This is a genomic window from Nocardia mangyaensis, from assembly GCF_001886715.1.
Taxonomy (GTDB): Bacteria; Actinomycetota; Actinomycetes; order Mycobacteriales; family Mycobacteriaceae; genus Nocardia; species Nocardia mangyaensis.
In genome coordinates this window covers 6,142,639-6,373,324 of the sequence record NZ_CP018082.1, presented here as the reverse complement: position 1 = coordinate 6,373,324, position 230,686 = coordinate 6,142,639, and the positions used below count along the sequence as shown (strand labels likewise).

The 230,686-nt window shown below is 65.1% G+C and carries 193 protein-coding genes, 1 tRNA gene and 11 pseudogenes; 104 read left to right on the top strand and 101 right to left on the bottom strand.

Annotation, left to right across the window (positions count from 1 at the left end):
• Window positions 1-261: 261 nt before the first annotated feature.
• From BOX37_RS28985 to BOX37_RS28970, 4 genes are all read left to right on the top strand, one after another.
• Entirely contained in the window at window positions 262-942 is a 681-nt protein-coding gene (locus tag BOX37_RS28985; protein WP_071930387.1) for an MspA family porin, read from the top strand.
• Between the two features lie 65 nt (window positions 943-1,007).
• Entirely contained in the window at window positions 1,008-1,667 is a 660-nt protein-coding gene (locus BOX37_RS28980; RefSeq protein ID WP_071930386.1) for an MspA family porin, read from the top strand.
• A gap of 286 nt (window positions 1,668-1,953) precedes the next feature.
• Entirely contained in the window at window positions 1,954-2,622 is a 669-nt protein-coding gene (locus BOX37_RS28975) for an MspA family porin (RefSeq protein WP_071930385.1), read from the top strand.
• Window positions 2,623-2,687: 65 nt separating this feature from the next.
• Entirely contained in the window at window positions 2,688-3,335 is a 648-nt protein-coding gene (locus tag BOX37_RS28970) for an MspA family porin (protein ID WP_071930384.1), read from the top strand.
• Between the two features lie 74 nt (window positions 3,336-3,409).
• Here the strand turns inward: BOX37_RS28970 and mscL are convergent, their stop codons facing one another.
• The 4 genes from mscL to BOX37_RS28950 all read right to left on the bottom strand — a co-directional run bounded on the left by mscL (window position 3,410) and on the right by BOX37_RS28950 (window position 5,691).
• On the bottom strand, window positions 3,410-3,811 hold the full coding sequence (mscL, locus tag BOX37_RS28965) for a large conductance mechanosensitive channel protein MscL (protein WP_071930383.1): 402 nt from the start codon (window positions 3,809-3,811) through the stop codon (window positions 3,410-3,412).
• Window positions 3,812-3,960: 149 nt separating this feature from the next.
• Window positions 3,961-4,632, bottom strand: a complete 672-nt coding sequence (locus tag BOX37_RS28960; RefSeq protein ID WP_071930382.1) for an SAF domain-containing protein — start codon at window positions 4,630-4,632, stop codon at window positions 3,961-3,963.
• 89 nt (window positions 4,633-4,721) lie between these two features.
• Complete coding sequence (locus BOX37_RS28955; RefSeq protein WP_071930381.1) at window positions 4,722-5,021, bottom strand: FmdB family zinc ribbon protein; 300 nt, start codon at window positions 5,019-5,021, stop codon at window positions 4,722-4,724.
• A 70-nt stretch (window positions 5,022-5,091) separates the two neighbouring features.
• Window positions 5,092-5,691 carry a 5-formyltetrahydrofolate cyclo-ligase gene (locus BOX37_RS28950; RefSeq protein WP_071931969.1) on the bottom strand — a complete coding sequence of 200 codons (600 nt, stop codon included), beginning with the start codon at window positions 5,689-5,691 and terminating at the stop codon, window positions 5,092-5,094.
• A gap of 88 nt (window positions 5,692-5,779) precedes the next feature.
• Here BOX37_RS28950 and BOX37_RS28945 point away from each other — a divergent pair, with 88 nt between their 5' ends.
• The 7 genes from BOX37_RS28945 to BOX37_RS28915 all read left to right on the top strand — a co-directional run bounded on the left by BOX37_RS28945 (window position 5,780) and on the right by BOX37_RS28915 (window position 14,533).
• Entirely contained in the window at window positions 5,780-6,706 is a 927-nt protein-coding gene (locus BOX37_RS28945; protein WP_071931968.1) for a UTP--glucose-1-phosphate uridylyltransferase, read from the top strand.
• Between the two features lie 51 nt (window positions 6,707-6,757).
• Window positions 6,758-8,017 (top strand): molybdotransferase-like divisome protein Glp, encoded by a 1,260-nt coding sequence (gene glp / locus BOX37_RS28940; RefSeq protein WP_071930380.1) that lies wholly within the window; start codon window positions 6,758-6,760, stop codon window positions 8,015-8,017.
• Between the two features lie 12 nt (window positions 8,018-8,029).
• Entirely contained in the window at window positions 8,030-8,680 is a 651-nt protein-coding gene (locus BOX37_RS28935) for a GNAT family N-acetyltransferase (RefSeq protein ID WP_071931967.1), read from the top strand.
• 137 nt (window positions 8,681-8,817) lie between these two features.
• On the top strand, window positions 8,818-9,831 hold the full coding sequence (gene sepX, locus BOX37_RS28930) for a divisome protein SepX/GlpR (RefSeq protein ID WP_071931966.1): 1,014 nt from the start codon (window positions 8,818-8,820) through the stop codon (window positions 9,829-9,831).
• Window positions 9,832-9,928: 97 nt separating this feature from the next.
• Window positions 9,929-10,001 (top strand) — tRNA-Ala (locus BOX37_RS28925).
• A gap of 286 nt (window positions 10,002-10,287) precedes the next feature.
• Complete coding sequence (locus BOX37_RS28920; protein ID WP_084760330.1) at window positions 10,288-11,058, top strand: Hachiman antiphage defense system protein HamA; 771 nt, start codon at window positions 10,288-10,290, stop codon at window positions 11,056-11,058.
• Window positions 11,042-14,533, top strand: coding sequence for a DEAD/DEAH box helicase (locus tag BOX37_RS28915; RefSeq protein WP_071930379.1), 3,492 nt, complete (start codon window positions 11,042-11,044; stop codon window positions 14,531-14,533). Before BOX37_RS28920 ends, BOX37_RS28915 begins: the two co-directional genes overlap by 17 nt.
• 93 nt (window positions 14,534-14,626) lie before the next feature.
• Here BOX37_RS28915 and BOX37_RS34465 read toward each other — a convergent pair whose 3' ends face one another.
• Complete coding sequence (locus tag BOX37_RS34465; RefSeq protein ID WP_156910618.1) at window positions 14,627-14,797, bottom strand: hypothetical protein; 171 nt, start codon at window positions 14,795-14,797, stop codon at window positions 14,627-14,629.
• A gap of 13 nt (window positions 14,798-14,810) precedes the next feature.
• A complete protein-coding gene (locus BOX37_RS28910) occupies window positions 14,811-16,130 on the bottom strand; it encodes a tyrosine-type recombinase/integrase (RefSeq protein ID WP_084760316.1) in 1,320 nt (439 codons plus the stop codon).
• 572 nt (window positions 16,131-16,702) lie between these two features.
• Between BOX37_RS28910 and BOX37_RS28905 the strand changes: the two genes are divergently transcribed.
• Window positions 16,703-17,182 carry a Mu transposase C-terminal domain-containing protein gene (locus tag BOX37_RS28905; RefSeq protein ID WP_071930377.1) on the top strand — a complete coding sequence of 160 codons (480 nt, stop codon included), beginning with the start codon at window positions 16,703-16,705 and terminating at the stop codon, window positions 17,180-17,182.
• A 226-nt stretch (window positions 17,183-17,408) separates the two neighbouring features.
• On the opposite strand, the gene BOX37_RS35620 is transcribed toward BOX37_RS28905, so the two are convergent.
• The 4 genes and pseudogenes from BOX37_RS35620 to BOX37_RS28890 all read right to left on the bottom strand — a co-directional run bounded on the left by BOX37_RS35620 (window position 17,409) and on the right by BOX37_RS28890 (window position 21,709).
• Complete coding sequence (locus BOX37_RS35620) at window positions 17,409-18,005, bottom strand: hypothetical protein (protein ID WP_240505093.1); 597 nt, start codon at window positions 18,003-18,005, stop codon at window positions 17,409-17,411.
• 193 nt (window positions 18,006-18,198) lie between these two features.
• A pseudogene (locus BOX37_RS36340) lies at window positions 18,199-18,594 on the bottom strand (IS110 family transposase); the annotation flags it as partial.
• Window positions 18,595-18,891: 297 nt separating this feature from the next.
• Window positions 18,892-20,220, bottom strand: coding sequence for a site-specific integrase (locus tag BOX37_RS28895; protein WP_240505092.1), 1,329 nt, complete (start codon window positions 20,218-20,220; stop codon window positions 18,892-18,894).
• Window positions 20,221-20,956: 736 nt separating this feature from the next.
• A complete protein-coding gene (locus BOX37_RS28890; RefSeq protein WP_071930374.1) occupies window positions 20,957-21,709 on the bottom strand; it encodes a helix-turn-helix domain-containing protein in 753 nt (250 codons plus the stop codon).
• 806 nt (window positions 21,710-22,515) lie between these two features.
• Between BOX37_RS28890 and BOX37_RS28885 the strand changes: the two genes are divergently transcribed.
• The 34 genes from BOX37_RS28885 (at window position 22,516) to BOX37_RS28720 (ending at window position 59,126) form a co-directional block, all read left to right on the top strand.
• On the top strand, window positions 22,516-23,310 hold the full coding sequence (locus BOX37_RS28885; protein WP_156910616.1) for a hypothetical protein: 795 nt from the start codon (window positions 22,516-22,518) through the stop codon (window positions 23,308-23,310).
• The gene (locus tag BOX37_RS28880; protein ID WP_084760311.1) at window positions 23,307-24,539 is read left to right on the top strand and encodes a cutinase family protein; all 1,233 of its coding nucleotides are present in this window, start codon (window positions 23,307-23,309) and stop codon (window positions 24,537-24,539) included. The genes BOX37_RS28885 and BOX37_RS28880 overlap by 4 nt, the downstream gene beginning before the upstream one ends.
• Window positions 24,536-25,657, top strand: a complete 1,122-nt coding sequence (locus BOX37_RS28875) for a lipase family protein (RefSeq protein ID WP_071930372.1) — start codon at window positions 24,536-24,538, stop codon at window positions 25,655-25,657. Before BOX37_RS28880 ends, BOX37_RS28875 begins: the two co-directional genes overlap by 4 nt.
• 77 nt (window positions 25,658-25,734) lie before the next feature.
• Window positions 25,735-27,288, top strand: a complete 1,554-nt coding sequence (locus tag BOX37_RS28870; protein ID WP_084760308.1) for a cutinase family protein — start codon at window positions 25,735-25,737, stop codon at window positions 27,286-27,288.
• 437 nt (window positions 27,289-27,725) lie between these two features.
• Window positions 27,726-28,076: a DUF8176 domain-containing protein gene (locus BOX37_RS34455; RefSeq protein WP_156910615.1), complete on the top strand. Its 351-nt coding sequence runs from the start codon at window positions 27,726-27,728 to the stop codon at window positions 28,074-28,076.
• Window positions 28,077-28,312: 236 nt separating this feature from the next.
• The gene (locus BOX37_RS34450) at window positions 28,313-28,726 is read left to right on the top strand and encodes a hypothetical protein (RefSeq protein ID WP_156910614.1); all 414 of its coding nucleotides are present in this window, start codon (window positions 28,313-28,315) and stop codon (window positions 28,724-28,726) included.
• 2 nt (window positions 28,727-28,728) lie between these two features.
• Entirely contained in the window at window positions 28,729-29,025 is a 297-nt protein-coding gene (locus BOX37_RS28855) for a hypothetical protein (protein WP_062990422.1), read from the top strand.
• A gap of 88 nt (window positions 29,026-29,113) precedes the next feature.
• The gene (locus BOX37_RS28850) at window positions 29,114-29,893 is read left to right on the top strand and encodes an alpha/beta fold hydrolase (RefSeq protein ID WP_071930367.1); all 780 of its coding nucleotides are present in this window, start codon (window positions 29,114-29,116) and stop codon (window positions 29,891-29,893) included.
• The gene (locus tag BOX37_RS28845) at window positions 29,890-30,120 is read left to right on the top strand and encodes a hypothetical protein (RefSeq protein ID WP_062990417.1); all 231 of its coding nucleotides are present in this window, start codon (window positions 29,890-29,892) and stop codon (window positions 30,118-30,120) included. The genes BOX37_RS28850 and BOX37_RS28845 overlap by 4 nt, the downstream gene beginning before the upstream one ends.
• Window positions 30,121-30,187: 67 nt before the next feature.
• Window positions 30,188-30,781 (top strand): DUF8175 domain-containg protein, encoded by a 594-nt coding sequence (locus BOX37_RS28840; RefSeq protein ID WP_156910613.1) that lies wholly within the window; start codon window positions 30,188-30,190, stop codon window positions 30,779-30,781.
• 12 nt (window positions 30,782-30,793) lie between these two features.
• Window positions 30,794-31,591, top strand: a complete 798-nt coding sequence (locus tag BOX37_RS28835) for a DUF8175 domain-containg protein (protein ID WP_071930364.1) — start codon at window positions 30,794-30,796, stop codon at window positions 31,589-31,591.
• An 83-nt stretch (window positions 31,592-31,674) separates the two neighbouring features.
• Window positions 31,675-33,006, top strand: coding sequence for a TrbL/VirB6 family protein (locus tag BOX37_RS28830; RefSeq protein WP_071930362.1), 1,332 nt, complete (start codon window positions 31,675-31,677; stop codon window positions 33,004-33,006).
• Window positions 33,003-34,475, top strand: coding sequence for an SCO6880 family protein (locus BOX37_RS28825; RefSeq protein ID WP_071930360.1), 1,473 nt, complete (start codon window positions 33,003-33,005; stop codon window positions 34,473-34,475). Before BOX37_RS28830 ends, BOX37_RS28825 begins: the two co-directional genes overlap by 4 nt.
• Window positions 34,476-34,621: 146 nt before the next feature.
• The gene (locus BOX37_RS28820) at window positions 34,622-36,202 is read left to right on the top strand and encodes a hypothetical protein (protein WP_240505091.1); all 1,581 of its coding nucleotides are present in this window, start codon (window positions 34,622-34,624) and stop codon (window positions 36,200-36,202) included.
• Between the two features lie 115 nt (window positions 36,203-36,317).
• Entirely contained in the window at window positions 36,318-37,937 is a 1,620-nt protein-coding gene (locus tag BOX37_RS28815; protein WP_167660009.1) for a M23 family metallopeptidase, read from the top strand.
• Between the two features lie 34 nt (window positions 37,938-37,971).
• Window positions 37,972-38,508: a hypothetical protein gene (locus BOX37_RS28810; protein WP_156910612.1), complete on the top strand. Its 537-nt coding sequence runs from the start codon at window positions 37,972-37,974 to the stop codon at window positions 38,506-38,508.
• Window positions 38,501-39,415: a hypothetical protein gene (locus tag BOX37_RS28805; RefSeq protein ID WP_071930356.1), complete on the top strand. Its 915-nt coding sequence runs from the start codon at window positions 38,501-38,503 to the stop codon at window positions 39,413-39,415. The genes BOX37_RS28810 and BOX37_RS28805 overlap by 8 nt, the downstream gene beginning before the upstream one ends.
• Before the next feature lie 26 nt (window positions 39,416-39,441).
• Window positions 39,442-40,098: a hypothetical protein gene (locus BOX37_RS28800; RefSeq protein WP_156910611.1), complete on the top strand. Its 657-nt coding sequence runs from the start codon at window positions 39,442-39,444 to the stop codon at window positions 40,096-40,098.
• 173 nt (window positions 40,099-40,271) lie between these two features.
• Window positions 40,272-40,631 carry a hypothetical protein gene (locus tag BOX37_RS28795; protein ID WP_156910610.1) on the top strand — a complete coding sequence of 120 codons (360 nt, stop codon included), beginning with the start codon at window positions 40,272-40,274 and terminating at the stop codon, window positions 40,629-40,631.
• A gap of 227 nt (window positions 40,632-40,858) precedes the next feature.
• On the top strand, window positions 40,859-41,653 hold the full coding sequence (locus BOX37_RS28790; RefSeq protein WP_156910609.1) for a hypothetical protein: 795 nt from the start codon (window positions 40,859-40,861) through the stop codon (window positions 41,651-41,653).
• A gap of 1 nt (window position 41,654) precedes the next feature.
• Window positions 41,655-42,524 (top strand): hypothetical protein, encoded by an 870-nt coding sequence (locus BOX37_RS28785; protein ID WP_071930352.1) that lies wholly within the window; start codon window positions 41,655-41,657, stop codon window positions 42,522-42,524.
• Between the two features lie 80 nt (window positions 42,525-42,604).
• The gene (locus BOX37_RS28780; RefSeq protein ID WP_071930351.1) at window positions 42,605-43,546 is read left to right on the top strand and encodes a hypothetical protein; all 942 of its coding nucleotides are present in this window, start codon (window positions 42,605-42,607) and stop codon (window positions 43,544-43,546) included.
• A 107-nt stretch (window positions 43,547-43,653) separates the two neighbouring features.
• The gene (locus BOX37_RS28775; protein WP_071930350.1) at window positions 43,654-44,532 is read left to right on the top strand and encodes a hypothetical protein; all 879 of its coding nucleotides are present in this window, start codon (window positions 43,654-43,656) and stop codon (window positions 44,530-44,532) included.
• Window positions 44,532-45,488 carry a hypothetical protein gene (locus BOX37_RS28770; protein WP_071930349.1) on the top strand — a complete coding sequence of 319 codons (957 nt, stop codon included), beginning with the start codon at window positions 44,532-44,534 and terminating at the stop codon, window positions 45,486-45,488. The genes BOX37_RS28775 and BOX37_RS28770 overlap by 1 nt, the downstream gene beginning before the upstream one ends.
• Window positions 45,489-45,702: 214 nt before the next feature.
• Window positions 45,703-46,959, top strand: coding sequence for a hypothetical protein (locus BOX37_RS28765; protein ID WP_071930348.1), 1,257 nt, complete (start codon window positions 45,703-45,705; stop codon window positions 46,957-46,959).
• Between the two features lie 16 nt (window positions 46,960-46,975).
• On the top strand, window positions 46,976-48,874 hold the full coding sequence (locus BOX37_RS28760) for a type IV secretory system conjugative DNA transfer family protein (protein WP_084760294.1): 1,899 nt from the start codon (window positions 46,976-46,978) through the stop codon (window positions 48,872-48,874).
• Window positions 48,871-49,725, top strand: a complete 855-nt coding sequence (locus tag BOX37_RS28755) for a DUF4913 domain-containing protein (RefSeq protein ID WP_084760289.1) — start codon at window positions 48,871-48,873, stop codon at window positions 49,723-49,725. The genes BOX37_RS28760 and BOX37_RS28755 overlap by 4 nt, the downstream gene beginning before the upstream one ends.
• Entirely contained in the window at window positions 49,722-50,582 is an 861-nt protein-coding gene (locus BOX37_RS28750; protein WP_156910608.1) for a hypothetical protein, read from the top strand. The genes BOX37_RS28755 and BOX37_RS28750 overlap by 4 nt, the downstream gene beginning before the upstream one ends.
• Window positions 50,579-51,490 carry a hypothetical protein gene (locus BOX37_RS28745; RefSeq protein ID WP_071930344.1) on the top strand — a complete coding sequence of 304 codons (912 nt, stop codon included), beginning with the start codon at window positions 50,579-50,581 and terminating at the stop codon, window positions 51,488-51,490. The genes BOX37_RS28750 and BOX37_RS28745 overlap by 4 nt, the downstream gene beginning before the upstream one ends.
• A 636-nt stretch (window positions 51,491-52,126) precedes the next feature.
• A complete protein-coding gene (locus tag BOX37_RS28740) occupies window positions 52,127-53,230 on the top strand; it encodes an acyl-CoA dehydrogenase family protein (RefSeq protein ID WP_167660008.1) in 1,104 nt (367 codons plus the stop codon).
• Between the two features lie 71 nt (window positions 53,231-53,301).
• Window positions 53,302-54,774: a tyrosine-type recombinase/integrase gene (locus BOX37_RS28735; protein WP_071930342.1), complete on the top strand. Its 1,473-nt coding sequence runs from the start codon at window positions 53,302-53,304 to the stop codon at window positions 54,772-54,774.
• Window positions 54,758-56,653 carry a hypothetical protein gene (locus tag BOX37_RS28730; RefSeq protein WP_084760287.1) on the top strand — a complete coding sequence of 632 codons (1,896 nt, stop codon included), beginning with the start codon at window positions 54,758-54,760 and terminating at the stop codon, window positions 56,651-56,653. The genes BOX37_RS28735 and BOX37_RS28730 overlap by 17 nt, the downstream gene beginning before the upstream one ends.
• Complete coding sequence (locus BOX37_RS28725; RefSeq protein ID WP_071930341.1) at window positions 56,650-58,716, top strand: hypothetical protein; 2,067 nt, start codon at window positions 56,650-56,652, stop codon at window positions 58,714-58,716. The genes BOX37_RS28730 and BOX37_RS28725 overlap by 4 nt, the downstream gene beginning before the upstream one ends.
• Complete coding sequence (locus tag BOX37_RS28720) at window positions 58,713-59,126, top strand: hypothetical protein (RefSeq protein WP_084760285.1); 414 nt, start codon at window positions 58,713-58,715, stop codon at window positions 59,124-59,126. Before BOX37_RS28725 ends, BOX37_RS28720 begins: the two co-directional genes overlap by 4 nt.
• A 92-nt stretch (window positions 59,127-59,218) precedes the next feature.
• Here the strand turns inward: BOX37_RS28720 and BOX37_RS28715 are convergent, their stop codons facing one another.
• From BOX37_RS28715 to BOX37_RS28705, 3 genes are all read right to left on the bottom strand, one after another.
• Window positions 59,219-60,532: a lipase family protein gene (locus BOX37_RS28715; protein WP_071931960.1), complete on the bottom strand. Its 1,314-nt coding sequence runs from the start codon at window positions 60,530-60,532 to the stop codon at window positions 59,219-59,221.
• Window positions 60,533-60,924: 392 nt separating this feature from the next.
• A complete protein-coding gene (locus BOX37_RS28710; protein WP_071930340.1) occupies window positions 60,925-62,046 on the bottom strand; it encodes a PucR family transcriptional regulator in 1,122 nt (373 codons plus the stop codon).
• Between the two features lie 7 nt (window positions 62,047-62,053).
• Window positions 62,054-63,250 carry an esterase/lipase family protein gene (locus tag BOX37_RS28705; RefSeq protein WP_240505090.1) on the bottom strand — a complete coding sequence of 399 codons (1,197 nt, stop codon included), beginning with the start codon at window positions 63,248-63,250 and terminating at the stop codon, window positions 62,054-62,056.
• Between the two features lie 265 nt (window positions 63,251-63,515).
• Here BOX37_RS28705 and BOX37_RS28700 point away from each other — a divergent pair, with 265 nt between their 5' ends.
• From BOX37_RS28700 to BOX37_RS28690, 3 genes are all read left to right on the top strand, one after another.
• On the top strand, window positions 63,516-64,760 hold the full coding sequence (locus BOX37_RS28700; RefSeq protein WP_062991519.1) for a PucR family transcriptional regulator: 1,245 nt from the start codon (window positions 63,516-63,518) through the stop codon (window positions 64,758-64,760).
• Between the two features lie 510 nt (window positions 64,761-65,270).
• Window positions 65,271-65,921 (top strand): hypothetical protein, encoded by a 651-nt coding sequence (locus BOX37_RS28695; RefSeq protein WP_071930338.1) that lies wholly within the window; start codon window positions 65,271-65,273, stop codon window positions 65,919-65,921.
• The gene (locus tag BOX37_RS28690; RefSeq protein WP_071930337.1) at window positions 65,918-67,414 is read left to right on the top strand and encodes a flavin-containing monooxygenase; all 1,497 of its coding nucleotides are present in this window, start codon (window positions 65,918-65,920) and stop codon (window positions 67,412-67,414) included. Before BOX37_RS28695 ends, BOX37_RS28690 begins: the two co-directional genes overlap by 4 nt.
• Before the next feature lie 323 nt (window positions 67,415-67,737).
• Here the strand turns inward: BOX37_RS28690 and BOX37_RS28685 are convergent, their stop codons facing one another.
• From BOX37_RS28685 to BOX37_RS28610, 16 genes and pseudogenes are all read right to left on the bottom strand, one after another.
• On the bottom strand, window positions 67,738-68,616 hold the full coding sequence (locus BOX37_RS28685) for an SAM-dependent methyltransferase (protein ID WP_071930336.1): 879 nt from the start codon (window positions 68,614-68,616) through the stop codon (window positions 67,738-67,740).
• Window positions 68,617-68,728: 112 nt separating this feature from the next.
• Window positions 68,729-69,430, bottom strand: coding sequence for a Scr1 family TA system antitoxin-like transcriptional regulator (locus tag BOX37_RS34765; RefSeq protein WP_240505089.1), 702 nt, complete (start codon window positions 69,428-69,430; stop codon window positions 68,729-68,731).
• 6 nt (window positions 69,431-69,436) lie between these two features.
• Window positions 69,437-70,120 (bottom strand): annotated as a pseudogene (locus BOX37_RS36335) (helix-turn-helix domain-containing protein); the annotation flags it as partial.
• A 220-nt stretch (window positions 70,121-70,340) separates the two neighbouring features.
• Entirely contained in the window at window positions 70,341-71,138 is a 798-nt protein-coding gene (locus BOX37_RS28675) for a DUF8176 domain-containing protein (RefSeq protein ID WP_071930334.1), read from the bottom strand.
• Entirely contained in the window at window positions 71,135-72,436 is a 1,302-nt protein-coding gene (locus BOX37_RS28670; protein WP_156910604.1) for a hypothetical protein, read from the bottom strand. Before BOX37_RS28670 ends, BOX37_RS28675 begins: the two co-directional genes overlap by 4 nt.
• Complete coding sequence (locus tag BOX37_RS28665) at window positions 72,436-72,744, bottom strand: hypothetical protein (RefSeq protein ID WP_071930332.1); 309 nt, start codon at window positions 72,742-72,744, stop codon at window positions 72,436-72,438. The genes BOX37_RS28670 and BOX37_RS28665 overlap by 1 nt, the downstream gene beginning before the upstream one ends.
• Before the next feature lie 66 nt (window positions 72,745-72,810).
• A complete protein-coding gene (locus tag BOX37_RS28660; protein ID WP_071930331.1) occupies window positions 72,811-73,509 on the bottom strand; it encodes a hypothetical protein in 699 nt (232 codons plus the stop codon).
• On the bottom strand, window positions 73,506-74,048 hold the full coding sequence (locus BOX37_RS28655; protein WP_071930330.1) for a hypothetical protein: 543 nt from the start codon (window positions 74,046-74,048) through the stop codon (window positions 73,506-73,508). Before BOX37_RS28655 ends, BOX37_RS28660 begins: the two co-directional genes overlap by 4 nt.
• A 217-nt stretch (window positions 74,049-74,265) precedes the next feature.
• Window positions 74,266-74,550, bottom strand: a complete 285-nt coding sequence (locus BOX37_RS28650) for a hypothetical protein (protein ID WP_071930329.1) — start codon at window positions 74,548-74,550, stop codon at window positions 74,266-74,268.
• A gap of 30 nt (window positions 74,551-74,580) precedes the next feature.
• A complete protein-coding gene (locus BOX37_RS28645; RefSeq protein WP_071930328.1) occupies window positions 74,581-76,329 on the bottom strand; it encodes a cutinase family protein in 1,749 nt (582 codons plus the stop codon).
• Window positions 76,326-76,796, bottom strand: a complete 471-nt coding sequence (locus tag BOX37_RS28640) for a hypothetical protein (protein WP_156910602.1) — start codon at window positions 76,794-76,796, stop codon at window positions 76,326-76,328. The genes BOX37_RS28645 and BOX37_RS28640 overlap by 4 nt, the downstream gene beginning before the upstream one ends.
• A 133-nt stretch (window positions 76,797-76,929) precedes the next feature.
• Entirely contained in the window at window positions 76,930-77,529 is a 600-nt protein-coding gene (locus BOX37_RS28635; protein ID WP_071930326.1) for a DUF5753 domain-containing protein, read from the bottom strand.
• An 82-nt stretch (window positions 77,530-77,611) separates the two neighbouring features.
• A complete protein-coding gene (locus BOX37_RS28630) occupies window positions 77,612-78,064 on the bottom strand; it encodes a hypothetical protein (protein ID WP_156910601.1) in 453 nt (150 codons plus the stop codon).
• Between the two features lie 221 nt (window positions 78,065-78,285).
• Window positions 78,286-78,729: a hypothetical protein gene (locus BOX37_RS28620; RefSeq protein ID WP_071930323.1), complete on the bottom strand. Its 444-nt coding sequence runs from the start codon at window positions 78,727-78,729 to the stop codon at window positions 78,286-78,288.
• Complete coding sequence (locus tag BOX37_RS34440; protein WP_156910600.1) at window positions 78,726-79,271, bottom strand: DNA-directed RNA polymerase subunit beta; 546 nt, start codon at window positions 79,269-79,271, stop codon at window positions 78,726-78,728. Before BOX37_RS34440 ends, BOX37_RS28620 begins: the two co-directional genes overlap by 4 nt.
• A gap of 454 nt (window positions 79,272-79,725) precedes the next feature.
• Entirely contained in the window at window positions 79,726-79,944 is a 219-nt protein-coding gene (locus tag BOX37_RS28610; protein WP_071930322.1) for a cold-shock protein, read from the bottom strand.
• Between the two features lie 544 nt (window positions 79,945-80,488).
• Between BOX37_RS28610 and BOX37_RS28605 the strand changes: the two genes are divergently transcribed.
• From BOX37_RS28605 to BOX37_RS28585, 5 genes are all read left to right on the top strand, one after another.
• Window positions 80,489-81,556 carry an NsdA family TPR-like regulatory protein gene (locus BOX37_RS28605; RefSeq protein WP_206045732.1) on the top strand — a complete coding sequence of 356 codons (1,068 nt, stop codon included), beginning with the start codon at window positions 80,489-80,491 and terminating at the stop codon, window positions 81,554-81,556.
• A 390-nt stretch (window positions 81,557-81,946) separates the two neighbouring features.
• Complete coding sequence (locus tag BOX37_RS28600; protein ID WP_084760277.1) at window positions 81,947-83,221, top strand: helix-turn-helix domain-containing protein; 1,275 nt, start codon at window positions 81,947-81,949, stop codon at window positions 83,219-83,221.
• Window positions 83,181-83,702, top strand: coding sequence for an SAM-dependent methyltransferase (locus tag BOX37_RS28595; RefSeq protein WP_206045731.1), 522 nt, complete (start codon window positions 83,181-83,183; stop codon window positions 83,700-83,702). The genes BOX37_RS28600 and BOX37_RS28595 overlap by 41 nt, the downstream gene beginning before the upstream one ends.
• 78 nt (window positions 83,703-83,780) lie before the next feature.
• Window positions 83,781-84,068 (top strand): hypothetical protein, encoded by a 288-nt coding sequence (locus tag BOX37_RS28590; protein WP_071930319.1) that lies wholly within the window; start codon window positions 83,781-83,783, stop codon window positions 84,066-84,068.
• 686 nt (window positions 84,069-84,754) lie between these two features.
• The gene (locus tag BOX37_RS28585; protein ID WP_240505088.1) at window positions 84,755-85,057 is read left to right on the top strand and encodes a helix-turn-helix domain-containing protein; all 303 of its coding nucleotides are present in this window, start codon (window positions 84,755-84,757) and stop codon (window positions 85,055-85,057) included.
• 2 nt (window positions 85,058-85,059) lie between these two features.
• Here the strand turns inward: BOX37_RS28585 and BOX37_RS28580 are convergent, their stop codons facing one another.
• From BOX37_RS28580 to BOX37_RS28545, 8 genes are all read right to left on the bottom strand, one after another.
• The gene (locus BOX37_RS28580) at window positions 85,060-85,647 is read right to left on the bottom strand and encodes a phosphatase PAP2 family protein (RefSeq protein ID WP_240505087.1); all 588 of its coding nucleotides are present in this window, start codon (window positions 85,645-85,647) and stop codon (window positions 85,060-85,062) included.
• Complete coding sequence (locus tag BOX37_RS28575; protein ID WP_156910599.1) at window positions 85,644-86,624, bottom strand: hypothetical protein; 981 nt, start codon at window positions 86,622-86,624, stop codon at window positions 85,644-85,646. The genes BOX37_RS28580 and BOX37_RS28575 overlap by 4 nt, the downstream gene beginning before the upstream one ends.
• A gap of 95 nt (window positions 86,625-86,719) precedes the next feature.
• A complete protein-coding gene (locus BOX37_RS28570) occupies window positions 86,720-87,214 on the bottom strand; it encodes an ImmA/IrrE family metallo-endopeptidase (RefSeq protein ID WP_071930316.1) in 495 nt (164 codons plus the stop codon).
• An 820-nt stretch (window positions 87,215-88,034) separates the two neighbouring features.
• Window positions 88,035-89,093, bottom strand: a complete 1,059-nt coding sequence (locus BOX37_RS28565) for a restriction endonuclease (protein WP_156910598.1) — start codon at window positions 89,091-89,093, stop codon at window positions 88,035-88,037.
• Window positions 89,094-89,501: 408 nt separating this feature from the next.
• Window positions 89,502-90,416, bottom strand: a complete 915-nt coding sequence (locus tag BOX37_RS28560; protein ID WP_071930314.1) for a phosphotransferase family protein — start codon at window positions 90,414-90,416, stop codon at window positions 89,502-89,504.
• Window positions 90,413-91,837, bottom strand: a complete 1,425-nt coding sequence (locus BOX37_RS28555; protein WP_156910597.1) for a helix-turn-helix domain-containing protein — start codon at window positions 91,835-91,837, stop codon at window positions 90,413-90,415. The genes BOX37_RS28560 and BOX37_RS28555 overlap by 4 nt, the downstream gene beginning before the upstream one ends.
• Window positions 91,838-92,104: 267 nt before the next feature.
• Window positions 92,105-93,028 (bottom strand): NAD-dependent epimerase/dehydratase family protein, encoded by a 924-nt coding sequence (locus BOX37_RS28550; RefSeq protein WP_071930313.1) that lies wholly within the window; start codon window positions 93,026-93,028, stop codon window positions 92,105-92,107.
• 4 nt (window positions 93,029-93,032) lie between these two features.
• On the bottom strand, window positions 93,033-93,971 hold the full coding sequence (locus BOX37_RS28545) for an LLM class flavin-dependent oxidoreductase (RefSeq protein WP_071930312.1): 939 nt from the start codon (window positions 93,969-93,971) through the stop codon (window positions 93,033-93,035).
• Window positions 93,972-94,138: 167 nt separating this feature from the next.
• On the opposite strand from BOX37_RS28545, the gene BOX37_RS36330 reads away from it, so the two are divergent.
• The 7 genes from BOX37_RS36330 to BOX37_RS28510 are packed head-to-tail and all read left to right on the top strand — an operon-like array spanning window position 94,139 to window position 101,629.
• The gene (locus BOX37_RS36330) at window positions 94,139-95,179 is read left to right on the top strand and encodes a glycosyltransferase family 2 protein (protein WP_071930311.1); all 1,041 of its coding nucleotides are present in this window, start codon (window positions 94,139-94,141) and stop codon (window positions 95,177-95,179) included.
• The gene (locus BOX37_RS28535; protein WP_240505472.1) at window positions 95,068-95,904 is read left to right on the top strand and encodes a phytanoyl-CoA dioxygenase family protein; all 837 of its coding nucleotides are present in this window, start codon (window positions 95,068-95,070) and stop codon (window positions 95,902-95,904) included. Before BOX37_RS36330 ends, BOX37_RS28535 begins: the two co-directional genes overlap by 112 nt.
• A 28-nt stretch (window positions 95,905-95,932) precedes the next feature.
• Window positions 95,933-96,871: a hypothetical protein gene (locus tag BOX37_RS28530; protein ID WP_071930309.1), complete on the top strand. Its 939-nt coding sequence runs from the start codon at window positions 95,933-95,935 to the stop codon at window positions 96,869-96,871.
• Window positions 96,872-96,898: 27 nt separating this feature from the next.
• Window positions 96,899-97,960 (top strand): Gfo/Idh/MocA family protein, encoded by a 1,062-nt coding sequence (locus BOX37_RS28525; RefSeq protein WP_071930308.1) that lies wholly within the window; start codon window positions 96,899-96,901, stop codon window positions 97,958-97,960.
• Window positions 97,957-100,185 carry an FAD-binding oxidoreductase gene (locus tag BOX37_RS28520; RefSeq protein ID WP_084760269.1) on the top strand — a complete coding sequence of 743 codons (2,229 nt, stop codon included), beginning with the start codon at window positions 97,957-97,959 and terminating at the stop codon, window positions 100,183-100,185. Before BOX37_RS28525 ends, BOX37_RS28520 begins: the two co-directional genes overlap by 4 nt.
• Entirely contained in the window at window positions 100,182-100,466 is a 285-nt protein-coding gene (locus BOX37_RS28515) for a 4Fe-4S dicluster domain-containing protein (protein ID WP_071930306.1), read from the top strand. Before BOX37_RS28520 ends, BOX37_RS28515 begins: the two co-directional genes overlap by 4 nt.
• Complete coding sequence (locus BOX37_RS28510; RefSeq protein WP_071930305.1) at window positions 100,463-101,629, top strand: M20 family metallopeptidase; 1,167 nt, start codon at window positions 100,463-100,465, stop codon at window positions 101,627-101,629. Before BOX37_RS28515 ends, BOX37_RS28510 begins: the two co-directional genes overlap by 4 nt.
• Here BOX37_RS28510 and serS read toward each other — a convergent pair.
• The gene (serS, locus tag BOX37_RS28505; RefSeq protein ID WP_084760267.1) at window positions 101,602-102,864 is read right to left on the bottom strand and encodes a serine--tRNA ligase; all 1,263 of its coding nucleotides are present in this window, start codon (window positions 102,862-102,864) and stop codon (window positions 101,602-101,604) included. The two genes, BOX37_RS28510 and serS, sit on opposite strands and share 28 nt — an antisense overlap.
• A 208-nt stretch (window positions 102,865-103,072) precedes the next feature.
• Between serS and BOX37_RS28500 the strand changes: the two genes are divergently transcribed.
• From BOX37_RS28500 to BOX37_RS28485, 4 genes are all read left to right on the top strand, one after another.
• Window positions 103,073-103,648 carry an NUDIX domain-containing protein gene (locus BOX37_RS28500; protein WP_071930304.1) on the top strand — a complete coding sequence of 192 codons (576 nt, stop codon included), beginning with the start codon at window positions 103,073-103,075 and terminating at the stop codon, window positions 103,646-103,648.
• A complete protein-coding gene (locus tag BOX37_RS28495; protein ID WP_071930303.1) occupies window positions 103,645-104,142 on the top strand; it encodes an adenylyl-sulfate kinase in 498 nt (165 codons plus the stop codon). The genes BOX37_RS28500 and BOX37_RS28495 overlap by 4 nt, the downstream gene beginning before the upstream one ends.
• A gap of 100 nt (window positions 104,143-104,242) precedes the next feature.
• Window positions 104,243-104,782 carry a GNAT family N-acetyltransferase gene (locus tag BOX37_RS28490; RefSeq protein ID WP_167660006.1) on the top strand — a complete coding sequence of 180 codons (540 nt, stop codon included), beginning with the start codon at window positions 104,243-104,245 and terminating at the stop codon, window positions 104,780-104,782.
• Between the two features lie 45 nt (window positions 104,783-104,827).
• The gene (locus tag BOX37_RS28485; protein ID WP_156910595.1) at window positions 104,828-105,934 is read left to right on the top strand and encodes a DUF4238 domain-containing protein; all 1,107 of its coding nucleotides are present in this window, start codon (window positions 104,828-104,830) and stop codon (window positions 105,932-105,934) included.
• A gap of 236 nt (window positions 105,935-106,170) precedes the next feature.
• On the opposite strand, the gene BOX37_RS34435 is transcribed toward BOX37_RS28485, so the two are convergent.
• The 8 genes from BOX37_RS34435 to BOX37_RS28450 all read right to left on the bottom strand — a co-directional run bounded on the left by BOX37_RS34435 (window position 106,171) and on the right by BOX37_RS28450 (window position 115,581).
• Entirely contained in the window at window positions 106,171-106,308 is a 138-nt protein-coding gene (locus BOX37_RS34435) for a hypothetical protein (RefSeq protein WP_156910594.1), read from the bottom strand.
• A gap of 80 nt (window positions 106,309-106,388) precedes the next feature.
• Window positions 106,389-107,240 (bottom strand): fructosamine kinase family protein, encoded by an 852-nt coding sequence (locus tag BOX37_RS28480; RefSeq protein WP_206045730.1) that lies wholly within the window; start codon window positions 107,238-107,240, stop codon window positions 106,389-106,391.
• A 38-nt stretch (window positions 107,241-107,278) separates the two neighbouring features.
• Window positions 107,279-107,896, bottom strand: coding sequence for a P-loop nucleotide/nucleoside kinase family protein (locus tag BOX37_RS28475; RefSeq protein ID WP_084760264.1), 618 nt, complete (start codon window positions 107,894-107,896; stop codon window positions 107,279-107,281).
• A 31-nt stretch (window positions 107,897-107,927) separates the two neighbouring features.
• Window positions 107,928-108,452: an NUDIX hydrolase gene (locus BOX37_RS28470; RefSeq protein ID WP_167660005.1), complete on the bottom strand. Its 525-nt coding sequence runs from the start codon at window positions 108,450-108,452 to the stop codon at window positions 107,928-107,930.
• 322 nt (window positions 108,453-108,774) lie between these two features.
• Window positions 108,775-109,005, bottom strand: coding sequence for a bacteriocin immunity protein (locus BOX37_RS28465; protein ID WP_071930299.1), 231 nt, complete (start codon window positions 109,003-109,005; stop codon window positions 108,775-108,777).
• Between the two features lie 10 nt (window positions 109,006-109,015).
• Window positions 109,016-114,553, bottom strand: a complete 5,538-nt coding sequence (locus BOX37_RS28460) for a putative T7SS-secreted protein (protein WP_071930298.1) — start codon at window positions 114,551-114,553, stop codon at window positions 109,016-109,018.
• 3 nt (window positions 114,554-114,556) lie between these two features.
• Window positions 114,557-115,150 (bottom strand): hypothetical protein, encoded by a 594-nt coding sequence (locus tag BOX37_RS28455; protein ID WP_206045729.1) that lies wholly within the window; start codon window positions 115,148-115,150, stop codon window positions 114,557-114,559.
• 29 nt (window positions 115,151-115,179) lie between these two features.
• Window positions 115,180-115,581, bottom strand: coding sequence for a hypothetical protein (locus BOX37_RS28450; RefSeq protein WP_071931953.1), 402 nt, complete (start codon window positions 115,579-115,581; stop codon window positions 115,180-115,182).
• A 405-nt stretch (window positions 115,582-115,986) separates the two neighbouring features.
• Between BOX37_RS28450 and pglW the strand changes: the two genes are divergently transcribed.
• The 6 genes from pglW to BOX37_RS28420 are packed head-to-tail and all read left to right on the top strand — an operon-like array spanning window position 115,987 to window position 133,507.
• Window positions 115,987-120,111 carry a BREX system serine/threonine kinase PglW gene (gene pglW, locus BOX37_RS28445; RefSeq protein ID WP_071930296.1) on the top strand — a complete coding sequence of 1,375 codons (4,125 nt, stop codon included), beginning with the start codon at window positions 115,987-115,989 and terminating at the stop codon, window positions 120,109-120,111.
• Entirely contained in the window at window positions 120,108-123,626 is a 3,519-nt protein-coding gene (gene pglX / locus BOX37_RS28440) for a BREX-2 system adenine-specific DNA-methyltransferase PglX (RefSeq protein WP_071931952.1), read from the top strand. The genes pglW and pglX overlap by 4 nt, the downstream gene beginning before the upstream one ends.
• Window positions 123,623-127,378 carry a BREX-2 system ATPase PglY family protein gene (locus tag BOX37_RS28435; protein ID WP_071930295.1) on the top strand — a complete coding sequence of 1,252 codons (3,756 nt, stop codon included), beginning with the start codon at window positions 123,623-123,625 and terminating at the stop codon, window positions 127,376-127,378. Before pglX ends, BOX37_RS28435 begins: the two co-directional genes overlap by 4 nt.
• Complete coding sequence (gene pglZ / locus BOX37_RS28430; protein WP_071930294.1) at window positions 127,378-130,086, top strand: BREX-2 system phosphatase PglZ; 2,709 nt, start codon at window positions 127,378-127,380, stop codon at window positions 130,084-130,086. Before BOX37_RS28435 ends, pglZ begins: the two co-directional genes overlap by 1 nt.
• Window positions 130,086-131,396: a BREX system ATP-binding protein BrxD gene (gene brxD / locus BOX37_RS28425; protein ID WP_240505471.1), complete on the top strand. Its 1,311-nt coding sequence runs from the start codon at window positions 130,086-130,088 to the stop codon at window positions 131,394-131,396. The genes pglZ and brxD overlap by 1 nt, the downstream gene beginning before the upstream one ends.
• Window positions 131,393-133,507: a DEAD/DEAH box helicase gene (locus BOX37_RS28420; protein WP_071930292.1), complete on the top strand. Its 2,115-nt coding sequence runs from the start codon at window positions 131,393-131,395 to the stop codon at window positions 133,505-133,507. Before brxD ends, BOX37_RS28420 begins: the two co-directional genes overlap by 4 nt.
• A 60-nt stretch (window positions 133,508-133,567) precedes the next feature.
• On the opposite strand, the gene BOX37_RS28415 is transcribed toward BOX37_RS28420, so the two are convergent.
• The 6 genes from BOX37_RS28415 to BOX37_RS28390 all read right to left on the bottom strand — a co-directional run bounded on the left by BOX37_RS28415 (window position 133,568) and on the right by BOX37_RS28390 (window position 143,881).
• Window positions 133,568-134,503, bottom strand: a complete 936-nt coding sequence (locus tag BOX37_RS28415) for a PGN_0703 family putative restriction endonuclease (RefSeq protein ID WP_338039767.1) — start codon at window positions 134,501-134,503, stop codon at window positions 133,568-133,570.
• Between the two features lie 743 nt (window positions 134,504-135,246).
• Window positions 135,247-141,150, bottom strand: coding sequence for a MobF family relaxase (mobF, locus tag BOX37_RS28410; RefSeq protein WP_071930290.1), 5,904 nt, complete (start codon window positions 141,148-141,150; stop codon window positions 135,247-135,249).
• A 327-nt stretch (window positions 141,151-141,477) separates the two neighbouring features.
• Window positions 141,478-141,825, bottom strand: coding sequence for a hypothetical protein (locus BOX37_RS28405; RefSeq protein ID WP_071930289.1), 348 nt, complete (start codon window positions 141,823-141,825; stop codon window positions 141,478-141,480).
• 169 nt (window positions 141,826-141,994) lie between these two features.
• Complete coding sequence (locus BOX37_RS28400) at window positions 141,995-142,486, bottom strand: hypothetical protein (protein WP_071930288.1); 492 nt, start codon at window positions 142,484-142,486, stop codon at window positions 141,995-141,997.
• Between the two features lie 50 nt (window positions 142,487-142,536).
• Window positions 142,537-142,962 carry a hypothetical protein gene (locus BOX37_RS28395; RefSeq protein ID WP_071930287.1) on the bottom strand — a complete coding sequence of 142 codons (426 nt, stop codon included), beginning with the start codon at window positions 142,960-142,962 and terminating at the stop codon, window positions 142,537-142,539.
• Window positions 142,963-143,047: 85 nt separating this feature from the next.
• Complete coding sequence (locus BOX37_RS28390) at window positions 143,048-143,881, bottom strand: hypothetical protein (protein ID WP_071930286.1); 834 nt, start codon at window positions 143,879-143,881, stop codon at window positions 143,048-143,050.
• 22 nt (window positions 143,882-143,903) lie between these two features.
• On the opposite strand from BOX37_RS28390, the gene BOX37_RS28385 reads away from it, so the two are divergent.
• A complete protein-coding gene (locus tag BOX37_RS28385; RefSeq protein WP_071930285.1) occupies window positions 143,904-144,548 on the top strand; it encodes a hypothetical protein in 645 nt (214 codons plus the stop codon).
• Between the two features lie 512 nt (window positions 144,549-145,060).
• On the opposite strand, the gene BOX37_RS28380 is transcribed toward BOX37_RS28385, so the two are convergent.
• Both BOX37_RS28380 and BOX37_RS28375 read right to left on the bottom strand, forming a co-directional pair.
• A complete protein-coding gene (locus tag BOX37_RS28380) occupies window positions 145,061-145,633 on the bottom strand; it encodes a single-stranded DNA-binding protein (protein ID WP_071930284.1) in 573 nt (190 codons plus the stop codon).
• A 99-nt stretch (window positions 145,634-145,732) separates the two neighbouring features.
• Window positions 145,733-146,878, bottom strand: coding sequence for a DUF4192 domain-containing protein (locus tag BOX37_RS28375; RefSeq protein ID WP_084760261.1), 1,146 nt, complete (start codon window positions 146,876-146,878; stop codon window positions 145,733-145,735).
• A 164-nt stretch (window positions 146,879-147,042) separates the two neighbouring features.
• Here BOX37_RS28375 and BOX37_RS28370 point away from each other — a divergent pair, with 164 nt between their 5' ends.
• A complete protein-coding gene (locus BOX37_RS28370; RefSeq protein WP_071930282.1) occupies window positions 147,043-147,666 on the top strand; it encodes a hypothetical protein in 624 nt (207 codons plus the stop codon).
• 386 nt (window positions 147,667-148,052) lie between these two features.
• Here BOX37_RS28370 and BOX37_RS28365 read toward each other — a convergent pair whose 3' ends face one another.
• Together BOX37_RS28365 and BOX37_RS28360 are read right to left on the bottom strand one after the other, a co-directional pair.
• Window positions 148,053-149,780, bottom strand: a complete 1,728-nt coding sequence (locus tag BOX37_RS28365; protein WP_071930281.1) for a ParB/RepB/Spo0J family partition protein — start codon at window positions 149,778-149,780, stop codon at window positions 148,053-148,055.
• Window positions 149,781-149,861: 81 nt separating this feature from the next.
• The gene (locus BOX37_RS28360) at window positions 149,862-150,146 is read right to left on the bottom strand and encodes a hypothetical protein (RefSeq protein ID WP_071930280.1); all 285 of its coding nucleotides are present in this window, start codon (window positions 150,144-150,146) and stop codon (window positions 149,862-149,864) included.
• 153 nt (window positions 150,147-150,299) lie between these two features.
• Between BOX37_RS28360 and ligD the strand changes: the two genes are divergently transcribed.
• Both ligD and BOX37_RS28350 read left to right on the top strand, forming a co-directional pair.
• Window positions 150,300-151,259 carry a non-homologous end-joining DNA ligase gene (gene ligD, locus BOX37_RS28355; protein ID WP_071930279.1) on the top strand — a complete coding sequence of 320 codons (960 nt, stop codon included), beginning with the start codon at window positions 150,300-150,302 and terminating at the stop codon, window positions 151,257-151,259.
• A gap of 203 nt (window positions 151,260-151,462) precedes the next feature.
• Entirely contained in the window at window positions 151,463-152,575 is a 1,113-nt protein-coding gene (locus BOX37_RS28350) for a hypothetical protein (protein WP_071930278.1), read from the top strand.
• A gap of 367 nt (window positions 152,576-152,942) precedes the next feature.
• Here the strand turns inward: BOX37_RS28350 and BOX37_RS28345 are convergent, their stop codons facing one another.
• The 13 genes from BOX37_RS28345 to BOX37_RS28280 form a co-directional block, all read right to left on the bottom strand.
• Complete coding sequence (locus tag BOX37_RS28345; protein ID WP_156910593.1) at window positions 152,943-153,191, bottom strand: hypothetical protein; 249 nt, start codon at window positions 153,189-153,191, stop codon at window positions 152,943-152,945.
• 116 nt (window positions 153,192-153,307) lie between these two features.
• Window positions 153,308-153,487: a hypothetical protein gene (locus BOX37_RS28340; protein WP_071930276.1), complete on the bottom strand. Its 180-nt coding sequence runs from the start codon at window positions 153,485-153,487 to the stop codon at window positions 153,308-153,310.
• 82 nt (window positions 153,488-153,569) lie between these two features.
• Window positions 153,570-154,025, bottom strand: a complete 456-nt coding sequence (locus BOX37_RS28335; RefSeq protein ID WP_071930275.1) for a DUF3085 domain-containing protein — start codon at window positions 154,023-154,025, stop codon at window positions 153,570-153,572.
• A gap of 1,116 nt (window positions 154,026-155,141) precedes the next feature.
• Window positions 155,142-155,528 carry a hypothetical protein gene (locus tag BOX37_RS34430; RefSeq protein WP_156910591.1) on the bottom strand — a complete coding sequence of 129 codons (387 nt, stop codon included), beginning with the start codon at window positions 155,526-155,528 and terminating at the stop codon, window positions 155,142-155,144.
• A gap of 458 nt (window positions 155,529-155,986) precedes the next feature.
• A complete protein-coding gene (locus BOX37_RS28320) occupies window positions 155,987-156,517 on the bottom strand; it encodes a hypothetical protein (protein WP_156910590.1) in 531 nt (176 codons plus the stop codon).
• A gap of 131 nt (window positions 156,518-156,648) precedes the next feature.
• Complete coding sequence (locus tag BOX37_RS28315; protein ID WP_071930272.1) at window positions 156,649-156,993, bottom strand: hypothetical protein; 345 nt, start codon at window positions 156,991-156,993, stop codon at window positions 156,649-156,651.
• Window positions 156,990-157,469: a hypothetical protein gene (locus BOX37_RS28310; RefSeq protein WP_071930271.1), complete on the bottom strand. Its 480-nt coding sequence runs from the start codon at window positions 157,467-157,469 to the stop codon at window positions 156,990-156,992. Before BOX37_RS28310 ends, BOX37_RS28315 begins: the two co-directional genes overlap by 4 nt.
• The gene (locus BOX37_RS28305; RefSeq protein ID WP_071930270.1) at window positions 157,466-157,801 is read right to left on the bottom strand and encodes a hypothetical protein; all 336 of its coding nucleotides are present in this window, start codon (window positions 157,799-157,801) and stop codon (window positions 157,466-157,468) included. The genes BOX37_RS28310 and BOX37_RS28305 overlap by 4 nt, the downstream gene beginning before the upstream one ends.
• 52 nt (window positions 157,802-157,853) lie before the next feature.
• Window positions 157,854-158,633: a class II glutamine amidotransferase gene (locus tag BOX37_RS28300; RefSeq protein WP_071930269.1), complete on the bottom strand. Its 780-nt coding sequence runs from the start codon at window positions 158,631-158,633 to the stop codon at window positions 157,854-157,856.
• Window positions 158,621-159,874, bottom strand: a complete 1,254-nt coding sequence (locus BOX37_RS28295; RefSeq protein ID WP_071930268.1) for an amidoligase family protein — start codon at window positions 159,872-159,874, stop codon at window positions 158,621-158,623. The genes BOX37_RS28300 and BOX37_RS28295 overlap by 13 nt, the downstream gene beginning before the upstream one ends.
• Before the next feature lie 83 nt (window positions 159,875-159,957).
• Window positions 159,958-160,698, bottom strand: a complete 741-nt coding sequence (locus BOX37_RS28290) for a class II glutamine amidotransferase domain-containing protein (RefSeq protein ID WP_240505086.1) — start codon at window positions 160,696-160,698, stop codon at window positions 159,958-159,960.
• A gap of 38 nt (window positions 160,699-160,736) precedes the next feature.
• Complete coding sequence (locus tag BOX37_RS28285) at window positions 160,737-161,951, bottom strand: hypothetical protein (protein ID WP_240505085.1); 1,215 nt, start codon at window positions 161,949-161,951, stop codon at window positions 160,737-160,739.
• 98 nt (window positions 161,952-162,049) lie between these two features.
• Window positions 162,050-162,625 (bottom strand): hypothetical protein, encoded by a 576-nt coding sequence (locus BOX37_RS28280; RefSeq protein WP_071930266.1) that lies wholly within the window; start codon window positions 162,623-162,625, stop codon window positions 162,050-162,052.
• Window positions 162,626-162,857: 232 nt separating this feature from the next.
• Here BOX37_RS28280 and BOX37_RS34425 point away from each other — a divergent pair, with 232 nt between their 5' ends.
• The gene (locus BOX37_RS34425) at window positions 162,858-163,382 is read left to right on the top strand and encodes a hypothetical protein (RefSeq protein ID WP_156910589.1); all 525 of its coding nucleotides are present in this window, start codon (window positions 162,858-162,860) and stop codon (window positions 163,380-163,382) included.
• Here BOX37_RS34425 and BOX37_RS28275 read toward each other — a convergent pair.
• On the bottom strand, window positions 163,367-163,984 hold the full coding sequence (locus BOX37_RS28275) for a hypothetical protein (RefSeq protein ID WP_156910588.1): 618 nt from the start codon (window positions 163,982-163,984) through the stop codon (window positions 163,367-163,369). The two genes, BOX37_RS34425 and BOX37_RS28275, sit on opposite strands and share 16 nt — an antisense overlap.
• Window positions 163,985-164,158: 174 nt before the next feature.
• Window positions 164,159-165,004, bottom strand: coding sequence for a DUF2637 domain-containing protein (locus tag BOX37_RS28270; protein WP_071930264.1), 846 nt, complete (start codon window positions 165,002-165,004; stop codon window positions 164,159-164,161).
• Window positions 165,005-165,395: 391 nt separating this feature from the next.
• Here BOX37_RS28270 and BOX37_RS28265 point away from each other — a divergent pair, with 391 nt between their 5' ends.
• The 3 genes from BOX37_RS28265 to BOX37_RS28255 all read left to right on the top strand — a co-directional run bounded on the left by BOX37_RS28265 (window position 165,396) and on the right by BOX37_RS28255 (window position 167,739).
• Window positions 165,396-165,851 (top strand): hypothetical protein, encoded by a 456-nt coding sequence (locus BOX37_RS28265; protein ID WP_071930263.1) that lies wholly within the window; start codon window positions 165,396-165,398, stop codon window positions 165,849-165,851.
• Between the two features lie 647 nt (window positions 165,852-166,498).
• Window positions 166,499-166,822 carry a transposase gene (locus BOX37_RS28260; protein WP_071928053.1) on the top strand — a complete coding sequence of 108 codons (324 nt, stop codon included), beginning with the start codon at window positions 166,499-166,501 and terminating at the stop codon, window positions 166,820-166,822.
• The gene (locus tag BOX37_RS28255; protein ID WP_071928054.1) at window positions 166,822-167,739 is read left to right on the top strand and encodes an IS3 family transposase; all 918 of its coding nucleotides are present in this window, start codon (window positions 166,822-166,824) and stop codon (window positions 167,737-167,739) included. Before BOX37_RS28260 ends, BOX37_RS28255 begins: the two co-directional genes overlap by 1 nt.
• 531 nt (window positions 167,740-168,270) lie before the next feature.
• Here BOX37_RS28255 and BOX37_RS28250 read toward each other — a convergent pair.
• Entirely contained in the window at window positions 168,271-169,590 is a 1,320-nt protein-coding gene (locus BOX37_RS28250; RefSeq protein ID WP_084760253.1) for a tyrosine-type recombinase/integrase, read from the bottom strand.
• 693 nt (window positions 169,591-170,283) lie between these two features.
• Here BOX37_RS28250 and BOX37_RS28245 point away from each other — a divergent pair.
• A complete protein-coding gene (locus tag BOX37_RS28245) occupies window positions 170,284-170,535 on the top strand; it encodes a hypothetical protein (protein ID WP_067645215.1) in 252 nt (83 codons plus the stop codon).
• Between the two features lie 531 nt (window positions 170,536-171,066).
• On the opposite strand, the pseudogene BOX37_RS28240 reads toward BOX37_RS28245, so the two are convergent.
• Together BOX37_RS28240 and BOX37_RS28230 are read right to left on the bottom strand one after the other, a co-directional pair.
• A pseudogene (locus BOX37_RS28240) lies at window positions 171,067-172,207 on the bottom strand (IS3 family transposase).
• Between the two features lie 70 nt (window positions 172,208-172,277).
• Entirely contained in the window at window positions 172,278-172,790 is a 513-nt protein-coding gene (locus tag BOX37_RS28230) for an AMP-binding protein (RefSeq protein WP_071930260.1), read from the bottom strand.
• A gap of 144 nt (window positions 172,791-172,934) precedes the next feature.
• On the opposite strand from BOX37_RS28230, the gene BOX37_RS34990 reads away from it, so the two are divergent.
• From BOX37_RS34990 to BOX37_RS36325, 6 genes and pseudogenes are all read left to right on the top strand, one after another.
• Entirely contained in the window at window positions 172,935-173,189 is a 255-nt protein-coding gene (locus BOX37_RS34990; protein WP_206045728.1) for an RsbRD N-terminal domain-containing protein, read from the top strand.
• A 52-nt stretch (window positions 173,190-173,241) separates the two neighbouring features.
• Window positions 173,242-174,162 (top strand): PucR family transcriptional regulator, encoded by a 921-nt coding sequence (locus tag BOX37_RS28225; RefSeq protein ID WP_206045727.1) that lies wholly within the window; start codon window positions 173,242-173,244, stop codon window positions 174,160-174,162.
• A 7-nt stretch (window positions 174,163-174,169) separates the two neighbouring features.
• Window positions 174,170-174,982 carry a poly(3-hydroxyalkanoate) depolymerase gene (gene phaZ, locus BOX37_RS28220; protein ID WP_071931949.1) on the top strand — a complete coding sequence of 271 codons (813 nt, stop codon included), beginning with the start codon at window positions 174,170-174,172 and terminating at the stop codon, window positions 174,980-174,982.
• A 1,369-nt stretch (window positions 174,983-176,351) separates the two neighbouring features.
• The gene (locus BOX37_RS28205; RefSeq protein WP_084760250.1) at window positions 176,352-178,208 is read left to right on the top strand and encodes a TetR/AcrR family transcriptional regulator; all 1,857 of its coding nucleotides are present in this window, start codon (window positions 176,352-176,354) and stop codon (window positions 178,206-178,208) included.
• A 210-nt stretch (window positions 178,209-178,418) separates the two neighbouring features.
• Window positions 178,419-180,242, top strand: a complete 1,824-nt coding sequence (locus BOX37_RS28200) for an acyl-CoA dehydrogenase (RefSeq protein ID WP_071930257.1) — start codon at window positions 178,419-178,421, stop codon at window positions 180,240-180,242.
• Between the two features lie 113 nt (window positions 180,243-180,355).
• Window positions 180,356-181,027 (top strand): annotated as a pseudogene (locus BOX37_RS36325) (TetR/AcrR family transcriptional regulator); the annotation flags it as partial.
• A 243-nt stretch (window positions 181,028-181,270) separates the two neighbouring features.
• Here BOX37_RS36325 and BOX37_RS28190 read toward each other — a convergent pair.
• Window positions 181,271-182,941, bottom strand: coding sequence for an aldehyde dehydrogenase family protein (locus tag BOX37_RS28190; RefSeq protein WP_338039766.1), 1,671 nt, complete (start codon window positions 182,939-182,941; stop codon window positions 181,271-181,273).
• 154 nt (window positions 182,942-183,095) lie between these two features.
• Between BOX37_RS28190 and BOX37_RS28185 the strand changes: the two genes are divergently transcribed.
• Genes BOX37_RS28185 through BOX37_RS28175 form a run of 3 tightly spaced genes read left to right on the top strand, consistent with a single transcriptional unit; the run spans window position 183,096 to window position 186,145 of the window.
• Window positions 183,096-183,416: a 2Fe-2S iron-sulfur cluster-binding protein gene (locus tag BOX37_RS28185; RefSeq protein WP_071930255.1), complete on the top strand. Its 321-nt coding sequence runs from the start codon at window positions 183,096-183,098 to the stop codon at window positions 183,414-183,416.
• A 44-nt stretch (window positions 183,417-183,460) separates the two neighbouring features.
• A complete protein-coding gene (locus BOX37_RS28180; protein WP_071930254.1) occupies window positions 183,461-184,864 on the top strand; it encodes a cytochrome P450 in 1,404 nt (467 codons plus the stop codon).
• 33 nt (window positions 184,865-184,897) lie between these two features.
• Window positions 184,898-186,145: an NAD(P)/FAD-dependent oxidoreductase gene (locus tag BOX37_RS28175; RefSeq protein ID WP_071930253.1), complete on the top strand. Its 1,248-nt coding sequence runs from the start codon at window positions 184,898-184,900 to the stop codon at window positions 186,143-186,145.
• A 90-nt stretch (window positions 186,146-186,235) separates the two neighbouring features.
• On the opposite strand, the gene BOX37_RS28170 is transcribed toward BOX37_RS28175, so the two are convergent.
• The gene (locus tag BOX37_RS28170; RefSeq protein WP_156910586.1) at window positions 186,236-187,462 is read right to left on the bottom strand and encodes a PucR family transcriptional regulator; all 1,227 of its coding nucleotides are present in this window, start codon (window positions 187,460-187,462) and stop codon (window positions 186,236-186,238) included.
• A 136-nt stretch (window positions 187,463-187,598) separates the two neighbouring features.
• Here BOX37_RS28170 and BOX37_RS28165 point away from each other — a divergent pair, with 136 nt between their 5' ends.
• Entirely contained in the window at window positions 187,599-189,371 is a 1,773-nt protein-coding gene (locus BOX37_RS28165) for an FAD-dependent oxidoreductase (protein ID WP_071930251.1), read from the top strand.
• Here the strand turns inward: BOX37_RS28165 and BOX37_RS35615 are convergent.
• From BOX37_RS35615 to BOX37_RS36385, 15 genes and pseudogenes are all read right to left on the bottom strand, one after another.
• A pseudogene (locus BOX37_RS35615) lies at window positions 189,371-189,594 on the bottom strand (transposase); the annotation flags it as partial. The gene BOX37_RS28165 and the pseudogene BOX37_RS35615 overlap by 1 nt on opposite strands.
• 543 nt (window positions 189,595-190,137) lie before the next feature.
• On the bottom strand, window positions 190,138-191,463 hold the full coding sequence (locus tag BOX37_RS28155) for an ISL3-like element ISPfr2 family transposase (RefSeq protein WP_071930237.1): 1,326 nt from the start codon (window positions 191,461-191,463) through the stop codon (window positions 190,138-190,140).
• Between the two features lie 274 nt (window positions 191,464-191,737).
• Window positions 191,738-192,772, bottom strand: a complete 1,035-nt coding sequence (locus BOX37_RS28150) for an ABC transporter ATP-binding protein (protein WP_071930249.1) — start codon at window positions 192,770-192,772, stop codon at window positions 191,738-191,740.
• A gap of 13 nt (window positions 192,773-192,785) precedes the next feature.
• Window positions 192,786-193,376, bottom strand: coding sequence for a hypothetical protein (locus BOX37_RS34420; protein WP_156910585.1), 591 nt, complete (start codon window positions 193,374-193,376; stop codon window positions 192,786-192,788).
• A complete protein-coding gene (locus BOX37_RS28140) occupies window positions 193,373-193,948 on the bottom strand; it encodes a hypothetical protein (RefSeq protein WP_071930247.1) in 576 nt (191 codons plus the stop codon). Before BOX37_RS28140 ends, BOX37_RS34420 begins: the two co-directional genes overlap by 4 nt.
• On the bottom strand, window positions 193,924-195,348 hold the full coding sequence (locus BOX37_RS28135) for an MCE family protein (protein ID WP_276207274.1): 1,425 nt from the start codon (window positions 195,346-195,348) through the stop codon (window positions 193,924-193,926). The genes BOX37_RS28140 and BOX37_RS28135 overlap by 25 nt, the downstream gene beginning before the upstream one ends.
• Window positions 195,348-196,454, bottom strand: a complete 1,107-nt coding sequence (locus tag BOX37_RS28130; protein WP_240505083.1) for an MCE family protein — start codon at window positions 196,452-196,454, stop codon at window positions 195,348-195,350. The genes BOX37_RS28135 and BOX37_RS28130 overlap by 1 nt, the downstream gene beginning before the upstream one ends.
• Window positions 196,451-197,566 (bottom strand): MCE family protein, encoded by a 1,116-nt coding sequence (locus BOX37_RS28125; protein WP_240505082.1) that lies wholly within the window; start codon window positions 197,564-197,566, stop codon window positions 196,451-196,453. The genes BOX37_RS28130 and BOX37_RS28125 overlap by 4 nt, the downstream gene beginning before the upstream one ends.
• 59 nt (window positions 197,567-197,625) lie before the next feature.
• Complete coding sequence (locus BOX37_RS28120; RefSeq protein ID WP_071930243.1) at window positions 197,626-198,615, bottom strand: MCE family protein; 990 nt, start codon at window positions 198,613-198,615, stop codon at window positions 197,626-197,628.
• A 3-nt stretch (window positions 198,616-198,618) separates the two neighbouring features.
• The gene (locus tag BOX37_RS28115; protein WP_071930242.1) at window positions 198,619-199,635 is read right to left on the bottom strand and encodes an MCE family protein; all 1,017 of its coding nucleotides are present in this window, start codon (window positions 199,633-199,635) and stop codon (window positions 198,619-198,621) included.
• Complete coding sequence (locus BOX37_RS28110) at window positions 199,632-200,744, bottom strand: MCE family protein (RefSeq protein WP_240505081.1); 1,113 nt, start codon at window positions 200,742-200,744, stop codon at window positions 199,632-199,634. Before BOX37_RS28110 ends, BOX37_RS28115 begins: the two co-directional genes overlap by 4 nt.
• 47 nt (window positions 200,745-200,791) lie before the next feature.
• Window positions 200,792-201,559: an ABC transporter permease gene (locus BOX37_RS28105; protein WP_240505470.1), complete on the bottom strand. Its 768-nt coding sequence runs from the start codon at window positions 201,557-201,559 to the stop codon at window positions 200,792-200,794.
• Window positions 201,560-201,688: 129 nt separating this feature from the next.
• The gene (locus tag BOX37_RS28100; RefSeq protein WP_084760241.1) at window positions 201,689-202,483 is read right to left on the bottom strand and encodes an MlaE family ABC transporter permease; all 795 of its coding nucleotides are present in this window, start codon (window positions 202,481-202,483) and stop codon (window positions 201,689-201,691) included.
• A 1,341-nt stretch (window positions 202,484-203,824) separates the two neighbouring features.
• Window positions 203,825-204,637: an IS3 family transposase gene (locus BOX37_RS28090; protein ID WP_240505080.1), complete on the bottom strand. Its 813-nt coding sequence runs from the start codon at window positions 204,635-204,637 to the stop codon at window positions 203,825-203,827.
• Window positions 204,638-204,800: 163 nt separating this feature from the next.
• Window positions 204,801-204,857 (bottom strand): annotated as a pseudogene (locus tag BOX37_RS36385) (hypothetical protein); the annotation flags it as partial.
• Between the two features lie 346 nt (window positions 204,858-205,203).
• Between BOX37_RS36385 and BOX37_RS28080 the strand changes: the two are divergent.
• Window positions 205,204-206,729 (top strand): annotated as a pseudogene (locus BOX37_RS28080) (ISL3 family transposase).
• 50 nt (window positions 206,730-206,779) lie between these two features.
• Here the strand turns inward: BOX37_RS28080 and BOX37_RS34410 are convergent.
• A pseudogene (locus BOX37_RS34410) lies at window positions 206,780-207,018 on the bottom strand (transposase); the annotation flags it as partial.
• A gap of 465 nt (window positions 207,019-207,483) precedes the next feature.
• Window positions 207,484-208,425: a GlxA family transcriptional regulator gene (locus BOX37_RS28065; protein ID WP_006247388.1), complete on the bottom strand. Its 942-nt coding sequence runs from the start codon at window positions 208,423-208,425 to the stop codon at window positions 207,484-207,486.
• 107 nt (window positions 208,426-208,532) lie between these two features.
• Between BOX37_RS28065 and BOX37_RS28060 the strand changes: the two genes are divergently transcribed.
• From BOX37_RS28060 to BOX37_RS28030, 6 genes are all read left to right on the top strand, one after another.
• Complete coding sequence (locus BOX37_RS28060; protein ID WP_006247389.1) at window positions 208,533-208,844, top strand: putative quinol monooxygenase; 312 nt, start codon at window positions 208,533-208,535, stop codon at window positions 208,842-208,844.
• A gap of 1,001 nt (window positions 208,845-209,845) precedes the next feature.
• Complete coding sequence (locus BOX37_RS28055; protein WP_071930237.1) at window positions 209,846-211,171, top strand: ISL3-like element ISPfr2 family transposase; 1,326 nt, start codon at window positions 209,846-209,848, stop codon at window positions 211,169-211,171.
• A 127-nt stretch (window positions 211,172-211,298) separates the two neighbouring features.
• Entirely contained in the window at window positions 211,299-211,925 is a 627-nt protein-coding gene (locus BOX37_RS28050) for a TetR/AcrR family transcriptional regulator (protein WP_071930236.1), read from the top strand.
• Between the two features lie 470 nt (window positions 211,926-212,395).
• Window positions 212,396-213,454 (top strand): IS110 family RNA-guided transposase, encoded by a 1,059-nt coding sequence (locus BOX37_RS28045; RefSeq protein WP_084761054.1) that lies wholly within the window; start codon window positions 212,396-212,398, stop codon window positions 213,452-213,454.
• A 3-nt stretch (window positions 213,455-213,457) separates the two neighbouring features.
• Complete coding sequence (locus BOX37_RS28040) at window positions 213,458-213,775, top strand: helix-turn-helix domain-containing protein (RefSeq protein WP_071930032.1); 318 nt, start codon at window positions 213,458-213,460, stop codon at window positions 213,773-213,775.
• Window positions 213,772-214,719, top strand: a complete 948-nt coding sequence (locus BOX37_RS28030; protein ID WP_240505056.1) for an integrase core domain-containing protein — start codon at window positions 213,772-213,774, stop codon at window positions 214,717-214,719. The genes BOX37_RS28040 and BOX37_RS28030 overlap by 4 nt, the downstream gene beginning before the upstream one ends.
• A 114-nt stretch (window positions 214,720-214,833) precedes the next feature.
• On the opposite strand, the gene BOX37_RS28025 is transcribed toward BOX37_RS28030, so the two are convergent.
• Complete coding sequence (locus BOX37_RS28025) at window positions 214,834-215,316, bottom strand: DDE-type integrase/transposase/recombinase (protein WP_084760233.1); 483 nt, start codon at window positions 215,314-215,316, stop codon at window positions 214,834-214,836.
• Window positions 215,317-215,498: 182 nt separating this feature from the next.
• On the opposite strand from BOX37_RS28025, the pseudogene BOX37_RS28020 reads away from it, so the two are divergent.
• A pseudogene (locus BOX37_RS28020) lies at window positions 215,499-216,913 on the top strand (IS30 family transposase).
• 155 nt (window positions 216,914-217,068) lie between these two features.
• On the opposite strand, the gene ltrA reads toward BOX37_RS28020, so the two are convergent.
• From ltrA to BOX37_RS28005, 3 genes are all read right to left on the bottom strand, one after another.
• A complete protein-coding gene (gene ltrA, locus BOX37_RS28015; RefSeq protein WP_167660003.1) occupies window positions 217,069-218,463 on the bottom strand; it encodes a group II intron reverse transcriptase/maturase in 1,395 nt (464 codons plus the stop codon).
• Between the two features lie 580 nt (window positions 218,464-219,043).
• Window positions 219,044-219,517 (bottom strand): IS3 family transposase, encoded by a 474-nt coding sequence (locus BOX37_RS28010; RefSeq protein WP_084761052.1) that lies wholly within the window; start codon window positions 219,515-219,517, stop codon window positions 219,044-219,046.
• 14 nt (window positions 219,518-219,531) lie between these two features.
• Entirely contained in the window at window positions 219,532-219,861 is a 330-nt protein-coding gene (locus BOX37_RS28005; RefSeq protein ID WP_071931946.1) for a transposase, read from the bottom strand.
• A gap of 41 nt (window positions 219,862-219,902) precedes the next feature.
• Here BOX37_RS28005 and BOX37_RS28000 point away from each other — a divergent pair, with 41 nt between their 5' ends.
• Both BOX37_RS28000 and BOX37_RS36320 read left to right on the top strand, forming a co-directional pair.
• Window positions 219,903-221,114, top strand: a complete 1,212-nt coding sequence (locus tag BOX37_RS28000) for an IS110 family RNA-guided transposase (RefSeq protein ID WP_071930232.1) — start codon at window positions 219,903-219,905, stop codon at window positions 221,112-221,114.
• An 18-nt stretch (window positions 221,115-221,132) separates the two neighbouring features.
• Window positions 221,133-221,256, top strand: a pseudogene (locus tag BOX37_RS36320) (transposase); the annotation flags it as partial.
• 114 nt (window positions 221,257-221,370) lie between these two features.
• Here the strand turns inward: BOX37_RS36320 and BOX37_RS27990 are convergent.
• A pseudogene (locus BOX37_RS27990) lies at window positions 221,371-222,597 on the bottom strand (IS110 family RNA-guided transposase).
• A 386-nt stretch (window positions 222,598-222,983) separates the two neighbouring features.
• Between BOX37_RS27990 and BOX37_RS34760 the strand changes: the two are divergent.
• On the top strand, window positions 222,984-223,445 hold the full coding sequence (locus tag BOX37_RS34760; RefSeq protein WP_167660002.1) for a transposase: 462 nt from the start codon (window positions 222,984-222,986) through the stop codon (window positions 223,443-223,445).
• Window positions 223,446-223,652: 207 nt separating this feature from the next.
• Here BOX37_RS34760 and ctaD read toward each other — a convergent pair whose 3' ends face one another.
• Window positions 223,653-225,413: an aa3-type cytochrome oxidase subunit I gene (gene ctaD / locus BOX37_RS27980; RefSeq protein WP_071931944.1), complete on the bottom strand. Its 1,761-nt coding sequence runs from the start codon at window positions 225,411-225,413 to the stop codon at window positions 223,653-223,655.
• A 274-nt stretch (window positions 225,414-225,687) separates the two neighbouring features.
• Here ctaD and BOX37_RS27975 point away from each other — a divergent pair, with 274 nt between their 5' ends.
• Together BOX37_RS27975 and BOX37_RS27970 are read left to right on the top strand one after the other, a co-directional pair.
• A complete protein-coding gene (locus BOX37_RS27975; RefSeq protein ID WP_084457609.1) occupies window positions 225,688-226,254 on the top strand; it encodes a DUF2243 domain-containing protein in 567 nt (188 codons plus the stop codon).
• 9 nt (window positions 226,255-226,263) lie between these two features.
• Window positions 226,264-227,145 carry a cytochrome c oxidase assembly protein gene (locus BOX37_RS27970; RefSeq protein ID WP_156910582.1) on the top strand — a complete coding sequence of 294 codons (882 nt, stop codon included), beginning with the start codon at window positions 226,264-226,266 and terminating at the stop codon, window positions 227,143-227,145.
• Between the two features lie 286 nt (window positions 227,146-227,431).
• Here the strand turns inward: BOX37_RS27970 and BOX37_RS27965 are convergent, their stop codons facing one another.
• The gene (locus tag BOX37_RS27965; protein WP_071930230.1) at window positions 227,432-228,052 is read right to left on the bottom strand and encodes a mycothiol-dependent nitroreductase Rv2466c family protein; all 621 of its coding nucleotides are present in this window, start codon (window positions 228,050-228,052) and stop codon (window positions 227,432-227,434) included.
• 94 nt (window positions 228,053-228,146) lie between these two features.
• Window positions 228,147-228,374, bottom strand: coding sequence for a YgaP family membrane protein (locus BOX37_RS27960; RefSeq protein WP_067487994.1), 228 nt, complete (start codon window positions 228,372-228,374; stop codon window positions 228,147-228,149).
• Window positions 228,375-228,483: 109 nt separating this feature from the next.
• Between BOX37_RS27960 and BOX37_RS27955 the strand changes: the two genes are divergently transcribed.
• Window positions 228,484-230,643, top strand: coding sequence for an MMPL family transporter (locus tag BOX37_RS27955; RefSeq protein WP_071930229.1), 2,160 nt, complete (start codon window positions 228,484-228,486; stop codon window positions 230,641-230,643).
• Window positions 230,644-230,686: the final 43 nt, after the last annotated feature.

The following is a 230,686-nucleotide window of genomic DNA, read 5'->3' as shown; positions in this document are numbered from 1 at the left end:
TCGTTGCTACGACACCCGCACAGCGTTTAATGTTCGCCATCGAGCCACCAACCATTGGTACTCGCAGTCCCCGCTTCTGTGCGTTGAACCACCCGGTGGAGCCCTGGCTCGGGTTCGCCACACCGGCCCCGGCCGTATCGTCAAAATAACAGTTGGTTACGTAACGGCAACAAATGGGAGACACACTGAGCTGGGCCTGTGAGGTCCACTTGTCCGGTCTCGAAAGTCGAGATCGGCTGTTAGACACTGATGAGGGGAAGTATGAGCGAGAACCGCACCACCGGTGTGCGCCGCGGCGCCCGTGCCGCGGGCGTCGGCGCTGCCGCGGCCGCCATGGCCATCGGCCTGCTGTCGACCGGTGCCGCCAACGCCGATACCTTCGTGCCGTTGCCGGACGGCCAGAAGGTTGGACCTTCGGGCGTGACCATCACCCGAACCGGCGAATCCGCCCTGATCTCGCCGTCGCTGGCCGCCAACGGCGCGGGTCGCGTCGTCTGGGTTTCGGGATCCGCGATCGCCGAGGTCAATGAAACCCCCGAGGGCGAGGTCGGCCCCTGGAACGGCCCGGCCGGCAACCCCGGCACGAACAACTCCTCCACCCACGGCGCCTCGCAGCTGAACACCGGCTACATCGTCGGTTGCCAGGTGAGCATCGCCGACGACGCGATCGGCGCCGGTGTTTCCGGTGGCGTGAGCACCGGTGGCGTGACCGCCGGCGGCTCGATCGGCGTGAACCTCGGCCCGGGCGAGGTCAAGTTCGTGCAGATCTCTTCGAAGGACATCCTGAAGGCGGGCACCTACGCCATCGATTACCAGGACGCCGAGATCGAGATCCAGGGCTGCGCGGGTTACGCGCAGGCCCGGGCGTACACCGTGGTCGAGATCATCGGCGACCACTACTCGAAGACCACCCTCTACGGTATGCCGTTCAGCATCGGCTGACGTCTTTCGAACTGTACGAATCTTCTTCTCGCTGCGGCGAACTCAATCCTCGAGGGACAAATCCTATGATCAACCGTAAGTTCATGGCGAAGGTGGCGGGCGTCAGCGCCGCGGCCACCGTGGCCGTCGGCCTGTTCTCCACGGGTGCGGCCAATGCCGACACCTTCGTACCCCTGCCGGGCGGCGACATCACCAAGACGCTGTCCGACGGGACCGTCGTCAACATCAAGCTGGTCGGCGAGTCGGCCAACATCAGCCCGTCGATGGGTGCCACCCCCGTGCACCGCAACGCGTGGGTCTCCGGTAGCGCGCAGGTCACCGTCTCCGGCGGTGGCAGCGGCAAGATCCTGCCGGGCTACACCGTGGGCTGCCAGGTCAACATCGCCGGCGGCGGCGTCTCCGGCGACGGCTCGGTCGAAAGTGACTGGGAGGGCAATGCCGGCGGTGGCGTCGGCACCGGCGGCGAGCTCTCGCTCGGCCCCGGCCAGGCGGCTTCGTTCTACGTCCTCGACCTGGAGAAGGCCGACGACTACGGCAGCGAATCGCACAGCAAGAGCAACAAGTTCACCGATGGCAGTGGCTCGGTGACCTGGTCGGACACGACCATCGGCCTGTCCGGCTGTGCCGGCTACGCGCAGGCTCGTTCCTTCGTGAGCGTCGAGGTCGAGACCGACAACGTGATCAGCTGGGTGACCCTGTGGGGTCAGCCGTTCAGCCTCGGCTGATCTGTTCGATTCTCGAACCACAACGGGCCGGTCGCTTCTCGCGACCGGCCCGTTGTGCTGTCTCCGGCATTGTCGGTGCACTGGACAATGGCGGGTCGCCTCATTATGTTTGTGGCGAATCGACTGCCTCGCAGTCGCTTGTCTTTCTCGATCCACCTCCCGGCAGGGCGCGTCTGCCCTGTTGCCAGCGGTGCCTGTCCATGTGACACACCCCAGCTGGGTCCGGGCGCAGCTCAGATATCGGCCTCGACGGTCGAGGTCACTTTGCGTGAACCCGAGGGGAAGAATGAGCGAGAACCGCATCAACCGCATGCGTTCGGGCGCATGGGGCGTTGCCGCCGCCGCGGCCGTGACGATCGGCCTGCTGTCGGCCGGTGCCGCCAACGCGGATACCTTCGTGCCGTTGCCGGACGGCCACAAGAACGGTCCCGGCGTCACCCTGAGTCGTACCGGCGAGCATGCTGTCATCTCGCCGTCGCTGGCCGCCAACGGCGCGGGCCGCGTCGTCTGGGTTTCGGGCAGTGCGCGCGCCGATGTGGAGGTCACGCCGGAAGGTGAGGTGGGCCCGTGGAACGGTCCGTCCAACCGTCCCGGTTCCAACAATTCCTCGACTCACGGTGCATCACAGCTGAATACGGGCTATATCGTCGGCTGCCAGGTGAGCATCGGCGACGACGCGATCGGCGCCCAGGCCGCGGTCGGTGTGGACAGCAACGGGCCACTGGGTGAGGCCTCGATCGGCCTGAATCTCGGCCCCGGCGACGTAGCCTTCGTGCAGATCAGTTCCAAGGACATTCTGAAGCCGGGTGTCTACTCGGTGGATTATCAGGACGCCGAGATCCAGATCCAGGGGTGCGCTGGCTACGCCCAGGCCCGGGCGTACACGGTCGTCGAGATCATCGGTGACCACTACTCGAAGACCACCCTCTACGGAATGCCTTTCAGCATCGGCTGAGCCAGGGTCGCGTCGATGAAATTCTCGCTAGCTCACACGAATTCACCCTCGAGGGGTCAACTGTGATGATCACTGTGAAAAACATGGCGCGCGCGGCCGGTCTCACCGCCGCGGCGACCGTGGCACTGGGCTTGTTCTCCACGGGTGCGGCCAATGCCGACACCTTCATTCCGCTGCCCGGCGGGCACATCAGCAAGACCCTGTCCGACGGCACTGTCGTCGACATCAGCATGGTCGGGGAGTCCGCGAACATCAATCCGTCGATGGGATCTACGCCCGCGCACCGTAATGCGTGGGTGTCGGGCAGCGCGCAGGTGACGGTGTCGGGTGGTGGCGCCGGAAAGATATTCCCCGGCTACACCGTCGGCTGCCAGGTCAACATCGCGGGTGGTGGCGCGTCGACCGAGGGCGCGGGCGACTCCGCCGGCGCCGCGGTGGGCCTCGGCGGTGGATCGCTCACGCTCGGCCCCGGCCAGACCAAGTCCTTCTACGTCCTCGACCTCGAGATGGCCGACGACTACGGCAATGAATCCCATCGGACCCGCAACGCATTCCAGGGCGGTTCAGGTTCGGTGACCTGGGCCGACGAGACCATCGGCCTGTCCGGCTGCGGCGGCTACGCCCAAGCGCGCTCGTTCGTGAGCGTCGAGGTGGAGACCGACAACGTGATCAGCTGGGTGACCCTGTGGGGTCAGCCGTTCAGCCTGGGCTGAGACGCGAACACGATTGGGCTCCGCTGCGGCGTGGCCCAATCGTGTTGTCCGGCAATGCTATTGGTGAGTCCCGCTCAGTTCTCGTGCCTGCCACCGCCGCTGCGCTGCTGCTCGAGCATCAGGTCGCGAATCTGCTGCAGCAGCTGGTTGTCGGTGAAGTCCTCCTTGGAGGAGAATCGCTTCTTCGCCGCGGTCGCGGGCAGCACCAGCACGAAGTACAGGATCGCCGCGATGAGTACGAAGTTGATCGCCGCGGTGATGATGGGACCGACTTCGATGAAGGTGGCGGGTTTGTCGGCGATCAGCTGGAAGCCGAGGCCCATGTCATTGGTACCGCCGAAAACCGCGAGCAGTGGATTGATGATGCCGTCGGTGAACGCGGTGACGATCGCGACGAACGCCGTGCCGATGACGACGGCGACCGCCAAATCGACCACATTGCCGCGGAGCAGGAAATCCTTGAAACCTTTGAGCATTGCCGATGTCTCCTTCGTACAGGAGCTGGCCCGAGGCGCTGCGCTCCAACTCGAATGTGCGAAACGGTCGTGCTTGGTTCGTGTGTGATGCTAACCAGAGTTGCGGCAAATTTCGCGCGAACTTCCCGTGCGCGGCCTGATCGGGGCGTTCAATGGAAGACGACGGTGAGCGCGGTCCGCAGCGAGGCACCGGCGACCGCGGTCGCGTATTCACCGTCCAGCGCGACCAGGACCACCCGTTCCGTGCCAGCGCGCCGATCGGCGTGGCCGGTGACGAGCACGACGGCGGCATCGGTGGCGAGGGTGCGGGCCGGTCTCGTCGCGCCGGGTCCACCGGCATCCTCGACCCCGATCACATCGACCCGATCGCCCGCGCGCAACACCTCGGCCACCGCGGAGTCGGCCAACCGGATCGGCACGATCCGCGCGTCGGTACTGCCGGCGGCGGCCGCGGCCAGCCGTGGCCCGACCACCCGGAGGTCGGTGAAGGTCTCGCCCGAGCGCATCGCACCGGTCAGCGTCGCGCCGACCAGGTCAGCGGTGTCGACGACGAAACCGGTGGGCAGCGAACGGGATTCGTAGTGGTCGACCCGCAGGTCGGCGGCGGTGAGCAGCCTGCCGGGCGCCAGATCGGTGGCGGCGACCACGACCGCCACTCTGGCGCCGCCGGGATCGCCACGGATGAACAGTGCCAGGGCCACCAACGCGAGCGCCGCGGCGGCGATCCGCCGGACGAGCAAGGCATCGGCCCAGGCCGGACGGTTACCGAGGGCGAAGCGCCAGGAACTGCCGCGGCCCAGATCGGCGAGACTGCGAGTCATGCTCGAAGCCTAGGAGTGCGGCGGGGGAGCGGAGCGCTCGAAAACCCCGCCTGTGGACAACTACGGGGCTGTGGACAACTGTGCGGAAATCAGCTGGCGGCGGCGGGTGCCGAGCTGGTGCTGGACCCGGTCGAGGAGCTGCCGTCGCCGATGCCGCTACTGCCGTTGGAGTCCGACGAGGACTTGGCCGGTTCGCTGGCGGTGGACGCGCCACCACGGCTGTCGGTGCGGTAGAAACCGCTGCCCTTGAAGACGATGCCGACCGAGTTGAACAGCTTGCGCAGCTTTCCGGAGCACTGCGGGCACACCGTCAGCGCATCGTCGGAGAAGGACTGAACAATGTCGAAGCGGTTGTCACACTCGGTGCACGCGTACGAATAAGTTGGCACAGGATCCTCCGCGGGTTCTCGTCGATCTAGCACTCTACCGCCGACAGTGCCAACGTCGCCAATCGCGGTTTCATTCCGGCGAAACGCCGAGGTCGCACCCCAGTTCGTCCAGTCCGCCGCCCGGGGTGAGCGCCCAGCCCATCCGACGGTCGTGCGCCTCCTCGGGCAGCCGGTCGACCAGCTCGGCGTCGCGGACGACCGCGATCAACCGCGTGTCGGCGCGCGCGGCGCCCAGCGTGCGGTCGTAGTAGCCCGCGCCGCGCCCGAGCCGCACCCCGCGCCGGTCCACCGCGAGCGCGGGAACCAGGATCGTCGCGGCCTCGCTCACAGTCTCCGGGGGCAGGCTCGGCGCGGTCGGTTCGAGCAGGCCGAAGCGGGCCTTTCGCAGGGAATCGGCGCCCCCGTACCGCGCCCAGCACAGGGGTCCCGGCTCGCCGGTGACCGGCAGCAACACTGTGGCACCCGCCACCCGCAGCGCGTCGAGCATCCGCAGATCGCCGGGCTCGCCGCGGATCGGCACATAGGCGCACACGACCTCATCAGCCCCGGCCAGCAGGCCTGCCGCGGCGGCCAGCGCGGCCGCTTCGGCGGCGTGTACGGCCGCGCCGACCCGTGCCCGCTCGGCCAGGACCTGGGTGCGCCAGGCATATTTCGTGCGCTCACCGGGCATCTCCACAGCGACCACCCTAAGCTCTTGCCGACGCCGGATCGTCGCGACAGGGCGATCGGACGGCCCGCGGAGTGGATAGGGTATGCGCATGACAGACAAGACTTCCGGTTTCCGCACTGCGGTGGTTCCCGCGGCCGGACTCGGGACGCGGTTTCTGCCTGCGACCAAGACGGTGCCCAAGGAATTGCTGCCGGTGGTCGACACTCCCGGCATCGAACTGGTCGCCGCGGAAGCCGCCGAATCCGGCGCCGACCGGCTGGTGATCGTGACCTCGCCCGGCAAGGACGGTGTGGTCGCGCATTTCGTCGAGGATCTGGTGCTGGAGAGCACGCTGGCCGAGCGCGGGAAGTTCGCGCTGCTGGAGAAGGTCCGCAAGGCACCGGGTCTGCTCGATGTGACCTCGGTGGTCCAAGAGGAGCCGCTCGGGCTCGGACACGCGGTGGCCCAGTCCGAGGCGGTGCTCGACGCCGACGAGGACGCCATCGCGGTGCTGCTGCCCGACGATCTGGTGCTGCCGTGTGGCGTGCTCGAGACGATGAACCGGGTGCGCCGCGAGCGCGGCGGCTCGGTGCTGTGTGCCATCGATGTGCCGAAAGACCAGGTCAGCGCCTATGGCGTCTTCGATGTCGAGGAGCTGGCCGACGGCGCCGAGGTCGACGTGCTGCGGGTGCGGGGCATGGTCGAGAAGCCCGCGCTGGCCGACGCGCCATCGACGCTGGCCGCCGCGGGCCGCTATCTGCTCGATCGGGTGATCTTCGACGCACTGCGCCGCATCACGCCGGGCGCGGGCGGAGAACTGCAGCTCACCGACGCCATCGCCCTGCTGATCGCCGAGGGTCATCCGGTGCACGTCGTGGTCCACCGTGGGTCGCGCCACGATTTGGGCAACCCGGGCGGTTATCTTCGAGCTGCCGTGGATTTCGCCCTCGAGCGGGAGGAATACGGTCCGCAACTGCGCGAGTGGCTGAAGTTTCGGCTCGGCCCGGAATGGGACCCGCAGTCCCCGGACGCGTAGGGCCCGGCTGCCGCGATGGTGGAGCGAGACAGCGAAGGAGCGAAGCGACCGATGCGCTCGGTGGAGGATCAGCTGATCAAGGTCACCGCGGCCGCGGTCGCGCCCCGGCCGGTCCGGGTGGCGATCTCCGAGGCCCAGGGTTTGTTGTGCGCGGAGGACGTCGTCTCCGAACGGCCGCTGCCCGGTTTCGATCAGGCCGCCATCGACGGCTACGCGGTGCGCAGCGTCGACGTGGCCGCCGCGGGCACCGATGTGCGCGACGAGAACGACGAACTGATCGACCTCACCCTGCCGGTGGTCGGCGAAGTTGTCGCCGGTTCGCGCCAGCCGATCCGGTTGCAGCCGCGCCAGACCGTGCGCGTCGACACCGGCGCGCCGCTGCCGACCCTCGCCGACGCCGTCCTGCCGCTGGACTTCACCGACGGCGGCCGCGCCAGGATCAAGGTCTTCGAGGCCGTGCGTTCCGGCGACTACGTGCGCCGCGTCGGTGACGACGTCCAGCCCGGCGACGTGGCCGTGCGCGCGGGCACGATCATCGGCGCTGCCCAGGTGGGTCTGCTCGCCGCGGTCGGCCAGGACAAGGTGCTCGTGCACCCGCGCCCCCGGCTGTCGGTGATCTCGATCGGTGGCGAGCTGATCGATATCGATCGCACCCCTGGCCCCGGTCAGGTCTACGACGTGAACTCCTACGCGCTGGCCGCGGCCGCGCGTGATGCCGGTGCCGACGTGAACCGCGTCGGCATCGTCAGCGCCGATCCGCGTCGCCTGCGTGATGTGGTCGAGGGCCAGCTGGTGCGCTCGGAGGTGGTGGTGATCGCGGGCGCGGTCGGCGGCTGGGCCTCGGATCAGGTGCGCGAGGCGCTCGACGGGCTCGGTGAGCTCGAGGTCGACCGGGTGGCGATGCATCCGGGCTCGGTGCAGGGCTTCGGACGCCTCGGCCGCGACGAGGTGCCGACCTTCCTGCTCCCGGCGAATCCGGTGAGCGCGCTGGTGGTGTTCGAGGTGATGGTGCGTCCGCTGATCCGGATCGCGCTGGGCCGCCGACAGCCGATGCGCCGAATCGTCAACGCCCGCACCATCACTCCGATCTCGTCCATGCCGGGCCGTAAGGGTTTCCTGCGCGCACAGCTGCTGCGTGACGAAGCGACCGGCGACTATCTGGTGCAGCCGCTCGGCAACGGCAACGGTGGGTCCTCCCACCTGCTGGCGACCCTGGCCGAGGCCAACAGCCTGATCGTGGTCGATCCCGACGACACCGAATTCCGGACCGGCGACGAGGTTCAGGTCGCGTTCCTGGCGCAGCGCGGCTGAAACGTGGAGTCGATGAACGTATTCCGGGCCGGACAGCATCCCGGCTGGCCCGCACGGCTCGGTCCGGTGGTCGTGGCCGGTGGACAGGTCACCCTGCGGCCGGTGCGGTTTCGCGATGCCGCCGCCTGGAGCCGGATCCGTCTACGCGACCGCGATCACCTGGAGCGCTGGGAACCCACCGGACGCGGGGCGTGGGAGGCGCGTAACCACGCCTCCAACTGGCCCGCGCTGTGGACCAGTCTCAAGGCCGAGGCGCGCCGGGGCGCGATGATCCCGCTGGTCATCGAGGTCGATGGGCAGTTCAGCGGTCAGCTGACCATCGGCAATATCGTGCGTGGCGCGCTGCGCTCGGCGTGGATCGGCTACTGGGTCGCCAAGGATCTCGGGGGACAGGGCGTGGCGACGGCCGCGCTCGGGCTCGGTCTCGACCACTGCTTCGGACCCGTCGGCCTGCATCGCGTCGAGGCGACGGTGCGCCCGGAGAACCTGGCCAGCCAGGCGGTCCTGCGCAATGTCGGCTTCCGGGAAGAGGGCATGCTGCGCCGCTACCTCGATGTGGACGGCGCCTGGCGTGATCACCTGCTGGTGGGCTTGACGGTCGAAGAGGTCATGGGCACGGTGGTTGACCGCCTGGTCAGGGAGGGTCGAGCGGCACTGCCGTGAAATTTCTGTTACTCATGTGGCAGGTGTGCACGGCGCGCCTGCCACATGGGCAGGCGCGCGCGAATTAACCTACGGACGTCGGTGGTGCGTCCACGGATGGACAAACACGCAGGCGGGGACGGGAGGTGATGACCGCGATGCCGAATTCGATCCTGTGGATCGGACTCGTAGTGCTGTGGGTCTTCGTCCTGTTCCCGATTCTGGCGGACCGGCACCCTCGGATCCGCCGCACCACCGATGCCGCACTCGCCACGCGCGTGCTGCACCGTGGCGGGGCCGAACGACGGATTCGCATCGGGGCGGCCGGCGGTCATGAGAGTGACCCCGACTACCGCCCCCGTGTGCTGACCAAGCGCCCCCACCGTACTGATTCGGAGGATCGGATGACGACCGATGAGCCCGTCACCGAAGACGACGACGAAAAGCTGACCGCCATGGCCGAACGCGACGCGGCGATCGAGCCCGGCGACGATTCGCCGATCGACGTGGAACTCGAAAAGCCCGATGCGGCAGCCGAACTCGCTGCTGACGAGGCCGATGACGCTGCCGCGGAACCGGTCTCGCCCCCGGCGGAAGACCCGCCCGTCGCCGCCCGGATCCCACCCGCGCCACCGGCCCGGCTCGACGACATCGACCCCGAACCCGCCGACGACTTCGACGACGAGGACTTCGTGCCCTCACGCCGGGGCCGTGGCGGCTACGACCCCGAGGCCGACGCCATCGCGCGCGCCGCCCGCTACAGCTTCCGGCAGCGCGCCGTCCTCGGCCTGATCATCGCCACCACCCTGTTCGCCGCCTTCGGTCTGCTGCTCAACGCGCTGTTCTGGTGGGCCTTCGGCCTCACCACCGCCGTGCTGGTCGGCTACCTGGCCTACTTGCGCAGGCAGGTGCAGGTGGAGGAGGAGATCCGCCGCCGCCGCGCCGCCCGCCTGATCCGCGGCAAACGTCGCGAGGCCACCGCCACCCCCGAGGCGGCGACCACTCGGCGCACCATGGATCGCGACACCGCCCGAGCCTTGCGTCGCCGCTCCACCTTGCTCGACACCGACGACGAGGATCCGGTGTTCGAGTACCTCGAGACCTTCGATCCAGCCACCTCCCGCGCCTTGCGCACCCGGGTCGAGGACCTCGGCCGCGCCGTCGGCGAGTAACTGGTGCAACCACGCAGAACAGCAGGTCAGAGTACCGATTCGGTATCGGAGCGGAACGCCTGATACAGTGTCACAGCGCGGTTCGCCAGAGCCGCACGGGGCTATAGCGCAGTTGGTAGCGCGTCTCGTTCGCATCGAGAAGGTCAGGGGTTCGATTCCCCTTAGCTCCACAATATGTGCAGGTCAGGCCGGGTTCCGAAGATATCTTCGGAACCGGGCCTGACTTATTTTCCCCACGAAATCACCACTAAATCAGGTGACCTGTCGCAGTGTTCAACGGCGTCCGCAGTCGCTGCCTACTTGGAGACCATATCGGCGGTCCGACCGGACTGTCGCTGAGGCAGCGTCGGATGTCATCGACGACAACTCGGAAGATTCACAGAACGCAGCCGCGCGGAACCCGTTGCTGCGTAATGATCTTCGATAGTGTGTGCCAGGCTCTGAGAGAATCGAGCTATGGCCGGAATCAAGTCTTGGGCGCCAGCTGTCCACGAGCAGCTAGGACCGCACCGCCTTGTGTATATGAGCGCGTCCGACGACACCGCCGATGCGGGGATCGACTGGGCTGCAGCTGCGATACCAAGGCAGTACGCGGCATCCGCCAAGATCGCGAGAATCCTTCGACGCCTGAACAAGCCCGCTGCGGCGGAGTACCTGGAAGACAAGCTGCCGACATCGCCTCGTACACGCTCGGGAGAGCTCGGTGAGATCTTTGGCTTCCAGTACGCGGCGCGCGAGATGGGCTATCGAATGATCGCGCGGTTGAGGTGGAAGGACCACCGTCAGATGCCGATGCGGGGGGACGACATCGTCGGCGTCCGGTTGAGCCAGACCGGGAGGATGGAGTTCTTGAAGGGGGAGGCGAAGAGCCGCGCTCGTCTTGGCAAAGGAACAGTGAGCGAGGCAGACGAGGCGTTGCAAAACGACAACGGCCGCCCGTCCGCGCATGCATTGGCGTTTTTCGCAGACCGGCTCGATGACCTGGGCGAAGCCGATCTCGCTGACCGAATCTACGCCGCGCAGCTATCGACGCGGATCGATCAGCGCCAGGTACTACAGCTTCTGTTCACCTTCACCGGCAACGACCCTCGCACTCTCCTTCGGGAGAGCACTACAGCCTACGGAGGCTCCGTCACCCGTCACGCGGTCGGTCTGCAGGTTCCGGAGCACCAGGCATTCATAGCTGCCGTCTACGCCAGGGTGGTGTCTGATGCCTCAAAGCCCTGAGGTTATCGAAGCAGCTATCCGTGAGGCGATATCACCAGGCTTCCGGGGAGGGCTCCTCGCCCGCGGCGAAGCGCGCGGGATGATCTGGCGTGATGGGATACTGCCAGAGAACGCGCCGGAATTCGGGCCACTGCTGGATTACAACCTGCTGTCCTACGGTTACGCGTTGCTCGGAAGCGGGATGCGCCTTATCGAGGCGGAAGGATCTCGCGAGCTCAGCCGACGCGCATTCGAGAATGCGGCGGTGGCGATCGAGTCCGTGATTGCGCGAGGCCCCCAGACAGATGATCGAGAATTCCACCGCGTGGTTGCGGCTGCGGCTTACCACTTGGGAGGGTTTTCTGCGCGCGCTTACTCGCTCCTGTCGAAGGTTCGGAACTCGGCGCAGACCACAGCAAGCGAACAGTGTTTGGTCCTGCTCATGCTCAGGAGCCTCGACGATCTTTCCGCTCTGATCTTTGGGTGGCGGGCCGAATCGAGGGCGTCGGATGCTGAACTTGTGACTGTGCTCGAGCGCTCCTACACAGCAGTCGGTATTGACGACCTCGCGGAGGAAGATGCACCTGACGTCATCGATGTGATAGATCTGGCGCTTACCGATGCTTTCATGGCTGCGATGAGCGTTGCGATGCTCGCCTTCGAGCGAGGTGATGCCGAGCTTCTCGACGATGCCGTGCACAGATTGAGAACTGGGCTTGATGCTGCTGGCGAATTGAATCTGGTTCCCCAGTGGTGGTGCCACCGGCTTGCCATTCATCTACTCGACGGTCTGTGGCAGGCCAGCTTCCACGCGGTCCTTCCGATAGGTCCGCGGGAAGGAGGCGAAGGGGACTGGCACGAGCTACGCGCAACCTTCATTGCCACGCTGCTCCGACGCCGTCGATCGGAGATTGAACTTTGGCCGTCTCAGCTCGAAGCGGCGGCTCGTGTGCTCGATACACACGACAACCTTGTCTTGTCGCTCCCTACGAGCGCGGGCAAGACACGCATCGCTGAGCTTTGTATCCTCGCGACGCTGGCAGAGCGGAGGCGAATCGTGGTCGTGACCCCGTTGCGTGCGCTGTCAGCTCAGACCGAGGCGATCCTAGAGCGCACTTTCGTCCCTTTGGGAAAGACTGTGTCATCGCTCTACGGCACGACCGGCCTCAGTGAAGTGGACCAAGATATTCTCGGTGAGCGCAACATCATCGTCGCCACTCCAGAGAAGCTCGACTTCGCTCTGCGCAATGACCCCGACTTGCTCAACGACGTAGGCCTCGTCGTACTGGACGAGGGCCACATGATCGGGCAAAACGAGCGCGAGGTCCGCTACGAGATTCAGGTTCAGCGACTGCTGCGCCGCCCCGACGCCGCGAACCGACGCATCGTATGCCTGTCGGCGATCCTCCCCGACGGCGATCAAATGCAGGACTTCGTCAACTGGCTTACCGACGACCAACCTGCAGGTCTGATCGCCAACTCATGGCGGCCCACCACGTTGCGCTATGGGGAGATCACCTGGCACGACGACCACGCCCGTCTCACCGTGACCGTGGGTAGTGAGACACCGTTCGTTCCTCGCTTTTTGTCTGCCTTCACTCCACCGAAAAATCGAAGAACGTCGTTCCCGAACGACCAACAGGAGCTGACACTTGCCTCCGCATGGCAACTCGTCGACGAAGGGCAGACGGTCCTGATCTTCTGCCCACTCAGGAGATCGGTCAACTCGCTGGCCAAAGCGATCGTCAAACTCAATCGTCAAGGCGCACTGAGGAACGTATTCGAAGGGGATGCCGCGCAGCTGAACACGGCGTTGACGATCGGCGAGGAATGGCTCGGACCTACACACCCGATTCTTGCCTGCTTGAAGTTGGGCGTTGCGGTCCACCATGGCTCACTTCCGACCCCCTACCGGAAGGAAGTGGAACGTCTCCTCCGAGAGGGCGTCTTGAAGATTACGGTGTCTTCGCCAACACTTGCCCAAGGACTGAACCTCTCCGCCAGCGCGCTGATCATCCACAGCATCTGGCGAAGTCGCGCTCTGATCGAAGCCTCCGAATTCCGCAACATAGTCGGTAGGGCCGGCCGTGCGTTCGTCGACTCTGTAGGCCTCGTGCTCCACCCGCTCTACGAGAACAAGTATTGGGAGCGAAGGAACTGGCGAAAGCTGGTCGACGACAGCGCCCATCGCGACATGAGCAGCGGATTGATGCAGCTCGTCGAGTCCTTGCTTACCCGTATGTTGCACAAGTTTGGAGACGACGACCTTGAAGTGTTGATCGACTACGTGGCGGGGAACGCCGCCTGGGGTTTTCCTGAACTTTCCGACGAAGAGGACGATCAGGCCGCCGCAGTGGCTGCGCGTAAATGGAGGGAACAGCTTTCCAGCCTCGATTGCGCACTATTTAGCCTCCTCAATGACTCAGCAGTCGACGAGGTCGGCATCGAAGAGGCTCTCGACCACGCGCTCGCTTCCTCGCTCTGGACGCGAAGCGTGGCACGGAGACGCGAACTCGCTCAGACCGCTCTGCGCGCTGGTCTTTCCTCCAGAGCGCGCTTTCTGTGGGATCGGACGACCGCAACCCAACGCCGCAGCTATTTTCTCGCAGGCGTCGGTCTTGAGACCGGCCGCAAGCTCGACGAGAACGCTGACGTGCTGAATCAGCATCTGAGAGATGCCGAGCGGAGCATCCTTGACAGTGACGATCACGGAGCAATTGCCGCTATCACCCAGTTCGCTGCGATCGCTCTCACCATCGAACCATTCGCACCACCAAATCTTTCCGTAGGTTGGGAGGTGACGTTGGCGGGGTGGCTCGAAGGCAAGACTGTTGTGGAGATTGCCTCCGGTGACACCTTCGACGCTCTCGAGTTGATCGAGGACACCCTCGCGTACCGATTGCCATGGGCGATGGAGGCTGTGCGCGTTCGGGCTTCCGCCCACGAAAGTGCTGACGACGCGTGGTTGCTGGTCGACCCAGATGAAGGACATGCGGTGGCGGCGGTTGAATCGGGAACGCTGAACCGTTCCGCGGCTCTGCTCATGAGAGCTGGTTTCTCCTCTCGGTCAGGCGCAATCGCAGCCGTTCTGTCAGAGAGTGGGCAATTCACCACCTTGGCAGAGCTTCACCAGTGGTTGGGCTCCGAAGACGTGCGTCGTCATGCAGATGACGGTGATTGGCCAACGCCGTCTACACACGACCTGTGGACCGGGTTCACCAATCGAAGTGTGGCGTCTGGGCAAAAGACATGGACCCACACAGTCGAGTACGCGTCAGTGACCTGGTTCGATGACCACCCATCTAGCAGCGCCGCGCCGTACCGAGCCGTCTCCGACGAGGTGCTGACCTTCATTGACATGCCAGATGGGCGACGGGTGGGATTCCTCAACGAGCCGCTCAATCCGAAACGGGCTGGTCTACTAACGGTGGCGGGTACCTCGGCAGAAAATACTGTTGAGCTCAATTACAGGGGCCCGGCAGATCTGTACGGATAAGTACGCGGCAACGCATTGGCCCTGCGACAGCTGAGCAGACGGCACAGCTACACCACCCATGGCCACTGGGCCATTCACCAAGGAAGCCGGCCACTACGCGACCTGGACCCGGCAGCCATCGTCGATCGGATCCGCCGAGATGTCTATGCCCGCAGCTGCGCTGCTCAGTGACCGCTGGGGGATCTTGCCAGGCCGGCGATGCTCTGTCGCGAACATCCGCAGCAGGATGAGCGACCGATTGGCGAAAGCGAACACGTCACTCATCTGGAGCAGTCGCCTAGTCGCCGATGGCTCGGTCGAGGACGGCGGCTGCGGCACGGTGCGGGCGACCTCGTGCCATATAGTGCTTCTGGGTCATCGAGGGGTCAGTGTGGCCGAGGACATCGGCGGTCACACGGGCCGAGAGTCCGGCGTCGTCGAGGATCGTTGCCACGGCGTGGCGGAAGCTGTGCGGGGTGATGTCCTCGTCGAAGCCGAGGGCTTCCCGGACACGTTGCCACGCATGGCCGACGTTCTGCGGGTCCCGCAATGTCCATACCGCCGACGGGAACACCAGATCCAGATCCTCGGACCCAGACTCCGGCGGTGAGGCCAGGCGCCGCGCGGCCATCGCGGCCTTGCGACGTTTGAGCATCACCACGGCGAAGTCTGGCAACGCCATGGTGCCGGTGTGGTTTTTCGGATCGTTGTCGTCGGTGACACGGACCAGTCCGACGCCCGCGAGACGGATGACCTTGCCGGTGGGGCGAAGTGTGGACTCGTCGAAGTCGATGTCAGACCACACCAGTCCGAGCATCTGGGAGCGACGTAGGCCGGTCGCAGCGTAAAGGGTGATCACGTCGGCGATGTCGGCGCCCTCGCAGTACGCAGCCACCGTCGGTGGGGTGTATGCCTTGACCGGTTTGCCCCGCTCGCGTTCGGCCTTGGCGAGTTTGCGTGGACACGGGGTGGTGGAGACTCTCACCGAGGACAAGATGAAGCGCAGCTGGTCGACGGTCAGATCGCCTGCACCGCCTGTGCGTCCCTTGGCTTCGACGTTCTCGGCCATCTTGGCCTCGCGAACAGGGTTGACCTCGAGGGGAGTTCGGCTGCACGCGAACCGGAACATTCCTGAGAGCACGTTGCGGGCGGTTCGCATGTTCGATGGTCCTCGGGCGTGGCCGACCTCTTGGAGGAAGGATTCGACGGTAGAGGTCGTGACTTCGAACAGGCGCCGACCGCCGAAGGCGGTGTCGAAGGTTTTTGCGGCCTCGTCGTAGCGGCTGATGGTTGCGCCGGCGCGGTTGAGGGAGATGAGGTGATCGCGGTAGTGCTTCCACAGCTCTCGCACGGTGATCGAATCCGACAGTGCGTCGTCGAGATCGACTCGGATGTCGGCAGCTGCGCTGAGGACGGCGTCGAGGGCACGTTGGCCGGTGCGGTCGGGAAGCGCGCGGCCTTGGGTGTTGAGTTTGATCGGGGAGAAGCGGGTGACGTCTCGGCGCCGACCGGAGGTGTCGCGCACGTAGATGCGTGCTTTCCAGTGTCCGGGGGCGATCTCGGTGAGCATCGGTTTGCCGGGGACGCCGAGAGGCCGTGGGGGTCTACCCCGTCTCATCGTCGCGCTCCTGCGGTTGGTCGTCCGGGTTCGTCAGTGCCTTTTCGAGTGCGTCGATGTCCCAACGGAATTCCTTTCCGACTCGGATGGGTTTGGGCAGCCACGTGTGCTTGCCTGGTTGGCGGGCCCAGCGCCGCAGTACTTCCGGATGGACGCCGAGATGCGCGGCCGCGACCTTGGTGCTTCCCCACCGGTGAAGCCTCGGCGGCGGCGCGGGTGCAGGCTCAGTGGACACAGTCGCGTCCCCTGTTGTGGTCGAGATGGATTGCCGATGAGCGCCGCATCGGATCGTCCGTGCTGGCAGAGCGCGAAAGAAGGTGAGAAATGCCCTGACTTACGTGCGGTGCACGCGACAAATTGGGTGTCGCGAATCATGTGGCCGTGGCGGAATGATGGTCGTTGTCGCGCGGGATCCGGGCACGTAGAGGCTGCCTTGCCACGCTGAACCGCGCGATCCGTGAGGAAATGATCTGCGGCGACATCGCCGGCTTGCGCGAGGGTGAACGCTCGCCCCGCAAGTTCGCCGTCTTCCTCAAACGACCCAGCACGTACCGCACGCGGCCTGGGAAGCCGTGAACTGGCGGAACACCACCACCGATCACGACATCGACCGTCTCGACGGGTTGTCGCCGCTGGAGTCGTGGCTGGCCGACGCGACCCCGTTGCAGGAGCTGGACGTGGACAGGCTGTGGATGTTCACCCTCGAAGACGACCGTGCCCACCGCAAGATTACGACCAAGGGCGTCGCGCGCGGGCGCGGCCGCCACGATGTCGCGGATTGGATGGTCGGCTTGGTCGGGGCGCGAGTTCGGTTGCGGTACATGCCCAACCACGATCACGAGGTCGAGGTGTTCGACCTGGCCACCGGCAAGCATCTCGGTTGGGCGTGGCTGGCCGATCAGGTCACCGGTGACCAGGTTGGGCGGGTCCAGGGGGCCGCGATCGCAAAGCCGCCCAGCTGCGCCGCGATCTCAAAGCCGCGGACCGTGCCCGCCGCACCCGGTACGCGGCGGCGACGACCGCGGCACCAGCGCTGCGCCTGGGCGCGATGACCGTGGCCGAGGTCGAAGCCGAACTCGGCGACTTAGGATTACACCGAACTCGCGGCCCTGGCGCGGCACCGAACCCTGCGCCGAACTCGCGATCCCCTATGACGACTACGGCGGCATCAACGATCCTGAACAAGTCGGCGCGGGCCTGCGGATCCATCCCGATGTGATGTTCGGTCTCGGTCTGTCCAAGCGGCCTGCCCGACGCCGACCCCCACCAAAATAGTTCCTACAGTGTGGATTCGAGCGCAGTGACGTTATCGGTTAGTGCGACCCGCAGTTCGGTGGGGTCGCCTCCGTCTGCGGGTCGCGCTCCGGCGTCGAGCAGCGCGATCGCCTTGCCGAACTCGCGCACTGTTCGGTGGATCAACGCTTCGGGAACCGCGACCTGGCCGGGGCGTGCGGCAGAGCGCTCAATGAGGATGCCCCAGAAGAACACCAGGTCGACGACCTGATGGATCTGGTCGGGGATGTTGGTGGTCGGGCTTGCGGTCAGGGCGAGCTGAGCACCGACAGCCAGGCCGGCATTGGTGCGCCCGGCTAGCGCGGTCGAGAGAACGTGCGTCGGCGCGAGGGTCAGAATGTCGGCGCCGGGCTGTTCGCGTGCGAGTTGGAATGCCATGTTCTGGGCCATGTTCTGGATCGTCTCGTCGTCGAAGTCGCGGCGAGCGGTCTGTTCGGTCACCCGCAACGCCGTCGCGACGGCCTCGACCCTGGCTTGGATCTCCAGACCGACGGGCTCGCGGGGGCATACCAGTCCCAGGCGCTGCGTCTCCGCCATGAACACGTCGATTCGGCCGTCCAGCCAAGTCCGTCGGGGGCTCACCGGCAACATTGTGGCACAGCCGGCCTCGACAGTTCCTGGGAGACAGCGGCACCGATGCCGCGGCGTCACTGGTCGTGATGGTGTCGGTGAGGGCGTGGGCCTGCATCGCGGACAGGAACCTTTTCGCACCACTGGGTACCAGCTCGAGCAGTAGCCGGTGAATCCGGTTGAGCAGTTCGGTGCGGGCACGACCGAGCTCGTCGCGGCGGTCGACCAGCAGCCCCAGGGCCTCCATATCCGGGTCGGTGTGGACGCGACGCAGATTCGGTGACCGTAGTGCGGCCAGCGCGATCGAATGCGCGTCGACCGGGTCGGTTTTGCGGCCGCTTCCGGTGGCGAACACCCGGACCTGCGCCGATAGTTTCGCGGGCACGTCGATGACGGTTTCCCCGTCGGCGACCAGCCGGTGCGCCACATGCTTGCCGACACCGTTGCAACCCTCGAGCACCCACACCCCTCCCGGGAATAGCTCTGCGGCAGTAAGCATCTCGGTGTATCCGGCGGTGTCGGTGCCGTAGCGTCCGGTAGCCAGGACGGTTGCGTGGCGGTCGATGATTTCGAGGGTGACCGAGTGTTTGTGTGGGTCCATTCCGATGATGACCGGCATGTTGATGGTCCTTCCCAAGTGGTTCGAACAAGCAGGTGCCCGCACGGGAAGGCACCGCTACTCGAGCCAGGGCAGACCCCTTTTCAGCCACACCCGCACGGTAACTCGTTGGACTGCAAGCCATTAGAGAGCCACACCGAAACTGCTGGCGGGCAGCCGCTTACCGGGTACCTGAGCTCGATCATGGCCGGGACCAAGCCCTACCACCAGTCTCAAGTAACCCGCATATGGTGCGGTGAAGCCGGCCACCGATGTGCGATCTCGATACCGGAAGGGCATTCAGTCCGGCTGACCGGTCAGCGCGTTATCGACGACATCGGCGGCGACCTTGTGCGGTCGACCTCGCTCCAAGTAGTACTTCTGGGCTGTGGATACGTCGGCCTGGCGGAGGACGTCGGCGGTGATGCGGGCCGACAAGCCGGCGTCGTCGAGGAGCGTGGCCATGGCGTGACGGAAGCTGTGCGCGGTGATGTTATCGGCGATGCCGAGTGCCTCGCGGACACGCTGCCATGCGTGTCCGACGTTCTGTGGGTCGCGCAAGGTCCACACCGCGGACGGGAAAACTAGATCCAGTTCGGCGGTTCCTGGTCGTGGAGGCGATACCAGTCGGCGTGCCGACAGGGCGTCCTTGCGCAGCCTGAGTACTTCCACGGCGAACTCGGGCAGTGCCGTGGTGCCGGTTCGGTTTTTCGGATCTTCCTCTCTGGTATCGCGGACAAGCCCTTTACCCGGAACTCGGACAACCTTGCCCGTGAGGCACAGTGTCTGCGCCTCCAGATCGATATCGGACCAGAGCATTCCCAACATCTGGGATCGACGTACTCCAGTGGCGGCGTAGACGGTGATGATGTCGACGAGGTCAGCGCCTTCGCAGAATTCGGCGACGGTGGGCGGGGTATAGGACTTGACCGGTGTGCCACGCTGACGCTCGGCTTTCGAGAGTTTGCGTGGGCACGGCAGCTGAGAGGTTCGCACGGTGTCGAGGATGAAACGGAGTTGGTCGATCGACAGGCCGCCCGCGCCACCGGTGCGGCCTTTTGGAGCGATGTTTCGGGCCAGCTTCGCCTCGCGGACCGGGTTGGTCTGCAACGGTGTCCGGCGGACGGCGAACCCGAACATTCCCGAGAGCACGGTCCGGCCCGTCCGCATCAGCGCGGGGCCTCTGGCATGGCCGATACTGGTCAGGAAGGCCTCCACTACAGAGGTGGAGACTTCGAACAGTCGCCGACCACCGAATGCGGGTTTCATCATCTTGGCGACGTCTTCGTACTTGTCGAGCGTGCTCTGGACTCGGCCCAGCGAGATGAGATGATCGCGATAGTGGTCCCACAGCTCCAGCACGGTTATCGAATCGGACAGTGCTTCATCGAGATCGGCACGGATGTCGACAGCGGCGCGCAGCACGGCGTCGAGGGCACGTTGGCCGGTGCGGTCGGGGACCGCACGGCCTTGAGCGCTGAGTTTGAGGGGGGAGACGCGGGTAACCTCGCGTCGGGTGCCTGAGGTGTCGCGGACGTAAACCCGTGCACTCCAGTGACCAGGGGAAATTTCGGTGAGCATGGGTTTGCCGGGGACGCCGAGAGGCCGCGCGGGCCTACCGCGCGTCATCGTTGTTCTCCTGTGTTTGGTCGTCCAGGTCCGCCAAGGCGGTTTCGAGTGCGTCGATGTCCCACCGGAATTCTTTTCCGACTCGGATGGGTTTGGGTAGCCAGGTGTGCTTGCCTGGTTGGCGGGCCCACCGGCGCAGCACTTCGGGATGGATGCCGATATGAGCCGCTGCGGATCGGGTGTTGACCCACCGGCGAAGCGGCGGTGGAGGCGGGGTTACGGGTTCATCGCTCACCGGCGTGCCTCCGGTCGTGGTCGGCACGGATTTCCGTATGCGCTCTGTCGGGCGCCGCGCACTAGAGGCGGGCCGAAATTGCCGAGAAGCGGACCTGCCTTCGCGCGAGGTCGGCGACGAAGGCGGCGTGAGAAATCGTGTGAATATGGCCCGGCAGAGGTCGGGTCATAGCAAGGGCCAGACTCACTTCGGGCATTGCGAGGCCACCGGCGATCGGCGATGGTGGCGTGCGATGACGCCGCCGGAGAATGGTCACGCCCACAGGGCGGGGCGGGTGTCGAGTGAAATTTCATCGGGCATCATTTCTGCCCGATCAATGGCTCTTCCAACTACAAGGAAACACGACTTTCGCGGAGTTCGCCACCAATTTCTTGCCGACACCCCGAAATTGCTGAACATTAACTGTCCGTATTCGGGTCAGGCCGACCTGTGAAGGTTCACAAAGACCCGACCGGCGCGAAAGGGTCTGTCACCGCTGCGCCGGCCGGGAGTTTTTGGTGATCAGTCGAGTTCGTGCCCGCAAGCGGACTCTGGTGTGGCGGTGATCAGTCGAATGTGCTGGGCAACGATGCTGTCGGCCAGCGACAACTGGTAGGAGACTCCGCTGTGGTTGGTGCCGTGTGCGTGCAACAAGCGCCTCGCGTCGCGGCCCCGGGTGACGTTCACACTCGCTGCCCACAGTCGTTGAGCTTCACTGTTGGGGGCCAGCGCGGCTACGAGCTCTTTTGCCTGCACCGAAGTCCGGTGCCTGCCGAGCGCGGATTTCATCATCGCGACCGCCCAGGACCGTTCGCCGTCGGGATCGACGAGGACGGTCTCGGCGTGCTCGCTGAACATCCACACCGGTGCCGATCCAACGTCATCGATGCCGGTCAGTGCATCGGCGAACAAGTCGTTGCGCGACAACACATTCCACATCGGGTCAATGTATGCGGCCAAGATGCCTCGGGCCTGGAAGCGCTCGAGATTGACTGCCAATGCGGTCTCGGCTTGGACGTAGGTACGCAGGTAGTGGGTCGGGGCCAGTGGGATATCGGGGATGGCGAGATCGTGCAGGTGCGCGGCCATCGCCTGGTCGGATCGGTAGCCGAGAATGATTCCTTCGAGAGTGCTCAGCGACGGCTCGCGCTCGCCGCGTTCGATGCGCCCTAGGTGGACCGCGCTGAACCCGACCACATCTGCCGCCTCGTCACGAGTAAGACCCAGATCTTCGCGGATCCACCGGCACGTCGTGCCGAGATCCGGAATGGACACATCGGGTCGGGTCGGATCGCGTCGACGCCGTCGCCGCGTCCGATCCGACCGCCGAGAAATATCGTCCTTTTTCATGGTCTCCCCCCCGGGAGTTAGTGGTGTAAGTCACAGGCTGAGATGTTTGAGGTGAGATTTGCCTGCTGGTGATGAGAACCTGTCTACCAGACAGGTTTTCATGCGGCAAGTTTGCCGACGGCTTCGGAATTGCGTACGGCGGCGTTCGCCAAATATGTGGTGTCAGTGGAGGTTTCGATGGTGCCGAGACGCGTTCGGGCGTCCAAGTAACCACGGTGTTAATGAACCCATTTCGGTCCTGTAGATGCCCCGCCGGCGTGGGTCTTCTTAACTGATCATTTTAGATATATCCAAACTGGATCAGTTAACGCTCTAGCGGCCCAGTCGGTTTCATGGCTTGGATGGAAAGCGAAAGTAATTCCCTCCAAGAAAGGAAATCCTGTGGATCCGATCGTGATCGTGAGCTACATCAACGCCGGGCTGTCGCTGCTGGCCAACGGGGCTGCCCTGGCCAACCAGGTCCTCTACCTGGCGCTGACCTTCCTCTGACGTTCTCGCCGTACGGCACCGCCGCGCCAGGTCGAACACCGGCCGGCGGTGCCGGGCAGACAACGATCTGAAACTCGCGCCGCGCGCCGATCCAATCCCGCTGCGGCACAAACCCTCTGCTTCACCCTTCGACTAGAAAGGGTCCACCGGTCATGCCCAAAAACACTCCGACCGCACGCACAACAGTCGCTCGCGGGCGATATCGAATCCCCGGTATTCGTCGAGCCAGCACCCTGCTGTTGGTGGCCGCGGTGCCGGTAGCTGTCGCGGTAGGCAACGCCGCTGCGGCCAGCGCCAACGGCCCGGTTTCCACCGTCGCAGACCAGGGTGGCGTCACCAGCCCACCCCAACCCGGTACCGAAACACCCACGCCGCCACCAGCTCCCGAACCTGAGCCCGAACCGGCGCCGCCGGTGTACTACGAACAGCCCGCCGAGGTGCGCAACGGGCCTTCTAGGCCCGCTCCGAGCGTGGCCGAACCAGTCGAGCCGGTACGAATCGAAGAGCTCCACCTGCCCGAGCCTGTCGAACCGGTCGCGCCGATCGCGCCGCCGGAGAACGCGATCCGGATCGGGGAGTGGCAGACACCGAGCCCGGAATGGTTGCCGGTGGAGGTTCGCGACACCATCAACAACACCGCCGCAGGCGCTGAGGCACAGGTCGCGACAGCGCTGGACTCGGTCGGTATCCCGGCGGGGCGTTCCGATCGCGTCAGCGGTGCGGTCCTGGGCGGTGCCGGATTGGGTGGTGCGGCCGGAGCTGCCGTGCTGGGCGTCCCAGCGGCGGCGGTGGGCGCGACGGTGGGTGGGCTGGTCGGCGGCACGGTCGGCGGGATCGCCGGTGCCGCACTAGGAATCGTGATCCCCGTTCCGATCATCGGACAGGCCACCAGCGGAGTCGCGGGCACCGCCCTCGGCGCTGCGGCCGGCGCCGCGGCAGGTGCCGCGATCCTCGGCGTACCGGCCGGTGCTGTCGGCGCGGCGGTCGGCGGAACGATCGGCGCCGGGTTCGGCGCGGGCGTCGGAGTCGGTCAATGACCACGAGTGCCGCAGGTGGTGGCGCCGCTGTCGTCGTCGCGGTGGTGGGAGCGGCGGTACTCACCGCTTTCTCACCTGCGGCTCCTGCGGTCGGGGTGCCGATCACTGGGTGCCCGGCCTTGTTCATCCTCGGTGTGCAGGGCACCGGCCAGTCGTCGCCGACCGCAGATCCGCTCGCCGATACGGGTGTGGTCGGTTCTCTGATCGGGCCGGTGGTGGGTGCGGTGCCTGCTCTCGTGCAACGCGCCTATATCGGCTACGACGCTGGTTTCGGCGGCATCGTCCCCGGTGGCGGCTCTGACCCGTATGTGGCCTCGGTGTCGGGCGCTCGGGCCAATCTCGACTCCGCCGCCCGCCACGTCGTGCACGTGTGCCCGGACACGATGCTCGCCGGGATCGGCTACAGCCAAGGCGCACAAGCGATGGCGAGCTTCGCACGCGACGTCGGCGCCGGCAACGGGCCCGTCCCGGCGGAGCGCGTCGCGGGGATCGCGTTGTATGCCAACCCGGATCGTGGCGAGCTCGAGCCGGTCTTTCCTGGGCGGCCGGGCCAGACCGTGCCCGACCCCGCACCCGGCACTTCGGGAGCTGCGGTCTCGACCGTGCAGGTCCTCACGGCCCCCGCGGGAGGTGCGGGCATCGCCACCACCGACGACGGATACGGCGCACTCGTCGGTCGGGTCGCCGACATCTGCAGCGACGGCGACCTCGCCTGCTCCGCCCCAGGTCAAGCCGCACTCCTGCGTTTGGGTGCGCAGATCTTCGCCCAAGCGGACCTGACCAACCCCCTCGCAGCGCTGAACACGCTCGGTGCGGCGCTCTCGGAGGCGCTCGGCGAAGCCTGGAACACTGTGATCGTCAACGACTTTCAGGTCGGCGCGGGCAGTATCGACTATGCGCCACAGGCCGATTTGGGGCAGCGGCTGGTCGATGCCGGTGACCCCCGCACATCCGTCACGGATCCCGTTGCGGCAGCAGCGCGATGGAACGAGATCACCGCGACGGTCATGGCGAATCCGCTGGCGCTGTTGCCGAGATTGCTCGCCCAGCTCGGGGGCGCGTGGGGCCAGCTCGCAGCCGAGAACGCCGAGCTGGTCAACCCCACAACGTGGCTGCGGTTCGCCGACACGGTCGGGCGCCACAACGGCTATGCCCTGACCGGGCAGTTGAACTCAGGCATCGCCTGGATGATCGCCCTCGCCCACGACATCGCGGGAACTCGCTCATGACCAGCACCGGAGCGGATGCGTTCCGCGCGAACACCGCGATCGGGCCCGGCACCCCGGGCAAGATCCTGCGCACCCGCGAGGTCATGGTGCCCCACATCGCCGGTCTGCGGCGGGCATGGCAGGTGATCTACACGACCAAAACCAGCTCTGGCATCCCGGTCACCGCCTCAGGCATCGTGCTCGAGCCTGCACCGCCGACCGGTGGTGCGGTGATGAAACCCCCGCTGGTGGTGTACTGCCCAACCTTTCACGGCCTCGGTGGTCGGTGCGCGCCCTCTCAGCTGCTGGTCGAGGGCAACGAACCCGACACGAGCAGTATCGCCGCCGCGCTCGTGCAGGGATGGACGGTCGCGGTGCCCGACGGGATCGGACTGGGCATCCACGGCGCCGGACCCCACCATTTCCTGGCAAAGCAGGCGGGTGCACATGCGGTGCTGGACCTGGCTCGCGCTGTCGGGTCCCAGCCTGCCGACGGGACTATCGAGGGTCCGGTAGCGGTCTGGGGCTACGCCGATGGCGGCCGGGTTGCCGCCGCTGCCGCAGAGTTTCAGCCCGCCTACGCTCCCGAACTCGATCTTCGGGCAGTCGCGGCCGGTGCGGTAATCCGCGATCCCGGCGCGTTGATCAACAGCCTCGACGGCGGACCATGGTCGGGCCTGGCGTTCGCGGGCATGGTCGGACTGGGCCGGGCTTACGCGCACCTTCCGGTCGATCACCTACTGACCGACCTCGGTGTGCGCGCGGTCCGCGCAGCTTCCGAGCTCGACCTGGCGACGTTGCTGGTGGAGTTTCTGCATCCCCTCGCGACATGGTGTGAGCGCCCCGACCCCTGGAACGACCCGGTCTGGAACTACGTCCTCACCCACGAAACCCTGGGCACCTTTACACCGTTGGTGCCGATCCACCTGTACCACGGGCTGCTCGACGGGCTGGTCCCGATCCAGTCCGGACGCGAACTGTTCGCCGAGTACACCTCCCGCGATGTCGCGGTGTCCTGGTCGGAATTCGACGTCACCCACCTCGGCGCAGCCGACCTCGGAGTCCCCGACGTGTTGACCACCTTCCGCGCGGGATTCGCCCGACCGCCACGCCATCAAGGCCCCAACCCGACCAACTGACGCGCCTGCCCGCGCCACCCCCTCCGGCGCGGGCAGGCCGAGCCCACTCGCTCGACACCGAAAGGAAGCCGAATCCGATGAACCACAACACAACTCAGCGCAGAGCCTGCGCGATCGCGGCCGCATGGCTGACAGTGACGGTCATCGGCGCGACACCAGCCCTGGCCGAGCCCACCACCAGCCCACCTCGCCCGTCGACGACAGCGGGCAATCCTGCAACCTCCGCCTGTCCTGCCTTGTACGTGCTCGGCGTGCAGAACGGTGAGGAAGGCGCCGCCACCACCGTCGACACCGGCGATACGGGGGTGCTGGGCCAGGCCTTCGGACGGTTGGCCACCAAATTGGGCGCGGCGATCGAGCGGTCCTACATCGTCTTCGGCGCTGAGGTGAACACGGCGAACTACCCGGCAGCGGTGACCGCAGCGGCCGATCAGATCGAGCAACGCGCCGGCGAAATGATCGACCAGTGCCCATCGACCCAGATCGCGGTCGCCGGCTACGCCCAAGGCGCCGCTGCGGCAGCAGTGTTCGCCGAAAAGTCCGGGGCGGCCATGTCACGAGTGCCTGCAGAGAAGGTCGCAGGGATCGCGTTGCTGGCCAACCCTTCCCGACGAGCAGCGACCGGCGCCCTGCCGGGCACCGACAACGCGGAAGCCCCTTCCGCTGCATCCGGCACGGACGGAACCGCGGTGTCGAAGATCACGCTGACCAACATCGGATTGTCCGGGGCAGGGATCGCCGCCAGCACTACACCGACCAGCTACGGCTCGCTGGTCGGCCGTGTAGCTGATCTGTGTGTGGCCGGTGATGCGACCTGCGATGTCCAGTCGGGCAGCCCGCTGCTGACCGCTGTTACCAACATCGCCGGGCAGGCCGAAGGCAAGGACCCGGTTGCCGCGATCGCCACCGTCGCCCAAGCGCTGGCCTCCACCGCCTTCACCACCGCGGTCGGCGTCGTCAACGACGACATCATCGGCACCAGCCTGGACCAGCTCTCCTACGCCCCGAACCAAACCCTGGGCCAGCGCGTCGCGGCGGCGTCCTCACCGACTGCCACCACAACCACCGAATCCGACGCCCTGTCAGCGCTGTTCAAGATCGGCACGATCGGCTTCAACGCCGTGGTGTCGGTGGCGCAGAAGGTCTTCACCGCCACGACCATCGCCGAACTCGCCGCTGTCGGTCTGTCCAACCCTGCCGCCGCGGTCGCGGTGCTCGGCACGAAAGTCGCTGAGGCCGTGGTGGATCTGGTGCCACCCCAGTCGATCAGTACCTGGGTCAACGACGCGTTCGAGGCGATCACCTCCACGATCACCGACCCCCAAGACCTGTACACGACCTCAGCGACCGCCCAATACAGCAACTCCACCGGACGACGCAGCAGCTACAGCACCGTCTCGGTGACAACCAGCGGAGACACCCCACTGGCCGCGACCACCGCGTGGTTCACCGCGATCGCCCACGACCTTGCCGCCCAGACGACGTCATCGACGAAGCAACCGACGCCCTCGACCAGCGTGACGCCTTCGACTCATCCACATCCAGCACCCTCGCCCACCACAGCGAAAAACCCTGCCACGCAGACCAACTCGGTATCAGTCACCACAAGTCCGCCGGTGGCGCACCCCTAGACCCCTTCGGAGCACGACCAGAGTTACTGGGCTTTCCCCCGCCTGATCAGTGGCTCTTCCAGCGGCGTGCTCCGAAGGGCCCGACCACAACCCAGCTGATCGAGGAGGTGAACAACATGCCCACCGACGACCTGAGCCGCCATCATGGTGCCGCTTGGCTACACAACCCCAACAGCCCAGAATCACATTCAGACGAGCCCCAGCGGGTCGACCAACACGTCGACAGCCAACCCGGACAGCACAACCGCGGGCGGGCGCAGCGTTCACGAATCGTCGCGATCAGCGCCGCTGTCTTGACCGTTGTTTCCGGATCGGCAGCGGCCCTCGCGGTGAGCATGTCAGGCGGGAGCGGTGACCGGGCCGACACCTCCGCGACAACCTCGGCCCCGCTGACAGCTTCTTCCGCCGTGGTTGTCACAGAGCGGGCCTGCGCAGGCGTGACCGCTCAGATCGTGACGGCCGGTGCCGGTGATACCGCGACCGTCGCGGGCGTGATCGCGGCGTTCGAACACGCCTACTACGTGACCCGCAGTGCTGAACAAGTGCTGCGGTTGACGAGTCCGCAGGCCGGGCTCGCACACGAACCGCTGGCCGCCGCGATCACCGCGCTGCCGCTCGGCACCACCCACTGTGTCGGTATCACCTCGATCGCGCAGAACACCGCCGAGGTCCACCTGGTGGAACTTCATCCCGATGGGCGTCGGTTCGACTACCTGCAGGTGATCAACGTATCCGGCGTTGCCCCAGCCGGGTTGGTCATCACCAACATCCAGAAGCGAGGCAGCTGATGCATGCCTTGACCTTCCGCCAGCACCCCCTCGCCGGGATCGGCGGTCGCCGTCTGGATCCGGCCACGGTGAGCCCTCCAGATCGCGTCGCTAGCATCCGCACCGAGCCCCTGCCGACGACCCGAGCGCATCCACCGGTGGTCGCGATTGTCGGCGCCCACGGCGGAGCCGGCACCTCGACGCTCGCTCGGTGGTGGGCGCCAGCGGCGGACTGTGGGCAGGCCTGGCCTGGGTCGGTGCAGACGACGCAGCGGGTCGTCGTGGCGGCGCGGCTGTGTCTGCCGGGGCTGGTCGCGTGTGCAGATCGACTACGCGAGTGGCATGTCGGTACCGCTCCTGACGGTGTCGAGATCGTCGGTGTCGTGCTCAGTGCCGCCCGCCCGGGGCGAGTCCCGGCCTCGGTACGCCGTTATCGCGCCGTGGTGGAGGACCTGGTCGAACACGTGTGGGACATCGGTTGGCACGACGAGCTCATCGAACGCGAACTGGCCGAGCTCGCCGAGTTCACCCCGTTCGACCCCGTCCCGCGACGGCGCGCACGCCTGACCCAGGCAGTGCCCCTCGATGTTCATCACGTCGGCAGCGAGCTCATCGACGCCCTCGCGCGGGCAGCGAAAAACCTTATCGACCAACAGGATTCGGAGAGATAACCATGTCCGTTCTATCCGTGGTGGGTGACAGCGTGTCTGTGCTGGCCCAAGAGATCAAGGTAAACCCCACTATCCCGCCGGGCGGAGACAAACTGACCAATCTGGTGGGCTACTTGTCGTGGCTGGTCATCTTGGCCGGGGTCGCAGCCCTGATCTATGCCGGTGGCAAGTTCGGCTGGGAGCGCTGGCACGGCGGCGCGGTCGAATCCCCCAAGATCGTGTTCGCGGCCATGGTCGGCGGCATCATCGCCACCTCCGCCGGCGCCATCATGAACGCCGCCGTCACCGGAGGCTCCTGACATGCAGGCACCTCAGCCCAGCCACGAAACCCACGACAGCGCAATACACTCGCGTGCCGTAACCATCACCGCGGCTGATGGCACAGCGTTGACGGCCACTCGTTTCGGGGAAGCGGACGTCACCCTGACCGTCGTCTACCTGCCCGGACCACTGGCCAGCGCAGCGCATTTCTCACCCATGATCACGGTGGTCGACAGACACTTCAGCGCAGACACCGCGCAATTGGTCTACGACCAGCGTGGCCACGGCAACGACCTACCGCTTGCTCCGGGCCGGGCGGGGATGGCCCAACTGGTCGAGGACCTGAACACGGTGATCTCCCACGCGGGAAGCCACGTCGTGTTGGTGGTGCATTCCCTGGCAACGATCGTGGCGCAGGAATGGCTCTACCACCACCGACGCGACCAGACCCGCCGCGTCGCTGCGATCGTCGCGATCGGACCGGTCACCGAACTACCCGATCACGATGGGGCACTGACCACGCACCCGACAGGGGTAGCCCGCCAAGCAGGTGCCCGTCTCATCCACGACCTTTCCACGGCGCTGGGTGAGCGGGGCCTTCACACCGAGGCCGAGATCGAGTCCGCCCGCCACACACTGCGCGCGTATCGGCGATGCGGGGCCGATCTGGCAGTGGTCGAAGACCTCTTGCGCGCAACACCGACCTGGATCGTGGCCGGACGAGCGGACCCGGTGGCGGACTACGAGCGCGTCAAGGAACTCGCCGAGACGGTGTGGGCCGAAATGAGCAGCTTGCGCGCCGGAGGCCATGACCTTGCCCGCACCTTTCCCTGGCTGCCCGCCGCCGCGGTGTCATCCGCGATCCGCGCGGCCCACGACGCCGACCGGTTCGGGGGCGGCTGGTGATCGCCGAACCGCTGCCCGCGCAGGTGCTGGCACCGCTGACACAGCTGGTGAATTGGCTGGCCTGGTTCGTGCTGCTGCTGTGCGTAGCTCGCGCGACCTTCGTCGGCGGCCAACTCGCCCTCCGGATCTACCGCGAAGAAGCGATCGAAGGCTTCATCGGCTCCCTCGCTGCCGCCGCACTCCTCGGCTCAGCCAGCGCCCTGGCCATCGCCATCCTCCCTACATGAAACACAGGACATCCCTATGCCACAAAAGCTTTCGATACGCGGCCGTCGGACGATCACCGTGTGGATCGTGCTTGCCATAGCGACCATCGCCGCCACGGGCTGTGGTGACACCGACTCCGGCGAGGACCAGCGCGTCCCAGCCTCCACCGACGTTACGCAGCTGATCCCCAAAGGCCTGAGCTGGCGAACCTACCAGGGCATCGACCTACCTGTCGCAGCGCAAGGCCCCCGCCTGATCGAGGGTGCGATCGCCTCGGACTTCGACCGGTCTCCGGTCGGTGCCGCACTGGCCGCGATCCACGCGACCGTGCGGATGTCGGTCGCACCGGACGGCCAATGGGCCTCGGTCGGGCAAAGCATGATCGCCCCCGGCCGAGGCCGCGACACCTGGGCGACAGCTCGCGCCCAGATCTCGATCACCACCCCCGCCACCGACATGGCGCCGCGCATCCTCGGCTACCTCGTCCGGGCCTACACCGACACCGAAGCACAGGTTCAGACCTACTCCACCTATCCGGACCGCTCGATCACCCGCAACACCGCCACCGTCATCTGGGCCACCGACGGGTGGCGACTGCGACTGCCCGACGCCGTGACCGAAAGCCCGGTCACCGCAGTGGATTCGGTGCCCAACGACATCGTCGCCCTGCCGAAACCGTGAGGACTAGTTCTGATGCGTTCGACTCGAACCCTGCTCATTTTGCTCAGCATCATCGCCGCTGTGGTGATCGTCGTGTTCGTCCTAACCGTCACCAGTGGCGACCAAGCCGACACCGCCCAACCCCCCGCACACAGCGGACAACCTACGACGACCGTCACGCCACCGACGACACCGGCAGCTGTGCGCCCGCCAACGGTCGACATGTTCGGCAACCGTCTCGAAGTCCCGGCTGAAGAATCCGGTACGGCGTTGCCGCAAACCGCCCAGGATCGGACCGAGCCGACGCGATCGGATTTCCTGACCGCGGCACCGGCTCGATTGCAGTGGCAGCGGATCTGGGACGGCGCGGCAGTGCCGGTCTCGGGCAGCGACGGCCCTGCACGCATCGACGCCGGTGTGGCAGCGGGGTTCGCCCGCACGCCGCAAGGTGCTGCGTTGGCGGCGATGGACGCGATTGGGCGGGTTTACACCGCGCCGGACCCGATCTGGCGAAAGGTAGTTCGGGACCGCTTTTACGGCGGCGGCGATACGTTGATCGACCAGTTCGCCCGCTCTCGCACCAGCGACCCGAACATGGCACGCTACGTCACCGTCCCCGAAGGGGTACGGGTCCAGCCGGGCTACCGCGAGGACCTGGCCGTGGTTCAGCTCGCGGTCCGTTCTACGAGTGGTTACGCGATCGCGACCTGGCCCATGGTCTGGGTCGAGGGCGATTGGCGCATCCGCGTCCCCGACGACCCCGCAAGTCTCTGGCGCCCCGCCACCCCCACCTTGTCAACGGCGGGATTCGGGAAATGGGATCAGCGATGACCAGGGTTCTCGCTTTGCCTACGCCGACAGGAGGGGGTGTCCGCGCTGAGCTTCCCGATATTGCGTGTGTAGCACTACCCGGAGTGAAGGAGGTATGTCAGCTCGGCAGCGCCGCTGTAAACGCAGCGGGCGATTCGGTAATCGACAGCATTGTCGCCGATCTCGTCGAGAGTCTCGTTTCTGCGCTGCGGATGGTAATGGCGTGGTGGACGACGTTTCCGTCGCCGGAGCTAACCACCTCCCAGGGACAGCCCGCCCCGGTACTCGCCCAGATCCGCGAGTACACCAGCGGTCTACAAGTGGTGCTGCTGACAGCCGGGATCATATTCGCGGCCGCGCGGCTGGCTTTAGCCAAGCGTGGTGCCGCAGCGGGGGAAGCTCAGGAGAGCTTCCTGATGTTGGCGCGAGCGACGTTCGGCGCAATGACCTTCGGCGTGTTGATCACCGTCGCGACGACGGCTGGCGACGAATTCGCAGACTGGGTCGTCTTCGACGCCGCTCGCGGTGACCTCGATACCGCTGTCGGGCGCATCGCCGATCAACGGATCACGGTCAACCTCGGCCCCGGAATCCTGCTCGTTCTCACCGTGCTCGGCTTGATCAGTATGTTGGTTCAGCTCGTCATGCTGGTCGTTCGACAAGCCCTGCTGGTTGTGGTTGTTGCGGTGATTCCGATGGCGGCAGCGGCGTCGGGGACCGGGCCCGGTTCGCAAGCCTACAAGCGGTTGGTGGCGTGGTCGCTGGCGTTCGTGCTGTGGAAGCCGGTGGGGGCGTTGGTCTATGCGATCGCGTTCACGGTCACCGGTAGTGGCGACGAGCCAGATCCCCAGATGATCTTGCTGGGAGTGATCTTGATGGTGATGAGCGTGATCGTGCTCCCTGCGCTGATCCGCTTGATCGCACCGGCAGTGGCCACGCTCGGTGGCGGAGGCGGAGCGGCATCAGCGTTGGCCGGCGCTGGCGCCGGCATCGCGATGTCGGCTGTCGGCAGCGGCGGATCGCAGGCCAGAAAGATGTCCGAGGCTGAAAATTCTGGTTCATCGGCCGGATCATCGAGCCGGGCAGGTTCAACGCCGTCTGGGCCGAGTGGTGCTGGTGGGGCGCGGCCGATGGCAGCGAGTTCGGGAACGACGTCTGGTGGGACAGGCTCCGCGCCAGGTGGCGGCGGATCTATGTCAGCAGGTGCGGTGGGGGGTGGCGCGCGCGCTGGTGGGGCTTCTGCAGCGGGTGCCGGTGGTTCGAGTGGTGCGGCCGCTGCGGGTGCGATGGGGGCAGGCCCTGCGGGTGCGGCGATGTTGGGCGCCCAACTCACCGTCGGCGCATTGCAAGGTATCTCGGCGGCAGCTCAAAGCTCGATTCCGGAGTCGTCGCCGATGGATCCGGATGCGCTCGGTCCCGGGGAGGTCCGGCGATGAGCACACGGATGTATGGGCGCTGGGAACAGCCTCGCTCGGCCGGTTTCTTCGGTCTGACGTGGGGGGTTTCGCTCCTCGGGCTCGGCTTGGTCATCACGGTGATGGTGTCGTTCATGATCACCCGTTCCCTGGAATTCGCCGGGGCCGTCCTGCTCGGTGCGGCGGTGGTGTTCGTGCCGCTGGCGGTGACGCGCAACGGGCGCACCGGGTGGGAACTGTTGCTGCTTCGGGTCCAGTTCGCCCGCGCTCGTTCTCGCGGCGAGCTGACCTACCGGTCCGGGCGGTTCTCCCGGCTACCAGGGCTGGCGAAATTGCCTGGGCTGTTGGCTGATTCACGCCTGACCGAGTACGAGACCCCGGGTGGGAAGCGGTTCGCGATGCTGCATATCCGGCGTAGCGATCACTACACGGTGATCGTGCGGGTGATCCCGCGCGGTAAGGAACTCGTCGACCAGGCCCAAATCGATTCCTGGGTCGATGGATTCGGCCAATTCCTGGCTTCGCAGAGCCGTGGCGGAGAAGTCGTCGCGGTGACCGCGGTGCTGGACAACACCGTCGAGACCCGGTTGAAGCAAACCCGGGAAGTCACCCGGCTGATCCGCCCGAACGCCCCTGACTTCGCCACAGCGGTGATGAAGGAAGCCGCCGCCGACAGCGGCGGGGTCGGGGTGCGGATCGAGGCTCGTATCGCGATCACCTACCGGGCGATCGGCAAAGGCCGCATCCGCCGTGACCAGGCGGAGCAGGCCCGCGAGATCGGGCAACGACTGCAATCGGTGCTGTCTCAGCTCGCCCGCGCCGGCTTGCCCGCCACGCCCCTGCACGCGTGGGAGGTGCTCGGGTTGGTCCGGAGCCGATTCGATCTCGCTTCCCAACGTGACGTCGAAGCTGCAGGAGCTCAGATCGTTCAGTCGCAGTCGTGGGACTCGGTCGGCCCGCTCGCCCACCACGATCGCTGGGATCACTACGTCCACGACGGCGCCCGCTCGATCACCTGGGAAATGGATGGTGCACCCCGCGGGGCGGTGATGGAAACCGTCCTCGAAGAGCTGTTGCGTCCGCGCCCGGACCTGCCTCGCAAACGGGTCGCGATCGTCTACCGCTTGCATTCAGCTGCGGAAGCGACGTCGTTGGTGGATTCGGACTTCCGCGACGCTGTTGCCGCCGAGCAGACCGAGCGGGGGATTTCGTCGGCGGCGGCGCGGATCCGGGTCGGTAATACCTCGGCCGCGCGGGAGGAGCAAGCGCGCGGGGCTGGGTTGACCCGGTTCGGGGTGTTGGTGACGGTGACCGATCACCTCGACGCTGACCTGCCCGGAATCGAGGCCTCGGTCAAAGGAATGGCGGCGGCGTCGCGTTTGACGGTGCGCCGCTGCTACGGCTACCAGGCCGCCGGATTCGCTGCCTCGCTCGGGATCGGGTTGATCTTGCCCGAACACGCCTCCATTTCCGAGCGGGTCTCGGGATGAACCGGTACCCGGGAGGTTCCCCTCGTCGAGACAAGCCCGCGAAGACCGAACTCTTCGAGGGCATCAGTGTCCTGAGCAGCGCCCGCCGCGCTGAAGTCGAGATGACAGCCGTGCGCAGCGGAGGCCTGCGGGGATGGCGGGCACGCATGATGCTCTCCAGCGACGATCACAGACGCGCGACCGCGTCACGGCGCCGCGACGGCACCGCCGGTGACGGGTTCGATCTGATCGCACCGGTGTTGACCGACCGGGGCTACGCCGGCGCGGGCGGTGGCCGGGCGTCGGTGGTGCCACGCACACCGGAGTGGCGTGCGACGACGGTGCAGGTGGCTGGGTTGTGGCCGTTCTGCGTCGGGGCGAGCGCCCCGACCGCGGGTGTGCCGGTGGGCAGTCACTACATCACCGGCGCCCCGGTGCATTTCGATCCCATGTCGTGGTTTCTGCGCGGGTTCATCACCGCGCCGATCGCGTTCGTGCTGGCACTGAACGGCTTCGGCAAGTCCTCGCTGATCCGACGCATCGTCGCGGGTGCTGTCGCGGCGGGGGAGACCGTGCTGTGCATGGGCGACACCAAAGGCGAATACCGCGACCTGGTCGAGCGCCTCGGTGGGCAGGTCGTCGACGTCGGCTACGGTCACGGAACCATCAACCCCCTCGATGTCGGCGCCCTGGGCGCTGTCATCGCCGAGCTGTCCGATGCTGATCAGCGTCGCCAGGTTGTGGCGCGGGTCGAAGCTGGGCAGATCAACATCGTTGCCGGGCTGATCGAGTTGGTGCGCGGCGCTCGGGTCGCAGACTACGAGGAAGTCCTGCTCGCCGCTGGTTTACGGGAGCTCTACAGCCCAACCGGTGGTTTCACCCACCAGAAGCCGCCATTGCTGGAGAACCTGCTCGCAGTGATCTCGGCAGGAGGCGAGCGGCTGCGCGCGTTCGCCGAAGAAGACGACGACATCTCCTACCGCGCCGCGACGAAAACGCTGCGCCGGTCGATGCGCGCCCTGGTCGAAGGCCCGTTCGGAGCGATCTTCAACGGACCCACCTCGACCCGGTTGGATCTGTCGAGTCCCGCGATCTGCATCGACATCTCCCGCATCCCCGAAGGCGACACCAAACTGCTGGCAGCCGTGCTGATGACGTGCTGGTCGGACGGGTTCGGTGCGGTCGCCGCCGCTCACGCCCTCGCCGACGCGGGCCTGGCCCCGGCACGGACGTTCGAGGTCGTGATGGACGAGATCTGGCGTGTGCTCGGCGTCGGTGAATTCATGGTCGACCGCGTCGACGCGCTGACCCGACTCAACCGGCCCTTGGCCACCGGGCTGATCATGTGTTCCCACACCATCAAAGACCTCGCCGCCTTCGATTCGCCAGCCGCCCAAGCGAAAGCGCTCGGGTTCTTCGAACGCGCCCGCGCGAAGATCATCGGCCCGGTCGGTCCCGAAGAAGCCAACCGCATCGCCGCGGTGGCCGGGATGACCGACACCGAGAAATTGTTGGTCACCTCCTGGGCGGCGCCGCGCCCACCCAGCGACGACGACCTCGATGCCACCCGACGTGAAATACCGCCGGGCACAGGGTGTTACCTGCTCAAGACCGGTGAAGCCGACGAGCCCGGCATTCCGTTTCGGATGGTGTTCACCCCCACCGAACGCGACTCCGATATCCACAACACCAACCGCCGCTTCGACAACCTCGGCCACACCTCCGGTGGGTCGGTGAATCCGCGATGAGCACCGTGCAACCCGGTCGTCAGCGAAACCACACCTCGAGCTCTCACACCCGCGAGATTCGCCCTCACTCGGTGGTGTCGCGATGAGTAGTGCTGCTCGGGCGACGGTCGCGGTCGTGGGCGCGACCCTGATGCTGCTTGGACTGCTGCTCTTCGCGGGCGTTGCCGAAAAGGGGGGCTGCGCGCCGTCGGCGATGCCGAGCGGTGCGTCGTCGGCGACCGGCGACGCGAGGACGATGCCGATGGCCGAGGGCAGCTACACCCTGACCTCGGGCTTCGGGATGCGTTGGGGCACAAGGCATCAGGGCCAGGATTTCGCCGCCGCGCCCAAGACTGCCATCTACGCGGTCGCCGACGGACTCGTCGTGCGGGTGGGAGCTGCCAGCGGGTTCGGGATCTGGGTGGTCATCGACCACAACATCGACGGCGAAACCGTGTCCTCGGTCTACGGGCACATGTTCGCCGACGACGTCCGCGTCGAACAAGGCCAGAACGTGCGTATCGGTCAACTGATCGCCGGGGTCGGCTACAACGGCGAAACCGTCCCGGCAGGCCCAGATGGAGCGCACTTGCATCTCGAAATCTGGACCCAAGGAGGGCGATTCGGCGGCGGCACGGCCATCGACCCGATGCCGTGGCTGCTCCAAGGAAATGTGGACCAGTCCACCAGTGTCGCGACATCGAGCGCGGTGTCGCCGCCGACGACATCAGTCAGCGATGCTCCCGTAGCTGGCGCCGGTACGGCGGCGGGCGCCGAGCTGCCCGAAATGCCTGCATCTATCGGCTTAGAGCGTGGGTTGCAGGTTGACTCGATCCGTTTGGCGCGCACGATCGTTCAACGGTTTCCTCAGGTGCAGAAGATCTATGGGCAGCGTGAGGATGATCGGCCCGATCATCCCAGCGGCCGGGCGATCGACATCATGATCCCTGACCCGACTTCCGGGGACGGTAAAGCCCTCGGTGACCAGATCGCCGACTTCGTTCTCACCAACTCCATTGCGCTGCGGATCGACTATTTGATCTGGCGCCAGACCTACCGTGCGGCCAGCGGCGAGTCCAACCTGATGGAAGACCGGGGCGGGGCCACCGCCAACCATATGGACCATGTCCACGTGACCACCCTGGGCGGGGGATACCCAGACGGCTCACCGATCGGGTCCGCCGCGACGAACCCACCCGGCACCAGCACAGCATCGAAGTGCGGACCCAGTGCCGGGGAAGCTGATCTCGCGCCGAACACCGTCCCGACCGACTTGGATCCGTGGTATCGGCTGGGTGGCACCGTATGCCCGCAAATCAGCGCGTCGCTGCTGGCTGCCCAGGGCAAAAAAGAATCCGGTTTTCAGCGCGGGTTGACCTCGTCGGCCGGTGCGCAAGGTCTGGCGCAGTTTCTGCCCGGCACCGCGGCGGCTCTCGCCTCCGATGGGCAGCCGTATGTGATCGACGCCGACGGTAATGGTGTCGCGTCGGTGTGGGAAGACGGCGACGCGATCATCGGCCAGGCCCGCTATCTGTGCGACATCGCCGACCACGTCGATACCTGGATCGAGCAGGGCAAGGTCGTGGCTCCCAACGGTGCTGTGGAGCTCTATCTCGCCGGCTACAACGCCGGCGAACACGCGGTGCTGCGGTCGGGCGGATTCCCCACGGGCTCATCGGATTACGAAGTTCAGACCCGCCCGTATGTGGCCAACATTCTCGCGATGGCCACCCAGATGTCGACGACGATGAGCTGAGGACACCATGGTGAACCGTCTACCCCTCTGGGCTGTGACCCTCGGTGTCGCGACAGTCCTGATCGTGGTCGCCACGGTGCTGGTGGTCGGCGCGCAGGACAGCGCACCTGTGCCCGGTACGCACACACCGGGTACCGCCCACGTGGAGGGCCCGGATCCAGCGGCTGCCGACGCCGTGACCGTCACCCAGATGGGTTTGGCGGCCATGTTCTCCTGGCAACCGCGCACCGATCCCGGCCCGGGCACCGGGTTGACCCGCGCCGCACCGTGGGTGACCGGCGAACTGGCTGCCGCAGCGAACAGTGGTCCGGCGAACGGATTGGCACCGCTGCCGGAATGGGCCCGATGGCGCGACAGCAACGACATCGTCACCGCCCTGGTCGACGCCGAGCAGACGAAAACCGACATCGCCGCGACGACGGTCACTGCCACGGTGACCCAGCATGTGCTGCACCGGGACGGCTCCACCACCCTCTACCGGCGGATGCAGGTCACCGCCACGGTGACAGAGACGTCGCAGGGGTGGCGGATGTCGAGCTACCGCATCAACTCGGTGACCGGCCATGGCTGACACCACCCAACCACTCGAGCCCGCCAGCCCGGCGCTGGCCGCGTCGCCGGACAACAACCCCGGCAAGACACCTCCGATGCTCGTGCATCGACGGATGGCGGCGGCGATCCAGAACGTCACCGTCGATCTGATGCTGCTCGCTCGTGAACCACACAGCCGCATTCAGACCTTGCGGGATCTCTCGATCGCTGGGCGGATCCTCCACGAACAGGCCGCGGCGATCGGGGTGCCCGCCAACTGGATCGACTATGCACGCCAAGCTGGTCAGGAAGGTCGAAAAGCGACCGGGACCTCCTCGTTGCCTCCTCGCCGTCCGGTCTCGCGGTCGCTGTTGATCGCCCAGCTACACCACCAGGCCGACACACTGTGGACCCTGGCCGCAGTGGGCCCGGTCCGCCGCGACCACGGCCAGGTGAGCGCACCAGCAGCGCAGAAGCTGGATCAGCATCTGCGGTTGCAGTGGTTGCGAGTGGCGATGGTCGCCACCGCCATCAACCTCACCGAAGCCGAAACCCGTGGCTGGTGGGCCACCGATCCGACCCACTGGCACTCACGCCAAACCCAGATCCAGCAACAGTCGCCACCCGATCAGGGGCGCCAATGGCGTGAGCTCACCCACTTTACGAGCGTGCGTGAAGCACGGGTCCGGGTCGCGGCGATGCGCATGGTCGGCATCGACCTCACAGCCAGTTCCCCACATCAACTACCGCCTGCCCCGCACCTGCTCGCGGCAACCGCCGAGAACGCCTGGCACACCGCATCTCTGGAATCCGAAGGCGGGGCACGCATCGACGCCGCAATCGCCGCGACCGGTGTCGACGACGTTCACGGCCTCGCCGATAGCGACACCCATGACCTGCCACCCCCGACCAGGTCAGCGCAACTGCACGCCGAACCAGATTTCTGACCCCGTACGTGTCTCGAGGAGAACCCATGACAACCCAACCCACCACCTCGAAAGCTCCGTCGCCCCCGACCACACCCGAGGACATGGTCCGCGACCGGTTGACCGACTTGTGGACCTTTGCGACTACGGAGGAGTTCGACAGCCTCGCCACCGAGTACGGCTTCACGACCGAAGAAATGTCGCAGCGCTACGTGATGGCGTTGTTGGAAGTCGCAGGTATCGATTACGAGGGTCTGCGACAGACCGAAATCCTCTGGGCAAGTTCAGGTGCCAACCTTGTGCGCAGGGCGGCGACGGGCCCGAAGCTGACGGTGTGGTCGGCGGCGACGATGGAGGCGTTCACCGTCTGCGCCGCGTCCGGTCGCATGATCTGGCACGAAAGCTTCGGCGCCGCAATGGTCGATGGGGTCGACGCGGCGACGGTGTCGGCGGAGAAGGCGATCGAGCTGTCCGCTCACGCTGTGCGTGAGTGGGGTGCCGAAGCCGGTGTCTTGCGGTTGAACCTGGCCCGCAGTCGCGGTCTGGATTTCGATCGGCTGCGCCGCATCGCCGCCACCGAGGGCTTGGTCCTCGATATCGCGACTGTCGCGGTCCGCAACCCGGCCGCCGAACAATGCACCTGGCCCGATCAGGTCGTCTGGCGGACGGTCGACCTGCACGAGCTGTGGGAGAGCGCGTCATGAAACCCGCTCTGTTCGCGACCACGGTTGTCGTCGGACTGGCTGCACCGACGGCAGTGAGTGGGTGCTCGACCGCGGATGCGCCGGTAGTCGAACCGATCTGCAGCGCGCAGGCTTTCCCGCCACCACACTCCGAGGTTTGGCCCTGCTCGGCATCGGATGTTCTGCGGGCCGCGGTGAGCACGTTGTATCAACTGGATCCGGTGGTCGGGCTGGATGCGCGGTCGATGTTCGAGGCGGCGCGACCGCTGATGCGGGCCGCGTACTCGACCGACACTCGTGTGGGGGCCTCGCTGTGGTCGCCGATCACTGTCGCCGTGTGGCAGGACTGGGTTGAGCACCACGTGCCGTTGCGGACCGAGGTTCGTCTTACCGGTGACGATCATCCGCCTGATACGGCGACCTCGTCGAGCCGGGTCCTGTCGGTCACCCTGACTCCGGCCGATCGGACACCGATCGTGTTCTTGGTGTCCGCGAGATCGACTCGTCCAGGCTCCGAACGGGCATGGCTGCTCGCCGAAATGCAGGTTTTGTGATGAGTGGGGATCCGGTCGAAGAGGGTGGCCAAGCGGTCCGTCAAGGATTCCTGCAGGCGCTACAGACCGCCCACACCACCAACGCACTGTTCCGCAGCAGAGGCGGGGAATCGCGCTCACGCGCCGAATCCGAGCAGCGATCCGCGATCGAAGCGGCCAAGAACCAACGGTCGTGGATCGAGCACCAGGCCAGGCTCGGCAACCTGGGGACAGAGCAAGCGCTGAGCATGGCCAAGATCGACGAGGTCCGCGCGCGCATCGCCAACGCAGCACAGATCACCGAGGTCGATCTCCGCCACAAAGAAGGCCAAATCACCAGGGCTGAAACAGATCTCGCACGACGCGAACAAGATGGTGCGCTCTCCCGAACACAGAGCAAGGAACTCCATACCGAACGTATCGCCGGCTACACCAACCGCGAAGCCCGCGACGTTGAGCTGCACAAACTCGACGTCGAGCTCAAAAAACTGATGATCGAGATTCGCCGCCGTGCCGCGGGATTCACCGACACCTTGCACCACTCCGATGCACGAACCGGCGCAGGCCAGGCAGCGGCGGCCCAGTTCGCCGCCGCAGATGCCACCCGCGACCTCTCCGTGGACGCCGAAGCCGCGGCCCGAGCCTACGAAGAACGGTTCGTCGACGACACCGGGATCGAACCCGACGACTTCTTCTCCGATAACGGGGCCGATCTATCCGGTAGCGGGTCTCGAGGCTTCGGTGACATGGACGGGCTGGCCGCGGATCTGACGATCAACGCGCACCTGAACGACGAATTCAACCACCTCGCTGACCATCTCGATGACACCGCTGACCCGACTGCGCAAACCATCCTCGACGCGGAGATCGTCGAAGCCGGTGAATGGATCGAGGCCGCCGTATCGGCCGCAGCGGTCCACGACATCGACCCCACCGCCCCCGACCCTGACCTGACCAGCGGGGGAGCGGAACCTTCGCCTACTCGCGCCACGGGCAAGGAAATCGAGGTATGGGGCGATCCCGGTATGGGACGGGGCCGGTGAGATGTTCGATCCGAACCCGATCCAGGCCAAGCTGCTCAAGGCCGTGCAGAACCTGGCCAGCGATAACCAGCACCTGATCGACCAATCCCGCACCGGAGTCAACCCGCATCTGTCGCCGACGGCGCTGGCTCATCTCGATATCGGGCGCCGCACCCGGGAAAACCTGGAACAGATCGCGACCGCGGTCGGGGTGCCGAAATCGGTGATCGACTACACCCGCGCCTCCGGTGAACGCGGACACCGCTGGCAACCCGGCCAGCCCCTGCTGAGCACCGAAGCGATCGACCGCGACGCCCTGCTTCGCGGGCACCTGCGAGCTGTCGCGCAACTACAGACGATGGCCGGGGTGGGGGCGGCGTTCTCCCAGCAGGGAACTCTGCCGCGCGAGGGATTCGCCGCGTTCCGGCGGGTGATGGGTTTGCACTGGCAACGCGTCGGTGCCGTCGGCCACGCCCTAGGCCTGACCACTGTCGAACAACAACACGCCTGGCAACCCACCGACAGCCCGTGGACCGACCACGTCGCCCGAACGATGGCAACGCTGGACCGGACAGCGCTGATGACGCAGTGGCGGGCCGTCGTCGAGACCAACTTCGCCACGGTGTCGATGCCGGTGATGGTGCTCCAAGCCGCCGGAATCACGCCCGACGACATCACCCGTCAACTGCCCGTGCTGCCCGATCGGATGGTCGAGCTCGCCGCAGCCGCCCTCGAACCCGACCCAGCCACGGGCGGCATGGGTGGGGCTGGCATCGACGCCGCGATCGAGGCCACCGCCGCCGATTCCCAGACCGAATCCGAGCCCACCGATCACCGGCCTGCTTCGCACGCGGACCGATACCGCGGGCCCGACATGGGCCCGGAGCCGTGACAGATCGGATGCCACTGCCATCGCTCGTCACAGCCAGCCATCACAGAAAGTCCAGTGATTCAACAGGATTGGAGAAACCAGTGAGTCATCCGCTGTCCGGTGCCGAGGATCTGCCGTCGTGGCAGCTTCGGCTGCTCGAACGAATCCAGAACTCGAGCTATGAGCACTACCGCACGCTGTTTCACGGTTACCCGCAATACTCGACCGCCGCCAATGGCCCGAACATCCAGCTCGAAAACTGGCGGACCAACCTGCGAGCACTCGAAGCCGAGCGCTCCGAGATCGAACTCCACGCCCATGGACTCGACCTCCCGCAACGGATGATCGACTACGCCACCGAGACTGGAGCCAGGGGAGCCCGCTGGGGTGATACCCCCGAGAGCGCGCTCCTGCCGATGTCTCCGCCTGGGGCGAGCCCGACGCGGGTGCACCTGCTCGACCAGATCGCCGATGATGTGTGGCGCCTGGAACACTCGGCCCTGGTCCGCGCGGAGTACCTGCATCGCGTCCACACCGGTGGGTTGGCCGACAACGAACCGGGAGAACGCCAACTCCACGACAACATGGCCGCGCTGTGGCGCCGTGCCGCCGGCACCGCGGCGCTGATCGACCTCGACCACGGTGAGGCCCACCAGCTGTGGGGGCGTGGACCCGACTCCTGGCAGCAGTTGGCGGAGCTGACCGCAGCCTCCTACACCGATACCGAACTGCAGCAACGGTTTGCGGAAATGTCGTGGAAAGGTGTCGAAGCCGAGGTCTCGCGCGGCTTCGACAACCTGGCGACCAGTGCCTCTACCAATCTCGGACCGCCGACACCGTGGGAGGTCGCCGAGCGCGCCGAACAGGCGCTAGCCGCAGCCAGTTTCGCTGACGAGTCGGCCCCACGCCTGGGTCATGGCATCGGCACGGCGGTAGAAGCGACCAGCACCGGGCTCGGCACCGACTGGGAGCCCGACCCCGATCCACAACACCCGCCCGGACGCGGACCTGGTGTGGGCGTCGACCAGGGGGTGGGGTCATGACCAGCGGGCGCGATCTACACCAAACGCCTCTGCGGTGGAGCTCCTGGATGCACAGGATCCAGAACCTCGCCGCTGAGGTGAGCCGATCTCACGGATCGCCAACATCGGTGATCGCCGACATCGATGTCACTGATCCCCTACGACAGAGGTGGCAGGAGCAGATCGACCGGCCCCACGCCGCCCTCACCGCCGCCCAGGAGCAGGCACGGGCTGCAGGGGTGGATCCGACGTGGATCGAGGACGCGCGCACGGTGGGCTCGCACCAAGGCGCGGACCCGCAAACAGGTGCGGTGCGGCGGGTTCCCGTGCGCGAGTTGGATATCGAGCGGTTCTTCCTGGATCTACTAGATCTGGACCTGTGGCAGCTCGAGCGGATGGCAGCCCTCGACATGGCGCTCCCGGTCCGAGCTGCGGCTGGCCACGGAGTTATCACGGGCGACTCGGCGCGCGACTTAGCCGTGTTCGAGCACATGCACGTGCGTTTTTCGCGGGCCTCGTCCCTCGTGGCCGCCGTGCAGCTCACCCCGGAGGAAGGCGATCGGATGTGGGGCGCGGGCGCCGAACCCATGCGCCGAATGCACGCCGCAGCGATCGACCAGATGAGCGACGTGCAACTGCTCGGGCAGTGGCACGAGTATGCCGACGCCGACGCGAGACTGCGGATACCCCCTTATCGACGCCAGGACCCCGACACCGGAAAGTTCTTGGCAGGCAGCCTCACCGAGCCACCGTCGCCACGGCAGATGATCGCGCGCGCCGCCCTGATGCTCTTTTCCCGTGACTTTGAGGGCGCCGACCACCCCGGGGTGCCACAGTCTTCGGCCAGTGCCGCCGCTGCTCATCGGCTTCACGCCGCGGAGGCGATCGGCGCCGCCGTGGACGCGACCAACACCGACACGGGAGCCGTATGGGCGCCGGATCCAGGATCTGACCCCGATCCGGGCATCCCCGGCTATGCGCCGGGCCACGAGCCGGGAGTGTCGTGATGACCAGCGCACACGAACCCTCCATGAGTCAGCGCCACGGCGAGCTCCTGCGCCGGGTCCAGAATGTCGCTGCCCAGCTGCGCGAGGTGACCGACGCGGGACCGGGCATGTTCGACGACGGCGTCTCCGGAGACAGCCAGCTGGTCTGGCAGGAGCGACTCGAAACGCTCAGCGTCGAAGCCGAGCATGCCCAGTTCGAGGCAGTGCTGGAAGGTGTCGATCCGGGCTGGGTGGTCGATGCCCGCGAACTCGGCCAGCGCGGAGCGAGCTCACCCTCGAGCCACGTGGTGCGCCAGCATCCCGCACGGGCCAACGAAGCGCAGGAGTTCTACCTCGACATGCTCGAGGTCGACCTGTGGAATCTGGAACGCATGGCGAGCCTGGAAGCCGCACGGATCGACCGAATCACCACCGGGCGATGGACTCTCGACCGAGACCCGATCGCGGTGGCGCAGTTCGCCGACAACATGGCAGCCCTGCACACGCGCATCACCGTGCTCGCGGCCGCGGCGCAACTGACCCCGGCCGAAGGCGACAGTCTGTGGGGTTCGAGCGTGGAAGGGATCCGCCGCGTGCACGCGGTCACCTTCGCCGCCTACGACGAGCAAGCCCTGGCCCAGGAATGGAACGGCTATGCCCGCGCTGATCCGGCGTTGGCGGTGCCACCGTATGTTCCGCGAGATCCCGAAACCGGCGCGCCCACCGATCCCGCCGCGGTGGCGCCGCCGACGCCGCGCCAGATGCTCGCCGACGCGACGAGTGCGTTGCGGGTCCAGTTCGTCGACACCGCTATCCGTAACTCCGAATCAACCGATCTCGCGGCCGAGAGCACCGCGATCACCGCCGTGGTGGACGCGGCCCTGGGCGAGGACCGGGAGTGGACGTGGGAGCCCGACCACGACCCGGCAGCCGGGCGCGGCCGAGAGATCAGCCCCGACCGCGGACCAGAACTGTAAGGCCGCAACAACAATCTGTGTTTTGTCGGCGCATCGGCTAGGGGGAACTGGACCGAAGCGACCGAACCTGAACCGCTGGGACCTCACACACCCGACAAGGGTGTGACGTTTTCTCAATTTGAGGAAGCACGATGCCCATCCATATCCGTGAAAGACCACCTTCTGCCTCGAACCCCGCACCGCTGTATCGCGATTGCTTCTCCGGGAGCACTCGATGAGCTGGGAGACCCGAGGAACGAGCTTCACCAACCCTGACTACTACCGCGAAGCCGCAGACCGCGTCGAAGCCGAACTGCGCGCCGACTTCGCCACCTACCACCAAACACGCGAGATCGCCGCCTACGGCGAAACCCCCGCTCAGATCGTCGAACTCAATGCTCGCGCGCACGCCATCGCCCGCCAGTGGCAACAGGGTGGCACACCCGAGCATCAGCGGCTGTGGCAGCAATTGACCACCGCGGTGCAGTCCTGGACTGCCAACCCCGAAACCGCACGCGTCGAGTTCGGTCGCCTCCAGCAATCGTTCATCGAGGGCGGCTCCGGCATCGACCCGAACACCGTCCGAACCCAACGCCAAGCCGCCGAACTGACCGGGCACCTCGAGCCGGTCAACGACCAATCAGCTCAAGACGGCGCCCGGTGGCGACCCCGCCACCTGAGCGTGGTCCCCGACCCCAGCGCCGCGGCGACGCGCTCGGGTAATGCCGCTGATCGCGCGCTGGGCGGGCGATCCGGCGAACAGCTGAGCCTGGCCGAGATCGACGCGATCATCAACAGCTCCGACGAGCTGCTCTCCGCCGAGGAAGCTCTCGGTGATCTGGACACCGGCGCGGAGGAAATCACCGCGCTGTTGTCCGCCGAGCACCGCATCGCGCCTCTCGACCGCGCCGTCACTGCCACCCTCGACCAGGTCCCGGCTCAGATCGCTGCTGTGCGCCGACTGCAAGACCTGACCGCTCAGCACATCCGGCTGGCCGCCGAGTTCGACGGAACACCCCAGGGCGGGCAAGTCCTGATCGGTCAGATGGAGCGGTTGATGGACGGTGCGCGCGAGGCCAACCGCGCTGCTCTCTCCGCCGGCGCTGACCCCGACGAAATCACCAGCGCCTACCAAACCGGACTGTCGGGGCAGTTCTGGTCACAACAGCCCGGGGCGCCCCGGCTGGCGCAGCTCGACCACGTCCTGTCCGAACGCGACAACGCGCTGGCAGAACTCGACGCACTGCGTACCCAGCTCGGCATCGCACCCGACCAACCACCCGCGCTCGCGCTGGCCGCAGGCGCAGAGACCACCACCCACCACCTCAGCTCCACAGCCAGTACCGACCTACCAGGGCCAGGTGCGGTGATCTCCGGCGCGGTAGACGCTGCCCTACCTCATACCGATTTCGCCGCCGAGTGGGCGAGCCCCGGACTCACCGGCGTCATCGACGCGCCCGCGCACGAATCTGCCGTTGACCCCCAACTCTGAAAGGACCAGGTCAATCATGTTCTCTCCCCGTGAAACCCGCCGTCGCACCAAATCCGGGATGGGTGAGGAAGCCAGCATGCTCCTCATTCTGTTGGCACTGCTCGCTGTTGTGGTCGTGCTGTGGGCGGCGTTGAAACTGGGCAGCTGGTGGGCCGGACAAACGATGTCATGGAACCCGTTCATCGCCTTGCTGTCGGTCCTCGCCGCGGACAAACGATGGCCCTGGCAAGCGACCCCGATCGCCGTGGTTCTGCTGTGCGCGATCGGTGCGCTGGCAGTACGCGGGGTTGCGATGTTCGGTACCGGCCGGGAAGTCGATGTGGCCGCGCGAACGATGCAACGGCCAGGCAAGATCCGCATCGCTCGCGTCGCAGACAACCTCGCCGACAACCAACGATTGCTCGCCGACGCACCACCCGAAGTCCGAGCCAATCCCGGACCGCTGCTGGGGCGCACGGTCATCGGCGACATCGCCCTACACGTACCCGCCGAACTCGGTGTCACAGTGACGGCGGGTCAGCGAACCGGCAAGACCGTGGCCTGGGCGATCCCCGCGGTGCTATCGGCGTGGGGGCCGTGCCTGGCCACATCGAACAAACCGGACCTGTACCGGCACACCGTGTACGGGCGCGAGCAAGTCGGCCAAGTGTGGGTATGTGACCTACAAGCGGTGACCGGGCAGGTGGTGTGCGGGTTCTGGGTGAATCTGTTCGACCAAGTCACCGGACTACCCGCAGCGCGAAAGCTGGCGGGGTTCTTCGTGTCCGGGTCGGCCGGCTCCGCGAACGAGATCGCCAATGCCAAGACCGATGCCTACTTCGACGGTGGCGCCCAAGAGCTGTTCGCGCTGTGCGTCTTCGCCGCCGCGTGCGCGGGCGGGGACCTGCACCATGTGGCGGAATGGCTCGGCCGCGACCAGGATCCGACCCCGGCATTGATATTGCGCCACTACGGCCATGATCGGCCCGCTGCACGGATCCTGGAATGCCAAGGCCTCTACGCCAGACAACGCGACGGCCTCTACGACATGGCGCGAAGGTTCCTCAACGTGCTCTCCGATTCCGGGTACGCCCAAATGATCACGCCCCCGGTTCGGAAACTGTTCCAGGTCAGCGAAACCACCGCCAAGCCCACGACCGCGGCACCGAGCCGGGGCGGGAAAGTGTCCTCGATTCGCAACGGTGTCCTGATCGAGGCCACCGAACAGGCGCGCACGCACCTGTTGCCGGAGTTCGATCCCGTCGCGTTCGTCACCTCCAACGATACCCTGTACCCGCTGTCGATGACCGGGCCTGATGGTGCCACGCCCTTGACCGCCGCGCTGGTCGGCCAAGTCCTCGAAGCCGCCCTGACTGCGGCCCGAGCCCGCCCGGACGGGCGACTGGCGACACCGCTGTTGTGTGTGCTCGATGAAGCCGCCAACTGTGCCCGAATCAGCGAACTGCCCTCCTACTACACGTATTCGGCGGGCTGCGGGATCATCCTGATGACCATTCTCCAGGTCCTCGAACAAGGCGAAAACCTATGGGGCGTCAATGGTTTGAAGACCATGATGGCCCAGTCGATCGAGGTCTACGGCGGCTCCATCGCCTCGCGGGACTACTTGGAGCATTGGTCGGCGATGGCCGGGCAACACGACGTCTCCGATCGTTCCCGCACCTACACCCCCGGCGGGATCCAACGCAGCCTGTCCTGGCGTGCTGAACCCATTCTCGATGTCGCGATGCTCGCTGCCCTGCCGAAAGACCGCGCCCTGGTCCGACTTCCCGGCCACGGCCCGGTCGTGGTCCGCAAAGTCCCGTGGTTCGACAGCGAGTACGCGCCGCTGGTGCGCAAGTCGATGCAACGGTTCGAAGGCGGACGCGTCTCGCTGATCAAATCCGGGCCGTCGACAGCAGAGGAGGGGCCCTCATGAGCGGCCCGAGCTCAACACCGGTAGCCAGCACCACAGCGCCGATGCCACCGCAATTCGGCCACTTCACCGATTTCGCCAACGCGTGGATGTTGCCCACGATCAACGTCCGGCTGGCGGAAGCGAACCGGGAGAACACCTTCACCTGGTGCACGCGGTGGTGGTCTCATCGCCCGGTCGCGGTGCGGGTCGCCCATGTGCACACCGCGTTCGAGGCGATGCGACGCTCCAAGGCCGGATCGAGCTTGAGCACCTTCCTGCTGAGCCACTTCGACCCGCACGTCAACCTCATCCTCGACGCCGCGCACGGCCCCCTGCACCGGTGCACTCGCACCCATCACCAGGCCACACCGTCGTTGCCGTTCGACCCTGTCCCACCTGGTTGGTTCGGCACCAAGCCCCCGGTTGTCGACGACGACAAGCCACCGAAGAAGTTCGACCACTACAGCGAATTCGCCGAACAATGGCTGCTGCCAGTGACGTCAGTCAAGATCGCCGCCAACAACCGCGAAGGCCAGTACACGTGGTGCCGGCAATGGTGGCGCCACCAAAGCGTCGCCATCCGCTTCGCCGGGCTGCACGCCTGCTTCGAGGCCGCGGTCAACGCCGAGGACAAAATGGCGATGAGCGCGCTGTTCGTCCGCCACATCGACCCACAGTTCCGATACATCCTCGACGCCGCCAACGGCCCCCTGCACAGGTGCACACCCGACCAGCACATCGACACCTCCGGGCTCACAAGCGAGCAGGTTCCGGCGAACTGGTTCGGCGCCCCCGGATCGACCATCCCGATCGAAGCCCTCGGCTTCGCTCCGGACTTCCGGGCCTTGGCGCAGGGCGGTGAGCCGCAGTGAGTATGGCAAACGCGACCACAGTCCAGAAACGGGTGCTCAAAGCACTTCAGAACCAGGCCGCTGACGCCCAGAAGATGCTGAACGTCCAGCGCGCCAGCGGTATTGAGCCGGCCCAAGACCGGACGCAGAGTTTCCACGCGCGGGCGATCCTGCACACCGAACTCGCCGCGGCGGCCCTCGCGGGCGGGGTCCCGGCCGAGTGGATCGATCAGGCACGCGAACGCGGCACCAAAGCAATCCGCTGGAACACCAACCTGTTCCTGCGCCGCGCCGCCCCGGTCGATCGCGGCGCGTTGGTCGACAACCTCCGCGCCGATATCGACCGACTAGCCCGGTTCACCGGCATCCACGCCGCCTACACCCACGGCACCGGGCGACACGACGACACCACCGCAAGCGTGGACCAGACCCTCACCACGCTATGGCGCCGATCCGCCCAGATCGGTGTCCTACTCGGTATCGACACCGAGCAAGCCCGCCAGCACTGGCCGCACCCGCAATGGATCGAGCAAGCCTCGGCATCAGCGGCCGGGCAGACCCAAGCTCAACTCACCCAAAACTGGCACGCGATCGCGAACACCGACATGACCAGCTACACCGCCCAATCCATCGCCTTGGCCGCAGCAGGGATCACACCGAACCCGACGATCGCCGCACCGGATCCCCTGGCGATGCTGGACACCCTCAGCGGCCGCGATGTCGGTGTGTCTGGCCTGTTCTCCGACGCGCCAGGCGCACACATCGGTGCCGCTGTCGAGGCCACACGATCGCAGTCGGCCCACACCGACTATGACGCCGACATCACCGCACCGATGTTCAGCGCCCCCGAGATCAACTATCCCGGGATCGATCCATGAGCAGCCCCACGGCTCGCCCTCGTCTGGTCTCCGATCTGCCCGCCCCGCAGGCCGAGTCGCTCACGCTGATCCATGACCTGGCTCGCCGCGCCGGTGTCATTCGTGGACGCCAGCAGCACGCCCCGGAACTCGTTCGCCTCGACCATGACCGCAGCATCGCCGAGATCACCGCCGCCAGCAGGGGAGTGCCCGCGGTATGGATCAACCAAGCACGCGAATACGGCAACGCGAACAGGATGTGGCAACCGACCACGGTATTGCGCGATCCACCCAAAAATAACGTGATCCGCCGTGGGTTCGGCCGAGTCGTCGCCGACACGAACCGGCTCGTCGACATGGCCACGGTCTCGGTCCTGCGCCACCAACATCTGCAACGCGCCGGGATCGAATCAGAACCAGAACCTGCGGTGGCGCATCAGCTTCGACGGAATATGGACGCGATCCGCACGCGCATCATCCATACCGCCGCCGCGATCGGAATGAGGCCCGCCCAACGCGTCCGCGCTGTGACAGTGACCGATGCCCACCTCGCTGAGCGTCTCGCCGCGCACAGCCTGCGCGCCGTCGACGACCTGACCGCGCTCTGGCGTGACCTCGCCACCCCGGCGGTCGCGGCGAGTGTTCGATCGTCGCTGGCCAGCCTGCGCCGCACCACCACCCCACCGACCGGTGCGGAACCGGGCCTGGTGATGCCGCCGACGACACAAGAACTGCTCACCCGCGCTCGCCATCAACTCATCGACCCCACCACAGCAGATGATCCCTCGGCCGCCGGGCACCGGATCGAAAACGCCGTCCACCTAGCGCTACCGGCCGCGGCGACAGAACCCGACAACGAAGCAGCCGAGCAGCACCGACCGACCAGCCAACCAACAGATCGCTCCCTCATTCCGGGCGCTGAACTGTGACGAAACCCCTGCTCGGTCCCAGCGTCCGAATTGGTCCATCGCTGATCGCCCCCTGGTCGGCAGGGACATACCGCGTGCGCGCCGATCCCAACCTGCCAACCACGATGGCGGGAGATCGCCGTTCGGCTGTTCGTGAAAGCCGCGATCGAGCCCACCGCACGAAGTGCCCCAGTTCACTGCGCCTGCTCTCGATATCGCGACCGCCGACACCGAGCCCAACACCTGGCCGCCGGTCCCCGTCGGCGGCACCGCGTGGACCACCGGCCGAAGACACCGAGCAATGCGGTCGATGAGGACCGCTCTGCTGCCGAACAACTGCCGCGCCTGTCCCAGTGGCGCGCACTTCCTCGGAATGTCGGATCGGGTTTCTCCGCGCGAGCACGGGGAGCCACCCAAAAGACCCCTTTGTGCAGCGATCGCCACCGCCCACAAAGCAGATACAGACACTTGGAGAAAATTGCGATGACCACCGTAGATGGACTGCCGATTCTCGCCCACCCCGATGGGACCCGCCCACCGATCCACTCCGACCCGACCGTCGACGCGCTACGCACCGCGATTCTCGGTACCGAAACCTCCCTGCATCACCGAGTGCGCGCCGTGATCGCCGGACTCGGTGACCGACCCAGCACAGGCATGACGTACGCGACCGAAGCCAGCCTGGCACCGGACCTACTGCGCACAGCGATCGCAGCGCTGGGGGGATCGGCCGTCGCGATCGCGAACGATCCCCGGCTGCGCGGGATCGTGTGTGAATGGGCCGCGGTCTACGCTCCACATTTGTTGCCAGTCTTGACCGGCCACCTCGACTTGTCGATCGCGACGATCACCGCGTTGGGCAACGGCTCTGCCTACCAGCGTGAACTACTCGCCGAACTCGATATCGGCGAGTCGGTGGGAGTGCTGCTGTTGACCGAGCTCGGTGGGACCAACGGTGCCGACCAGCAGACCACCGCCACCTGGGACAGCCCCCGGAATGGGTTCTGGCTCGACTCACCTGACCCGGCGAGCTGGAAGTTCATGCCCAACATCGCCGACACCACCACACCCAAAATTGGCGTGATCACTGCCCGCGTGATCGTTGACGGTCGCGACGAAGGTGTCCTGCCGCTCCTGAGCAGGGTGCGCACACAACACGGTGTTGAGGCAGGGCTGAGTGTCCTTGTATTGCCTGACAAAGGCTGGACGCCAATGGATCACGCGTTAATTCGATTCGACAAGCTGTTCGTACCCGGCGATGGGTTGCTCGGCGGGACATGGGCAGTCATCGGCGCTGACGGGTTCGAGTCGACGGTGCCGGTGCCGGCACGGTTTCACCGGGCGATCGCGACATTAGGGCAGGGGCGACTGGATTTGGCAGGCGCGGCCGCGGCCGGTGCGCGAGCGGGTTTGGCGGTAACGGTCAACTACGCGCTCCAACGCCGCCCTGGCGGACGGACACTGATGGCTGATCGAGGCACGGTCCGCCGCGACCTGGTCTCCGCGCTCGCGGCGACCTATGCCACCAGCGTGCTCGGGCGCCGCGTTCAAGACATGGCAGCGACCGCACCGACCGGGGATCAGGTCGTAGGCGTGTGGTCGATGCTGGTCAAACCGCTACTGGCCTATACCGCGCACGAGGTGCTACTGACCTGTCGGCAACGTAGCGGCGCGCAGGGAACGTTGCGTACCAACTGGATTCAGGACTGGATCGGTTCTCCAGCCGGTTCAGACATGTCTCAGGAGACGAGGCTGAGTTAGATTCTGCGCCGGTTCGGCTGGCGCATCACAGGTCTCGGTGAGCTGGCAATGATCTGGACATCGGAGGTCCCGTGGAGTTGTTCTTCACCGGTCGATCGCGGCTGCCAGCGGATGGGAATGTCTCGGGCATCTCGCAGCCGGAGCTGGCGCAGCTGCTGGCGCGCCGCCTGGTACCCGACGGCCTGCCGGTGCTGCTGGATTCGGCCATGCGGCCGGTGGAGCCACTGTCGTCGTGGTTCCGCCATCTGGCGCTGCTCGGTCGCAGCCCGAAGACGATGCGCAAGTACGCCTACGTCACGCTGCGGTTGCATGAATTTCTGGCCGGTCGCGGCCGCGACCTCTTGTCAGCGACCGAGTCGGATCTGTTGGAGTACCGGCTATTGCGCACTCGCGTGCAGGCGGAGCCGATCTCTCGCGTGACCTGGGAGCCTGAGGCGACCGCCATTAACAGGCTCTATGACTGGCTGGTGAGCGAGCAGCGCATCCCGAGATCGCCGTGGCGCCAGCTGCGCGGCCGAGATACCTTCCGCAACAGCATCCCCCGTGACATGCGGATTCGGCATATGACGCTGGAGCAGTATCTCTACTTCCGTGATGTCGGGTTGGCTGGCATGCGGCCGGATGCCACGGTGGACCCGTCGTTTCGGGGCCGATCGCCGCACCGCAGCCGTGCTGGTGTCGAGCTGGCTCTGCTCACGGGAATGCGGGTTGGCGAGTGGTCCACGATCCTTCTGCCCGAGCTCGGATTGGACCCGGTCGTGAACCAGGCGATCGACCCGAAGGGCGTCGTCTTCCGGCTGGCGGCGTGTGCGAAGTACGAGCGACCCCGAGATGTGTATGTCCCGCGGTCGGCGGTCGAGACGGTGCTGATCTACATGCGGATGGAACGGACCCACGTGGTGGCTGCGGCCCAACGCACCCTGATCAAACGCCGAGCGGATCTGTTCGTCGTCGACGTCCAGCAACAGGGCCGCGGCAAGCTGCGCGGGGTACTGGACGGCGTGACCGTGACGCATACGATCGCGGACATGCCAATGTTGTTGCGACGCATCACTGTTGTCGACACTGGTGTCGGGTTGGAGCCGCTGGCGGTGTTCGTCGGAGCCGGTGGGCAGATGCCGCAGCCGTCGACGTGGGACAAGGTCCGCTGGCGTGCATGGGATCGCATGCGTACCCACGCTGGGCATCCCGATGCAGCTGTGCTGCCATCGAATCCGTGGCTGTACCACGATCTGCGGCACACGTTCGCGCTCCGTCTGCTGATGTTCCTCATGCACAAGGCTGTGGAGGGCGTGGTCGGCTCGGAACTGCCAATGGCCACGCTCATCGACCATGTCGCCGCGAATCCGTTGCTCGAGGTTCAGCGCCGAATGGGCCACTCGAATCCCTCGACAACCTACGTCTACCTTCGGTATCTGAAGGATCCGATGCAGGATGTCGACGCGGCGTTCGCGGAGTGGACCGACCACGACGCCAGCTACTCAGAGATCGCTCGGCATGTGATGCGGCTGCCGGGCGGAGAATCGCATGCCACGCAAAGGTGAATACGCGCGCAGCAGCCAGGAGATCGAACTCCGGGCTGCCCAACCACGAGTCGGGACGCGCGAGGTCACGGTCCGAAACCGTTCCGGTGCGGTCAACACATCACGGCTGGAGGTGCAGGAGTTCATGTGTGCTCGCCTGGCAGCCGAGCTGGCCGACGAATGGGTTGAATATGCGGCGGCAGCCGAATTGTCAGTGGGCTCGGTGCGGTCGTACCGAAAGACGATCATGGTGTTCTGTGCTTTCGTGGATGCGACGCTCCCGCAGGCTGCGGCGGTGTCGCTGTCGTGCACAGAGCCTGAATTGCTCCCCGTCGTCCTGGACTGGGTGCGACGGCTTCCCGCTCAGTACCCGGCGGGCTCCCGACAGCCCGCAGCGCAGGCGTGGCGGCTGCGCACGCTGGTCGCTCGCCGCGCGCGGCATCATGATCGGCCCCTCGCCGCGCAACTCGAGGGATGGTTGACGGGGGCAGTCGGGTTGCGGCGCGGCGTCACCCAGGAGATCGACGAATTCTCCAGAGCCGAGAAGAGGTCCATGATTCGTGCTGCCTGGCGAGACATCGGTGCGGTGGAACAGCGATTGAAGCGCGGCACCGAATTGCTCGCGCGCGGACGAGACCCCCGCATCGGTGGCTGGCTGGATCCGGCCAATCTGTTGTGGGCTCTCGACCACGACATCCACTCCGCCACAGAGATCCTCGCGCATCTACCGACCGCGGCGCAATGGCCGACGGAATTGGCGGACCTGGTGCCAACCGGGGTTTCGAGGAGGAGGTGGCACCGGATGCTGGTGCAGTCGCTGTCGGGGATGCTATATCCGACCAACCTCGACCTCCACGGATTCCGGGTACTGCTGATGGCCGCGAGCGGCCACACCTCCGAGGAGATCAGCGGCCTGTCCGAGTACGACGTGGAGTTCACCCCCGATGGCGTGACCTTGACCTTCACCAAACTACGAGCCCGGTCCATTCGCCGCCGCTCCTACCGGACGGCGCAGGCCAAGGAACTGGTGGCATTCGGTACCGAATCCAAGCTCGACGTCGCCGAGTTGATCCGCCGCTTGCTGGCCGTCACCGAGCGGGTGCGTCGGCACAGCGGACTGTCGCCCGCGCCGCTGTTCGTGCGGGTCAACCCGAACATCTACGACCTCGTGCCGCGGCCGTTCGAGGGTGCCATGACCGACGCGAGCTTCCGTGTCTGGCTCGAGCGCGTCGGCGTGAGTGTCGCTGGGCCCGCGGATATCCGGAGGCTGCGCAAGTCCGGCAAGGTCGAAAAGGCGATTGCCTATCGCGGCCGAGTCAGCGACGTCGCCGACGACCACACGGTCGAGGTGTTCCGCGGCCACTATGCACACGGCACCACCTTGCATGTCATCGCCGCTAACGTGATCACCGCCGCCCAGCAACGCTGGTTCTCCGAGGCGATCACCGGGCCGACAGTGCTCAGCACCGATGCCGAACCCGCGCTGGCGCATCCCGATGCGCCAGCGGCCTTGGGGTTGACTACAGGGCAGATCGACGAACTGCGTTCGGGTGCACTGGATATGGGTATCAGTAGCTGCCGAGACCCGTTCGACTCCCCGTTCGGTCGATCCGGGCAGGTGTGTCCTGTCGCGCCGCTGCGCTGCCTCGAATGCCGCCATGCCCTGATCCTGCCGTCGAACCTGCCGCAGTTGTTGCTGCTGTCGGACCATCTGCACCGGCTTCGCAACCGGCTGAGCCCACGGCACTTCCACGAACTGTGGGGTCAGAGCACCGCGAACCTCGCCGCCGTCTTGGCCGAACGCAGCGACGCGGAGATCGCGATGGCGCGCAAGCAGATCGCGCTCAGCGAGGCCAGCCTGCACCTGCCCATGGCCTCGCGCACGGAGTTCGACCGATGACCCTGCATCCGTTTCGGACTCCCGCGGACTCGGCACGTTTCGGGGGCGACGAAGAGGTTATCCAGTCTCACCCCTTGTTGCCCAATGCCCAGCCCCCACGATTCGGCCAGGCCGACGTGTGGGATCTCAACGATGTAGTCGAACGGCCCGTGAACCAGAAGGCTGCCAACTACCGGGTGAGTTTCGTCAGCCTGTCACCGGCATGGAATCTGCGAGCCCGGGAAATGGCGCTGATCTGGCTCAACCCCCGCCATCCCGCCGTGGTGGCGGCCGGGATTCACCTCAACCCCGATCCCCGCGAGCCACGCACTGTCACGCTGCGCGCTGGAACCCTGCGAGCACTGGCGGCCTGGGCCACAGACCAGGGGCTGCCCGATGATCTGCACCGGTGGGATCGTGAGGACTTCCACCGCTACATCGGCCACCAGGCCGATCGGCTCAAGCGCGGCAGCGTCATCGAACACGTCGTGGTTATCAAGACGCTGCACCAGTTTCGGGCCGTGCTCACGTGCGGCGGGTTGGCCGCCGATCCGTGGCCGGGCCAATCAGCCTCCCATGTCCTGGGCCTGCGTGACACCGGCGAACTTGCCACCCCGGTGATCCGACCGCAAACGTGGTTCCCGCTGATCAAAGCGGCCTGGACCTACATCGAGGTCTTCGGCCCCGACATTCTTCGCGCCCGCGCGGTCTGGGTCGGGCTGCAGCAGAACGCCCGGCCATTGCGGACCGCCGATGCGGACGCGGCGCTCGCGCGGTGGCTTGCAGATCCAGATCATCGGGTTCCGGTCCATACCGGCCGCACAGGGGCGGACAAGGCCGGCAAGGTGCATTGGTCGCTGCTGAGCGCACTGCTCGGTGCCAGCGACAGGATCTTCCACCTCGATCACTCCAGTGGCCGAGCCCGCCGGGCTGTTGTCGAAGCCGAACTCGTCGACGGGCGTGCCACGCAGTCGGGCATCATCACCGATCTGGCCAACGTCGCGCGGCCCGACGGCACCACCGGACCCTGGCATCCGGACCTGCAACCCCTGCAGATGTGGCTGGAATGCGTGGCCCTTCGCAATGCGTGCTACATCTTCGTCGCCGCGATGTCGATGATGCGCGACAACGAGATTCGCGCGATCACCCACCACAGCGTCGTCGACCACTACGGCGCCCCAGCGGTGAAATCCATCAAACGCAAACGCGATCCCGGCCACCCCACGCGGCACTGGTGGATCATCGAGCCGGTCGCTCGCGCGTTGTTCGTCGCCTCAGAACTGTCGGAGCATCCGGACCTCACCTTCGGTCGAGTCCGCAGCGCCACCGACACCAACGGGCTGTTCGACAGCACAAGCGCGATCAAGGCCTTCACCAGCCGAGTGAACGCTCACCGCCACGACACCGGCCTGGAAGAGATCCCCGCCGATCACGTCACCGCCCACATGTTCCGCCGCACCATGGCCATGCTGACCCGCGACTACGCCGGCGCAGAGATCGCACTCGGAATCCAGCTCAAGCATGCAGCCACCCGCGCCCTGGCGAACCGATCGACCCAGGGCTACTCCGCCAAAGACCCCGCCTGGGCGGGCTACTTCGACGAAGCACTCGCCGACGCCCGATTCGATCGCCTGCGTGAGCTGTACCAAGCCCACCGACGCGGTGACACCTTCGGATATGGGCCCGGTGCTGACCAGCTCCGCTCCCGCTTCGATGCCATGGCTGGCACCGCGGCCCAGCACGGTGATGCGCGCGTCGAATACGACCTGCTCCGGCGAACTCGGATCCCCATCCGGTTCGGCACCCTCAACCACTGCGTCCTCGACGAGACCAACCCTGTTGACGCGAAGTGCCTCGAAAACGCCATCGTCCCCGCAGGACATCACGGACCGCTGGTGGATCGATGCCAACCGGCGCGCTGCGCCAACAGCGTCATCGCTACCGAGCACCTGCCGATCTGGCGCAGCGAGGAAGGCACCCTGCTCACGTTGCTCGACACCCCGAAACTGCCTTCCCCGCGTCGAGCACAGCTGCAACGTGAACTCGCCGATGTCCGCACCGCACTGCGACGAGCAGAGCAGTGACCGCCCCGGAGCCCGACGTGTCCGCGCGCACCGCCACCGCCTTGCGCTCGGCGATGCACCGCCTGCTCAACGGCCGATCCGAACGCACCGATGGCCGCCTCACCAAAGCCAACCTCGGACGCGAAGCCCAGATCAGCCACGCCACCCTTCACCGGGCCAAAACGATTCTGCGTGAATGGGAAACAGCGGTAGCCCAAACGCACACACCTACCCGAGAACCGGTCACACACACCGCCGAACTATCCGCTCTGCGCACCGAAATCACGACCGCCAGAACTGAGAACTCCCGTCTACGACGCCAGCTCGACGCCGCGGCCACCGTGATCTGCACCCTTCACCACGAGAACATCGCTTTGCGCGACCATTTGGCCGAACAAGGGACGGTGATACCGCTCCACCAGAGCAGCTGACCGCAGATGTGAAACGTCATGCCGACGGTCAGCGGGCAGGATCGGCTGCTGGGCGGCCAACGAGTCCGCTAACCCGCCAGAGCGTGTCATTCTTACTTGTGACGTTGGGAAATGGGCCTGCTGCACAGCATCCGGACGAATAGTGCGGCGAATCGTAGGTGGGCCATGACATCGGGTCCGCGCCAGGTGAGTGACCACACCGTCGTGGTGGTACTGGGCGGCAGAGTGTGGCCCTCGAATCGATCGGCCAGCCAAGCCATGGTCAACGGGGTGCCGAGGTAGAGCAGGGCGAGGTGCATACTCAGGCGGTCGCGGACGTAGTGCACATGTGCGCCGGCGTGCCGGTATCGCTCGACGTGGCGGTCCACATCTTGGACGGCGATCAGTTCGTCGTTGACACCTTGAATGATCAGGACCGGCATCGAGGGCGCCTGCGCCCCGGGGCGGATGTCGTCGAGGACAGCGCGCATCTCGGGCCGGTCCAGCAGTTCGGCGAAGCTGGACTCGCTGTAGCGGTCGAGGTTCTTGCCCGCGAATCGCGACAACAATGCCAAGGTGGTGCGCGAGGCGGCGTCGGCGAGCAGGGTGTGGAATTCGGGTTTGGCGTGGTTGGCCAGTAGTTGCTCGAGTTCTGGGTAGGCGCGCTGCAATGCCGCGACGCAGACCGTGGAGAACCCTGACATCAGGGAGCCGTTGAGCCGGACGAAGGTGGCCCCGGGATCGCCGACGGGTGAGCCCGCGACCGCGCCGACGATGTTGAGTTCCGGTGCGTAGTCCGCGGCGACTTCTGCCGCCCACGCGGTCGCAAGCCCTCCGCCGGAATAGCCCCACAGGCCGACCTCGGTGGTGGGCGATAGGCTCAGTGGTTCGAAAGCCAGTGCCGCGCGGGCGGCGTCGAGGGCGCGATAGCCGGGTTCGCGCGCGACTCCGAAATGCCCGCCCATGCCTCCGTGATCGGGGATCGAGACCGCCCAGCCTCTGGCTAGGGCTTCGGCGATGACCGGTAACTCCAGTTGCGGAATCGCCCCCAGTGCTTGCGCGCCCCGGCGTAGGGCGTAGGAGGGGAAGCAGTTCGAGCTGACACCGTCGATCGCGCATTGAAACGACACCAGCGGGCGCGCGATGGCTTCGGCGTCGGCCGGAAGCAGCACCGTGGTGACTGCGACCTCGGGGGCGCGGTGCAGATCGCTGGTGCGGTAGAGCAGTTGCCAGGCCGACAACCGCTGAGGGATCAGACCGAACAAGGCGATCTCGGTGACGCGGGTGCGCAGGATCGTACCCGGCGGTCGGGTCGCGAAATCCGCGGGTGGGCAGTAGAACTCGTCGCTTTCCGGGCGGATCGCTCGGGCGGCGGGATTGTCGGTGAGCGTCGGGGGCGCAGCATCCGACACGCGGGGTGAGCTCATCCTGGTGGTCCTTTCGCGCGCCACGTTCTCCGGGCGCCGATATGGCAGAGGGGTAGCGGGGCCGAACGGCCGCATGCACATCCCAAACCTAACGACAAGTGGTGGTGAAAAGAATTGTCTCCCAATACAATTCGATCGCTACCGTGTGCACCCTCAGGGCAGGGGTCCCGCCGTCGGAGTTGACTGGGCCCCTGCTTGTGGGGTCCGGTCAACGCCGGACGGGCAGCGCTACCGCGCTGGAGGCCCGGCGTTCGGCTCGCCGCCCGACTGATCGAGCAGGGCACTCGATCAGGGGTTACATCCGTTGGCGGCCCGCCGGGCCGGTCCGTGACCTCGCCACCGGTTCCAAGATCCGGCGCCGGACTATCTCCCTGATGTTTCTTGACCGGACACTAGACGGCCGTGCTGGTGGGCTGGTCGACCGCTTGGTAGTCGCGCACGATCAGTGCGGCTTGAAGCAGCCAGATGAGCTTGGGATTGCGCGCATCGAGTCCCACGAGCTCGTAGATCCGGCGGAGCCTGTAGTCGACGGTGTTCATGTGGATATGGGTTTCGCGTGCGGTGAGCCTGCGGCTGAGGCCGTTGTTGATATGGACACGCAGCGTGGCGATCAAGTCCGGGAACTCGGCCACCGGATCGAGGAACACCTCGAGACGATCCCGCCCAGGCCCTGGCCGAGTCAGTTGATACTCGATCGCGAGGTCTTCGATCTCGTACATGCCCGGCGGGTGATGCAGGCGTATCGCCACATCCAACAGTTCGTGTGCCTCCTCAGCGGCGCAGCGAACCCGGTCTCGGTCGACAGTCACCCCCACCACGGTGAGTGAGGTCCGTTTGACCACCTGGCGGATCTTCTCGATGGCGAAGGACTCCGGCACGAGAATCGTTGCGCCGAAACGGGACTCCAAACCCGGCATCGGCTGCCCGAATCGTGCCGACAGCATTTCTCGGAACTCGCACGGTGATACCGCCCCGCGCCCGGACCGATCGGCGGCCACCGCGAGCACGGTGTAGCGCTCATCGAGTGGCGCACCGTGCTCACGAGTAGCTCTGGTCGTATAGCGGCCGCTGAGCAGCGTGTGAGCCACGTACCCGCCGCGATCGTCGTGAGGCGGTGCGACCTCCATATAGATCGTCGACACCGTCGCGGTCACCGAGCTCAACGCGTCCATCAGTCGATGGACTTCGTCGAAGGGCGCACCGCAGGCTTCGAGATCGTCGAGGTGTAGCCGGAACCCTGCGTGCACATGTTGCTGCACTGTTTCGATCGGTACACCGATGCTCGCCCAGCGTGCGGCGGCCGGACGAATACGCGAGATCCGGCGGCCGTGCTGTGTTGGCTCTGTGTCGGAGACCAGTGCCAGGCAGTCGGCGACGATGGCGCTGATCTCGTCGCGCAGAACGTTTCCTCGTCGGCTGCGACGGGGGATGGTTTCGAGGATCTTGTGTGCGATCCGGTCGGTCGCCGGCGCGGGTTGCGCCGGCGAGTCGACCTCGATATGGGCGGCGGTCATCGCGGACTCACAGTTTTCCGCTGCCACCGATCAACCACGGGTTGAACGAGCAGTTCAGGGCCGGGTGGTTGACGGGGTCGAGGGCGTTGAGAGCGATAGAGGCCGAGCGCGGTGAATACATCAGGGTCAGGTGATCGGACAGGTCCTGTTCGCACCCTTCCTGCAGGGTGATGTTGCGGACCGTCGCGCCCTCACCTGCTTTGAGGAACGCAAGGTCATAGGGGTTGGTGACCTCGTCCCAGCGCGATGCCACCGCGGTGTAGTCGACACCAGGAACGGTGTCGCCCTTCGCGTTGAGCGTGGCGTAGAACGGAGACCCGACCGTCTGCTGAATGTTCGCAATCCCGATGATCGGTTCGCCGAACCCGAGAACATCGATGCCGAGGTTGTTGATCGCCCGACCGAGCGTCGCGATGCCCATCAGGGTGGTGCCGTGGTGGGTGGCACCGTAGGTGACCAGCTTGTCGACCTTGTCCGCGCCACCTTCGAACTTCAGGTAATGGTTCGCGACGGTGCCGCCTTGGGAGTGGCCCACGATGTCGACCTTGTCCGCACCGGTCGTCGTACGTACCCGGTCGATGAAGTCAGCGACCTGGACAGAGGACTCCTCGATGGGTCCGACACCGTAACGACCGGGCAGAATCGCGCCGACACCGCCACCCTCGATGAGACCCGAGCGCCCGAAGTTCAGGGCGAACACACAGAACCCGGCTCGCGCGAGTTGCGGTGAGAGGTAGCTGAAGGTGTCGAAGGCGTTGAGCCAGGTGCCGTGCAACAGCACCACCGGGCGCGGATGGGCAGCGCTGGGCTTGCAATCCCAGTTGTTCGCGCCCGCAGGGGCGACATCGGGGCTGACCAGCCCGTAAGCGAAGGCGGCCAGCGGGGCGCTCAGTTCCGGGCCCTGACCGGTAGGCGCCGCGGCCGTGCTGTGTCCATACCCGGAACTGCTGCCCGAGGCGCTCCCGGACGCGCTGCCTGATCCACTGCCCGAACTACCGGAACCGCTGCCCGAGCTACCGCCCGAATCGACGATCGCCTTGGGTTGTCTGCCGTCTGACGAGGGCTTGAGCCCCTCGCTGACCGCCTCGGCCAGAGACTGCAAGTCCGAGGCGACGCCGGGCTCCGCGGCGGCGGGCGTGGCTGCGAGTCCGTGCCCGACGGCGACCCCCACGATGAGCGCGGCGGCCACAACGGACCGGCGCATGTGCTGCTTCATTGCAAGCATTTCCAACAATTCCTATCTGATCGACCGCGCACCACCGATCCAAGTGACTCGGACCACAATCAAGTGATGCTGTGACGCATGTTGCTTCGTGGTGGCGGCAAGGAAAAGTCTGTACCGATCGGTATGGGCCGTCACTGCACTGACGTCCAGAGTCGACAGACCCGACCTTGTAGTCGACGCCAAAGTCTGATTAGCCAGCGGTGCTCTGTTGTCCGATTGGCTGCCCTGGGGTCACAATCAACCCATGTCAGCCGCTATACCGTCGACCACCGCAGATCCGCCCCTCGCCGCACGCATACTTACCAATTGGCCCAAGCTCGCTGAGGGGATGCTGGCTTTGGGTCTGGGTGCCACGACACCGGCAGCAGGCCTGCCGGACGACCACTTTTCCGGCGAAGTACTGCCCGCCATCTACGCCTGCGGGCGAGCGATGTTGTTCGCTCTCGGTGAGAACCGCGACCTCACCCGAGCCGAGGTCGAAACCTTCGTAGCCCCGGTCGCGGAGCGTCACGCGGAGGACCGCTTCCCGCTGTCGATCCTCATCGAAGCCATCCACGGATCCGCACAAGCGGTGCTGGCCGCGGCCGCCGCGCTCGCACAACCAACCGAGATCAACGAACTGGTCGCGATCTCCTCACGCGCCCTTGTCCTGCTGATGCACATCAACGTCGTCGTGACAGAGTCCTACAACGATGTGGAGCACTCGATCTATAACGCCGAAAGAGCCGCTCGCCGAGAGCTGTGCCTGGCGCTGCTTCGTGGCCAGCCCACCGATGAACTTGCTGCTCGCGCCGCCACCCCGGTGACCGACCAGTACACCGTCCTCGCGATCCAGACCGTGCCCGATGACCAACCCGGCCCGACCGCGGATCTGTTGGCGCGGCGACGGATGAGGATCCTGCATCGAGCACTGGAAACGCTCACCAACGGAACCGGGTTGGTCACTTTCGACGGCGCCAACGGGATCGCGCTGTTGCCAGAGGACGCCGACCCGAACAGCACCGCGGCACTGCACGCTGCGATGGCGGCAGATCTCGCCGAGCAGTTCGGCAAGCCGGTCTTCCTCGCCAACCGGGTCACCGTCGCGCGAGCTGACCTGCCCGGCGCGGCAGAAGAAGTCGCTGAGCTCGCGACTCTCGCCCGTCTTCTCGGACGGCCCACCGGCCTGTATCGGATCCAAGATCTACTACTCGAATACCAACTCACCCGCCCCGGCCCATCACGCGACCAACTCGCCGGACTCATCGCTCCTCTGCTCAGCGCCCCCCACCTGCTCGAAGCGCTGGAGGCGCATCTGCGTTTCGGGGTCGACCGAAAATCGGCCTCGAAATACCTGCATGTGCATCCCAACACCTTCACCTACCGGCTGAGCCGAATCGGTGAACTCACCGGGATGAGTCCGACAGACCCGAACGAATCACGCATTCTGGCGGCGTCACTGACGATCCACCACATGTATCCGCCGCCGGTCGTGGCGGCGACCCAGTAATCCTCGATCGCGACATTCCGTGATGGCTGCGATGTGGGCGCCGCCTCCCCGCGTGACCAGAATTCTCCCGACAGTTGGCTCGGCAACCTCGTGGAATATGCAGACGGCCCGCGCATCATCGTGCTCGACGGCGCCGACAAAACCCTGCCGAACACACGAGCCGCTCGCCCACGCGGGCTCTACCGGGATCGCAATGACGAAAACCTGTCAAGACCTCCAGAACGCGACACCCCCGCGGCCGCTTCCGGTCGGGACGGCTTGCGGACATTGCCTTGCTGCAGGGCAATTTGAACATCGCCGAACGGGAAACTTCGAGCATCGACCGAGGTTTCCGCTCTGGCCGCCCTCACGTCAGATCAGGCGCTTGACCAGGTCGTTACTGACATCTCGTGACGAACTCTACTGACACGAATGACGAATCCCCAGGTCGCCAACTGACATCGAAATGGTTTCAACGGTGCAGCCCCGCGCCCACGCCGACGACGATCAGAGTGATCCACGAGATGTCTCATGAGACACAAGATTCTGGGGAAGATCGGCAACACCGAAGCAATCATTCCCGCCGAAGGGGAGTCTCAGCTGTTGTGGAAACAAGCCGGACAACTCACCTTCCGTGATTCTGCTGCCTTGGCGCTCCCGCACACGCCCCGGATTCTGCCTTGGTACGTGCGGATGCTGGGCGATCGGGAAAAGGGCGTAGCAGCCGGGTGGCGCCGCGATGACATCGCCGTCGCGGGGATCACGATCGATCGCGACACCGCCGCCATCGAACTCGCCGCGGCGACCAGTGAACGACTCGCGGCGACCGCGTTGTGGCAGGCATCGACGACAGCCGAAGACGATATAGCCCGTGGCCTGCTCGAATCCGCTACCGCTGTTTACGCGCTGGAACGAATCCTGTGCCGTGGTACCTGGTTCGCCGCGAATGGTCGGATGCCACCCCGAGTAGCACAACGCGTTCGCCGCGATCTGCACCACCATCGTGAGCACCTGGGAGCACACCTGAGCGAGTTGGTCGCCGGGTTCGACATCGACCTGGACGTTTTCGATGCTCCGATGGCCGCCCCCGACTACCTGCGGTGGTGGCAAGAATGGGCACGCTGGTCGAGCACACCGGCCGCCACCGGAATCGCCCTGGTCAGCGATCAGGCGAAGCCATGACCGAACCCATGATCAAGCACAGCGTGGTCGTGGTCGGGGCGGGGTTCGGTGGGCTCACGATGGCCGCGGAACTGAAACGTGCTGGCGTGGAAAACTTCCTGGTCCTCGAATCAGGGACTGAGGTCGGCGGAGTGTGGCGGGAGAACACCTATCCGGGCTGTTCCTGCGACGTGCCCGCCCACCTGTACAGCTTCGCCTTCGACCCCTACCGAGACGCCCGCGTACGCTACCCGGGCCAGCAGGCGATCTTGACCTACATGCGGGAGGCCACCGACCGCAACGGGTTGCGTCCGCATCTACGCTGCGACACCGCCGTGGTCGCGGCCGACTACTCCGACACCGACCGCACCTGGACACTGACCACGACCACCGGGGAGCTGATCCGCACCGACGCCGTCGTGTGGGCGCTCGGCCAACTGCATCGACCCGCGATTCCTCGGTTGCCGGGAGCGGAGACTTTCGGCGGCCGTGCGTTCCATTCCGCACGGTGGGATCACACCGCCGACCTGAGCGGGCAGATCGCCGTCGTCGGCACCGGTTCCTCAGCGGCACAGATGATTCCCGAGCTGGCCCGCGTCGCAGCCGGTGTGACCGTGTATCAGCGTTCCCCGTCCTGGGTACTGCCCAAGCCCGCCGCGTCGTTCGGTCCGCTGTCACGGTGGGCGCTCACGCATGTGCCCGGACTGCACGACCTCTACCGGGAGGGGCTCTACCACGCCGCTGACCTGGTTCTCGCGCCGATCATGCGCGCGGGGTGGTCGGCGGGACCGGCCGACCTCGCTGCGCGGGCCCACCTTCGACGTCAGGTGCACGATCGCGAGCTACGTGCCCAACTCACGCCGAACTATCGGATCGGGGAGAAACGGATCCTGCTCGACAGCGGATATTATCCGGCGCTGACCCAGCCGCACGTCGAACTGGTGACCGAGGGCATCGACCGGCTGGTCCCGGACGGGATCCGCACGGTCGACGGCACCGAGCGCCGCGCGGATGTCATCGTGTGGGCAACGGGTTTCCGCGCGCGTTCGTTTCTATCCGGGGTGCAGATCCGGGGCCGCGCCGGGGTGGACCTGCACGACCAGTGGCGGCGACAAGGACGACCGACCGCCTTTTACGGACTCGCAGTACCAGGCTTTCCGAATCTCTACATGATCGCGGGGCCGCACTCGTTCACGCCGTCGAACAGCAACCCCTCGGTCAAGCAACACCAGGCCCGATACATCATGCGCTGTCTGGCCCTCAGTGCCGACTGTGGTGCGCCGGTGGAGGTGACCGAGCGGGCAATGGCGATCTTTCTCGCTCGGCTGGATCGTGCTCTGGCGCGGACCATCTGGTGCGGTGGCGTGGCGACGGCGTGGTGGAAGCGCGGGGACGGCACGGTCACCAATGCCTGGCCCGGAACCGTCAGCCAGTTCGAACACGCGATCGCCCACACTGATCCGGCCGAGTCGTTCGCGAAGGTAGCGGCGACTGTGGGAGCGCGAGCCTTGTGAACCAAGGGATACCACGCAGCAGTCGGATCTAGTCAATAATACGCGCCCCTTAGCGGCATGTACCGGGGCACAGCCGATCCCAGTAGCTTCCGTCGCGGGGGGTAGCCGCGCTTCGTCAGGGCGCGGCCGAACCCATACGCGGGGCCTCCGGTCGCTCGCGAGACGACGATCATGGCCGCCTCGTCCAGCCCAACCGCATGAGGACCAGTGCCTGCCATTCCCCCGGCCTGTGTACCGCGATCGCGGTCGTGCAGTCGTTCTCGCACACCACACAGCCACCGTTGCCGACCACAGTCGGCGGGTCGGTCCCTTCCTACACCATGTCACCGGCCACCACGTACTGCTACGGGTCGCAACTGGCCGATGGCGGCGTAGGCGCTCAGGTCCCATGTCGTGCGATGGCGGGGTGCGGTCGCCGACAGCCGCCGAATCCCGTCGTCGTCGTCGGCGGCGGCGTCGCCGTCGCCGTCGTTGTCGTGGATGGGGGTCGGTGCCCACCGGTGCGGGACAACCAGACCGGGCGCGAGCAATTCGTATCCGGCGAACATGGCCGCGATCTCGTCGCGGCCACGCGGGTGATACGGAATGCCCACGCCGCGAAGGGTTTCGGCGGCCGCCTGAATGTGCTGGGGGTAGAACTCGTCAGTGACGTGGGTGAGCACGAGCCATGTCCCGACCGGGAATCGCTCGGTCAACCCGGCGAGCGCGGCGGGGGCTTCGGTGATCAATTCCGCGGTGCCCGACACGCACACCGCCACCGGGGCCGTCATGTCCATCACGGCAGTGATACCGCGCATGATCGCGTCGGTGTCGGTGATGTCGGTGTCGGTAAAGAACCGGGTCGGCGGTTCGTGCAGCATCGCGCGACCGTGGGTGGCCGCGAGGACGTCTGTGTCGACGTACAACGTCCGGGCGGTGCCGCCGTGTTGTTCGGCGATGTCGTGGATGTTCGGGGCGTAGGGCAGACCGCACCCCAGTTCAACGAACTGAGTAACCCCGTGACGATCGGCGAGGTATTCGACCGCGCGCCGGGTGAAACGACGGGACTCGATCAGCGCGGGCCTGAGCGTGCTGCTCGCCAGGATCTCGGCTAGGGCTACGTCGCATTCGTAGCGGTCTTTCCCGCCGAGGAAGTAGTCGTGCAGGCGTGCGGGGTTGGGCTGGTAGGGGTCGAACGAGGTTGGTGGCCGCGTGGGGGTCATGGGGGCTCCTGCCGCGTGGTGTACGACCCCGACCAACTCCCGGTGCCCGTGGCGAGGGGCGCACGGCGGCGGTGAGTTGGACGGGGCCTGCACGGTGTTACCGGTCGGGTGGTCAGTCGGTGCAGTGTGGGTCGACAACGCGCGGTCCCGCGCGCGCATCGTCGCCGTAGTCGGTTTGCGCGGCGAGTGGAGCGAAAGTGCGTTCGGCCACCGCGACGTGTCCAAGCGCGTTATGGACAATGGTTTGTGCATCGACGCCGGTGGCGGCTGCTGCGTGGGCTCGTACGGCATGGTCGGTGTAGAGGGCGACATCGATCGCGCTGGCGAACACATGCGGGCCGGTGAGGGTATCGAGTATCACCGCGTCGTCAAGGATGAGCAGGTTTCCGGGAAACGGCGGCAGAATGGCGTTATAGGGCAGGATTGCTAATCCTTCTGTGCCGCTGCTGATTTCATCGTAGAGGTGGGTGAGCTGGTCGCGCATGGTGTCGGGTCCGCCGATGCAGCTGTAAAGGGCGGATTCGGTGATGAGAGTTCGGACCTGATGGTGTGAGCGCGGCCGGTAGGGCTTGGCGAAGTGGCGGGGTACCGGTGCGGGGCCGAAAAAGTCGGCGTCAAGACGCGCCAAGACGGCGGCGTAGTCCTCAGTAGCATAGAGCGGGGCAATGGTCGCGGTGCTGATCGTCCAGAAACGCCGCGAACGCATCACGGTGTCACCGAGCATTTCATATCCCTGGTCGCGGTGGATCGCGGCGCGTTCGGCTTTAATGTGTGCTCGCAGGGCGCGGGCTTCCTCGAGCAGGTCGGGCAGCACGCCCGTGGCGCCCGCTGTGCGACACCACGCGCGCAGATGTTGGGCTGTCGGGACCGAGTCACCGTGCTCGAGACGCGAGACCACCGAGGCGTGGGTCCACCCCATGCGGGCGGCGAAGTCACGCCCGTTCATCCCGGTGCCCACGCGTAGGGCGCGGAGTCGTCGCCCAAGCGATTCGAGCTTGGCCCGTGACAGTGGTCCCCGCCCGGTTGGTGCACGTTGTGGGCGCGGGGCGGGGTCGGGGCTGGCTTCGGGGGCAGGTTCGGGAGGGGGCGGGTTGGTCAGGCGTTGGTGTGCAGCGTGTCCGGCTTCGGTGAGGGTGTACACCGGTCTGGTGCGGCCTCTGCCGGGGATATCCGGTCCGTTGGGGGTGGCATAGCCCGCGCCGACCAGCCACCGCAAGGTGATGGTGATCGGGCCCTCGATCCGCCCGGCGGCGATCTGCTCGGCTGTGCGCGGCCCGTCCGCCAACGCGGCAAGGGCGGCAATCTGGGCGCGGGTGAATCCGTCACGGAATCGTGAATACTGGTGCACCACAGAGGTTTGCGCTCCTTCGGATGTGTGAGTGTGGGCAGGGCGGGACACCCGGAAGCGGCGGATGTGCTGGTCCGGGCCTCCGGGGGGCCTCCCTCCTTCGCTGCCGCCCCGTGCCGGTCCGGGGGCGACCGGGCGCGGGCGGGTGGAAGGCATTCAGGTGGTTTGTGTGGTGTTGCCCGTTGTGGCTGTGGCCGTCAGGGCAACAGGCAGAGCCGCTCCGTGGGCAAGCGCGCCAACCCTGCGCACCGTCCGGACACCACCGCGACAGTGCACGGTCGGCGCGCGCCGACTTCCTGAACGAACACGAGCGCGGCGGTCAGACACGTCGGTGTGACTTGTGTCGGAGGTGTGGGGTGGCGGTTGGTTGGGTGGGTCATGGTGCCGCGCTGATCGCGGTGATCGTGGCGGTGCCGTCGGGCTCGGTCGCGGTGGTGATGATCAAGGCCGCCAACAGCTCTGGGGTTTTGCTCGGCCATTGCTCACGGATTTGGACTTGCCACCGGCCCGGTGAGGTCGGCACGACGGTGGCGCAGTACCGGGTCCCGACCGGGACGGAGTCGATGCCCTCCTGAATGTGTTGCGCGGGAGGGACCTTCGCGTCGGCGGTGACGTATTCGCGTGCTTTGGTGGCTGATCGTTGGACGTAGTAGGCGTATTGGAACGCGAAGATAACGCTGACCGCGCTGGTGGTGTCGCCGGGGTCGGCGCCCGAAGACAGTGCGGTGCTGCGTTTGTGGGGGCAGTCGGCGATCACGTGTGGCGCGGTGGACGTTGTCGGGACCGCGTGGACCATCCCGGTCAACGGTGCGGGCAATCGTGTGCTCGGAGCCGGGCCGGATTGTTCGTCGGTGTCGGGCAGTGACTCGAGCACGACCAACAGCACGATGATCACGACCGCGAAGACCGCGCCGAGGGTGGCAATGACTCGTCCGGTGCCACGCTGGTCGGGGCGTGCGGGTGCGTAGTTTCGTCCGACCTGCCGAAACCCTGGCGGTGCCTTGGGTTCGTCGGGGTCGACGTCGGTGGGGAGCATCCAGTCCGACCAGTCACTGGATTGGTCGTAGTCGTCGTCGACCGGGTCGTCGTCGACCGTGTGGTCGGGGTCGGTACGGAGATCGCTGCCTTTGCCGGGAGGGCCTGGTCGGCGCAGATCGAGCGGGTTGTCGGTCATGACGTGACGGCACCGATGACCGGAACCACCACTACGACACCATCACCGGCGATCGCGGAAGGTGAGGTCGTGCCGGCTTGGGCACGCGGTTTGTGCTCACCGTCGGTCCCGGAAGCTTGACCGGCAGCAGGCGGCACCACCGCGCCGGTGCTCGAATTCTGGCCAGGGGCCACAGCGGGACCAGGCGCCGGGGAGGGCTGGGGCTTCTGATCGCTGTCACTGGGCGGGGCTTCCGGTTTCGGAGTGATCGGTGCGGCACCGGCATTCGATCCTGTCCCGGTACCGGCACCGTTCGCACCGGCGGCGGGCTTGTCGGAACCACCGAAGCTGAATATCGGTGCCCCGCCACCGATGCCGCCGTTACCGAGTCCGTTCGCACCGGTCCCGGTCCCGGTCCCGGTTCCGTTGGTTGTGGGTGTGGTTCCTGTGCTGTCGCCGGTGTTGCCGGTGAGTGCGGCGGTGATCGTTTCACCGGCTTCGTCACCGAGGACGTCGATGGCGTGGGTCGCGACTCCGGCGGCTTCGGTGATCAGGGTGGTCAGTACTTCGGCCCCGGAGGTGATCAATTGCGTACCGAGGGTGGTCGCGGCGTCGATGCCTGCGGTGGCGAGGGTTTGCTGCATCGCGATGAGCGGATCGGTCGATGTCGAACTACTACCGGTGTCGTCGATGCCGGTGCTGTCGTCGTCGCTGGTCAAGGATGGGTCGCCGGTGGCGGGACCGCCGCCGGTTCCGAGACTGGATTTCGGTGTGGTGTAGTCGGTTTCGCGGAGCTTGCTGGTGTAGGTGTCGTAATCGGCTTGCGCGTTGTCCACCGCGGAGAGTGAGTTGCTGTACATCTGTCGGGCCAGCTCGATGACGGTGGTGACGCCTTGCTCATTCGGCGAGGCTTTCAGAATTCGGCGGGCTTGGGTTTCGAAGTGGTCGAGTTCGGCATCGATCGCCGTGGCGGCGGTGGTGTTGGTGCCGACCGCGGCATCGATCAGCGTCGCGAATTCCCCAGCTTGGTCGCTACCCTCGGCCAAGCTGGTGCGAGTAGCACGGATCGCGGGGATCGCTGTGTCGGCGGCCGCGGAGCTCCAGCTCGATTCGAGATCGGTCGCTTGCAGGCGGTAGGGCGCCTCGGTGGAGTCGAGGCGGGTGATCGCGTTGTTGAGCAAGGTCAGCGCCTGGGCAGGGTCGCCGGTGCCGTCCACGCTGGTACGCAGCTCGCGGATCGGTGCCGACAGGTAGGTGATGATCGCATCGGGATCCGGGGCCACCTGGCCGCTGGTGGAGGGTTTCACACGAGTAGCCATCACGACTGCCCGATGACATCGAGGCCGTCGCCGATGTGCTGATCGAGCCCGCTGATCTGGGCCCGGTAGGTCGCGACGTGGTCGGCCTGATCGGTCACCGTGTGCGCGCAGCCGTCGAGATGGTTGGCGTGATTGGTCATGGCGGTGATCAGCAAAGCCCGAAAGTCGGCGCCGATCAGCCCCAATCCTGGTACCGCGTCGACCGCTGCGGTGGTGGTGTTCGTGGCGTGGGCGACCTCGGCGGCGACGTATGTGCCGGTGGTAGTGGCGAATTGGCGTGCGGTGGCGGGATCGAAGTCCAGTGTCATGCGGTGGCCCCCTGGCAGTGGTACGGGTATCGGTTAGGTAGGTGGACAGGTCGGGGTGTGTGAAGGTCAGCGTGCGGTCAGCTCGACACGGCGCGGCCGAGCCTCATTGCGCGGCTGCGCCTGGTGAAGGCTGGGTCGTGTCCGAGACCGTGCGGGCGGTTCTAGCTGGTCGAGCAGCGCCGCGATGTCGAGGTCGGTCGGGTCGAGGAGGTTCAGGTGGCGTGCGCCTTGGGCGGCGGCGGCGAACGCTTCGACGAGGACCGTCTGTTCGGCCAGCTGTTCGGGTGGAGCGCCGGGTGCGAACCCGTGCGCGATCACCGCGTTCAACAGCTCTGCGCCGGCGTCGGGGATGTCGTAGGCAAGATCGATCATCGTCATGATTTCGGATCCGAACCCGGCCCTAAGCCTCCAGAGCCCGACCAGATCGGAGAGCACTCGCGATCCCGAAAAGGAGCGCAGATCCGGCACGGGATTGTGTGCCGCCAGCGCGCGGGCGTGGCGCCAGCACTGATCGATGCGGGCCGTGAGAAGCCGTCGTGCTTGCTGGTGGAAACCGTGGTGGATGACGATGTCGCATCCGACCTCTACCCGGACTGGGTGCGAACGCCTGGCCACGGTGCGGGTGCGGGAGTGCGCGGTGAGGTAGACCAGGGCCAGGCAGGTGGGGCTGAACGCGAGCCCGACTACGGTGTCGGGGCCGTGTCGGACCAGCGCTTCGGTGGGGGCGGCGATGTTGCTGTAGTGCAGCATCGGGCGAGTGGTCATGGTTGGCTGCTTCGGGGGACGGCGCCCAGTTCAATACGCTGCGGGCGCGGGACCGGCGGCAAGCCATCTGCACGGCGGCGAGGTTGGCGGCGACCTTTGGGCAAGCCCCGCATCAGCTTGTCAAACTGTCGGCCGGTATCAAGGAACGCCGGACCGATCGGGCACTGACCCAGGTGCGGTGGCCATTTGTCGAAGAGCACGGTGAACATGGCGATACGACCGACCAATTCCCCTGCGGTGACGAGCTCGGGGACGTCGTCGTCGATAAGGACCGCCGCGTTGTGGCGGTTGCCGATATGCCAGCTGATCTCGTCATCAATCACCCGGGCGATGGTGCGACTGACGTCGGTCGCGAACGCGGGGAAGTCGTAGGTCTGCCATTCACCGATGGTCGTGGGGTCCACGTCGGTGAGGTAGATCGTCCACATCGTCACGTAGACGTGCGTGGCGTGCTCGAGCGAGGTCGCCGATTTCTGCGCACCGTTCCACACCGCGAGCAACCGGCTGGTGTCGGGCAACGGCGCGATTGTTCTGTTCATCGGTCTCCGATCGATCGGTGAGGTGCTGGTCGCTGGCAGGGCGCGGCCACCGGGGAGGACAGTGGATGTGGGGAAGTAGCGGTTTCGAAGACGATCGGCGCATCGGTTTCGCGGGGCGTCGCGGGCAGGCGCTGCGAACACCGGGAAGCCGGTAGGGAGATCGCGGGAAGCGGCAGGCTGATCAGGTGCTGCGCAGGAGTTGGGTATCGGGGCACGGTCAGCTGCCGACGACAGCGTTCATGATGGTGCCGCCGCTGGTGGCCACGACGCCGCCGATCATGGCCCCGGCCACCATTTTCGGTGACTCCAGTCCGCCACCGGTCCATTTCTCCCAGGCGAACTTTCCCCCGGCGTAGGTGATGGCCACGACGCCCGAGAGCAGGATGAACCAAGTCAGGTAGCGCACCATTTGCAGGATCTTGTCCGAGGCCGGCGGCGCCAGTGGAGACGGGTTTTGCAGTTGTGCCAGCAAGTCGCTGCCAGCGGCGAGCAGAGGGTTCATCGGTCGCCCTTTCGAAAGGGGTTACGGGAGTCAGCGGGCGGGGTCGGTAATGCCGGGCTGGCGAGCAACGGTCGAGGTGACCGGGGGTCGGGTCACGTCGGCGCTGACGCCGGGCTGGCTCGGCCCGACCACGGTGATCTGAGTGGTGGCCGGTGGTTGGTGCAGCTCGGTGGGCGGTGCCGCGATGTGTTGCGGGGCTCCCACCACCTCGACCGGCGAGGGGCTCGGTCCTGGTGAGGTGGTGGGAGCGGGTAGGTCCACGCCGACCGGCGTGGACATGGTCGAGAGGAGCGTCGAGCGTGTGGGGGTAGCGGTCGGCGAAGGAGGTGAACCTTGGCCACCGCGCTCCGGTGGCAAGGGTGCGGCGGCGGCGTCGTGGGCCGCTGCGGCCAACCACGCTCCCGCCCATGCGGCGGGGGAGGGCCCGTCACCGACGGCATGGGAGTAGGCGTCGTGCCGCATCCCGGTTTCCCAGATCCGTACCCACGTGGTGAGGTCGAGCAGGTCGCGGTTGTCGGCGACCTCGCGGCGCACGACATCGAATGCCGTCGAGACCAGTCGATCTCCGGTGGTCGGCGCCACAAGGTCAGTGACCGCACTAGTGAACTTCTCGCCCACCATGGCGACAGCGGCACCCGGATTGGACAGGGCGACGCTCGCCAGCTGGGCGAGGGCGGCGGGGTTGAGCACCGCCGCGACAACAGCGTTGACCGCGTCGAACCCGATAGTTCCGACACGTGTCACGGCGGCGAGGGCGGTGTTGACATCCACCCCGGTACGCGGGTCCGAGGCATCCGCCAGGCGCTGCGATATCGACTTCTGCGGTGAAATGCTCAGCGTGGCAGGCGAGTGACCAGAGATGTCGTCGTCGAGGACGGTGACTGCGGCGTTGAGCGAGGTGTAGGCGAGGGCTTGCCCGATCGATATCAGCGAGGCGATCGGGTCCCCGGTCGAGAGCAGCGACTGCGAGGCCACCCCGGCGGCGGCACGCAGGATCGCCGAACCCTCGGGGGTATCACAGGCCAGGTCACCGGAAACGCAGACACTGGCCACTCGGCCGGTCAGTGCGCCGAAATCCTCGGCGATGTCACGCTGCGGGCCGATCCCGCCACCGGCAACGCCTGAGCGGACCGGGGCTGCGGGCAGTGCTGCCAAATGCTTTCCACTGGTTCCGGGCGCCGGGGCCGGTGCGGAGGCATCGGTGCCTGGGAACAATCCGGTGCCAGGGCTTCGGGTCGGGTCGGCCATCAAGATCACTGCCGCGACCACACTGGGATCAACGACCCCGTGGCCCGCACCTATCTGCTGCGCCACGATCGAAGCGACATGCGAGCCCTGCGAATAGCCGACCAAGCCCATCCTGGTTCGCGGACACACCGAATGGACCTGCGCCATCATCGATTCCGTGCGCAGTACACCGGTCGCGACCGATTCGGCGTACGGAACGATCGAGGCACCGACCGCACCACCGAAGCCCGCCGGATACGGCACATACGCACGATCGACCAGGCCAGGTTCGGGAGCGGCGGCCATCAGCGGCCGCATCACCAACGACAACATCCCGGTGTCGGTGCTCGGCGCAGCATCCGGCGAGGACTCACCGGTGCCCTGAACAGCAAACACATACAAAGCCGGACATCTCGACAGCGACAACGACGTCGAAGGGGCCGGTGTGGCGGTGGTTGTCGGTGACGCTGCAGCCACGCCCACCGCGGGCGCGCCCGCGGCGAAGACCGCGACGCAGGCGAGGATCGCCGCGGTACGTCGAGTGAGTGTCATCGCTTCTCCTGCAACGGAATCGATTCGGGGGAGGTGTTCCACCAGATGCTCAACGGCACCCGCCGACGCCCTGCAAGGAGATCGGCGGTGAGCGCGTCGAGGCCACACACCAGCTCATCGAGCGGCCCCCACACCACAGACAATCGATCAACATCAACGGGGCGCCCCGGCAACGCGGCGTAGTCGGCCATTCTGACCAGCACCATCGACACCGTTTCGGTGTGCAACACCGCCAACTCGGTGGGGATCGGCAGGACCTGGTCGACGTAGGTGTCGATGCGCCGCATCACCCCGATCCGCGCCCTACTGACCCGATCCCCGGTGGTGCCGTTGGACAAGCGGACCAGCTCCGCTGCGGCGGCGAGGACCGGATTGATCAGCTGGCGGTCGGTGGCCCGTCCGAACATCGCCTGCAGCACGACCCTGCCCGACGGCAGCGGCGGTGATGGCTCTTCTGCGCTGGTCATCGACGGGGCTCCTTGCCAACAGCACACACCCGTGACCCTGCGGCGCCGGTGTGGTGAATCAGATCGGGGACAGGACGACCCGCGACCACGCCATCACCGAGCCCGGTGGCTCGGCGATGGACGTCGGTGGCGGTTAGTCGGCGTGGGTGGCGAGTGCCCGGGTGAGCAGGACACGTGCGTCGTAGCCGTAGACGGCCTGGTTTTGCAGGAGGGCGAAGGTACGTTCGGCCACTGCGATGTCGTCGGGGCGGGTGGCGATGACTTCACCGGTGACGGTCTCGATCTCGACCGCAGAGCTGTCGTGGATATCGAATGCCGGGGTGGGGGCGAGGAACTCGGTGTTGAGCGCGACGATCCCGACGCGGAGGTTGGGGCGGGAGTCGAGGTTGTCGATCAGTGCCTTGATCTGCGCGCGCATCACCGCAGCGTTACCGACCGTGCGATGCAAGGCCCACTCGCCGATCAGGAACTCGAAGGTGTGGGGTACACGGTCGAGGATCAGTTGGCGTTGCATCCGGGCCGCGACAACCTCGTCGAGATCATCCGGGACACCGAGAACTCCGATGCAGGCCGCCAAGACTGCCCGTGCGTAGTCCTCGGTCTGGACAAGCCCGATGACCAGCTCCGGGTTCCATGCGCGCTGCCGGGTGACACCGCTCTCGATGTCTTTCAGGCTGTGCTGCAGCGTGGCCAGCCCGGTCTCGGTCTGGGAGTACCAACTCGCATAGGTCATGTCATGTCCGTATCTGTGTGGTGGTGCACGATGCCGGGCGGTGCCCGGCGAATCGGGTCGGTTCAGTGGGTGCGATGGTCGGTCACGCGGCGTGCAGCGTGGCGCGAGCGGCGTCGAGGGTGAAGCTGACCAGCAACTCGAAATCGGCGAGACAGTCCGGGCGGGGTTCGTCGAGCCACACACGGGTGTCCTCGCCCGGGGTGGGTAGCGGGATCGGGGATCCGGTGACGGTACGGATTGCCTGCACCGTCGAGGTCGGCGGAAACAAGGCGACCTTCCGGGTGTCGCCGGCCTTGGGGGAGGTGGTCAAGAAGGTGCGGGTGCGGGTCGCGACGTTGTCCACGATCGGAGTGACGATCCTGCTGTGGCGCAGCATGTCCAGGACCAAGTCCGCCAACCCTGAACACACCTGGATCCCGTGAACGGGGTCGGCGGGCAGGATGATCTGGTCGTGTCCATCGAGCACGACACGCCAACCGAGGCGGCGGTAGGCGGTGCAGCGATCGGCAGGGGTTTCTGTCAGGGGTATAGCCACAGGTCCTCGCAGGGCATTCGGTTGATCGGGAGAAATCCATCCCTGATCTCGGCGGCGGTGATGGATGGATGGGGATGGGAAAGCCAGTCACGCAAGAAGTTCCGCACCGCGGTGCGGCAGCCGCGGAAATCGACCACCAACCCGGCACTGATCACCCGCAGGTGTGTATCGGGTTCGTCGGGGCGAGGTGATCGCGGCAGCGGCATCGCAAACCTCCGGTGCTACCAGCAGTCTGAGATGGTGGTGACCACGACCTCAGCGGTAGGCCGATACGGATCCAACGGCTCGTGAGGAAGCCAGCGTCGGGCGGGATCTCGTGGCGAGGGCAGTACGACCTCGTCACCGTCGGGCAGGAGAACGGCCCCGGCTGCTGTCAGCGCCGCGAAGTTCACACCGTGGCGCAGATGGTTGGGCACGGGCCCGGTCAGGATCGTCACGACCGGGTGCGGGGTATCGGTGTGCACGATGACCGGGCCAGGCCAGGTCAGTGCTGCGATCACCCGGTGTCCGAGCTCGGAAGGCAATTCGATGGCGCCGACTGTCCCGGTCCGCAACACGATCTGACTGGTGGACTCGCGGACGAACGCGTCGAACCCACAGGCGTTGCGGTACATACTCGCGCGGTGAATCACCTTGTCCACCGGTAGCAATCGTGTGCTGTTCACCGGGTCCCACCACGTTTCAAACAGATCCGGACCGCGTTCAGGACCGTGTGGGTCATGGGCCGTTGCGGGCTGGTCGGTGGCAACTCCCACTCACGGCACGGGTCAGCGTTCGTTGCGGTTGGTGTGGGAAGCGCGATCGGGATGCCGGAGGCCAGTACGACGACGTGGCCGCGCCAGAACAGGGTGTCGTCGGCAGTGGGGTCGATTCCGAGGTCGGAATTGGTGATGAACGTCCACGATCCCGATTTGGGGTGGAACACGATCGGCCCGCAACCAGCATCGGATCGAGACAGGCTGCTGCGAACGCGCTGTCCAAGCGCCCACGGAACCATGACCGCCTGTACCCGGCCTGCAAAGACGATGATCTGACCGGAGTCAGGATCGATGAGCGCTGGCAACTGGCACACCTGTTGGTAGTAGGCGCACCGTGACGCAACCGATGCGCCGATCAGGTCCACACCAGCCAACTCGGCCCCGGTTGTCACGTACGGGTGGTGACCGGAAACCTCTAGCAGGGCGGTTTGGGTAGTGGTCGTGATCATGGGTTGTCTCCACGGGAGTGGTGGGTGAACGTGATAGGGGCGGGAGCCGTCCGGGGCGATCTTGTGCCGGTGACCGCGGCTAGTGCCCTGTCGACTGCTGCCGATCGGCGGCGGTGAGCGCGCCCGCCCTGCCGGTCTGTGCCCTCGGCTTTGAGTTCTGCGACAACGGCTTCCAGCTCGTCCGGGTCGCTCCGGGCAGCAAATAGCAAGATGGCTACAAGCTCTTGGTGTTTCCGGTTTCGCACTGCTTTCGCACCCCCAATCGTGTGCACGACTCATGGCGATCAGATAACCAGCGGCTGCGTCCGCGTCCTATGGATTCGGTGTCCACAGCGCGTCCACAGCTGCGACATCACGGACCGGGCGAGACCCAGATGGACCTTGTTCCTTGAACCAACGAGCTCTCATGGCGAATCAGCCTGCTTCCAGTGCCGTGCAGGTCGGACGTAAGGTCCTAGGTGATGGCAGCTTCTGCAGGTTGCACTTTCACCGCTTGAGGACCGCGTTCGCCCTGTGAAATCTCGAACTGGACGTGATCGTCTTCGGTCAGGCTTCGAAATCCCTGGCCGACGATGCCGGAGTAGTGGACGAAGACGTCGGGCCCGTCGGCGCGGGCAATAAATCCGAACCCCTTCTCAGCGCTGAACCATTTCACGGTTCCGGTGATGGGCATGTGAAGCTGCCTTTCGTTGATTCTGTTGGTTCCTAGGGCTCTCCCGTTGGCGAGTTGATTGCCTTCGGGCTTTGGGGCACGTCGGCGACTGACGTAACCATTCGATCTGTGTGAAGCCAGCTGCAGACCGGAGTTTTGAGGCAGGGCGTCAGAAGTCTTGGTCTGGAAGCGATTTCAGTGTGTACTGGGTTCTCGCAGCGCGGTAGCGTCTCAAGGGGTGGCTAAGGGTGGCACTTCCTACACAACTGGAGGGGTAGTGACTGACAAGCCGAAGTCGGCCCTGGACCAATGGAGGCTGCGCGCGGGCCTGAGCAATAAGGAGTTCGCGCGCGAGATCACCACTCGCGCTGCAGCTCGGGGGCATAATCACGTTGTGCCGGACGCCACAACTGTCCGGCGTTGGATAGAGGGCAGTAAACCTCGCCAGCCCGTCCCGGACCTGATCTCCGACCTGATTTCGGACAAACTCGGCTACCGGGTTACCACGTACGATCTGGGACTCGGAGAGCCTCACAGCGACCGTGGGCTCATTTACCATCCGTCAGTGAGCGACAGCATCGAGTCTGTCGCAGACCTTGGGAGAGCCGACGTGGACCGACGTAGTTTCCTGACCGCCGCGCCGTTTGTGGCGTTGGCCGGTCTCGGGCCTTCGCGCGACTGGCTACTCAATACCCTCGAGCAGCTTCCTCAAGCGGGCCAGCGCGTTCATCTTGACGATGTCGCCGCGCTTCGTGACATGTTCTCCAAGTTCCAGGAAATCGACATCTTCCAAGGTGGAGGATCGGGCCGCCTGGTCTTGGCCGCCTACATGAACAATCACGTCTACCCCCTGCTGCGTCGCTCTCAAACCGCAGAGGTCCAACACCAGCTCTACGGAGCGGTGGCAGAACAGACCTACCTGCTCGGGTGGATGGCATTCGACAACGGCGAGCACGGTGTCGCCCAGCGCTACCTGATCCAGGCACTGCGCCTGGCGGAAGAATCACGTGATCCCGCAATCGGAGCGCATGTATTGGCAGGTCTGGCAGATCAAGCCACGCTTCTCGGGAACCCTGCAGAGGGTCGCCGCCTGGCACAGGCAGGTCGGCACGGGCTCCGCGCGAGCGATTCCCATGCCTGTATGGCGGACCTGTGGACTCTGGAGGCACGTGCGCTGGCCGCAGCTGGCGAGCGAAGTGCAACGATCGCCGCGATAACCCAAGCAGAAAAGGCCTTCGAACGGGTCGACGTAGAAATCGAGCCTGAGTGGGCACGCTTCATCGACCCGGCCTACGTCCACGGCGAGATCGCCAACGCCTTCCGAGACATCGGGTACCCCGACGAAGCGGAGTTGCACGCGAACCGATCCATCGACTACGCCAAGTCGCAAGGGCGGGCGCGGCGCGGCGCGATGTCGAACGCTGCGCTGGCTGCTGTTCACCTCCATCGCGGTGACCTTGAGGCTGCACGGGAGGCTGGCATCCGCACCCTGAACCTCTCCAACAGGGTGAAGTCAACCCGGTCCGTTCAGGCAGTTCGCGACGTCCACCTGCGAATGGCCCGGGTCGGCGGCCACGACCATCCGCTCGTGCGGGAATTCGGTGAGCTCGCACATTCCGCCCTGAACGCCTAGCCTCACATATTCCCATGGCCCGCCGCATTGTTCGCGCGAGCAGTTGCGTGGGTACAGGTGATGCCATGTCCGTGTACCTGCGCGCCCGGAATGACCGACATCGTGCCTGAACCCGAGGCCATCTGACGGTCCGGCCGTTGTCGGCGACGCTTGTGCCCAGCAATCCTCGATGGGAGCCGAGCGGAGCTGATGACGACGGCCATCTAGCGGAAGCCGTTCGATTCGATGGACAGCTGGCACGTAACCTCCTGCCTAGTGGCGGCGGTACAGCTCGTGGGACTAAAGCCGATGTAACACAGCGGTTGTCCGACAAGGTTCAGGCGACGCTGGTGGATTCTCAGCGAGATTTGCCGTCCACAACGTGTCCACAGGCTGGCATGATTCGACAGCATGGACAGTCACGGCGCTATCGTCGGTGCGCAGCTTCGAGCCGCCCGCGAGGCCGCGGGCGTGTCGTTGGCTGCGTTGGCAGGCCAGATCCATCGCGGGAAGTCCGCGCTGGCCTACTACGAGACCGGCGAGCGCACACCCCCGCCGGATGTCATAGCGTGTTACGAGACGCGATTCGGTGGCCTTCGAGATCCAGTCGCTACCCTCGCCGACCTTGGAAAGGCTGACGTGGAAAGACGCGCGTTTCTGCGTGGCGGGTACTCGACAGCATTGGGTGCCTCGGTACTGCTGCCTGGATGGCTCGACACCGCTGCGCCAGTGGCAAGAGCTCAGAGCACGATCCGGCACGTCGGATCTTCCGACGTCACCGACGTCCGCAACGTCATGACGCTGTTCTCCCAAATCGAACAGCGCATGGGCGGTGGCCACGGGCGACGCGCTGTTGTCCAGTACCTCAGCAGTGAGGTCGTCGACTACCTCAACGGCACCTACACAGACGAAGTCGTACGCCATGACATGTTCGCGGCAGCGGCTGAGATGGCGTACTTGGCAGGATGGATGGCCTTCGACAACGACGAGCACTCCGCGGCTCAGCGCTATTTCGCGACAGCCACCAAGCTCGCTGCCGAGGCGGAAGACGCTCCGCTGACCGGCCACATCTTGCGTGCGATGGCACACCAGGCCATCGACCTCGGACACGCCACGGAAGGGCTCGAATTGGCCGAAGCCTCCGTCGCTGGCTCCCGATACAGCACCGCCACGCCACGCGAGCGCGCATTGCTCAAGATCGTTCACGCGAAAGCCCTCAGCGCTGCCGGCCATCCCTCGGAGGCCGCGAAGGCTGTGATCGTCGCCGAACAGGATCTCGCATCGGCATCGAGCTCAATCGCTGAACCCTCGCGGGTGTTCTTCTTCACCGAGGCGAGCCTGGCCCACGAAACTGCTTGTGTTCTGCGTGATTCCGGCGATCTTGAAGGCGCGGCTCAACAGTTCGAACGCAGCGTGCGCAAACGCAAGGCGCAGGCGTTCGCGCGAACTCACGCGGTCACCCTCGGCTACCTGGGCGCGGTGCAGGCAAAGCGCGGAGCCCTCGAAATAGCCTGCGCGACGTGGAAGTCGGCGCTGCTGTCGATGGGGCAGGTTCAATCGGGTCGCACACGCGCCGTGGCGCACGGCATCCGCGCCGCCGTCGCAACACATCGTGGATCGGCGGTGGCGGGACTGGCCGAAGTTGATGACCGAGCCACTGAATACCTTCAAGCACAAGGGATATAGGAACGCAACGATGACTGACGAGAAGTTCGAAGTGGTGCCGATCGCACACGTGATCGGTGGGCGCCGTGAGCCCACGGACGATCATTGGGGCGGCACTGAGACGATCATCAGGATCGATGATCCGCGGTTCAGCGAAGATTCCGTCAAAGGGCTCGAACAGTTCTCCCACGTTGAGGTCGTGTTCCGCTTCCATCTGGCCGATCAGTCCGATCTCCACTTCGGTGCCCGCAGCGCACGCGACAACCCCGAATGGCCCGAGGTCGGGATCTTCGGGCACCGCAACATGCGTCGCGTCAACTGGCTCGGAGTCTCCCGCGCCAGACTTCTTCGCGTCGACGGTCTCAATCTCCACGTGGCTGAGCTGGACGCCGTTGACGGCACTCCTGTGTTCGATATCAAGCCGTGGTTCGCCGAGTTCGGGCCTCGCGGCGACGTCGAGCAGGCGCCGTGGTCGACCGAGATGCTCAGGGACTACTTCTGACCGTGCGATCTGCTCCCGACACGGCAGCCACGCTGAGGGGTCGCTGGTCGCAGACGAATGCCAGAAAGGCGCAGCCGCATGGGTGATCAGGACGGCATCGACTTCAATAGTGCCAGTACCGGCGACGACTATTGCGCTCTCCCTGACGGTCGGGTGCCGTTGTGGGTGATGCTGACCGTGGGCGATGACGCTCACTGCGTGACGCCACGGCACACGCACCAGGCCCCGCTGATCCTGTCAGCCGCGGTGATCGGCCGCGACTGCACCATCCCGGACGGCGAAGTCATCGGCCGCGAGTTCACCGCCGCCGGCGGCCGGGGCGAGCCATTGCACGACTTCCGGCTCGTGCACGATCCACGACTGTAGGGTCCGAACTCGCAGGACTCCGCACCAGGCGACGCGGCGGGACCTGTTCGGCGAGCGCCCGCACTGCTGGTTGCCGATTGTGGGCGGCGAGGTCGCGCAGGTAGATGATGCAGCGGTTCGAGTTGACGCAGTCGGAGAACATGCTGACTGCGCAGTCTGTCGAGAGCTTGATTAGGCCGGGTCGGGAGTTGCCGCCTATCTCGGGATCCATAGCCGACACGTCAATTCGCCATTCGGTGACCTCTATGGGGCGCCGATCGCGAGCAGATCGGCCTAGAGCGATAGAAGGAGGTACCGCGGGATGCACGCCAGTGTGTACCGCGCGGTACCTGCCATCCTTGTTCGGTTCGCTTGCCCCCTTCTCGAGCGAACCGGGACTCCCCAATGGTCAGGGCAGCCCCATGCCGACCGGTCAGGTCGGCTACGGTGACCTTAAGCGGGGGTGGCTTGCTAGTGCAAGTTGCAGAAGCAAGTTGTGATTATGGATAAGGTAGCCATGGAGTTGCGTCGGGAGGGTGCGCTGACTGGCGGTGAAAAAGGAGGTCCGAGGTATGTCGAACCTCGAAAATTATGACGCGCCAACGGAATCCGAGAGCGGTCCTGCGTTTGCTCAACGACTGAGGTTTCTCTTCGAGACGGTGTATCCGCGCGGACGGGGTCCCTACAGTCAGACCGAGGTGGTCGACATGATCAGGGCCAACGGTGGCGGGATGACCACCGGCCTTATGTCACAACTGTTGTCAGGTAAGCGGCGGTCACCCACGTTGCCGACGGTGAGCGACATCGCCACCGTGTTCCGCGTCCCGATCGACTATTTCGGGTCACCGGAGTCCTATGCTGAGATCCGGCGTCATATCGAGTGGATCAGCACGATCCGCGATTCGGGTGCCGAACAGGTCGCGGCCCGCAGCTACGACCCTGCCAAGGTGTTCGAGGTCGGGTTCCGGGAGCTCCGCCGCAGCACTGCCGAAGGCGACGCGGACGGCTGATTTCAGGACACCAGCAGATAGGCGGCAGCGGCGAGCGCCGCGCCCACGAAGGAGCCGACAACAACCTGTCCGCGAGTGTGGTCACCTAGCCACACTCGCGACCATCCATTCACGACAGTCAGTGGCAACGCGGCAAGAAACCACGGTGAGGCGATCAACGCCAGCAGGACCGTGGTTCCCGCACTCACGGCGGTATGGACACTGACCTTCCATTTGCCGATCACGGTCACGATTCCGATGCCGAACAGGACAACCAGCCCCGCCACCGTCCACGCGATCAGAGCGCGCGGGGCGCCCTGCACGATCTCGACGATCAGGCCCACCCCCACGATGCCCAGAATCGCCGGAATCACCCAACGCCGACCGTCGATATCGGTCACATGGTGATCGCTGGCGATACCGCCCCGCACCCCGGCCAAGATGATGATCATCGGGATCCCGCCCGTAATCGCGGCGACGAAAAGCCCCCACCCGGGAGCCCCCACAGCGAACCCGGCGATCGTCCCGGTCACGATATTGATCACCCAGGGCGCCCCGAGTTCAGTGATCACCCGAGCCGCGCGCGCTTGCGGTGCCATCGTTTCCGTCACGCCGAAACCTCCCGTTGTCCATCCCGATATTTCCGTGCCAAGGTCAACGCCCACCTGCGGTCGAGTTCCGCCTCGAGCGCCGCCGATCGAATACCGGCGCTGTTGAACGCTGGCGACGGTCGCGCATGCAACAGCCAATCTGATGCTGCCGCAGCCACTTCCGAGGAGTGTGCGACGTAAACGTTGGGTTGTGCGGCGCGCTGGGCTTCCATGCTCAATGCGTCCAGCAACTCGGTGACCCGGTCACTGGCCCGCTCTTCGGTGCTGCTGCCCCGTCGGGACGGTCGGCGAACTCCCGGCCAGCGCGACACCAGCTCCCGATGCAGTGGGCCGATCGCCCACAGAATCCGCTGCGCACGCACCCGCGACACGACCGGCGACAACATCATGCCCACGAAGATCACCAGCACACCCACAGCGGAAACCGCCCGGGTCACCTCGAAAACCACGGGCAGCTGAGGCGCACTGAGATAACGCACCGCCACGAAGTAGCTCAACCGAATCCACGCCCACGCCGTCGCCGAGGCCAACCCCACCGACAGGAGAGTCAAACTCCAGCCGGTCAGGCTACGCACATCCGCGGCACGAGAGGTCATCACCATCAGCGCAGGGCACAGCAGCGCCGGGAACAGCGCACCGGCGATGCCGGCCTCAGCATATCCAGGCAGATGACTGAAGGAGATGTCGAACTCGAATCCATCTGCCGCTTGCGGAACCGTTGGCGCGCAGACGAAAATCGCCATCGCCACCACGGAACCGACCACCGCGATCAGGCCGAGTACCCGCGCCCCACGCGCGACCTTCTCCGGGTCGCTCGTCACGGCCAACGCCAGGACCCCCGAGGAGGCCGCCATCAAGTTGAACAGCACCATGCGCAATCCGGTCGAAAAATTGGGGATCGGCACGACGGTTTGCACCAGTGTCTCCACCGCCGGGATGTTCAAACTCAAATGCACGGCGACAACACCCAATGCCACGACCATGCTCCCCAGCACCCAACTGCGCGACCACCACCACCGCCACGCCCTGCTCGCCACCGCGATCCACATCAGGGGCGCCAGAACCATTGCGTTCATCCCAGCGCCTCACCCCAGCGAGACCGCAACCGCGGCTCTTTGCGACCGATCCGCTGCAAGCGATTCAGCAGCAAGCTCGCGAACTGCTCGGCAGCCAATTCCTCCTCGGCCGCAGCTGCATTCCCGCACTCCCGGCGCAACATCAGCGCAGCCATCTCGTGCATCCCTGTCGGCAGCACCGACTGCGCCAGCTCCAGCACCGGTAGTCCCTGATGCCCCAGCACGATGTGACCCAGCTCGTGGGCAATGGTCCGGTCTCGAGTCTGTACCCAGGACGCGACACTCACCTCATCGTGATCCCGATAGTGAACCCACTGCCCGAACACCCCCGTCGGTAGCACCGAATCCTCAACCACCCGCAACGGTCGCCCCCGGAGCCGAGAAACCGCCTCCACCAACCCATCCAGTGACTGAGACTGCCCCGCCGTCGCCATGGTGAAAATGCGATCGACCGCCGAATTGACCGCCGATCCGTTGAACACGCCCACCATCCAACCACACCCGAACTCGACTCGCCGAGCGCCGATCGCCCGAGCTGACGCCTTGGAGTTCGACGATCGCAGAGACTTGGGGCAGCCGCATTCGTGGAGTGGCTTCAGCGTTGCATCTCGGCATCGGTATTCGAATTTGCTTGCGGCGCTGCGAGGTTCGCAACAACCAGCTAGATCGCTTTGGTACGCTGACGGCCGTCGCCGCGACAGCGTCTGCGACGAACGCGCCGCCAACAGTGCCCGGCATTCCGCGCGCCTGCCAGGTGCGCTGTCGTTCAATGCGATTTCGGCGCCATTCGCCGTGTTGCATGCGAGGGCTTCCCGATTAGGATGAAGCGCGGGCTGGCAGCCTTAATCCCCCCCAAGGTTTGTCGCCCAGTTCGGCGGTATGTTGGACCCCTTGTGGGTCGGTGGCCGCCGTCGATGCCGCCGAGCCAACTCCCCCCTTCGCCCGGCGGCATCGCTCACTTCAGCTTGGGATGGCATCGCCGATGCGCTCACGCGCCCTCCGAAGCCAAACTTTCACGGGACGCGCAGACTGGCTGCGAGATACGGACAGGCAGCGTCTCAACCATGAGTCGTTGTGCACGAGGCCCTCAAGGCGAACGTGCTCAGTGTCAGCCTCTACGAGCTTCCTTCGGAAGCCATAACCTAGATCTGCCGTCAGTCGACCACCCGCTCCGACCGTGAGGTCGAGTCCGAGCAGCACAGCCACGATGTGGCGGAGCAGATCTCGTGAGGTCTCGGTGACGACAGAGACAGACCCGACCGTAGGTCGAATAGCGCGGCCTGATGCGGGACCGGACGCACCTTCAGCATGTCAGGCTGCACCTGGTTCTACGGCTGGGTCGTTACCTTCGACTGGTTCTGCGATTCCCAGAACGTCGAATATGCTCTCACCCCATGTCGCCCACTTGCGGAGGCGCCATTCGTCGACGAGGTAAATGTCTTGCGACAATGCAAATTCGGTCGCCTGCGCCGAGAATGAGGTTGTCGTGACAATGATAGGAATGTCGGCCTTGTGGAATGGACGGGCTGTACCGTTGACCTGATAGACGACGTCGGGGCCGATCGGCTTGCCTTGCCGAAACTTGCATTGCACGACGACCCGGCGGCCAGCAGGTGTCAAGGCGATAATGTCGGCACCATGGTCGCGAGCGCCGCCGCCGCGCCGGAGGATGGTGAGTCCATCCCGTTGTAGTACCCAGGCCGTGATTTCTTCGAAGCCTGACCCGTCACAGCGCTGCAGCTCCCGGTCATCGATGCTATTATTTGACGAAGCGAAGGCCGCTCGCCTGCTGTCGATGTCGCGCACGGTAGCCTGCGTGGCTTTGAATTCTTTGATGGTTCTTTTGAGTTCGTCAGTCAGTTTGAGACATTCATCCATTTGGTTGTACGCCGACTGTGTCGGAGACTCTCCGTCAAGAGCGGCCTGGAAGCAATCCCCCGGAGGCATGCCGAAACGGTCGGCCAGCTCGCGGAAGTTCTCCGATACTTTGGTGGCGATCTCGCGGCATCGTTTGAGAGCCTGCGCAACGGTGACCATCAAGCTGCGCATTGCGGTGTCGATCTCTCGGCGGGTGTACTGCCACTCCAAGTCGAAAGGCTTGGAGGAACGTTGAAGATCGGCCAGCTCGTCTCGCACGTCCTCGATCCACTTGACCTCACCATTGACGCCATCGAGCGCTTCCTTCACGAAATGGCCTTCGACGGCCCAGAGGAACGCTGAGAGCACGTCGTCGCTGTTGGCGGCAGCGATCCAGGCCGCGATGTCCTTGCGAGCCTCTCTGGATCGATACCTACTCGGCCACACCGCTTCTGGGTGTAGGCAGAGCTGGTGAGGGTCAGTACCTCGTGTTCCGGGTCGAACGATGATCACGGCGAGAAATGTAGCTCACCCAGGCCACGCCGACTAAACCCTTCTTAGGGCCTCGACTCTCACTGCAAATCCTGGCCAGGTGGGACCTGCCCCTCTGTCCGAGAGATGTCGTTGGTGACTTGGAGACCAGGAACAGAGCGGTAATTCGTTGTGGCTCAGAGGGACTCGCGGCATTTGCTGCGAGAGCTTTGCCCCATATTCGCTCAGATTCAGATGGTTCTGGTTCTCCCAACGAAAGGGGGCCGAGGTGGGCCTGGCCACAGCGCTCGATCCTGTGCATGACATCGAAGGGGCTATGTTGGCGCCGAATTCGTCTGCAGTCGGAGCGACGGATGAAGGCAGTCGGTGGGGTGCTGGATCTCGTCTCCGGTAACCGGGACGAGACCGCGATAACCGATTCGGTGTCGTTCACTGGTACGGCTGCCAGCGTGCCGACATGTCGCGGTGCCGATAAGAGGAGAATCGCCACTGCCACTGCTCCTTCAAAGACGGGTTCATATCGAGAACGGGAAGGACGCTCGTCACGAGCTGTAGTTCACGTAGCCGACGCAGTGTCGCGAATCCGGACCATCGTGTCACGTCCCATCCGTAGGTATGAACTAGCTGGTTGTGGTAGTTCTCGGGATAGGTGAAGCGGAGGGCACCTACAGCGACCGGCGTGAGGTCCCATTCGCGTGGCCCGATACATGTCGAATCGAAATCGCAGATCACTGGATCTCCTCGGCCCTGCACGAGGTTGCCGACGAACGCGTCTCCGTGGATGAGTCCGCCCGGCAGGGCATAGTCGAGTTCACCTACAGCCGAGAACAACTCGGCGCATTCGTCACGGAGGAAGGCGAGCTCGTCGACTGCCAGGATCGACTGCTGGTCGAGTCTGCGCTGAATCTCGGTGAACGGGTCCCACATCGGCAGCTCCGTTCGTGGGAGCTGGTGGATACAGGACAGGATTTTGCCGAGGTCTTGACCGTTGGGCGCTGGAGCGCCGCGAATGCTTGCGACGGTGTGCCAGAAGGTCACTGCATGCTTGTCGATAGTGTGCGGTTGGGGGAGCGAGTCGACTAGGCGGACGGCCGGCACCTCCTGTTTGGCGAACCATCGCGCGACTTGCACAACTTTGGTGGCCCTGGCGTTCACTGCTTGTGAACCGGCGATGCGGACGACGAATGGGTCCTTGGCCAGTTGGAAGACCGCGTTGTTGGTGAATTTGATCAGGTGAGCGCCGTGGCTGTCCAGTCCGACACTGTCGCACGCGGTGCGGAGGATCGTGTGCGCCCAGCTCTGCTCGGCGGTGGCTGGCGGGGTGGGGTTCGCTGACTTTGTCATGTCGTTTGCCTCATGAAGCGGATGTCGTTGGCGACCTGCTGAAGGTCTGAATTCTTCGGGTGTTTGTGGGCGTAACGCAGAATGGGTGTGAGCCGGTCGATGATGCGTGAGGACCTGACCATTTGCGCAGTCTCGACCGCAATCCGGGCGGTGTGGATAGCGATCTCGTTGGGGCCATCCTGCAGGTGCGCAACGGCGAGCGCTGTTAGTTCAAAGCAGCGAGAGCGTTGGGAGTCTGCTCCGCGTCGGCCGATCGCGTCACCGAGGCGCGCGATTCCGATTCGGAGGTCGTCAGGTGTGGGTGTCGGCTGTGCGGTGAGCGCTACGCCTTGAGATGCGCTGAGGTCTGCCTCGCCGAAGAATCGGACCCAACCTGGCGCCCGCCCGGGGTCTGCGCGGGCAAATTCGTCTTCGGCCCGTCCGAGTGCCCGCAACATGGGTTGGCGTTCCCCCAATAGCGCATAGGCCCATCCAGCATTGGCACAGAGCACCGCGCTGGTGAGTGCGCAACCAGCGTCTTGGGCCTGTACTTGTCCGAGCTGGAACAGCCTCAGGGCCACACGAAAGTAGTCCGGTCCATTTCGTTCAGTGGGGCCCCGGTCAACGCGTTGAGTTCCGCGGTGCAGGTGCAATCGTCCGGCGCGGTAGAGGATGTTCGCCGAGAGCGTGGGGTCGTCCGCCCCGTGAGCTACGGCCAACGCTCGCCGGAAGTGGCTGCGCGCGGCACGGTGCATGCCGACGTCGAAAGAAACCCACCCTGCAAGGTTGTGTAGGTCGGCGACTGCGGTGAGTAGCGCCCGTTCGGTGTTGTCGTCGCTTTGTGCGTGCACCAACTGTTCAGCCCACTGTGCTTGGGCAGCGACAGCGTCGCGATACGCACCGCCACCGAACTGATAGTCGAGACGACGCATCGCCGCTGTCATGACGACCAGTTGAGCGACATCACTTCCGCCGACGTGGCGGGGCGCCGGCGCGGTGATGAGCTCCGGGGGCGCCGCAGCCTGCGCTGGCAGGCCGTCGTTGGGTGCGACTGTGAGCTGGGCGGCGTAGTCGAGGAAGGCTTGAATGTCGTGGTGCTCGTCGTCACTGCTGCCCGGTGTGCTCGGTTTCGGGAGCGGGTCACTGGCCAGTCCTACGTAGCCGCGAGGGATTCCGAGTCCGTCTGCGATGCGGATGAGGAGTTTGTAGGAGTTGACCTGGCGGCCTTCCTTCATGATCTCGTATATCTCGGAGCCACTCTGGCCGGTCCGTCGGCTGATATCACGCTGCGAGACCTTGAGTTGTCTGTGCAGCAGGAAGTAGACCGTCGCGAAGTCGTGGTTGGCCAAGGCCGTGCGCATATCCGGGCGCTCCCAGACCTCCGCTGCTATCGGCATTTTCGGGTTGTCATCGACGTTCATCATCGACTCCTGGTCGCACATCGAGGCACGGTCAGATCGACGATAGGACCGGCGAGCCTGGGTTCGCTAACGATCGCGGTGAAGACCGCGAGAACCGACTAGCTCGGCTAGTCGGTCCTGCCCTAGCCGAGCCAACCTGTGACGCGTCTTACTTCGGTGTGCCCGGATCGGTGACCCTGGGCAAACCAACAACGATGTGGCCCTTAGTAATTGGGCCCGCGTCCAGCTACATGGGAGGTCGCGCGGATGCAGGCATTGTCGGCGACGAGGACCTATGCGAACTTGCGATCAGATTCCCCATCGAGGCAACTCCAGCCATCGGTAGCCGGAGAGGTCCCCCCGCAGGAAGTCGCTGGCGAATCTGTCGAAGTCATAGGCGGGGGCATATCCAATCTCGTTCGCAGCGTGCACGATTGGCCACGCCGATCGGCCCCACAGGTGTGCCACCGGGTCTTCGCCGCGCTCGGCGAGCGTCGACATGAACTGCGGGAACAACTCTTCGAGTACCGCTGTCGGTGCGTCGCGAAGCGTGTCGATGCGGTTTGGCAGCGGCGACGCGGCGTGGATGTTGAGATGGCGGTTGGTCCCGACCGGTGGCCGCGAGAGCGCGGCTGCCACTGCTGCCGCAGCGTCGCGGATGTCGAGGCCACCGAACAGCAGGCGAAAGCCGTGGTGCAACAGCCCGGCAGGGGTGAAATGCCCAAGTCTCAGCACTGTGGTGAGGATTCCGGCGTCGGCCAGGGTGTATTCGGCGATGGATTCGCTGGTCAGCTTGGTCAGCGAGTAGGCATCGTAGGAGGTCGTTGACATGGATTCGTCGCGAATCTCCCATGCAGAGCGTGGGGCTGAGGGGATCGGTCCGTACACCGCCATCGAGCTGGCCAGTACGACCTGCGACACGGCGGACTCTTTCAGGGCCCGGTACAGCGCCAGCGTGCCGTCGACGTTGACCGACCAGAAGTCGTTGAATCCGAAGCGCGCCATATGGTCTCGCCCGTGCAGGCTGGCCAGGTGGACCAGCGCTTCGCAGTCGGCGAGCGTGGTCCGATATTGCTGGGGGTCTCTGATGTCGGCGACGACATGGTGTGGCGCCCACGCGTCTGGGGCGGGCCGGTTGTCGAGGGAGGTGACCTTGTGTCCGTCTCGGATCAGCTGTGCGGTCGTGGCGCGACCGAGGGTGCCCAGTGCGCCGGTAACGAGAACATGTGCCATGGTCTCAGCCTTTCTTCACGTAGGGCAGCACGGAATTGATGAGCAGGTCGATGCTGCTCAGGTCTGCGGGATTGGGGTGCTTGAGGATCATCCGGTCCACGCCGGCATTCGCGTATGCCTCGATGGTGTCGACGAGCGCTTCCGGTGTAGTCGCCAGGTACGGCGCGGGCAGCGTGGAGTGGGTTGCGCCGCGCAGCATCGGGTATCGGGTGGCGGCGTCTGCAAGCTGGGCGTTGATGTGGCGCGCGTCTGCTCCGATGATGCAGTCGGTCATCACCGACAGCCGTGGTGGTGCTTGATCGCATTTGTCGGCGATCTCGGTCAAGCGCTGGTGGACTCTCGCGCACGCCGCAGGTGGCTGGAACACGAAGTTGTATTCGTCTGCCGTGCGTACCGCCAGTTCGAGGGAGCGTTGACGGCCTCGCTTGCCGACGATGATCCGCGGCGGACGGGCTGGGACGGGGTGAAGTTGCGCGTCATCGGCGGTGAAGAATTCGCCGTCGTAGGAGAACGGCAACCCACTCCAGAGGCCTCGCAGCACGGCGATGTACTCGACCATCATCCGGTAGCGAGTGGTCGTGTCGAGGAGCGCGAGGCCCACGCTGCGGTGCTCGTATGTGTTCCACCCGATGCCGATTCCGACGTCCAAGCGGCGATCGCCAGCGAACGCGCTCGTGCTGGCGACGGTCTTTGCCAGGATCGCAGGATGCCGGAAGGTGATCGGCGACACCAGTGTTCCCAACCCGACGGTGTGTGTGGTGGCTGCGGCCGCAGTACAGGCAGTCCATGCGTCCAGGCAGTCCTGGCCAGACGGGGCAGGGCCTGTGAGGTGGTCCGAACGCAGCAGAGCCGTCACGGCGGTGCCGTCGATATGGGCGGCCACGCGAAGCCAGTCCTTGGCTGTGGTGCCCGTTTCGCTGTCGATGAGGAGCGCAACTTCCATGCCGATCACCTTTCGTCAACAATTCAGAATTCTCAGCAGGGTACGCCGCGGGTCCCAAAAAGGTTGTCCGACAACATAATTTGTTCAGCAGTTTCGCGGATCTGCTGGAGCAAACACACATTGGGGCAGCGGGTGCTGCCGGTTCGCTTTCCCGAACGGAGTGCATCATGACCGTGACCGTCGTCGTGCCCGCGCGAGGTGAGGAATCGACCTTGCCGATCACTTTGCCGCACACCATCGCCGCCGCAGAATGCGTCAACGCAGAATTGGTCGTTGTCGTCCCCGAGGGATCTGACTTCACCGGACTCGCGCTGCCGCCGGGCAGAATCCGATGGGCGACTGTTGCGGTTGCGGGCAAATACACTGCCCTGCGCCGTGGCGTGAGGGCGTCCCACAGCGACTATCTGGTATTCCTCGACGCCGACGTCCTAGTTGCCCCGTCTGCGTTCGGATATCTGGTTTCGGCCCTGGACGACGGCGCAGACGTCGCAGCAGGCCACCTGATTCTGTCCCCGCCGAGGCCGGGCGATCCGGCGTTACTGCATCGGTGGTCCGAGATCACTTTCGACACGTGGCACGCCTGCCGCAGCGCGCACCCCGAGCTGCGGTGGGCGCTGCCAGGAGCAATGTACGGTCTGCGCCGCAACATATTCCCTGCCGAGAACCCGCTGATACCGGTGCTCGACGACGTCTCAGTGGGCCTGTCTGCCCACGATCACGGGGCTCGCATCGACTACGTCGCCGACGCACAGGTGCAGGTGGCATCGCCAACGAGCTACGCGCAGTGGCGGGGCCAGAAGCTACGCACGCGCGGGATGGAATCGGCTGCGACAGCTTCGCCCAGTCGAAGCTGCGGCGCTGGACAACGCCCTGACTTGGCACCGGCGGCGCTGTGGTGGCGCCAGCGCCGTCGGGGCGCTGATGCGCGCGCAAGACCTGGCGCTGCGCGCCGCAGCGACCAACCGCAACGCGTGGGGCGATGGCGCATGGATACCGGACCGGCCGAACTCCTCGACACCGGAGGCTCAAAGTGTCTGATGCCACGTCATCACCAGGGGGAGCGCACTATCCGTTCATCACCGCCGGCGTGGCAGAGATGCACCAACAGCTCACCGATCACGGCTTACTCTCCCACGCGCTGGAACTGGAAGCTTTGGGCTACACCGTCATTCCCGACGCACTCGAACCAGACCTGCGCTCCGAGCTGACCGAACAACTCCTCGCCTGCGCCGCAGCCGACGACGCGCCGGTCGACACCGAGTCCGGCGGTTGCCACCGTGACCGCACACAAGAGGTTCCATTGCTGTTGTCGCGCGGAGGCGCACCGTTCCAGGAACTGGTGCTTGGCACGCGCACCCTGCTGCTGATCACCTACCTACTCGGCGCACAGCGCCAGCTCAGCAGCGTCACCGGATACGTGAAAGGTCCCGGCCTGTGCGCGCTGGGAATCCACTCCGACACCGCCTACGTCCCCGATCCACTTCCGCCCTATGCCCAGATCGCCAACATCAACTACTGCCTCACGGACTACACCGAAGCCAACGGGTGTTTGTCGATCGTGCCGGGCAGTCACAGGTTCTGCCACCGACCCCGCGAGGGGCAGGGAACCCGGGACGCCATCCCCGTACTCGCTCCGGCAGGCGCGGCGATCATCTTCCACGGCAACACCTGGCACGGCGCCTACCCACGCACCGAACCCGGTGTGCGCCTGACGATCTCGACGCTGTTCGCACGGATGTACATGCGCCCGCAGGAGGATTACGCGCGGGTGTTTACCGCCGACGAGATCAAGACGATGGCACCGCAATTGGCGGAGCTGATCGGAGCGAGCCCGGCGACCGGATGGGCCGACTTACCCGAATTCGACGACATCACCACCCGCCGCCGCACACGAGCGCCCTCCTACTACCTCACCCGCGCACAGCACGGCTAGACACCACCATTTCAGCGAAGGGGACACCATGAATCTCGACAACACCCAGCTCGAGCAGGAATCCGAGCAAGTCCTCACCGACTTGTGCACCACAGCAGAACAACTCGCCCGCACCCACCCAGACCTGGTGCGCGCCAGTTTCGTCACCGGGTCCTTCGTCGCAGGACACTGGAACCGCCAACGCCCCAGCCTGAACCTCTACTTCATCGCCGTCGGCGATCGTGGCAATGCGTTGCGGCTGGAACTGGCGCGAAGCTGGCAGACCCAACGCGAGGCCTTGGCCGAACAAGGGTGGGAGTTGCTGGTGGACTGCCACCCGTACACGGTGTCTCATCGCCCCACCACCGAGGCTGCGCAGCGGCTGGTCTCCTTGACCACCAAAGTCCTCGAGGGCGACCATGACACCAACCGCTATCGGCTGCCCCCGACCATCGGACCGGGCTGGTGCAGGGCATTCCGCATGCTCAACGGCGACCCAGCCGATGTACTTCTCCTCGCACCGCATCCTCGCCGGACCGGTGAATGGGCGCGCACCGTGCACCGAGCGCTCTCGCACTACCGCAACATCCTAGATCACCTGCCCTGGGCGCTGGCCTGGTACGAACGGCCGCAGATACTCGTCGAGGAGTCGGCGCGCTACGCCGAAGAAGCCATCAAGGACGCTTTGGCCCTGAAGCTGACCGACAGCGAACTCAGCGCAGGCATGCACATGGAACTGCTCGCCGATTGGGCAGTCGCGGCCCGCGAGTTCTTGAACGACCGTTTCGGCCCGGACGCCGTCGCAGTCGCCGACACCGTCACCGACCTCAAAGATTTGCGCAACCAGGACCTCCTGAGCGTCGGCGAGGCCGAGCAGGCATGGTTGCAAGCCCAGCAAGTCTGGCAATGGGCATGGGAACAATATCTGCCGATTGCGCGTGAACTGCTGCCCGACAACGACTTCACCCGCGTCGATGCCTTCGTCTGACCTTACCGAGCACCCTCCGGAGGCACCATGATCAACAACAACGCCCCGCGACCGTTGCGTGTCGGCGTGGTCGGGATGGGATGGTTCGGCCGCACCCACCTCGACGCGTGGTCGTCGGTACGCGGCGCCACCGTGGTCGCGGTGTGCGATCGTGATCCTGCCGCGATGGCCGATGTCGGTGATGCGCCGCAGGAAGCGTTTCACAGCGACGCCGGAAGTGGCGGTCGCCGCCCGATCCCAGCTGGCGTCGCCCGCTACGAGAAACTGCAGGACATGCTCGCGGCAGGGGTGGACCTCGTCGACGTGGTAACCACCGAGTCCGAGCACGAGTGGTGTATCCGCACCGCACTCGAAGCTGGTGCCGACGTTGTGGTCGAGAAGCCGATCGCCCTCGACCCCGCCGCCGCACACGAGCTTGTCGAATTGGCCCGAGCCCGGGACCGACACCTCTACGTGGCACAAGTGCTGCGTTTCGACCCCCGCTACATAGCGTTGTCAGAGATGGTCGCCGGGTCGACGCTGCGACATCTGTCGTTCGCGCGGACCTTCCAGAGCGTGGCGCACCAGGTCTACGGGCGCACACACCCCGTGCTCAACGCGGCCGTGCACGACATCGACATCGCCGTCTGGCTTGTCGGGCGCGCACCAGAGCGAGTCAGTGCCTACGGATCCCACCTGCTGGGCCACGAGCATCCCGACTGCATCGACCTCGTCTTGGAATGGGGCCCACTGCGGGCGGTCATCCAGAACTCGTGGCACCTCGCGTCCACATGCCCGTTCGGATTCACCTTCGACGCAACGATCCAAGCAGCCGAGGGCACATGGACATTGCGCAGCGAACCGGTGATCCACGCATGGACCACCGCGCAGGCCAGCGCGCCTGAAATGTGGCTGTGGCCCCGGTACGGCGGTGCTCGCCAGGGTGCCCTCGTCAGCGAACTGCAACACATCACCGACTGCGTCGCCGACGGACGCGACAGCGACCGAGTACCGCTGTCGCAGGTCCTCGATGTGATGGAAACCTGCCACGCCGCCATCACCGCACTGTCCAGCGGCCAACCACAAACCCTCACCAAGGCCATGCCATGAGCTGGGCCGATCGCAGCGCCCTTGCAGCACTGCGCGAGCACGCCGTGTCCATCGTGGGCCCCGACCGGGTAGCAACCGACGCCACACACCGCCTGCTCCACGGATACGACGCATCCATGGAGGTCGGATCCGCCGATCTCGTTGCCGCCCCGTCGAATCGCGATCAGCTCGCCGCCCTCGTCGCCGCCGCGTACCAGCACGGCGTGGCGTTCGTGCCACGAGGAGCGGGTACCGGTTACAGCGGCGGGGCGTTGCCCGCGAACGGCGGGATGGTGATCTTGACACGCGACCTCAACCGCATCCTCGACGAGGACTTCGACGTTGGGTGGATTCGGTGCGAACCAGGCGTCACCCTGGCCCGCATCCACGAACGCGCCGCAGCGGCGGGCTGGCGGTACGTGCCCGATCCGTCCTCGCATCAGGTGTGCACGATCGGAGGCAACATCGCCGAAAACGCTGGTGGCCCACACGCACTCGGAGGTGGATCGACAGCCAACCACGTCATCAGCGTCGAACTGATCGGTCCCGACGGCAGCGTCGCGATCCTCGACGAGCACGACGTCTATGACGGCAACCTCGATCTCGTCGCGCTGGTCGTCGGCTCCGAAGCCACCCTCGGTGTGGTCGCAGCAGTCACACTGCGACTGCTGCCTGCTTCGCCGAGCCAGCACGCGGTGATCGCACGCTTCGACGACCCGCAGGCCGCAGTCGCCGCGGTGATGAACGTATTCGACGCCGGGATGCTGCCCTCGGCGATGGACATGCTCACCGGCGCCTACATCCCCGGCCGCCCCGATCACACGGACCCGTCCTTGCTGTTCGTGCACCTTCAAGGCCAACCCGAGGAGGTCGACACCGGACTACAAATCCTGCAGACCTGCATCGAAGCCACCGGCGGCGACTACAGCCAATTCCGAGCGGCCGAATACCTTGGCCGCCGAGCCGAACTCGTCAAAGGCAAAGTTCGACGGATGGTCGCAGACAGTGGACATCCTCGCTACTACCTGTTCGACGCCACCGCACCCCGCTCACGACTACCCGAACTCATGAACGCGATCACCGAGGCCGCCGACCACTTCGGGCTGCCGGTCCTCAACACATTCCACGCCGGAGACGGAAACGTCCATCCCACACCCTTTTTCACGCCCGGACCCGGAATGGACGAAGTGCTCGCCGCGTTCTCTACCCGGATCCTGCGCGACTGCGCAGCCTTGGGCGGGGCTCTGTCGGGCGAACACGGCATCGGGTCGGAAAAACGGGACCTGATGACCGAGTTCTACACCCCCGCAGCCCTCGAGGCGATGCACACGATCAAGGCGGTGTTCGACCCGCGCGGGCTGTCCAACCCCGGAAAGCTACTCCCACCACGCCCACCCGACGACCACCACCCACAGACGGTAACCGATGTGCTCCCGCTGCACCCCGGACAGGTCCACCGCATCGACGCCTACCTCGATATCGGGCCACACACCACTTTCGCCGACGCGGAGAAACTGCTGGCGAACAGCCCTTACGAGCTGACCTACGAACCTCTCGGCGGCCGTCCAGACGAGCCGATCCTGGCCGCGATCGACACCGCGCGGCCAGGACTCCGCGAACCGCACCCCTTCCGAGCCCGCGACCTCATCATCGCCGCCGAACTCGACGGCGAACTCTTCGGCGGCGCGGTCACCAAGGACGTTGCCGGATATCCCTTGCGTGCATTGGCTTTCGGCAACCGAGGCAGAGCGAGGTTAACCGGCGCGCGGTTACGACTCTTACCCGCTGTCACCGATGCCTGCAGCGTCGTCGTGCCAACGAGGTCGGTCACCGACGCGTTAGCGGTATTGACCCGGCTACGCGCTGCAGCGCTGCCGTTCGCACACCTGGGGATCCTCGTCGGCACCGATGGCGTGGTCCAACTCGTCGGGCGATTGGAAGTCCGCGGGCACACCGTCGCACGCGCGGTGGCAACAATGTCCGAGCTCGCCCCGACCATGCAGGCGAAAACCGAACCGATCTGGGCAGACCCACCCATGTTCGCCTTCGCGGGCGCCGACATCACCGGCCGACGCATCCACCGGTGGGCCGACCTAGACCACGCACTGCGCACCGACTCGACAACTCCGCAGTACCTGTCGATAGGGCAACGCCGTCTGTGGACGACCGCGCCGTCGACCGCCACAACAACACCCATGGGCCGCGCCCTCTCCGAAGCGCTCCACACCCCCTGTGGAAGACCATGACCGACGCCACCTGGTGGAAAACGATCGCCCAGTGCACCAACTGCGGACTCTGCCTTCCGAGCTGCCCCACCTGGCTCGAAACCCACGACGAGGGCGATTCCCCCCGCGGCCGTATAAACCTCATGGCCAACCCAACATCAACACCCGACCCTGTTGCAGCCACGTACCTGGCGCGATGCCTCGAATGCGGCGACTGCCACAGCGTGTGCCCGACCGGTGTTCCCGTCGCCGATCTGCGCCGTGAACACCGCCATGCCCACGTCGACCAGGAGAACACGTGAACCTCGACGTCACCGCCGTGTGCAGTGCGCTGATCGGCATCGACACCCAAAACCCGCCCGGCAACGAAGCCATCCTCGGTGCCTACGTCGCAGAACTGCTCACCGCACACGGATTCGACATCGAGTGGATCGGACAAGATCCACTGCGGGCCAACCTGATCGCCACACTCTGCCGCGGGCCAGGCCCGCGCGTCATCCTGCAAGCACACGCCGACACCAAACCCGCCACCGCAGTCGGCGGCACCAACCTGTGGAATACAGATCCCTTCGCTGCCGCCATCGATGGAGACCGCCTCTACGGAGTCGGCGCCTGCGACACCAAAGGCGCGATGGCGGTGTTCCTTTGCGCGGCAACTACTCTCGCCGCGCGCTCTGACTGGTCCGGCACATTGATCGTGCAGTGCGTCGCTGACGAAGAAGACGGGAGCGTCTGGGGTGCACAGCTACTGGCCGAGCACGGCCTACTCACCGCCGACGCCGCAATCGTCGGCGAGCCGACCGGATGCAGACCCTCGCTGGCGCAACTCGGGCTCGCGTGGGCCGAAGTCACCATCACCGGGCGGACGACCCATGCCGGCACCCCCCTACAAGGCGCGGACGCATTCCGCGCCGCGACCAGCTACATCGACGCCCTCGACGAACTAGTGGCGAAACTGCCGACCGACCCCGACTTTCCGGGCCATCCCCGCGTCAACGTCGGCTATATGCAGATCCCAGGTCACCCCGGCACTGTCGCTGGCGAATGCGTCCTGCGTGCCGACATCAGGGTGCTGCCCAGCCAAGATCGCGATCACATCGCCGAGCTCTACCGCACGGCGGCAGCCAGCTTGAGCAGCGACAAAGTACGCATTGCTGTCGCTGCCTACCAAGGAGGAGGCTGTCACTCCCATTTCATCGGTACCGACACCGACCTGGCACGCGCGTTTGCGCACGCACAGCGGGAGACCGGCCAGCAAGTCGCCACCGAGCAGTTTCTGGGTGGTTCAGACGCCCGATTCTTCGGCCCCGCAGGTACTCCGGCTGTCGTATTCGGACCCGGAAGCCTGCGCCACGCCCACTCACCGAATGAGTTCGTTCCGATCGCCGAACTCGTCCTCGCAACCGGGCAAGTGGGCGTGGTGCTAGAGCAGATTTTTCAGATCAGTTCCCTGCCACCCATGTAGGGCTGAAGGACCGTCGGCACCGCAATCTTGCCGTCGGCGGTCTGGAAGTTCTCCAACAGTGCCGCCAGCAGTCGCGGCGTGGCCACGGCGGTGTTGTTGAGCGTGGCGGCGAACTGCACCTTGCCCTCGGCGTCGCGGTAGCGCAGATTCGCGCGGCGACCCTGCCAGGTCCCCAGAGTCGAGCACGAGTGCGTTTCGCGGTATTGGCCAAGGCTCGGCAACCAGGTGTTGATGTCGTTCATCCTGACCTTGCCCAAACCCATGTCTCCGGTCGCGCACTCGACGACCTCATAAGCAAGCCCCAGTTCCTGGAGAACAGTCTCGGCACTCGCCAGCAGCGCTGCGTGCCAGCGCGCCGATTCCTCGGGGTCAGCCTCGCAGATCACGAACTGCTCGACCTTCTCGAACTGGTGCACCCGCAGCAGGCCTCGCACGTCGCGGCCCGCGGAACCCGCTTCGCGGCGGAAGCACGGCGACATCCCCGCATACTTCAACGGAAGGTCACGCAACTCGAGGATCTCGTCGGAATGAAGGCCCACCAAGGCCACCTCCGCTGTCCCAGCCAGGAACGTGTCATCGGCTGGCAGCTCGTAGGTTTCGGCGCGATGGCCTGGGAACATCCCCGTCCCGACAAGTGCCTGCTCACGAACAAGAGCCGGAACACTGATCGGGACGAAGTCCTGCCGCACGAGCAGATCCAGGGCGTAGGAGTGCACCGCGCGCTCGAGCAGCATCAGATCACCACGCAGCGCATAGGCGCGCTCACCAGCGACCTTGCGCGCCCGCGCGAACTCTACCCAGCCCCGGGACTCGGCCAGATCAACATGATCACGCGGTTCGAAATCGAATTCAGGTGGCGCGCCCCAAGTCCGGACGACCGTGTTGGCTGATTCGTCGGCACCGATAGGCGCACCCGACCAAGGGATCTGTGGCAGACGCAGGAGGATCTCGCGCTGATCGGCCAGATTCACCTCTAGGTCGGCCTTGAGCTTCGAGATCTCGTCGCCGAGTTTGGTGCTCTCCGCCCTGAGCTGGTCTTTGCCTGCAGCGTCGGCCTTGCCGAACTCTTTGGAGATCGAGTTGCGCCGGGCCTGGGCGTTGTCTAGATCATGCTGGAGGGAACGCCCGGACTCATCGAGAGAGAGGAGTGCGTCGACATCGACAGCGACTCCCTTCGAACTGGCGGCTTCCTTCACCGCGTCGGGGTTCTCGCGGACAAATCGCTTATCCAACATGCCGGGAATCCATCCTCGGGTCGACAGTGTGACAGCGCATTGTATGCCTTGTCGGAGGGCCGTTGGTCGACAGAGGATGCCCTGTTGCGCAGTCACCTCAACACTCAGAGCGGGAGAATCTGCCGAACCCGGCTTGAACCGAGTAGGACGCGTCAGGTGCTGACGGGACCCGGATCTGTGTCGGAGGCCGCGACTATCCTCGCGCGCCATGGATCCATCTACCGCAGCCGTCGCCGAACTGATTTCCGCGATGACCCCGTTCGACGATCTCGAGCAGCAACACATCGAACAGACCCTGGACTGGCTCGCCGCGACGACCGATGTCTACCGTCGCATTCCGCCTGCGACGCCCTCGCCCCACCTGGTGGCCTATGTGGTCCTGGTCGACCCCACCGAGCGTGGCCTTTACCTCGGTCGGCACCGCAAGTCCGGCCTTCACCTCCCGATGGGCGGGCATCTAGATCCCTTCGAGCATCCGTTCGCCGCAGCGCGCCGAGAAGCCCGTGAGGAACTGGGCATCGACGCGAGCTTCGATGTCGTCGGCCAACGGCCACTGCTTCTGACCGTGACTTCGACCATCGGCCCCACCACCGGACACGTGGACGTTTCGCTGTGGTTCGTCGCCCGTGGCGAGCGGGCCCGTCGTCATGAACTCGACCCGGGCGAATTCGACGGTGGTGAGTGGTGGGATCTCGACCCCCACGGGCTACCTGATTCGGACCCGCACCTCGGCCGGTTCATCCGCAAGCTCGACACCGTCCTGCAGCCGACGACCGTGCGATGACACCGTTGGTAGTGATCCGTGGAAACTCGGCATCGGGTAAATCGACCACCGCGATCGCTGTTCAGCGCCGATTCGAACAGGGCCAGTGCGCGGTGGTTTCCCAGGATCTGGTGCGGCGGAACATGATCCGCGAGGCGGACGAGCCGGGCGCGTTCAACATCGATCTGATCGAGGAGATCGCCCGTTCGTGTTTGGGGCGGGGGATGGTGGTGATCGTCGAGGGAATCCTGCACGTCCAGCGGTACGGGACCATGCTGGAACGCCTCGCGGACTCGGCCGGAACGTCGCTGTTCTACAGTTTCGATCTCACCTTCGCGCAGACCCTGACCCGCCACGCGGGGCGCCCTCAGGCGGCGACGATTCCGCCGGAGCAGATGGCTTCCTGGTATCACGGATGGCAGCCGCTGCCGTTCGTCGACGAAGTCCGCATCGATGCGAGCTGGACTCTCGACGCTGTTTCGGACCGGATCTACCGAGACATCGGGGATCGCTAGTGGTCTGACCCAGCGAGTTGGTCGCCGAACCAGTTCTGCCTGCCCGATCACACGGAAAACCGGTGGGCACCAGCGGGGTCGCAGTGTCACGATCAGGTTCATGAACGATGAGATGAGGTCAGACGGTCACCAGCGGACCGCGCCGGGACTGCCTGCGACTTTTGAGTCGGTTCGCCTACGGCCGTTGCAGACTGCTGACGAAGGGGAAGTGCGTCCAGCGCACCAGGTGATGGATGCGCAAGACTGCTTCACTTTCGCGCTGGATTTGGCACCAGATTTGAGCTGGTCGGACTACCACACTGTCCGCGAGGAGGAACGGCGCGGAATGAAATTGAGGGAGGGGATCGTCGCCACGACGTACTTGGTGGCGACGGTGGACGGTCGGATCGTCGGGCGCACCTCGATCAGGCATACCCTCAACGAGGGCCTGCGTCGCCGCGGTGGGCACATCGGGTACGGGGTGCTACCTGCGTACCGGCGCCGTGGGCTCGGCACCGTCATTCTTCAGCAGAGCGTCGTTGTTGCCCGGTCGATCGGCATCGACCGGATCCTGGTCACCTGTGACGACAAGAACATCGGATCGCGGCGGATCTTCTCTGAACTGGCTTCAACTGACTGCCAGAGTTCGTCGCCCTGCTGAATCGACTTCCCCGCGGCTGCGTGACCTACACCTACACTACAGACTGTGACTACAGTCAATCGTTGGCTAACCGATGTCGAGATCGAAAAATCCAAAGAAGAGACCCGTAAGAACGCCCAAACCACATTCCGACACCACTACGTGCCAAGAATGTACCTAAAGCGGTGGACTACCGACGGAATCAGGGAAATTCAGGTCACAAACGTTGACACCAAAGAATCAACGTGCGTACCCATTGAATCGACCGCCGTCGAGGACAACTTCTATCAAATATCGGCACCCGACATCGATGCCGACGCAAATCCAGATATGTGGTTCGAGACCCACATGGGACGCATAGAAAACCGGGCCGCGAGCTGGCTCCGCACGCTGGACGATCAGCCCGACGGCAGAATCAACCATAGAGACCTTATCTCCAACCTAGCCGTATACATCAGTCTACAAAGCCAGCGCACCCAGCGTGGGCGGCAGACCGACTTGGGCATCGACGCGGCAGTGAATCGCTACGGAGCCCGCCATCTTCTGAACATTCCCGGCCTGCTTCCGATCTTGTGCCGCGAGTACGGCATTGAGTACTCAGTAGCGAGACACCAGGCTATCGTGAATCAGATACTCGCCAAACAGGCCGTCAGTAGCGAAACTAAGCCCAAGGCAATCGATGCAGCCATCGGTGCCTGGAAGAACGTTATCGCCCCGGTGATTGAAAACGACCGAGACTACTGGCTGGCAAGCTCCACAGACGATCTATTGACCTGTGATGAACCCGTACTCGGAATTCCAATGAAGCGAAACACTCGCCAGTTTCCAGTCTCGATTAGAAACTCGGAGATAATCGTATTTCCGATCAACCCTAATCGACTCTTAATTTTGAGCCGCAAGAATGTGAAGATCAAGCCCCCGTTCGAACTATCTTCGACTGAGACAAAGTTCCTAAATCGCGAATTCTGCTACAACTGCAATCGGCTGGTTTTCGAAAAAAGAGAAACCTCGATCGCATCGCAGATTCGGATACCCACCTACCCAGAGGCGCAGGACTGGCCAAGTAACATCACCTCCGCGCCGGAGTTCGCTCGCGCCGTTCTCCTGCCGACCCGATGGACCGACGCGCCCCATTCGCCCCAGTGGCCCTTATCCCGATGGACCACTGGCTAGGAGCACGACGCGGGCTTCGCTGGGGGCACAACGAGTCTCGACAGACCTCGCTCGGGACCCTCTTCGTGCATGGCGGGGAAAGCTAGCAGAAACCTGTGATGACCTGCAAGGATTATGAAGGTAGTTCAGTCAATACGTCATCGAATCTTGCGGGGGGACCTTGGAAGCGATCGAACCCTGGACCGATGACGGCGACATTCGCCGGTGCTGGATCAGCTGATTGGACCTGTGAATGTTCACCGACTCGACTGCGAAGTTGTCCAAGGGTTGTCGCTCGCGCGCCACGCACCGCCACATTCTTCGACAGCGTCGCGCGTCGGTTCGGGAAGGTCGCGCCAGATGATCCGGTGGTCGGTGATCATCTCGTTGGCCATGCCAGCATCCTGGTGCCGCGCATCATCTGGCTGCCACTGATTTTCGCGGTCGGCGCGCAGGCGGCCGGACGAGTGCCCGGCTACCCAGCGCGTAGAGCAGCATTCGCGGCCCTGACTAGAGCGCGTCGGTAACGGCCACCGAACAGCACGAGGTGCACGAGCAGGGGATGGAGTTGGTGCAGGGGGATACGGGCGCGCCAGCCCTCGGCCAACGGTACGGTCTCGGTGTAGCCGTCGAGGATGTTGTCGAGGTGGTCGTTGCCGAACAACGCGAGCATCGCGAGGTCGGTTTCGCGGTGACCAGCATGGGCCGCCGGGTCGATCAGGACACCGCGCCCAGCGCTCCACAACAGGTTGCCCGACCACAAGTCGCCATGGATGCGGGCCGGTGGTTCCTCCGGACCTGCGAGAGCATCGATGCTGGCGATGATCTTCTCGACCAACCGCACCTCGGCAGGGTCGAGGTGTTGGTGGCCGATGCGAAGGTATGGCAGCAATCGGCGTTCGGCATACCACTGTCCCCACCGTTGGCCGGAGCGCGTGTTGTCGAGGGGGATGTCGGCAATGTAGCCGTTCCAGCCAGCACCGAAGAACTCAGCCGAGCGGGAGTGCATGGTCGCCAGTTCGCGGCCGAATCGTCGTGCGGCATCGACCGTGGGCGCCTGCGGGGCCAGCCAGGGCAACACGATTATCCGGTCGTCGACCGCGAGAACTTCGGCCACCGGGCTCGATTCGGTCTCGGCCGCGAGCCAGCGCAGCCCGGCCGCCTCCGCAGCGAAAACGGGCGCGCAGTCGGCGGCGGTCTTGACGAAGATCTGCTGACCGTCGCTCGTGAGAGCGCGGTGCAGGGTCCAGGAGTGTCGTGCGCAGAGGTCGACGACGGTCTCTATTGAGGTGCCGAGCAGGTCCGACAGGTGGGCATCGTTGAGCACTGAACAGGGTCTTTCGTGACGTGGTGGGGGTTCGCGGTTCAGTTCACGATGACGTGGTCGGTGACAGCCGGGCCCGCCTCGGCGAGACCGGAGTGCAGGACCGAGTCGCGGTAGCTGTTCCAGTCGGCGAGTTTCGGTTCGTCACGCTCGGCTCCACGCTGCTTCATACGGTCACGGATCCGGTCGGTGTCTGTGCTCACCCACACGGTACGGATCGGGATGTCGGCGGTGTCGGTGAGCGACCGGAGGTAGTCGGCCAACCGGATGCCCTGTTGGGTTGCGGTGTTGATGTATCCCAGGAACGGGGCGTCGACCACGACGGGGCACTGTTCGGCGATAGTGATCGCCTGCTGGACCAGGGCCTGGTAGAGGTGCGGTGAGACGATGCGGCGGTAGAGGTCGCTGTCGCGGTCGTAGGGGTTGCCGGTCAACTCGGCCATCACCGATTCCTCGAGCCGGGGTGCGAACTTGTCCTTGTCGAGCACGACAGCGTTGAGCAACCTCGCCAGCACGCCGGTGGCAGTGCTCTTGCCCGCCGCGGGAAAACCGCACACGACGGTCACGCCATCGGTGTGGATGCTGGCCAACTGCTCCAACTCCCGAGCCCCGGTAGCGGAGAAGGCAAGAGCCCCTGCAGAATTGATCGGATTCGTCATCGATCAATCGTCGCAGAACCAGCGCATCCCATCACCGAACAGACGAATCAGTCCCCGGACTCGAGGAGCGCACCAGGGCCGGGGATGACTTCCGGGTCGTTACGAGCTCGGTGTTCGTGGTGTCGCGACTTCGTTCGGAGTCAGCGGCGACGGGTCTGGCGAGTATCGCGGCGGCGGTGAGCATTCCGACCGCGGTCCCGGTGCCGAGGAGCTCGCCGTGGGCGAGCAGGTCTGCGGTGTGGCTCAGCGGGATCCACATCAACTGACTGGCCTCTTCGCCATCGGTTGGTTCCGCGGCCTGGCGTGGATCACGGCCGAGGAAGACCAGATGGCGAGTGTGGACCAGGCCGGGCATAGGTTCGAGATCAGCGATCAATTCCAGCGGCCCGATCTCGAATCCTGTTTCCTCCAACAACTCTCGGCGCGCGCACGCGTGAGGGTCTTCGCCGTCATCGACGATCCCGCCAGGCGACTCGAGACCGATGGTGTCGACGATCCAGCGATGCCGGCGCATCAAAAGGACGCGGGCATGATCGTCGACTGCGATGACGGTCACGACGGTGTTCAGTCGGATCGCGTGATGGGATCTGCTGATGCCATCAGGCGTGGTGATCTCGTTGCAGGTGACGTGAAGCCATGGTTGCCCGTCGTAGACAGTCCATTCGCGGTGAACGATAGTGCGCGGCGGATCGACCATTCACCTACGCTACCGGTAGCCGAGGCACACCGGATCGCGGTTCGGTTCGGGACAGTGGTTGGCGGGTCAACACGGGGGACAGTGCGGCTGTTCGACCCGGTAACACGAACCTACGGCGCTCGATTCTGGGCTGGCCGAGGACGTCCATGTCGTGGACTTCATGGCGTTGTGAGGTACCAAGTTACTCGGGACCCCCGAGCGCAATTGGTTGATATGCCAGGGCTTTGTCGACGATCTGTTCGGGGGTGAGGGGCGGATTCGAGTTATCCCAGAAGATGTAGTCGCTGATTTTCGGATCGGATACCGATTCTTTCAGGGTCGTCATCCATTGATCCTGTTCCTCTTCAGTGCCCTGGCCTTCGGAGAGTCGGGTGACGAGATCAATCAGTTGTTGGCGATCTAGTTGCGGCATATTCGTCTCCTCAGCGGTTGTAGTGGAATGTTGGATCGAGGACTTCGGCGTGGAACCTGGGTGTCACCACTGCCAGGTTGTCGAGGTCGTACACTCCGCCTCCGTTGTGTATCGGGTTGACGTGGTGCAGATTGTATCTGCCTGCCCCGCCGACATGCTGGCCCTCTGCGGCGAAGGGTGCATTGCCGTTGGCCATCAGGTTCTGGTTGTTGCGGCTGAATTGCGACATCAAATCTGGGTCGTCGGCCACTGTTCTCCAGAACTGCTGCCTGAAGTCGGAGAAGCTGTCGAAACTTTGTCCCCGCAGCGCATCGGCGACCTGGCCGGGTACCCATCCTGCGTTGCCTTCCGATCCGCGGAGCCACTGGTCTCCGGGGCCCACGCTGGGAAGGTCCTCACCGCCGGTGGCGGTCCCGGGTTGATTGCGCGGATCGTAGGGCTGCAGGCCGAGTGGATCGATGTAGCGGGTGGGGTTGTGGGGGTAGAGGTAGGAGTTGGGCGAGGGTGCCAGACCGAGGGGGTCGGAGGTCAGGTATCGGCCGACGGCGGGGTCGAATGTGCGTTGGTAGTTGTAGTGGAAGCCGGTTTCGGGGTCGAAGTACTGCCCGGGGAATCGCAGTGGTGTCGATGCCGGTTGCGACCAGACCGTTTTGCCCCACAGGTTGGATGCCGTGACTTCGGAATCCCTGGCGCCTGTTTTCGGGTCCACCAACCCGATGGGGCTGCCGACGAGATCTGTCAGTATCGCCATCGAATTCCATTGGGGGGAACCGGCTTTTGGTCGGCGTTGCAGGAGTGGTGTGAAGCTACCGGGCTGATATTGCCATGCGTAGACGCCGTCCTCGGTGGATTCCTCGATGAGGTGGGTACCGTCCCAGGTATATCTCGATGTCGTCGTGGGGGACTGCTCGCCTGCGAGGGTCAGCTGTTTGGAGACTCTGCGGCCGAGCGGATCGAAGGTATACCGCCACCATTGTTGGTCGGGTGTGTAGACGTCGGTGAGTTGGTCGAAAGCATTGTAGCGGTAGTGCCATACAGCTGGTTTGCGGGAAATGCGAGTGGTGACTTTGCGTATGAGTCGGCCAGCGGGGTCGTAATAGTAGTGATTGCGGCCATCTCGAACGAGAAGGTTGTTGTGGTACTCGCGACCGTCCATCGCGGCGTGTGCCGTGTGGTCAGGTCCCGCATCGTCGGCATCGTCGGCATCGTCGGCATCGTCGGAGAAGCTGGCGGTGATGTTGCTGAGCGGGTCGTACTCGTATGCCTCCGAGACGGTGCTGTCGCGAGTGATGGTGCTGACCCGGCCGATCGGATCGAGGGCGTAGGTTTTGCGGACGGTGGGGGCGTTCGGGCGGGTGATGGTGTGGTTGGTGAGGTACCCGTCGGCGCGGTAGGAGTAGTCGTCTCGGCGGAGAGCGAACGGCGCGGGCCGGGCGAGAGGGGTGTCGCCGAAGTCGAGGGAGAAGGCGGTGCTGGGGAAACCGGTGACTTCCTGTGCCGCGACGTCGCCACTGGGTGTGAAAGTGCGGTCGATCTGGAGCTCGCCTATGCACCATTGGGTCAGGCGACCCATCGGGTCATGGGTGAAGGTGATGTCGGTGCCGTCAGCGTTGAGCGCTGTGACCTGGCTGAGTGCGTTGTGACGCCAGGTGGTGACGGTGCGTGTCGGGGTCGTGCGTCGGATCCGTCGTCCACGGTGGTCGTAGTCGTTGACCAGGGCGGGTTGGTCGTCGAGCGTTTGAGTCGCGATCTCGCCGGTGGCGGTGTAGGTGAATTCGAGCTTGTGGGTGCAGATTTCGTCGGTGCCGTTGCTGGCGGTGAGGATGCGCCCAGCCGCGTCGTAGGTATAGGCCAGGTATTCGCCGGAGTCTGCGGTGATGGAGGTGAGGTTCCCGAGCGCGTCGTAGCGGTGGTGGCGGGTGATGCCGGTCGCGGGGGTGACACTGCCAATTTTGCCGGTGGAGGTGCGCGTGTAGGTGGTCGTAGCGCCGGTGTAGTTGGATTCTGACACCAGTCGTCCGGCCAGGTCGTATTCGTAGGTCCAGCGTTGGCCGAGGGGGTTGATGACGGCGATCAGGCGAGATTCGGTGTCGTAGAGGTATCGGGTGGTGGATCCGTCGGGGTCGGTTCGGCTCGCGACTCTGTCGAAGCCGCAGTAGGTGTAGCGGGTGATGGCGCCGTTGCGGTTGGTGTGGGCGAGGAGGTTGTTTTCGCCGTCGTAGGTCCAGGATTCGGCGAAGCCGTCGGGGTCGGTGCGACGGGCAGGGCGACCTTCTGGGGTCCACTTGTAGTGCGTAATGCCACCGAGCGGATCGGTCACCTCCGCGGGGCGGCCGAATGGGTCGCGACGGATGGTGGTTCTCGCGCCGTACGGGTCGATCATTGCCACTGGCAGTCCGGCGAGATCGGTCTCGATGCGAGTGATCGCGCCGTCAGGGTCGCGCACTTCGGCGACGGCGCCGCATGCATTGTGGCTGTATTGGGTGCGGGCGCCGGCAGGGTTGGTGACCGCCACGAGGTTGCCTGCTTTGTCCCACTCTCGGTGCGAGGTCGTACCGTCAGGGTTCGTGATGGTCGAAGGACGGTTCGGGTAGGCGTATTCGATGCTGATATCGGTGCCGTCCGCACGTATCTTCCTCGCGACGTCACCCTCGGCGGTGTACTCGAAGCGTGTGATCGCACCATCGGGTTCGATGATTTTGAGGGGTTTGCGGGCGGCGTTGTACTCGATATGGCGGTGGCCGCCATCGGGTGCGAGCAGATCGCGCAAGCGGAGGTCGTTGTCGAATCCGAAGCCGGTGACGCCGCCACGGGAATCGGTGATGCGGGTGAGGCGGCCGGTGCCGTCACCGAGTTCGAGGTATTCGAAGTCGGCGTTCATGACGCCGTCGGTGCCGCGCTGAGCGATGACTCGGCCGGATTCGTCGAAGGTGTTGGTGACCGAGCTGCCGTTGGAGTCGGTCCACGACAGCATGCGATGGTGATCGTCGTAGGTGAAGCGAGTGGTGCCGCCGACGCCGTTGACCACGCTGGTCAGATCCCCGCGGGTGTAGCCGAATTCACGTATACGGGTGAGGGTTTCGAACTCACCGGATTGATCAGCAACTGAGATTGCGGTCACGCGGGCATCTGCGCAATCGAGCACGACTCGGTAGCCGCCGGAGTGCGTGACTTCGGTCGGGTCGCCGTTGCTGTTGTAGTGGAATCTGATTCGGTTGTGGTGTCGGTCGGTGATCGCGGAGATCGCGTAGTTCCCGAGGAGAGTGTCCACACCTGCAAGGGTTGGTTCTGGGGCGAAGTGCCACACCAGTTCTCGCTCTGGATCCCACAGGCGGTAGCCGCCGATGTCGGTGCGGGTCAGTTTCCATCGCTGCCCGCCGGTGATCGGCTCGACACCGACACCGACCTCGGCATGCGGGTAGGGCAGTAGCATGCCGTCTTCGAAAATGACTGTGACGCAGTCAGCTTCGACGACCACTCGCATATCAAGAGTGGCCGACCACGATGGGCCGAACCACCGCCCGAATCGGTAGTTCGAGTGATGCGATCGCTTGAGTGCCAGGCGAAGGATGCCGGGCAGCTCGAGATCGGTGATCGGGAGCAAGAACTCGCCGTTCGCGGCATTGACCGGGTCACCGACTTTGGTGGTCTGGTCATCTGTTGAGTCGGTCTCGGGCGGCTTGTCCTGGCCAGCCTGACCAGCGCTGTCCTGGCCGTTGCCACCGTTGTCGTGGCCGGCGCGAAGCTCGGGGTTGTTGTTCGGATCGGGGGTGTTGCCGTCCCCGTCGTGGCTACCGGGGTTGGTGACATCGTCGGTGTCGCCAGGGCTTGCGTCGTTGTCAGGATTCGTGGTCGGCGAGCCGGAGTCCTGGTCGCCTGGTGTGTTGTCCCCGTCCGGGGTCGGTGAGTTGTCGTGCTGGTCGGGGCTGGAATCGTTGTGAGCTGGGGTGGGCGAATCCTGGTTCGGGCTGCCACCATCGGAATCAGGAGTGGGTTTGCCGGTCGGCGATTCATCGGTGCCGTTCGGTGACGCTGACCCATTCTCAGGCGACCCCGTGTCCGGCGTCGGTGAACCAGGCTCGGTGTCTCGCGGGTTGGTGGGTGCGGCGGTTTCGGGATTCGTCCCGTCGCCGTTGTTGGCTGGTACCGAATCATCAGCCGCAGCGTTGGGGTTCGTATTCGGGGTATCAGCCGGATTCGTAGACGGAGGGTCACCTGCCTGCCCAGCCGCATTGGGTCCCGCGCTGTCCGATGCGGCGCCTGCCGGGTTCGTGGCTGGCGAATCACCGGTGTTCCCCGCAGGATTCGAGCTTGGTGTCGACGGATTATCCGGCACGTGGGCGGCAGGCTGAGTCGGGGCGCTGGGCGTCTCGGGCGCGTGCCTACCGGCCGCTCCCGCGGCATTGTCAAGGACGTTGCGGCCGGTGTTCGCCGCGTCCACAACCTCGGAGGCACGGTTGACCGTGGTGGCAGCACCTTTCGCGACGCCACCAGCGCCACCGGTCGCGACGGTGGTCAATACATCGCCGGTGAGCGCGCCCAACGCTTCCGACGGGTTGGTCTTGAAAGTCGACAGCATCGCCGCAGCAGTAGCTTTCGGGTCGGCTGCGGCGATCACCATGCCGGTGCCCATGTCCGACATCTTCGACATGTACTCGGCGGGGTGAGTCATGTTGTAGATGTCGAACGGGGTGACCGATCGGACGAACTGCACCATACCGGTCAGCGAGGTCAACAGACCGGACGAGAAGTTGATCTTCGCGTGCTCGATCGCCGCGCCCAGATCCTCGAAGTTGCTACCCCACCGCGAGAGGAACGGCGGTTCGGTCGGCGCGGTCTCGGTGGCCGCGGTGATCGCGGTGACCGCCGAGTTGGCAGCGTTGTCTCGTTGAGTGCGGGCACCGTTTAGGATCGCGCGGGCCTCGTTGCGGATGTCGGTCCAGGTGTCGGTGAGGTTCTTGCCTTTGCGTTGTTCGTCGGTTTGGGCGTTCCAGGCGTTCTTGCGGTCGCGCTCTTCACGGTCGGCGGCTTCCCATTTCGCGATCGCGTCGGCGGCTTTAGCCTGGGCGGCGGTGACTTCGTGGTACCAGGCGTCCAACGCGGTTTTGGCTTTGCCCATCGCGTCGGCGCCGTCCCACCACAGTTTCGGCTGTTTCGCGTACTCGTCATGGAAGGCCGAGGAGGCCTCACCGGACCACTCCGCGACATCGATCTTGCGCAATGCGTCACCAGTTTGGTCGATCGCGGTCCCGATCTTGGCGACGTGCTCGGCGACTTCGGAGATCTTGGCGGGGTCCCCGCGGATCAGTTCCTTCGGATCGGTGGTTTGGCCGAGTTGTTTCTCCGGGACCGCGCCACCGGTCGCGTCGACGACCTTGTCGCCGAGATCGTCGAGCCAGTTCGACAGGCCGTCGGCGCCGACAGCTTTCGCGACTTTGGACTCGGCGTCGAGGACGGTGTTGTAGGCCTGGCCGACCTTCTCGGTGGCTGATTCGAGCCCGTCTTCGATCTTGTCGCCGAGGCTGTTGACGAAGTCCCCGATACCCACGGACTACTTCCCCCCACGAGCTGCTTGTTGTGCTTGCTGGATCTCGGCGACCTTCGCAGCCGCCCCTGTATCGGGCAAGAACATGTCGCCGAGGCTGTCGCGGTCGGGCACGTCATCGGAGACCAGGTACTGTCCGACCTGCCCCAATGTCGAGACGTTGTCACCCATATGCGAGAATGCGTCACCGAACGACGACGCACTGTATTCGGGATTTCTGGCGGTGTTGAAGTTGCTGTTGTCCCAGACCTGACCCCAGTCCATCTTCTCGAGATCGGCCTTGCTCAGGTGCGGGTTGCCTGCCAGGTGGGTGAACATCTGCTTGAACGTGTTCGAGATCTGCTCGTCCATCTCGTAGTAGCGGCCCGCCGACAGGTCGAGGACTTCGGCGATCTCGTTTCCGGACTGGACCAGTGCGCGCACGCCCCATGACCAGCGTTCGGCGAAGGTCTCGAAGCTGGTTTGTACGTTCGCCGTGCCTGCTTCCATCGCCGACATCGTCAGCTGCGCGAACCCGCGTCCGACGGCGCCGGTCTCGCCGACGCCGAGCTCGGAGAGTTCGCTGATGATCCCGTTGATCCCGGTCGCGGCTTGCGTCAAGAGGGCAGGATCTACATTCAAATCCGCCATTAGCCGCGTACTCCATCGGTCGACGGTGCCTCGTCGAGTTCCGGCGGGAACGCCATGGGGGCCGCACCGAGCATGTCGACGGCTACCCCGGTCGGCTCCGGCTGTGCTGCGGCGAACTCACGCAGACGCTTGCCCAGGAAGGTATGAAAGCGGTAGGTCTGATCAGCTACAACGCCGCGAGCGGCCATGAAATGCGCGTATTCGTTGATGCTGGTGAACGCACACAGCCAGCCCGCACCACCGGACTCCAGCGTGAACACCCGATCCTCGGGCCCGGCCAAGGGCACCAACAGCGCTGAGGCCTCGAACGCTGCCGCCAACTCGCCTGGCACTCCGAATCCGGCGTAGAACGCCGCAATCTCCGCCCGGAGGCGGGCAGACTCAACTTCGATCACTGTCATGTCCGCTCCCAACTTCCCCTCGGACACATCAGCCATCCACGTTAGCGAACGACCAGCAGTAGATCCACAGGCGGTCGATCCGCGCGGCACGGCAGCAGGGCTGTTCTGGATATGCCACGCCAGACTAGAGGGTGCCTGACAACATTTCGCTGTTGGTCACGCGTAGTTCAGACGGTGCCGTCCGGGCGCGGGTGGTAAGCCGAACCCCGTCGGGTCGGTGCCGAGATGCACGGCGCGCATCCCCTCGTCAGCTCGAATCAGCATGCGAACGGGGTGTGTATCAGGTAGGTGAGGCGCGATCCATGTCAGCGCCACCTTGTAGGATCGTCCGGGCGGTCGATCGGCGCTGGACACAGCCGAGAACGTATCTAGTTTTACTGGTGGTGGGGGCAGGAAGGACGGCTAGTGCGCGAGGACTCGCGGCGGTGGGAGCAGATCAATCCCAGCCCGTTCGCACATGAACAGGACGGTCTTCGCGAACTGGCAAAATACCTGCCCGACAGGGATCCATACCACGTGTGGACCAATGTCGAGTTCGTCGCCTCGGATGGCTCTATCAACGAGGTCGACGCCCTGGTACTCACCACGCGAGGGCTGATCCTGCTTGAGCTCAAGCATTGGCAAGGATCGCTCAGCGGCGACGGGCAGCAGTGGGTTCGCCGCATGCCGGGCGGTCGGCTCGCGCCGACAGACAACCCCTACATTCTCGCCAACCGCAAGGCGAAGCGACTGGCCGGTGTTATCCGGCACTACACGGCGAAGCGCCCAGGTAAATCACCGAATATCTTCGTGGACGCAGCGGTCTTCCTGCACGCCCGGAACTTCAGCTCCACACTCGACGCGATAGGCCGCCAGCACGTCTATGGACTCGACGGTGGACAATCCGGGCTGCCGAGCCTGAAGGGCTTCCTGCTCGCCGGTCCTGGGCAAGGGCGGGCAATGATCGACGCGTCCGTCGGACGCCAGCTCGTGGAGTTGGTGAAGGGCGCCAACATTCGGCCGTCGGTGGCTGATCGGCGGATCGGGCAGCTGATTCTGCATCCGAAGCCTTTCGCCGAAGGAACTGGCTGGCAGGACTTCCTGGCCGGCCACGCGATGGACGCCAACCTGGTGCGCCGGGTGCGGTTCTATCTGACGAGCCGGGCCACCGAGGCCGACGTGCCGATCATCAAACGGGCCGCTGAGCGAGAGTTCCGGCTGCTGCAAGGTATTCACCATCCGGGCATCGCGCACCCGGTGGATCTGGTGGAGCATTCATTCGGTCCCGCGGTGATTTTCGACCACTCCGAGAGTTCGGTGCGGCTGGACCGATGGTTGCTGCAGGGCCGAGCCACCACCTTGGCTCAAAGGCTGCAGCTGGTGCAGGATCTCGCGGAGATCATCGATTATGCGCACTCGCGGCGGTTGTCGCATCGGGCGCTGCATCCGCAGGCGATCTTCGTCACCGCACACGAGCGGGGCAATCCGTCGCTGGTCGTCACCGACTGGCAGACCGGCGGACGTCTCGCCGGTGCGACGTTGCTGGGGCGTCTCGGATCCAGCGGTGACGGTATCGACCTGGGCATCTTCATCGATGACGAGGCGCGCCGCTACCACGCCCCGGAAAGCGCTCTGAACGCGCAGATTCCTGGCACTCAGCTCGACGTGTTCTCGTTGGGCGCGATCGCGTTCCACATCCTCACCGGCCGCGCCCCCGCTGACAGCGCCCAGCAGCTCGTCACGGCGGTGCACGGCCAAGGCCTCGATGTCGGCGCGGTGGTCGACGGCATGCCTGCAAGCCTTGTGGACCTGGTGTATCGGGCCACCCACGGCGACCCGCAGCAACGACTCGACAGCGTCAAGGCTTTCCGGCAGGGGCTCGAGGAGGTGTGGGACGAACTCACCGCACCCGAGCCCGAGCCGGTCACCGACCCGCTGGAAGCCAAGAAAGGCGATGTCCTCGAGGGTGGTTTGACTGTCGTGCAGCGCCTCGGTTCGGGTGCGACTGCGATCGCGCTACTGGTTCAGGTCGACGGCAAGGAGCGGGTCCTCAAGGTCGCGCGGGACGAGCAGCACGCGGACCGCTTCGCCTCCGAAGCCAGAGTGTTGGAGACCCTGCGTGACAGGCGGGTCGCCGCGCTGGTCAACGGCCCGATCGTGGTGGGCGGCCGCACCGCGATACTGATGGAGAGCGCCGGTCCGGTCACCCTGATCGAGGAATTGCGCAGCGGCCGACTGGCTTTGGAGCTGCTCGAGCGGTACGGCCGCGACCTGCTCGACATTGTCGCCTACCTCGAGGACGAGGGGGTGTGGCATCGAGACATCAAGCCGGCCAACCTCGCGGTGCGCCCACTCGGGAAGAACAATCAACGACACCTGTGCGTGTTCGACTTCTCGCTGGCCACGACCCCCGCCGAGCAGATCAACGCCGGGACGGTGCACTACCTGGATCCGTTTCTCGGGCCGCCACGGCGGATGCGTTATGACGCGGACGCCGAGCGGTTCGCGGCGGCGGTGACCCTGTATGAGATGGCGACGGGGACGTTGCCGCAGTGGGGTCACAACGCGAACCCGGCGGCGGTGACCGACGAGGTCACTCTCACCGCGGAGCTGTTCGATTCGGCTGTCGCGGAACGATTCGTCGACTTCTTCGCTCAGGCGCTCGCACGGGACGCGGCCGAACGGTTCGGCGGCGTGGAGGAGATGCGGGAGGCGTGGCGCCAGATCTTCCTCGACATCCCCGACGAGCCAGCGACGGTGGAACCGGCGGGTCCGGCGATGGTCGGTCCGGTCGCGGTGCCGATCACCCCCGAATCGCCGGTGACCGCTGCGGAATTGACGGCTCGGGCACGTTCGGTGCTGGAGCGACTCGGTGTGCACACCGTCGGCGAGCTGCTGGCTATGGACCTCTCGGCGTTGATCGGGGTCCGTGGAGTCACTCCCGCGACGCGTAAGGAGATCAGCACGCGGGTGCGCGCGTTGCGCGCCGAGATCGCACCGGCCACCGACGAGCAGCCGGATGTTCCTGTGCCGCAAGGCATCGACGCTGTGTGCGGGCTGCTCCTGCCGGAAGTCAACGCCCGCAACAGCAAGGAGATCACGGCGATGCGGGTCGCCCTCGGTCAAGCCGCGACCGACGCGGGCACCTTCCTGTCCTGGCCGTCGCAGGCACAGACCGCTGAGACCACGGGCCATACCCAACCCCAGATCTCCACCTGGCAGCGTAAGCACCTGAAGAAATGGCAGGACATGGCCGCGCTGGCCACGATCCGTGACGAGATCGTCGCGGTCCTCGATACGCGTGGCCTCGTGATGAGCGCCGCGGAACTCGCCTCGGAGTTGATCGCCGCGCGCGGCTCGTTCACCTCAGGACCGCGCCGGCTGTCGCAAGCCATCGGCCTGGTCCGGGCGGCGGTCGAGGTGGAGCAGGCGCGCGGTGGTGACTCCCGGGTCACGATCCGCCGATCCCGCAGTTGCGACACCGTTCTCATCGGGCGTGAGCCCGACGACGCTGAATCGATGGTGCAGGCGGCGGATCTGCTCGGTTACGCGGTGACGCTCGGACAGCGCGCGATCAAGCTGGCCGCGACTGACCCGTTGCCGACCCGCCAGCGTGGCGTCGAACTGCTGCGTACGGTGCCGGTGCCGGACGGGATGCCGCGCTTGAGTGACCAGCGGCTACTGCAGCTCGCGGCGACTGCGAGCAACGGCGAAGTAGCGTTGAGCGCGCAGGCACAGCTCTACCCGGTCGGGATGTCCGCCGAACGGGCGCTGCGGCTGTCGGCCGGCTCCCTGCTGGGTCAGCGATTGTCGCAGGACGCGGTCGTCGCACGTGTCCGGTCCAGGTTCCCGGCCGCTGAGCCACTGCCGGGCCGCCCCAAACTCACCGACCTGCTCGAAGAGCTCGGTCTGGAGTGGGACGACAAGACCAGCACCTACGCCCAACCCACCGTTCGGTCGCTCACCGGCACCAGGATGCAGACCTCGGTCGGGCGGCTGGTGGCACCTGCGGAAGTGGCCGCGGTGGACGACAAAATCACCGACACTATCGACCGCGGCGGGTTCTTGGCGGTCCTGGCCGGCATCAGTTCGGTCGAGTCGGCTCGGCGTTGCCTGCTGGCCCGGTTCGAGCTGACCGAGGTGAACGTGACCAGCATCCTGCTGGACCGGTTGCGCGCCTTGGGATTCGAATGGGACATGATCGTCGCGGCCGATAGCGGACAGCCTGGCGACCCGGACTTCCGTACGTTGACCGAGCTGGTGCAGCATGAGGTGGTACCGGTGATCACCGCAGAACTCGCGATGCCGAAACCGGTACTGATCACCGAGGCTGCGCCACTGGCCCGTTACGGTCAGCTCTCCGTGTTCCAACAGCTGGCCGACCACACAACGGTTCGACCCGCGGCACGGCTGATACTGGTGCCGGCTCGCCGACCGGAGCCCGCCATGCTCGACAACGCGCAGCTGCCGTTGGCGTCCCCGCGAAGCCAGTCGCTGTGGCTGCCCACACCGTGGATCAATTCACCGTCAGGAAGGTCGACCGCCCGATGATCGAGCTGAAAGCGCTGCAAGGCCAGGTCAAGTACCTGGTCGATGACCTGCGTACGCAGGTAGCGGCAAGCGGCGAGCTGGCGGTGGACCTCCAGTCGGAGTACGCCGAAGCTCGGTCCGCTGAGAGGCTTGGGGTCACCTTCGAAACCTGGCTTGAGGACGAGCTTGACCAAGCCGCCGTGGCGTGGGTCTTGGGATGCGTTTTCGTGCGGTTCTGCGAGGACAACGAACTCATCAAGGAGATCTGGTTGGGAGGCCCCGAATCCGGTGCCTCCACTGAGCGGGCGCTGCAAGCATTGCAGGGCTACCTCGTCGCCAACCCAACGCACAACGATCGGCACTGGTTGCGGGGAGCGTTCTCGCACTTGAAAGGTTTGCGTGCGACCAGTAAAATTTTCGATGAGCATAACGATGTGTGGCGGTTCGATATCTCCGCTGAGGCAGCTGAGAAGCTGTCGGAATTCTTCCGGCGGGGAGCAGGGCACCGGTCGCTTAAGTCGGAGACGATAGAGACCCGATTCCTGGGAGACCTCTATCAGAATCTATCCATTCATGCGCAGAAGAAGTACGCGCTACTGCAGACGCCAGACTTCGTAGAGGAGTTCATTCTCGACCGAACCTTCGATCCAGCACTGAAGGAGTTCGGGCTCGCCGAGATGTCCGTGATCGACCCCACTTGTGGATCCGGACACTTCCTACTTGGGTCCTTTGACCGGCTACTGCGGCTATGGCGGCAGCGGGAGCCTGGTACGTCTATCGATACGATCGTCGAACGAGCGTTGGGCCAGGTAACCGGCGTCGACCTGAATCCGATAGCCGTCGCGATCGCGCGTTTCCGGTTATTGGTTGCTGCGTTGCGTGCGACCGGACGGCGAGACCTGAATACCGCCTATCCAGTGCGTGTTGCGACGGGGGACTCATTGCTGGGGTGGACTCGTGAAGACAGCCGGTTTCAAGGTGACCTATTTGCTGAATCAGAGGGCAGGCCGGTCTTTGCTTACCACGCTGAAGACGGTGACCTGTTAGCTGAGTACCTCAGGCCTGGGGCCTACACGGTAGTTGTTGGAAATCCGCCTTATATCACCGTTAAGGACCCCAAGGTAAACGAATTGTATCGTAGCCTCTACGGCGAAGTTTGTTATCGCCAATACGCCCTTACGGTACCTTTTGCGAAACGCTTCTTCGATCTCGCAATAAAGGGCAGCTCGCAAGATGGTAGGGGCGCTGGATTTGTGGGGCAGATTACGGGGAATGCCTTCATGAAGCGAGAGTTCGGAAAGAAGCTGATCAATGAATATTTTGCGGCAAAGGTAGACCTTGCGGAGATAATCGATACGTCTGCCGCATATATTCCAGGGCATGGGACGCCGACCGTCATTCTTGTCGGGCGTAACAGGCTCGTGAGTCCGCGCTACTCCGGGCCTATCCTCGCGGTCTTGGGCGTGCGTGGCGAGCCATCTCAGCCTGACGATCCTTCTGATGGGCTGGTCTGGACGGCAATCGTGACGGGCATTGATCATCCTGGCCTGGATTCCAACTGGGTCAATGTTGCGAACCTCGCTCGGGAACGATTTGATTCGCACCCTTGGAGCCTGGCTGGAGGTGGATCGGGCGATCTTGTGGCTGAAATCGAGGACGGATGCAGCCGACTGTCAGAGATGGTTGACAGCGTCGGTAGAACTACGGCAACGGGAGCAGATGACGTATACTTCCTGCCGGACATCTCGACAGCTCGTCGCGTTGGTGATGAGGACTTCACTCGTGAGCTTGTGATCGGTGAATATGTTCGAGATTACGGGTTCGGTGGATCGATTCAAGTGAGAAACCCATACTCGGACAACCTGAATCGTTCAGTTGTTGCTGAGGATGCACGCCTGGTTTCCGTGAGTTTGTGGCCTCACCGTGCGCTACTTGCTAAGCGTATGATCTTCGGGCAGACGATAACCGACAATGGGAGACCGTGGTACTCCCATTTGGAGAACTACACAAGCAAGTTGCAGGTCGAGCTCGGAATTGGATTCTCGTTTGTTTCCACCCACAATCACTTTTCGCTGGATAGGGGTCGCCGTCTGTTCAATAGAACTGCGCCGGTGATCAAATTACCGGCGGGGGCAACGGAGGACGATCATCTGGGGCTGCTCGGCGTATTGAATTCTTCGACTGCATGCTTCTGGTTGAAGCAGGTCAGTCACGACAAGGGGAGCCAGTCCGGCACGGGCGGATTCATGCACGATGAATGGGAGCGGTTCTATGAATTCACCGGCACAAAGCTGGAGCAGTTCCCGCTGCCGTCGTCGTATCCAGCTGTACTCAGCCTCGAATTAGACACCCTGGCACGGGTACTCGCTGCATGTACGCCCGCCGTGATCGCGGTCTCCGAGGTCCCGAACCAGGGCTGCTTGGCATCAGCCCGCGCCGAGTACGAGTCGACTCGTGCCAAGATGATCGCGGCCCAGGAGGAGCTCGACTGGGAGGTGTACCGACTCTACGGTCTCCTCGATGAGGATCTCACTGCGGTGAAGCCTCCAGAACTGGAACTCGGGCAACGTGCTTTCGAGATCATGCTGGCCCGTAAGTTATCTGCGGGTGGATCAGAGACCCAGTGGTTCGCCCGGCACAACTCGATACCAATCACCGAACTTCCCGACCACTGGCTGGCAGACTACCGGGCTGTGGTGGAGCGGCGCATCGCTGTGATTGAGAGTGACCGGAACATCGGTTTGATTGAGCGCCCGGAGTTCAAGCGGCGGTGGGCAACTGACGGTTGGGATGCGATGCAGGCTGTTGCTCTGCGCGATTGGCTGCTGGACCGTCTGGAAGCACCCGAGATGTGGGGCGGCAACCCGACATCGCTGTCGGTCGCACAGTTGGCGGACCGGGTGCGGCACGACGAGGACTTCCGATCGGTTCTGGACCTATGGGTAGGCACTGATCAGCACGACCTGGTCAAGTCCCTTGGCAAGCTGATAGCTGACGAGCATGTACCGTTCCTGCCGTCCGCCCGCTACAAGCCGACAGGGTTGCGTAAACGAGCTCAGTGGGAGCGGACGTGGGCTTCGCAGCGGCGCGAGGATGTCGGCGAGGTGGTCGATATTGCAGCGCCGCCGAGGTATTCGTCGACTGACTTCACCAAGTCCAGCTATTGGCGGAACCGCGGCAGATTGGATGTGCCGAAGGAGCGTTTCATCTCCTACCCGAGCGTCGGCAGGGACGGTGACCCGACCCTGTTGCTCGGTTGGGCCGGTTGGGATCACCTGGATCAGGCGCGGGCGCTGGCTGCGATGTACATGGATCGCAAGACCGCTGGTGGCTGGCCGGCCGAGCGGCTGCTGCCGATTCTGGCGGGTTTGGCCGAGTTGGAGCCGTGGCTGCGCCAGTGGCACGGTGAACCGAAGGCCGGGTATCCAGGGACGCCGGCGGAGTTCTTCACTGGGCTCATCGATGGGGAGTTGTCCGGCCTGGGGTCGGATCGCAACAAGCTGACTGAACTGCGTGGCGTGGAGGAACTGGCATGACGTTGCTGCGGAAGCTGATCAGCATCCCGACCTCGGTCGGGGACAGCGACTTCGTGGTCAAGGCGTCCGAGGGAGCGGACCTGACCAACTATGTGGTCACCGACCAGCTGAGATTGAGTTTCGGTGAGGCGCTGACCATGGTCGGGCATGCGGTGAACACGCGGCGGTCGCAGGCGAAGTTCCTGCACGGTTCGTTCGGTTCCGGTAAGTCGCATTTCATGTCGGTGCTGCGGGAGATCCTGCGGCACAACACTGCCGCGCGTGAGGTGCCGGGATTGGCGGAGCCGATCGCTGACGCCGACGACTGGCTGCAGGGGCGGAAGGTGCTGTGTCTGACCTTCCACATGCTCAGTGCGAGATCGGTCGAACAGGCTGTGCTCGAGGGATATCTGAATCAGATAACCGCGCTGCACCCGGAAGCCGAGCTCCCCGCGGTGCATCAGTCTGACTCGATGCTCGTCAACGCGGCGGAGCACCGTAAAGACCTCGGGGACGAGAAGTTCTTCGCGAAGCTCGCTGGGGGAGGTGCGCCGAACGCGCCGGGTACCGGGCTGGCCGCTGCCGTTGCGAAACAACATGGGTGGACTCCGGAGCGCTATGACGCGGCTGTCGCGAGCCCGCCGGGGACCAAGGAACGTGACAGCCTCGTGAGCGCGTTGACCACCGCGTTCTACAAGGGCTCGGTGCGTAGCGGTGAGTACTTGGATCTCGACACTGGTCTGCAGGTCATCACCCGGCACGCGCAGAGCCTGAGCTACGACGTGGTGGTGTTGTTCCTCGACGAGCTGATCCTGTGGTTGTCGACTCGAATCTCGGACACGACGTTCGTCACCACCGAGGGTGCGAAGCTGAACAAGCTGGTCGAGTCGTCTGACACCGCACGGCCGTTGCCGCTGGTGTCGTTCGTGTCGCGCCAGCGTGACCTCGAGGAATTCCTCGGTCCGCAGGTCGGCGGCACTGAGCGAGATGTGCTCGCCGCGGTGATGCGAAGTGTGCAGGGCAGATTCGGCTCCGACATCGTGCTCGCCGACACGAACCTTCCGGAAATCACCGAACGCCGGTTGCTGCGCCCGGGCACCGCCGAGGTCCCGGCGGAACAGGCACGCGGGATCATCGATCAGGCGTTCGAGGCGGTTCGGAACAACCGTGAGGTGTGGGATGTGCTGCTGTCGGGTGCGCAGTACGACGACGCCGGTGTCGGGTCGGACCGGTTGACGTTCCGGCGGCTGTATCCGTTCTCGCCGGCTTTGGTCGCCAGCCTGGTCGCGTTGTCGCAGGCGTTGCAGCGGGAGCGGACCGCGCTGCGGGTGATGACCGAACTGCTGGTCCAACGCCGCGACAGGTTGGCGGTCAACGACTTGATCGGTGTGGCGGAGCTGTTCGAGCCGCTGGTGTTGCGTGGGGAACTGCCGGACCGGGCAAAGCTGAAGCAGCAGTTCCAAGCCGCGCGCGACACGTATTTGCAGAAGTTGCGGCCGCTGGTGTTGGCGCTCAACAACGTCACCGAGGCGCAATCCGCGACGAGCGAGGATTTCCAGCGTGATGACAGGTTGGTCCGCACACTGCTGCTGGGTGCGTTGGTGCCGGAAGTGCCTGCGCTGCACACTCTCACGGCGTCGCGGTTGCATGCGTTGAACTTCGGCAGCATTAAGGCGCCGGTGCCGGGCTGGGAAGCGCAGATCGTGATCGGTCAGTTGACGAAGCTCGCCGCTGATGCCGGTGAACTGCAGAGAACCGACGGTCCGGATCCGGTGTTCTCGCTGAAGTTATCGACGGTGAATTATGACCGGTTGCTGGATCTGGTCCCGGACCGGGAGACCACGACCGGGGTGTTGCAGTCGCTGGTGCGTGACATGGTGTGCGCGGGGATCGGGATTCCCAGCGGCGAAGGGACGTTCGGCGACCTGACCTATCAGCGGGACTGGCGGGGTCGGCGCCAGCAGGTGATCGTGACGTTCGCCAACGTGCGCGACAACGTCAATTTTCCTGACAGTGCGCTGTATGCGACGGGGGAGACCTGGCGGGTGGTGGTCGACTATCCGTTCGATATCGGGGGGAACCGGCGCGACGACTTGGCGCGGATCGAGCAGCTCGATCGTGGCTCGCGGACGGTGTTTTGGTTGCCGTACTTCATTACCGAGGAACTGCACACCAGGCTGACGCAGCTGGCGCGGATCAACTACCTCCTCGGTAGCGGTGGCAATGGGGACCGGTTGTCGAACCTGGCCACCGACTGGTCGGTGGCTGACCGGCAGGCGGGCAAAACCTACTTGCAGGACCGTCAGCGGCACCTGCGTGCGGCGTTGTCGGACGGGCTGCGGCGGGCCTACGGGGTGGTGCGGGCGCAGGCCACTGACACCGATGTCGAACCCGACGACGTCGGAGTGCTCCACACTCTCGCTGAGGGCGCCGCGCTCGGCGATCTGCGGGGCGGCACGTTCGACGCCGCGTTCGCCAATCTGACGGCTGACCTGCTGAAGTGGTCCTATCCTGGCGAGCCGAACCTGCCGGAGGACGAGAGACCGGTCACCCGGGCCGAATTGAACAAGGTCCTCGAATACGCGCGCGGCGCGGCGGCGGACGAGGCGCGTCGCGCGAAGGTCGAGACCACGAGCGACAAGTCGACGGTGAAGCGGATCAGCAATCACCTGCGGCTCGGTGAGCTGACGGAGAACATCTACGTCCTGAACAACAACACCTGCTGGTGGAGCAATCACTTGTTGCAGGCGGCGGCGCGGGCGGGCTACACCGACGACTATCCAGTCCAGGTGTTGCGCGATCTGCTGGAGCGGCCGGCCCGGGGGTTCGACCGTGACCTGCAGAATCTGATTCTCGCGGTGTTCGCGCTCGAACAGGGCTTGGCCTGGTATCAGGGGACTTCACGGTTCGCGGTGCAGGCAGTGCAGCAGGTGACCGACGCCTTGGTGCTGCGGCGGCCGGCGATGCCGGAACCCGCGTCCTGGGCGCGGGCGGTCGAGCGGGCCAAACCGATTTTCGGGGAGGCGTTGCCCGGTTACCTGAACCCCACCACGCTGGCCGAGTTCGGGACCACGATCCGGCGGATCGCCGCGCAATATCACGATCCGACGGTGCGGTTGATCGAGCAACTGACCGAGCATGCCGCGATCCTCGGGATCGACGCGGACGCGCGGACCGGGCGACTGGCCACCGCGAAGCGGGTGGCGCGGGTGCTGCGCGACATCAACGGCGAGTCCGACGATGTCGTCGTGGTGGGTTTGGTCGCTGAAGCCGACTTCGGTTCCGCCGACGACATCGCCGCGAGCACGGCGTTCAAACAGGCCCAGCGGGTGTGTGAGGCTCTCGGGCGCGCTCGGTGGACGCTGTTGTCGGCGATGGTCGACAAGGCTGCCGCTGACGAGCGGGCGGCGCTGATCGTCACCGAACTGCGCGACGCCGCGCGGCGGGAACAGAACGTCGCTGAACTGTCGGGGGCGCTCGAGCGTGCGGTGACCTCGACCGAACAGCTGCTCGCTATGCAGCCGCCACCATCGATCACACTGCCGACCACCAACCCGGCCCAGCCGATCGAACCCCTGGTGCCCTCCGACTCCGGTAAGGCTGTCAGCGACCCTGAAGAACACCCGAAGCAGTCGGGCGGAGGTACCCAGCCGGCGGTTGGCCGGTCACGTGAGGTGACCGACAAGGTGGCCGCGCAGGCGGTCCTCGGTGAGATCGAGTCGCTCATCGCGGCGGGCGCCAGGGTGCGGATCTCCTGGGAGGTGCTGCCGTGATGAGCCGGGAACCGGTGCGGCCGGCGGTGATTCGCCGGAAAGTCGAGTCCTGGCTGGGGGAGAAGGAAGACACCCGCCGGGTCATCGCGTTGCGCGCGATCCCGCAGTGGCCGGGTGATCCGGTGCTGCGGATCGGTGAGACCACGGCCCGTGTCGTCCCGTGTCCCACTCCGCTGGCGGTGCGGGCCGCGTTGCATGACCGGTCCGGTGATGAGCGGCTGGTGCTGCTCACCGAACTCAGCGACAGTGAGCTCGGCGACGGCCTGCTCGCACATTTGAGTCGCGCGCAGGTGCGCAGTGTCGACCGGTGGGACCTGGTCCGGCAGATGTTCGAGACCAACAATCTGGACCCCAGCATCGTGGACAGCCGCTACGGCGGCGGCAGCTGGATCGCCGACGCCCTCGCTCAGTACGCGCCCGAATCGGGTTGGCCGGCGCCGCCCGGCGTGATCGTCACCCGCGACCACGTGTTGCGGTGTCTGACCGCGCAATTGTCGGGTCTGGCACCCGACCAGCTCGACGCCGGTGGCCTGCTGGACTGGAGCAGCGACGCGGCGAAAGTGTTGCGGTTCAGCAAACTACCCGGCGACCTGCTCGAAGGAATCGCCAGCTATCTCACCGACATCGCCGGTCCGGCGGCGGTGCCGATCATGGCGGCGGTCCGTGCCGGGTACGGCAGCGACGCGATTCCGCTGGGTCTGCTCGCCGCCGCCGCCTGGCCCACGTCAACAGCGTCGATTGGTCCTGCCGCTGGGCGGGCAGCCGCAGTGGCCGATGTCGGGACGGTGGTCGCGGTCACGCGGGCCCGGCTCGAACCATTCTTCGGTGGCAACCGCCTGACTGATGCGCAGGCCAACGCGCTGCGGGCCACCGCGGAAGCCTGGGTGGTCCGCGCTTCCGACACCGACCCGCACGCGGTGGCCAGAATGTTCCACCGCGCGGAGAAACTGGCTGTCGACATCGACGCTGTCGCCACGCTGGGTGCTTCAGACCTGCTGCCGACCGGTTTCGCGATGCGGATGCGGGACTTCGGTATTGCGGTTCAGGCCGCGTTGTCGTCGAAGACCGTGACAGTCGACAAGGTCGCTGCCGCGCAGACGAAGCTCGACGTCGTCGAAGGACACCGGACCGCGACAGAGGACCACCACCGGGTCGAGACCGCGCGGATGGCGGTGCGGTTGTTGCGGTGGCTCGCCCTCCCGGAGTCCGCTGCGCCACGCACGCTGCTCGAGGCGTTGCAGCGGCAGATCCTGGTCGACGGCTGGGTGGACCGTGCCCGCCTGGATGTGTTCGCCGGTGACGTCGACATCGCCGAGGCGTACAAGGAGCTGTACCGCCGGGTCGACGCGCGGCGGGCACGCCACGACGAACAGTTCGCGGTCCTGCTGGCCGCCGACACCGCCGCGGAAGCGCAGCCGGGCGCGATGCTGCGGGTCGAGGACGTGCTGGATCGGGTGGTCGCGCCGATCCTGCGGCGCAAACCGGTCCTGCTGATCGTGCTCGACGGGATGAGCGTGGCCGCGGCGACCGAACTCGCCGAATCAGTGACCCGCACCGGGACTTGGCTTGAGCTCACACCCGGCGGTGGTCCGCGTGCGGGTGTGCTCGCGGCGTTGCCGACGATCACCGAGGTCAGCCGGTGCAGCCTGCTGTCGGGGCGGATCGCGGTCGGGCAGGCGGACGCGGAACGGGCCGCGTTCGCTGGGCGGTACCCGGACGGGATGTTGGTGCACAAAGGTGGCCAGCGATCAGGAGCCGGGTCGGTCCTTGATGCGGCGGTGACCGACGCGGTGGCCGATGACCGGGTCCGGCTGGTCGCCGCCGTGGTGAACACCATCGATGACGCGCTGGACCGCAGCACGCCGGGCATCACGGTGTGGAGCACCGACACGGTCGCCGCCGTACGGGATTTGATGACCTACGCGCGGAACCGGGTCGTGGTCATGATCTCCGACCACGGTCATGTGATCGACCGCGGTCCCGACGCGAAGGTCGTGGCGTCGCCGTCGAGCGAAAACCGTTGGCGCCCAGCGCAACCCCCTGCTGGTGACGGGGAGGTCGCCGTGCACGGGTCGCGGGTCGGTAAGGGCGGCGGCGCGGTGGTGTTGCCGTGGCGCGAGGAGTTGCGGTACGGGCCGCGCAAGGAGGGCTATCACGGTGGGGCCGCACCCGCCGAAGCGGTGATCCCGCTGCTCGTGTTCACCGCCGGCGACGACAAGGATGTACCCGGGTGGGCCGGTGCGCCGGTCGCCGGCCCCGACTGGTGGCGCGAGGCGCTGCCCGACACCCCGTTGGTGCTCGAGACGAAGACCGGCAAACGGTCCACGCCGGAACCGAGCTTGTTCGACGACGTCGACGCCAGCCCTGCCGAGGCTGCGCAGCAGGTGGCGCGTCCGGCGATGATCGAGGCGCTACTGGTGAGCGATGTCTACGCCCAGCGTAAGAAGGGGAACCCTCGCGGATTGCTGCCCGATGACCGGGTCGCGGCGTTGCTGGCCGCGTTGCTGGCCGGTGGTGGGCGGGCCACGATGGATACCATGGCCGCACACGCGGGAGTGCCCGCGCACCGGATCACCGGCACTGTCACCGCGCTACGAAAGTTGTTGCAGGTGGAGGGCTATCCAGTCTTGGACATCGACGCGGACGGTCAGACCGTGAAGCTGGACACCGCGCTGCTGTGTGAGCAGTTCCAGCTGGGGCAGCCGTGATCGGGAACGTGTCTGCCCGGCGCCGCCACGACATCATCGAGGCACTGCGCCGGGGTGCGGTGCCGGTCAACGGACTCGATGTGCTGGCGGTCGGGCTCGACCGGTTCACCGAGGCCCTCGACGCGGACCTGGACCGAGTCGCCAGCGGCGGCAGCGTGTTCAAGGCGGTCCGCGGTGAATACGGTGCAGGTAAAACGTTTTTCACCCGCTGGTTGGCTGAACGGGCCAAGCGGCGGGGCTTCGCGGTCGCCGAGGTGCAGATCTCGGAGACCGAGACGCCGCTGCATCGGATGGAGACGGTGTATCGGCGACTGGTGGAACAACTCTCGACGGAACAGTTCCCGCCCAGCGCGCTGCGGCCCATTCTCGACGGGTGGATCTTCGCGCTCGAGGAAGACGTTCTCGCCGACGGCACCGTGTCAGAAAACGACGCGGAAGCCCTCGACGCGGCGGTCGGGAAACTGCTGGAACAGCGCCTCGCTGACATCTCCCGCAGCACACCAGGTTTCGCGGCCGCCCTACGCGGCTACCGTGCGGCTGGCGCGGCCGGTGACCACGCGGGCGCGGACGGGCTCGCGGCGTGGCTCGGCGGGCAACCGCATGTCGCCGCGGGTGTCCGGCGTGAGGCTGGCGTCAAAGGCGACCTGGACCACTTCGGTGCGTTGAGTTTCGTTCAGGGACTGCTGACCGTTCTGCGTGACAGCGGGCACGACGGGCTGCTTGTCGTGCTCGATGAGGTCGAGACCTTGCAGCGGGTTCGCTCCGACGCCAGGGACAAGGCGTTGAACGCGTTGCGGCAGCTCGTCGACGACGTTCACGGCGGCCGATTCCCCGGCCTGTACCTGGTGATCACGGGAACACCAGCGTTCTACGACGGGCAGCAGGGTGTCCAACGATTGGCGCCGTTGGCGCAGCGACTGGCCACCGACTTCGGCCCCGACCCGCGCTGGGACAACCCCCGGGCGACGCAGATCCGGTTGCCCGGCTTCACGATCGAGGCACTGGTCGAACTCGGCGGGAAGGTCACCGACCTGTACACCGCGGCCTACGACTGCCCCCGAGTGTCCGAAACCGTCGACGCCGCCTACATCGAGGACTTGGCGCGCGCGGTGACGGGCCGGCTCGGCGGCAACGTCGGGATCGCGCCGCGGGTGTTCCTGAAGAAGCTGGTGTCGGACGTGCTCGACCGGGTCGAGCAGTTCCCCGAGTGGGATCCGCGCAAGCATTACGCGTTGACGCTGCGTGGCGATGAACTGACCGAGGTCGAACGGAACGCGGTCTCGGCCGACGACATCGATCTGCCGCTGTGAGCGAGCGCGCACTCGACAAGCTGGACCCGGTGCTCGTGCACCACATCGTCAACACGTTGGGCTGGCAGGAACTGCGGCCGCTGCAACGTGCGGCCATCGAACCGTTGACCGCGGGATCCGACGCTTTGCTGCTCGCGCCGACCGCGGGCGGCAAGACCGAGGCCGCGATGTTCCCGCTGCTGTCGCGGATGACCTCGGACAGCTGGCAGGGGGTGTCAGTGCTGTACCTGTGCCCGTTGAAGGCGCTGTTGAACAACCTCGCACCCCGCCTGGATCGGTACGCGGGCTGGGTCGGGCGGCGAGCCGCGGTGTGGCACGGCGACATCGGACAGTCCGGTCGGCGCGCGGTACTGGGTGAGCGGCCCGACATCCTGCTCACCACACCGGAATCGCTCGAAGCGATGCTGGTGAGCGCGAAAGTCGACCATCGCGACCTGTTCTCCGGGCTGCGGGCCGTCGTTATCGACGAAGTCCATGCGTTCGCCGGTGATGACCGCGGCTGGCACCTGCTGGCCGTACTGGAGCGGCTGACCCACCTCGTCGGGCGGCCGATTCAACGTGTGGGACTTTCGGCCACCGTCGGAAACCCGGATCAGCTGCTCACCTGGCTGCAAGGCGCAGGGGTGGGCACCCGCCCTGGGATTGTCGTCGCACCGGAGTCCGGGCGGTCCGGTGCCGTGTCGGGGCCGCCGCAGGGTGAAGTCGAACTCGATTACGTCGGGACACTCGCCAACGCGGCGACGGTGATCGCGTCGCTGCACGGCGACCAGAAACGGCTCGTGTTCTGTGAATCCCGGCAAACCGTGGAACAACTCGGGCATCTGTTGCGGGAGAAGGGGATCACGACGTTCCTGTCCCACGCGTCGCTGTCCGCGGACGAGCGGCGCCGATCTGAGGAGGCGTTCGCTGACGCGCGTGACTGCGTCATCGTGTCCACCAGCACCCTGGAACTCGGCATCGACGTCGGCGACCTCGACCGGGTGATCCAGATCAACGCGCCCTCCACTGTCGCGTCGTTCCTGCAGCGGATCGGACGGACCGGCCGGCGGACCGGCAGCACCAGAAACTGTCTGTTCCTCGCCACCGAGCCCGACGGGTTACTCAAGGCTGCGGGGTTGCTGTTGCTGTGGGGGAGAGGCTGGGTCGAACCGGTCGTCGCGCCACCGCAACCACTCCACATCGTCGCCCAGCAGATCCTCGCGTTGTGCTTGCAGCAGAACCGGATCGGTGACCGGCAATGGGTGCGCGAGTGGAACGGGTTGGCGCCCTTCGACTCCACCGCCGAACCCATCCTGCGGCACCTCATCGACCGGGGATTCCTCGACAGCGACGGCGGGATGCTGCACATCGGTCCGGAAGCCGAGCGGAAATTCGGTCGCCGCCACTTCATGGACATGACCGCGGTGTTCACCGGACCACCCGAATTCACGGTCCTCACCGGCCGCGTCGAGCTGGGGCGGATCGGTCCGAGCGTGCTGACCGAGGAGGTTCGCGGGGATCGGCGGCTACTGCTTGGCGGGCGCAGTTGGCGCGTCACCCATATCGATTGGCAGCGGCGGCGGTGCTTCGTCGAGCCGGCGGATGGGGGTGGCAAGGCGCGGTGGACCAGTCTCGGGACGCAAGGTCTGGGATTCGAGCTGGCACGGTCGATGCGGGATGTGCTGCTTGGGGAGGATCCGCCGGTCCGGTTGACACACCGCGCGGTGAGTCAGCTCGCGGTCTTACGCCAGGAGCATGCTGGCAGGGTCCATTCCGATGCGACGCTGATCGTTCGAGGTGACGACGGCGACGATGTGCGGTGGTGGACCTGGGCAGGATTCCGGGCCAATGCCACGTTGGTGGCCAATATGGGCGGCCTGGTCGATCCGTTCCAGCGTTTCGACGACCGCTTCATCCGGCTGCGGGACGGTGTCGATCCCGCGATATGGAAGGCAGCCGTGCCGGACCGAGACCAGCAACTGCGGATGCCGGAGGTGAGTGAGAAGGCGCTGACTGGTTTGAAGTTCAGCGCAGCCTTGCCGACCGAGCTGGCGATGGCTACGTTGGGGGCACGAGTCGCCGACATCCGTAGCGCAGAGGAGGTCTTGGCGGATCGGGTGCGGTTCGCCTAGGAACCGATCGGGTGAGGCGCTACTCCATCGCAGCGTGGGTCGCCAATTCTCGTTGCCCGGCTACCGAAGGCTGCTTGAGCGCGGGCTCGGTTGTGGCCACGCGCTCACATGCTCGTCCCCATAGCGGAGTTGCAATAGCCGAGCAGTGGTTCGCTGACTTGGTGGGGCCGTAGTCGCGATTGATTCGCAGGCGGTGCGGAGCGATATCAATTGCACCACTGATGTGGTGACACATTCCCTGTACTTGTTGACGATTTGGCCAGCTGAGGTATCCAGCTCGTGGGCCAACACGAGTAGAGAGACGGGTGTGCGGATGTTGAGTGATAGGCCGTGCGATGTCGCCAATGCGTGGATGCGTGTGAGCTGATTCACGCGCCGATCTGTCAGCACGTGCGTGGGGTCCGCCCAGATACCGCTATTCATGGCCAGCTCGCGATAGGAGGGTGTGGAAATGTCCACGTACCGGCTGTTGAAGCGGTCCGTATACTTGATCTCGATCGCGACGACCTCCGTGCCACGGGCGCCCGCGACGACGACGAGGACGTCGATGCGGGTCTGATCATTGAGGTGCTGGCTGCGGCGCGCAGGAGCGAACTCCAGCTCAACGGTGTCGATGCTCGTGAGGTCGACCCGGCCGAGCCACTCGTTCAAGCACCTGAGGAGCCATGCGTCGTCCTGGCTCAGGAGGCCGAACAGGTTGATGGTCAGTGCCTGGCTGGAGGTCATGTAGGCCATGGAAGACGGGTCGATTCCCCACCCTGCCGCATGCCGGGCATCGTACAGCTGTTTGACGGCGAGGGAGACAAAGTTCAGACCGGCGGCGGCGTCCTGTTCGCACAGCACGCTACCGAGTTGCCGGGGAGAGCGGCCTCGCGTCGTGCCCCACCGCGGAAGCCCGAGCACCGTTGCTCGATACCATGATTGGTGGAGTCGGACTCGGCGGAGGAGTGGCCCATCGCCTGGGTTCTGAGGTCCGAGGGCCTGTTCCGGTTCCATCGTGGGTATGGCTCCTGCGGAGTAGATCGGGGACGGTGGGGTCAGCCCGCGGCCGACCCATACAGACGATATAAGGCCTGATCGTTAGGTTCGGCCCCGCCCTGCGTCATTGGCGCGGCCACGGATCGGCAATCTTGGATGCCGCATCCCTGCGTGCAGCCTTGCTTTGATATCTTTTCGGCCACACCGTGTTCGGGTGGAGCATCAATTCCCGAATATCGGCTGCTGCAGGCTCTGGTCGCACAATAATCACGGCGGGCAATGTAGCTCAGCGAGATTCAACAGCGCGAATCCTCAGCGGCCTTGCGAAGTCTTGTCAAGCGTCTGCCCAGCTACGCCGAATCGTGGTCCATTCCCCGTGCCGACCGCAGCGCGCCGCGGAAATCATTGTGACCCAATATGATTCAGAATCAAGGGTTGGCGTGGCTTGGAGCTGGAAAAGTCCCAAGTCGAGTGTTCGCGCGGGTCATGTGCTGTATCGACGTGGCTATGGACACAAACTGGAGAACATTGCATCGTTGTCAGACAGACCGCTCGGCGCCTTCGTTGGCACGTGAAACCCCGCCGCTGGCTGTCTGTCTGGGTGGGACGCAGAGCGCGATTGTTCCGCTCGACGATCTGGCCCGAGGTGTTGTCTTGGCTGGTTCCCGCGGGTGGATCCAGTGTGCCCGACAGCATGAATCGGCCTGGACTGTCACTCGCGCGAACGATACCCAGGGCAGTCCAGGCTCCTGGTTTGACGACTAGAGACCCATGCCCGATCGGTAGTCAGGCCCGGTGCCCTCTACTGCAGAGCGTTCCTCAACCGTGAACTCATCGGCGGTGGCCGCATGTTGTTGGCGCGCGCGTTCTTCCAGCCGCCGTTGAGGATTGGTCAGATTCTGTCGCCTGTTGTGTTCTGCGCGATGAGCAGCGAGCTCGGATTCGAGCCCTTGGTGGAGCGCCGCGACGGTGGCATCGCGTGCGACAGTGCTTTCGGCGGCAGCTCGAGATTGTTCACCGCTTCGGCGCGTCTCGTCGTCGGCAGCGGAGCGCTCGGCCTGGGCAATCAGTTCGTTGGCGTGTCGGTTCGCCGCACGGGCGATGTCGCGGGCCTGTTGATGTTCCGCGCCACGCTCGCGATGTTCTCGAGACAAGTCGTTGATACGGCTCTGCATGGAGTGGCGTGCCGCACGCCTGATCAGGGGCAGCGCGTCGAGCGCTTCGCGGGCAGTATCGAGCGCGTCGCTGGTAACGCGGAGTCGCCGGATGGCGCTGTCGAGTTCGTCGGCGCGCATTTGTGCGGTGTCGCGGGCAGTGTCGGCAGCATCCTGGTGTGCGACCACGAACGGGTCGGGTTCGGAGTCGAAGCCGTCGTGTCGGATGGGTGCGAAGAATTCAGCCTCGGTGGCGGAGTTGCCGAGCCGTTGGGCCAGTCCGTCGATCGCGTCGGCGAGGTCGCGATCGGTCAAACGCTGCAGCGGCTCGAGGACCGGGAATGGCTGTTCGGTGAGCGGATTGTTGGTCAGCCACTGCTGGATGACAGCGCGCCCGGGTTGGTCGAGTGTGCGCCAGTCGCGGCGCAGCATCGCTAGCGCCGCAGGCGCAGGCTGTGTTTCGGCGATGTGCGCGCATCGCGCGACCAAGTGATCGGCAGGGTTGTGGTCGGGGATACCTGGCCGTTCGTTGTCTCGGCAGTCGTGGCAAAGACCGTCGTCGGAGTGTCGTGGAGGTACGGGGGAGCTGGCGTTGCGGGGACGCTCGGTGCTGCAGTCGACGCACGGCAGGCCAACGATGGCGGGCATTGCGGCCAAGTCGTAGTCGATCGGGTAACCAGCGCCTGACGGGCTGTGCCGCTCTCCCGTTAGTGCCATATAGCGGCTGTCGAAACGTTCGGCGTCGTCGAGGTAGGTGTCGAAGGCGTCGTTGCCGGCGGCCTGAATCGGGTCGAACACTGCCGGTGTGATCGTGGGGTCGACGTGTTCGCGGTGGTCGTAGACAGGATGGGGTCGGCCACGCTCCGGTTCGGTATCGCGGTGGAAGGTATGCGGATCGGTCGAGGGGGTGCACGCGTGGATCAGCGCACGGTGTTGCGGGAATTGTTGCTCGGCCCAGCGCAGTCGAGCCAGCGCGACGGGGAAGCTGTACTGGTAGAGGGTTTCCGAGACTGCGGTGAGGACCGCTTGTTCGTCGTCGGACAGCTCGGTGCTGAAGCCCCGGAATGCGGCGACAGCGTCAGCGACTCGCCCTGTCGCGAACAATCGGGCGATGCCTTCGATACCAGTGACGAGGTCTTCCTCAAGGGGGTCGCTGATAACGGTGACGACAGTAGCGTCGTCGGGTTCATTTGCGGTCGGCGCGGCTGTAGCAGAACTGGCCGAGGGCTCCCTCTCGGCGTCTGGGGTGGTCGGTTCAGGCGCTGGGGGTTCTGTCTCCTGGGTGGGTGGTTGCGGTGTCGGGGTGTGGTGGTGCAGTGCGTCGATGCGCCAGGCCAGTGCGGCGGCGAGTTGGTCGGCGCGCAGCGGTGCAGCGTCGTCGGGTTGCGCGCCTTGGAGAAGTTCGTAGGCAGTGACGAGTAGATCGCGAGGCGACCAGGTACTGGTGGCCCGCTCGACGGCGGCGACGACACGAGGCCAGGCCGGTTCGGACGTGACTTGTTCGGACATGTCGGTGCCCAGAACGGCTTCGAGGTCGGGTAGCCAGTCGGGGCGGAGTAGGTCGGTGCCGGTGGTGTCGAGGGCGGAAGGTTCCAGTTCCAGGCGCGCCCACAATGCCGCGGCGGGCATCTCATCGGGTAACGGCCGCTGTGTTGCCGCATCTGTCAGCAGGCCGGTGATGTCGAGTCCGGAACGCGCGGCGAGGTCGATCTTGTCAGCCACGACCGGCCACAACGCATCGGTGCTGATACGAGAATCGAGGTTATCGACGACGTCGGCCCATCGATTGCGGGGGAGTGCCGGGTCACCGTAGGCGTCGATGACGCGTTGTTGCAGACGTTTCTGGTGTAGGCGTTCGAGGTCGGTGTAGCGGGCGGGGCCGGTGGGCCGGGTGTCGGTGTCGGGGACGTGGAGTCCGGCCCGCCACACCGCGAGCTCGCCGATCAACGCAGGATCGGTGCCCAGCAGTGGTCGCGCCCACGCGGGTGCGGTGGCCGGTGTCCACCCTGCCGCGGCATCACGGATCTGTTCGACGAGGGCAGACACGATCCGTTCGCGTGCCCGAACAGGTTCAGCGAGAGCTTCATCGGCAACACCGGTGGGGAGTCCTGGCGTCCAGGACAGAGGTCCTCTGCCGGTGGAATGCGCTCCAGAGGGATCCAGACGCCAGTCCAGCACCGCGGCAGGATCGTCGGCGGTGTCGAGCTCGCGGGCAGCCGCCGCAGAGCGAAGTGCGGCTACTGGATCGGCGCCGGTGAGTGCGATCAGGGCCAGGTGTTGGCGGAGCACCGGGTAGGCGGGGCTCTCGGTCAAGTCGGGGTGAATGGTGTCGGCGGCACGGTCGAGTTCTGCGAGACGGTCGGAGCCGAGGGCGTGTTCGGCGGCCAGGCCGAGGGTGTCGAGGTATATATCGACCGCCCGCCCGATTCGCAAAGCCGGGTCGAGGGCGTCACGGAGTTCGGTGTGCGCTGACTTCTGTGCCCCGTCGCGAGCCAACACTCGCTGTAAAACTTCGACTGCGGTGCGCGGGTAGACGGCGGGTTCGGTGTAGATCGAGCCTTCGGCGCCGTCGAGGGCGGTGGCGATGTAGGCGTGGTTGGCGTGGATTCCGCGGGTCATCGCGACGTAGAACTGTTGGCGGGATTCGCGCCCGGACAGTGCGACGTGGCAGGCGTCGGCGGTGATTCCTTGTGCGGAATCGATCGTCGCGGCGTACCCGAGGTGCACATGGACGCGCACATACTCGACCGGAAGCCGCACCGTTTTGTCGGTGTCGGTGCCTCCGCGTCGATGCGAAACCGTCAGTGAACCGTCCTCATGGACGTCGGTGATAGTCCAGGAGTAGCCGTTGCGGACCCAATCGGTGTCGCCGAAACGCAGCTTCGGGTTGTTGCGTCGGGTGCGCACAGTGTCACCGACCGAGCCGGAAAGACCGTCCACGAGGGCCACTTCGGTACCGGTTTTCGTGCCGGTTCGGGTGAGTCTGTCGGCGCGGGCGCGTGCGTTGAGCGCGCTCACGACCTGATGTGTGGGTGCCAACATGACCGCGTCGCGACCGGCGACGTTGTCAGCGGCCCACGCTGTGTAGGTGTCGTCGTAGACCGATCCGGTGTGCCCGGCGTGGATGCGGTCGTTGTCCAGATACCAGGCCAGCGCGGCCGGGTCGCCCTCGCGCAGCCCGATCGAAGCCGTTGCTTCGCCGGTGGATGCGAACCGGACCACGTGCGAAAGCGTCAACGTTTGCTCGGGGGAGGCGGCGTTCATGTCGGCATCGGCGCCACCGGCTTCGATCGCGGGCAGTTGCCGGTCGTCGCCGATGCAGCGCACCGTCGCGCCGCGTCGGGAGAGGAACTGCAGCAGCTGGAGACGTTTGGTGTTGCCGAGTTTGACGTGCTCGTCGACGATCACCAGCGTTCGGTCGTCGATGTCGAGGACCCATTGCGGCAACGACGGCGGATGATCCCGCACGATCGTGGGCGAATCCGTGCGCGGGGAGTGGCGGTTGATGACGTCGAGAAGCTTGTCCACGGTCTCGGCGCGGGTATTGATCGACTCCCCGAGCACAGCAGCCGCCGCAGCGGTGGGCGCCATCCCGAGGACGGTGCCGCCGCTGGAATGCCATGCGCTGGTGAGAACTTGCATGGCGGTGGTCTTGCCGGTTCCGGCAGGGGCGTTGGCGGTATGCACACGCAACCCGGACGTGGCGAAAGAAGAGATGACACCGACCTGGCCGGCATTGAGCGGCCGATCAGGATGCGCGGTGTTGTAGTCCGTGACCGCGCTGGTCAGCAGTGCGGGATCCAGGATGCGGGCGCCGGGCTCGATCGACAGCTCGATGAGCGCAGCTTCGACATCGAGAGTGGCTTCGGTGGTGTAGATCTGGGAGTTCGGGCGTACATGAACGGGGCTGCTGTCGCGGTGGCGCAACCAGGCGGGCACCGCCCGCAGCCCGCGCTCGTCGGTGAGGTCGGGATCACCACGCGCGACCGCAGACCGTGGTGAGAGCGCGTCGGCGACAACTTTGTCGGGAACCCAGGCCCAGTCGGCCGGGCTGATCTGGCCGCGCAGTTGGCGTTCGACCTCGGCACGCAGATTGAACGGCCGCCACGTCGAGCGTCGCTGCGACGCTGCGGCCAGCGCACGCTCGGCGGTCGCGGCGATGAATACGGCGTCCGGGTCCGGGCGAGGTATCCGCGGCACCGCCACCACGCGTATCGCTACCGCTTCAACCGGCTCACGGCCACCGAGCAGCGTGGTGGCCTGGGCCAGCCAGGTCTCACTTTGCTGGGTGTGCGACTCCGGAAGGTGTTTGGCCGGACGGGTATCCAACGTCGCCCGGTCGGCGAGACCGTAGACCTCTTCCGGGGTGGGTTCGCGGCCGAAGGTTGTCTGGAAATCGGCGGTGAGTTGGTCCAGGCGCGCGTTGATCGCGGTGCCTCGCTGCGACCAGGCGTGGATCAGTTCCAGCGGGACGCCGATGACCTCACGGACGGGGACTTGGTGGATGTTGCGGTCGGGGCGGGTTTCGAACTGCAGATTGAGTGCGAGTTCGAGATGGTGCTCGAGGCGGGAGTCGTAGATCTCCGAGACCGTGACGGCGGCTTCGTGGAACAGCCGGGAGTCGATCGTGCGCCATTTCCCGTCCAGGGTGCGGACCTTGTTGGCGATCAGGACGTGGGTGTGTAGGTCGGGATCGCCTGCGCGGCTGTCGCGATGGGTGAAACAGGCCGCGACGATCCCCTCGACTTCGACGTGTCGGACCCCGTTACGGCCGAGCCGGGTGAACAAGCCGTTGCGCTCCAACCACGTCAACGCATCACCGATCGCACGCTGGTGGGCGGCCTCGATCCGGGCTGCCATGTCCGGTGGGGCCAACGCCCACAGCACCGACACACTCTTCACCGGGGAGAAGGCGATCTCGAGACCGGCCAGCGCGGCCTGGTTCACGCGCGAGTTTTTGGCGACCCATCCCGACAACTCTCGTGCGTTCAGAGGTGGGCGGCCGTACTCGGTGGTGAACATTTCGGTCGCGACTCGCGAGCGAATATGTGCGCGTTCGTCGTCGGGAATTGCGGTGGTCGGCTCTATATTCCGTTCCGAATTGTGCGCACGGTAGGCATCGGTACAGCGCTTGCGGTACTCCGAACGAACCTTGTAGACGGCGAATTTGTTGCCCAATTTGGTTGCCTTCTCTGCCGCACGGGTGGCGTCGCGGTCGTCGGCGCCGAGCGCGATCTGGCGTTCGTAGACCTCAGTCTTGATCTGTTCGGCGTTCGGATGAAGGCCCTGACCGAACAGCGACTTCATCTGAGCCTCGGTCACTTCCGTACCAGCGGCGATGCCGAGCGCGGTCAGTCCGGTGCCGTGCCAACGTCCGGGTGCTTCGCCGTGATCGGAGTAGTACTGCGACAGCGATGACCGCCCACGAGCGGTTCTGTCGTTCGCGGCGGTTTTCCGCAGATAATATTGGTAGCCGTTTCCTGCGGCGACTCGATGAATGGTCGCGACCATGCCTCCATGAAGCACCAATGAATTCTCTTGGCGCAAGGGGCAATTAATTCGGTTGGACTACGCTGGACAACGCTGGACAACTATCGACACGGGCGTTATCGGATCGGTACCGAGATGCCAGATGTCTGCTTGTTAAAGGGGCAAAGAGAAGCGAGGGGAGGTGTGTGGGAGCGCGAAAGAGGGAGTGTGAGTTGTTCGCTGAGAGGTGCGGCTGAGGGCGAGCAAGGGGGTGATGAAGCAGAGGCGGGTGCGGCGGGCTACGGAAGAGCGATTCGGGTGGGATGAAACCCTGTGGAACAGGGTTGATCCCACCCGCCGCCGGGCAGCTCAGTCCGGCCGGGCGATCGGCTCCCAGCCGATCGCCGCGCAGGCGTAGTGGCGGGGCCCGAGCGCGACGACGTCGCCGACCGACAGAGAACGACGCCCGCCGCGGTACCAGCGGTCGGTGAGGTGTTCGTCGCCGGGTTCGGGGTGGTCGTTGAGTGCGTCGAAGATCCGGCCGAGCACGACGTCGTCGGGACCGCCGGTGTCGCGGGCGAAGACTCGCTCCAACAAGGCGGTGTCAGCGAGGCGAGGTGTGAGATCGAGATCGAACCGATCGGCGAGAGTCACTGCGGTACCGCGGGTGTAGCCGGTGAGCATCGCGAGTGGGTCGTTGGCGAGATAGACGGTCACGAGAACCGATCGCTGCGGGTGTCGTGCACGGGCAGCGACGAGGCCGAGTCGTGTGAGACAGCGGCGGGATCGGTGGAACACGAATACCTCCGGTGGGAGTGGAATGGGTGGGACACCACCTCGCTGTCCGGCGACGGTGCGGGCGTGTGCGGTGGGAGGCTGCGCTGGGTCAGACGAACCAAGCGCGGAACTGGATTTCGGTGTATCCGGTGGGCGCGGTGTCAGCGACGCTGATGCGTTGGCGCGCCCAGGACCCGATCAAGCCGTGCTCGTCTTCGAGGTAGCCCTCACCACCTTCGACGGTGAGGGCGGCCAGGGGATGGGCCTCGTCCTCGGTCACGGACTCGTCTTGGAGGTACACGCGCCGGTCGTGGTTGATCAGGTACGTGCCGAGCGCGACATCGGGGACCGGCGTCTCCGGTAGCGAGTTGGAGAGCTCGTGGAGGTTGGCGGGTGGCTCGGTGCCAGGTTCAGGATCGGCGTACTCGCCCACCCAGACGATGCGAGTCGGCGTCATGAGGATTTGTGCGACGTCGGAGACGAACCAGAGGTCTCGTCGGGCGGCGTGCTCGGCGAGTTTGTAGAAGATCCCTGGACCGAGGTGGCCGATAACTGTGTCGGAATCCGCGGCAAGGAAGACGGGTTTGAAGTGTTGGCCCATGGTGGTTCGCCTTTCGGATCGCGCGTGGATGCAGTGGTGAGAGCTGGGCGTCAGCCGGGCGGTAGGACGTGCAGCCACCCGAGCGCGGTGCAGGCGTAGTGGCGTGGGCCCAGGGCGACGATGTCTCCGACCATCAGGCGGCGGCGCTCGGGGCTGTAGCCGCGGCGGGTGCGATGGTCGTAGGTGCCGGGCAGTCCGTCGCGTGCAGCATTGGCGTGCTCGGACACCGCCCGATCGTCGAAGCTGGGCTCGAAGATGTTGTGCAGGATCTCGACGTCGGTATCGCGCGCTGAGACGTTGATGACGAAACGGTCGGTGAGGACCAGGGTCATGCCGGGCGGGCACCCGCGAAGCATGGCGTGCGGTTCGGTAGCCAGATACACGGTCACACAGAGTTGCCGCAGCGCGGAGACGATCGGTTGTTGTCGGCGGCGGACACGAGCGTGATGGGCACGGCCGAACATGAGCGCCTCCATGAGTGGACGATCGGCTGGGGCACCCAAGTTGCGTGGTGCCCCAGCCGACTACGGGAATGGGAAAGCGAGTGGGTCAGGGGCGAGGTCAGGCAGCGGTACTGTTCCGCGCCGCGGGCACGTACAGGCCGAGGTAGACCCGGCACTGGGTGCAGAACCCGTCGTCGTGGACGGGCAGGTACTGGGTGCAGCCCTCGCACTTGCCCGCACGTTGGCCGGGCGGCAGCACCTGAGCTCGTCGGCGCGGCGTGGACTGCACCGACGCGGGCTCGTCGTCGGTGTCGGTGAGGGTCGGTGCGCCGGGCAGGTCCGGATGCGTGGCGAGGAATCCGTCGACGACGTGGATCAGCCATTCGGGTGCCCGCTGGCGTACCTCGGCGATCAGCGCCCGTGCTGCGTCGGGGTAGTGCTCGGCGAAGTAGGTGCAGTACGCGGTCGCGAGTTCGGACAGTTCGAAGCCGTTCGCGAGTGTGGGCAACCCTGTGCGGTTGTCGCTGCGGCAGTAGTCACACAGTCCGTCGTCGGAGCGCAGCAGTGCGTTACGGGTGTGGAGGGGGCGTTGGTCGGTGGCGGCGCGTTCGACGAAGCACGACACGCACCGCCACCCGGCGACCGGGTTCATGGCGGTGCGGAAGTCATCGAGCCCGTTGCCCTGGAACAGGTAGGAGTCGCGGCGGTCCGAGCGCGAGCCCAGTCCGGTGCGTCGCTCGGCCCACAGCAACGAGTGCTCGTGCGATTTCACCGGAGCGCCGGCCTCGGCGCGGTCGAGATCGTGTTGGTCGGCGACGAACGCACAGTACTGGTGATCCCAGATCGCGTCGGAGACTTCGGTGGGCAGCGGTGCACGCTCGCCAGGGCGGCGCGGTGTCCAGCCCGGCGCGGTCCCGGTGAACCGGACACCACGCGCGACCAGTTCGGCCATGCGTTGCCGCAGCCGGGCTTGGTTGTCGATTTTCGGTGTCGACGAACAACGACTCGGCGACGTAGTCGGTCACCTCGAACGGTTCGGCTTCGGCGGGGCGTCGTTTGCCGCGCGCACCGACACGGGCACGGATCTGCTCGGGCCGCAGCCTGGAAGCATCAACCGCGCGGGAGGCGGGCATCGTCAGGCGGGGCAACGGGTTGCGCCACATACGGATCGACTGACGCGGCATCTCGGCGGCGAGGAGTTGGACGTGGAGCTTGGCGAACTCGTCGGCCGCGGTGGCATCGGGGTCGGAGTTTGCTTTGGCCCGGGCTTCCAAGATCTGGGCGAGGTCGTGGTCGGCGTGGGAGTGCAGGACCGGGTCGGTATCTGGGACCAACCGCACCAACCGTTCGCGCTCGAGGTCGTCACCGCCAGCCCACCGCGCGCGCAACCGGCGCAACGCTGCATCGCATGGGTAGAGGGTGAAGACCTCGACCATGTAGTCGAGCACGTCCCAGTCGGCGTCGGTCGCCAACTCGAGTGCGGCGCGGAACGCACGCTTGGCGGCGCGACGGTCACGCTCGAAGGTGAGCTCGATCGCGGAGATCGCATCGAGGAACGCCGCCGTGCTCGGTTCCGGCACTGGTGCGGCGGCGGGATCGGGCTCAGCGGTGGGATGTGAGTCGCCGGTGGCGACCGCGGCCGAGGTGACGAGTGTCGGACCGACGAAAGTGGTCGGGTGGTTTTCGGGCTCGGCGAGGTCAGTGGCAACGGCGGCAGGGGAGTGAGGGGCGACGAGAACGGACACAGTAGATCTCCTGACTAGGACGAGAGTTTCGACGGCACCCGGGCGCGCTGGAACTGCCACGCTTTTCGCAACAAAGAGGGTGCCGGGCTGGGGTGGGCCCAGCCGAGGGCTACCGACCAGGACCGTGGGCGACACGACGGCGGGAACGCGCCTGGGCGTGCGGAAACGAATTCCCCGCGCGAACCGCGAAACCGGAGGTCTGCGCTGGTGGTGGCGCGGGGAATTCGTTTGTGCCGGGCGCGGGCCCGACGGCGTGGCGCACGCGGTCCTGGTAGCCCTCGATCGGCTGGGCCCACCCCAGACCGTCACCCGGACCCACCACCTTCCTCCCCGCTCGCCGACAGTCCGCCGCCCCCTGATCGGATGCGGTCAGGAGACCGGCGCGCTCAGAACGGTGGCTCGCCGAAACCTGCACCAGCACCGGCGAGTACGGGCGTCTCCCACGACTCCCGACCGTCACTACGAGTGGTGGAGTCACTGGCCCACGGATCCGCGGCCCCGCTTGCCATGGCGGTCTCGGTGCTCGAACGGGTGGTGGATGTCGTGGAGTCGCGCTGGCCGAACCCACCACTGCGAGGGCCGTTGCCGGTTTCGCCGGTCGTGCGGGTGACTTTCGCGCGGGCGAAACGCAAGCTGGGCCCGAGTTCGTCGACCTCGAGCTCGTAGACGGTGCGCTTGTCGCCGTCGCGGGTTTCGTAGCTGCGCTGCTTGAGCCTTCCCCACACCAAGACCCGCGCGCCCTTGACCAGTGACTCCGCGGCATTTTCCGCGGCGTCTCGCCACAGGTTGCACCGCAGGAACAACGGGTCACCGTCGCGCCACTGGTTGGAGGTGCGGTCGAAGTAGCGCGGTGTGGAAGCGACGGTGAAGTGCGCGACCGCCACACCCGAAGGTGTGAAAGTCAGCTCGACCTCGGAGGACAGGTTGCCTATCAGGGGCAGTGTGGGTTCGCCGGGCATGGTCGGACCTTTCTGATCGTGAGGATGAGTCGAAGACGGGACGTAGTCCGCGAGGCGTCGGAGTCCACAGGTGTTGAGTGCGGATCTGACGCTGGCGGGTCAGGTGATGTCGATGCCGAGATTGGCCGCGATCGAAATACCGGCTTCGGCCATGCCCTGAATCTTCTCGGGGGGCAGGTGCTCGTCGAGTGCGATCGCCAGCAGTTGCGCTATGGCGTGGGTCGGCTCAGCGTCGAGGGCGGTGGCAATGGCGATCCCGGCGAGCACGGTGTTGGCGTGGTGGTAGGAGCTGTAGGCGAACAAGGTGGCGGCCTCGGCGCGGTCGAGACCGTCGGTCGCCGACGCGATCTGGCGCCACAGTGCCTCGGCCGCGCCGTGGTGCTCGCTGCGGGCGAGGCCGTACATGATGTCGCGGATAGTCCTGTCTCGCAGCAGCGCGGCGACCATGGCGAGATCCTGCGGGCTGGGCCGCTTTTCTTCCGCGGTGCTGACCTGAGACAGGACCCACAGGATGCGGTCACGTCGGTGATCGCGCACGCGGTCGGGGGTGCGTGCGGCGGCGAGGTCGTCGCGGTAGCGGACAACGGCCCAACCGCGGTAGGGCCAAACCTGCTGGGCCAGGACCGGGTCCGAGTCGAGCAGGTCGGTGAGTTCGTGTCGGGCGGCGTAGATCGGGTGGCCGTCCAGGACCCGAGCGAACGCGACCGTGGAGGCGCGAGGGTCACTCACGGTGCCATCGCGGCCGCGATGGAACAGGTCCTGGTATTCGACATCGGTCGCGATCTGGGTGACCCACCAGGCGTGGCTGGGCTCGATCCCTGCTTGGGAGAGGTGGCGCAGTAGATGTTCGGCGTTGGTGGATCCGGTCGGGCGGTCGTCGATGACGACGACGATCGTGGAACTGGTGTTCCGGCACTGGCGTACCGATTCCAGCAGGCGTGCCAGACCACGGGCCTCGGCCGGGTCGGCGGCGGAGTCGATGTCGAACCGGGTTAGCGCACCGATCACCTGGACATCGTCCTTGTCGGGGTGGGTGCCGAGCGACGCCACTACCAGTGACAGGGTGGGACAGAATCCGAGCATGCCCGGGATCGCAGCGATCAATTCCCCGGGGTCCGCGACGTGGCGGACGGCGACTTTGTCATCTGCCGGATCCAGGTTCGGGGCAGACTCATCGAGCGCAGATGCATGGTCTTCGTCATAGGCTTCCACGACAGGTCCCTTTCGGACTCGAGGCGAGGACATTTCGAACAGAAATCCGCCGGGGCGTCGGGAACACCCGCTCAGGCGGCGAACCGGGTCAATACCGACGGGTCCGCGCCTGCAACATGCGTCGTAGCCAGGTCAGTCGGGCCGGGCACCGGACGAAAGAATCGGGCGGCGCCGCCTATCGTTGGCCCTGCTCGGCTATGGTCGGGGTTCTGTGGGTATCAACCGAGGGAGCGGTGATGGCGGGCGGGGAATCAGCGAGCAGCGGTGGGACCGATCCCGGTGGGTTCGAGGCGGTAGCGGTGCGCCGTCTCGAGTCGTCAACCCAGCAGATGCGGTGGGCTCAGGAAGACATCGAGGGATTCTTCGTCGTGGTGCCGCGGCGTTGGTGGCGTCGAACACCCTCGCAGCGTGAGCGGTCTCGATCCGTGGAACAAGCCTGCCGTGCTCTGGTCGATGTCTCTGGTGACCTACTGGTGTTCGGACTGCGTTCCGAGCTCGCGCTCCAGGCGGCTACCGCCGCCACGAATTGTTTGGCGGGTGCATTCGGTCGAACCCAGATCGCCGACTTCATCGCCGAGTTGACGATCACCGAGGCAGCAGCGCGCCCCGATGTGTCGATGCCGTGGCCGCCAGCGCAACTCGAACAGGTGCTGCGCGAATCGGCGCACCTTGCGCGGCGCGTTCTCACCGCAACCCAGCAGATCGTCACCGATCCCGGGACTTCCACGGACGTGGTCGCGGCCCTGCAGCATCTCCCGTTGCTACTCAGGGGGCTCGAGGAACAGTATGTTTCGCTGGCCGAGAAGGTCCACACCACCTGAGCGCCATTCCTGCCCGGCTGTGCGGTGAGAGGACCGCGGTTTTTCCGAGGTGAACCGCAGTTGTGCTCGCTACTGCCGGGTCGACGTGGCCGGAGGAGCCTGCGCTCGCGGTGGCCACGTCGACCGGCAATCACTGCGTCGCTGCGCAGTCAACGACCCAGCATCAGTCATTCGCAGTCGTCGCCTTGCTGGATCGGCACCGCCGAGCACCTGTTCTCCGCGTCGTCGACGTATGAAAGTTACTCAGCTGCACAATATTCCGCCGCTGGCGCCACAGGAATCAGCGGCAAGCGCGGGTACGGGAATGTCGCTATGGTGAAGCGGTGTCCCGGTCCAACCCCTTCGGACCGGGGCACCGCCCACCTGTGGCTCTGCTGGACCCCAAGTCAGGCGGCGAGAGCTTCGACTGTCTCGACCGCGACGGCTCCCGGGTTGTCGAGATCGATGTCGTTGTAGTCGATCTCGCGGGTGATGGCGCGTTCGACGTCGACGAGCGCGAAGCCTTTCCTCGTGCCGAGCTCGGCGAGAAAGTTCAGGTACCGGGCCGCCCCGGACGGCGGTCTGCGCCAGGAGTCCTTCTCGATCTGCGACTCGAGGGCACCCAAGACCAATGCGAGCACGATCACCCACGCCCGCCCCGTCGTCGCCGCACCGATCTTCTCCGTGACTTCGCCGGTGCTGGTAACGCCCAACAGTTTGTGTGTCGTGGTCGAGGCACCCCAGCTCGAGAGCAACCCTGGTTCCCGGTTCAGCGACGAAGCGACGAACGCTGCGGTTCCGGGTGGGGCGGAGCGCGCGGCGAGCAGCTCGGTCAGGAACTCGATGCGGCGGATCTTGGCGGCCGAGCCCTGCTTGTTCAACTCGATCACCCGCCGCCGCGCCGCCCGCGCCGCCTCCCGGTCGGCCTGCTCGGTGTCGGCCGCGTCGAGGGGATCGTCGGCACGGTCGACCGTGGGTTCGGGGACAGGGAGCTGGAGTCCGCTGGCGGGCAGGTGTTCGGCGAGCAGGTAGTAGGTGGGAAGCCACCGTTCTCGGGTCACCAGCCCGTGCGCGCTGCGCAATCCCTCACCGGGCTCGACATCCGGGTCGGTGGCGTCCCAGTCGACGGTGTCGGGATCGACGAGCTCACCGGTGTCGGCGGCGACGAGATCAGCGTCGCTGTCGTCGACCACAACATAGACCGCCCACCGATGAGCGTCCGCGTAGATCTCGGTCTCGGTCACCGGCTCACCCTCACTCGTGACAAGGCCGGTAGCCGGAATCAGGTTCGTCAGTTCGGTGGCGAGGTCAGGGTCCTCGGTCAGGACACCGAATCCGCTTGCGGCGTAGGGCAGTGCCGCGGCCAACCGGGCACGGGTAGCGGTGCGCTCCTCTTCGATCAAGGTGGCGCGATATCGGAAGTCGATGCGGGGGAAGTTGAGCTGGGTCACGGCGTTGGTGTCGCCGAGCGCTTCGTAGTGCGCGATCGTCTCGAGGTGAGCGAGCGAGTACTGGGAGTCGTCGAGCAACCGTCGTGCGGTGGCGGATCGACCGATCACCCCGGCGGTGCGGATCTTGGCGTGCTCGGTCTGCAACCCTTCGGCGATGCGGGTCACGCTCGCGCCGAGGTCGAGCATCAACGCGACACCGCCGGCACGGTCGGCATCGGTGATCGGGATGCGCCGGTCGTTGAGATTGAGCTGGCGCAGCGCGCGGGTGATCCGGCGTTCGGTGATGTCGATGCTGGTGTCGACGTCGGTGATCCACACCGGCACCGTGCCGACTCCTTCCGCGGCGGCGATCAGGGTGCGGACCTGGCCGTCGAGGACGTGCAGGCTGCCGTCGGTCTCGCGCTCGACCAAGACCGGTGCCTGAACACCGAACGCCCGGATCGAGGCGGCTTGCTTCGGGTGTTCGGCCGGGTCGAACTCCTGGCGGATGTTCTCCCCGATCACCAGCTCACGAGGATCACGGAAACCCGCCTCCGCGTTGAGCGGTGGGCCCGCCTCCAGAGCGGTGTCCGGCGAATGAGTTGCGTCGGTGTCGGGGTTGTCCTCAGCGTCGCGTGGATTGGGTTCGATCTGCTTGGTCTCGGTGAGGTCGTGGGTGCCGGGCTCGGCCAGGGTGGCGGGCATGGTGTTCCTTTCCGCAAGAACGAAACCAGCGCGCCCACGGAGCGGGTGGGCGCGCTGGTCAGGTGAGGGTGTGGGACAGAGTCAGGCGGTGCGGCGACGGGCGGCACGAGCGACGTTGACCGGCCGCAGACGCAGCACGACACCGTCGCTGTCGCCGATGTAAGTCCAGTGCCGTCCCCTCCATCGGGGGTGGTCCGCGCGCCATCGAGTGATCGTCCCCTCGTCGGGCAGGGTGCTGATCGGCCCGGCGGTGCCCAGGTGTTCGCGTCGGACGAACTCCGCGCGCTCGATCGAGTCGACAACGTCCGGTGCGGTGGTGGTTGCTGGGTCGGTCGGGGATGGGATTTCGGTGGTGGCTGTGGGCATGACGGACCTCCTGAGTGTTGAGGGGATTCTCGGTTTCGAACCGGTGGGGGGTTGACCTGCGGTGTCGCGACATCCGAGAGCGTCAACCGGGGTTTATGCTGAATGTTTGCTGACGGTGTCCATGGGGACTGATCAGGTGATGGCGAGGTCTGGATGACCCGATTGCCGCACTACGCCGCGATGCTGGCCACGGCGGGCCAACTGCCCGTCGACGATGGCCGCTGGGGCTATGAAATGAAATATGACGGAATCCGGGCTATCGCATATGTCGATGACGGGCTGCGCCTCGAGTCGCGCAATGGCAATGACATCACCGTCGCGTGGCCCGAGCTCACCGGGCTGGCTCCGGCCGAGCCCGGTTTCGTGGTCGATGGGGAGATCGTGATCGAACACGCGGGCCGGTCCTCGTTTCAGGCGTTGGCGCCGCGGATGCATCAACGCAACCCGGCCACGATCCGGGCGCTGGCGGAAACGACTCCGGCGACCTATATGATCTTCGACCTGCTCCACATCGGTGACCGTTCATTGATCGAGTTGCCCTACGCCCAGCGGCGCGAACTCCTTGAGCGCATCGGGTTGGCTGGACCGCATTGGCGGATCCCGCATCTGTTACCGGGCCCGGCCGCTGACGCTCTGGCGGTTTCTAAAGAGCTGGGGGCCGAGGGCATCATCTGCAAACGGCGCGAAAGCTGGTACCTGCCCGGCCAACGCAGTCCCGCCTGGACCAAGATCAAGAACGTCAGTCATCAAGAGGTCGTGGTGATCGGATGGAAGACCGGAGCGGGTCGGCGCGCGGGACAGATCGGGTCACTGCTGGTCGCGGTGCCCGATGACCGGGGCAGCCTCGAATACGCCGGTAGCGTCGGGACCGGGTTCACCGCCGCGATGCTCGCCGATCTGCGTGAACGCCTTACTCCGCTGCAACAGCCGGACCCGCCGATCCCCGGCCTCGGGCCCACCCCGGACGCAGTGGCCTGGGTCAGGCCGGCGTTGATCGGGGAGGTGGCGTTCACCGAATGGACCGGCGACGGCCGGTTGCGGCATCCCAGCTGGCGAGGGCTGCGGCTGGACAAGGATCTCGACGAGATCGAAACTCCGACCGGGCGGCCGTGAGGCTGTGCCGAGACCAGTACGACGCCGAACGGGTTCTGAGGGCGAGACGTCTTTGCCCTCCGCGTGCCGGGATAGCAGCTCGCCGATTCGATCACTTCTCCGCGCACCCGTTCCGGGCGCCTGGTCCTCACTCTGTGAGGGCTCGGTTCAAAATTGGGAGTTCGGCGTGACATGCCTAGGTCGGCGTATGCGAAACTGGCTCGATGGCATTCGATCTCGCGGAATCCGCGCGTCGGCTCATCATCGAGCGCGCCGGCCAGGATCTGCTCGTTCGGCTGCTAAAAGAGATGCTCGACCACGCCGCCGCGCCGATGTCGCTCGGCCTTAACATCTTTCCGCGCGTCGAGCAGGTGAACGCACAGATCCTTCACCGTCTCGAAGGTATCGCCGAACTGCTCGACGAGGATCTGCGCTGTGAGCTGGTCCACCGGTTCTGGGACTACTCTCCGGAGCAGGCCCTGATCGTAGCCGCGGTGACTGCGGACTATTTTGCGATCCCGGACTCCATCCTGGCCCGGGGCGACCCAAAGAGTCGACTGTTCGCCCAGCATCCGACGCTTCACGCCAAACTCGACAAGCACGGATTGCTCCCACTGACAGTAGGCAATGCCGAGGCACAGATCCTTGTCGTCGGGTCGGACGCGATTCACTACCACCAGCTGCTGCGCCGCGACTTCATCGGGAACATCAACGACACGCTCGTCCAGGAGCTGCTGAATACTGCGGCGGCGCCGGGTAACACCGGACGAATCGCCGTCGACGAACGTAGGCTCACGACAGTCAAATGCTGGAAGGCGTTCATCGAGAAGGACTACTACTACGGACCGCGCCGGTTGGCCTCGACCGCGCAGCTCGACGACCCGCAAGAGGTCGGCACCACGGTGATGTGGGACCCGCAGGCACCGGGCCTGCGCCACAGCTACAGCCGAACCATCGCCCACTGGGAAATGCGTGCGGGCGATCAAGGAGCGGAAAAGCACTTTCAGGCCGAAGAACGAGTAGCCGACGGGCACGGCCGCGTCGGTGGTCGAGTGCTGATCCGGTATCTGCACGCGATCCGGGATCCGAGTACACAGACATTCCTGCACTGCGACGGCGCGGTGAAGTTGTTCACCGAAGCCGGCTACGCGGCCCTGCTCCGGCGGGAAGCATCGGGCAGCTACGGTGTTCATGTCACCAAGACCGCGACTTATCGGAAAGTGTTCCGCGTCGACGGCGCCGTCACGACCGAGCAGTGGGCCAGGCTCATGGCCCTCTGGTTCCGAGGCAACACGTTGATCGTGGAGTACCTCGAGGGGGCTGGCGCTGAAACGTGAGTCAGCCAGGTTTGTCGGCGGCTTGCGCCCCCGCTTTCGGTTTGATCACACCGCCAGAGTTCGCGGACCTGCATCACTTGACGGTCGGTGCGTGGAGGGGCTGCTGCCGCTGCATCGTGTAGCGAGTAACGCTGTCGGGTGAGGAAGTGATCCGAAGTGGTGTCGGTTCGCGGCGCATCAGTGGTCGTGGCGGGCTCGTATGGGACGATCGTGTGAGGTTCGTGCCAGCCTGTCACAGCGAGTGCATTCCCGGTTTACTTGACCACCTACCCAGTCTTGTCGATGGCCGACCGTCGCTCGGCACTGCGAACGATGCGGGTGGTGCGGTGAGCGTGAGGGTGGACCGGCACAGCACCAGCGACGACGGTCAGTACGGCTGGTCATTCCAATAGTCGAGCGGTGGGGGCGGGCTTTCCGCTGCCGCGAGCATGTCACGCATGCGGTTTAGCACGGCTGCCGATGATTCGCCGGGAGTGAATCCGACGTGCGGCATAGCGAGGATGTCGAGCACGGCGCGCACGTCCCGAAGGCTCGGCGGGTTCGACGATTCGGCGACCACGCGACGGTGCACGTTTTCTGCGGTGATGTCGGTGTCGGGCTCGATCTGATCGATCACCAACGCCACGATCGCGGCCTGCTCAGCGGGGATCGGATCGCCATCATCGGGGACCACGGTGATCAGCGTAGTCCGATACCCGGGATCGATCCGGTACGGCTGCCGCGGTGCGTGGTTCAGTCGTCGGCGGTCACCATCAACGCTGTTGAGGCTGGCCACGGGTATGTGCCCGGGGTGTCGTCGACGGCTTCGACGAGTACCCGCTCGGGATCGCCCAGGTAGTCGACTTCGAGCACCTTGAACACCGTTGCACCATTGGGGTGTAATCGCACCCGCGCACCAACCTCGAACCTCATAGGGACAAGCTAACCGGATCGACGAAGCAGTTAATCCACCGCATACTCCTCGGTCCGTTTCGGTGGTCGGCTGAGATGGCTATCAGTCGAACGGTGCGGCAGCCGAGCGGAAACTGAGATAGTAGGTACCGCCGGGAAACACGTTCAGGAGCAGGAACCCGCCGCGGGGGGCGTGGTGGCGGATCAGCTCGATGAAGCTGACGCCGTCTTGCTCGGCGGTGAGGGAGATGTATTCGGCGAAGTCGTCGCCGCCGACCGCGGTGTCGGTGAAGTTGAAGTAGCTGTCGTAGCCGAGCGCGTACACCACCTGCGAGGAGCCGTCGGGTTTGGCGGGGTCGGCCAGTAGCCGTGGTACCCCGTTCGAGAGCAGGTAGGTGCCCTGGTCTTTGGCCCACACCAAAGCTGGTGGGACGGGGTTGGGTTTGTCGTCGTCCCAGGTGGGCCAGGAATGTTCGGTCGCGGCCATCGCGTGTTCGGCGAGCGTGCTGACCTGGTTCAGTGGGAACCGCAACTCGAATTCGCCGATGTGTGTGCCCATGGTCGTCCCTTCTGTCGGTGGGTGATTGAAGTACGCAGTGGCGGGCTTGGGGTACGCCGGCCGGAGCCGCCATCGAGATGGCACGCTCTGCCGATGCCTTCGAGGCATGCTCGACGGACGGTAGGGACCAAGGCGCGTGATGGTGGGCCGTGGAGGTGGAGCAGGACCAACCCCGGACGAGTCGCTGAGACCGGGTAGATCGACCCGCCGGTGCTGCGGACCGCCGGTTCTGAGATGGCCGAGATCGACTGCCGCGCGATGCCCTGGTGCCGTTGTTCATCGTCTTGATCACAGGACGGCGGTCCCGGTTATAGAGCGGCGATCATGGCTTCGTGCCCGACCCGGCATTCGGAAAAGTGAGGCGGCCGCAGTGTCGTCGAAACCCACGCCCCCGAGCTGCGGCAGATCAGCAAAACCGCTGAGTGACCGGCAGTTCGACGTCCCGGAGCCTGAGCGGGGCCCATAGTCCTGCGTGCGGTCCGATCAGTGTCGCGAAGAAGTAGACGGGTTCTGCGGGGACAGTGCGTGCTGGGGGCACCACTGTTCGACCGGGAGGCGCCCCTGACCGTTCCCTGTGGGCACGGTGAAGGCCACGAGCCCGAGCCAGGTCCCGTCGGCGACCCTGGCCCAGGCACGTAGGAGACCAGGTGTGGTGTCCGCCAGCCGTAGGCCGCCTCGGCGAATGCCCAGGCGAACCTTGTTCACACCGAAGTGCGCAGGTCGGGTCACGATCGCGGTACCGAGCTCGACGGTGACCGGCAGCGGTGGATCGACGATCCGCCACATAGGTGATGTGGGGTCCTGCGGCCAGGAGGCGAACAACGACGACGAGCTGTTCACTGTGGGCCCTGCCGATAGTTCTGACACCCGATCGGCGACTGCGATTGCCAGAACCGGTCCACGGCCACAGCCACAGCGACGCGTGGCAGGCCGGCGTCGAGGGTTTGCCGACGGACCGTGGCCGGGGTGGCTGCGGTCCATTCCGGTGGCGTCGGGGTCATGTTCGGCACGTTACCCGTGTTCGAACAAACTTTCGATAGCGAGGTTCGCGGTCGAAGTAGTTGTGGTTGTCCACAGGGATATCCACAACATGTGGATACTTTGCGAGTGCGGGGTTCAGGTGATGTGGCGGCGCGCGCAGTCGATGACATCCCACAGGGCGGCGTCGGGTAGCCCGTACAGGTCGGCGAGCTGCACGGCAGTGACAGCGATCGCGACGACATCCCACGGCCGGACCGTAGGCAATCGCTCGTCGAGTGGGTGTGCGTGCGGGCGCAACCGTTCGAGGGTGTCGACCTGTCCGGCGCTGAGCACGTCCTCGCCGTAGCGGTCGTAGAGCTCTACCGCGATCGAGATCAACTGCGAGGTGGTGACCGGGGCGATCGCCGCGGCGACGTCGGTACTCTCGGTCATTTCTGCGGCGATGTCGGCCAGGGTCTGTGCCTGGTTCCAGCCATCGAGAAACTGCCGCATGATGTCGGCCGCGCCGCCCCCGACCGCCATCCCCGCGATCGCCTCGCGCACATGAGAGTTCAGGGCGGGGGCCGCTGGCTCCCCGCTAGCGTGAGCGTCTTGTCCGACCTGGGCCCAGTCGATCGGGGCCGCCTGCAGTAGTGAGCCCGGAGCAGGATGGTCTGCGCAGGTGCACCTGAAGGCGCCGCACCGGGCCGGTCGCCCGGTGGAATGCTCGGCGGTGTGGCCGCACGAGCACAGGGGCGAAGGGGAGTGTTCGTGGTCGACCGGATCGAACTGGTGGACGTTGTTGTTCTCATCGACCCACTGTGGTGGCGGCAGCACACCGACGGCCCAGTCCGCTTGCAACGGCGCGATCGGTGCCTGGCATGTCGCGCACCGTTGATCGTAGGAACGCAGTGCTGGCGAGGCCCGCTGGTCACGAGCACAGTGCTCGTCGGTCACGGGTTCTCCATCCATTTGTTTGCCGAAGGCGCTGACCGCGCCGGTCAACGGCGACTCGGTGCCGTCGATGACGCCGGATCGGTCGGGAGCCAGGGATTGTTGTCAGCGAATTCGCCGAGTGCCAGGTTGTTCCACAGCTTTCGAGCGGCGACGATTTTGGCGAGGATGTCCATCCACTCGGTGTCGCGGCCGTCGGGTGCGGGGTCGCGGACCTTGCGCAGCCGCAGCAGCGGCACTCTGCGAAGCGCGATTCCGGTTGCGGCGGGCCCGGATTCGTCGGCGGGCACGGTGAATACGCGGTAGTCGTCGAACCGGATCCAGGCTTCGTACCAGGCTTCGGCGGGTTTGCCTTCACGGCCCTGGGTGGCATCGTTGTCTTCGGTAGATGTCCAAAACCGGCAACGGCAACGTGGGTCAGCGCACCGGTTGAGCGGGCTGCCGCCGCAGGGGTTGTAGCGGTCGACGTGCCCGGCCAGCATGACGCAGGCCCGCCGGCTGTACCAAGCACATTCAGGATGTAAGGCCGGCTCAACGGCCACACCGCGCTGGTAGTCCGAAGGGCGGATCATCAGCACCAAGGTCGCGTCGAGCGGTTCACCGCACACCTGGCACCGCTTGTTGTGCAGCACCTCGCCCCGGCGCTGCGCGTCGATCCGGCCCCAGATCGGTCGGGTCCGATCCCGGTGGGCCAGCGTGATGTAGGGGACTACGAGCCCCGCCGAGACCGGCGCGTGCGCCAACCGCGCGGGAATCGGAACACGCTCGGCCGCAGGGGCTCGGGCAGCGGGGCGGCGGGGTTTGTTGGGCACGTGGTCCTCGGATCTGTCGGTCCGACAACAGGTTCGGTGTCGTCGGTGCGAACGGGGTGGGCGACCAGGACCACCGTGGTGGCCTGGTCGGGGGTGAACGGGGTCTCGATGCGGACGTGGATCAGCGTGACCAGCGACCCGACGGTGGGTGTGCCGCTGTTCCACGGCAGGTAACGGTCTTCGTCGAGGGCGGGCATCTGGGCGCGCATCCACGCGGTGAGCTCACCCACGTGGGCGATCACGATGCCCAGCGTTTCCCGGTGTGGGGGTCGTGGTCATAGACCGGCACCACAGTGGGTGCGCCGACGCGTACGGTGACCGAGTTCGACAGGACTGCTTCCTCACCGCCTGCGGCCCACCACCCCGGTGCGATGACCCACCGGTCATCCCCGTCACGGTGGGCGGGGACCAGCCGCCAGCTGATCCCGGTCTTGGCGATCCCGAACGGGTCTGGACCCCACCGGGTTTCGCGGGCACCGTCAGCGGTGATGGTGTCGATCGCGGTGGCGTGTTCGATCCGCACCAATGCCATCACCGGTAGGTGATCGGTGGCGGATTCGATGTCACCGAACACCGCGAGCGAGGTGCCCGCGGCCGGTGAGTTGGCGAACGCGGCGTGCCAGCCGATGACCATGACCTCGCGTGCGGGGTCGGGGATAGGGTGCAGGCGTGCGGTCCAGCGGGAGGGCTCGGCCGCGCCGAGCGCTGTAGTGCTCACAACAGCCCCAGTTCGCCGTCGGTGGTGGGGCGTTGTTGCTGTACGGATTCGATGAACCGCAACGGCACGATGACCGCCTCGCCGGAGTCGGTGGCCAGGCTGGCGTGGCGGGCGTGGACGGTGTCCACGCTCAACCGCGGCATCAGGTGTCCACCGCGGGTGCGGAGCGTGACCGACCGGTCGTGATGGCGTGCCTCGTGCAGTGCGGCCACCACCAGCGTCGACTCGACCGAAGCGGTTGCGGGGTCAACTGCCGGTCCGGTACCCCGCAGTTGGGTGAGTGCGGCGCGTAACCGGTACCGCAGCGGAGGCGTGGTCAGTGGATGCGTCATCGTGGGGGGTTCCTTCGCGCAGAGCTCTACTCGGAGCAAGAAGTGGTGGGGGTCAGGCAGTTTCGAATTCGATGTCGGCGAGGAGGTCGGCGTAGCGGTCGGACTCGTCGGGGTAGGCGCAGGTGCAGCGCGGGTAGGGCCGCTGGCATTGCACGCAGAAGCCGCAGTTGAGGCAGTGCGGTCCGTCGGTGTCTTCGAGCTCGATGAGGCAGTTGTCGCAGTAGCCGTCGTCGGAGCTGTAGTCATAGACCACGCCGTGGGGAAAGCGGCCGAGGTCGTAGGTGTGGTTGGAGTACCAGGACCCGTCGCGCCAGTGCCCGCGCTGCTCGTTGAAGATGTAGGCGGGGTGCTTGTAGGCGGGATCGACAGTGAGGATCACGGCTTTGTCGGTGTCGAGCCAGCGTTCGAATCGGGTACGCCCGGTCCAGGAATCCAACGACCCGAACGGCAACCGAGGCAGGAAGTCCTCGGCCGCGATCCGGGTATCGGAGCGGTCGTCACCTTCGAGCGGGTGGACGTGCTCGGGCAAGATCCCGTTATGGGCCAGCACACTGCGCTTGTCTCCGCCGATCGCGAAGGGGTGACAGTTCGCGGTGGTCTGTTTGCCGTGGGTGGCGAAGCGGGAGTGAAACAACGCCGGACCGTCCGGGAAAAGCATGCGGGCCTGGGCGAATTCGGTGATCGTGATCTTGGGATCGAGCCCGTGCCCGACGACGAGCCGGTCCCCGGCGTGGACAGCCCACCCGTGCCCGTGCGGATTGGCCTCGGCCCCGGCGGCGAGAGCGTCGTAGTCGGGCACGATGCCCGGTTTGATGAAGGTCAGGATGCACATGCGAGGTCCTCCTCCTGGTTGCCGGTGGACACACCCGATCCGGTCGCGCCGAGTGCGGTCAGCTCCGCGGTCAACGCCGCGTATTCCGGTCGCGCGGCGACCCATGCGGTGAATGTGGCCCATTCCCATCCCCGGTTTCGGGTGATGTCGTGGGCGCGCAGGGTGCGGGTGTATTCCGCGGAGGCGTGGGCGAAACCGAGTGCGGCTTGGACCTGTTGGCGCTGGAGCGAGCTGGCGAAGATCCGCAGCTCGAAGGTGTGCGGGGGCCGGGTGTTGACGGCGTGGTACCGGCCCCACCCGCGGCCGCCGTGCGCGAGCTCTCTCGCTTTTTCGCGGATGTCGGGATGAAAGCCCGCCCACTCCGAATCTCGCCGCCGCGCGAGCGTGCTGACGTCGTCTTCATTGCGGTAGACGAGTTTGAGCCAGCGGTAGATGTGGGCGGGGGAGTCGAACCCGGCGCGCGAGAGGTGGACGTGGATACCGACTCCGTCGTCGGTGTAGCAGCCCAGCAACCGCAACCGTGACAGCACCGACCACGGAAACTTCGTGATCGCGTAGTCGTAACTCATCGGGTGGGTGACCAGCTCGAATCCGCAGCTGATCGAGCCGTCGTGCTTGAGGTAGGCCACACGTCCGAGCTGGTCGTTGGCGGTCTCGACCGAGTCGTCGAAACCGTGCGGGGTGGTGCGGAGTTCGAGCTCGAGGCCCAGGAACAGCGGGCCGGTCCCGTGGAAGATCGGGCGCGGGGTGTACTCGGAGTCGTGGACCAGTGAATGGTCGGGTCGGTAGCAGTCGTCGCAGTAGTCCTCGCGGCCTCGGATGAGGGTCTCGCACCGGTCGCACTCGCGGTAGTCCTGGCGGCACTCCGCGCAGACGTCGCGTTCGTCGTTGATCGAGACGGGTTCGGCGACGGCGAAGTTGCAGTCGTCGCAGGTGGAATATGCTTCGGCGCAGGATTCGCAGACATCGCCACCGGAGAGGATCGCGATGTTGTAGCGGGTGTAGCGCATGCAGTCGTCGCAGACACTGAACGCCGATCGGCAACCGGCACATCGGTAGTCGTCATCAGTGGTCAACGCGGTGTCACGGACCGGCAGATCACAGCCCGCGCACAGCTCGAGATCGGTGACGCAACCCGAGCAGAACCGTTCGTGTTCAGCGGTGTCGACCAACTCCGAGAGCGGGTACCGGGTGGAACAGGCCTCGCACTCGGCGAGGTCGACCAGGACAGCAGTGGGCATCGAATTCCTTCCCTGAAAACGACGAAAGCCCGCACCGACGGGGTGCAGGCTGATGCGAAAAATGTTGTGAGTCAGTAGGTCCGCTATGTGGCCGGTGTGGTCGGGGGACGCACTGCGGGCAGGGCCAGCGGGCGGTTGAGGGCGCGGGAACGGTGGCGTGTGCTGTGGGCGCGGGGTTGGCGGCATTCGCAGTGCGGGAACCGGTTTTCGCAGGCGAAGCACCACCCGCACTTGGTGCAGTAGCGGCCCACCCGGTACAGGTCGATGTCGTCACAGCCGTCGCAGACATACCGCTTCGGATAGCGCTGGCTCAACGGCAGGTAGCTCGAGTTCGAATACCAGATACCGTTGTCCCACTGGCCTTTCGATTCCCCGAACAGGTACACCTGCTGATCGAAAGCCGGGTCGACGGTGAAGATCAGCAGCTTCGACGACCCCAACCAGGACTCGAGCCCGCGGAATCCGCGGTAGGTGTCGATCGACCCGAACGGCTCGGAAGGCAGGTAATCCTCAGCGGCGATGCGGGTATCGGAACGCCAGTCATACGGGCCGGGATGCACCCGTTTGGGCAGCACACCGTTGTGCGCCAACACCGTTCGCGGGTCACCAGCGACGCGGAAAGGGTGGCAGTTATCGACGGTGCGAATGCCGTGGGTGGCATAGCGCGAGTGAAACAGTGCCGGACCTCGCGGATGCTGAGCTCGGACACGGGCGAACAGGTCGATCACCTCCTCGGCGTGCATACCGTGCCCGGTCACGATCACCTGCCCGGCGATGACCGCGAACCCATGCCCGTGCGGATTCGACTCGGCACCGTTCCGCAACGCAATCGGGTCCGGCGCTACTGAGGCGGGGATGAAGGTCAGGAGGCACACAGCAAAGCCCCCTCTTCACGGGTCAGGTCGGCAAGTTCGGCAACCAAGGGCGCATATTCGAGGCGATGAGTCAGCCAGTCGGTGAACCGCTCCCAGTCCCAACCGCCGGCCAAGATCTGGGGGATGGTGAGATCGGCGGTGTAGCGGATGGAGGCCTCGGTGAACGCCAATGCAGCCTGCACCGCGCGGGTTTCGAGGGAACTGGCGAAGACCCGCAGCTCCAGGGTGTCGCGGGGGTGGGGGTTGATCGCCTGATACCGCGGCAACCCGACCGCGTTACGGCAACCTTTCGCGAGGTGCTTCGCGCGGGCACGGGTTGCGGGTTCGAACGGGGCGTAGTGGCTGGTGCGCCGGGCCAGCATCGAGACCTGGTCCTGGTTGCGGTAAACCAGCTTCATCCACCGGAAGATGTGGGCGGGCCCGGTGAACCCGGCCCGGGACGCGTGGACATGCAAACCGACACCGGTGTCGGTTTCGCACCCCAGTCGGGCGAGGTCGTCGAGGAGCTGCCAGGGGAACTCGGTGAGGGCGTATTGGTAGGTCATCGGGTGGGACACGATCTCGAAACCCGATGGCCGGATGGAGGAATCGCGCTTCAAATAGCCAAGCGAGCCGAGCGCGTCGGTCGCGGTAGCGATCGCGTCGTCGAAGCGGTCCTCGGGCACGATGATTTCCAGCTCCAGCCCGAGGAACAGCGGGCCGGTGCCGTGGAAGATCGGGTCGGGTCGGTAGGTGTAGTTCCACAGCGCGTGCGGCTGAGCGCACCGATCGCAGCCGCGGCGCCCGCAGATCAGCGTGCCGCAGTCGCGGCATGACCGCTGCAAGCGTGCGCACGCTGGGCAGGCGCGCTGGTTGCCGACGACGTAGCGGCTGTTCAGGGTGTAGCGCTCGCATTGGAAGCACTGGTCATAGAGCTGGTGTGCGCAGATCCCGCACACGAATCCGCCGGTGTCGACGGGCAACCGTGTGAACGTGGCTTCCGCGCAGGACGCGCACGGGTGCAACCTCGTGATGCAGGTCGAACACAGCGGTCCTGCTTCGGCGGTCTCGGTCAGGGCGATCGAGCGGGTACCGCAGCGGCGGCACTGTGCGCAGGTCAGCGCGCAGCGTGGGCAGACCTGTCCGCCGTCGACGTCGACGTGGATGTCGGGCTCACGGGATCGACAGATCCCGCACGGGTCGAGCAGATCGAGTTCGGGCACAGCAAACAACCCCTTCTGAAACGGCGAACGCCGCACCCGAAACCCGGGTGCGGCGTAAAAATTCAGAACGAAAAGCGGCAGGAAGACGGAGGCGCAGGTCAGGCGGCGCGTGCGGAGGCAAAGCGGCAGCCGGCCGGTTCGCCGAGGTGGCGACCCTCGCAGGCAACCAACGTCAGCACACGTGAGGGCATCGCGAGCTTGCGACGGGCGATGGCTTCAAACTCATCGATCCCGCTGGCACTGATGGCTTCGTAGTGCCCGTCAAGGTCCACGATCGGCCCGCCCAGATCAGGCAGTCCTGCGCGGCGCCACATCCGCAAGTACAAGCCGAACGCGGGGGTGTTCAACGGCGTCACGAGGCTGGCCCGCATCAGCAACAACACAACCTCCACCGAGGTCCCGGGCTTGGTCAAGACGCCGGCCGCGACCCGCTCGATCAGCTCCCGGGCATGGGCCCGATAGATGAACTCGGTGGCCATCCGTTCGTGAGTCGCGGTCAACAACGAAAAGCTGTGATGCAACACGTCAGCGACATCGGGATGCCGCTGTTGCGCTCGGCGGATCTCGTCTTCGGCCCAGTCCTGCTGCGCCAGTGTCGCTGTGAGGGTCTTGGTGAACTCGGGTCCCGCAATCTCGCGGAGTATCGGTTCGAATCTGCTGAGCACGTGAGTCATTGGTGTCCCTTCTGCGCAATCGGTGCAATGGGCGAACGCTCGTGTTGGGAGTGCGGAGTGAAGACCTCCGCGTGCTACGCGCCGCGGCTTACGACATTTAGCGGGCCACCGCTTCGACCGAGACAGCCCCGCGGAGCGCGTGGTTCGCTTCACAGCGCTGGCAAGCGACCAGGACGCAGGCGTAGTCTGTTGGCGGAAGAGCCGCTGGTCGGGCCATTCTCAGGAGATTGAGATGCCTGCTGGCAAACAACGACGTTCCAAGCGCGATCCCGAATTAAGCCGGCGTTTGGATGAGGCCCATAACTTGATGAAGGTTCGGCGCAGCGAGGCCGAACGCCGTGAGGCCGCGACGATGGACGCGGTCCAGAGCTACCTGCAAGCTTCAGGATCGATCCGACAGCGCACAGAAGTACGCGATCAGCGCGTTAGTGAGCTCCGCAAACGGATCGAACAGCTAGAACGCGAGTACGAGGCAGAAGTCACTCGGTGGCGCGGTCAGCAGGCGGGTGCGGTGACCGCAATGCGGGAGCTGGGCGAGTCGGATACAAGCATCGGCGAACTACTCGAATTGACCACAAAGCAAGTGCGACAACTCGTGGCCTCGGCGCGAGCGGCGGAGCAAGCGAGGATCGATCCCGACGGACAGGATCTGGGTGGTGTACCTGGCGTTGCTCTGCACCACGGGGGTGCAGATGGTCAGCCCAGTTCGCGGGCAGCATCGAACGTGGACACACTTATAGGTCAGAGTTTGGCGTAGCCACCGGTGTTCCAGACGTGCCAACGGAATTGGCTCGGAGCGAGGGCGACGCGGTAGGGGATGCCGGGCTCCGTTGGGTAAGGCCAGTAGGCAACACCGCATCGGTGGCAGTAGTAGCCGTGGCTCCAGACACCGCGCGCACGGTTACGCCCGGCATCGACCTTGCCGTTGCGACGTGCACGCCGAAACGCGACGGTTAGGACCGCGACGACGGGGATCGACAGCAGAATCGGAAGTAGGTAGAAGCCCAGCAACGATGCCATCATTCGGATGGGATTGCTTGGGAGTGGTTTTTCAAGCATCGCGGCGCTGCACACGGCGAACATGATGATGACGAATACCAACAGAATCGTCCCAAGAGCCGACAGCCGTCCCGCCGAGGGCAGGATTGGTTGCCATGCCAAACTTCTCGCGAGGGCGGAGCGTTGGTTGAACTCGTGGGTGGAGGCGCCTACAAGGGGGATGAGTCCTCCGGGCGCGATTCCGATCCCGGTATGCACGCCAGTGCTGTAACCGCTGTGGGTTCCTTCCGACATGGCGGCGGGCACGCTCTGGGCCAAGTCGATGCTTTGGCATTGCGGGCAGCTGATATCTAGGTTCACTGGTCCCCCAAGGACGTGGTTTCGCTGGAGTTGGTACACGAGAGGTGATGCCCGGCAACGAACCGTGCATCGATCCAACACCGGATGGCCTCAAAATGTCGATGTGTCCTGTCCCACATCGGCATAGTTTCGGGCGGGGTGTGCGCATGTTGAAACATTGTCTGGCCCAACCGGTCATAGGTGTTTTGCGTGCGCACGATTGCTGTCAGGGTGCGCACGCACAGTCGGCGGCCCAACCTCGGCGTGTGCACGGTCGGTGGCTGCGTGCGCACGCAACCGCTCGGCGTCGCGCAGGATTCGGCTGACCGCCGAGCGGCTACATTCGAGCTCGCGAGAGATACGACTGGCATTCCACTCGTCGACATAGCGGTGCGTGAGAACCGTGGTGACAGTGCCGCGATCGCGTCGCCCGCCGGGATCTTGTTCGCAGATCAATGCGGCCAACACGTCGAGGTCGGGGCCTTTGTCCGCAGGTTGTTCGGCGGCGGCGTCCTCGATGGGCTTGGTGGCGGCTGGCTGTGGAGCCGGTAGTGTGACGGGCGCGCTGCGAGATTCGGGTAGTTCGGGTGTGGGCTGTGGTGCTGGGGCTGGAGTTGCCGACTCGGTGTCGGTGTCAGGCTGCTGAGTGTGAGCCAACGTCAACAGGGCCAGAGAACTTTGGGTCATGCTCCCCTCCACTATGAGCGGCCAAAGCCATGCTTCGGCGGCGGGCACACCTGCGGTGATCGCCAAAGTGCGCAGCGCGGTGAACGACAGCCAGAACGCGCCGCCGGCGATGACCACGGTCAGCGCGGTCGCGGCGCGTCGCGCGGTGGGGGAGGCGGTGTGCGCACGGGTGAGCAGGGCGACGCCGTGCACCGCGGCCAGCAAGGCCAGGGGAGGGATGACAGCGACGGTGGCCGCGACTGCAGGCAAGACGGTCGTATGGAGGACGGCTTGGGTTGCGTTGCCGACCACGCTGACTCCGGCGGCGATACAGAGCTCGGTCCAGAAGAAGACGTGCGCACGGTCCGTGCGCACGTCTTCGCTCGCAATCAGCTGAGCTCGGGTAGATCGTGGTGGTGCAGGCTGCATGGCTGGTCCCCCTCACTCGGGATGTTGTCGGTCAGGACATTGTGTTGGTCGGACGTGCCCCGCGGTCGCTGACGGGACGGGTGGGCGCGCCTCGTGCGGCGATCCGACTGTGGAAGATCGGGATTGCGCAGATGCGTCCGTGAACGGTCGGGCTCAGTGCAGATGCTCTTCGCTGCGCACGGAGTAGGTCGACACGATGCACGGAACTCAGCCACCGAAAAGATGCAACCACTAATCGGTTGTCAACCGATTGTGGTTGCGTACCGTCGTGTGGGTAGCGCCGGTTGCCTGCGATCACGGGTGTTGGTTCTGCCTCTACCGCCAACGAGCGTTCTCGATGACCGACAGCAATACCGCCGCCGTCGCCGACCAACTGGCAGACGCCCTGGACAACTACATCGTCGGAGCACTCGAAGCGATCGGAGCGCTCGACCTCGCCGCTATGACGCGAGAACGCATCACCGAGACCGTCCCCACCCTGGCGGCGTCGCTGTGTAGCGACGATGACGAGGTCGCCGCGCAGACCGTGATCGACCTCGCTGGCGTCGCCTGGCCCGAAGAACCTGAGCCCGTGTGGTGGCGAACACCGGTCGGGCGCATGGTGGGCCGCTCAGTCGGCAGAGACGACACCGAATCGGTGTCGTACTCGGTGGCCGCGGCGATGCTGGGAGTCGCCACCGGCACAGTGAAATCGATGATGGCGCGTGAGCGCACCGACCTGGACCGCCACCCCGACGGCGGCTTGACCCGGGCGTCGGTACTGGCTCGTATCGCCCGCCTCGACCGGGCGTGACCAGCTTCCGGCCCGCTGAAGTTCCACATCTCAGGGCCGCCGCCCTGCGCGGTATCTGTCCGATCTGCGGGCAGCGTCCGTGGCCCTCGCTGGGAATCCATGCCGCTCGCCGACACGAGGTACCTCCCGGCAACTCAATACGGCGTTGGGCGTCCCTGCCCGGACCTCGCTGTCGTCGTCGCGAGTGCGCCAGCGAGCCCGCGAGGTCGCCCTCGCCATGCCCGGCCGCACCGCCGCATTGATCGCAGGTGGGTCGGGTTCACCACGGGCCCGTGACATCGGCGACGCTGGTGAGTAAGGGCGTCGATGGGGGCTGCAGAAGGCGAGTAGGCGGAGCTCCCGCCGCCGCAAGAAGATCCCTGATGTCGACTTGCCGGGCATTTCGCAGCGGATCGACGCGGGCGAACGGTACGCCGACGTAGCTGCCGCCTACGACGTGACGCCGTCGGCTGTGTGGTGGAGGGTAAGTCAGTGGCGGCGAGGCCAGGCCGCAGCAGTTAGTGTCACAGCGGTCGGCAGGGAACGCATTCCGGGTGCGCGCCCCAAGCCGATCAGTCTCGCTCAGGTTCAGGCGGCCATTTGAGGTTCCCCCTGAGTAGTGGACACCGACTTGACAGACCATCTGGTCTGTTTGAAAGGATGTCCGCATGCCTCCTCGTAAACGCCGGTCGTTCACGGCCGAGTACAAGGTCGAGGCCGCCCACCGGGTAATCGATACCGGTCGCACCATCGCCGAAGTCGCCCGCGAACTCGGCATCAACGACGGACTACTCAGCAACTGGGTCAAAGACGAACGACGACGTCTCGACGCCGCGCAAGCCGCTGGCGAAACACCCCTGCAAGCCGCCGAGAGAGCCGAGCTCCTCGCCTTGCGGAAGCGAGTTGCCGAGCAGGACAAGGACATTGCGTTCCTGAAAAAAGCCTCGGCGTACTTTGCCGCGATGGGTCAGAACCGGCCCGGTTCGAGCTGATGGTCAAGTACGCCTGCCCCGAGAACATCACCGAAACCGCAGGCACCGCCCTACCCGAAGGGCAACGATTCTCGATCCCGCGAATGGCTCGTCTGCTGAAAGTATCCAAGGCCGGCTACTACGCCTACGTGAAACGCAGGGCGAGGACCGTTCTCACCGATCGCCAGCAGCGGCGCGCGGACCTGGAAACGAAGATCTTGACCGTTCACCGCGATTCCCACGGCACCTACGGATCACCACGAATCACCGGCGAACTGCGCGATCAAGGGATGCGAGTCTCAGCGAATACCGTCGCCAAGATCATGGCTGAAATCGGGGTCGAGGGCATCAGTCCCCGCACCTTCAAAGTGAAAACCACGGTGCAGGACCCGGACGCGTCGTTCCCGCCCGACCGGGTGGCACGCCGGTTCGACCAAGGCCGCCCCGACGCTGTATGGACCACCGACATCACGTACTTGACCTGCGGTGAAGGCGACATGTTCCTGTGCGCGATCCGCGACGGACACACCCGCAAAGTGCTCGCTTACAGCCTGGCCGACCATATCGGTGCCGACATGGTCACCGAGGCCATCGACGCCGCCGTCGCCGCACGTGGTGGGCACTGCCGGGGCACGATCTTGCATTCGGACCGTGGTGGGGAGTTCACCGCGCATCTGACCGCGCGCGCCTGTTTCCGGCACGGTCTGCTGCGATCGATGGGTGCGACAGGGATTTGTTGGGACAACAGCCCCGCCGAATCGCTGTGGTCGAGTTTCAAGCATGAGCACTATTACCGGCACGCGTTCGCTACGAAGGCCGAACTTGTTGCTTCAGTTGACATGTGGATGAGTTTCTATAACACTACTCGGCGGCACTCCGCGATTGGGAATCAAAGTCCTGACAGCTACGAGCGGTCGCTCTCAGCGGCAGTAGCCTGAGCCGCATAGCCTCCCTGTCCACCATTCGGGGGGAACCTCAATTGACGCACACGGATCACAGGTCCAGGCTACGCGGGCGCTCGGTGTGTCCCGAAACTTGGTACGGGCGAGGCTGGCTGAGCTCGGTGGAATCAGACATCCCAACGCGTCACGTGATGCTCGGTATCGGGGGTGAGAGCCGCAAGAGACTCCCACTATGTCACCACTAATTCGGCTGAACGGCCCGTTGTCGATCGTTGTCCATCGTTGTCGAAAGTTGTCGTAGCCAGTGCATTTGGCCAGGTCGAAGCGGTAATCAGTTGTCCGATTTGTTGTTTGGAGTTGTCTATGGTAGTCCGTTCGTCTTGTATCGAGAAGGTCAGGGGTTCGATTCCCCTTAGCTCCACATATGTGCAGGTCAGACCATATTTTTCGTCTGATTTGCGGGCTATGTGGTCACCAGTAAGTCCCCACTAATTCAAATGGCGAGTGTCCGGCGGGGTTCGAGTTGGGCAGCGTATTTCGAACGGATTCGCGAGCGGTCTGATTCCGCTATCCGGTCACCGCTCGGTTGAGGACATCGGCGGCGGCCTTGTGTGGGCGTCCGCGTGCCATGTAGTGGCGTTGGGTCATGGCGGGGTCGACGTGGCCGAGGACATCGGCGGTGACCCGGGCCGACAGGCCGGCGTCGTCGAGGATGGTGGCCACGGCGTGGCGGAAACTGTGTGGGGTGATGTCCTCGGCGAATCCCAGGGCTTCACGGACACGCTGCCAGCCGTGTCCGACGTTTTGCGGGTCACGCAATGTCCCCACGGCTGAGGGGAACACCAGATCCAGGACCTCGATTCCGGGGTCCGGCGGAGAAGCCGGTCGCCGGTTCGCCATCGCGGTTTTGCGGCGTTTGAGCATTTCCACCGCGAACTCGGGCAGGGCGATGGTGCCGGTCCGGTTCTTCGGGTCATCTTTCCTGGTGACACGGACCAGTCCTTTGCCTGCGACGCGGACGAGTTTTCCGGTGGGGCGCAGGGTCGCGGCGTCGAGGTCGATGTCGGTCCACAACAGTGCGAGCATCTGGGAGCGGCGCAGGCCGGTGGCGGCGTAGAGGGTGATGACGTCGGCGAGGTCGGCGCTCTCGCAGTACGCAGCGACGGTGGGCGGGGTGTAGGCCTTGACGGGTGTGCCGCGTTCTCGTTCGGCCTTGGCGAGTTGTCGCGGGCACGGGATCTGGGAGGTCCGGACGGCGGAGAGGATGAACCGCAGTTCGTCGGTGGTGAGGTCGCCGGCCCCGCCGGTGCGGCCCTTGGCTTCGATGTTCTTCGGCATCTGGACTTCGCGGACCGGGTTGACCTCGAGGGGGCTGGTGCGGACGGCGTAGCGGAACATGCCCGAGAGCACGATGCGCCCGGTGCGCATGTTCGAAGGCCCCCTGGCTTTTCCGACGTCGGTGAGGAAGGTTTCGACCGCGGAAGTGGTGACTTCGAACAGGCGCCGGTCACCGAACGCGGTGTTGAACATTTTGGCGACTTCGTCGTAGCGGGCGATGGTGGATTGGGTGCGGTCTTGTGCGATGAGGCTCGCGCGGTAGCGGACCCACAAGTCGCGCACGGTCATGGATGTGGACAGTTCGCCGCCGAGGCCGACGGTGATGACGGCTGCGGCTGCCATGACGGCGTCGAGGGCTCGTTGGCCGGTGCGGTCGGGGATCGGGCGGTGGCGGGAGTCGAGTTTGGTCGGGGAGACACGCATGAGCTCGCGTCGTTTTCCGGAGGAGTCGCGGACCCGGACGCGGGCTTTCCAGTGCCCGGGAGCGAGTTCGGTGAGCATCGGTTTGCCGGGGACCCCGAGGGGCCGGGGTGGTCTACCGCGGGTCATGGGTACACCGATCGAGTCGGTTGTGGGTGGCGGCTGTCTTAGTGTGGTGTGGCAACGAAATTCCTTTCCGCTCGGTGAGTTGGGGGAGGCCGGCGTCGTCTGCGGGTGGAGTTCGGGGTTCAACCTCGCGCAGTGCGCGTCGACAACGCGGCGTCGGTCCACTTGACCGATGTCCGGGAAGGCGACTTCTCTGAATGCGCAGCTCTAGCGGCTGCTCCGACCATCACGGCGGCGGCGGTCGACCGTGTGGAGGATTGCTATGTCGCGCGAGAGGCGCCATGACCGTCTACCTGGCCCTCACTAGCGCACCGGGCTCTGAACCCCTGATTCGGCGGCGTCGAGTAAGTCCATCTCGGCGAGAGCGACCACGACTGCCAGACCTGTCACCGCGCCGACGACTGCTCGGTGTGCGCGTCGACGGCCGCCTCGCGAGCGAGGATGAAGGCTCCCGAGCGAGCTGCGGCGCCTTTGCGTATGCGTGCTCCCCGGGCGCGCGGAATGAAGCCAGGGTGGGGGAGGTGCAGCTGTCCGGCCTACAGTGCTCCCCGCCCGAGCGGGGATGAAGCCACGGTTGCGTCCAATAGCGTGGTGTACGGCCCGACCAACGTAGTCGCACACAACCGCCGGATAGCCGAGATCGCGCTTCGGCCGTGAACGCCGGCATTCACCCACGGCGACCTCCAGATCTCCCACGTGTTCGTCGAAGGCGATGAGGTCACTGGCGTTAACCGGTCCGAGGCGGCCCAGGGCGATCCCCTGTATGACCTCGCCATCCTGACGCTCGAACACCCGGAACACCTCAGTGACGTCGTCGCCGGTTACGGTGCCGACATCGACCTCGAGGTGATCCGCGCCTGGTGGTCGTTGCGTAGCCTGCTGGGGCCCGCTGGGTGGTTGAGCACGGTTTCGATCCGGCCTCGCCAGGCTGCAAGGTCGACGTGCTGAGAACCCAGGCAATGCGGACTGATCACTCGCAACCAAGATCGCGACGTCAGTATTCGCCGATACAAACATCTTCGGATCTGGGGCGACGTCAGGATCTACCTGTCCGTTGCCAGCGAACATGGGCTATTGCCAACCGATCTGAGCCATCGACGTAGCCTTGCCACTGAACCTGGACCATCGAGAGCCTGACCAGCCAGTTCGCCGTGGCCGATGGAGCGAGTTGGCTCATTTTGAGTGGCAAACCGGATCGGGAAGTCTGCCACTCAACAGCGGCCACCGCAGGTCAGCGAGGTCGGCGTGGCTCATCTTCACTGTCACCGGACACTACCTATCGGTGACGTCAGAGATCACCGATAGAACCACTATGGCTGGCCTTCTGGGCCGAGTGCGGAGGCCCGGCCCGTAATAGCAGGCTTTCCGTAGCAGATCGACGTACGAGCTGGGTGGCGCCGGAACTGAGGGGCCGGAAAGTTCTCGGACAGCGAGATTTTGGTTATCTCAAGCCGCCTGATTCCACTGGAACCACTCGGACTATACTTCGTTCGGCGTTCGGTAGTCAATTCCGGAGTGAAGTCGAATCTGGTTGTACCGCAACTCGATATAGCGGGTGATGTCCTTTCTGGCGTGTTCCCGCGTCGGGTATTGGGTGCGGTTCACTCACTCGTTCTTCAAGGTCCCGTTGAACGATTCCGCCCAGGCGTTGTCATAGCAAGTTCCGGTGCGACCGACGGACCGCAAAATGTCGAGTTCTCGGCCACTGCCGCGAATTCAGCGGAGAGATATTGGCTGCCTCGGTCGCTGTGGAAGATCGCTTTCCCGCCCGCGATGGGCAGGTTCCGGGCGGCCATGCGCATGGCGTCTGTCACCAATTCGGTGCGCATGTGGTCTGCCATGGCGTAGCCGATGACTTTCTTCGAATAGCAGTCGAGCACAGTTGCCAGATACAGCCAGCCTTCCCAGGTTCGGATATAGGTGGTGTCACCGACGAGTTTTCGTCCCGGCGCTTCGGCGGTGAAGTCGCGCTGGACCAGATCGGGCAGGTCGGCGGCGTCGCCGGCGACGGTGGTAACCGGCCGGAACGGGCGGGGTTGGCACGGCACCAATCCCAGCTCGCGCATGATCTTGCGCACGGTGTCGGGATCGACCGTCGTGCCCCACCGGGCGAGTTGGGCGTGGACGCGGCGGTAGCCGTAGGTACCGTCGGAATGCTCGAAACAGAACCTGATCTCGGCTTCGAGGACTTCCCGCCACCGCGCAGTGGCCGATGGTTTCCGATTGCGCCAGTCATAGAATCCTGAGCGGGAAACCTCCGCCCAGCGGCACATGTCTGCCACAGAGTGATTGCCTTCTTCGGCCGCGATGAACGCGTACTTGACCGTTACCGGTGCTTTTTCGCGAAGAAGGCCACCGATTTTCCCAGGAAGCGGTTTTCCTCCTCCAGTTCCCGGACTAGCCGCTCCAATTCCTTCATCCGGGCGCGTTCCGGCAACGACAACCCGGTATCAGCCGCAGAGTTCGTGTGCCGGAACTGTTTCACCCAGTTCCGGATCGTCTGATCAGTCACCCCGCAATCGCGTGCGACATCGGCGACCGGCCGGGACTTCTCGACCACCTCACGTGCCGCTGTTTCCCGGAACTCCGGGCTGAACTGACGCGACTTCTTCTGTGCCACAAACAACTCCGTTCAGTTACCCAAATCCTACTTTGGGTCGCTGTCCGAAGAAATTCCAGCACCTCAAACTTCATACCAACCCCTCCTTTGCGCAGCGATTGGCGGTGGCGTCCGCGCCCAATTCGCTGACGCTCCAGTGTATCTGGCCTATTGCCTCCAGGCTGTCACGAAGGCCTGGGGTAGCGGCGCTTGTCGGCTTCCCCACCGTGACAACGTGCACGTCATCAGTCGCCACGGCGGCGGCGACTTCTTCCGAGGCGGTGTGCCAGGCGAAGATCAGCTCCGCGCCCGAGTCGTCGATGTAGTGGCGTACCTCGCGCTCCTTCAGAAGCGGGTTCATCGGCACCGCGATCAATCCCGCGCGGAGAATGCCGTAGTAGATCACGGGAAAGGCGATCACATTTGGCAGCATGATGCCGACACGATCCCCCGGGGAATGGCCGTGCTCGTGCAGCCAACCCGCCACACGCGAACTCATCTCGTCGAACTCGGAATAGGTCAGCATCTGCTCGTCGAGCCGCAGTGCCGCGTGCTCCGGATACTGTTCCGCCGATTTCTTCAGATTCCAGGCGAGATTGGTCATGCGCTCGGTCCTTCGATGATTTCCACGCCATCAATCGTCGACAGCGGGCGGCCGTCGGCCAATAGTCGCGAAGACAATCAATTCGCGTGTTCGGTGTCCCACAGCACATTCACGCTGGAATATGAGCTCGGATACCCTCACACCGTGCCCAGCCCGAGCCCCGACTCACCGATGGTCGTTGTTGCGAACACCCTCATCGCCAGGCTCGATGAACTCACCGACGAGCTCGTCGCTCGCATCGCCGACCAGGTCGAGTTCTATCGGATGGCCGACGTGGTGTCCCGGGCGCAGCTGCGGCGCTCGACCTGGCTGAACCTCGATTATCTGCTGCAGCGGTTGGGTCAGCATGCACCGGAGCTGGTCGCGCCACGCCAGACGGGTCGCGAGCGAGCCGAATAAGGCGCTCCTCTGCCGGAGTGTTGCGCGCGTTCCGAATCGGCTTCGCGTTTCTGTGGCAACATCTGCTCGACTCCGCGCGCGAGTCCGGACCCGCTCGGTCGACGCGCTGCTCGAAACCGCTATCGAGATCTGGGCCATGGCCGACGACTACTCGACTGCGGTGACCGAGTCCTACCGGGCGGCCGTTGGCGAGGCTCTGATCGCCGCCGACCGGCGCCGATCCGCCCTTGTCGCGGCCCTGCTCGACGGACGATCCGACGACAGCCATACGCCGTGGGAGGTCGCGAAGCTGCTCGAGATGCCGTTCGAAGGGTCGTTCGTCGTCGTGGTCGCCGAGACACCCGAACTCGGCGTTGTCGCGCGCCCACAGCTCGAACAACGGCTGCGCGCCCTCGATGTAACCTCGGCTTGGCGGACACAACCAGATCACGAAGTCGGCATCCTGTCCTACGGTCGACGACGCACTGCCGATGAGGTGTGTGACGTGGTCGCCAGATCAGCGGCCGACCGGGTCGGGGCGAGTCCGCAGTTCAGTCGGCTCGATCACACTCCGCGGGCGCTGCGATTCGCCCAGATCGCGTTGGAAACCCTCGGCCCGGGCGCTGTCGGTCTACGCCGGCTCCGCGATACGCCGCTGACGAGTCTGGTCATGGGTAACAAGGAGACAACGCGTCGATTCGTCGACCGGGTCCTCGGCCGCCTACTCGCCGTATCCGACGACGACCGCAGCCTTCTGATCACCACGGCCGAGGCCTGGCTCGCGGCGCGCACCTCGGCGGCCGAGGCCGCGCGTGCGCTGTACTGCCATCAAAACACCGTCCGCTACCGGATGCGCCGCGTGGAGGAACACCTCGACGGCGAGCTCGACGATCCGATTACCATCGCCGAGCTGGCGGCCGCGCTCCAGGCTATTCGTACCTTTCCCGAATTCGGCGCGCACCGCGCCGCGACTCCCAGCGAGGAAATCCGATGACCACAGAATCCGACCGGGAGTACCTGGTACAGGGCAGCGGCTGCGCGCCGCAGTCCGCGAGGGGAACAAGGACACTCCGCCCTTGCTGTTGTGTAACGGGATCGGGGCAGGTCTGGAGCTTTTGCAACCATTCGTAGACCATCTCGATCCGGCGATCCCGGTCATCCGCTTCGACGTCCCCGGTGTCGGCGGGTCGCCGCTGCCGCGCATGCCCTACCTCATGACCTGCCTCAGCCGCACGGTCACCACGCTGGTCGCCCAACTGGGCTACCCGACCTTCGATGTTCTCGGCATCTCCTGGGGCGGAGCGCTCGCCCAGCAGATCGCGTTCCAGAATCCGCGAAGGTGTCGGCGAATGGTCCTGGCCAGTACCGCCACCGGCAGCATCATGGTCCCTGCCCGACCGAGTGTGCTCGCCAAGATGATCACTCCGCGCCGCTACCGCGATCCTGGACACGCCACCTCGGTAGCGGCCGACATCTACGGCGGACGACTCCGTGCGGAGCCGGAATTGGTCACAACGCTACTGACCAAGCATGCGCCGCACCCGACCGATCGCGGCTATCAGCTTCAGCTGCTGGCGTCAGCGGGGTGGACCAGCCTGCCCTTCCTCCCGATGATCAGACAACCCACTTTGATTCTTACCGGCGACGACGATCCGATCGTTCCCACTGTCAACGCTCGCATCATGGCCCGACTGCTACCGCACGCAAAGCTGCACGTTTTCAACGATGGGCACCTCGGCCTGGTCACCCTGGCCGACGAACTCGGACCGCTGGTGAGCGAGTTCCTATCGGGGCCGCTGTCAACCAGAACCTGACGGGCCGGTTGGGCAAAGACAGGCGAAGCGCCTTTCTCCAGGCTGAGGCGAGCGCTTTCGGCAGTGGCCCTTGGCCCCGGAATTCCGGTTCGCCGGTGCGCCCGCGTGTGAGATGCTTGTCGATTTCGAGATCGTATGCCGCGATGCCGTATTCGAAGAAGCCAGCGTTGAGCAGGTTCCACAGCGGCTGCCCGCGATGGAACCGGATCCAGCGCTGATCCGCATCCACCCGAATGATCCCGAAGCCGAGTTCGTTGTCCTTGCCGACGAAGTTCGTAGGTGTGGTGCAATTCGTTGTCCGGCAGGCGAATCCGGCCGGTCCTGGCCAGTCGGCGAAGCTCGGCTCCGAAGATCACCGCTGCCGAGGGCAGCGGGGTGTCTGAGGTGCCTGCATACGCCGGAGCGTGAAGCGGGCCGATGGGCGCCAGGATCGGACGTGCCGTCCGCGGCGCGTTGGCAGGCCTGCTCGAGCCGACTACGCAGTCGTCGACCCCTGGCCCCGGGGACTCCGCGAACTCGGTCGTTTCGCCGAGCTGGTGTTCGCCTACACCGATGAAGTGGCCGCTGCCAGCGTCTCGGAGCATACCGACGAACTCGCATCCACCGGACAGACGCGTCTGCGGACCTTGCGCCGGCACATCCGAAGAATTACTCGGCGGAGCCACGCTCGCGACGCTGTGCGCTGCCGACGCCGCGTGGGCGCCATCACACACCCTCACCGCTGTCGTGACAGCGCGCGGAAACCCGCCGCCCTCACTCGCCTCACTCACAGTTCGGCTGACCAACGAGATCCCCGGTATTGCCGTCACCGAGGATATCGAGATGCTCCTGATCCACGACCTCGCGCAAGGGAGACAGGCACGAGCCCGCCCGGTTCAGCGACCGCGCGGTGGTCCGACAGGGCCGTGGCATTCGGTCCGTCGCTCGTTCGACCGTGCGTTGCGCGTGCCGCCGTCAAGCCATCGGTGGCCTGGCCAGAGTCGACACCGACAAGCATCTCGGCGAGCTCGCGGCCCGCGCGGATCCCGAAACATTGGCCGACCTTCGCCAACACTGTCGCGCCCCCTTGACGGTCTACGCCCCCGAGGACAGAGACACGCTCACTGAGCTTCTTCGCGCCTGGCTGCTGCACTACGGGCGACGCAGCGACATCGCGGCGGCGCTGTTCGTCCACCCCAGACTGTCAGGTACCGGATGAACCAGCTGCGGGATCTGTTCGGCGAACAGCAGCGCTCGAAGATCGAGCGCACATCCTCGATCTCACGCCCACTCTCTGATATCCGGCACCGTCACGCCGTCGCCTCGTCTGCCATACTCTGAACATAGATGTATTCAAACTTCACAACACATCCGAAAGGACCGGATAACGATGGCCAGAGTCATGTCGGCAGCTGGACGGTACGGCGGCCTTTCGGCCGCCGAGCGGCGCGCCGAGCGCCGGGCACGGTTTCGAGAAGCAGGACTCGAAACCTTCGGCGCGGGCGCCGGCTACCGGAACACGCGACTGGTCGACCTGTGCCAGGTCGCTGGGCTGTCCACCCGCCAGTTCTACCAGGAGTACGACACACTCGAAGACCTCCTGCGCGAGCTGTACCTGCACATCGACAGCATCGTCGAACAGCATGTCCTCGACGAGGTCGCGCGGGTCGACGACCTACCACTCGACGGTCGCGCGGCCGCGACAGTCCGCGCCTATCTGTCGCACATCACACGCGACCCGAGGTGCGCCCGGATCACATTCGTCGAGGTCAACGGAGTGGGCGAACGCATGGACGACCAGCGCAGACAACGCCGGACACGCTGGATCGACCTGTTGTGCGCCCTACTCGACAGTTTCACCGCCAGAGGCGAACTCGCGCCACGCGACTTTCGGCTCACCGCGGCCACCTTCCTCGGCTCGGTCGACGGCCTCATGCGTGACTGGAGCGCGGGCTGGATCGACGCCACCATCGACCAGCTCACCGACGTACTGCTCGGCATGCTGCTGGGCAGGCTCGGAGCAGTCGGCATCCCGGCTATGCCGGTCACCCCAGATAGCGCGCAGCTGGTGCGCCGCCGCCCGCGCAATCGACGCGCGACCATCCTGGCGGCCGCCACCGACGCCTTCGCCGAACACGGCTATCACCGCACGCCCATGACCGACATCGCCACCGCCGTCGGCACCACCTCCGGTGCGCTGTACCGGCACTTCCGGACCAAGCAGGAACTGCTCGGTTGCTGCTTGAAAGAAGGTCTCGACCTCGTTCTGAACCACGTCGACACCGCGTGCGGAGGCGACGCGCACGCCGACGCCGCACTGACCGCCTTGGTCCGCATCTCGCTCGAACGGCGTGGCCTTGCCCGCCTGTGGCAGCTCGAGTTCCGCAACCTGACTCCGGTCGACCGGATCGGAGTCCTCGCTCGATCGGTGCGGTTGACCCACCGGATCGGCGCGGCCATCCAGGCACGGCACCCCGGCATCTCCCCCGCCGACCGCGACGCCCTCGGCTGGGTCGTCCTGTCGGTGGTGACCAGCCCGTCCAACCACCGCACGCGGCTGCCCGAAGGAGTGTTCGCCCGAATCCTGGATGCCTCCGTCGATGCCGTCATCGGTGCCGTCATCGGTGCCGAGACGGTCCAGAGCGACGCCGCCGGAGCCGGTCCGCCCGACACTTCGGTCGATCAGGGCAGCGAACTGCGCACCGAACAGTTGATCATCGCCGCCGCCCAGCTGTTCAGCGAACGGGGATTCGCGGCAGTCAGCATCGAAGACATCGGCACCTCGGTCGGTGTCCGAGGCCCGGCCCTCTATCACCACTTCGAGAGCAAGTCCGATCTGCTCGACGAAATCATCGACCGCAACAACCGGTGGATCCAGCGGTACACCGAACGCGCGCTCGCCGAAGGCGGCGATCCACGGGAATCGCTACGCCTCGTGCTGCGGTACTACGTCCATTTCGCCATGGAGAGGCCAGATCTCGTCGGTACCGCGGTCAGCGAGGCCCGCAACCTGCCCGACGACGCTGCTGCCAGGTATCGGCGGATCCACCGCGAAGGCATCATCGGATGGGCTCGGCTCCTGCAATCGGTGCGTCCCGAGTTGTCCATGCCGATGGCGCGGGTACTGATCCACACCGTCACCACGGTGGTCAACGAAGCAGTCCGCAACCCTCGACTGACCCGCCGCCCCGATATGGTCGCAGAGCTGTGCTCACTCGGTGAGCTGATCGCACTTACCGACCTGTAGTCACCGCAGCTAAGTAACTGGTGACTCAAGTCAGAAATTCATAATCTTCCCAGTTCAGAACGCACAATGCACCCACGTTTTGCCTTATCGGAAAATTACTTAGACTTGCGTGGGGTGCCGCGGTACGTCATGATGACTCCCGCAGCGCGCATCGCGCACGGTTCAGTACCCGCCCCGTTCAAAGCGGGTCCAGTCGAGAGGTGACGGTCGGTGGGCCATTACAAGAGCAATGTTCGCGACCTAGAGTTCAACCTGTTCGAGGTGTTCGGCCTCGACACGGTCCTGGCCGCCGGCTCCTTCGGCGACCTCGATGGCGAGGCCGTGCGCACCATGCTCGCCGAGGCCGCCAGGCTGGCCGAAGGTCCGGTAGCCGAGCCATTCGCCGAAACCGACCGCACTCCACCGGAATTCGATCCGGCCACGCACTCGGTCCGGCTACCCGAACCGTTCAAGAAGGCAGTCCGTGCCTGGCTGGACGCCGAGTGGCCGCGACTGGCCAAGAGTGAGCAGATCGGCGGAGTCCCCGCTCCGTCGATGGTGGGCTGGGCGATCAACGAGCTGGTACTCGGTGCACAGCCCGCGGCCTACATGTACACCACCGGCTCGCTGCTGGCCGACGTACTCGGCGAAGTCGGCACCGAACAGCAGAAGGAGTTGGCCACGCAGATGGTCGAACTCAACTGGGGCGGCACCATGGTGCTCACCGAACCCGACGCAGGGTCCGACGTCGGCGCGGGCCGCACCAAGGCGGTGGCCCAGCAGGATGGAACCTGGCTGATCGAAGGTGTGAAGCGGTTCATCACCTCCGCCGACTCCGATGACCTCTTCGACAACATCATCCATCTGGTGCTTGCGCGCTCGGAGGGCGCTGACCCCGGCACAAAGGGGCTGAGCCTGTTCATCGTGCCCAAGTTCCATTTCGACCACGACACCTTCGAACTCGGTGACCGCAACGGCGTATTCGTCACCAATGTCGAACACAAGATGGGGCTCAAGGCGTCGGCCACCTGCGAGCTGACCTTTGGTGGGCACGGCGTCCCGGCCGTCGGGTATCTCGTCGGCGATGTCCACAACGGCATCGTGCAGATGTTCAAAGTCATCGAGGAAGCGCGGATGATGGTCGGCACCAAGGCCATCGCCACCTTGTCCACCGGCTACCTCAATGCGCTCGAGTACGCGAAATCCCGGATTCAGGGCGCTGATCTGACGCAAGCATCGGATAAGACCGCAGCCAAGGTCACTATTATCCACCACCCTGACGTCCGCAGATCGTTGCTGATGCAGAAGGCCTACGCCGAGGGTCTGCGCTCGATCTATCTCTACACCGCCGGACATCAAGATCCCGCTGTCGCCCAGCATGTTTCGGGTGCCGATGCCGACCTTGCCGCCCGGGTCAACGATCTACTGCTCCCGATCGTCAAAGGAGTAGGCTCCGAGCGTGCCTACCAGTACCTGACCGAATCTCTGCAAACCTTCGGCGGTTCGGGATTCCTGCAGGACTATCCGATCGAGCAGTACATCCGTGATGCCAAGATCGACTCTCTGTACGAAGGCACCACAGCGATCCAGGCACACGACTTCTTCTTCCGTAAGATCGCCCGCGACCGCGGCGTCGCCCTCCGACACCTGCTCGGCCAGGTCCGGGCTACGGCCCGCTCCGACGCTGACGGCTGCCTGAAGTCCGAGAAGATCGCCCTCGGTTGTGCCGTCGAGGATATCGAAGAGATGGCAGCCACCCTGACCACGCATCTGGTTGCCGCGAGCGAACAGCCGACCCGGGTCTACCAGATCGGCCTCAACGCCGTCCGTTTCCTCCTCGCTGTCGGTGACGTCCTGGTCGCCTGGCGGCTGATCGTGTCCGCGGAAATCGCACTCGCTGCAATCCAATCCGGACGTGAAGATGAGTTCTACTCGGGCAAGATCACCGTTGCCCGGTTCTTCGCCAATACGGTGCTTCCCCACGTGACCGCCGAGCGTGCCGTGATCAGCGCGTTCGATCCGCATGCGATGGAACTCGACGAAGCAGCCTTCTGACCCTTCGGCGCGAATGCGAGGTGCCCGAGTGATCGTCTCGAAACCGCGGTCGCCACGGCGGCTCGCCCGCCGCAACCAGTTCCTGGACATCGCCCACCGCGCTTTCGCGACGTGGCTATCACGGTGTGACGATGCAGATGGTCAGCGAATCGGCTGGGGTCACCAAACCGGTTCTGTATCAGTGTTTCTCAGGGAAGCTCGAGCTCTACCTGACTGTCGTACAGCGGTATCTCGATCAGCTCTCCGGCACGGTACGTACGGTCTCGGAATCGCCGCAGTCCCCCCACCACGCCGTCCAGCGCATTGTCGAGGTCTTTTTCGATCTGGTCGATCGCGACGAATCAGGGCTACATGTCCTGATATTCGACTCCTCGCTACCCAGTGAGCCTTCGGTCAGGTTGCGGGTGCAACAGGCTGTGGCCGACTGCACCGCGACAGTTGCCAGGATGTTGCACCCGCACTGCGAGATACCTTGGCGGGCAAACCTGGTCGCTTCCTGGCTGGTAGGTGTCGGGATAGCCGCGGCCGGGCAATGGCACAGGGCGGGACGCACCGTGCCCAAGCATCACGCCGTGGAGACAACCACGCATCTGTGTTGGACGGGATTATCAGGCTCAGCCGGTAACACTCATCGCCTAGATCGGGCGGCGGTCGCTCTAGCGTCGGCGCCACCGGACGGCGCCGTCACAGCAGCGCTGGTGCGTGTTCCAGCTCCTGCTGGATCGCCCGCTTCGCGGCGGGCGGCAGGGTGTGCTTCTGAACGGTGGCCTCGACGAGCTCACTGACCAGTGACGTTGCCAGCGTGAGGAGTCGCCCAGATCGTGGCGGTCGGCCACGCCGAGGGACCGCCGCGTTCTGACACGGCCGTCCCTCGGCATGAATTCATCCAAACATCGCCCGTGGCACAACGCCCAGCGCCCGCAGCCACGTCGGGGCGGCGTTGTACGAGGTAAGGGCCTTGCCCGTGCTCCGGGCCGTTCGGGCGGTGACGAACCATGGCGGCTTCGGGGCCAGCGACATCTCGCCGTTTACCACCGAACGAGGGAATGGCCTGAATGGTCCTGTCGCGACCACACGCTCGACCTCATCGATGAGGAGCGCATTGTGGACGATCCCGATCCCGCTGCCGACCTCTTCGAGCGTGTGCCCCGGGAACGCGCCCCACGGGGCGCTCGCCACGAGGAAAATGAGTCCGGTCCAGCGTTGATGGCGATGCCGCCATACCGGAGGTCGGCGATCGCCTCGTCGAATTCCCTGCCCATGGCCTTCCGATCCCTGGGCCGGACAAGGACGTTCGCGCCGAGGGTGCCGATGAGGCGGTCGTTCGCGAAGGCCACCGCGTTCCGCAGGAACGTCGCTCCAACGCCCGGCAAGCAGGTGTGCCCCAAGACGCCGACGAAGTACTCGGTGGTGAACAGCGGGTCGTCCTCACCGTTCGCCTCGATCAGCACGCAGTCTCCGTGGCCCTGCGCGGCATGGTGGGTCTGGACCGCGGATTCGATCCGGTCTGCGGACCCCGGGTACCACGACTCACGGGCCTCGAGCCCGTCCAGGACGCGCGCCAACTCACCCAGGAACGCTTCGCGTTGCGGCCAGTCGCTACTCAGGATCAGCGTCTGGCCGGCGACACAGTTGTGACCCGCATTGTGCAGGCGCATCGTGGCGACATGCTCGGCCTGGTAGCGCAGGTCACGCTCGGACCATCGACCAGGGACCACGATGATCGGCGACACCCCGCCGAGTTCGCTGGTCATCTCCTTTTTCAGCCGGGGCTCGCCGGTCGCACGTCGTTCGGCAGCCTCCTCTCCCGAGCCCCACACCACCAAGTCATGAGTCACGACGCTGCCGGTGATGTGGACGTGGCTGATCCCGGGGTGATCGGCCAGGTAGCCACCGGTCTCCGCGCCTCCGTTCACGATCCGAAGGACGCCGAACTCGATCAGTGGTGCGAGTGCCGCCTCATATACCAGCTTGAGGGCACCGAAGGTGGGGTTGAGTTTCAGGATGGATGCCCTGTTGAAGGCGATCAGCTCATAGAGGACATCCAGCGGAGCGATGGAAGTGATGTTGCCGGCACCGAGGACCAAGCCGACACCGCCGTCTACCCCGAGTTCGTGTTGGCCGAGGCCGGCGCGCTCGGTCGTCTGCTGAGCATGTACGCCCGGCTTCAGCCACACATCAGCCTTGAACCCGTTCAACAGCAGCCACTCTTTGGCGTCAGTGGGAAGCACCCCGATCGTGGTGCGATTGCCGGGAGCGTGCCCGATACGGCGGCCCTCGATCGGGGATCGGCCTGCGGCGATGGCCTCGAGAGAGGTGCCCAGAGTCGCGAGGGCCTGCAGTGTCGCCGCCGGTCCGGACATCCACTCCTCACCCTCCAACGGGCCCGAGGGCACATTCTTGGCCTGGCACGCGACCTTCGCCCAGGTCGCAGCCTGCGCCGCGGTTGCCGCGTGGCAGGCCCGCAGCAGCGTGGCCCGCTCGCCAAGTCTCAAGTGGGCCCATCTGGCCGACCCGGCGGTCAGGTCAGAGACCGCTTGGTCAAGGGATCCTGATTCGATGTCGATCGCAGTAACCATCTGCTGGACTCCTCTTTGTTGTGCTGAGGATCGGAGGCTATGCGGGAGGCAGGTCCGCTGGCTTCGTGTGCTGGGCCAAAGGATCGCGGCGTTCGTTGTGCTGGCCCGGTCCAGTTCCAACCCTGCGGCCCGGATTGGTCGAAAGTGCCAACACGACTTCCGAATCTCTGGCAGGTGAGCGCAAGCGTAAGGGCGGCGCCCGACGGAATCATGAGTAGACCAGCAAGGTTCCGACAGCGGACTGACGACCATCACATGCAAAGAGGCAACGACTATGGCAACTGTCACCTTCGTCGAACACGACGGCACCTCCCATGACACCGACCTCGTCGAGGGTGAGTCGATCATGGAGATCGCCACGAGCAGCGCTATTCCCGGCATCGATGGTGACTGCGGCGGCGAGTCCGCGTGCGGCACCTGCCACATCATTGTCGACGATGAGTGGATCTCTGTGACCGGAAGGCGATGCGAGCAGGAGAGCCAAATGCTTGAGATGTCGCCGGAGTGCGAGCCGAACTCACGCCTGTCGTGTCAGGTAACCGCGTCGGCGGGTATGGACGGGCTGAAGGTCCGCCTGCCGGAATTCCAGATGTAGGCCACAACTTCCCCTCACCTTCACGACAGGCGGACGACCAACACATGAACACCGTGGATAGCGCGCTCGAAAGAGCGAAGACCAAAGTACAGAACAAGCTGCAGGCGACAATCCCTGTCGATCGGCAGGTCCAGGCGGCTCACCTGGTGGAGAAAGCAAGACGATTGGTCAGCAAAGTCGAGCCGCTCGTTTTCACCGAGCGGCCGATTCCGGACGCAGCGGACCTGCCGTTGACCGAACTCGACGTCAGCGATCCCTTCCTGTTCCGCCAAGGGAAGTGGCACTCGTACTTCAAGCGGCTGCGCGAGGAAGCTCCCGTCCACTACCTCGCCGATAGCGCGTTCGGCCCGTTCTGGTCGGTTACGCGCTACGAGGACATCGTCGCGGTCGACACGAACCCCGCTGTCTTCTCCGCGGAGCCCTACATCATCCTCGGTCACGCGCCTATCAACGTCGAGATGTTCATCGCGATGGACCCGCCTGTCCACGATGTCCAGCGCAAGGCCGTCCAAGGCGTTGTAGCTCCAAGAAACCTCAGGGAGATGGAGTCGCTCATCCGGGAGCGGGTTCAGGATGTGCTCGACAACCTTCCGATCGATCGGCCGTTTGATTGGGTTGACCGGGTCTCGATGGAGTTGACCGGCCGCATGCTCGCCACGCTGCTCGACTTCCCATACGACGAGCGCCGCAAGCTCACCTATTGGTCTGATACGATCAGCGGCACCGCGGAAGGCACCGGCGGCACCACTAGCCAGGACGATTTCTACGAGGCCACGGGCGACATGGCGCGCAACTTCATGGCCCTGTGGTACGACAAGGCGGCGCGGAGGAAGCGGGGGGAGGCGCCCGGCTTTGATTTGATCACGTTGATGCAGACCTCCGAAGACACCAAGGATCTGATCAATCGGCCGCTGGAGTTTCTCGGCAACCTCGCGTTGCTGATCGTCGGCGGCAACGACACCACCCGCAATTCAATGTCCGGCGGCGTACTGGCCCTGCACCAGAACCCGGATCAGTTCGAGAAGTTGAAGGCCGACCCGTCGCTGATCAGCAATACGGTCTCGGAGGTCATTCGCTGGCAGACGCCGTTGGCGTACATGCGCCGGGTCGCGAAGGAGGACGTCCACTTCGGCGGGCAGTTCATCCGCAAGGGCGACAAGGTTGTCATGTGGTACGCCTCCGGCAACCGTGATGAGCGCCAGTTCGAGAACCCGGACGCCTTCATCATCGACCGTCCGAACGCACGCAGCCACATGTCGTTCGGCTTCGGCGTGCACCGCTGCATGGGCAACCGTCTTGCCGAGATGCAGCTGCGCATCATGTGGGAGGAGTTGTTGGCTCGGTTCGACAAGATCGAGGTCATCGGTGAGCCGGAATACGTGCAGTCCAATTTCGTGAAGGGCTACGAGAAGATGATGGTCCAGTTGACGCCCAAGTCGACGGACTGAGTTCGAATGACAGCGGCGGGCAGGAAGAACACCATGGACAACGAGCGTGTGGTCATCGTCGGAGCCAGCCATGCAAGCGCACAGTTGTGCGCGAGTTTGCGGCAGGACGGCTGGACGGGAAAAATCCTGTTGATCGGCGATGAGCCATCGCTGCCCTACCAGCGTCCGCCGCTGTCCAAGACATATCTCGCGGGCAAGTCCAGCCTCGAGGAACTCTTGATCAAGAAGCCGGACTTCTATGAGAAGCAACGGGTCACGTTCCGCCAGGCTCGTGTGACGAGTGTCGACCGAGGCGCCCGTGCGCTGACCCTGGCCGACGCGGGGACTCTCGGCTACGACCACCTCGTTCTCTGTCTGGGTGCCCGCCCGCGTCGACTGAGTCTGCCGGGGGCCGATCTTCCCGGAGTGCACTATCTGCGTGACGCTGCCGATATCGAGGCAATCCGTGACGGCCTCAACACCACCAGCCACGCCGTCATCATCGGTGCCGGCTACATCGGGCTGGAGACGGCGGCGTCGTTACGAAAGTTGGGCGTTACCGTTTCGGTGCTCGAATCTGCCGACCGAGTCCTGCAGCGGGTTACCGCTCCGGAGTTGTCCGCGTTCTACGATCGCGTTCACCGCGAGGAGGGAGTTGACATTCGTGTCAGCGTCGGCGTCACCTCCCTGGAGGGAAAAGACCGCGTCAGTGGCGTCCGACTCGCGAACGGTGGTCGCATCGCTGCTGACCTGGTCATCATCGGCATCGGCGTCGTGCCGAATGTCGAGCTCGCCCAGGAGGCCGGACTGACGGTGGACAACGGCATCGTCATCGACGCGCACGGTCGAACCAGTGACCCGAACATCTTCGCTGCCGGTGACTGCGCCAACTACTTCGATCCTCGTTATGATTGTCGCCTGCGCTTGGAGTCGGTGCCCAATGCGGTTGAGCAGGGCAAAGTAGTCGCGGCGACGATCTGCGGCAAAGCCAAGGAGATCTCCGCGCTGCCGTGGTTCTGGTCGGATCAGTTCGATCTCAAACTGCAGATCGCGGGCCTCAACACCGGCTATGACGAGATCGTGCTGCGTGGCGACTCAGAAGCGGGCCGTGACTTCGCCTGCTTCTACCTCGACAAGGGCCTACTCATCGCTGCCGATTGTGTCAATCGCCCGCAGGAATTCATGTTCAGCAAGCGCGCCATCGCTCAGGGGCTAACGCCGAACCGTGAGTTGCTGGCCAACCCCGACACCCCACTGAATTCACTGCTGGGCGCGCCGACACCCCACACGGCTGCCCAGTGAATGCGCTGAAATTGGAGGGCTGAGCGATCATCCACATAGTTGGAGGAGTCAGCGGCGGGGCCCGAGACCCCCTGCCGCTGACGCCTCCATCTATTCGTCGCCCGTAAGGAACGCGTCGTGATAATCGAGCGCAAGCGCGATCGCAACGGGCGCTTCATTCAGGTCACGCCCGAGGATCTTCTCTATCTGGCTGAGCCGATAGCGAACCGTGTTCTTATGCACGATCAGGACGGCGGCGGCCTTCTCGACACTCCCCACGCCGAGGGTGACCCTCGCAGTCTGGCGGAGCCGGTTCATCGCTTCGTCGTTCTTGTACAGATCGCCGAGAGTGCGCTGGACGAACCGGACTGCCTGTTCACTCGACTGCCACAGCATCACCAGCGCTTCGACATTCGGGAAGTACAGCGGATTGGCGAGATTCTTCGCAGCGGCAGCGATCTTCTGGGCATGTCGAGCCTCGGAGTGGCTCTGCCGGAATCCTTCGACCCCCTCGCCCGGGGCGCCCACAGCGACCCGGATCCCACGCGCGGTGAGGTCCGGCTGCGCAGTGACAAGTTGGTCGAGTGATGGCTCCTTCACCGTGCTGAGCCAGACCCACAGGTCGCGACCGCCCGGGTTCACGATGAGGGGGTTGCGTGCGCCCGCGAACTTGGCGAGCTCGAATGCGACCGCCCGGAGCTCACTGACCCTGTCCGCACTGGATGCACTGAGCATCAAGGCGGTGTTGTAGCCCGAGATCGGATGGCCGTTGAGGGCATCTGAAAGATCCCTCGGATTAGCCATCGACCTTCTATCGAGGATTTCACGGACCGTCTCCAGTTTCTGCGCGGCCTCACCCAGTCGTACCTGATCCCGTTCGTCCTCGAAGAGGGCCGCTGATGATTCGACGACGGCATCGATCCACTGGCTCGCTCGATCCCAGAAGAAGATGAGGAACGCCGTACTTTCGGCGTCTGCCGCCTGCTCTACCAGCACCCCGGTGATGTGTTCCCACACCCCCCGGCGGGCGATCCGGTAGACCTGAAAAAGATCAGGCAACGTCCGCCCGCGGCGAGCGATCTCAACGGCCATCTCAGCTGCCGCAGGCACCATCGGCACGTCCTGTTCGGGCTGATTCATGCTCGCCAGGAACGCTCTCCACTGACTTTCCGCGCTCCGTCGAATCACCCCAGTCAGATACGGGTCTGCCGCCATCGCAGGAACGGCGTCCTGAACCCGGAGCACGATGCGATCGACCCACTGCCCGAAAGCTACCGGTTCCGATTGAGTGGCGACGAACTCACGGACGCGAGCATCGAAACGGTCGTCGCGGTTCATCGCGAGCACCTCCTATTGGACGTTAAGTACACCTCAGCTTGCTGATCTTTGGCGAAACGCCCGAATCGCGACGCGGGCGCCTATGCGAATGTACAGGTCCAGTAGATCACCGGCACTCAAGCAGATTGGCACCATCATGGCAAACCTGGAGCGCGACTACGACGTTCTCGTCATTGGCTCAGGTTTCGGAGGGTCTGTCACCGCCCTCCGCCTGACTGAGAAGGGATATCGGGTCGGCGTGATCGAGGCTGGCCGCCGGTTCGCAGACGACGATTACGGCAAGACGAACTGGAAAACCCGCCGGTTCATCTGGGCCCCGAAACTGGGCTGCTACGGGATCCAACGGATTCACCTCCTCAACGACGTGGTTGTGCTCGCAGGCGCCGGGGTCGGTGGCGGCTCCCTGGTGTACGCGAACACTCTTTACGAACCTCAGACCGACGCGTTTTACAACGACCAACAGTGGGCGCACATCGCCGACTGGAAGACCGAGCTCGCCCCTCATTACGATCAGGCCAAGCGGATGCTCGGGGTTGTCCTCAACCCAACTCAGACTGCAGCCGACGACGTCCTTCAGAAGGTCGCCGACAAGATGGGGGTCGGCTCTTCCTACCACGCGGCGCCGGTCGGCGTCTTCTTCGGATGCGACGATGCCAAGGAACCGGGCAAAGTATCTCCGGACCCATACTTCGGAGGCGCGGGCCCCGATCGGGCCGGGTGCTTGGAGTGCGGCGAGTGCATGAGCGGATGCCGACACAACGCCAAGAACACCCTCGTCAAAAACTACCTCTACCTTGCGGAGCAGGCCGGGGCAAAGATCCTTCCGATGAGCACTGTCACCCGAGTGCGTCCGCTGGCGGGCAGTGGATACGCGGTCGAGATCCAGCCCACGGGCAAGCGCTCGAAGAAGCGCGCGTACGAGCTGACCGCCGAGCACGTGGTCTTTGCCGCTGGTACATGGGGAACGCAGACGCTGCTCCACAAGATGCAGGCCTCCGGAGACCTGCCGAACCTCTCCAAGCGGCTCGGTATGCTCACCCGGACCAACTCGGAGTCGATCTGTTCGGCGAACGTCAAGCTCCGCAACCCGGAGAAATTGGACTTCCACAACGGTGTCGCGATCACTTCGTCGATCCACCCCGACGACCGAACCCATATCGAGCCGGTCCGTTACGGCATTGGTTCGAGTTCGATGGCGGGGCTGCTCACATTGATGACCGATGGTGGCGGCAACGTCCCTCGGGTGCTGAAGTGGCTGAGCGCCGTGGTGCGTCACCCGATCAACTTATTGAACCTCTTCGTCGGGCTGCGCTCCTGGTCGCGTCGCACAATCATCGCACTGGTCATGCAGACGCACGACAACTCGATCACGGTCCTGCCGAAACGCACATGGACGGGCAAGGTGAAGCTCACCTCCAAGCAGGGACATGGCGAGCCCAACCCGACTTGGATCCCAGCGGCCAACGAAGCAACCCGTCTGATGGCTGAAGAGATCGGTGGGGTCCCGTTCAGCAGCATCGGCGAGATCTTCAACGTTCCGATGACTGCCCACTTCTTGGGCGGTGTAGTCATCGGTGACTCGACCAACAACGGCGTCGTCGACGCATACCACCGCGTCTTCGGTCATGAGGGCCTGCATGTCGTCGATGGCGCTGCGATCTCGGCCAACATCGGAGTCAACCCATCGCTGACGATCACTGCTCAGGCCGAACGGGCGATGTCGATATGGCCGAACAAGGGCGAGTACGACACCCGGCCCCCGCTGGGCGAAAGATATCTCGAGGTCGAGCGAATCTGGCCGAAGGCCCCTGTCGTTCCCCGGAGCGCGCCGGCAGCCTTGCCATTCCCGACCGTTCGCCCGGACGCAGCGACCCGGAAAAACGCCAGCTTGCGGTCCACAACTGAGTAGGTGAACCGTTGGTGTGTGATGGGCCCGGTGACCGCGAACGTCGGCGGCAACATCGGCCAAGCGCAGCCGCTGGTCTGCACGTACACAACGGCCGTGAATACCGCCCGCTGGCCCACCGGGCGGTACCACCCCCCTGTTCACACGGACGAAACGGCGGCAGCAGCGGTTCGGCCAACTCCCACAGTGCATCCGGAACAACCGCCGCGAAACTAGTCCACCACAGCCGAACATCCTGCTGCACAATCGATTACGAGGTGAGACACGGCCTTGGTGCCTGTCCTGCACGTCATCCGATTCAGAGGAAATCGCGCCGCGGTGAGCTCAGCCCGGAAATTCCGTAGCAGCGCGTTTGGCATAGTTGCGTTACAACGAAGTGATCGCCGATGGCAGCGGCGGACTAGTTCACACGGTTGGACCGGTGCAGTTCTTGCCGAGCACGTGAAGTGCGCACGACAGCGACAGCACCAGTGACGTCATCAGCGAACCGAATAATCTCTACGATTCGACATCGAGCCGCGGCCCTCATACAGCCCGCACCATGAAGGGTTCAATGAGGGACGATTATTGCGCTGCGGGTGAGTATCTACCATATGCAGTCCGCTCCAACTATTGCAGATAACGACCGAGCGTTGATTCCCGATTACCTCGAACCTGCTCTGCAGAACACTTGCGCGAACGGAAGTCGGGTCGGCTGCGAGCAGCGTGGCGATACCTGGAAACGATCAGAGTAGTGATCACCCCGCTGATTGCGACAACATAAAGGGGCTCATCCCAATCGGGGGTGTAGGAGTTGGGGTCTGAAGCCGCCGGTCTCGAGCAGGCTTCGGGCGATGTAGTTGGTCAGGTTGCGGAACCCGAGTGCGGAGCCGCGCAGGTGTTCGAGCCGTCCGTTGAGCGCCTCGGTCGGCCCGTTGCTGGTGCCGGGTCGTTCGAAGTAGGCGAGCACGTCGGCGGCTCGCTTCTTCAGGGTCCGGCCCAGGGTGGTGAGCTCGGTGAGCACCTTGGGGACGCCGGCGCTGAGGTCGGTGATCAGCTTCTCCATGAGCTCGCGGCCACGTTGCCGGTCCTCGTGGCGATAGGCGGCGATCATGCGCTGGTAGACACCCCAGGTCGCCTCGACCTCGACGTGAGCGTCATCAACGAACAGCGCGCGTAGCCTGTCGCTCTGCTTGTCGGTAAGCAGGTCCGCGCCGGTGTGCAGCGTGCGCCGCGACTTGTAGAGCGGGTCGTCCCTGAACCCACGGTGCCCGTGGATCGCGAGTTGGACCCGGCGCCGACACCTGTCGAGGGCGTCACCGGCCAGGCGCACGACGTGGAAGGGATCCATCACCGTGACCGCGTCCGGGATCTCCTCCGCAGCGGCGGTCTTGAACCCGGTGAAGCCGTCCATCGCGACCACCTCGACCGCGTCACGGAAGGCGTCGTCGCGGTCGGCGAGCCAGGTCTTGAACGCCGCCTTCGACCGGCCCTCGACCATGTCCAGCAGCCTTGCTGGGCCGGCGCCATCGCGGGCCGGGGTGAGGTCGATGATCACGGTGACGTACTTGTCGCCACGCCTGGTGTGGCGCCAGACGTGCTCATCGACGCCAATGACCTTCACGCCCTCGAACCGCGTGGGGTCGTTGATCAGCAGCCGCTTGCCTTCGGCCAGGACCGCGTTGTTGGCTGTGTCCCACGCGACCCCGAGTCCCTCGGCGACACGGGCGACGGTGAGGTGTGCGACCACGATCCCTTCCAGCGCCCACCGCAACCCGGTGCGCGAGAGCTTCGCGCGTGGCTCCGCCGCGGCGCTGGTGTCTTGGCGCCACACGTGTCCGCAGTCGGCACAGCGGTAGCGGCGCACTACAACTTCCAGCACGGTCGGTCGCCAGCCCAGCGGCTCGTGGGCCAACCGCCGGATCACGGTGTCACGAGCAGCGCCTTCGCTGCCGCACCGTCGGCACCACTGATCTGGTTCCACCACGCGGCACGCGAGGACCGCACGATCCGGTTCAAGTCGTTGCCCGGTCACGCTCAGACCGAGGCCGTCGAGTCGAGCGAAGGCGGTCAGGTCAGGGCGGCCGAAGCCGGCCGGCGGGGTAGCGTCGGACACGTCGAGGTCTTTCGGATGGATGGCGTAGGAACCTCCATCGTCGGGAGACCTCGACGTCTATCTGCGGACCGACGCGCCCGGCCGACCTACACCCTCACCTGGGAAGAGCCCATAAAGGCCGTACAGTAGCAACAGCGTAAACATCTCATGCCAAGTTCTGAATATCGGACGTTCTCTCCGGCATTCATACCACGCACATCCCCTTCGCGATCAGCACACGACACGGCTACCCGGAGTTGACCCGCAAGAAATGCGGGCCACAAACCGACGCTGCCTATTCCATTCCTGAGCTGACCCGAGTAGCCGCGAGCCTCATCACCAGGGTGTCGTCGGACTCCGACAACGACTCTTGGATCGCCACCTGTGCCGCGTGCGGCAGCGTGTGGATGATCTCGCGCACGCGCGCCTGACGGCGGAACACGGCCTGCCGGGCGGGCATGCCGGGCTCGGCCTTCATCTGCGCGATGATGCCCTCGATCTCCTCGGCGCCACCGTGGTGGTGACCGGCGTCGACGAGCGCCTGCTCGCGCGCCATCTGCGCCTCGTCCTTCTCCTCCGACATACCGATCGGGCCGATCATGCGGCCGTTGAGGAACTGCTTGACCACCGGCTCCTCGCTGGTGAGCAGCACCTCACGGGGGCCGAACATCACCAGCTGACGGCGGAAGAGCATGCCGATGTTGTCCGGCACGGTACGGGCCAGGTTGATGTTGTGCGTCACGATCAGGATCGTGGCGTCGATCTGCGCGTTGATGTTGAGCAGCAGCTGCGCCAGGTACGAGGTACGCACGGGGTCAAGGCCCGAGTCGGGCTCGTCGACGAGGATGATCTGCGGGTCGAGGACCAGCGCACGGGCCAGACCGGCGCGCTTGCGCATACCGCCGGAGATCTCGCCGGGCAGCTTGTTCTCGGCGCCGAGCAGACCGGTCAGCTCGAGCTTCTCCATGACCACGCGGCGGATCTCGGATTCGGTCTTCTTCGTGTGCTCACGAAGCGGGAACGCGATGTTGTCGTACAAATTCATCGAGCCGAACAGCGCGCCGTCCTGGAAGAGGACGCCGAACAGTTTGCGGATCTCGTAGAGCTCCTTATTGGAGCAGGTCATGATGTCGGTGCCATCGATGAAGATGGACCCGCGCTCGGGCCGCAGCAGACCGATGAGCGACTTCAGGAACACCGACTTACCCGTACCCGAAGGGCCGAGCAACGCACTGACCTCACCCGAAGGGAGCGTGATCGACACGTCCTGCCAAATTCGCTGTGAACCGAAAGATTTTGTTACTCCCTCGGTCCTGACCTCGACGCCCATCAGTAATCCTCACTCACACTGGTGTGATATCGGAGATCAACCACTGATCACCGGATTCGGTCATGGTCACCCGCACGCGACTGCCGTCGAGGCGCGGCCCCGGCATAGTGGCGCTCTTCGTTGTCTGATTAAGGAACATCAGCACGGTCACTTCGTTCTCGTCTGCCTTGACGACAGCTGCCTCTGCGACGGCAGCCTCGGTCGTGATCGAATCCTTGTGCGCAGCAGGGATGATCACGGCATTGCCGAGCTCGGCGAAATCGTTTTTGAACGTCCCGGTAAGGTTGTCGGCGCGCTTGCGGAATTCTGTGTCGATGGTGTTGAAGTCATAGGACAACACCAGCGGAATGCGCTTCTTAGCCGAATCCATCGCGGCCAGTGACGATGTTTCGACGGAATGGACGTTATTCATCCGCACGGCCAGAACAGCGACAGATACTGCCGCAGCCACCGTCAGTGCGAAAACGACCGCGACGCTCGATACGAGCACCTTCGCGGGCCAGCCCGCTATGTGCCCGATTACCCCGGATGGCCACGCTTTCAGCCGACCGAAGAAACCTCGCGATGCGGCGGCATTTTCTGCCGAATCGGTGATGATACTCATGCGACGAACTCCACGTCTGAAACGAGCCAGTCGGACCCGTTCTTTTCCAGGGTCATTTTCATTCTGTACACCCGCATTTGTCCTTCGGGCACTTCGGAATTCTTGACCGTCGATGTGACGGCGGCGATGATCACGGCGCGATCGTCACCGACCGATACGATTCCCGCTTCCTTCACTTCACCGGACGATTCTACTTGCCCTTGCGTGAGAACCGAGGAGAATGTCCCTGATACCTTGTCGAATTGATCGCGAAACGATCCGGTGGAATTCGCCGCGATGGTGTCGAGATTCTCTTTCGCTGACGTGTGATTGAGGGAGACCAGTTCCGCGGCCACCCTACGCCCCGTATCCAGAACAATCCGGTCGCGTTCGCCCGCATTTTCGGAGGCGCGGACATCGGTGAACAGTTTCGCCGCGCCGCCGAGAACGGCGAACATCGCGACGGTGAGGACGATCAACGCCGCGGCGAGTCGGCGCGGCCGCCGTTGACCTTTGATCTCGGGTGCGGCGGTGTCAACTTCCGAACCTTCTGTGGCCGTGGTCGAATCTACTTGATCAAGAGCGATTGCCATTTCATGACTTCCTTTCCAGATACTGATGGTGCGCTGCCGAGGACGTATGTGATCCCGTCCGGGCCTCGGAAGATCCCGCTGAGCTCGGCATACGGTACGGCTGCGGGATTGTCCGCGGAGAGCACCGGTTCGGCTGCCGCCGCCGTGGGTGCTGGTTGCGGTTGCTCAGGTGGGGTCGGCGTGATCACCCTGGGGCGCTGCGGCATATCGGACCACGTCGACGGCAGCCCGCGTGGGCAGTTCGCCACGTCAGCGGTGCGAACCGTCGGATCGGTGGCGCAGGGCAGGTTGCGGGCACCGCGGGCGACTTTCGGGTTATCGGGGAGGACGTCGCAGTGCTGATTCGGCGTGACCTCGAGCGGGGCTGTGTCGGAGGGGTCACGACGTTGGGTGCCCTGATAGCCCTCGGTACACGGGGGTGGATTAAGAGTGTTACCGAGTTTGATGTCGAGCGGCAGCGGCAGCTGGGGATCGGGGTTGTCGAAGTATCCGACAGCGCTGTTGTTGACGACGGCGCTCAGAGCTGGGTAGACGACGAGGATCTGACGCAGTTGCGGAAGATTCACCCGCAACACCTGGCCCACTGTCTGCAGATCAGTGAGTAGTAACGGCAACGGCTGAGTCAGATCGGCGAAGGTACCGCCGACAGTATCGGCAGCGATCGGCCCTTCATCGAGGATGGCCCGGATCTGAGTGTCGTTGAGGACGAGTTGCTGACTGAACGACGCAAGATCGTGCGTGAACGAGCGAATATCGTTCCCTACGAAGTTCCCGGTCGTCAACAACGACTCTGCATCATTGATCAGCTGGACTGTCGGCCCCAGATCTGCCTGCGCGAGGCGAATAAGATCGGCTGAGGATTCGATGAGCCCCGACAATGCGGGACCGGTTCCGTCGAGTGCGGCCGCCACCTCGTCGATCGTGTTGTTCAGGCTCTCGGTCCGGATATCGGTCAGCAGCGTCTGGAGATTGTTGAGCACCTGCCCCGTCGGCACCGGGACAGCTGTTCGAGTCTTCGCAATGCGCGAACCGTCGGCCAGGTACGGCTCCGAGTTCGTGTCCGGTTGCAGGTCGAGGTATTGCTCGCCCACCGCCGACATGCTCTTGATAGTTGCCGTCGTCGACGCAGGCACCCGGTAGTCGGACTCGAGCTGGAGCCGTACTTCAACGGTGGTGCCGTTGAGCTCGATTCCGGTGACCCGACCGATGTCGAGGCCGCGATAGGTGACGAGTGCGTCTTCATAGATCCCGCCCGCCTCGGCGAATTCCGCGGTGACCGTGTAGGTGCCGATACCGGTCAATCGCTGGATGCTCACATAGTGCACAAGACCGTACGCGAGGCTGGCCACGGCTAGGACGGCGAAAACGATCAATTGTCCTCGGACAAGTCTGGTTCTCATCATCGACCTCCAGTCGCCGGTGCGGGGGTGGGTTCTGTCGGCGCTGTCATCGGATTCACCAAACGGCCGGGGTCACCGGGCAGCAGATCTCGCAGTGGGATGCTGCCGAGCATCTTGTTCTGGATCGCTTCGGCGCTGAGGTCAACGGTGAGGAACAGATTCAGATAGTCGCCGCGAAGTCCGTCCATCGCGGTCACGGGGAACGGGACGCTCGCAGCGAGCAACAGGCTTTCGGGAAGGTCCTTTCCCGAATTGGCGAGCTCGGTCAGGACCGGTTGCAGGCTTTGCAGGTTGGCGGCCAGATCGGCGCGGCTGCTGCGCAGGACATCGGCGGCTTGCGCGCCGAACCGGCCGACACTGTCGAGCATCGTGACCAGTTGACCACGCTGCTCTTCGAGCACTGCCAGCGCCGGTTGGATCTGTTCGATGCCCGCGGCGAGTGTCGCGTTCTGATCGGCCAGAGACTGGGCAAGGCCGTCCAGGCTGTCGATAGCTCTGACGATGTTGTCGCGTTGGGCATCCAGGCCTCCGACGAAGGTCTCGATGCGCCCGACCGCGCTGTTGACGGACTCTTCCCTGCCGCCGACGGCTTGGTTGAGTTCACTCATGATTGTCCGAACCTGCTGCAGACCACTACCGTTGAGCAGCAGCGACAGCGCCGCGAGGACCTCTTCGGTCGCGGGGTACTCGTAGCTGGCACCGAGCGCGATGGTGTCACCATCGGCGAGTCGCCCGGTTGCAGATGCCGTCGGCGGGGTGGTCAGCTCCAAATACTGCGAGCCGAGCACACTGGTCTGCGCGAGCTGCGCAGTGACATTCTTCGACAACTCGACCGACTCGTCGATGTCTACGGTCGCGACGGCCGTGTAGCCATCGACCTCGATACGCCGGATGATTCCGACGGTTACGTTGTCGGCTTTGACAATCGAATTGCCGACGAGGTTTTGTACATCTCGCAGTTCTACCCGAACCGTGTAGCTCTCATCGCCGATGGCGTTGTTGGGCAGCGGGATCGAGTTGGGGCCATCGAACCGGCAACCGGCAACCAAGATGGACGAAACAAGGGTAGTTGCCAGGATCATCGATGCGTTACGGATGATTTTCAACGTCCGCCTCCGAGACCAGGAATGAGCAGACCGGGCAGAAGATTCGCGGGAGCGGGAGCCGGCGCCGCGGGTTTGGGTTGGGCAGCGCGTACGGCAGCACCGAGAAGGTCTCCGAAGTTGTCGCTCGCGCGCGAGCATTCCTGCTGTGGCGCATTTGCGGTCGTGAGCAAGGCGCAGATGAACGACATCGGCTCAGGGAAATCGGCGACCGACACGGCAGTGGTCAGCGCCCGGGAGTCGGGATCGTAGATGTTGTACAAGTCCGCGAGCGCGGTGGGTGCGGCGTGCAGAATCTGGGCGAGGTCGTCCTGCCGATTGGCCAGCAGACCGGAGATCCGCTGCAATTCGGTGACATTGCGCTGCAGCGCCGAACGGTTGTCGTGCACATAGGATCGAATCTCGGGCAACATCGCATGCAGTGCCTGCAGTGCGGCGTCGAGCTGGGTGCGGTTATCGTCGAGGAGATCGGATACGTCGGCGAGCTGGCCACTGAACTGCCGAATCTGCTGATCACTAGCGGCCAGAGCGGAGACGACGGTTTGCAGATTCCGAACAGTCGAGAACAGGTCGGGTGCACCTTGATCGATGGTCTGCAGGGCCGCGGACAGGTTCAGCAGGGTCTGTTTCAAGGTTGCACCGTTGCCCGACAACGCCGCCGAGGTCGCCTCGGTGAATCTGCTGAGCGAGCCGTCGGCGCCTGGCCGATCCGGGCCGACCTCCGTGGCGAGCTGGTCGAGCTGCCGCTTGATCTGGTCGTACTCCACGGGTGCCGCTGTACGTTCCATCGGGATTTCGGCGCCATCATCGAGTGCAGGCCCGTCGGCGCGACGATCGGTGGTGAGCTGGATGTAGCGACCGGAAACCAAGGTCGGTGCCACGATGACGGCGCGAGTGTCGCTGGGGATGAATGTTTCCGCGTCGTAGGTGAATTCGACTCGAACCTTGTCGCCGATCGGCTCGATCCGGTCGATGGTTCCGATCGGGACGCCCCGGACGGTCACGTTGTCCCCGACATACATGCCGGCGGTGTTGGTGAAATAGGCGGTAGCGTGCTTGGTACCTTGACGGTCGACGGCAGTCACGATGACGACGACCAGCGCGGCGACTGCCACAGCGATTCCCAATATGCGTCCAGGCAGCGGAATCCGCCGACCCGACGTTGGTTTGCGTATCATCGTCCACCTCCGAGACTGCCCGGGCCCTGGCCGTGCAGGTTGACCGGAGTGATGTTGTGCAGGAGCGCGCTGAAGAACGGTCCGCTGCCCACGACCTCCCCCAACTGGGTTGCGAACGGGCGCAGACCGCTGATCGCATCGTTGATATTCGCGTGGTTCTCGTTCAACAGTGCGATCAGTTTTTCGAGTTCAGCCAGTGCCGGCGGTGTTGTCGCCGCGTTGTCCGCGACCAGGCCACGGAGCTCGTTGCTCACCTGGGTGACTGTGAAAAGCAAGCTCCTGATAGTCGCGGCTCGGTCGTTCAGCGCTGCGAACAACGTTCCACCGTCGCTGATGAGAGCGGTCAGGTTCTGGTTGCGATCAGCGAGAATTTCCGAGACCGCGCTCGTTTCGGTGAACAGATCACGCACGGCCTGGTCGCGATCGGCCACTGTGGCGGAAGCTCGCGAGATTCCGTCGAATGCCGACTGGAGGTTTTCCGGCAGGTTTTCGGTCACTGTCGAGATGCTGTCGAGGGCATCGGACAACTTCTTCTTGTCGGTGCCCTCCAGCTTGCCGGTCAGCTGCGAGAGCGAATCGGTGATGTCGTAGCCGGAAGTAGTGCGGCTGACCGGAATCCGGTCGCCGAGCTCACCTCCCCCGTCCGGACGGAGCTCGACGAATCGGCGCCCGAGCACCGTCTCGACCTTGATCGCCGCACCTGTGCGGTCGCCGAGACGACGGTCGCGGGTATCGGCGTGTACCTCTACATCGACGTGATCGCCGACCAACTGAATGGAGGTGACTTTGCCTACGGTGATCCCGGTGATCTGAACAGTGTCGCCCGGTTGGAGTCCGCTGGCGTCGGTGAATTCGACGACATAGCTGCTCGATCCGGGCCATCCGGGAATCGATTGATAGTTGAAAACCAGCACGAGCAGCGCAACCAGTACCCCGGTTCCGATCCAGCCGAGCCGGATCGGGTCACGATCGAAGAATGATTTCATCTCTCACTTACACCTATCTGCTGGCACCGTGAACATCGGCGTGGTCGAATGGCCGCCGCCGATCGCTGGATAGCGAATCGCCACACCGCACAGAAAGAAGTTCACAAAACTGCCGTAGCCACTGGCTCTGCCACCACGCCGATAGACCTCGGGCAGGTTTGTCAGCAGGAGCTGGAGAGTCTCGGAACTCGCGTTGAGGTTGCCCGCAGTGCGGCCCAACTGCTCGATATCGGCGGCGATGGACGGCCGGTTCTCCTGGAGAACTTGTGCTGTCTGTCCACTCAGGTCATCGATCCCGACCAGCGCGTTGGTCAAGGTATCGCGGTCGCTGTTGAGCCCGCTGACCAACCGCTGCAGGTTCGTTACCAGCGCACCGAATTGGTCTTCGCGGCCACTAATCGTACGCAAAACCAGGTTGAGGTTGTCGATCAGCCTGCCGATCACCGCGTCCCGGTCGGCGACGGAATTGCCCAGGGATCCGAGTTGCTCGACGATGGCCGAAATGCTCTGTTCACGCCCATTGAGAACCGCGACCAACGATGCCGACAACTTGTTTGTTTCATCCGGGTCGATTCCCTGCAGTAGCGGACGGAATCCGTTGACCAGTGCGTCGAGATCGAGCGCCGGGTGTGTTTGGGAGTCCGGGATCGTCTCGTTCTCCGGCCGCACCCCCGAATCATCAGCACGCACAGTCAGTTCGAGGTACCGGTCCCCGATAAGATTCTTGTATTTGATCGCGGCGGTGGCGGACCGCAGGAGCGCGACGTTGTCGTCCACCGTGAATTCCACCTCTACCAGGTCAGCCGACCCGAAGCCGATGTCTTCCACTTTCCCCACCACGACGCCGGAGAGTTTGACGTCCTCGCCCGTCCGTAGTCCCGACGCGCTGGAGAACAGCGCGCGATAAGTGTGGTGGGAGACGAAACGCAGGTCACCGACCACGACGAACAGCGCCCCCGTGATCAAGGAGGTGACCACGACGAATGCCAAGAGTTTGAGGCCTTGCCGCCGGGGGGTCATCGGGTGAGTCCGTACAGCATTGCGGCGAACGGGTTTCCGAGGATATCCAGTGGTTCGCGGACCGGTCGGTAGGCATGCGAGCCGTCGTTGAAATCGATGTGTGGCGGCGGGGGTCCGCCCGGTCCCGCGGCGTAGTCGTAGCAGGCAGGCGTCGAGTCCGCACCGTTGACGGGCAGATCGGCCGAGTTCCTATACGGCGGGTCACCCATCAAGAGCGTGCCGACGATGTTAAGGCCCGGCCGGCCACCAAGTGCCCGCTCGAGGACCCTGCGTGATTGGTTGAGGCTCGCAAGGAAGCACGGATAGGTGGGAGCGCGTTCGGCGAGCAGCCCGGTCGTCGGTTCCAGAGCGTCGAGTGCGCTGACCAAAGGGGTTCCTGCCTTGTCGAGTAGAGCCGATCCGTTGTTGCCGAAGGAGGTGAAGCTGAGCAGGAATGCGCTCAGGGCTGTCTGTCGGTCGACGACCGTCTGGCTCGTCGTTGTCAGGTTCGACACCGTGGTCATGAGGTCGGGTGTGACCGCTGCCAGGGTGTCCACATTGTCCGCGAGTAGCGGGATGTCGCGTTGCAGCGTCGGAATGCTGTTGTTGAATTCGCTGAGGTAGCGGTCGATGTCGACGAGAAGATCGCCCAAGCGATCACCCCGTCCGTCGAGCGCGGTCGCTGCGGCGGTCAAGGTGGAGTTGACCTTTTGTGGATCGACGACGCGCAGAATCGCCAGCAGTGCTTTGAAGGTGTCGTTCACTTCGACCGTCACCGTTGCCGCATCGATCACCGACCCCATTTCGAGCGTTCCCGCGGCGGGGTCGCTCGGTATGGTGAGAGCGACGAACTTGCGGCCGAACAAGGTCGTCGGCTCGATATACGCACCCACGTTGACGGGAAGTTTCGCGGCTTCGTCGGGATCCAGTTCCAAGGCGAGGACAGCGTGTTCGGCGTCCAGCTCCACGGCGCCGACCCTGCCGATGACCACCCCGCTCACCTTGACATCCGACCCGGGCGCCATGAGCAGTCCCGCACGTTCAGCGTGCACGTACACGCGGACAGTAGGGATGAAGGTCCCGTTGTAGGAGGCAACCGCGAGCAGCGCCGCCAACACGAAAAAGGTCACCGAAAGCGCACCAAGGGCCAAAGATTTGGTACGCGAAGTCGCCGCGATCATCCGGAAACCCGCACGGTGGAGTGGACGCCGCCGTATACGGCGACACCGACGAGCAGATCAATGACCATGATGGCGATCAGGGAGCTGCGCACAGCACGCCCCACCGCGACCCCGACCCCGGCCGGACCGCCCGCAGCGTTATATCCGTGGAAGCAGTGCACACACATCACAACTACAGCGATAATCGTCACCTTCAGCAACGACCACAGCACATCCGCCGGCACCAGGAAGAGGTTGAAGTAGTGCTCATATGTACCGGCTGACTGGTCGGAGAGAACCACACTGACGAATTCGGTCGAGGCATATCCCATGAACAACGCGATCGCGTAGAGCGGTCCGACCGCGATGAGGCCGGCCAGGATCCGCGTAGTGACGAGATATGGCATGGACGGCACTGACATCACCTCGAGTGCGTCGATCTCCTCGCTTACCCTCATGGCACCCAGTTGGGCGGTAAATCCGGCGCCGACAGTGGCTGTCAAGGCGACTCCGGCGATCACCGGGATGGCTTCGCGCGTATTGAAGAAGGCCGAAATGAAGCCGGCCATCGCTTCCACACCGACCCGACCGAGCGAGCTGGTGCTCTGCTGTCCCACTTCGTAACCCGCTGCCGCAGTGAGAAATCCGACGACAACGACAGTGCCGCCGATCACGGCCAACGCACCGGTGCCGAGACTGACTTCGGCCACCAGACGGACAACTTCACGGCGGTAGCGCTTGAGCACCCGCGGCGTCCACGCAAGACTGCTGAGGTAGAACGACATCTGCTGCCCGATGCCCGACACTCCGTCCACCGGCGCTTTGGCGCCCTTGACGATTTTTCGAGCCGTCGGCTTGGAACTGAGCGCGTCGGAGACGCCGTACGTTGAGTTCTGGGTCATCTCGTCTTCCGATCAGTGCAGGGAAAGGGTGGTAATAATCGCGTTGGCGAAGAACAGCAACACGAAACTGAAGACCACTGTCTGGTTCACCGCTTCTCCCACACCTTTCGGTCCGCCCTTGACATTGAGGCCGAGGTGACAGGCGACCAGGCCCGCGAGGAGACCGAAGATCGCGGCCTTGAGCTCGCTGATCAACAGGTCCGGAATGCCGGTCAGAATCGGCACGGCGGTAATGAACTGCCCAGGAGTCGCGCCCTGGAGGTACACCGCGTACAGATACCCACCGGTCAAACCAACCGCTGTGACCAGGCCGTTGAGGAAAAGCGCCACGGTCGTCGAGGCGATGACCCGCGGGACGACCAGGCGCTGGATCGGGTCGATGCCAAGGACGCGCATCGCATCGATCTCTTCTCGAATCGTGCGTGATCCGAGGTCGGCGCAAATGGCGGTGGCGCCCGCACCCGCTACGACCAAGACCGTGACAATCGGACCGATCTCGCGGATTACCGCGACGCCTGCCCCTGCACCGGACAGATCGATGGCGCCGATCTCGTTCAGCAACACATTGATCTGGAAAACGACCATGACGCAGAACGGAATGGCCATCAGCAGCGTCGGCACGATCGATACGCCTGCGATGAACCATGCCTGCGCGATGAACTCCCGTAGCTGAAACGGACGGCTGGGCAGATGCCGAAAGGTTTCCAGCGCGGTCGCGTAGAACTCGCCAAGGACGCGCGGCGCGATGCGCGCATTCGCGGTTGCCGCTGCGGCCGCGCGCGACATCCTTGTCTCGGTTGGTGACATGTCGAAACCCTTCCAAATCCGCCAGTCGGCAGTGACGACGGCCCTCTACTTCTGCTGCAACTGAACCAAGGTGGCCGGTACGGCCGGGACATGCTCGCGACGTCGCCCGGACGATGCCCCGCCTCGTGTGCAAGTCATCACTGGCGCTGGGGCCTGCGGACTGATGTCCGCTAGGAAGATCAGTGTCGCGAATCACAGGGACACTACCCCGAACGGCGTCTCGATTGCAACATGATCTTCAATGTTGACATTTTCGCTACAAAACGCATCTTTTTGCAACCAGCTCGGTGGTGGAGCAGGCCCGAGCTCTACCGCGTCTCATTCGGGTGAGTGGTGCGATCGATCAGGGCGAGACGTAGGGCGCCGCGGTGGTCGGCACGACGGGCATGTTCGGCGAGTTTCGTCGACTGTGGTGCGTGCTCCGAGGTCCTGGAGTGCGTGCGGGCCGTCCGACAATTCGCGGGCTGTAAGAGTGCCTTGGCCGAGGATCGCGCTCGCGATGAGGCCGAACACCTCTCATCACCTGGCCGAATATGTGCGGCGCGGACTGGATCAGAATCCCGATCTTCAGCCCGGTGAGATGGACTTGGTGCTTGTAGACGAGGTCCCAGTTGGTGATCGAGGCCTCGCCGCCAGCGAGGCCGAACACGACGACGCGGCCAGTGATCCGCTTGGCGGCGGCCAGGCTCGCCTGGAAGGTGGAGCCGCCGACCCGTCCAGCACGAGGTCGACGCCCGCGCCGTCGGTCAGGCGAAGGACCTCGGCAGCAAGTTCGCTGCTGCGTGAGTCCAGGAGGTAGTCTGCGCCCAGCTTCTTGACCACCTCGTGCTTTCGGAGGACGCCACGGCGATCACCGTCGCGCCGTAGTGCTTGGCCAGCTTCACGGCCACTTGGCCGGTTCCTCCGGCGGCCGCTTGGACCAGAACCGTCTGCCCCGATTCTAGCTGCCCCAACGGTTTCAGAGCGGCCAATGCGGTCGGCCAGGACACGACCAGACCCAACGCCTGCCCGTCGGTCCAACCTGGCGGCAACGACACTGTCCCAGCTGCCATCAGCACGGCGTACTCCGCGAAGGCCCCCATGATCGTGTACGCCGATGACGTGGGTGCCGAGTTCGACGCCGGAAACGCTGTCGCTGAGCGCTACAACCTCGCCGGCCGCGCATTTTGACAGGCCCGCGCTCGTAAGAACCCCGTAGACACGCTAAGAACCCCGTAGACACTCGTCCTGTGCGCGCTTGGGTGCCGACCGCTCCGTCGAGTCTTTCCGCGTCATCCGATTGACCGGTCCCCGATGACGGGACCACCCGGTCTTTGAATCCGGGTTGTGTTCGATCCAGTCTCAGTTGGTGTCGCAGTCCACGGGGTGGTGGGTGTGGCTGCAGCGGACAGCGTACTCGGCCGGGGTGAGGTAGCCCAGCGCCGAATGCCGATGCCGATGGTTGTGCTCGTCTTGAAGTCGCCGATCACGACCCGCGCTTCGAGCAGGCTCGTCCAGTGGGTTGCGGTTGAGGCACTCGGCCCGCAACCGCCGGTTGAACGATTCGATGAACCCGTTGTTCCATGGTGTTCCGGGCGGGATGTAGACGATCCCCACTCGATCAGCGCAAAACTGTTGCAGCGCATGAGAAATCCTTTCCGGCCCGTTGTCCATCCGCAGCACCTTCGGTGGTCCACCGCAGGCGGAGAACACCCTCTCGAGTTCGGCGACGAGTTTCTCGGCGGTGATCGACCGCTCGACCAGGTGCAGCAGTGATTCGCGGGTGTGTTCGTCGATCATCGACGCGATCTTCACCGCCCTACCGTCGACGGTGGAGTCGAACTGAAAATCCAATGCCCACACCACCTTCGGGGCATCAGCGTCGACCGCCGGCGCCGAGGAACATCCGGCCCGCTTGCGCTGGGAATGCGCGCGCACCTGCAAGCCCTCTTCCCGCCAGAGTCGGTGCACCTTCTTCTTGTTCACCTCACTGCCCTCGTCGAACCGCAACGCCGCCCACGCACGGCGGAACCCGTGACCTTGGTGTTTCGTGGCATAGGACCGCAGCCAGGCCCGCAAACCAGCGTCGGGATCGGTCGGGGTCTGCGCGGCCGGCAGCCGCCGATAGGTCGATCGATGGAGCCCAACGACCTTGCACGCCAACCGTTCCGACATGCTCTTGACTTGCTTGAGCATGTCCACGGCGCGACGCTTGGCCGCTGGGCTCAGAATTTCCCTTGGCGATCTCCCGCAGCGCGTCCTTCTCCAGCTCGGCATCGGCCAGAAGCCGCTTGAGCCGCGCGTTCTGCTCGCGCAGCTCCTTGAGCTCCTTGGCGGCATCGGTGTCCACACCGCCGTACTGACGGCGCCAGTTGTACATCGTCGCCGCCGACACCCCCAGCTCGGCGGCGACCCCGTCCCCGGTCTTGCCTGCCGCTATCAGCTCATCGGCACGGCGCAGCTTCCGCACGATCTCCTCCGCGGATGCCGCTTGCGTCCTGCCATGTCACTCAGTGTCCCTTCCAGTCCTGATCAGGGCCAACAGGAATCTAGTACCGAGTGGTCTCACTCATTGGGGACGGGCCAGTCGCGTTCCTTGCGTTTCGCCACCTCAGCAGTATCGGCCAGGTCGGCCGACATCACATCAGTCATGAAGTGCTACTCCTTGTTTGGAGTTACACCCTTGTTCTGGCTCTGTCCCCATTTCGGTGGTGAGGCCCGCGTGACGGCACGATGTCGTGGTGTGCGAGGTGAATGTGCCTGCTGCCGTGGTGTTTTCGGGGTTGTTGCCGCTGGTGGTGGAGGAAGTGGTCGATGAGGGTATGCAGGTCTCGGTGCGGGCGCGGACGGCTGGCGGTCCGGCCGAATGCCCAGGTTGCGGGGCCGAGTCTGTGCGGGTGCACGGATACCACCAGCGGACAGTGACGGACGTGCCGCTGGACGGTCGCCCGGTAGTAGTCAGGGTGAGGGTTCGTCGGCTGGTTTGCCCAACGATCGACTGCCGCAGCACGTTTCGTGAGCAGGTGCCCGGTGTGCTGGAGCGCTATCAGCGGCGCACCGCCCGGTTGACCGGCCAGGTCCGGTCGGTGGTGCGTGAGCTGGCCGGGCGAGCCGGTGTCCGCCTGCTGACGGCACTGTCCGTGCGTTTATCCAGGCAGACCGCCACCGGGTGCTTGTGCGCATCCCGCTTCCGGTGCGGCCGGTCCCGGCCGCGATCGGTGTCGACGACTTCGCGTTGCGCCGCCGGCACACCTATTCGACGATCGTGATCGACGCCGACACTCACGAACGCATCGACGTGCTGCCCGACCGCAAGGCCGACACCCTTGCCGATTGGCTGCGCGAGCACCCCGGCGTCGAGGTCGTCGCCCGCGACGGGTCTACCACCTATGCCGAGGCCGTGCGGCGGGTGCTGCCTGCGGCGATCCAAGCGTCGGACCGGTGGCATTTGTGGCATGGCCTGGCGCAGGCGGCCGAAAAGGTGGTTGCCGCGCACTCGGGCTGCTGGGCGGCCGCCGGCCCGAAGCGGCAGTCGCTGGTCCGGGAGGAAAGCACCATCGAACGCTGGCGTGCCATCCACAGCCTCCTCGACCAAGGGGTCGGATTGCTGGATTGCTCGCGGCGACTGGGGCTTTCGCTGAACACGGTGAAACGCTACTCCCGGGCTCCCGAACCGCAACGGTTGCGCCGCCCACCCCAGTACCGGGCATGCCTGGTCGACCCCTACCGCGACCACCTGCGCGCCCGCCGCGCCGCCGAGCCCGGCGTCTCGGTGCTGCAGTTGCTCGCCGAGATCACCGAACTCGGCTACACCGGTGGCCAGAACCTGCTCTACCGGTACATCAACCAAGGACGACTCGACGGCGACCGGATCATGCCGTCGCCGCGACGGGTGACCCGCTGGATTCTGACCCGCCCGGACAACCTGTCCGCCGGAAGACGCGCTCACCTCGATGAACTGCTGGCCGCCTGCCCGGAGATGACCGCGCTGGCCGAGGTGGTACGCGAGTTCGCGCAGTTGATGACCGAACGCCGCGGCCCCGACATCGACGCATGGATCAAGCAGGTCCGATCGGCGGGCCTCGTCGAGCTCGAATCGTTCCTGACCGGGCTCGACGGGGACCACGACGCCGTCGTTGCCGGGCTGACCCTGCCCTACAGCAGCGGTCCTACCGAAGGCGTGAACACGAAAACGAAGCTGATCAAGCGCCAAATGTACGGTCGTGCAGGGTTTTCTCTCCTTCGACACCGGATCCTGTTGGGGTAGAACTGGAGTGGATAACCACCACCGAATGTGGGACAGAGCCGTTTTCTTGACAGACCCAGGGCTTGCTCGGCGACCATTTTCTTCAGCCGCGCGTTCTCGCGCTCGAGCTCTTTGAGCCGTTTGGCGTCGTCGGACTTCATTCCGCCGTACTGGGCTGCCAGCGGTGCCAGGAGGCGTCGGAGATCTTGAGGTGTTTACAGACCTCTTCGATCGAGAAGCCCTGCCCGATCAGCTTCTCGCCTTCGCGGAGCTTGCGGATGACCTGCTCGGGGGTGTGTCGTCGTGCCATGGCGTGTTCTCGTCCTCCTGCACCCATTCTGGTGCATCAGAACTCTCACAACCACTGGACCTGCTCAAAGGGGCTCTTCCCAGATGAGGGTGTAGGTCGGCCGGGCGCGTCGGTCCGCAGATAGACGTCGAGGTCTCCCGACGATGGAGGTTCCTACGCCATCCATCCGAAAGACCTCGACGTGTCCGACGCTACCCCGCCGGCCGGCTTCGGCCGCCCTGACCTGACCGCCTTCGCGGCTCATCCCAATCGACCCTGATCGGGTCTGCTGACCCCCTCGACGAGAACGCAGCGACATCACAGCCACCCAACCCCGACCGTCCGGGAAGCCGGGGCACGTCACATGGCCTGTGCTGCGGGCGTGTCGAGTGGGTCGTCCAGGGGCGACGCAGGAGCGTCGACGCGACGTGCTGAGAGGTGGTTCCAACCGAGCGCTAGGACACCGGCTACAGGCATGGCGATAGGTCAGGAACGGCGTCGCTCCCTGCGCAGGAGGGAGCGCAGAGTCTCGGCGTTCGCGTAGCCGACCCGTAGCGCGATCTCGGCGGAGGTGAGGTCCGTGGTTGCTGAGAGGTGCCGAGCTCGTTCGATGCGAAGCCGTTGGACGAAGCCGAGCGGAGTGAGGTTGAGCGCCGCACGGACTCGTCGTTCGAGGGTGCGCCGGCTGGTGCCGAGCGACTGCGCGACGAAGGCGACGTTGAACGGTTCGTCCAGGCGGGCGCGCACGAAGCGTTCGAACTCGACGACGATCGGGTCCTCGTGCCGGAGATGTTCGTAGGCGACGAAGGCCGCCTGCGACGGACGCTCGTCGATGATGAGGAGCTTGGCGACATGTTGGGCCAGGTCGGGGCTGATCGATCGCACGAGTGAGAGCGCGAGGTCGATGTGGGCGAACGCGGCGCCGGCGGTGACGAGGTTCCCGTCGACCACGACCATGGTGTCGAGATCGAGGGCGACGGTCGGATAGCGCTTCAGGAACTCCGGCCCCAGGAACCAGCTGGTCGTCGCCCGCCGATGATGCATCCGTCCGGTCTCGGCGACGGCGAACACGCCGGTGCACGCCGCGGCGATCCGGGTGGTCGCGTCGTCGAGGCGCCCGAGTGAGGCGATGACCGAACGTGCATCTCGGCTCTGGAGGGCGTCGTGGGTCGCGGCGGCCGTGAGGGTTCCAAGCGCAGGGACGACGACCACGTCGAACTCTCCGGACTCCGACAGCGGGTGGTCCACCGACAGGGTCATCGATGCCGTCGTGGTCACTCGCCGTTTCGGTCCGAGGATGGCGAGTTCGATCGGGTCGATCCGCGGGTCGACATCGCCGCGGGCTCCGTCGGCCACCCGCACGATGTCGATGACCGACGCGACCGCCGAACCGAAGCAGCCGTCGATCGCGATCAGTCCGATACGCATGGCGCGAACAATAGCAATACTGTCGTATACGCCACTCCCCACCGGCCCTCGCTCGTCATACGCTGAACTCGCCCCACGAAGAACCCCGACTTCAAGGAGAACCCCTCATGTCCACACCCGCATCACTTCCGTATGCCTTCGTCGCCAAGATCGTCGCGGCCGATGGACAGCACGACGCGCTCGCCGATCTGCTCGCCGGCGCTGTCGCACTAGCCAACGAAGAAGTAGGAACGATTGTCTGGTTCGCGGCTAGGACCCACGCCGACACCTTCTGGATCTTCGATGCATTCCCCGACGAGGCCGCTCGCGACGCCCACGCCAACGGCGCCATCGTCGCAGCCCTGATGGCCAACCAGCACCTCCTCGGCGCAGCACCCGAGATCCTGGCGGCCGACGTCCTCGCGTCCAAGCTCCCGTAGTCCGCCAACGCACGAGACGATCGCGCCCCGCCGAGCCGTCGGACCCGACCGCCTCGACACCCGCACCACGTTGACGATCCCCGACGGGCCGATCACGAGGAGGCCAGGCAACACCAGGCGCAAGCCTGGAGCGGCACTGTTTCACCGGTGGTCATCGAGAGAGCCAGCGCGGTTCCATGGCAGCGCAACTGTGTCAACTTGCCCTCCGTCCCGCGAGGCGCCGTGGGCGGGTCGTGGTTGCGATCCGTTGCCGTGACGGGAGACGCGTTGCGCGTCGCAGCGATGACGGGTCGTTGGCGTTCCGGGGCGTTGCGTTCGTGCGCGCCGCGCGTGCGGCATGGAGCATCTCGCTGCGCACACAACGATCGCTGCGCCGACGCACCGTTGACACCTCGCACGTCCAGGTCGCGACACAACGCCACGCTGCGTTGCCGAGCGGAGCGAGGCCTATCGGCACACGGACAGGATGCCGGCCGCGAGCGCTCAGCAGGCGAGGGGTCCGTCGCAGAGGAGAGCGACGTCGGTGTCGGGCAGAGCCGTGAGGCCAGCGCATCGCGCGACCACCAGAACCGAACCGCCCCTGCCCTGCGTTTGCGCAGGTCAGGGGCTGTTCGCCGGAGCCGCCTGTCGGAATCGAACCGACGACCTAATCACGTCGGCTCTGCGTCTATCGCTTGATGCGCCCACTGGGTGAACGAGCCGCTGACCTGCGCAAACGCCGAGCGTGGGGGACGCTGCCATCCGGTGGTGACCGACGACGACCGACCAGTACCGACCGTTTTACCGGAGTTTCACCGGAGCTCGCGGCGGCGTCGAAGCCGAGCAAGCTCCATTCTTTAGCTCACCGCGCCTTCCTCCTCGCCGGTCCCGTCGTCGTCGAAGACGTTTCAGGGCTCTTCCCAGGTGAGGGTGTAGGTCGGCCGGGCGCGTCGGTCCGCAGATAGACGTCGAGGTCTCCCGACGATGGAGGTTCCTACGCCATCCATCCGAAAGACCTCGACGTGTCCGACGCTACCCCGCCGGCCGGCTTCGGCCGCCCTGACCTGACCGCCTTCGCTCGACTCGACGGCCTCGGTCTGAGCGTGACCGGGCAACGACTTGAACCGGATCGTGCGGTCCTCGCGTGCCGCGTGGTGGAACCAGATCAGTGGTGCCGACGGTGCGGCAGCGAAGGCGCTGCTCGTGACACCGTGATCCGGCGGTTGGCCCACGAGCCGCTGGGCTGGCGACCGACCGTGCTGGAAGTTGTAGTGCGCCGCTACCGCTGTGCCGACTGCGGACACGTGTGGCGCCAAGACACCAGCGCCGCGGCGGAGCCACGCGCGAAGCTCTCGCGCACCGGGTTGCGGTGGGCGCTGGAAGGGATCGTGGTCGCACACCTCACCGTCGCCCGTGTCGCCGAGGGACTCGGGGTCGCGTGGGACACAGCCAACAACGCGGTCCTGGCCGAAGGCAAGCGGCTGCTGATCAACGACCCCACGCGGTTCGAGGGCGTGAAGGTCATTGGCGTCGATGAGCACGTCTGGCGCCACACCAGGCGTGGCGACAAGTACGTCACCGTGATCATCGACCTCACCCCGGCCCGCGATGGCGCCGGCCCAGCAAGGCTGCTGGACATGGTCGAGGGCCGGTCGAAGGCGGCGTTCAAGACCTGGCTCGCCGACCGCGACGACGCCTTCCGTGACGCGGTCGAGGTGGTCGCGATGGACGGCTTCACCGGGTTCAAGACCGCCGCTGCGGAGGAGATCCCGGACGCGGTCACGGTGATGGATCCCTTCCACGTCGTGCGCCTGGCCGGTGACGCCCTCGACAGGTGTCGGCGCCGGGTCCAACTCGCGATCCACGGGCACCGTGGGTTCAGGGACGACCCGCTCTACAAGTCGCGGCGCACGCTGCACACCGGCGCGGACCTGCTTACCGACAAGCAGAGCGACAGGCTACGCGCGCTGTTCGTTGATGACGCTCACGTCGAGGTCGAGGCGACCTGGGGTGTCTACCAGCGCATGATCGCCGCCTATCGCCACGAGGACCGGCAACGTGGCCGCGAGCTCATGGAGAAGCTGATCACCGACCTCAGCGCCGGCGTCCCCAAGGTGCTCACCGAGCTCACCACCCTGGGCCGGACCCTGAAGAAGCGAGCCGCCGACGTGCTCGCCTACTTCGAACGACCCGGCACCAGCAACGGGCCGACCGAGGCGCTCAACGGACGGCTCGAACACCTGCGCGGCTCCGCACTCGGGTTCCGCAACCTGACCAACTACATCGCCCGAAGCCTGCTCGAGACCGGCGGCTTCAGACCCCAACTCCTACACCCCCGATTGGGATGAGCCCTCAAAGGGCTCCAGTCAAGTCCCATCCGCGGGTGACACAGCCAGTCAAGATGCATTGTATGAATACATCGGACTGGAGTTTGTCGAACTTCAAACATCCGGGACAGGGAGGTACGATCGAGAGGTGGCTGAGGTGCTGAGTTTCCATGCTGAGATGCGACAACTCCTGCGGGAGCGATCGCTCGATGTGGCACGCCGGATTGTGTGCTCCGACGGGTGGTCTGCTGTGAGGATCTCAAGCATTGCCAAGGAGGTCGGCATCAATCGCCCGGCTCTCTACAAGGAGTTTGGGTCGAGGCAGGAGTTCGGGCAAGCGCTGGTCGCCCGCGAAGCTGATGTGTTCCTGGCGGGTGTCGTCGACGCACTTCGAACGCATCCAGACGAGGCGGTGGCGGGTATGGTCCAGGCTGCTGAGTTCGCTCTGCAGTTCGGCTCGGATAATTCTCTGCTCAAAGCTATTCTCATCGAACGCGAGGGGCAGGACGGCGGTTTACTCCCGGTTCTGGTGGCCGACCCTGAGACGGTGCTCGCCCGCGCCGTGAGCGTGATCGATGCGGTCGTACGTGAGCAGTACTCGGCCCAGGTAGTCGGTGACGCGGTACAGGAAGACTCCGTCGAAGTCCTGGTGCGGCTGACCCTCAGTCACCTCTATCAGCCGCGGGGCACGATAGAAGATGCTGTCGCGCAGATTCGTCGTGTGATCACAAGCTTGCTGCACGCACAGCCGGACGCCGAGGAGTTAGTTCGCTGACGCTCGACGTCGGTCCTGGGTGCTGCAACGATGTCGGAACGACCGTCGGCGCGGGCGCGGCGTCGCGCGGAAAGTACGTAAGCCGCACCGGTCGGCCGAGAACAGTCGCTTATGGGGTCGGTTGTTCTCGACCTGGCCGAGTTCCTCACCACACACGACTTTTGCGCTGTCTGAGCCGCCCCGGTGAGTCCGGAGACTTATCGGTGTGACAGTGAACCGTCGACTTATCTGTATGCAGCGGTTCGCATCCGGGGTCAGCTGCCTCGTAACGTGCCGTAGGAGACCGGGCGGGCTGACTCGTGAACCGTCTGTCGCCCTCGCGGTTGACTTGCCGTGATGTGTCTACCCGACCGGTCTCCGTTCACGGTCTGACTCGACAGAGGTGTGACGACAAGCTGCTGTGAGAGGTTCTTGAAGTCGACATGTCGGCCGTGGATTCCCCATCCGACGAAGACGAGGAACCGAACCTGATGATGCTGATCGGCGTCGATCCACACAAGTCCACCCATACCGCGACCGCTGTCGATCCAGCAACGAATTCCGATCTCGGTTCAGTCCGGATCGAGGCCAGTTTCGTCGGCTACCGACAACTACTCTCATGGTCGCGGCAGTGGAGCGAACGCCGGTGGGCCGTGGAGAACGCCGAGGGACTCGGTCATCACCTGGCGCTGTGGCTGGTCGCTATGGGCGAGAGCGTGGTTGACGTGGCGCCGGCCGCAACGGCGCGGGTCCGACAGCTCTCCCGTGGTGGACGCCGCAAGAACGACCGAATCGACGCCGCCGCCGCGGCGAGTGTCGCGGCGCTGCACGGAGATGCCCGCCCCGTGTATGCGGAAACGCATGCTGATTCTCTTGCGCTTCTCGATGAACGTCGAAAGAACCTGTCCGGCAATAGAACTCGATCGGTCAATCAGCTGCATGCACTGCTGAGAGAGTTGCTGCCCGGCGGCGCGCCCACCGACTTGACCGCCCCGAGGGCCGCGACGGTCCTGCGCGGTCTGCGCCCGGTCACGGCCACTGATCAGGTCCGCAAATCCCTAGCGAAGGACCTGGTCTCCGATATCAAACGGTATGACGCCCAGCTCGCCGAGAACGCCTCAGCGATGGATGAACTGCTCAACCTGCAGGGCACCACTCTGCGCCAGATCCCAGGGATCGGACCTGTGATGGCTGCCCGCATCATCGGTCGAACCGGCCACGCACACCGATTCTCGACGGCGGCTGCCTACGCAAATTACACCGGCACGGCGCCAGTCGAAATCGCCAGCGCGGACTCGACTCGACATCGGCTGTCTCGCCACGGCGATCGAGAACTGAACTCCGCCTTACACACCATCGCGATGATTCAGATCCGCATGCGCGGAAGCGTCGGACGCAGCTACTACGACAAGAAGATCGCCCAGGGCAAGTCATCGAGAGATGCAAAGCGTTGCCTCAAACGACGACTTGCCGATCTGATCTGGCGTGTCGCGCGTCAGACTTTGTGGCAGGGCCCGTTGTTTGCGGGCCTGACCAGTGAGAGAGTCTGAATCATGGCGAAACCATCGGCTGTTCCGGCCGAGGAGAAGGCGAGGATCGTGTTGTCGGTCCTGGCCGGTGAGCTCACCGTGGCCGAAGCGGCCCGGCGAGCGAAGGTGTCCGAGCAGTCGGTAGGGAACTGGAAGCGCCAGTTCCTGGAAGCGGGCCGGGCGGGTTTGACGGCCGGCAAGTCGGGCCGGTCGACACGTGAACAGCAACTAGAGGCCGAAATCGCTGATCTGACACAGGCTTTGGGTGAAGCGCACCTGGCCGCGCGGGTGTGGAAGAAGTCCGCGGAGGGCCGGCTGGGCCCTTCGAGGACCTCGAGGTGATCCGCGTCGAAGCGGGCATGCCGACCACGAGGTTCTGTGCTGTGGTCGGTGTGCCCGAACGGACCTGGCGCCGTCGGCAGGCCCGCGCCCGCACCGGTGCCCCGCCGGTCGGGCCGTGGCCCCGGCCGGCCCGCGAGAACGTCCGCGCCGCGGTGCGTCGGCACGCGTTGGCGCATCCGGCCTGGGGACACCGCAAGGTGTGGGCGATGTGCCGCTACGACGGGCATCGGGTGTCACAGGCCACGGTGCTGCGATGCCTGCGTGATGAAGGCCTGCTGCTGCCGGCGGCGTATCAGCGGGAGCGCCGCCAGCTCGCTGCGCGACGCAAGGCCGCGTTCGCGGTCGAGCCGACCGGCCCGAACCAGGTGTGGCAGCTGGACTTCAGCGAGTTCGAGACCACCACCGGCGGCACGTGGCGGATCGCTGGATGCCGGGACTACTGGTCCAAATACGAACACCCGTGGCACGTGTCACCGACGGCGAACCAGCATGATGCGATCACCGCGATCGAGCTCGCCCTGGCCGACTATCAGCAGGCGTTCGGCCGCCCGCTGGCCGCGACTGCGGCCCGTGACGGCGACGGCAACATCGTTCCGGTGGTGACGATCGTGACCGACAACGGCGGCCCGTTCCGGTCGTTCCGGTTCGAGGCGTTCATCACCGCCCACCCCGAGCTGCGGCACGTCCGCACTCGTGTCAGGACGCCGGGCCAGAACGGCTCACGCGAACGCGGCTTCGGATCACTGAAGTACGAGCGACTGTTCCTCGAAGAGATCGACGACGTGCTGGACCTGGTGAAACACGCCGACGCCTACCGCGTCGAGTACAACACCGTCCGTCCGCACGAGGCCATCGCCTGGAACCGGCCGGCCGAAGTCCATCGCGGCCTGGTCGACCCGATAATCCCCAACTTTCCAGAGACCGAAAACCTGCCAACTACTTGACGCGGGACATAGGCATGCTGACCCCGATAGAGTACGAGAACACAACCATTGTGGCATGAAGTCCAGCAACGCGACTCCGTGAAACGGGACTGCTGCACGATCTGGTGACAGCAGTTAGGCAGCTCGAAGAGCCGGTGTGGCCATGATGGCCTCGTATTCGATCGGGGTCAATTTGCCGAGTCTGGATTGACGTCGACGACGGTGATAGGTCCGTTCGATCCAGGTGACGATCGCGATCCGCAGCTCCTCACGACTCGTCCATGGCTGCCGGTCGAGAACGTTCTTCTGGAGCAACGCGAAGAACGACTCCATCGCGGCGTTGTCACCGCACGCTCCGACTCTGCCCATCGATCCGGCCATCGCATGAATACCCAAGGCACGGACAAACTTTCGTGACCGAAATTGCGACCCTCGGTCGCTGTGAACCACGCAACCGGCGACGTCGTCGCCGGCGGCGCGGCGTCGGGCCACGGCCGAGCTCAGTGCATCGACGGCCAGGCGTGCCTTCATCCGCGAGTCGATCGAGTAACCCACGATCCGGTTCGAGAACACGTCCTTGATCGCGCACAGATAGAGCTTCCCTTCACCGGCTTGGATTCCAGCAGTCGTCGCAACACCTCTCGGAAGGTGCGGCCATGGCTAGCAGGAAGTACACGCAGCAGCAAAAGGATGAGTTCTTCCGGGTACTCGACAGGGGAGGAACTGTCCGCGCCGCGGCGAAAGCGGTGGGCATTCCTGAAAACGCCGGCTACAACTGGCTGCGCCACACCGGGCTGACCATGCAGCGGGCAACGCCACGCGTCTACTCCGCGGAGCTGAAGGCGGAATTTCTTCGCCTGGTGCGGGAACGGCAGATCATTTCCACTGTTGCTCGTGAGTTGGGTATTGCTCGGCCGACTGCGTATGCGTGGGCTCGCAAGGCGGGAATCTGTACCAGCGAGGCACGCAAGGTCAACCCGCGCCGGGAGGAATTCTTGCGACTGCGTGCTGCCGGGCTCACACGCGCGCAGGCTCGGAAGCAGGTCGGTGCCGATGCCCGATCGGCCATTGACTGGGACAAAGGCATCACGATCATCAACCGGGGGCGGGTCTATCCGGACGGTCGTGTGGTGCGCTACCCCGAGCGCAACAATGGCGGCGTGCCGGAACGAAGATCACGCGCGATCGGTGGAAGTGTCGATCTCGAGGTTGTTGAGAAGATCATCCATCGGCGATACCTCAGCCTGGTCGAGCGTGAGCAACTTCAGGACCTGCGGCGGTCAGGGTTGTCGATCCGCAAGATCGCCTCCGAGTTGGGCCGTTCGCCATCGACGATCAGTCGGGAGTTGAACCGCAACACCGTCTCCTCGCGCGGATACATGCCTCATACCGCGCACCGGCTGTCGGTGAAACGCCGAGCCCGACCGCGGCCACCGAAACTGGTCGCGAACACCGCACTCCGCCACTACGTGCAGGCGAAACTGAACAAGAAGTGGTCACCACAGCAGATCAGCCACCGGCTGATCAAGGACTTCCCGACCAGTTCGGAGATGCGAGTGAGCACCGAAACGATCTACCAAGCGATCTACGTCCACGCTCGTGGAGAGCTCAAACGTGCACTCGGAAAACAACTTCGGCGCGGTCGCCTCGCTCGCAAACCCCGCAAGCAGACCGGCGTCCGTCGCCCGAGGTTCGTCGATCCGATGAACTCTATCGGCCAACGGCCTGCCGTCGTCGAGTCCAGGACAGTGCCTGGCCACTGGGAAGGCGACCTCATCATCGGCGCCCTGGGCGGATCAGCGATCGCGACTCTGGTCGAGCGGTCCACACGCTTTGTCCTGCTCGGTCGCCTCGGCCGCGAACGCAATGCCGAAACCGTCCGGGACTCGCTGATCGCCGCCGTCGCCAACCTGCCGGCGTCGCTGAGAGGAACACTGACCTGGGACCAAGGCGCGGAAATGGCCGAGCACCGCGCGTTCAGCACCGCGACGAGCTTCGAGGTCTACTTCGCAGACCCAGGATCGCCCTGGCAGCGCGGCACCAACGAAAACACGAACGGACTTCTCCGGCAATACTTCCCACGCGGCACCGACCTGGCAGGACACGGCATCGACGACCTCCGAGCGGTCGCCCAGGAACTCAACGAGCGACCCCGCAAGTCGCTGGATTGGGACACACCGCCGAGCGTCTGACTGCTTTACTGGAAGCCTCGTAACCACGCGTGTTGCGACGACTGCTGGAATCCAAGCGGTGTGATGCTCAGTGTAGGGGTCGGACCGGGGCGCGGTGCCGATGTCTCCACCGGCCCGTTTCCCCGGCCCGCCCTCCGAACCCGCCGTGCGCCTCTCAACGCAACGGGCTCTCCACGGGTTATGCCGTTGTGGCTGTTGCTGATTCCGGTGGCCGCCAACTCCACGGGGTGGCGATGTTGTAGCCCCGGAAGCGGTAGCGGGTGACTTCCACTTCCCAGGGCCGGAACATCGCGGTTCGTCCGACGCGGATCTGCCACCCGGGCAGGAACCGGCGACAGAAGACACCCCATGCCAGCCCGTGATGTCGTTTGCGCATCCAACCGACCACCTTCCACCACGCGTAGTGGTCGAGGTAGCTGAAGGTGCGTTTGGATACCCCGTGCTGGAAATAGCCGCACCATCCCCGCAGGACGGGGTTGAGCCGGTGCAGCAGGTCGGCGAGCGTTCGATGCTTGTGTCGGCGTGTCACCATCCTGACCTTGTCGATAACCGACGCGAGCGCCTTCTTCGACGGCCAGGTGTAAACGTATTTCTTTCCCGTGCCCCTTTTGGTTTGCCGCTGGATGCGGAAACCCAGGAACTCGAACCCTTCGTCGACATGGCAGATCTTGGTCTTCTCGGCCGATAAGCGTAGACCCATCGGCGCGAGTACCGCAGCGACCTCCTCGCGTAGCGCTTCGGCATCAGCCTGGCTGCCATGGACCATGACGACGAAATCGTCTGCGTAGCGGACGATTTTCATCGTGGCCCCACCGGCCCGACAATACTTCGCGCGTGTCCAATACGGTCCGAGCGCTTCCCATTTCGCGGCGAAGTGCTCGTCCAGAACGGACAACGCGATGTTGGCCAACAACGGTGACAAGATCCCGCCCTGCGGAGTCCCGGTGGCATTGCTCCGAAAGGCCAAGTCCTTGCCAAGGATTCCCGCCTTCAGAAACAACTTCACCAGGGCCAGAACCCGTTTGTCGGAGACCCTCGCCCGTACTCGCGCCATGAGCGCGGTGTGGTCGATCTCGTCGAAACACGCCTCGATGTCACCCTCGAACACCCAGTGATAGGCGCGGGTGCCCCCGGCGAGGTAGTGAATCTCAGCGATAGCGTCCTGAGCACGCCGCCGCGGCCTGAACCCGTAACTGCAAGGCCGGAAATCGGCCTCGAAGATCGGTTCCAACACCAACTTCAGCGACGCCTGCACCACCCGGTCGGCCGCAGTCGCGATCCCCAGGCGACGCAACTTGCCGTTCGCCTTCGGGATCATCACCTCCCGCACCGGGTCGGGCCGAAACCGGCGCGCTTTGACCTGCGCATGCAAGGTCTCGAGCATCCGGGCCGACTCTTCCGGGCCGAGAAATCGCGGAACGATCCCATCGGCACCGGCCGAGCGTGCACCCTTGTTCGTCCGCACCCGATCCCACGCAACGGTGAGAAACGCGGGGTCGTAGACGAGGTTGAACACATCATCGAAACAGCGGCCGGAATCATCGACCGCCCAATGGTGCAGCTTGCGCTGCATCCTGCGTACCCGCAGCTCGGCCGTTTCCGGATCGGGCCACGACGCACTCGTATTCACAAGTGACCTCCACAGTTTGCTGTACTTGCTGCGAACCCGCTGGAGCCCTTCGCCATGTGTCCGGCTTTCCCGGACTCGGACTACTACGGCTCCTCCGCCCCATCCCACAGGCGTCAGCAGACGACGCGCTTTCCCTTCCTCCCGAATGGTTTCCGGGCTGGGGAGGGACCCGTGAGATGGTTCCCGTGTTCACTGTCAACCGATCGACGGGTGAGGCGCCCAGCTATGCCCCTGCGACTTCGCCGTGGTTACGCCGCAGCCTTTCACCACGGCCTCCTGACCGGCGATATCAACCGGTCCCGGAGTTCCCCGCCGAAGCGGGTGCGCATCGCAGCCCAGCCCATATCCGCCAGATTTGGAGCTGGTGTTCTCTCTTGAGAGGCGTTCAGCCGCTGGTTCCTCGCGTACACCTTCCCGTCTTGCTTGCCGGACCCGATCCGTCTGGCAGTGCCGGACCGTCCCGTCGTTGTCAGGGCTGCTTGCCACCCTCACCAGCGTCTCCCGGGTCAGGCTGCCCTCAGCTTCATCCGGCCGCTGCGACGGCCGCATGGTGCAGGTCTTTCACCTCCACTCGGTTGAACAGCGCCTCACGGCGCTCGATATCCGAGGACCACACCAGGTCCGGTCTGCCGCGATCGAAGCGGCGTCCGACCAGATCAGGCGGGAACGCCGCCGCTGGGTCGGTGACGGTGGTGGTCTTGAACGTGCGTGGACTGATCCCCTCGATTCCGAGGTCGACCATGATCGCGGCGACGGTGTTGGCCGAGACGGATTCACCTTCAGCACGCAGGTCAGCCGTGATCCGCGGTGATCCGTAGGTGCGGTGCGACGCGCGATGGTGGGCGAGGATCTTCACCTCCAGATCGCGCCGTCGCTGGACCCGCGGCGAGACCTCAGATGCGGCACGGACCTGCAGATACCGGTAGTAGCCCGAGGTCGACACGTCGAGTAACTTCGCCATCCTGGTCACGTCATGGTCGGCGCACTCTGAGGCCATGAGCTCGAACCTGCTCACTTTGGATGCTTTGCCGCAAAGTACGCCGATGCTTTTTCCAGGAACGCGATGTCCTTGGCCTGCTCGGCGACCTTGGCCCGTAACCGCACCAACTCGGCCTTCTCGTCAGAGGAAAGTTCGCGTCCGACAGCGCTATCCGGTCCACGTGCTGGGGATTGGCCCGCAGCGCTCATGCGGCGGCGTTCCTCACGCACCCATTTATGGAGAAGGTTCTCGTGGACATCGAGTTCGCGGGCGATGTCGCGGACCGGCCGCCCGGAATCGATGACTCGGTGCGCGGCTTCGACCCGGTACTCGGGTGAATACGATCGACGCGGACGAGGCATGGTGAACATCCTTCCAGGGACCGATGGTCCCGCTATCTCGGATGTCCACTACTTCAGGGGAACCTCAGGACGGCACCCTGATATCGAAGAAGCGGATCGGCGACGATCCGGCTGGGTTCACCGCACTGACCGAGCTTCTGACCGCGGCTGGCGATACCGCCGAGGACCCGATCCCGGTCGCGATCGAAACACCGCGCGGGTTGATGGTCGCCGCGATCCGCGCCACCGGCCGGCCGGTTTACGCGATCAATCCGATGGCGGTGGCCCGTTATCGCGAACGCCACACCGTGGCCCGCGCCAAGTCCGACCACGCTGACGCGATGACCCTGGCTAACATCTTGCGCGTCGATGCCCACATGCACCGACTGATCCCGGCCGACGCTGAACTCACCGAAGCCATCGCCGTGCTGGCCCGCGCTCAGCAAGACGCGGTTTGGCGCCGCACCAAGGCGAGCAACGAACTACGCTCCCTGCTCCGCGAATTTCACCCAGTGTTCCTGGCTGCCTTCGCTGATAAGTCCGCCACCAACCTCGCCAAACCCGAAGCCCGCGCGATACTGGCCATCGCCGCGACCCCAGCCACCGCGGCGAAACTGACCCGGGCCCGCGTGACGGCCGCGCTTCGGCGAGCGGGGCGCAAACGCGGTATCGAAGCCCTGGCCGAAGACATCGTCGACAAGTTGCGCCGTCCCGGCCTGCGCCAACCCGACCAGGTCGAGAAGGCGATGGGGCGCCAAGCCCTAGCCCTGCTCGCCACCCTCGATGCCGCCTGCACTGGCGCCGACGACCTGGAACAGGCAGCCGCCGAAGAGTTCCGTAAACACCCTGATCACGCGATCATCACCAGCTTCCCCGGTTTGGCCGACCTCACCGGCGCCCGGGTTTTGGCCGAGATCGGCGACGACCGCCGACGGTTCGCTGACGCGCGCGCGTTGAAGGCATATGCGGGAACCGCGCCAGTGACCCGTGCATCGGGGCGCAGTATCTCGATCACCTTCCGCCGGATCAAGAACGACCGCCTCGCCGCCGCGGGCTGGGTCTGGGGATTCTCTGCGGCCGCCAACACCGGGCCTGCCCGCGAGCACTACCTACGCCGCCGCGCGCACGGCGACCGGCACTCCGCCGCCCTGCGGCACCTGGTGAACAAGATGCTCGGCCAGCTCTTCTACTGCCTTCAAAACGGACAGGAATTCGACCCTGCCAAGGCATTCGGTCAACCGATCACGACTACCCCGGAACCGGTCGCTGCTTGACACCTAAAAGCATCGGAGGTCTTGTTCGTGTTGATCACCGGCATCGGATGGGAAGACCTGCCCCAGGAACTTGGGTTCGGGTCCGGCATGACCTGCTGGCGGCGGCTACGCGACTGGCAGGCGGCCGGGGTCTTCGAGGCCATGCACACCACGATGCTCGCCCACTGCCACCGCGCGGGATTGATCGATTTCGACCGCGTCATACCCGACGGCTCGCACGTGCGGGCCAAAAAAGGACATCCCAGGGCTTAGATTGTCAAGCAGCAGTGGCTTGGTCGGCGGCGCCGGGAGACCAGGCGGTGGCCTCGTTGTAGGGTGTGCGGGTCTTGAGGCAGCCGTGGAGGATGCCGACGAGCCGGTTGGCGAGTTGGCGTAGCGCGGCGCGGTGTTCCATGCCGCGCGCGCGATGCCGGTCGTAGTAGGCGCGGGCGCCGGGTGAGGCGGTCAGGGCGCAGAACGCTTGCTGGGCGAGTGAATCGATGAGCCGGTCGTTGTGGACGAACCGGGCGGCGACGATCTTCTTCTTGCCGGAGGCGCGGGTGATCGGGCTGGTGCCCGCATAGTTTTTGCGGGCTTTGGCCGAGGCGTAGCGGCCGCGGGCATCTCCGAATTCGGCGAGCACCCGGGCACCGAGGATGACGCCTATCCCGGGTTGAGACAGGACGATCTCAGCATCCGGGTGCCGTCCAAAATGCGCTTCCACCTGCGCGGCCAGTTCGGCGATCTGTTCTTGGAGCGTGATCAGGATTTGGATCGAGGCGCGTGTGGTGGCCGCGTAGGCGGCATCGATCACCTGGTCACGGCGTAGGTGGTCGGCTCGCAGTGCCGCTTGGACGCGAGTGGCTTTGGTGTCGATATCGCGGCGGCGGGCCCGGGTGAGTGCGGCACGGATCTGGTTGCGCGATAGCCGCGCTGCCGCAACAGGTTCGGGCGCTTTGGCCAGTAGTTCCAGGGCATCGGGTGCGGTGAGGTCATCGAATGCCTCGAGCGCGGCGGGGAAGTATTCGCGTAGTGAGTGGCGAAGCCGCTGCGTGGTTCGAGTACGTTCCCAGATCAGCGTCTTGTGGGCTCGGGCAACTACTTTCACCGCCTCGGCTTGCGGGCTGTCGGCCGCGACGAGCCGCAACTGGTGGGAGTCGGTGCGCACCATGTCGGCCAGCACGTGAGCATCGGCGGGATCGCTCTTGGCGCCGGAGACCGTGTGCCTGTCTCGGTACCGTGCAGCTTGCAAGGGGTTGACTGCATACACCGAGTAGCCGGCCGCGACCAGGGCCGCGACCCAGGGGCCTCGGTCGGTCTCGATGCCGATGACTACGGCATCAGCTGCGGCGCCGACATCGAGGTGTTCGCCGATCAGTGCGTGCAGTCGCCCGATTCCGTCGACGCCTTCGGGTAGCCGGGCTCGGGCCAGTCTCTTGCCTGCCTGGTTCATCAATTCCACGTCGTGATGGTCTTGGGCTCAGTCGTCTCCGATGAATAACACCAGCAGTCCTCCTGTCTATCACCAGCTTTCGATATCGGTAGCGTTCAGGAGAACACCCGGCGACCTAATGAAAAGTGCTCACGCCTCGGGCGGGCACGACATCCCAGCAGCGATCCGTTCTCCTGGTCGACCGGCGGGGGCACGATCTTTTTTCAGGACTCAATGTCCCGGGGGCACAGAGTGCTCACCCGCCAGCCGCTACCAGCAGTGAGTCTGCCGCATCGGCAGGCCCGCTACATCTCATTAGGGGTGCCGATACCGGTCCCAGCCCGGTCGACCGCCGCAAAACCGGAGCGAATCGTGCTCCACGGTGCCGGATTCACACTCGCGGCGAGCCTGCTGAGTCGACACCACGACCGACCGAGTCACACCGACCCAAGGCCGTCTTGACCGCGCGTATTCGAAGGCCGACCCTCATCTCGCTCACCCGAGAAGTCAAACACCACATCCTGACCTGCGGCAACGGCCTCCCGCTCGCAATCGTTCAGTCAGCGGCCAACATCAACGATCACCTCGTGCTACCCGAGCTACTCGACCGAGTACGTCCGCTACGCGGACGCACCGGCCGACCACGCGAGAAGATCACGACCCTGATCGCGGACAAAGGCTACGACTACCCCCGCGTCTACGACGAACTCGAACAACGACGGATCACCGGCTATATCCCACGCCGCGGCACCCGCGACAAGGTGACCGCCGGCCGCTGGATCGTCGAGCAAACACTGGCGTTGCTGCACCAATACCGGCGCTTGGCCGTCCGTTGGGAACGCCGCACCGACATCCATCAGGGATTCCTCGACCTGGCCGCTGCGCTGATCTGCTGGCGACGACTCAGCAATCAAACTTGATAGGAGCTCTATGGCTGCGGACAGATACGGAGTCAGTCCACATCGCTATGTTTGGGTTTCTGCTGCTTGATTAGGAGGCGTGGCCCCCGACGTTGGTAATTCGCGCCGTGCTATGGCTGGCCTTCTGGGCCGAATGCGGAGGCCGACCCATGATAGCAGGCTTTCCGTAGCAGATCGACGTACGAGCTGGGTGGCGTCGGGAGTGGTTCAGGGTGCAGCGTCGGCTGATTTGGTGGTGTCGTCGGTGTCGTCGGTGTCGGCGTGGACGGTTTTGGTGCCCCAGCCGATGTGGGCTTCGCTGCGCATGCGGTCGATCATGTGGGGGTAGTGCAGTTCGAACGCGGGTCGTTCGGATCGGATGCGGGGTATGTCGTAGAAGTTGTGTCGTGGTGGTGGGCAGGTGGTGGCCCATTCCAGGGAGTTGCCGTGGCCCCACGGGTCGTCGACGGCCACGACCTCGCCGTATCGGTAGCTTTTGAACACGTTCCATACGAATGTCGTCATCGACGCACCGAGGAGGAACGATCCGATGGTGGAGACGGTGTTGAAGGTAGTGAATCCGTCGGTGGGCAGGTAGTCGGCGTAGCGGCGGGGCATGCCTTCGCTGCCGAGCCAGTGCTGGACCAGGAAGGTGGCGTGGAAGCCGATGAAGGTGGTCCAGAAGTGGAGTTTGCCGAGGCGTTCGTCGAGGAATCGGCCGGTCATCTTGGGGAACCAGAAGTAGATGCCGGCGAAGGTGGCGAACACGATGGTGCCGAAGAGCACGTAGTGGAAGTGTGCGACGACGAAGTAGCTGTCGTGGACGTGAAAGTCCAGCGGCGGGCTGGCCAGGATCACCCCGGACAGGCCGCCGAACAGGAACGTGACGATGAAGCCCAGCGCCCACACCATCGGGGTTTCGAAGGTGAGCTGGCCTTTCCACATGGTGCCGATCCAGTTGAAGAACTTGACCCCGGTCGGGACCGCGATCAGAAACGACATCAGTGAGAAGTAGGGCAGCAGGACCGCGCCGGTGGCGTACATGTGGTGGGCCCATACCGCCATCGACAGCCCGGCGATGCCGAGGGTGGCGTAGATCAGGGTGGTGTAGCCGAAGATGGGTTTGCGGCTGAACACGGGCAGGATTTCGCTGATGACGCCGAAGAACGGCAGCGCGACGATGTAGACCTCGGGGTGTCCGAAGAACCAGAACAGGTGCTGCCACAGGATCGCCCCGCCGGTGGCGGGGTCGAAGATGTGGCCGCCGAGGTGGCGGTCGAAGGCGATGCCGAGCAGCCCGGCGGTGAGCACGGGAAACGCCAGAAGCACCAGCACGCTGGTGACCAGTATGTTCCAGGTGAAGATCGGCATCCGGAACATGGTCATGCCCGGGCAGCGCAGGCATACCACGGTGGTAACCATGTTGACCGCGCCGAGGATAGTGCCCAATCCCGAGACCACCAGCCCCATTACCCACAGGTCCGCGCCCACGCCCGGGGAATGCACGATATCGGACAGGGGCTGGTAGGCGGTCCATCCGAAATCGGCGGCCCCGCCGGGGGTGAGGAACCCCGAGACCGCCATCGTCGCGCCGAACAGGAACAGCCAGTAGCTCAAGGCGTTCAGGCGGGGGAAGGCCACGTCGGGGGCGCCGATCTGCAAGGGCAGGATCGCGTTGGCGAACCCGAACACCGTCGGGGTCGCATAGAACAGCAGCATGATCGTGCCGTGCATCGTGAACAGCTGGTTGTACTGCTCGGGAGACAGGAACTGCATGCCCGGGCGGGCGAGTTCGCCGCGCATCAGCAGCGCCATCAGCCCGCCGATGAGGAAGAACGCTGTGGTGGTGACCAGGTACATGATCCCCAGCAGCTTGGGGTCGGTGGTGGTGAGGATCTTCCACACCGCTGAGCCCTTGGGTCCGCCTCGGGCTGGGAACGGGCGAGAGGCTTCGACCGATGGAGCCTGTTGAGCTGGGACCTGCACCATCTGCACTCCTCACCCGTGACCGGACCGAACCCCAACCGCGATACCCGCTCGATGAGCGCTCAAACGATGGTGCGCTCCTTTACCGGAAATCTGGGGAAGGCTCGGCGCCGCCGGTGTTTCCGAGTAGGACCTCGACCGGTGGTTGCGCGGTGGGTAGCCGTGCGCTGTCGTCGTCGCGGGAGCCGCGCGGTGATTGACCGGCAGCTCGCCGGGTAAGCCGGGTGGACGAGGCAGGGTCGGGTCCGTGCACGGCAAGACGGAAAGGGGCGCGTTGATGAGTTCGTCGGAGAACACGGTGCCGGACCGGGAATCCGCAGCGGAGAACCGCCCTAGCGGGTGGTCGGTGCCGGGGGCCCGGACCTCGCTGGTGGCCGGAATCTTGTTGGCGACAGCGGTATTCACGATCGTCGATGAGACCATTCTGCATTTGCTGCTGCACTGGCATCATTTCTACGACCGCTCCACTCCCGGGGTGGCCATGCTCAGTGACGGGTTGTTCCAGGCCGTGGGCGTGGTGGCCTTGGTCGCCTCGGGCTACCTGTACGCCGATCTGCGCCGTCGCGGAGTATGGCGCCCGTTGTGGCAGGCCACCGGATTCTTTCTGGCGCTGGGGGTGATCGGGCTCGTCGACGAGGTCCTCATTCACAAACTGCTGAACTGGCATCAGATCCACTACGGCGACGAGGTGTGGAAATACGATGCCGGCGCCGGGGTGTGCATCGTGGCCAGCCTGCTGGTCGGAGGCGTGCTGCTACGCCGGAGCCTGCGCAGCCCCGATGGCGGGATCCGCCTCGATCTCGGGGGCTCGAAAGGCCTCGATGTCCCCGACAGCACGCGATAGGGCGCGACGATGCTGCTGACACAGCACCCCCACCACACCGACCACCTCGAGCACACCACCACCCACGCCGGTGCGGGATGGCTGGGATGGGTGGTGCCGGTGGTCGCGGCGGTGCTGCTGGGGTTGTATCTGGTGGGGATGGGGCGGTATTCCCGGCGTTTCGACCGTGGGTGGAGCCGGTGGCGGCTCGCCGGGTTCGTGTCCGGGCTGGTGTTGGTGATCGTGGCGCTGTCGGGGCCGGTGAGCGCGTTCGCGCACGCCGACGCGCGCGGGCACATGCTGCAGCACCTGCTCATCGGCATGTACGCGCCCCTGGCGTTGGTGATGTCGGCGCCGGTGACGTTGTTGCTGGGCGCGCTCACCCCACGGGCGGGGCGGCGCGTGGGCGCGGTGCTGCACACCCGGGCGCTGCGGTTGCTGGGTCACCCGATCACTGCCGCGATCCTCAACGTCGGTGGCCTGAATGTGCTGTATCTGACCCCGTTGTACGCGGCGAGCATGCAGCGGGGCTGGTTGCACGTGCTGATCGCGGTGCACATGCTCGCGGCCGGGTATCTGTTCACCTGGTCGATCGCCGGGCCGGACCCCGCACCGCATCGGCCGGGGCTGACACTGCGCGTGGTGACCGTGCTGGCGGCCATCACCGCCCACGCGTTCCTGGGCAAACTCCTCTACGCCGAGGCCGGTCGGCTCCCCCCGGGCACGCACTACCCGCCCGCGCAGATGGAACAAGCAGCGCAATGGATGTACTACGGCGGCGAAATCGCCGAACTCGTGCTGGTCATCGCCTTGTTCATGTGGTGGTACCGACACCCCCGCACCACAGCGGCGGCCGCCGAACCCCGCAGGCCCGTGCAGGCTACTGCTGTCCCTCTGCCGGGGATGCGCTGACGGCGGTTTCCTGCGGAGTCGCGTCACCGAGCCCGGTCGAAGCAGCTATTGGGCGACCGCGGCCAGGCGTCGATGCTCATGCCGGTGTGTGAGCGGTCACCCGGTCCGGCCCAGGGGGAGGGCGGTCATTTCCTGCGTAGTGCCCGCCAGGGTCGGGTCGTGTCCTGGGTGGGGTGTCCGGGGCACCAGTGTTCGGGGGCGACACCGGCGCGGACGGCCTCGATGTGGGCACCGCAGCCGGACCAGGTGGTTTTACCGCAGGTGCGGCATCGCACCGGTGAGCACATCAGCGGGCCCCCTCGGGGGTGGTATCGATTTTCGGGGGTCCTTGGTAGGGGCGGTGCAGGGCGGCGAATCCCGGGGTGGTCGCGGCGGTGACCAGCGCCTCGAGCAGGGCCGGACCATGTTCGGCGGCAGGGGCTTCGGTCAGGACCGGGCCCTGGAAACCGTGGCCGTCGATCACGATGATCGGGCTGCCGCCATTGCCACCCAGGACGTCCTGGCTGGCCTGATGTGAGCGGGTGACGGCGCTGTCGAGACCGGTGTCGTCGGCGTACCGGGCCAGTGCCGGGTCCAGACCGGCGGCGGACAGTGATTCCGCGAGCGCGGCGGGCCCGAGATCCTGCCCGTGCACGTGCAGCCGGTTCCCAGCGGTGTCGTAGAGGCGCGCGAACGCCTCGGGCCCGCCGGTTGCGGTGGCTGCGGCGAAGACCCTCCCGAGGCGGCGCGAGCGCTCGATCATCGGCCGGTGATCGGCGTCGACGTCGTGGCCCTCGTTGAGTACGGCCAGGCTCATCTGCCGCAGCCGCGCGGTGTGCGGGCCGTCCTGGGCGGCGGCGAGCAGCCACCGCGAACTCACCCACGCGAACGGGCAAACAGGATCGAGATACAGGTCGATGTCGGCCATCGAGGGCCCTCCTAGGGAAGTGGTGGCGCGCCGGTTCGGGACAGGACCCATAGGGACCGGCGCGCCGGTGGGTGGATGCGGTCAGGGGGTGGCGTCAGTGACTGCTGGACGCGCGTGGCCGCCCCTGCAGTTCGACCCCGAACAGCGGGCCCAGCAGGCAGAAATGGAAGACTCCCGCCGCGATCGGGACCAGGCCGATCACGGCCACGATGACTCCTGCGGTCCCGCCGATCACGGCCAAGCCGATCACGATCACCGCGATTCCGGCGGCCATACGGGCCAGGCGCCCGGCGGTACTTCGCATGAATTCGATGATGCCCATAACGCTGCACTCCTTCGACGCAGGAACAGGGGTTGCGCTCAACTATACCCCCTGGGGTATGGTCGGACTCGACATCAACATACCCCAGGGGGTATCAAAGGAGGGTCGGATGACCGAAACGAAGCTCGATACCGCCTCGGCGAAACCACCCGGCACGACCTCCGGGCCAGGACTGCTGGGCCGGTGGGGCGCGTTCATGGCCGGGCGCACCCGGGCAGTGATCGGGATATGGCTGCTGGTGCTGATCGCACTGGGCGCCGCCGCGCCGAGTGTGTTCACCTCCCTGGCCGGGGCCGGGTGGCAAGCCAACGGCTCGGAATCGGTCCGTGCCCGTGAACTGGCTCAGCAGCACTTCGGTGGTAACTCCTCGGCCGCGGTGCAGGTGGTGATCCATTCCGACACCGCCACGATCGGTGACCCGGCGATGGTACGGGTGGTCGAGCAGGCCACGGCGGTCTTCGCCGGGGACGAGCGGATCGGGCAGGTGATCGCCCCGCAGCCGGGGTTCACGATCAGCCCTGACGGACACACCGGCATCGTGATCGCGGGCGCCAATGCCTCCACTGATGACATGGTCAAAGCCGTCGACGAGCACAAAGCCGCGTTGACCGCGCTGTCGAAAGACGGGATCGAGGTGTATCCGACCGGGGCGTCGGCGTTGTGGAGCGATTTCAATGTCGCCAACCACGACGCGATGATCCAGGCCGAGATGTTGTCGTGGCCGGTCACCCTGGCGATCATGGTGCTGGCGTTCGGATCGCTGGTCGCGGCCGGGCTGCCGCTGCTGCTGACCCTCGCGGGCTTGGTGGCCTCCGCGGGTGGGTTGGTGCTGCTGAATCAGATCACCCCGATCTCGGTGTGGGCGATGAACTTCGCCATGATGTTCGCCCTCGCCCTGGGCATCGACTACGCGCTGTTCCTGGTCGCGCGCTTCCGCGACGCGCTGGCCCGCACCGGCGATCCCCGCGCCGCGGTCGCCGAAACCATGGACACCGCCGGCAAAGCCGTCCTGCTCTCAGGGCTGACGGTGCTGGTGAGCTTGTCGGCGGTGCTGATCGTGCCCGCTCCCGCCGTGCGGACCATGGCGGTCGGGATCATGCTCGCGGTGGTGTTCGTCCTCGCCGCGACCCTGACCCTGCTGCCCGCCGTCCTCGGCGCGCTCGGCACCAAGATCAACGCCGCCGCGCTGCCCTACGCGCGCCGCCAGCAGCACCGCTCGCCGGTGTTCGCGCGCTGGGGCCAGATCCTGCACAAGCATCCGTGGCCGTTCGCCGCGGTGGCACTGGCCATCCTGATCGGGCTGGCCGCGCCGGTGTTCGGGCTCAAGACCGCGATGCCCTCGATCGCGGTCGTGCCCACCGACGCGCCGGTGCGCCAGGGCTATGAACTGATCGCCGAGCAGATGGGCCCCGGCGCCCCGGGCATGCTCTCGATCATCACCCCGACCGCCGACGCGGCGGCCACCGAGACTATCGCGCGCGCCAGCGACGGCATCGTCATGCTCACCCCGCCCCAGCCCGCCGTCGACGGCGCCGATCTGGTGATGATGCAGGCCATGCCCGCAGTCGATCCCTCCGCGCCGCGGATGGCCGAAATCCTGGACCGGTTGCGTGCCGACCTGCCCGCCGACGCGGTGGTCGGTGGCGCGGCGGCGGAAAACCTCGACCTGCAACAAGCCCTCGACGACTATCTGCCGATCGTAGTGGCCATCATCTTGGTGCTCGGGTTCGTGTTGTTGCTGATCGCGTTGCAGGCCCCGCTCATCGCGGCCTTGGGAACCCTGGTCAGCCTGCTCTCGACCGCGGCCGCGTTCGGGGTGGCCAAGCTGATTTTCCAGGACGGGCACGGCGCCGAGCTGCTGGGCTTCACCTCGCAGGGGTTCCTCGACGGGTGGGGGCCGGTGTTCTTCTTCGCGATGATCTTCGCCATCGCCATGGACTACACGGTGTTCTTGCTGGCCACCGCCAAGGAACACTATGAGCGCACCGGCGACCCCCACGCCGCGCTCCTGGACGGGATCGCGCATTCGGGGCGGGTCATCTTCGCCGCCGCGGCGGTGATGGTGGCGGTGTTCTTCACCTTCGCCCTGGCCGACCCGCTCCCACCCAAGGAGATGGGCATCATCCTGGGTGTCGCGGTCCTGCTCGACGCACTGCTGGTGCGGCTGGTGCTGCTGCCGGTGATCCTGCGCCTGACCGGGCACGCTGCCTGGTGGAGCCCGGCGTGGCTGACCCGGGTGCTGCCCACCATCAGCTTCGCTCACCACTGACCCACCGGCCAACCCACTTCCTCGGAACCCCTTCTATACCCCA

What these genes read in the sequence shown, in the direction of transcription:
- BOX37_RS28335 (WP_071930275.1), bottom strand. Translation starts at nt 154,025, where the DNA reads ATGGGCACACACATCGGCGAATTCGAGTTGCGGTTCCCACTGAACCAG.
- BOX37_RS28595 (WP_206045731.1), top strand. Translation starts at nt 83,181, where the DNA reads ATGACCGAGCCACTGAATACCTTCAAGCACAAGGGATATAGGAACGCA.
- BOX37_RS28560 (WP_071930314.1), bottom strand. Translation starts at nt 90,416, where the DNA reads ATGACAAAGTCAGCGAACCCCACCCCGCCAGCCACCGCCGAGCAGAGC.
- BOX37_RS28920 (WP_084760330.1), top strand. Translation starts at nt 10,288, where the DNA reads ATGGCCGGAATCAAGTCTTGGGCGCCAGCTGTCCACGAGCAGCTAGGA.
- BOX37_RS27960 (WP_067487994.1), bottom strand. Translation starts at nt 228,374, where the DNA reads ATGGGCATCATCGAATTCATGCGAAGTACCGCCGGGCGCCTGGCCCGT.
- BOX37_RS28525 (WP_071930308.1), top strand. Translation starts at nt 96,899, where the DNA reads ATGATCAACAACAACGCCCCGCGACCGTTGCGTGTCGGCGTGGTCGGG.
- mobF (WP_071930290.1), bottom strand. Translation starts at nt 141,150, where the DNA reads ATGGTCGCGACCATTCATCGAGTCGCCGCAGGAAACGGCTACCAATAT.
- BOX37_RS28635 (WP_071930326.1), bottom strand. Translation starts at nt 77,529, where the DNA reads ATGACCTATGCGAGTTGGTACTCCCAGACCGAGACCGGGCTGGCCACG.
- BOX37_RS27955 (WP_071930229.1), top strand. Translation starts at nt 228,484, where the DNA reads ATGACCGAAACGAAGCTCGATACCGCCTCGGCGAAACCACCCGGCACG.
- BOX37_RS28390 (WP_071930286.1), bottom strand. Translation starts at nt 143,881, where the DNA reads ATGGCCGAACTGGTCGCGCGTGGTGTCCGGTTCACCGGGACCGCGCCG.
- BOX37_RS28765 (WP_071930348.1), top strand. Translation starts at nt 45,703, where the DNA reads ATGAGCTGGGAGACCCGAGGAACGAGCTTCACCAACCCTGACTACTAC.
- BOX37_RS28700 (WP_062991519.1), top strand. Translation starts at nt 63,516, where the DNA reads ATGTCAGCCGCTATACCGTCGACCACCGCAGATCCGCCCCTCGCCGCA.
- BOX37_RS28475 (WP_084760264.1), bottom strand. Translation starts at nt 107,896, where the DNA reads ATGACGAATCCGATCAATTCTGCAGGGGCTCTTGCCTTCTCCGCTACC.
- BOX37_RS28520 (WP_084760269.1), top strand. Translation starts at nt 97,957, where the DNA reads ATGAGCTGGGCCGATCGCAGCGCCCTTGCAGCACTGCGCGAGCACGCC.
- BOX37_RS28185 (WP_071930255.1), top strand. Translation starts at nt 183,096, where the DNA reads ATGGCAACTGTCACCTTCGTCGAACACGACGGCACCTCCCATGACACC.
- BOX37_RS28550 (WP_071930313.1), bottom strand. Translation starts at nt 93,028, where the DNA reads ATGGCACATGTTCTCGTTACCGGCGCACTGGGCACCCTCGGTCGCGCC.
- BOX37_RS28690 (WP_071930337.1), top strand. Translation starts at nt 65,918, where the DNA reads ATGACCGAACCCATGATCAAGCACAGCGTGGTCGTGGTCGGGGCGGGG.
- BOX37_RS28165 (WP_071930251.1), top strand. Translation starts at nt 187,599, where the DNA reads ATGGCAAACCTGGAGCGCGACTACGACGTTCTCGTCATTGGCTCAGGT.
- BOX37_RS28530 (WP_071930309.1), top strand. Translation starts at nt 95,933, where the DNA reads ATGAATCTCGACAACACCCAGCTCGAGCAGGAATCCGAGCAAGTCCTC.
- BOX37_RS28650 (WP_071930329.1), bottom strand. Translation starts at nt 74,550, where the DNA reads ATGAACCCTCTGCTCGCCGCTGGCAGCGACTTGCTGGCACAACTGCAA.
- BOX37_RS28745 (WP_071930344.1), top strand. Translation starts at nt 50,579, where the DNA reads ATGAGCAGCCCCACGGCTCGCCCTCGTCTGGTCTCCGATCTGCCCGCC.
- BOX37_RS28255 (WP_071928054.1), top strand. Translation starts at nt 166,822, where the DNA reads ATGGTCAAGTACGCCTGCCCCGAGAACATCACCGAAACCGCAGGCACC.
- BOX37_RS28570 (WP_071930316.1), bottom strand. Translation starts at nt 87,214, where the DNA reads ATGGTGGGCGTGTTCAACGGATCGGCGGTCAATTCGGCGGTCGATCGC.
- BOX37_RS28000 (WP_071930232.1), top strand. Translation starts at nt 219,903, where the DNA reads ATGTCCACTACTTCAGGGGAACCTCAGGACGGCACCCTGATATCGAAG.
- BOX37_RS28855 (WP_062990422.1), top strand. Translation starts at nt 28,729, where the DNA reads ATGTCCGTTCTATCCGTGGTGGGTGACAGCGTGTCTGTGCTGGCCCAA.
- BOX37_RS28945 (WP_071931968.1), top strand. Translation starts at nt 5,780, where the DNA reads ATGACAGACAAGACTTCCGGTTTCCGCACTGCGGTGGTTCCCGCGGCC.
- BOX37_RS34440 (WP_156910600.1), bottom strand. Translation starts at nt 79,271, where the DNA reads ATGATCACGACCACTACCCAAACCGCCCTGCTAGAGGTTTCCGGTCAC.
- BOX37_RS28365 (WP_071930281.1), bottom strand. Translation starts at nt 149,780, where the DNA reads ATGCCCGCCACCCTGGCCGAGCCCGGCACCCACGACCTCACCGAGACC.
- ctaD (WP_071931944.1), bottom strand. Translation starts at nt 225,413, where the DNA reads ATGGTGCAGGTCCCAGCTCAACAGGCTCCATCGGTCGAAGCCTCTCGC.
- BOX37_RS28730 (WP_084760287.1), top strand. Translation starts at nt 54,758, where the DNA reads ATGCCACGCAAAGGTGAATACGCGCGCAGCAGCCAGGAGATCGAACTC.
- glp (WP_071930380.1), top strand. Translation starts at nt 6,758, where the DNA reads ATGCGCTCGGTGGAGGATCAGCTGATCAAGGTCACCGCGGCCGCGGTC.
- BOX37_RS28060 (WP_006247389.1), top strand. Translation starts at nt 208,533, where the DNA reads ATGTCCACACCCGCATCACTTCCGTATGCCTTCGTCGCCAAGATCGTC.
- BOX37_RS28640 (WP_156910602.1), bottom strand. Translation starts at nt 76,796, where the DNA reads ATGACCAGCGCAGAAGAGCCATCACCGCCGCTGCCGTCGGGCAGGGTC.
- BOX37_RS28670 (WP_156910604.1), bottom strand. Translation starts at nt 72,436, where the DNA reads ATGGCTACTCGTGTGAAACCCTCCACCAGCGGCCAGGTGGCCCCGGAT.
- BOX37_RS28910 (WP_084760316.1), bottom strand. Translation starts at nt 16,130, where the DNA reads ATGAGACGGGGTAGACCCCCACGGCCTCTCGGCGTCCCCGGCAAACCG.
- BOX37_RS28350 (WP_071930278.1), top strand. Translation starts at nt 151,463, where the DNA reads ATGGCATTCGATCTCGCGGAATCCGCGCGTCGGCTCATCATCGAGCGC.
- sepX (WP_071931966.1), top strand. Translation starts at nt 8,818, where the DNA reads ATGCCGAATTCGATCCTGTGGATCGGACTCGTAGTGCTGTGGGTCTTC.
- BOX37_RS28010 (WP_084761052.1), bottom strand. Translation starts at nt 219,517, where the DNA reads ATGGCCTCAGAGTGCGCCGACCATGACGTGACCAGGATGGCGAAGTTA.
- BOX37_RS28305 (WP_071930270.1), bottom strand. Translation starts at nt 157,801, where the DNA reads ATGACGCATCCACTGACCACGCCTCCGCTGCGGTACCGGTTACGCGCC.
- BOX37_RS28685 (WP_071930336.1), bottom strand. Translation starts at nt 68,616, where the DNA reads ATGACCCCCACGCGGCCACCAACCTCGTTCGACCCCTACCAGCCCAAC.
- BOX37_RS28870 (WP_084760308.1), top strand. Translation starts at nt 25,735, where the DNA reads ATGAACCACAACACAACTCAGCGCAGAGCCTGCGCGATCGCGGCCGCA.
- BOX37_RS28375 (WP_084760261.1), bottom strand. Translation starts at nt 146,878, where the DNA reads ATGTCCTCGCCTCGAGTCCGAAAGGGACCTGTCGTGGAAGCCTATGAC.
- BOX37_RS28180 (WP_071930254.1), top strand. Translation starts at nt 183,461, where the DNA reads ATGAACACCGTGGATAGCGCGCTCGAAAGAGCGAAGACCAAAGTACAG.
- BOX37_RS28120 (WP_071930243.1), bottom strand. Translation starts at nt 198,615, where the DNA reads ATGAAATCATTCTTCGATCGTGACCCGATCCGGCTCGGCTGGATCGGA.
- BOX37_RS28340 (WP_071930276.1), bottom strand. Translation starts at nt 153,487, where the DNA reads ATGAGGTTCGAGGTTGGTGCGCGGGTGCGATTACACCCCAATGGTGCA.
- BOX37_RS28760 (WP_084760294.1), top strand. Translation starts at nt 46,976, where the DNA reads ATGTTCTCTCCCCGTGAAACCCGCCGTCGCACCAAATCCGGGATGGGT.
- BOX37_RS28415 (WP_338039767.1), bottom strand. Translation starts at nt 134,503, where the DNA reads ATGGAACCGGAACAGGCCCTCGGACCTCAGAACCCAGGCGATGGGCCA.
- pglZ (WP_071930294.1), top strand. Translation starts at nt 127,378, where the DNA reads ATGAGCCGGGAACCGGTGCGGCCGGCGGTGATTCGCCGGAAAGTCGAG.
- BOX37_RS28065 (WP_006247388.1), bottom strand. Translation starts at nt 208,425, where the DNA reads ATGCGTATCGGACTGATCGCGATCGACGGCTGCTTCGGTTCGGCGGTC.
- BOX37_RS28725 (WP_071930341.1), top strand. Translation starts at nt 56,650, where the DNA reads ATGACCCTGCATCCGTTTCGGACTCCCGCGGACTCGGCACGTTTCGGG.
- BOX37_RS34465 (WP_156910618.1), bottom strand. Translation starts at nt 14,797, where the DNA reads ATGAGTGACGTGTTCGCTTTCGCCAATCGGTCGCTCATCCTGCTGCGG.
- BOX37_RS28610 (WP_071930322.1), bottom strand. Translation starts at nt 79,944, where the DNA reads ATGCCCATCACCGGAACCGTGAAATGGTTCAGCGCTGAGAAGGGGTTC.
- BOX37_RS28435 (WP_071930295.1), top strand. Translation starts at nt 123,623, where the DNA reads ATGACGTTGCTGCGGAAGCTGATCAGCATCCCGACCTCGGTCGGGGAC.
- BOX37_RS28380 (WP_071930284.1), bottom strand. Translation starts at nt 145,633, where the DNA reads ATGCCCGGCGAACCCACACTGCCCCTGATAGGCAACCTGTCCTCCGAG.
- BOX37_RS28280 (WP_071930266.1), bottom strand. Translation starts at nt 162,625, where the DNA reads ATGACTCACGTGCTCAGCAGATTCGAACCGATACTCCGCGAGATTGCG.
- BOX37_RS28755 (WP_084760289.1), top strand. Translation starts at nt 48,871, where the DNA reads ATGAGCGGCCCGAGCTCAACACCGGTAGCCAGCACCACAGCGCCGATG.
- BOX37_RS28490 (WP_167660006.1), top strand. Translation starts at nt 104,243, where the DNA reads ATGAACGATGAGATGAGGTCAGACGGTCACCAGCGGACCGCGCCGGGA.
- BOX37_RS28005 (WP_071931946.1), bottom strand. Translation starts at nt 219,861, where the DNA reads ATGCCTCGTCCGCGTCGATCGTATTCACCCGAGTACCGGGTCGAAGCC.
- BOX37_RS28770 (WP_071930349.1), top strand. Translation starts at nt 44,532, where the DNA reads ATGACCAGCGCACACGAACCCTCCATGAGTCAGCGCCACGGCGAGCTC.
- BOX37_RS28555 (WP_156910597.1), bottom strand. Translation starts at nt 91,837, where the DNA reads ATGTGCGACCAGGAGTCGATGATGAACGTCGATGACAACCCGAAAATG.
- ltrA (WP_167660003.1), bottom strand. Translation starts at nt 218,463, where the DNA reads ATGCAGCGCAAGCTGCACCATTGGGCGGTCGATGATTCCGGCCGCTGT.
- BOX37_RS28975 (WP_071930385.1), top strand. Translation starts at nt 1,954, where the DNA reads ATGAGCGAGAACCGCATCAACCGCATGCGTTCGGGCGCATGGGGCGTT.
- BOX37_RS28395 (WP_071930287.1), bottom strand. Translation starts at nt 142,962, where the DNA reads ATGGAGGCGCTCATGTTCGGCCGTGCCCATCACGCTCGTGTCCGCCGC.
- BOX37_RS28980 (WP_071930386.1), top strand. Translation starts at nt 1,008, where the DNA reads ATGATCAACCGTAAGTTCATGGCGAAGGTGGCGGGCGTCAGCGCCGCG.
- BOX37_RS28370 (WP_071930282.1), top strand. Translation starts at nt 147,043, where the DNA reads ATGGTCGGGGTTCTGTGGGTATCAACCGAGGGAGCGGTGATGGCGGGC.
- BOX37_RS28205 (WP_084760250.1), top strand. Translation starts at nt 176,352, where the DNA reads ATGGCCAGAGTCATGTCGGCAGCTGGACGGTACGGCGGCCTTTCGGCC.
- BOX37_RS28090 (WP_240505080.1), bottom strand. Translation starts at nt 204,637, where the DNA reads ATGTCGGAACGGTTGGCGTGCAAGGTCGTTGGGCTCCATCGATCGACC.
- BOX37_RS28045 (WP_084761054.1), top strand. Translation starts at nt 212,396, where the DNA reads ATGATGCTGATCGGCGTCGATCCACACAAGTCCACCCATACCGCGACC.
- BOX37_RS28250 (WP_084760253.1), bottom strand. Translation starts at nt 169,590, where the DNA reads ATGACCCGCGGTAGACCACCCCGGCCCCTCGGGGTCCCCGGCAAACCG.
- BOX37_RS27975 (WP_084457609.1), top strand. Translation starts at nt 225,688, where the DNA reads ATGAGTTCGTCGGAGAACACGGTGCCGGACCGGGAATCCGCAGCGGAG.
- BOX37_RS28790 (WP_156910609.1), top strand. Translation starts at nt 40,859, where the DNA reads ATGGCCAAGATCGACGAGGTCCGCGCGCGCATCGCCAACGCAGCACAG.
- BOX37_RS28140 (WP_071930247.1), bottom strand. Translation starts at nt 193,948, where the DNA reads ATGGCAATCGCTCTTGATCAAGTAGATTCGACCACGGCCACAGAAGGT.
- BOX37_RS28985 (WP_071930387.1), top strand. Translation starts at nt 262, where the DNA reads ATGAGCGAGAACCGCACCACCGGTGTGCGCCGCGGCGCCCGTGCCGCG.
- BOX37_RS28660 (WP_071930331.1), bottom strand. Translation starts at nt 73,509, where the DNA reads ATGACCACTCGCCCGATGCTGCACTACAGCAACATCGCCGCCCCCACC.
- BOX37_RS28535 (WP_240505472.1), top strand. Translation starts at nt 95,068, where the DNA reads ATGCACCAACAGCTCACCGATCACGGCTTACTCTCCCACGCGCTGGAA.
- pglX (WP_071931952.1), top strand. Translation starts at nt 120,108, where the DNA reads ATGATCGAGCTGAAAGCGCTGCAAGGCCAGGTCAAGTACCTGGTCGAT.
- BOX37_RS34425 (WP_156910589.1), top strand. Translation starts at nt 162,858, where the DNA reads ATGCCTGCTGGCAAACAACGACGTTCCAAGCGCGATCCCGAATTAAGC.
- ligD (WP_071930279.1), top strand. Translation starts at nt 150,300, where the DNA reads ATGACCCGATTGCCGCACTACGCCGCGATGCTGGCCACGGCGGGCCAA.
- BOX37_RS28665 (WP_071930332.1), bottom strand. Translation starts at nt 72,744, where the DNA reads ATGACACTGGACTTCGATCCCGCCACCGCACGCCAATTCGCCACTACC.
- BOX37_RS28740 (WP_167660008.1), top strand. Translation starts at nt 52,127, where the DNA reads ATGACGTACGCGACCGAAGCCAGCCTGGCACCGGACCTACTGCGCACA.
- BOX37_RS28170 (WP_156910586.1), bottom strand. Translation starts at nt 187,462, where the DNA reads ATGAACCGCGACGACCGTTTCGATGCTCGCGTCCGTGAGTTCGTCGCC.
- BOX37_RS28230 (WP_071930260.1), bottom strand. Translation starts at nt 172,790, where the DNA reads ATGACCAATCTCGCCTGGAATCTGAAGAAATCGGCGGAACAGTATCCG.
- BOX37_RS34435 (WP_156910594.1), bottom strand. Translation starts at nt 106,308, where the DNA reads ATGGCCAACGAGATGATCACCGACCACCGGATCATCTGGCGCGACCTT.
- BOX37_RS28360 (WP_071930280.1), bottom strand. Translation starts at nt 150,146, where the DNA reads ATGCCCACAGCCACCACCGAAATCCCATCCCCGACCGACCCAGCAACC.
- BOX37_RS28465 (WP_071930299.1), bottom strand. Translation starts at nt 109,005, where the DNA reads ATGCCGCAACTAGATCGCCAACAACTGATTGATCTCGTCACCCGACTC.
- BOX37_RS28150 (WP_071930249.1), bottom strand. Translation starts at nt 192,772, where the DNA reads ATGGGCGTCGAGGTCAGGACCGAGGGAGTAACAAAATCTTTCGGTTCA.
- BOX37_RS28135 (WP_276207274.1), bottom strand. Translation starts at nt 195,348, where the DNA reads ATGAGAACCAGACTTGTCCGAGGACAATTGATCGTTTTCGCCGTCCTA.
- BOX37_RS34420 (WP_156910585.1), bottom strand. Translation starts at nt 193,376, where the DNA reads ATGAGTATCATCACCGATTCGGCAGAAAATGCCGCCGCATCGCGAGGT.
- BOX37_RS28695 (WP_071930338.1), top strand. Translation starts at nt 65,271, where the DNA reads ATGAGACACAAGATTCTGGGGAAGATCGGCAACACCGAAGCAATCATT.
- BOX37_RS28835 (WP_071930364.1), top strand. Translation starts at nt 30,794, where the DNA reads ATGCGTTCGACTCGAACCCTGCTCATTTTGCTCAGCATCATCGCCGCT.
- BOX37_RS28705 (WP_240505090.1), bottom strand. Translation starts at nt 63,250, where the DNA reads ATGCGCCGGTCCGTTGTGGCCGCCGCGCTCATCGTGGGGGTCGCCGTC.
- BOX37_RS28300 (WP_071930269.1), bottom strand. Translation starts at nt 158,633, where the DNA reads ATGTGCATCCTGACCTTCATCAAACCGGGCATCGTGCCCGACTACGAC.
- BOX37_RS28950 (WP_071931969.1), bottom strand. Translation starts at nt 5,691, where the DNA reads ATGCCCGGTGAGCGCACGAAATATGCCTGGCGCACCCAGGTCCTGGCC.
- BOX37_RS28175 (WP_071930253.1), top strand. Translation starts at nt 184,898, where the DNA reads ATGGACAACGAGCGTGTGGTCATCGTCGGAGCCAGCCATGCAAGCGCA.
- BOX37_RS28590 (WP_071930319.1), top strand. Translation starts at nt 83,781, where the DNA reads ATGGGTGATCAGGACGGCATCGACTTCAATAGTGCCAGTACCGGCGAC.
- BOX37_RS28100 (WP_084760241.1), bottom strand. Translation starts at nt 202,483, where the DNA reads ATGTCACCAACCGAGACAAGGATGTCGCGCGCGGCCGCAGCGGCAACC.
- BOX37_RS28600 (WP_084760277.1), top strand. Translation starts at nt 81,947, where the DNA reads ATGGACAGTCACGGCGCTATCGTCGGTGCGCAGCTTCGAGCCGCCCGC.
- BOX37_RS28710 (WP_071930340.1), bottom strand. Translation starts at nt 62,046, where the DNA reads ATGACCGCCGCCCATATCGAGGTCGACTCGCCGGCGCAACCCGCGCCG.
- BOX37_RS28805 (WP_071930356.1), top strand. Translation starts at nt 38,501, where the DNA reads ATGGCTGACACCACCCAACCACTCGAGCCCGCCAGCCCGGCGCTGGCC.
- BOX37_RS28585 (WP_240505088.1), top strand. Translation starts at nt 84,755, where the DNA reads ATGATCAGGGCCAACGGTGGCGGGATGACCACCGGCCTTATGTCACAA.
- serS (WP_084760267.1), bottom strand. Translation starts at nt 102,864, where the DNA reads ATGTTGGATAAGCGATTTGTCCGCGAGAACCCCGACGCGGTGAAGGAA.
- BOX37_RS28500 (WP_071930304.1), top strand. Translation starts at nt 103,073, where the DNA reads ATGGATCCATCTACCGCAGCCGTCGCCGAACTGATTTCCGCGATGACC.
- BOX37_RS27965 (WP_071930230.1), bottom strand. Translation starts at nt 228,052, where the DNA reads ATGGCCGACATCGACCTGTATCTCGATCCTGTTTGCCCGTTCGCGTGG.
- BOX37_RS28895 (WP_240505092.1), bottom strand. Translation starts at nt 20,220, where the DNA reads ATGACGCGCGGTAGGCCCGCGCGGCCTCTCGGCGTCCCCGGCAAACCC.
- BOX37_RS28970 (WP_071930384.1), top strand. Translation starts at nt 2,688, where the DNA reads ATGATCACTGTGAAAAACATGGCGCGCGCGGCCGGTCTCACCGCCGCG.
- BOX37_RS27970 (WP_156910582.1), top strand. Translation starts at nt 226,264, where the DNA reads ATGCTGCTGACACAGCACCCCCACCACACCGACCACCTCGAGCACACC.
- BOX37_RS28260 (WP_071928053.1), top strand. Translation starts at nt 166,499, where the DNA reads ATGCCTCCTCGTAAACGCCGGTCGTTCACGGCCGAGTACAAGGTCGAG.
- BOX37_RS28875 (WP_071930372.1), top strand. Translation starts at nt 24,536, where the DNA reads ATGACCAGCACCGGAGCGGATGCGTTCCGCGCGAACACCGCGATCGGG.
- BOX37_RS28935 (WP_071931967.1), top strand. Translation starts at nt 8,030, where the DNA reads ATGAACGTATTCCGGGCCGGACAGCATCCCGGCTGGCCCGCACGGCTC.
- BOX37_RS28515 (WP_071930306.1), top strand. Translation starts at nt 100,182, where the DNA reads ATGACCGACGCCACCTGGTGGAAAACGATCGCCCAGTGCACCAACTGC.
- BOX37_RS28105 (WP_240505470.1), bottom strand. Translation starts at nt 201,559, where the DNA reads ATGTCGTTCTACCTCAGCAGTCTTGCGTGGACGCCGCGGGTGCTCAAG.
- BOX37_RS28915 (WP_071930379.1), top strand. Translation starts at nt 11,042, where the DNA reads ATGCCTCAAAGCCCTGAGGTTATCGAAGCAGCTATCCGTGAGGCGATA.
- BOX37_RS28715 (WP_071931960.1), bottom strand. Translation starts at nt 60,532, where the DNA reads ATGAGCTCACCCCGCGTGTCGGATGCTGCGCCCCCGACGCTCACCGAC.
- BOX37_RS36330 (WP_071930311.1), top strand. Translation starts at nt 94,139, where the DNA reads ATGACCGTGACCGTCGTCGTGCCCGCGCGAGGTGAGGAATCGACCTTG.
- BOX37_RS28880 (WP_084760311.1), top strand. Translation starts at nt 23,307, where the DNA reads ATGACCACGAGTGCCGCAGGTGGTGGCGCCGCTGTCGTCGTCGCGGTG.
- BOX37_RS28495 (WP_071930303.1), top strand. Translation starts at nt 103,645, where the DNA reads ATGACACCGTTGGTAGTGATCCGTGGAAACTCGGCATCGGGTAAATCG.
- BOX37_RS28655 (WP_071930330.1), bottom strand. Translation starts at nt 74,048, where the DNA reads ATGAACAGAACAATCGCGCCGTTGCCCGACACCAGCCGGTTGCTCGCG.
- BOX37_RS28400 (WP_071930288.1), bottom strand. Translation starts at nt 142,486, where the DNA reads ATGGGCCAACACTTCAAACCCGTCTTCCTTGCCGCGGATTCCGACACA.
- BOX37_RS28450 (WP_071931953.1), bottom strand. Translation starts at nt 115,581, where the DNA reads ATGACAGTGATCGAAGTTGAGTCTGCCCGCCTCCGGGCGGAGATTGCG.
- BOX37_RS28115 (WP_071930242.1), bottom strand. Translation starts at nt 199,635, where the DNA reads ATGACCCCCCGGCGGCAAGGCCTCAAACTCTTGGCATTCGTCGTGGTC.
- BOX37_RS28545 (WP_071930312.1), bottom strand. Translation starts at nt 93,971, where the DNA reads ATGGAAGTTGCGCTCCTCATCGACAGCGAAACGGGCACCACAGCCAAG.
- BOX37_RS28265 (WP_071930263.1), top strand. Translation starts at nt 165,396, where the DNA reads ATGACCGACAGCAATACCGCCGCCGTCGCCGACCAACTGGCAGACGCC.
- BOX37_RS28295 (WP_071930268.1), bottom strand. Translation starts at nt 159,874, where the DNA reads ATGCCCACTGCTGTCCTGGTCGACCTCGCCGAGTGCGAGGCCTGTTCC.
- BOX37_RS34430 (WP_156910591.1), bottom strand. Translation starts at nt 155,528, where the DNA reads ATGGCGGTCGGGGGCGGCGCGGCCGACATCATGCGGCAGTTTCTCGAT.
- BOX37_RS28645 (WP_071930328.1), bottom strand. Translation starts at nt 76,329, where the DNA reads ATGACACTCACTCGACGTACCGCGGCGATCCTCGCCTGCGTCGCGGTC.
- BOX37_RS28825 (WP_071930360.1), top strand. Translation starts at nt 33,003, where the DNA reads ATGAGCACACGGATGTATGGGCGCTGGGAACAGCCTCGCTCGGCCGGT.
- BOX37_RS28675 (WP_071930334.1), bottom strand. Translation starts at nt 71,138, where the DNA reads ATGACCGACAACCCGCTCGATCTGCGCCGACCAGGCCCTCCCGGCAAA.
- BOX37_RS28785 (WP_071930352.1), top strand. Translation starts at nt 41,655, where the DNA reads ATGTTCGATCCGAACCCGATCCAGGCCAAGCTGCTCAAGGCCGTGCAG.
- BOX37_RS28820 (WP_240505091.1), top strand. Translation starts at nt 34,622, where the DNA reads ATGATGCTCTCCAGCGACGATCACAGACGCGCGACCGCGTCACGGCGC.
- BOX37_RS28040 (WP_071930032.1), top strand. Translation starts at nt 213,458, where the DNA reads ATGGCGAAACCATCGGCTGTTCCGGCCGAGGAGAAGGCGAGGATCGTG.
- BOX37_RS28960 (WP_071930382.1), bottom strand. Translation starts at nt 4,632, where the DNA reads ATGACTCGCAGTCTCGCCGATCTGGGCCGCGGCAGTTCCTGGCGCTTC.
- BOX37_RS28800 (WP_156910611.1), top strand. Translation starts at nt 39,442, where the DNA reads ATGACAACCCAACCCACCACCTCGAAAGCTCCGTCGCCCCCGACCACA.
- mscL (WP_071930383.1), bottom strand. Translation starts at nt 3,811, where the DNA reads ATGCTCAAAGGTTTCAAGGATTTCCTGCTCCGCGGCAATGTGGTCGAT.